This window comes from Ruegeria sp. BA12, assembly GCF_056539625.1.
Map to the genome: position 1 here is coordinate 1 of NZ_JBQFVF010000002.1, position 222,841 is coordinate 222,841.

The window sequence follows — 222,841 nt, forward strand, 5'->3', positions numbered from 1 at the left end:
GCCCGATTTGTCGGGCCCTTCCGACTGCTGGAGTGAGTGCTGGCAGTCGGAAGGCACTTTACAATGATTGAGCGTTGGGAGGACGCGATGCCCAAACTTAACGTACTCGCCCTCTTTCCAGAGTTTGCTCTAGCATTTGCTAGTGACGTCATTCGGCCTTCACACGTTATTGTCGGCCCCGATAGTCAACGAAATATCGTCCCGCCGACCAAGCCCCCCGCGGCAAGTTTTGGGAAAGGTATTCACAGGATGGAAGCATGTTCTGTCGGGTACTCAGACGCGAGAGCTTCAAACAAGCGCATCCAATTTCACTAATTTCAAGGGAACCAGAGGGAGAAGAAAATGTCTAACAAGATGGTGATGATTGCAGGCGCGACATGTTTCGCACTGCTTGCGGCCTGCGACGATACGAGTACATCAAGCGCGTCCGCCGAGCTCACGCCGGCTCAGCAGGCGTGTTTGCGAGATGTAGCCAATACGACAAACAATTCGCAAGTCGTGGTGCTCTCATCCGCGTTTAGCGAGGCGGGAACACAGGTCACTGTAGGCGTTGGCGAGGATCGTGCTCCTTGGAATTGCATTGCTTACAGTGATGGCGCGACAGCTGGTATCGAGTTCCTGGGCGACGAAGGCGCATTGTGATCTGTTTGGTGCGCAGCTGAATACGGCTGCGCAGTACTGGCTTGATCTGCTGAGGCTCGACTTGGTTTGTAGAACCACCATCATCGTATTCGCGGTCTTGTACCTGTTGGCGTTGGTTGCATTCTTGACGGGCACGTTCGGCTGGTTGGGACAGGAACCAGACCCTTTGTCCGGAGTGTTCCTGCTGCCGTTGGGACTACCTTGGATACTTGTAGCGGACTTAATTTCGGAGTCCGCCAAGCCGTGGTTCGCGGCGATTGCACCGGTGCTCAACATTTTGGCGCTGGTTTTCATTTGCAGGTGGGCTCGCAGTTTACACCAGAAATGAAGGAAGAGCTCTGTCTCACCAAAAGGGAGGAAAACATGGGAAAAGTGATCTTGGGAATTGTGATCGGGCTCGTCCTCGGCGTGGTTGGGGCGATGACCTTGGGTGGCGGGGCCGCGGTAGGTGTCGGCGTTGCGACAGGCTTGTCCGCCGGTGTCTGCTCCACATTGAAAGGAGCACAAGCCGAAAACCTGATCACCGCCGAGCAAGCGGACCAGATCCTGAATCGCGTGAATTCCGAGATGGCGTCAATGCAAGGAATTGAAACGACGGGCGAGATCGTCGGCAGCGCGCAGGCATGCGATGAATTTCTGTCAAAGTTACGAGAAGCGAAGTGAGGTTTCGCTTTGTAAGGAACAAACCTCTAAGGACAAGCCAACAGGGAACCATCTGATGAAACTCGTTTTACTCAAGCTCCTCACACCCATGTTCGCAATCGCGGGCACAGCTGCTTTTGCAATGTCAGAAGCTGACGACGCTTGTATCGACCATTTGCGGCAGGTTGGTGGACCAGACGGTCAATCAGGTACGATTGAAAGCTCTCAGTTCTCGGAAGCTGGTACGCTCGTTATGCTGCGTGATGCAGGTGGAACACTTTGGCGCTGCATCGCTTACAAGGATGGAAGCATCGGCGAGATGTCGGTTGTCGAAGCCATGGATGATGGCGGTGGAGCCATGGACGGTGCCGCCGGGTCTACCGGTAGCCAGCGTGTCAAATTCGATGCCGGGTCCACCGGTGTCGAACTCGTCGGCCAACTCGCGCCCGGCGCCTCTCAACAATATGTCCTTGGCGCGCAGAACGAACAGTTTCTGTATGTGCGCGTCGCGCCACGAAACGGGTCGTTGGACTACGTCATTCGCAACCCTGATGGCTCGGAGCTTCTGGAGTTGATGTCGGCGGACAAGGAATACCGGGGCCAGCTTTGGCAATCTGGTGACCATGTCGTTGAAGTTATTAACCGGGGAAATGCGCAAGTTGACTACAACGTCATATTTGGAATCGAGTAAGACCACGCGTGAGTTGCACTGGATTTTTGGATTGCTGGAGACCAGAAAGGGAGAGAAGAAATGAGAACCAATCTATCGCTGCTTGGAGGCGCAGTTTGTGCCCTTGCTTTGGCGGCATGTGACGATAACGGGGGATCAGTGGATACTGGGTCGCCAACCGTCGGCAGTTCAAGCGACCTTTCGTCTTTTGAAGGTGCGCGCGCCGGTCAGGCTGAAATGGGCATCCAAAGTCTCGGATTTGAACTCATCCGAAGCGAAGGTCTGACCTCGTACTGGTTCAACCGGAATACAGGCGCTTGCGCGCGCATTACTACATCTGAGGGTCGGTATTCAGATGTCACCATGCTTCCTTCCTCCGACTGCTGAATTTTGTCCGGATTAGTTTATAAAAGTGAAGGAGGCTGAGAAATGCACTTCGATCTTGCACACGCTGTGGTGACTGTTGCAGCTTTGATAGTCACAAACCTGGCATTGAAATCTGCCGGGGTGATCAACGAAGAAAACAAACACCAATGGAACTGGAAAGTTGTTCTGGCCTACTTCGTAGTCGTCTTTCTCATCAATCTGGTGTGGCCAATTTGAAACTTCAGGATGGGAAGCCAACCGCCCACCTTACATGGTTACCGTGAACGAGCCTCTCCGCGGGAATCCCGGCAAGAAAAGCGTAAGCATCGCTGGCTGAAAACAGAAAGGAATACGCATGCGGTTTTTGACGTCCCTCATATTCATTGGTGTTCTTGCAACCGCGGCGAATTCTGATGTGACCAGTCGAAACGGTGGCCCAAGCCACAGTCAAATGCTTTCAAAGGGTGGCGACGGAGGAGTTGATGGTGTCGCTTTTTTTCGCCCAGTCTTAAGCGGAGTATTGTATCGCTCTGGTTTTAAAGGCGGCGACAAGGACCGAACGGGCCTGAGTGAAGGACAACGCGAAACTTTGTGCGGTGAAGGGTTTTCAACCGGGTTTTATGCCGACTTTGGCAAAAACACTGAGTACGGTCGCACCAGTTGTGGAAACGGATCCTTTGACTATCAAAGTGCCAGATCCTCCCGACCCGGTGCTGTCATGGCTTCCATACACGAGGTGATTGAAAACCCTGGAAAAGGCCCTGTCTTGGTGCACTGCATGTGGGGCGTTCATTCCTCGGGGGCATTGTCGGCAATGGCGCTCGTTCAGTTCTGCGGTTGGACGGAAGAAAGGGCCAAGGAATATTGGAATGATGCCCGAAACGGGGCCCCATGTTCAGGCGGATGCGACAAGTGGATTGACGCAAAATTCTCCAACTTCCGTGTCGACCCAAAGTTGAAAATCTCCACCGAACAACAGGCAGTGATTTGCCCTAAATGATACCAGGAGGACTATCCAAATGAAGTTCAATCTTCTGGGGTCACTTGCTTTCATTGCACCTACTGTCTTGTGGGCGAACGACGATGTTCTCGGTGAAGCCACGACATTTGATAGTCCCAACGGCGTTACTGAACGCTGTATTCGGATCGAAAAAGTTCCAACGGGCGAGTATCGAAAAAGCGATCTTGAGGAAGAAACGGCCTATTGCGAGATCGATTTCTATGCCTCCGAAATTGCTATTTGCCCAAAAACCTGGAGCACCAGCCCAGGAATGGCCGTCTACGATATTTCGGAAGGACCTTACGTAGGGAACCGTTCTGAATTCGAGAGAAACGCTTGCAAGGAGGGGAAGGCAGCAAAAGATCTGGCCAAGGATAGGGTGGCTAAATTCAAGTCCACCATGAACCAAAAGGGCACAAGTGGAACGTTTTCCACCTCGTCGCTGCTTTACTATCATTTCTCCAGATATTTCGACGCGACTGTCAAAGTTCCAGTCGCCGTGTGGCGCAGCATGGACGCCCAAGCGCATTTTTCCGAAGTCGCAGAGCCTGGCCTTGCGATTTCTGGTGGCTCTCATGGCGGGCGCATGAACCATGAAGGCTGGCGGGTCTTCATGGCTGCGGATGTCGATCCGAACTCATACCAACCGACCGACGATTTGTTCACCTCGGATAGAACGCAAATATACGGTGTTCTGCTTGACAGTCCTGGGCATCGATATGGCTCAGAAATCAACGGCACCCGCAAATCTGGTTGGGGAAAAGGACAAAACCGTGATTTTCAGGAAACCCCCGCTTTCTTGGCTTTGCGTTCTTCAAAACCATTGTCAGAGGCAATCGCAGAGGGCGTCGGAGAAGGAAGAAAAGACCGGATGATCAACAAGGATCTCGGTCCCGATGTCAGCGACCAACAGATGGCATTTTGGATGCAAGAACTCACCGAGATTGTTCTCCTCGATTTCATCTTTAGCCAGCAGGACCGCGTAGGAAACATAGACTTCACACCCTATTGGTATTGGGTCGAAGACGGAAAGCCGAAGCATAAGAAAGCCAAGCACCATGAGCCAAACGATGGAGACGTTCCCGCCGACGCATTATTGATCCGTCGCAGCAATCTAAACGACAACGATGCTGGCGGGCGTGTCGAGTATGCCAACTTCGCGAAATCTACTCAAATGCTGGAGAAAATTCGTCACTTCTCTCCAAGCACGTATCGGCGCTTGGTTGCATTGAATAGTGACCTTCAGTCCCAAGGCCCGGTCTACGGCTGGTTGTCGCAAAGCTTTGGGTTGTCAGACAGTCAGATTGCCCAAGTTGTGAAAAACACCGCGCTGGCAACATACATCCTCCAGGACAATTGTTCTAATGGTGATTTGATGTTCGATTTGGATCCTGTCGCATTCTTTTTGAGAAACGACACCGAAGTGGAGGCCGTGAACTGTAGTGACCCGTAAGCTTTCTACGCTCTTTGCGGCATTCATTTGGACCGCTCTGGTCGCCTGCAAAGCGGCGGCATTGGATGTCATCGTCATATCGGATCTGAATGGCAGCTATGGTTCGGTAAGATACGATGCCCGCGTCGACAAAGCGATTGAGCGGATAGTCGAGATTGATCCAGATCTGGTTATTTCGACCGGAGATATGGTTGCGGGGCAGCGCATTCCCAACTTGTCCGACAAACAGGTCAGGGATATGTGGAAGGCGTTTCACAAGGCCGTATCAGATCCTTTAGCGGCTGCCGGCATTCCATTTGCGGTCACGCCAGGAAACCATGATGCCTCTGCGTACCGTGGGTTCGAGCGGGAAAGAAAAATATATGCAGAGGAATGGACTCCGAGAAAACCAGACGTCGACTTCCTGCTTTCAGATGACTACCCGTTCTTCTACGCATTTGAGATGCAGGGCATTACGTTTGCGTCTCTGGATGCAACGACCCTAGGACCCCTATCCGGTGACCAGCAGGATCGCCTACAGGAACTGGGTGCAGACGGAGACCCGATTGTCACTTTCAGTCACCTCCCACTTTGGCCATTCGCGATCCAGCGCGAACGCGAAATCATCGGCGACCCAACACTTGAAAAAATCTATTTGGAAAGCGGTGTCGTTCTGCATCTGTCAGGCCACCATCATGCCTTCTATCCAGGTTGGAAAGACGGTGTTGCTTACGTCTCCCAAGCTTGTTTGGGAGGTGGTCCCCGACGGCTTATCGGCTCAAAAGCCAGATCACCTCACAGCTTCACTCATGTTACGTTTCAGCCAAACGGAGAATTTGGGATAGCAGTATATCGAGGACCTGATTTCGAAAGGTCGGTAAACTTCAAGTCGCTTCCGAAAGAGATCAGATCCCCGAACGCGGTGTTGAAACGTTTGGACCTTGTCAAATGACTAGAGGTTGAGTTTCAGTTCAACTTTTTCAGGAACCAGATCGTTTATCATCTCTTCTATCCGGGCTTCTGAAAGTCCACCCGAGGTGATGAAAAGCAATGAAACGCGAGATTTTCCGGGGACGTGGTGTTTTCTGACCAGCTTCCATCCAGCGTCTGCGGCCATAGCTTCAATGGCGCCGCTGACGTTCAATGAGTGCTCTTCGTCTGAGGCCTTCAGGGAAACTTCGACACCCCTGTTGCGTCCGCCTAGCCAAATGAAACACCAACACACAATCGCCACCAGAGTGGCCATCAGCGGCAAGCCCAAACCGACCGCAAGACCAAGAACCGTTACGATAATCATTTCGACTGTATCGACCGGGTCATCCAGATTGGAGCGGAACCTGAGCAACGCGCCGATGCCAAAGATAACGAAACCAATCATTGACCCATGTTGAACAACGAGGAACCCTACGGCCATTCCGATCAGCGCGTACAGGAAAAACAATCGGGGCATAACCAGATCGCTGACACTTCGGCGCGCTTTACGTCGTACGGGATGATAGACAATCAAAGCGGTCAAAATGATCGTTACGATGACGTCCAGTGTGAAAAAGTAGAGTTCCTGCTTGCCGCGGAACTGAGTCCAGCTTCGTTCAATTACTATCTCTGACTCGGATGTTCCTGCAAGCAAGGAAGCAGGATCAATCTGAGAATAGCTAACACTAGGCAAAAGCACAGCCAAAAGGACCGATGCAATCGAAAATAGCTTACTCAACAGTCTTTTCCTCCCGCTGAATCGTCGAATAGTCGCTCTGTAGTGAGTAACTTGGCTTAATCGCTCAACACCTCACGACTAAGCCGCACTCCCATAGACCAATTCAACCTTATGAATTTAGTTCCGGTAAAGCCTTGCTGGATCAGACATCATACTTCCGCCAAATACTGTGTTAGGTTGGACAACATCGATTTTTGATCGAGTATGAACTAAGTCCAAATGAACGCAGGTTTTACTCGAATGAACCAGCCAAATGATCGGCACAAACGAAGAGTTGCAAAGGTAATTTGCGCGAGCCTTGCTGTGGTCGCCAACGTTTTTGCGTTAACGAGCCCAGTGAGAGCGCAGACTGATATGTTGGAACTTATTGAGTCTTACAAAGTGGCAGATAAATCAGCGGGCTTTTCTGAGCCATCCGGATTGTCGCTTTCCAGTGTTCATGGATTCTTGTGGGCAGTAAGCGATGAAGCATCGAAGCTGCACCTTCTAGGAGTAGATGGAGAGCTAAAGAGTTCGTTCAAACTTCCAGAATATCTGGGCACAGACTTGGAAGGTGTCGCTGGAAGAAAGGATGGGTCTGTATTGCTGTTACAAGAAACTGACCGATCCATCGTAACGGTCCAAACCACAGACCCAATCAAAGTCAATTCTACTCCAATTTCTTCACTCAGGGGCTACGGCAAAGTTGCTGAAATGCTTGCTGAGAACCCTTTGAACAAGGGACCGGAAGGGATCACTGTAGATCGAGACTCTGGGCGAGTGTTCGTAGTCATTGAGGGTCAACCAAGACTACTGCTCATCATTTCGCCAGAGATTGATGAGATTGTCGAAGCAGTTCCATTAACGGCTGAGGCTGGTTTTGTTTCATCTCGTGCCGGCGATGACGAACTAGACATCAGCGGGATCGCCTGGTCCGGCAAGACTAGGTCTTTATGGATACTCAGCGATGAAGGGCGCCGAATATTCGTTTTTGATCCTGAAGTTTTGACGGTCAGAACTATCGACTTAGTTTACTCCAAAAAGGATGAAGTAAAGGGAGTGAAGAACCCTGAGGGGATAGCTTTGGATGAAAGTGGTGGCGTTCTCTACATCTTGACCGATGATGAAAAAAAGTCACGCCTCTACGCATTTGATTTACCGCAAATCTGACAACCGTAAGAAACTCACACCGGCTTGTCGCATTCAATCGCAGAAAAACGAAATGGCCACCTCTTCCCGCATCTCGGGAGTTGCGAATCCCAGTATCGAATGTCTGGTTTGGTCTGAGAGCGGGCATATATCTTGGAGAAGGCAGTGTAAGATTTGATGCGCTCTGTAGACTTTCATTCAAGACACGACGATAGCCCGGTATTCCTCACACACTTTGCTCTGCGAGCAGATCCAGTAGTGCATTTTGCCGGCGGACCATTCGTTCCAGTTCCGCTGCCATTTCTTCTTCTTGCACCTTGGCTTCACGAAGTTCACCTTCGAGTTCGGCCACTCTTGCCGTTTCGCTCGTCGGGGTGCGCTCATAGAAGGCGATTAGTTCGAGAAAGAGAGCGGTTTTGGCTCCTTTCCCATGGCCTGCAAACTGGACGGCCAGTGCGCCAAAATGCTCGAAGATATCCTCCAAGACCATGAACTGGAGCGGTTTAGTTGCAGTATCGGGCTTTGATGACGTCATAGGTTTATCCTAACTATTCTGATGTGCTCTCATTCGGTTTTGCCGGGAGAGCACTTTGAATTGCTTCCTCGCCGGGCGGATCATGCCGACGGCAGTTCTATCGATTTCTCATGGAGGTATCCGTGCACCAGCCGCCCCAGAATGCGGATGGATTTATGCACCTTGTACGTGTCAGCCAGTGCTTCGACCTCGCCGATATCAAGCGAGAAGAACTCCCGCCTGAGACCGTGGTCCGCCGCATATCCACCGACGAGACTGTTAATGATCGCAGGCACCTGCTCTTGCGTGGGTTGCGGGATCTCATAAACCTTGCAACGGCTCCGCAGCGGCGCCGAGATCTTGTCCAGCACGTTTGCGGTGAAGATCCAGTTCACATGTGATGCATCGACTTCGGTGGTCAGGTATTTTTCCCGGTAACGCCTGGCTTCTTCGGGCTCCAACAGACCCAGAAGCTCGCCCTGGATATCCCCATTTCTGCCGGAATGGGTCTTGTCAATCTCGTCCAGGATAATGACTGGGTTTAAAACGCGTGCCGAAGCGACGGCCTGCGTTACAATGCCCGGATGAGCGCTGTGCCATCCCGCGGACAAACCGAACAGATGATTTTCCGAAATACCGCCCACATTGGCAGACTGGGCGTATAGCCCAAGTGTCTTGCAAAGCTCCCTCGAAAACTTGGTTTTGCCGATACCAGGAGAACCAACCAAAAGCGTCGGTCGGAACCGGATAACATCGGATCCCATGCCCCAATTCAGTTCGATGTCGTGAACAATACCGTCGACGGCACCCTTGCAGTGCGGGAAATTTGTTGTCAGCAAGCGAACATTCTCAAGGTGATCCGGAACTTTGAGGCGCGCGAACTGGCCACTCCATTCAACCAACTCCCGGATGTGTTTTGGCATTTCGTTTTTGAGATTGCGCGGCAGGTAGTCAAAGTCGCTTTGGCCGATGAGGTAACGCGCGTCGAGCTTATCGGAATCTTCTCCAGACTCACGATCCTCTGCCAACTTCGTCTGGTAGTTTTTGACAAGTAATTCAGCGACCTGGTGCCAGACATCCATGCTGGGCATCTGGTTGATTGCATATGCCGCGAAAGATGTCGGGATCGGATCGTCTGATTTCAGCTTGTCGATTTCGGTTTGGCGCCAATCTGGATCGTCCGTGTCGGCATAGCATACTGCTTCAGCACCTCGGCATTTGATCACCTTAAACGCGTCTAGGGCGGACTGGTGATCGATAATGCGCGCCTTGAGTTCGTCCCATTCACGCTTGTCTCCAACAACTTCGACAACGCGGCGCACAACGTCCTGGAACTCCCAGTCGAACCCCGAGAGCCGTCTGACTTCAGCGTCTTCCCATTTCCGTTTCTTGAGCACCATTTCTACAGTCCTTTGGAGACGCAACACGGACACCGATGACCGGTTGCCTTCCAGGCAATCTGCCCGACATAGCCACAGCTCTGACACCGGAGTGGATCGTCCGGCAGGTGTTGGGTGTTGAACTTGGGCTTCGACTTGCCGGTGTTGTCCGCCATGCGGTGCATGCACCAGCAGCACATGTTGACGATCCAGGCATCGATGATCTGCGTCCGACAGCTGTTTCCGCACCGCTCACAACTTCGATTGGCCTCAGTGATCGCAGCCACAATGTCCGAATCCTGGTAGCCGTCGGTGTTCGCGCGGCTGTAGTAGATACGCAGCTCGCCAAACTTTTGCTTGATCTGATGAACCTCGGGGGCAGGCTTTTTTCGCTCAATCGCGCGCTTCTTGACGCGCTCAAGCGCTTCTTCGACGATCCGGATCCAGCCCTGGCACTCCTTTCCGAGTTCACTGACGACGCCGTTATGGATGTCATCCCAATCAATCACGGACATAACTGCCTCCCGTTTCTCGACGGTGATGCAGGGGCAACTTGGTCCCGTATTCACAGATTGTGTCCGCAACCAAGTCTCGGAACATGGACCACCAGAGAGTTGGTCCCGTTGCGCGCAGGTGCTGTTTACATTCCTGATTGTTTTGTTGGTGGGTTGCGTTCCTAGGAAGCCAACCGAATTCATGCTGAGTCTTACTTTCCGGCACAAGAAATTCCTCCTTTGAAAATGGTAGGAGGCGTCGGAATCGAACCGACTCGTGCACTCTAATCTGGAGCTATCACAGGGGTATAAGCCCCGCCCGCATACCAATGCTGCCTCCCACGGGTTTCGCGTGGGCTATCGACCTCAGGCCGATATTCGGTGGCAGATGATGCGTGCGTTTGACATACGCTAAGGCTGGTCCAATTCCTGTGCCCACGTCAAGACGGAAACTGAAGCGCCAAAAGAAACTACCTATAATAAATTGAAAATAATAACTTATTTCCATCAACATATATACGAATATTCAGTTTGAGTACCAGCTCACATGACTTCGCTAAGTGAGGAATCGACCGATCCTGATGCTCACATAATTCTTGCTTGCAGCGTCAGGAAAAAACACCCTAAGAACGCTTGATGCGAGTAGCGTTGGTTGGTTCCGCAGATTTAGAAATAGAATCGACTGGAACGAAAGCGAGCGTGCTACTCAAGGCTTGGATGGCTTGAGGATCCTCCATCACAAAGAAGATGAAAAAGTCATTCGTCGTCGTATTCGGCGAATTCCTTTCGAATCCTTTTCTGATATTCGATGTCATCAACAAGAATTGCTCGGGTCTTGGTCTTATCTAAGAATACTTTTTCAATTTCTTCGTCTGTAGCCGCTTTCGGCTCTTCGGGCAGCCTTCGCCATGTCAGCCAACATACTGCTAACCCAAATACTCCGATGCCGACGACGAAGATTGAAATGATCTGATCAGGCTCCATTCGCTCGTTTTATCACAGCCATCCTGAGTAGAGAAAGAACTTGCGTACGAACAACCCAAACCGGACATGCAAAACTAGACCCTGCAAATGCGGCTTCAAGGGACGAAGCGGTCCTACGAGGTTGGCAAGATTCTGAGATCGTCCTCGGTCAATGTGGCACTGCCGACGCCAAGGCGAACTTGGCTTCAACTTGAGCTTCTATGAGGGCGTGACGTCGCCCCCAATACCGAGATATGCAGCTTCCATTAGTTCGTTTTCATGCTGCACGTCTTGATCCCTAGAGCGGAATAGATCGGGCAAACGCCAACTAGACCTGTGATGAGTGGGATGATGCCAATAAGCCCCCACTTCGTCTGAGGGCCGACAAAGATCAAAGACAGCAGCACAAGGCCGAGAATGATACGCAGTGAGCGATCAAGTGTTCCTTCATTTCTGGACATCATTAAATCCTCCTTGGTTGATTGATGCCCAATTTTAACCTTTTGCGTCGTCGACAGACGGTGACAGAGTCACCGCTAACCTGCGGCAACATGTTCCAGTTCCTTGCGATCAAGTATGGCGATGCCGTCCTCATGCTGCTTTACCCAGCCTTTCTTTGCGAACTCCGCCAATCTGCGAGAAACGTAAGCGCGACCTGAGGCTGTTTCGCTTGCGAGTTCGGAGTGGGTTGCTTTCACCCTGCTGTCTGAAGACGCAAGCCTTATCAACGCCTTGGCGAGCCGCGCATCGAAGTTCGTAAGCGCCACATCTTCAATCAACTGCTGGTACTCCGAAAACCGCGAGGAAACGGACAACATAATCATATCTCGGAACTCAGCGTCCTCGGCGAGCTTGTTTCGAAACTCGTGCGCTAGCACGAGTTGCCCGGTCAGGTCGGACTCTGCAACACCTTCGGCGCCGTAGGCCTCGCCCTTTATCAGGCATGACAAAGTCTGGAGGCATACGTCGCCCGGCGTGACACGATAAAGCACCACTTCGCGTCCGCTCGGGCCTGTAAGCGTTACACGAATTGATCCCTCTGACAGAATGATGAAGCCTGGACATGCTTGACCTGGTTGAAAGACTGTTGCGCCCCGTGACGCGGCAAAACTGCGGAGGATACTCATTCTCGCAAATCTCCCAAATTCCCGAAGATTAGAAACTTGTGAATCGATCAATTCAAGCCGGATCGCCTTAGATTCTTCTCGTGTGCAGTTTGGGCTCAGTTTTGCCGTTCTCCGCAGCAATCATAATTGATTGGAGCAGCCCAATGCGAACGTTTCCGACTGGGCTTTGCAAACTTGGAAAGCCAAAAAATTAAGAACCCGAAAGTCTCAGTTGCACAAAGTCACTTAGCTAGCGCTTCCGATATGCGTTCGACTAGTGCCTTCTGAACTACAGCAAACCTTGGAGTTTGCGAGATTTCTTCTAACGTTGCGACCCACAGCGGAACCTCGATCTTAGGATTCACGTCCTGTGACCGTTTAAGGCGGGTATCCACGTCGCCAAAAAATGACGGCAGAAAGGTTTTACCCGCTCCCGAGGCCGCCATCTGCTGTAGCACCAGAAAACTGTCTGCTCCATTGGTCATTTCGTCGGCGCTTACATTCTGCGCCAGCCATTTGGCAGGAAGTGAACGACTCAACGCCCCGTCTAGCCTCATCCACCTGCGATTGGGGCTACCATCGTCAAAGACACCGAAGGACAGCGTTCCTGCACGCTCCCCGATCAGCCCTTCCCCGAGCTTTATCGAAGGGCGCACAGCAATGTCTGCTGTCAGTCGGGAAAGATCATGGTGGCTGTTCTGGCTTAGCAGAGTCAGGTTCAAACCTGGGTAAAGGCGTGAGATTTCGTTGAGTATTCTAGGGAGAACAATCTGACAAAGACTATCGGTAGACGTAATTCGCACGTGACCCATAGGAGACCGGTTTGCCCCGACAACCGCTCGCTCCACCGACAGCACTGCGTCTTCGACGCTTTCCATTGCAGAAAAGATCGCACTAGCTTCGGGCAGAACGGAATATCCTGACGGGTTTTTTTGAAAAATCCGGCAGCCATTGCGCTCTTCGAAAGCGGCCACTCTGCGCAAGACTGTGGCGTGCGTGACGCCCATGGCCGTTGCGGCTGCATTAAGTGAGCCGTATTTGCTTACCGCCAGCGCGTATCGAATGTCGTCCCAGTTTTCGTTGTTCATAAATTAACAAGAGACGACCAATAACAAACAATTACAAGAAAATTCGTTCAAGATAGCATTCGGGCATTGAACAGGGAGACACATCATGATGAAGCAGTTCTCAATCTTCGCAGCGGGTCTTTTGTCATTGGCCGCAATTGGCACAGCCATCGCCCACGAAAGTGAAAACCCGGCTGTGAAAGCTCGAACCTCGATTATGCAGCTCTATGCCTTCAATCTTGGTACGCTTGGCGGCATGGCCAAAGGCGAGGTGGATTATGATGCCGAGGCCGCAACACGGGCTGCAAACAACCTTGTTGTGCTAACACAGATTGACCAATCAGCGATGTGGCCCCAAGGATCTGACAATGTATCCGATCCGTCCACCCGAGCGCTGCCGGCAATCTGGGAAAACTTCCCTGACGTTGGCGCGAAAGGGCAGGCCATGGCAGACGCCGCTGTTGCTATGCAGGCTGCGGCTGGCCAAGATGTTGATGCCCTGAAAGCGGCTATGGGCGATCTGGGTGGAAGCTGTTCGGCATGTCACAAAGCGTACAGAGCACCGAAAGACTAAATGGTAGAAAGCTGTGAAGCGGTTTTTCCTTTTCACTGCTTTCTTTGCAATTTTGGTTGGGTTGGCCGGTTTGGTGCTGACCCGACCACAAAGAATGGATCGATCTCAACTTGACGGTTTGAACCCAGATCTCGCCAGAGGTGAAATCGTTTTCCACGCCGCAGGATGCGCATCCTGTCATTCAGCGCCGCATGCGGTTGGTGAAGAAAAGCTCCTGCTCTCCGGTGGTCGCCGGTTTGAGACGGAATTCGGCACGTTCATTGCTCCCAACATTTCCAGTCACCCAGAAGTTGGTATTGGGTCCTGGTCTGCCCTTGATCTGGCCAATGCTCTGATCCATGGGACCGGACCAGAAGGGCAGCACTATTTTCCAGCGTTTCCCTATACATCTTACGCCAACATTACGGCCGAAGACGTTGTTTCGCTCCATGCATTCCTCAGCACCCTGCCAGCGTCCGAAGCCGAAAGCGTCTCGCATGAGGTAGGTTTTCCCTTCAACGTTCGGCGCGGATTGGGTGGATGGAAGCTCTTGTTCATGTCGTCAGGTTGGGTGGTCGAAGGTGATCTGACCGACCAACAACGACATGGCCGATACTTGGTGGAGGCTCTTGGCCACTGCGCCGAATGCCATACGCCACGCAACGGCTTAGGGGGTATGCAACGCGATCTCTGGTTGACGGGAGCGCCAAACCCCAGCGGAAAGGGACGTATCCCGGGCCTGACCTCAGACCAGCTTGATTGGTCTGAGGCTGACATCGCCGAGTACCTGAAATCCGGCTTCACACCGGATTATGACAGCGCAGGTGGTGAGATGGTGGACGTCATCGAGAACACATCACGCCTCACAGACGAGGACCGTTTGGCGATTGCCGCCTATCTCAAAGCTGTTCCTGTTTCGTCGACGGGGCTTCCATCCGAGTAACAGTCTTTTGGCGCCATGCTGCGGGGACCAGATGCTGTTGCCGGTCGCCAGTAGGAAGCTTTGAGGCCTATTCCCTTTTCACCAAACACCTGTTTTACGTTTTGAACATCGGAGCTCACCAATCACCCGAGTTTCTGTTCATGATTGACTGAGGGTCGTGGCCGAATGACACAAAAAATCGCTCTTTGGTCCATTCCGATATCCATTGCCGTACTGGCTCTGAAACTGTTGGCGTGGTGGCTGACAGGCTCGGTGGCGTTGTTGTCGGACGCAATGGAATCTACCGTGAACGTCGTTGCGGCGTTGCTGGCATACTTCGCAGTTCGGGTTGCCAATAAACCCCCTGATGAAAACCATCCGTTTGGTCACAAAAAGGCCGAGTATCTTTCCGCTGTCGTCGAGGGCGTGCTGATTGTGCTAGCGGCGTTCTTGATCATCAGAGAAGCCGTACTGGCGCTCCCGAACCCGCATCTTGAGGATGCACCGCTTCTTGGAATCGTCGTCAATGTTATTGCAACGGGTGTGAATGGCGCATGGGCTTACCTATTGCTCAAAATCGGCAGGCGGGAGGGTTCGCCTGCATTGGAGGCAAGCTCCCGGCACATTTTCACAGATGTCATGACCTCAGTTGGTGTCATCGCAGGGCTGATACTTGCACTTGTCACCGGCTGGCTGATCCTCGATCCGATTTTGGCAATTCTCGTTGCACTGAACATCTTGTGGGAGGGCTGGAAAGTTATTCGGTCGTCCGTCGATGGCCTGATGGATGTGACACTTTCGGACCATGACTTGCAGACTGTTTCCAACGCAATCGAAGCAAATCTCGGCGCAGCCTTAGAGTACCACGACCTTAAAGGGCGCAGATCTGCGAATGTCATCTTCGTGGAGTTTCATCTTGTTGTGGACGGCACTATGCCAGTCAGTGCCGCGCACGATATATGCAATGACATCGAGGACGAATTGGATCGTTTGTATCCGGGCTCCGTCTTTGTCATTCACCTCGAACCTGATGACGAGTTGAAGGGTGACGGGGTTTACTCCCACTAAACTGGTCACAGGGCTCAGCAAAAAGTCTATTGGTTTGACCGATCTGACTAAGACGTTCGGCTTGAAATTCGTCAGACCTAAGCCCGATGTGGGAAAGCCGAACCAGAAGTAACCTGTCTTCAATGTCACGAAGCGTGATGATCAGAATTGGAGGCGAAAATGAAAATTCAAAGAAAGCTGGGTCAACTTCTTAGTACTGTGGCGTTGGCTTCGTTGATCGCGGCGACACCTTATGTGCCAGTGTTCGATGCCGATGGTCGCCTACATTTTGAACCGTCCTATGCCTTTGCCAAGAGCGGCAAGGGGAAAGACGGGGATGGTCGCGACGATGATCGGGATGATGATCGTGACGACGACAGAGATGATGACCGGGACGACAACTCGGGGTCGGGTAATAGCGGCCGTGGTGGTGACCGGGACGATGATCGTGATGACGATAGAGACGATGATCGCGACGACGACCGAGATGATGATCGTGACGACAATTCGGGATCAGGCAAAGGTGGTCGCGACGACGATGATGACGATGACGATGACGATGACGATGACGATGATGACTCGAAACGCTCCAATAGAGGCAGCGGAAAGAAGGATCGGTCTCAAGCAGGGGGCAAGTCGTCGGGTTCGGCTGGGATAACAAAGGTCGAAACAAACGCCAGCGGCATTGAAGTACGTTACGCCGACGGAACCAAGGAGGAGATCGAAAACGGGCGGTATGAGAGAAAGAATGCGCAGAACCGAACTGTTGAGGAGCGCCCCGCGACCGGTGCTGACGTCTCAAGGCTTCGGTCATTGGCGAATGGTATCTCAATCGACAACGTACGCTCTTCTGGTCAAAGCGGCACTGCTGGAAGTCGACCCACGAAAATCGAACGCCAGGGCAACAATATAGAAGTGAACTATGCCAATGGTTGGAAAGAGGAGATCGAGTTTGGGCGCTACGAGTTGAAAGACCCGTACAACCGGACTGTTGTTGAAAGAAACGCAACCGCCTCTGATCGTCGGAGGTTACAGTCGGTTGCCAACTGAACTGCAACTTTAGTCAAAAATCCGTTGGCGGCGCCTCTTAGTGAGGGGCCGCCATCGTCGTCAAAGAGCCCGCAGTTAATCTCCCTTGTTCCAAACATCATGGGCAATGAGCGCGGCCTCTACCCGATTTCGCGCATGAAGCTTCGACAGGATTGCCGTCATGTAGTGCTTCACGGTCTTTTCCTGAAGGTCTAACTCGTCAGCGATTTCCCGATTACTCAGCCCTTTGGCCACACGCCTCAGAATTTCTTCTTCACGATGCGTAAGGTCATCGAGAATGCTGCTGCTAACAGACATGCCGGTGCCAGCGTTGATTTGAAGCAATACCCGCGAGGCCAAGCCTGGAGATACGAATCCTTCACCTGCGGCGATGCTGCGTAAGGAAGCGGTTAGTTCGCTCGCGGTTACTCCCTTCACAATGTACCCAATCGCGCCCGCCTCCAAGGCGTCCGCGACATCGCTGCTGTTTTCTGAAACCGTCAAGATTGCAATGACGGGCGGATTTGCCATTGCCGCAATTCTACGTGTCGCGCTAATCCCGCCACCGGGCATCGAGAGGTCAAGAATGGCTATGTCCGGCTGATGCGTGCCGACCAGCGACACTGCCTCTTCAGCGTTGGACCCAGCGGCCAAAACTTCGAAACCATCTGCTTCATTTAACGTGCGTTGTAAACCATCCCTAAATATCGGGTGATCATCAGCTATTACGACAGATGTAGTCATGATGTGCCTAACCTTCTGGGAAAGAGTGTCATAGAAATGGTCGTGCCCTCACCCGGTCTCGATGCGACTTCGAACCTGCCGCCAATACTCTCGACCCGATCCCGTAAGCCCATAAGCCCCTGGCCACCATCATCTCGCAACGTGGTTTCTTCTGACCTGTCAAACCCAGGTCCGTCATCTTTGACCTTCACAACTATGCAATCGTGCTGCGCCTCTGAGATAACAGTGCACTTGGAAGCCGGAGCATATCTCGCGGCATTGGAAAGCGTCTCCTGAAGGAACCGAAAAATGCACAGCTTGCCGGACAATGACAACTCCGGAGCCTGAATACCTTGGAACGAAACATCGGGTCGCAACGGGCTGTGCTCCGAGTGATCTTCTACGGCTCTCTTCACAACATCGACGAGCGACAGGCTGTCGATATCTGGCGCGGACAGCCCTCGCGATATTGCACGAATTTCAGCCAGAGACTTTTGCAAAGACTGCTGAATTTCCTCTGCCTCTTTAGGCCTTTCGGCCTCTTGGGAAAACGCCGCCTCCAGTCTTAGTGCCGCGAGCGACAGGTACTGCGCAGGACCGTCATGTAGCTCGGCACCGAGTTTCTTGAGGAACCGATCTGTTTGCGTGGCATATCTTTCTGACGCGTCGACTACAAGCGACCGCAGCCGGGCATTCTGCTCGGCCATCCTCTCACTTTCTGTCAGGCGCTGTTTAAGAAGAGTCCCCTGTCGTCGAATTGTTTTGTCACCAATTGCGACGATGGAATACAAAACAATAGTACTTGCCAGAAATGCGGAACCGACGACCAACCAACTTGTTCGCCTGGCCTTGGCTAAGTCTAACTCAAGCTGATCAGCTCTTTCGTAGAACTCCGCAACTGCGATGATTTCGCCGGACCAGAGTTCGCGGATGGGGCTGTAAACTTCAAGCAGTGGTATCCCCAATGACGCCTCGGCGGCGCTTTCGGCATGATCAAGCTCTTCGAAAGAGCCGGAGATGTCACCGCTCCACGCCCGCCTTAAGTCATCCGTTGGATTGAAACGGTTTCCAATGATGTCTGTATCCGAGGCGTGGGCAATCACACCACCTTGTTTCCAGAATTTGTAAGAGACAATGCGGTCACGCATTGGCTGGGTCATGAATATCTCGTCCAGCGCCAGGCTCGCCTGCTCAGAAAGGCGGTCGCCATGAGCCAATTCCTGGCTGAGCGGGGATACTACGCTTTCCATATATAGAGCCGCAGAGTTGGCGGAGTTTTGCACGACTGCGTTCTGGATTCGATTTGACACCCAGACCCCGACGATTGCAGTAGCAGTGCCCATCACAACGATGCTGGCCGCAAGAAACACTCGCGACAACGACCAATTGCCAATCGTCAGGTCAGTTACTTTCACTCTCATCGTGAAATCGACTATGAACTACAATCTGTTACCGCACCACAGACCTTGGTCTGACGCGATCTGGCCAAATCTCAGATACTTTGATTCCGCCCAGCGGCCAGAGTCAGATATCATCCATCGTTCTCAGTCTTTGCAGCATCGGGCATTGAACGTTTCCGCTATCACAATTGGCCGTAAGCTCACTCAAGGCGTGCTCCAGACGTCTGAGTTCATCAATCTTGCTTTGAACGCTGGCAATGTGTGCCTCGGCCAGTTCTTTCACTGACCGGCAGTCTTCGGCACTTCCTTCTGACAACTCCAAAAGCGCCTTTGCGTCTGAGAGAGGAAACCCCAGGTCGCGGCATTTCTTCAAAAATCGAAGTCTTCCCACATCGCTTGCTGAATAGAGGCGACGATTGTTCAGAGCTCGCGCGGGTCTTGGTACGATACCTTCGCGCTCGTAATAGCGGATGGTTTCTATTCCAACCCCGCTTTGCCGGGAAGCCTCACCTATCGCAATCATGTGAAGTACCTCCGCTTGATCCTGTAGTTACTACAGGAGTTATACGTTCTGAATGCCGGTGCCTCAACACATTCAAATCGAGCACCCAGGGAGCGAAAGATGAAAAAATATGTGACCCTCAGCTACCTGGGATCGGTTTCAGCTCTGGGGGTCGCGACATGCTGTGTTCTTCCAATGGCCATGATGTTGCTCGGCTTAGGTGGCAGTTGGTTGGCGATATTCGGAAAAATAGCGGCAGCAAGCTACTATGTTCTCGCCATCTCAACAGCGCTGGTCGCGGTTTCGTGGTTCGTAGCGCATCGAAACGGGACGTTGGCAAATCTGAAATGGTGGCTTGTTGGAAGCACCGCGACTACCGCGTTGGCGTGGGTCATCGTGTTCAATGAGGCTCAAATCAACGATTATCTAATCATGCAGATGTGAGACAATGACGAGACAAACTTTGGTGCTGGATAGCACTTTGACCTGCCCTCGGTGTGGGCACGTTGAAACCGAGAAAATGCCAACTGAGTCGTGTCAGTGGTTTTATGAATGCAAATCGTGCAAGGCAATCTTGAAACCGCTAGAAGGCGATTGCTGTGTTTTTTGTTCCTACGCAACTGACTCGTGTCCGCCAATTCAGTTAGGTGACTGCTGTTGTGGATAAGCGGGCCGCAACCGCAACATCCGAGAAAGGTGTTGATTGTCCGCATTGGCTCGTAGGCCAAAGTCTGCAAAGTCTGGTTTCTGCGCTTAGCCGCTGTTGGAACTGATCGCAGAGAAAGTCCAAAATTATACTACCTAGTAAAGGAAAAAATGCAGCAGTCTTTTGTACTACCGCATACAGAACACTGAAAAGTCCTCCAAGAACAGATAAGTCGAATTCTATGCTCAAAGAATCAGGGATCAGGTTCAGATCTCTACCCCACTTTTTCCCAGCTTTTTTTGGGTGTTCCAGCGCCCGCCCGCGTTCGTCCCCGTTCAACGTAGTATCGGCGGCTAACCCTACGAAGCCAATTAAGACCTTGGTAGGTCATTGTTTTTCTCGAAGAACAGCTATGAGAAGTGGTCGGGGCGGCAGGATTCGAACCTACGACCCCCTGTACCCAAAACAGGTGCGCTACCAGACTGCGCCACGCCCCGGACCGTGCGCCTTCCTAACGTCGCCATTCTGATTTGAAAAGCCCTAACAGGGCCAAATTGCAGGACCTTGCGAAAAAATTTCGTGCTGCATCTGTGTTCCTGGGGTGATCAGGTAACGCGCCGCCAATCCAGCGTTGATTTCCAGGACTGCATACACCGAATCTCCGCCTTCGATCAGTGATTCATCCCCGGGAATCGCGTTGTCATGCACATGAACAACAGCGCCTGTACGATCCAGAAAAATGATGTCCAAGGGAATCAGCGTGTTTCTCATCCAAAAGGCGACTGGCTGCGGCGGATCGAACACGAACAGCATTCCAGACCGTTGCGGCAGCGACTCGCGAAACATCAATCCACGCGCCCTATCCTGCGGACTGATTGCAAGCTCGACGTTGAAACTGACCTGAGTTTTGTCGTTCCGCAGCCCGACACGATCCACCTGGCACGCAGCCAGCACGTTACCGGCCCACAGCATTGTCACACTTGCAAGAACCGTTAACAGTCTGATCATCTGGTATTATTCGTCCAGTGCAGCTTCCCAGGCCAGGACCTGAGCCGCCATACGCCCGCGTTTGCCATTAATGACGCGCATCGCCAACGCTTCGCCTGGTTGCAAATCAGCCAGACCAGATCGGCGCAGCACCTCGATATGCAGGAAAACGTCTTCGTCCCGACCAAAAACATTGGCAAAGCCAAAACCCTTGCCCTTGTCGAACCATTTCACCCGCGCCGCTTCCAAAGGAGCCTCGGCGATCACAACCGGATCAAGTTCCGCGAAATCCGCCAACATCATTGAGTCGGTGCGCGCCGGTGGGTCTACGCTGACAACCTCAACCGCCTGAACGCCGCGGTCAGTGCGATGCGTCATGATCTCGATCCCGGCGCCATCGGCGACCGAGCTTTGACCAAAGTTACGTAACACGTTCACATGCAACAGAATATCCGGGCCACCTTCGTCGGACACAACGAACCCGTACCCCTTAGCGGGGTCAAACCATTTCACGTGTCCTCGAACGCGGTACATATTGTTCAGGTCTTCCGGCACAGCATTCCTATCGCGAAAATTAATAGTTCGTTAAGGGTCCGATGTGTATGGGATTGGCTCGCAAATTCAAGCTGAAAAAATCCTTTGATTTCTTTGTGTTGCATTTCACGATACGCGAATGTCATGGATTCAACCTTTGTACATCCCATGCCGAGTCTTCCTGATCCCGGCGCCACTGAAACCTGTCGTGCAACCGGAATGCACCATCGGCCCAAAACTCAATCTCGCTCGGCACTAACCTGTACCCGCCCCAGAACGGTGGTCGCGGTGGGTTCGGCCCTAATTTCGCGGTCACCTTTGCAACTTCTGCCATCAAAGCAGCCCGGCTGCTAAGAGGCTGAGACTGTTTCGAAGCCCAAGCCCCAAGACGGCTTTTTAGCGAGCGCGACGCATAATATTCATCGGCTTGCGCCCCGCTTTCGCGGGTTATTGTACCACGAACACGGATTTGCCGCCTCAATGATTTCCAATGCATTACAAAAGCTGCTTTGCCCGCCGAATTCAATTCGGCCGCCTTGGCACTTTCGTAGTTGGTGTAAAATACAAAGGCACCGGATTCGATTTCTTTCAACAGCACCATACGCACGTTCGGCATGCCGTCAGAATCGACGGTTGCCAACGCTATTGCATTGGGATCGTTCGGTTCGCTGTCTTTGGCCTCACCCAGCCACCGCCCCGCTATTTCAAACGGATCGGAGCCAGCGAAGATGCCGTCACGCTCGGTCATTTCCATCCCCCGGAAACTATTATTGGCCACCCTAGGGCGAGAACCCGCTGCGGGCAAGAGTACGCGGCCTTGATGCAGCGCATCCAATGGCATAAACCAACGCAACAAATCGCGAAGACAGGCGGAGAACCAAACATGTCAAATCAGTTGATGGCCGGCAAACGCGGCCTCATCATGGGACTGGCCAATGATAAATCGATCGCATGGGGCATTGCCCGCGCTTTATCCGATGCCGGGGCCGAATTGGCCTTTTCCTATCAGGGCGATGCCCTAAAAAAGCGGGTCGATCCGCTGGCGGCGCAGCTGGGCAGTGAAATTGTTCTTCCCTGTGATGTGGGTGACGAGGACTCGATTGATGCTCTGTTCTCGGAATTGGAACAGAAATGGGGCAAGCTGGACTTCGTGGTTCACGCGATTGGTTTTTCCGACAAGAATGAGCTGCGTGGTCGGTACGTCGATACCAGCCGGGCGAATTTCAAGCTGACCATGGATGTTTCGGTCTACTCTTTCACCGCCGTCATGCAGCGTGCGGAAAAGATGATGTCCGAAGGCGGCAGTGCAATCACTCTGACCTATTACGGTGCCGAGCAGGTTATGCCGCACTATAACGTCATGGGTGTCGCCAAGGCCGCGCTGGAAGCATCGGTCAAATATCTGGCCGAGGATCTGGGCAAAGACGGTATCCGGGTGAACTCGATCTCGGCCGGTCCGATCAAGACGCTGGCAGCCAGCGGTATTGGTGACTTCCGCTATATCATGAAGTGGAACGAGTATAATTCGCCCCTGCGCCGCAACGTGACCATCGACGATGTCGGTAAATCAGCGCTGTATCTGCTGTCCGATCTCAGCAGTGGTGTCACGGGCGAAAATCTGCACGTAGATTCGGGGTATCACATCGTCGGTATGAAAGCCGTCGACGCCCCGGACGTTGAAAAGGGTTAACGCAATGAGCGCCAAGGACCGTCTGCCTCACGAAAAAGGCTTTCACATCAGTTGGGACCAAATCCATCGCGATTCCCGTGCTCTGGCATGGCGGCTGGATGGTCAAGGACCGGACGACGGTGCTTGGCGCGCGGTTGTTGCGATCACACGCGGTGGTATGGCCCCAGCCATGATCGCCAGCCGTGAGCTGGACATTCGCACCGTCGACACGATTAGCGTGCGGTCCTATCACCATCAGGAACAAGGCGAAGCCGAGGTGCTGAAAGCCCCTGATGCCGATCTGATGGGTGATGGTGAAGGCGTTTTGATCATCGACGATCTCGTCGACAGCGGCAAAACACTGGAACTGGTGCGTGCGATGTACCCCAAGGCGCATTTTGCCACTGTCTATGCCAAACCCAAAGGCCGCCCGATGGTGGATACGTTCATCACCGAAGTCAGCCAGGATACGTGGATCTTCTTCCCGTGGGATATGGCCCTGCAATATGTCGAGCCCTACCGCGGCACAGACTGATCTTTTCCTGAACATCTAGGATCTCGCATGACCCGGACACGCACCGCCGCCACCTTCGCCCCACCGGTGATGGAGGCGCGGCGCTGGCTGGAAGGCGCGAATTTCCCTGACGACCAGCCTTTGATCAATGTCAGCCAGGCCGCGCCGGTCGATCCGCCCCCTTTGGCCTTGCGTCAGGCCATGGCCGAATTTGCGGTGACCGAGGATCGGGCCCATCTGTATGGGCCCGTGCTGGGCAATCCGGATCTGCGCACCGAACTGGCGGTGCAAATTGGTCAGCACTATGACGTCGAGGTCGCACCGGATCAGGTCGCAATCACCTCGGGCTGCAATCAGGCATTTGCCGCCACAATCTCGGCTATCACTGACGAAGGGGATGAGGTCATCCTGCCAACCCCATGGTATTTTAATCACAAAATGTGGTTGGACATGGCCGGGGTACATGCCGTTGACCTGAAGACCGGTGATGATCTGTTACCTAATCCTGATGCCGCCCGCGCTTTGATCACCGACAAAACCCGCGCCATCGCTCTGGTGACGCCGAACAACCCGGGTGGTGTGGAATACCCGGCCGATCTGGTGCGCGCGTTCTACGAACTGGCCCGTGAAAACGGTCTGCGCTTGCTGGTCGATGAGACCTATCGCGATTTCGACAGCCGCAGCGGCCCGCCGCATGACCTGTTCGCGCAGCCCGGCTGGGACGAGACGCTGGTTCACCTCTATTCCTTTTCCAAAGCCTATCGCCTGACCGGCCACCGGGTTGGTGCCATTGCAACCGGTGCTGACCTGCTATCCGAGGTAGAAAAATTCCTTGATACGGTGGCGATCTGCCCCGGTCAGATCGGCCAATTCGCGGCCCTTTGGGGCATGCGGAACCTGTCGCAATGGGTCGCCGGAGAGCGTGACGAAATCCTCGATCGCCGCGCGGCTATCCAAGAGCAGTTGCCAAACCTGACTAACAAGGGTTGGCGTCTGTTAGGCTTGGGCGCCTATTTCGCCTATTTCGAACATCCGTTCGATATCCCCTCGGACGAACTGGCCCGCCGTCTGGTGGCGGAGGCCGGCATCCTTCTGCTGCCCGGAACGATGTTTATGCCGCCAGATGATCCCGCCGGAAAACGCCAGATGCGCATTGCATTCGCTAATCTCGACCGCGCCGGTATTCAGCAATTGTTCGAACGGTTGCAAGCCCTGTCCTTCTGAGCTTGCCCCCCGGCGGTGCGCGTCGTATTCAGGGCCGCAACCGACAGGGCAGTTCCTTGCCACAAGATTAAGAGGGCACCATGGCCGCAGGCATGAAAAACCTATCGAAGACCTTTGTCTGGATTCTCATGGGCCTATTGATGCTGGGCCTTGCGGGCTTTGGCGCAACAAGCCTGACCGGCACCGTGCGCACCGTCGCGCAAGTTGGGAACGAAGAAGTTTCGATCAACCAATACGTTCGCGAATTGCAGCGCGAAATCCGCGCGGTCGAAAGCCAGACCGGCCAGCCCTTGCAAATGTCTCAGGCGCATGAGTTCGGTCTGGATCAGTTGGCCCTGTCGCGCCTGACCGCTTTGGCCGCGCTGGACAACGAAGTCGGTGAGCTGGGCATTTCGATCGGGGATGAGAACCTGCAAGAAGAAATCGTCGCCATCCCGGCCTTTCAGGGCGTCAACGGCACGTTTGACCGTGAGGCCTATCAGTTCCAGCTGGAACAGGCTGGCATGACGGATACCGAATTCGAATCGGATCTGCGCAAGGAGTCCTCGCGCACCATCGTGCAAAACGCGGTGATCAGCGGGGTTGAGATGCCTTCGCTTCTGACGCAAGTGCTGACGGACTATGTCGGCGCACGCCGCAGTTTTACCGTTGCGACGGTCGGGCCCGACGCCCTGACATCGCCTGTTCCTGCACCCACGGATGAGCAGATCCAGACTTACTATGATGAGAATCAGGATCAGTTCACCCTGCCCAGTACCAAGCAACTGACTTATGCGATTCTGTCGCCCGACATGCTGTTGGACAGTGTCGAGATTGATGAGGATGCGGTGCGTCGCCTCTATGATCAGCGTGCCTCGGAATTCTATCAGCCCGAGCGACGTCTGGTCGAACGTCTGACTTATCCGAACGAAGAAGACGCACAGCATGCGATTGCGCAGCTTGAGGTCGGTGGCACCACGTTCGAAAACCTCGTGCGAGATCGCCAGCTAGAGTTGAGCGATATCGACCTTGGCGACGTCACCCGCGAAGATCTGGGCGAAGCTGCTGATGCCGTCTTTGCCGCCGATCTGGACGCGGTTGTTGGCCCGCTGCCCTCGACCTTCGGCCCCGCGCTGTTCCGCATCAACGGATCGCTGGCCGAAAACAACACGCCGTTCGAAGATGCCGCCCCTGCCCTGCGCGAAGAACTGGCCGCCGACCGCGCGCGTCGTCAAATCGAAGCACAGGCCGAATACATTGACGATCTGCTCGCTGGTGGTGCAACGCTGGAAGAACTGACCGGCGAGACCGAAATGGAATTGGGCCAGATCGACTGGACCCGCGAAAGCGGTGAAGGCGTCGCCGCCTATGACGGTTTCCGCGCCGCTGCCGAAGCCGTAAACGAAGGCGATTTCCCCGAGGTTGCGTTCCTCGAAGACGGTTCGATCTTTGCTTTGCGTTTGAACGAGGTGCTGCCCCAACGCCCCGAGCCTCTGGAAAGCGCACGTGATCGTGTGGCCGCCGCATGGACGCAGGTGGAAACCGGCAAGGCGTTGGCTGAAAATGCAAATTCCGCTCTGGAGCAACTGAATGCTGACGGCGATTTCACCGCCACCGGTTTGCCGTTCCGGGTTGAAAATGCGCTGACCCGCACCGCTTTCCTTGAGGATGTGCCGGCAGATTTCATGGGTCAGGTGTTCGAGATGGAGCCTGGTGAGCTGCGAGTCATTCCTGGCGATGGCACGGCGTTCGTCGTGCGTCTTGAAGAATTGCTACCGCCCGCCGAAACTGATGAACTGCGCCAGGTACAAACCGCGCTGGAAGCACAGCTAAATCAGGCGCTGGCCCAGAACATCTTTGACGCTTATGTGCGCGACGCGCAGACCCGCGCCCGTCCCGTGATTGACCAACGCGCGCTGAACGCCGTGCAGTCGAGCTATTAAAAGAGACCGAACATGGCCCTGACCCCCGAGTTTGACAGCTTCGCCCGCGCCTATGAGGCTGGCGAAAATCAGGTCGTTTACACCCGTTTGGCAGCCGATCTGGATACGCCTGTGTCCCTGATGCTCAAGCTGACCGGTGCGCAGAAAGACGCCTTTATGCTGGAATCCGTGACCGGAGGCGAGGTGCGTGGCCGCTATTCAATCATCGGGATGAAACCGGACCTGATCTGGCGCTGCCGGGGTGAGACGTCCGAATTGAACCGTTCGGCCAGGTTCGATGCCGACGCGTTTTCGCCTCAGGATGGCAATCCGATGGACAATCTGCGTGCCTTGCTGGCCGAAAGCCGGATTGCGCTGCCTGACGATTTGCCTCAAGCCGCCGCGGGGCTGTTCGGTTATCTTGGGTATGACATGGTGCGTCTGGTCGAGTATCTGCCGGATGTGAACCCAGACCCACTGGGCCTACCCGATGCGATTATGCTGCGCCCATCGGTCATCGCCGTTCTGGACGGTGTAAAGGGAGAGGTCACGGTCGTCTCCCCTGCCTGGGTCGCCGAGGGGCAATCCGCCAAGGCTGCCTATGCGCAAGCCGCTGAGCGTGTGATGGACGCAGTGCGCGATTTAGAACGCGCCATGCCCGCCGAGACTCGCGATCTGGGCGACGCCTCTGAAGTCGCGCCTCCGGAGTCGAATTTCACCAAATCCGGCTATATGGAAGCGGTTGAAAAGGCCAAGGAATACATCCGCGCAGGTGACATCTTTCAGGTGGTACCAGCTCAGCGTTGGACACAGGATTTCCCGCTGCCGCCCTTCACGCTCTATCGGTCATTGCGGCGCACTAACCCCTCTCCGTTCATGTTCTATTTCAACTTTGGCGGCTTTCAGGTGGTCGGTGCCAGCCCAGAAATTCTGGTGCGTGTCTTTGGCGACGAAGTGACAATCCGCCCCATCGCAGGTACCCGACCCCGTGGCGCAACCCCCGAAGAGGATAAGGCCAACGAGGTCGATCTACTGGCCGATAAGAAAGAGCTGGCCGAACACTTGATGTTGCTGGACCTGGGCCGCAACGATACCGGCCGCGTGGCCAAGATCGGAACGGTGCGGCCAACCGAAGAGTTCATCATCGAACGCTACAGCCATGTGATGCACATCGTGTCGAACGTGGTCGGAGAGCTGGCCGAAGACAAAGACGCATTGGACGCCTTTTTTGCCGGGATGCCTGCGGGCACCGTCTCGGGCGCGCCAAAAGTGCGCGCGATGGAGATCATCGACGAGTTAGAGCCTGAAAAGCGCGGCATCTATGGCGGCGGTGTCGGTTATTTCAGTGCCGGCGGCGACATGGACATGTGCATTGCTCTGCGCACGGCCATCGTGAAGGATCACAAGCTTTATATTCAGGCGGGCGGCGGTGTTGTTTTTGATAGCGACCCCGAGGCAGAGTTTATGGAAACCGTCCATAAATCAAACGCCATTCGCCGCGCTGCTGCCGATGCGTCCCGGTTCACAGGATCGGGCAACACATAAAAAAACGGCAGGCTTTCAGGGCCAGCCGTTTTTGTTGTTTCGAGGTTACTGAACCTCTTTCATCATCACTGCGGAGATTGGGGCCATCGCCACACGGCTGCCCCGATCTTCAAGCCCCCACAGCAACAAAGCCGAGATCGTGTCAGGGCGCAGACGGCCCAGCATTACAACCGTCCCCTCCTGCCCGGCACGAAATGCCGCTTGGTCCAGAAAACGACGCATGATCTTGGGGTCCTGGCGCGCACCGTCGATATCGCGGAAAATCACACCCGATGGAATACCGTTGCGCGCAGCCAGTTTTTGGACAGTGTTCAGACCATTGTCCTGCGTGATCAGACCACGCCCTGTACCGGCAGCAATTGCGGCCACTTGGTCGGCCAGCTTGCGATTGCCCTGAATGCCCGAATCCACGCCTTCGAGAATACCCACCGTTTCCGGCAGCGTGTCGAGCCATACCGCCAGCGATACTTCGGCATCCTGCGCGCTGGCGGCTTCGTGTAAGTCAGCAAGAGCCAGAACTTCGAACCCGGCTTCGCGGTGACGCGCCATCTTTTCAACAGCGTCCGGATCAGACGGGCTGACGGCAAAACTCAGCGGATAAGGAAAATCATGCAGAGCTTCAGCCCCATAGGCACCTTCATCGTCGATCAGAATGATTGACATCAACGGCTTGGATTCGGGGTTTTCGAATTCCGCCGCATAAGCCTCGATCGGCTTGCCCGGGAGGGCAGCCGCCACGTTGGTCGTGCTGACCTCAATACCATCATCACGTTCCGTCAATGGAACCACGCGCGTTCCGACTGTCGAGACTGTGGTCGCTTCGCTTGCCCCGCCAATTTGCGGAACCGACGCGATCCGGGGCAGATTGCGCGGTGCTGTATCCTCATCACCTTCTACGGCGATTGGGCTGTCGACAAATGGGTTTTCCTCGGTTTCCGGATCGGCGGCTGCGGCGACCTCGGGTTCCGGTTGTGCTGCGCTGTCGGCAACAACAGGGTCCGATTTCTGAGCCCCCTCGGCAACCTCGGGTTCTGGTTTCGGCTCGGCCTCCACAACCTCGGGCTCTTGTTCGACGGCCGGTTCAGGCTGAGGTTCAGGCACCTCCAGCGACACCTCAGGCAAGGCTTCGGCATTTGGGGATACCTGCGACAACGGCGGGGCCTGTGGAGCGACCGGGGCCACAGTGGTTGCAATTACAGGAGCTGATTGAGCAACGCTGGGCGCATCGACTTGCGCCGGGTCCAGGTTGACTTTGGGCTGGGCATCGGGCTCAACCTCGACATCTGACAATTCAGCCAGCGTGTCCGTCTGTTCGCCGACAGATTCGGGTGTGGTTGGTGGCAAGTCCAGCACATCGGGGTCACCCCCGGTATCAGTGGCGTCCGCCACAGTATCCGGGACATCAGCCAGAGAGGGTTCAGGCGCAGAAACCGCCACGTTCGGTTTGCTGGTCAAAGGCATGTTCAAAGACAGCACCGCCCCCAGCACAAGAACAGCGACCGTTCCCACGATCATTCCGCCGACAAATCCGCCCATAACAATTGCCTCTCGTCTTGGCCCTGCATCGATCACATGTTCGCCGTCTGCTGCGGCATTTGCTTGCCGCAGCGCCAAGAACGGGATGTCCCCTTGACGCTGCCGCGCAAGCCTGAGCATGTATGTCCCGACATTATACCGTGGCTCGGGGCTGCATCGCCAGCCCGAAATGCCCAAGCCGAGACAAGTGCCCAAATGCTGCTGCTGATCGACAACTACGACTCGTTTACCTACAACCTGGTACATTATTTAGGCGAACTTGGCGCCGAGATGGTCATTCGGCGGAATGACGCCTTGGACGTTCAGGAAGCCATGGCCATGAACCCATCCGGCATCCTGCTCAGCCCCGGCCCCTGTGATCCGGATCAGGCCGGTATCTGCTTGGCCTTGACCGAAGCAGCGGCTGAAACGAAAACGCCGCTGATGGGAGTCTGTCTTGGCCATCAGACTATCGGACAGGCCTTTGGGGGCGACGTCATCCGCTGCCACGAAATCGTACATGGCAAAATGGGAACGATGCACCACACCGGAAAAGGTGTGTTTGCCGGGCTGCCCTCGCCATTTGAGGCGACCCGCTATCATTCTTTGGTGGTCGACCCCAACACCCTGCCCGACTGTCTTGAGGTCACGGCAGAGCTGGAAGACGGCACCATTATGGGTCTGCAGCACAAAGAATTGCCGATTCACGGCGTTCAGTTCCACCCGGAATCCATCGCCTCCGAGCATGGTCATGCCCTGCTCAAGAATTTCCTGTCTGAGATGAAAGTTCCCGCATGAGCGACGCTCTGAAACCGCTGATCGGAGCCGCCGCCGACCGGCCTCTGACCCGTGCCGAAGCCGAACAGGCCTTTGGTATTTTGTTTGACGGTGAAGCCACGCCCAGCCAGATCGGTGGCCTGCTGATGGCCATGCGCACCCGTGGCGAAACGGTCGAGGAATACGCCGCGGCCGCCGCCGTGATGCGCGCCAAGTGCAATGCCGTCACCGCGCCCGACGGTGCAATGGATATCGTCGGAACCGGAGGGGACGGCAAAGGCACGCTCAATATCTCAACCGCCACGGCATTTGTTGTCGCTGGTGCCGGTGTCACCGTGGCCAAGCATGGCAACCGCAACCTCAGCTCAAAGTCCGGGGCAGCGGATGCCTTGGGTCAGTTGGGGATCAACGTCATGGTTGGCCCGGAAACTGTTGAGAATGCTTTGAAAGAGGTCGGTATCGGCTTTATGATGGCCCCGATGCATCACCCAGCCATTGCGCATGTCATGCCCTCGCGGCAAGAGCTTGGGACCCGGACGATCTTCAACATTCTCGGCCCTTTGACGAACCCTGCGGGCGTCAAACGCCAATTGACCGGAGCCTTCAGCCGCGACCTGATACGCCCAATGGCCGAAACGCTTGGTCTGCTGGGGTCTGACCGTGCCTGGCTGGTACACGGATCAGATGGGACCGATGAGCTGACCATCACTGGCATCAGTTGGGTCGCCGCACTAGAGGATGGTCGCGTTAAGGAGGTGGAACTTCACCCCGAAGACGCGGGCCTACCGGTTCATCCGTTCGAGGATATCATCGGCGGAACACCCGAAGAAAATGCTGTCGCCTTCCGCGCGCTGCTGGACGGGCAGCCCTCGGCCTATCGCGATGCGGTTCTGTTGAACTCTGCCGCTGCGCTGGTGGTTGCAGACGCCGCAACAGATTTGCGGGATGGTGTTGAAAAAGCCGTCGAAAGCATCGACAGCGGAAAAGCCAAAGAAAAAATCGCGGTACTGGCCCGCATGACTCAGGAGGCCGCATGACCGAGACGGTACTGGACAAGATCAAAGCCTATAAGCTGGAAGAAATAGCTGCAGACAAGGCTGAGAAGTCCTTGGAAACACTGGAAAGTGAGGCACGTTTCGCATCCGAAGTGCGCGGCTTTGCCGAAAGCTTGCGGAAAGCGACCCGCAAGGGGTATGGCCTGATCGCCGAGGTCAAAAAGGCCAGCCCCTCCAAGGGGTTGATCCGAGCCGATTTCGACCCGCCTGCATTGGCCAAGGCGTATGAAGAAGGCGGTGCAGCCTGTCTGTCTGTACTGACCGACACGCCCAGCTTCCAAGGCGCCAAGGAATACTTATCCGAGGCACGCGCAGCAACGTCGCTGCCAGCCCTGCGTAAGGATTTCATGTACGACCCTTATCAGGTGGTCGAAGCGCGCGCTTTGGGTGCCGATTGCATTCTAATCATCATGGCCTCGGTCGAGGATGGTCAGGCGGCCGAGCTGGAACAAACGGCCTTTGACTGGGGGATGGACGTTCTTATCGAAGTTCACGACGAGGCTGAACTGGAACGTGCGACCCAACTGAAAAGCCCATTGATCGGGATAAACAACCGTAATCTTAAGACCTTCGAGACCACACTTGATACCACGCGCCGTCTGTCGAAACTGGTTCCTGGCGGTCGGACGATTGTCTGTGAAAGCGGTCTGAGTACACCCGAAGACCTGGCCGATATCGCCCGTTATGGCGCGCGGTGTTTCCTGATTGGGGAAAGCCTGATGCGTCAGGATGATGTCACCGCCGCCACCCGGCAATTGCTGGCAAACCCGCTGATCCCCGGAGTGATGTGATGCCTCTGACCCATTTCGATGCACAGGGACAGGCCCATATGGTCGACGTCTCGGACAAGGCTGTTACTGACCGCGTCGCGGTGGCGGCTGGCCACATCAAGATGGCAAAGGAAACCTTTGATTTAATTTCCGAAGGACGCGCTAAAAAGGGCGACGTATTGGGTATTGCGCGGCTGGCAGGCATCATGGGAGCTAAGAAAACACCCGACCTAATCCCGCTATGCCACCCCTTGCCAGTCACAAAGGTTGCGGTTGAGTTGACCCTGAACCCTGATTTGCCGGGCGTACAGATTGAAGCCACCGTCAAGACCGCAGGCCAGACCGGGGTTGAGATGGAGGCGTTGACTGCGGTCTCAACCGCGGCGCTGACTGTGTATGACATGACCAAGGCAGTCGATAAGGCGATGGAGATCGGCGGTATCCGGGTCCTGCTGAAAGATGGCGGTAAATCAGGCCGTTACGAGGCGAGATGATTACGGTCGAAGAAGCCCGGTCGCTACTGTTTGATCTTGTTTCCCGGCTAAACGCCGAAACAGTTCCGCTTGCCGAATCTGCTGGCCGCGTGCTGGCAGAAGACCTCAGCGCCACGCGCGATCAACCGCCATTTTCGGCCTCTTCCATGGATGGTTATGCGCTGAAGTCGACCGAAGTCGAACAACACGCCATGTTCAAAGTAGTTGGCGAATCCGCTGCCGGGCGTCGTTTTGAAGGCACCGTAAGCCCCGGTCAGGCCGTTCGTATCTTTACCGGCGCTCCGGTGCCGGAAGGTGCTGATTTCGTTGTTATTCAAGAAGATACGGAACGGCGCGGGGATTTGCTTACAATCACCGACGATCCCGGACTGAAAACAAATATCCGACCTGCAGGTGTCGACTTTACCGTCGGCACCAAGATCAGCGCTCCGCGCCTTTTGCGCCCTGAAGACGTCGCGCTGTTGGCAGCAATGAATATTGCAACAGTGCCGGTCAGACGCAAACCCGTGGTCGCATTGATTTCAACCGGAGATGAACTGGTTATGCCGGGTGAGAACCCAGGCCCGGATCAAATCATCGCTTCGAACACTTTTGGCCTGAAAGCCATGCTAGAGGATGCCGGCGCACATGTGCGAGTTCTACCGATCGCGCGCGACACTGTCGCGTCCTTAGAAACGGCGTTTGGGCTGGCAAGTGGCGCCGATCTAGTCGTGACAATCGGGGGTGCCTCGGTCGGAGAATACGATCTGGTCGGGGACGTTTCTCAGAAATTGGGGATGGAGCGGTCGTTCTACAAAATCCGCATGCGCCCCGGGAAACCCCTGATGGCGGGTCAGTTGGGTGACACAGCGATGGTTGGACTGCCGGGAAATCCCGTGAGTGCAATGGTTTGCGGTTATCTCTTCCTGATCCCCATGTTGCGTCGCATGTTGGGCATCGAACAAGCCCTGACCCCGTTTCGCCAGGCCAAGCTGGCCGAGCCCATCGGCAAAAACGGCCCACGCGAACATTATATGCGAGCTGTCCTCGGTGAGGATGGCATTCGCGCCTGTGCCGATCAGGACAGCTCGCTTCTCAGCGTTCTGGCGCAGGCCAACGCGCTTTTGGTACGTGAGCCGAATGATCCGGCGCGCCCCGCGGGGGATGAGGTTCTGTACCTGCCGATATAGGCAACGCTCAAATCCGTTGACACAAAACGTGAACATGCGTAGAACAAAAGAAAACGCATGACCGACGAGGTGTGAGCAATGCTGACCAAGAAACAGTTGGATTTGTTGGAATTCATCCACAAACGCGTTCAGGCGGACGGTGTTCCGCCCAGTTTCGACGAAATGAAGGCCGCGCTGGATTTACGGTCGAAGTCCGGGATTCATCGCCTGATCACTGCGCTAGAAGAACGTGGCTTTATTCGTCGCCTTGCCCACCGGGCGCGCGCGATTGAGATCGTGAAGCTGCCCGAGAGTCTCGGCGGCGAACCAACGGCCGCTTTCAAACCTCGCGTGATTGAAGGCGACAGGCCCGAAGGTCCCCGCGCGGCGAATTTCGAACCGGTCACTGTAGATGCCTTGGAATTGCCAGTCATGGGCCGTATCGCAGCTGGTGTCCCGATTGAAGCGATCAGCCACGTATCGCATCGTGTGGCGGTCCCGGGCAGCATGGTTTCGGGCAAAGGCGAACATTACGCGCTTGAGGTACGTGGCGACTCGATGATCGATGCCGGTATCAATGACGGCGATGTCGTGGTGATCCGTGAAACTCGGGTTGCCGATAATGGCGATATCGTCGTGGCTCTGGTCGAAGATCAGGAAGCGACCCTGAAGCGCTTTTTCCGCCGTGGCAATGCTATCGCGCTTGAGGCTGCGAACCCCGCCTATGAAACCCGCGTTCTGCCCGAGGACAAGGTCAAGGTGCAAGGACGGCTGGTCGGGTTGATCCGCAGCTACTGATCCCGTTTTAAATTGCGGTTCTCGGCGATGGCCGGGGACCACAGGCGATGGCCGATTGCCTCTCGGCTGGTTGTTATGCGTCCTTTTGAAAACGCCAGGCTTCCGGTTTCTTTCAGGCGGTTCGGATCGAAAAGACCGCAATCCCCGTTCAGGTTCAACTCAACTGCAGACACCACGATCTGGTTTGATTGGCATTCTTCAAACCCTTGGGCCGCACGTTTTCCGGTGATGTGAATCACTTCCTTGCCCTGCCAATCAAAGCGCTGAACAGCGTTTTCTGCATCAGGCCAGCGGCTGGCCGCCTTCTTCTGATCTACCCCGTCACCGTCGTTTTCCAACCATACCGTAGCGATGAAACCGCTGCCTTTTTCTTTGCTCAGCGCGCGGCCATGTTCAGTCATGACACCCACCAACTCGCCTGAATCCGCGATCAGAACCTCGGGTCTTTGCCCCTGCCCCCACGACAAAAATGCGGACGCAACCGGTATGATCCCAATCCATTTTGCGCGGCCCTGCCACAGCGCCAGCCACAACGCCCCCAGCGCAAACATGGGCAACACGTAATGCGGCGGACTAACGACATAGCCTTGCGCGCCATCTAAGTTTGACACCTTGTCTGAAACGATCAGAATCCACTCCAACCCCAGACCCATGACATTCAATGCGACCGCCTCTAGCCCGAAAGGGGTCAGCAATGCCGCGACAAAGGCGGCGGGCACCACAATCGTGCCCATTACCGGGACCGAGAGCATATTGGCCAGCAACCCATAGTGTGACATCGTGTTGAAATGCGCCGCCCCGATAGGAGCGGTCGCAAGCCCTGCAATAGCCGAGGACAACAGCAAGCCGGTCACCGGTTTCAGCCATTTTGGACCGGGCATTGGGCCATGGTCCCGCAACTGCCCAAACACCGCGACAAGCGCCGTAGTGGCTGCAAAGGACATCTGGAAGCCTGGGCTCAACAATGTTTCTGGCCGTAGAATCAACACGATTAGGGCAGCCACGGCCACGGCCCGCAAAGAAATCGCGCGGCGGTCGATCAGGATCGCCCCCAGCATTACGCTGGCCATGACGAAAGCGCGTTCCGTTGCAACATTGCCCCCGGACAACAGCAGGTAGATGACGGCCGCGATCAACGCACAAACTGCCGCCAACTTGCGGACGGGCAACCTTAAGGCCACTGAAGGAATGGCTGACAAGCCCAACCGAAACACCAGAAAAACGAACCCCGTCAGCAACACCATGTGAAGGCCCGAAATCGCCAGCAAATGCGCTAGGTTCGAGGCCCGCAGGGATTTTAACGTCTCTTGCCCCATGCCACTGCGATCTCCGGTTGTGACGGCGGCTGCGAACCCGCCGACCTCACCAGGCAGGATCGCACGTACCCTTTCCGAGATGGCCATACGCCAGGCAGTTACCCGGACCCCTTCGGTCGCGTCAGTTGCGGGGGCAATGGTCATCACCGGCACCCGGGTATAGCCAACCGCGCCCAGCCCTTGAAACCAGGCATGACGGCGGAAATCAAACCCACCGGGTTCAACCGGCCCTTGCGGCGGTGAGAGATGCCCGGTGGTCATGATCCTTTGCCCAGGCGCCAGGGAAACCGATCCTCCGTGCAGTGAAAGCCGGACGCGCTGCGGTCTGCGATCTGCGGGCACATCCCCTATGCGCACCCGATCCAGCGTGACCCGCAACGCGTCCGACGCAGAGCGATCCATGGCTACGACCCGCCCCTCGATCGGGCCGTAGTAACGCCAGGACAGGACCGGCTCTGCGACCGTATGGGCTCGGGCGCCGGCCAGTATAAAACCGGACGCGATCAGCGCGCCCCCCGTTGCCAACGCAGCCCAGCCAGTGCGCCGCGTGCGGCCAACCCAGACCAGCAACGTGATCCCAAGTAGAAGACAGGCATAGACCTGCCATTCCGGTTCAAACCGAAGGCTGAAATAGAGGCCGATGCCAACTGCCAGACAAATCGGAGACCACTGGAACAAATACCCTGTCTGGTTCAGCAAAGCGGCGTCGACCCGTGTCAGAACACGCATGGTTGCCCCCGTCCTTCGGGCTCGTTAGACAGACGCCAAACTATGCCCGACACGGTTACCAAAAGGTTAATCCACACAATGTCCGATCAGGTCGTCACCCGTTTCGCCCCCTCGCCCACCGGTTTTTTGCATATCGGCGGTGCCCGCACTGCGTTGTTCAACTGGCTCTATGCTCGTGGTCGTGGCGGTAAGTTCCTGCTGCGGATCGAAGACACGGATCGCGAACGCTCGACGCCTGAGGCGACAGCCGCAATTCTGCAAGGCATGGAATGGCTTGGCCTAGATCACGATGGTGATGTAATCAGCCAGTTTGAGGGTGCCACACGCCATGCCGAGGTCGCTCACCAGCTTCTGGCCGAAGGTAAAGCCTATAAGTGTTTTTCAACCCAGGATGAAATTGCAGCCTTTCGTGAGCAGGCTCGGGCCGACGGCAAGTCCACCCTGTTTCGCAGCCCTTGGCGTGACGCTGATCCGGCCACCCATCCAGATGCACCTTTTGTAATCCGTATCAAGGCCCCACAGGACGGCGCCACCGTGATCCGCGATCAGGTGCAGGGGGATGTGACCATTCGCAACGATCAGCTGGACGACATGGTCCTTTTGCGCTCGGACGGAACACCGGTTTATATGCTGGCTGTGGTGGTGGATGATCACGACATGGGCGTGACGCATGTGATACGGGGCGACGATCACCTCAACAACGCTGCTCGCCAGATGATGATCTACGAGGCGATGGGTTGGGACGTTCCGGTATGGGCACATATCCCGCTGATTCACGGACCAGACGGTAAGAAACTGTCGAAGCGTCACGGTGCCTTGGGCGCACAGGAATATCAGGCGATGGGCTATCCTGCCGCTGGCATGCGCAACTATCTCGCGCGTTTGGGCTGGAGCCACGGCGACGATGAGTTTTTTACCGACGAGCAGGCCAAAGAGTGGTTTGATTTGGACGGAATCGGCAAAAGTCCGGCCCGCTTTGATCTGAAAAAGCTTGAGAATCTCTGCGGTCAGCATATCGCGACGTCTGATGATGCTGCGCTGCGGCATGAAATCGAAGCTTATCTGGATGCGGCGGGCCTTCCTGCTCTCACTCAGACACAATCTAGTGTTCTTGAACGTGCAATGTATTGCCTGAAGGATCGCGCCCGAACCTTCCCGGAATTGCTTGAAAAAGCACACTTTGCGCTGATTTCCCGCCCGATTGAGCCGGATGAGAAAGCGGCAAAAGCACTGCAAACAGTATCCGACGGTATACTAAGTGAATTGACGCCGCATGTGCAAAATGCTAGCTGGTTGCGGAACGAACTGGAGGAAACCCTCAATGCCTTTGCAGAAGCGAAAGGCATCAAGTTCGGCAAGCTGGCTGGGCCCTTGCGGGCGGCTTTGGCGGGTCGGGCAGTGACTCCTTCGGTGTTTGACATGATGCTTGTGCTGGGGCGTGAAGAAACCTTGGCACGGCTTTCCGACGCAGCAAAATGACCCTGGCTTAATATTCAGGTAACGCTGCTTCGTTACGACCGGTCAACACTTTGGTGTGTGACCGCTGACCGCGCGCAGGCCGCTCACCCGGCGTGCTCATGAACGAAGAAGGGACAACGATGACCGACAGCAAAAAAACAGCCACTCTTACCGTACATGGTGAAAATTACGAGTTGCCGGTTCACTCGCCAACCGTTGGCCCGGATGTGATCGACATTCGCAAACTGTACAGTGATGCGGGTGTGTTCACCTATGATCCGGGCTTCACCTCGACAGCCAGCTGCGACAGCACCATCACCTATATTGACGGCGATAAGGGTGAACTGTTGCACCGCGGCTATCCGATCGACCAACTGGCCGAGAAATCGCACTTCCTCGAAGTGTGCTACCTGTTGCTGTACGGAGAGCTGCCAGTCGCAAAAGATCTGGAGAAGTTCGAGACCACGATCACTCGCCACACCATGATGCACGAACAGATGCAGTATTTCTATCGCGGGTTCCGTCGCGATGCGCATCCTATGGCAATCATGGTTGGCGTCGTCGGTGCAATGTCGGCTTTCTATCATGACTCGACAGATATTCATGACCCACGTCAGCGCGAGATTGCGTCGCACCGTCTGATCGCCAAGATGCCGACCATCGCAGCCTGGGCATACAAGTATCACACCGGTCAGCCCTTCGTGTATCCGCGCAACGACCTGGACTATGCGTCGAACTTCCTACGCATGTGCTTCAGCGTTCCGGCCGAAGAGTATGATGTTAACCCGATCCTCAGCCGCGCGATGGACCGCATCTTTACCCTGCACGCGGATCATGAACAGAACGCTTCGACCTCGACCGTGCGTCTGGCTTCAAGCTCGGGTGCGAACCCGTTTGCCTGTATCGCGGCCGGTATCGCCTGTCTGTGGGGTCCGGCCCATGGGGGCGCCAACCAAGCGTGTCTGGAGATGCTGGAAGAGATCGGTTCAGTGGATCGCATCCCTGAATACATTGCCCGCGCCAAGGACAAGGATGATCCGTTCCGCCTGATGGGCTTTGGCCACCGCGTCTACAAGAACTTTGACCCGCGCGCCAAGGTGATGAAGCAATCCGCTGACGAAGTGCTGGATCTGCTGGGCATCGAAGACAATCCAAAACTGCAGGTCGCCAAAGAGCTTGAGCGAGAAGCGCTGGAAGATCCGTATTTCGCCGAGAAAAAGCTGTTCCCGAATGTCGACTTCTATTCGGGCATCATCCTCGAGGCGATGGGTTTCCCAACCTCGATGTTCACGCCGATCTTCGCCCTGTCGCGCACCGTTGGCTGGGTCAGCCAATGGAAAGAGATGATCGCCGATCCACAGAACAAGATCGGTCGCCCGCGCCAGCTGTATCTGGGCGAAACCATGCGTGATTACGTGGATATCGAAAACCGCTGATTGCAGCGATGAAATGCTTAAGCCCCGGACCTGCGTCCGGGGCTTCTTTCATAGTAGGCTCAACTGATCACCGATCTGAGCCGGGCGGGCAAACAGGTCGCATCGCAGGGGCGGTGTCCGCGTTACAAGGCCTAGGCGCTTGACCGCCAAGGCAAACCGTTTGGCAATCAACCCAGCATATTCACCCTCACCCCGCATCCGGTGGCCCCAGCGCGGGTCATAGTCCCTGCCCCCGTGCATTTCGCGCAGCTTGGACATGATCTTTTCCGCCCGCGCGGGTTCGTGATCCTGCAACCACTCCTGCCACAATGTCGATACTTCACGCGGCAAGCGCAACATGATCCAACTGGCAGCGTCCGCGCCCGCCTCACGCCCCGCCTCAAGCAGGTGTTCCAACTCATGATCCGTTAGACCAGGCACCACGGGTGACGTCATGACCCGCACAGGCACCCCGGCTTTGGTTAGGCGACGTATGATGGTTAAACGCCGCTGAGGAGACGGCGCGCGTGGCTCCATACGCCGGGACAAATCAGCATCCATGGTGGTTAAAGATATCCCCACTCGCACCATCCCCTGCTCAGCCATGGGCGCTAGAATGTCCAAGTCCCGTTCGATCAAGGCCCCCTTTGTGACGATGGCGATGGGGTGATTGAATTCTTGCAGAACCGACAGGCAGCCTCTTGTAATCGCGCGGGTTTTCTCAATCGGTTGGTAAGGGTCCGTGTTGGTACCCAAGGCAATGGGTGCAACCTTGTACCCTTTGGCCGATAACTCCTTGCGCAGGATATCCGCTGCGTTTGGCCGCGCGATCAGGCGGGTTTCGAAATCCAGCCCCGGCGATAGCCCAAGATAGGCATGGGTCGGGCGGGCGAAACAATAGACACAACCATGCTCACACCCGCGATACGGGTTGATCGAGCGATCAAACGGCAAATCCGGCGACCGGTTATAGGTAATCAGGCTGCGCGCGACCTCGTCCCGAACATCGGTTCGCAAAGGCGGCAGGTCCTCGTCGATATCCCAGCCATCGTCACAAGGGATGGTGTCGAAATGTTCGAACCTTCCAGCGGCATTTGTGGCGGCTCCTCGGCCGCGAATATGCGGTGCAACCATGTTTGTTCTCGTTATGTTCCATTGATTGGGTATAACGGCAATCCCGAATACACGCAAGCACAGCATTCGAGGCCGCGCAGGTATCAACCGCGTGGTTATCCGCCAGTAAAATGAACCAGATGCAGGATCATCTTGCAGATAATTCTGTCGAGAGACGCGAAAATTTGACGTATAGGTCGGTCCCGAAACGACTGAGGTCGCAATCGTCACAGTCAAACTGCGACGTTTTGGCCAAAACGGAAAAAATGCCACCACGGGCCTATGGCTCGCACAGCTCAGGGAAACGCCCCATGTCTGAAGAAGAAGACATCGTCCTGTCCGAACTGAATGACGACGAACTTGTCGAGCAGATGTTCGACGATCTTTATGACGGCCTGAAAGAAGAGATCGAAGAAGGTGTGAACATCCTGCTTGAACGCGGATGGACGCCTTACGACATCCTGACCAAGGCTCTGGTCGGTGGCATGACCATCGTGGGCCACGACTTCCGCGACGGTATACTTTTCGTGCCCGAGGTTCTGTTGGCTGCAAACGCCATGAAGGGCGGTATGTTTATCCTCAAGCCGCTGCTGGCCGAAACCGGCGCACCGCGCGTGGGTAAGATGGTGATCGGTACAGTCAAAGGCGACATCCACGACATCGGCAAGAACCTTGTGTCGATGATGATGGAGGGCGCTGGCTTTGAAGTGGTCGATATCGGTATCAACAACCCGGTTGAAAACTATCTGGAAGCGCTTGAAACCGAAGAGCCAGATATTCTGGGCATGTCCGCCCTGCTGACCACGACCATGCCTTACATGAAGGTTGTGATCGACACGCTGGTCGAACAAGGTAAACGCGAAGACTATATCGTTCTGGTTGGCGGCGCGCCGCTGAACGAGGAATTCGGCAAAGCCATCGGTGCGGATGCTTATTGCCGTGACGCAGCCGTTGCGGTTGAAACCGCCAAGGATTTCGTCTCGCGCAAGCACAACCAACTGGCCGGTTAACCGGACGCGCAGGTTATTCTGGGGCCGTCCGGGTTTCGGGCGGCCTTTTTTGTTACACTGACAGTCGCGTAGAATCCGAGAAGCAACCAATGCAGCAAGATAATTTGCCAGACGATGCCAGCCTGACGACCAAGGGCTACGAATCCGGTGAGCACGGGCGCATCCTGCTGTTGGCCTGTGGCGCGCTGGCGCGTGAGATTCTGGACCTGAAGCAACGCAATGGCTGGGATCACATGGCGCTGACCTGCCTGCCCGCGATTTTTCACATCCAGCCTGACAAGATCATTCCGGCGGTACAAGAGGCCGTCGCCAAACACCGTGACGACTATGACCAGATCTTTGTGGTCTATGCCGATTGCGGAACGGGTGGCCTGCTGCAGCAAGCCTGCGAAGACCTGGGCGTCGAGATGGTCAAAGGCCCCCATTGTTATTCCTTCTTCGAAGGAAATCAGGCGTTTGAAGCACACGGTGATGAGGAAACCACCGCCTTTTACCTGACCGATTTTCTGGCCCGGCAGTTCGATGCCTTTGTGTGGAAACCGCTGGGGCTGGACCGACACCCCGAGTTGCTTAGCATGTATTTCGGCAACTACACCAAGCTGGTCTATCAGGCGCAAATTGACGATCCGGACCTGACAGCCCGTGCCCGTGAATGTGCCGAGCGGATGGGTTTGGAATTCGAACGTCGCCTGACCGGCTATGGCGATTTGGAAACCACCCTGACCGATTGGGCAAAACGCACACCGAAAGCCTGAATAGCGTCAGGCGTTTTCCTGGGCCACTTCGCGGATACGATCAATCATTGCCCGCAATCCATTCGACCGCTGTGCGGACAGGTGATCGTTCAGTCCCAAGCGCGCCAGCTCTCCGCCTGCGTCTACCTTGGGAACTTCGCTGACGGGCAACCCGTTATACAAGGAACGCAGCACCGCGATCAGGCCACGTACGATCAGCGCATCGCTGTCCCCATCGAACCGGAAAACCCGGTCTTCGATGATCGGGTGCAACCAGACCTGGCTTGCGCAGCCGTGGACCTTGGTGGCCGGCACTTTTAGTGCGTCCTCCAGCGGCTCCATCGCTTTGCCCTGGTCGATGACGTGGCGGTACCGGTCTTCCCAGTCCTCCAGAAACTCGAAATCCTCGACGATCTCTTCAAAGGCAGGCGTTGCCATGTCGCGGCGGTCCTTTCGTTGCAATCACAATTGTGAACTATGCCTCTGATCTATGCCTGTCCACCCCCCTACGCGGCTTTTCAATCAACAGAAATTGCGATAACCCATTGCTGGACTTACAGCTCTGGACGTTGGGACCATGCAAAAATCGTTTACTGTTCTCTTGGTGGCTACCCTGGCCCTGTCTGCCTGCAACAGCTGGCGCGAGTCACGGGTGAACCCGTCCAACTGGTTCGGTTCAAGCACGTCAGCCCCGCCGCCGGAAACAGCGACCTATGACGCGAACGCTCTTGTGCCCGAAACAAGGGAAGGCGGTGGGTTGCTCTCAAGGCCAACCCCCGAGGATACAAGCGTTCCGATCGCGAAGATTGATGAACTGAGGATTGAGCCGACCCCGAACGGTGCAATCGTCTACGCCTCGGGGACGGCAATCCGGCAAGGTGCTTATGACGCCCGATTGGTTCGCGTGGACAGTGAAGAAAACCAGAAGAACGGCGTTTTGGAGTTCACTTTCCGGGTAACCTATCCCGCGCGCGCAACGAATACGGGAACAGAACGGTCTCGAATGGTGTCCGACGCCATCAATATCAGCAAAAAAGACTTGGAAAATACCCGTCTGGTGCGGGTTGTAGGACAGCAGAACGCATTGGAATCGCGGCGCCGTTAATCGGCGCTAAAGCGATACAACTTTGACGTTCTGACCTTTGGCCGCCAGCGCGATTTTACCTTCACACAGTTTCAAGGCGTCTTCGCCGAACACCTCAAACCGCCAACCTGACATCGCAGGCAGTTCCCGCTCACCCGCTGCGATCTGATCCAATTCCGAGCTGGTGGCGATTAGTTTGGCTGCCACGCCCGAGCTTTCGGTTTTCGATTTCAACAACACCCGCAGCAAATCCGCCAGAGCCGGGTTCACCTTCAGTTTGTCCCGGCTGTTGTCGACTTGCGGCAGCTGATCCGCAGGGCAATTCACCCCTTTTTTGACGGCGCTTAGAATACCATCGGCAATCGCGCCCTTTCGGGCCTCGCGCAGCAATAAGCGCGAGCCGCCCAGATCCGAGGGCGATTTGGGCTTGGTTGATGCCAGCTCGATCAGCGCATCATCCTTGAAGACCCGGCTGCGCGGCACATTGTTTTCCTGCGCATAAGCCTCGCGAAACTGCGCCAGTTCGCGCACCACGGCCAGAAATTTGGCGGAATTCGTCCGGGTCTTTACACGTTTCCATGCATCTTTGGGGTGAATGTCATAGGTCGCAGGATGGGTCAGCGTGCGCAACTCCTCTGCCACCCAATGACTGCGCTGCGATTTTTGCAATTGCGTTGCGAGATATTCATAGATTTGGCGCAGATGGGTGACATCCGCCAGCGCATAGGTCTTTTGCGCCTCGGATAGCGGGCGGCGGGACCAATCGGTAAACCGCGAGGTCTTGTCGACCCCCTGCTTGCAGATCTTGCGCACCAGCGTTTCATAACCCACCTGCTCACCAAAGCCACAAACCATTGCTGCAACTTGCGTGTCGAACAGCGGTTTCGGAAAGACACCGGCTTCGACCCAGAAAATTTCAAGATCCTGACGCGCGGCATGGAAGACCTTGACCACATCGTCGTTGCCGAACAGCTCATAAAGCGGGTCCAGAGACAAACCATCAGCCAGCGGATCGACCAGAACCGCGCTGTCCTCGTTATCGGACGGAACGGCCAGCTGTATCAGGCAAAGCTTTGAATAATAGGTCCGTTCGCGCAGAAACTCGGTATCTACGGTGACATAGTCATATTCCGCCGCGGCCTTGCAGAAATCGGCCAGCTCTTGCGTCGTTGTCAGGGTTTTCATGCGCGGTGCTGTTCTTGCTCTTGTTTTCTTCGGCTGATCGTCTCTTCCGTACCTAGCCGTAGTGCAGACCATAGGCCGAATTTAACACGCGTGTAAATCACTCTGGGACGTTCAGGGCAGCAACACCGGAGTCCGGTCGCCACTGGCGTAACGGCGCAACACTGCAGGATAAAGTTTATGCTCCCAAACCAGCACACGAGCAGCCAAAGCGTCGGGCGTGTCGCCGGCTTCGATGTTTACCCGCGCCTGCCCCAGGATCGGACCGTCATCCAGCGCTGCCGTAACCTCGTGAACCGAACATCCATGTTCGGCGTCCCCGGCCTCGATCGCGCGGGCATGGGTATTGAGGCCTTTGTATTTCGGCAGCAGTGAGGGGTGGATATTCAACATCCGCCCCTGAAAGCGGGAAACGAAATCACCGGTCAGAACACGCATGAACCCCGCAAGACAGACAATATCCGGTTGCGCCTCTTCCAACGGCTTCAACAGCTCTGCTTCAAACGCAGCGCGGTCGCCCTTGAAGGGGCGGTGATCTACCGCAGCCGTCGGGATGCCACGGTCCGCGGCCTTTTTCAGCCCGCCCGCCGTAACGTCATTCGACAGAACCAGACATGGGCGTGCCGGGTGATCGCCGACCATGCTGTCGACCAGCGACACCATGTTGGACCCACCCCCCGAAATCAGGATGGCGACGCGCTTGTGACTCACAACAGTTTGCCCGAATAGGCCATGCCGGGCGTGTCGGTCACGGTGCCGATGCGAGCAACTGTTTCTCCGGCCTCGGCCAGCACAGCGGCCAGTTCATCGGCGCGGTCTTTGGCGCAGACGACAATCATGCCGATGCCGCAGTTGAAGGTCTTCAGCATCTCGGCCTCAACGATCCCGCCGGTTTCAGCCATCCAGCGGAATACGGGCGGCAGGACCCAGGCGTTCAAGTCGATCTCCGCACCCAACCCCTCGGGCAGCACGCGCGGCAGGTTTTCGGTCAGACCGCCGCCGGTGATATGGGCCAGCGCGTGTACGCCCCCTGCCCGGATCGCCTGCAGAGCGGGTTTCACGTACAACCGCGTCGGCGTCAGCAGCGCCTCACCCAGCGACCCGTCGCCAAAAGGCGATGCGGCATCCCAGCCCAGACCCGAGATTTCAACCAGCTTGCGCACCAGCGAATAGCCGTTGGAATGCACCCCGTTCGAGGCCAACCCCAGAAGCACGTCGCCCCGCTGCACACCCGCAGGCAAATGCGCGCCACGCTCCATCGCGCCGACCGAAAAGCCAGCCAGATCGAAATCGCCATCGGGATACATGCCCGGCATCTCGGCCGTTTCACCGCCGATCAGGGCGCAACCGGACTGCACACAGCCCTCGGCAATACCTTCGATGATCCGCGCGGCGGTGTCGGTGTCCAGCTTGCCCGTGGCGAAATAGTCCAGGAAGAACAGCGGCTCGGCCCCCTGACAGATCAGGTCGTTGACGCACATTGCCACCAGGTCGATACCAACACCGTCGACCACACCGGTATCAATGGCAATCCGCAGCTTGGTGCCCACACCGTCGGTCGCGCCCACAAGAATCGGGTCCTGATATCCGGCGTCTTTCAGATCGAACAAGGCACCGAACCCGCCCAGACCGCTCATCACGCCCGAGCGGTTAGTGCGCTTGGCCGCAGGCTTGATCCGGTCGACCAGAGCGTTCCCCGCATCAATATCAACGCCTGCATCGGCATAGGTGATTCCGTTCTTGCCCGTCGTCATGGCCAGCCCCTTATGAATGGTTCCCGCGCGGGTTAGTCGATTGTTGGGCATCTTGCAACGGTCAGGCTTGACGCGGCCGTTCACCGTGATACTCAAAGCGCTCAGGCGGGCCTGTAGCTCAATTGGTTAGAGCAGAGCGCTCATAACGCTTTGGTTGCGGGTTCAAGTCCTGCCGGGCCTACCAAATCACCGCAATACTGGTTTTCAGAAGGCAAGCAAGGGAACGCTGTTTCTGTGTTTGTTGCGCGATCCAAAGTCGGATCAGACCGAACCAGAACAACACGCATTACTGATAGACCAGAAATCACTTGCCCGGCCGGTCAATCGTATCAGGAAGCTAGATACCCCAAGAACCCAAAGATCCCGCGCTGACCTGAAGGATACTTAAATGCCTACACTGAGCGCAGTTGGGGAAAAATACGATGCGGATTACCTTAGGAACTGGATTAACAGTGCCCGCGTTGCCCAAATCTGGGATGGCGAGCAACGCGGGCCATAGTCTGGTCAGGGGTTGCCCAGACTAAAGGGACAAAAAGGATACGCGGCAACGCAGGCGCTGGATCACTCGCTGCTTTCGATGCTCAGTAGGATTTCTAATTTGGAGGCTCACCAAAATAACCACCAAGATAGGCTATTACCGAGGCAATTACGCCAATCACGATCACAATAGATATCAATGCGCCGCTACTTCTTGAGTAATAACCGAGCGTCAAAAGCCCAACGACAAAAATGCCAACTAAAAAATATAATACAGTGTTGTCCATTGCTAATCCCCGACCGCGAAAAACATTTCGTCACTATAAGATAAAAAATCGCCTCAAGTTTAGTGGATACAAAACGCCTTACTCGACTGCAGAGCCTTCACATGCATTCCCTAACCAAAAAAACCGCGTTGTTCGGAGATGTACCTTTACAAACAACGCGGCGACAGTTTGGGGTAGTGTAGGCTATTCGGAGCACGTCAGGGATTGGACCAAATGCCCCGGATTACGATGGCTCCCCATCATTGGGGGGAGGCAAGGTCACTCTTTGGGATCAGCCGCTTCGGCTTTTTGGAAAACGGCTAACGTTACAAACAATCCACCAATCAGCAGCATGTGGCCCACCGCAGTGATTCCGAAAACGAAATAGCTGCCAATCATAAGTGAAAAAATTGCACTCCACATCCACGCCAACATCTGCATCAGCATATGCGCTGTAGATAGAGAGTATTTCTTGAGTGGGTTCTTGGTCTCATCCATTACCGAATCCCACGTCGATTTTACGTCGAAACTATTGGTCATGACTTCCTCCCATTACAAAAGGAATACGGGTCGATCGGTGCTTTAGACCAAAAATTTGCATCATCTTATCATCTGCAATATCTCATTCGCGTGATCTGTGATCGCGCGACTGACGTCTCCAAGTGCCGGCACCGGCCACTAGAAAATCCTGCAAAGTGAAGAAGATATACTACGGCAATTACGCCAATAAAACCGACTCGAGGTGTCGAATCCGCGTGAAATTCATCGTTTAACTTGCACGGGCACGTAGCGCGTTGAATGGATGCAAAACACGTCGCCGCTCAGCGTTAGCCACTCAGTAAACCGGCGGCCTTAACCCTGCCTGAAACCAGCTGACCAGAGAGACGATGGAATACACCGGCAGCCCCGTCGCCGATTGAATATCGGCCGCGTAGGGGCACATGTTTGTGCATTCCAGCACCAACGCGCCGAGGTCGGGATGGGCCTCTTTCATCGCCAGGGCGGCCTCGACATTGTCGGCGCGGGCCTTGTCTACGTCCAGCGTCAGTTCATTATCCAAGATCGCGCGCGTGAATTCCTGCCCGCCCTCGGTCGAGCCGATGGGCGTGCCCTCTGGCACCTGTGCGCTGCGCAGATGGGCCTCGGTCAGGGTCGAGGCCGAGATAGTCAGCACCCCTGCCCGTTTGCCCGCAGGCAATACCTTGTTCACCATTTCGACCTGCATCAGCGAGGATGTGACAACGGGCACCGGGACCGCCTGAGACAGCTCTTTCTGAAACAGCGACAGGAACCCGCAATTGGTGGTGATCCCGTCGACGCCCTCGTCAACCAGCTCGCGCGCGGCATCGACAAAGGCGTCCAGCATCCCCTGCGCTCCACGACGCACCACCAGATCGGGTGAGGCGTTCCGGACAATGCGGAAATGCACCGGAAACGGCCAAGTCAGCGCGTTGCCCATGTCGCCGGGAATGCGGGGAAAGCGTGCGTCCAGCATCAGGATACCCACCGATGCGCCGTAAAGTGATTTGCCACCAGTTGCGATCATTCCTCAAACCTTTTCATTTCCGGACACGTTCTGCAGGGGTCTGTTCGCCATTCGAAACGCGACGACGTGGGCAGAGTTTGCACAGACCGGATAAAGGTCAATAGGCAAAAACTGAGCGCTTGGCATTCAAACGCTGTCGCCGCCATGCGCGTTGGTGGAAAAAGACGCCATCGCGGGCACAAGTTGGTCCAGAAACTCCCGCGCGATGGTCGACAAAGGACGCCCTTTGGCGGTGATAATCGCCAGTTCCAACGTCACCGCGGGCCGAAATGGGCGGGTCTGATATCCGCGCTCAGTATCAAAGGCGACGGTAAATGGGTCGATGACTGCAACACCCATGCCCTGTTTGACAAAGCTCAGCAGGTTTTCGGACAGATGTGTATGAATTTGCGTGCGCCAAGTCCGGTGCGCCGCCTGAAAAACATCCCGTGTCCCACGATAGGTCTGATGCTCGGGGCCCATCACGATAAAGGGCTCGTTCTCTAGCAACTCAGGGGTCAGCACGTCGTATTGGGCTAAATGGCTGCCTTCGGGAAATGTGGCCAATGTTTCAAAGCGGAACACCTGAGCATTGAGCGTATCGTGCAGAATTGGCACCTCGACAATGCCGACCTCGAACAGGCCCGAGATCACCCATTCCTGAATCTTGGACGAGTATTGCGATTGAAAACTGACCGACAGATTGGGGCGGCTGGCGGCGAAGCGCGCGATTTCCCGTGGCATGAATCCAAACGACAGCATGTGCGGTGCGGCCACTTGCAGCTGACCGGGATGTTTGTTCTGCAAATCCGTCACGGCCTGCGCCACGTGATCCAACCCGCGTACGACGGTGTCCACCTCGCGGTACAGCAAATCAGCTTCGGGGGTTGGTAACAGACGGCCCTTGTTGCGTTCAAACAGCGGCAGACGAGCTTCGCGTTCTAGCTGAGCCAGAAGATTACTGATCCCGGGTTGTGATATCCCCAGAACCGAAGCCGCCCCAGTCACCGTTCCCGTCTCCATAATCGCGTGAAACGCCTGCAATTGCCGAAACCTTAAAGACATTGACATTCCCACATCATTTTTTCTGATACCCTTGCCACAATATAGTATTTGAAATGATATAGCTATCGCGGCACGGTTCCCCCGAACGACCGGAGGACCAATGACCGACTTGAACCAAACCATCACAGGGTTTGACCTTTGGCACCTTGAGCTGCCTGTTACATCACGGCGTGATCATGGAATCGGCTCGGTCGAAGGCAGCTGCGAAATTGTGATCTTGCGCCTGACCTCAGAGGGCGGATCAGAAGGATTTGGCGAAGCGTCGCCATGGTCGGTTTTTACCGGAACACCCGAAGCAACTTACGCAGCGCTGGATCGTTATTTCCGGCCGTTGGTTGTTGGGTCACGTGTGGCAGATCGGGCTGGGATCATGGCCAAGGCCGCCTATGCCGTCGCACATTGCACCGAGGCCAAGGCCGCACTGGAAACCGCCTTGCTGGATCTGACAGGGCGTATCAGCGGCGTACCGGTCTGGGCACTGATGGGTGGCAAATGCCGGGACTCGATTCCGCTGAGTTGTTCGATCGCCAATCCTGATTTCGCGCAGGACATTGCGCTACTCGAGCAATTGCGCGAGGACGGGGTTCGCATCGTCAAGCTGAAGACCGGGTTCAAGGACCATGCGTTCGACATCATGCGGCTTGAACATCTGGCGCAACATTGCCCCGAGTTTTCTGTGCGCGTGGATTACAATCAAGGTCTGTCTATCGAGGATGCTCCTGCTCAGGTACGCGATGTTGCTCAATTCAAACCCGATTTCATCGAACAACCAGTGCGGGCGCATCACTATGGCATGATGGCCAAACTGCGAGGTCAGATCGACCTGCCCCTGCTGGCCGACGAAAGCGTGTTTGGCCCTGAGGATATGGAGCGTGCCGCGCGAGAAGGCATATGCGATGGCGTGTCGGTCAAGATCATGAAGTCCGGTGGGCTTAGCCGGGGTCAGACTGTGGCCCGCATCGCCGCGGCTCATGGGCTCAGCGCCTATGGTGGAGATATGTTCGAGGCTGGTCTGGCGCATCTGGCCGGAACCCACATGATCACTGCAACACCCGAAATAAAGCTGGGATGCGAGTTCTATCAGGCATCGTATTTCCTGAAAGAAGACATTCTGGAAGACCCCTTCGTGGTGCAGAACGGGCAAGTCATCGTGCCGGACATGCCCGGGATTGGTGGCCGACCGGATCTGGACAAGCTGAACCACTATGCCTTGGCCAAGGCGGTGGCGGCATGAGTGAGCGCAAGACCATTGCCATAATCGGTGCCGGTATTGTTGGCGTGTCCACAGCGGTCTGGCTGCAACGTGACGGGCATGACGTCATATTGATCGACAAGGCTGGACCTGGCGAGGGTACGTCGCACGGCAATGGCGGAGTTCTGGCTTCCTGCTCGATCATTCCAGTCACGGTTCCGGGGCTGCTGCAAAAGGCCCCAAGGATGTTGTTTGATCCGTCCCAGCCACTGTTCTTGAAATGGGGATACGTGCCCAAGCTGTTGCCATGGCTACTGCGCTATCTGAAACATGCCAACGCGAGCGACGTTGAACGCATTGCTGCTGCGCTGACGCCTATTGTCGGCGATAGCCTGAATGACCATAAGGCGCTGGCGCACGGCACCGGGGCCGAGAAGTGGATTGTCCCGTCCGACTATCTGTTCCTTTACGAAAACCGGAAACATTTTGAGAATGATGCACTTGGCTGGGACATCCGGCGCAAGCATGGTTTTGCGTGGGACGAATTAGAAGGCGAAGCCTTTCATGCCTATGACCCGATTTTCAGCAAAGACCTCGGGTTTGCCGCCCGGCTTGCCGATCATGGCCACATCACTGATCCGGGGCGCTATGTCAAAGATCTGGCCGCCCATGTCGAGGACAATGGAGGCAAAGTTATACGCGCCGCAGTCGAAGACGTGGTTCGGGACAACGGCAAAGTTACAGGTGTACACACAGGCGGTACAACCATCCCCTGCGACACAGCGATTATAACGGCGGGGGTCTGGTCCGGCCCCTTGGCTGACCAGCTGGGCATTTCTGTTCCTCTTGAAAGCGAACGCGGGTATCATCTTGAATTAGTGGAACCTTCCGCGATGCCGAAAAGCCCGGTTATGGTAGCGTCAGGCAAATTCGTCGCCACTCCGTTAGAGGGTCGCATCCGTCTGGCCGGGATTGTCGAGTTCGGCGGGTTGGACGCGCCGCCCTCGAAGGCGCCGTTCGAATTAATGCGCAAGAATGCCCGGGCGGCTTTTCCGGGTGTGACATGGAAGGATGAAGTGGAATGGATGGGGCACCGGCCCGCACCCGCAGATTCGATACCGGTTATCGGTGAAGTTCCGGGGATTGACGGCGCGTATATGGGTTTTGGCCACCATCACATCGGTCTGACGGGCGGGCCGAAAACAGGGCGTCTTTTGGCGCAAATGATCGCGGGCAGACTTCCGAACACGGATGTCAGCGTTTACGCCCCGTCGCGATACGCAAATTAGCAAAGCCGGTGAACAACACCGGCAGAATCAATACCAACTGGGAGACTAAAATGAAAAAACTGACGAGCCTTATGGCAGCAACCGCACTGACCGCTGCCGCAGCCCTGCCGGTCGCTGCCGAAAAATGGGACATGCCGATGGCCTATTCGGCGTCGAACTTCCATTCGGCCACAGGTGCTGAATTCGCCAAATGCGTGACCACCGGTACCGGCGGCGAGATCGAGATTGTCACCCACCCTTCGGGTTCCCTGTTCAAAGGGGCGGATATCAAACGCGCCATTCAGACCGGCCAAGCCCCTATTGGAGAGCGTCTGCTGTCCGGCCACCAGAACGAAAACGCATTGTTCGGCTTTGACTCGATCCCCTTCCTAGCAACTTCCTTTGACGACAGCGCCAAGCTTTGGGATGCTGCAAAACCCTCGATCGAGAACCTGTTGGCCGAACAGAACCTAACGCTGCTTTATGCAGTGCCGTGGCCGCCGCAGGGGCTGTACTTTAAGGACGAGGTGAACTCGGTCGCTGACATGAAAGGCATCAAGTTCCGCTCGTACAACAACGCCACGTCACGTCTGGCCGAGCTGACCGGAATGCTGCCGGTGACCATCGAAGCGGCCGAGATCAGCCAGGCCTTTGCCACTGGCGTTGCCGATTCCATGGTATCTTCTGGCTCAACCGGGTATGACCGCAAAGTTTGGGAAAGCCTGGATTATTTCTACGAAGTAGATGCCTGGCTGCCGCGCAACTACGTGATGGTGAACTCGGATATCTGGGCGGGCGTGTCTGACGCGAACAAGAACGTCATCAAAGCCTGCGCCGAACTGGCGGAATATGCGGGGAACTGGCGGGCCAAGGAATATACCGGGTTCACCCTGCAAGGCTTGCGTGACGGCGGCATGACCGTTGGTCCGGCGTCCGAGCAGATGACCAACGAGTTGAAAGAAATCGGCGTAACCATGACCAATGAATGGCTCGAGGCCGCCGGGGACGAAGGCAAAGCCATTGTCGACGCCTTCCAAGCACAACAATAACCAAATGGACGCGGGCGGCAGCGATCTGCCGCCCGTTCTCTATCCAACCAAAAGAAAAGCGGGGACAGTATGGCAGCGTTACGAGGGCTTCGGTCCGTACTGGATTTCATCTACCTGGCAGCAGGCGTACTAGCGGCGTTGAGCCTTATCGCCATACTGGTTCTAATTGTGGTGCAGATGCTGGCCCGTTGGACCGGCGAGGTATTCCCTGGCGCGCCCGACTATGCCGGGTATGCGATGGCCGCGGCCTCATTCCTGGCTTTTGCCAATGCGCTGAACCGGGGCAGCCATATCCGCGTGTCGATCCTGTTGAATGCGGTGCCCGATAAATTTCGCCGGGTGCTGGAGTTTTGGTGTTTTGGTATCGGCACGGCCGTCATGTGGTACTTCTGCTGGTACGCCTACCGCTTTGTTTATTGGAGCTGGAAGTTCAACGATATCAGCCAGGGACAGGACAAAACCGCGCTTTGGATACCGCAATCGGCCATGTTAATCGGCGCGGTCATTCTGGCCATCGCCCTGACTGATCATCTGATTCACGTGATCTTCCGCGGCGATCACCGCATCACCCGCGATCTTGCCGATCAAAGCCACGGAGAGTGAGAGCATGGAAAACGCATCAATCATCATCCTCTTCCTCTTTGTTCTATTCACTCTGTTGGGCACCGGCGTCTGGGTCGGGCTGGCACTGATGGGCGTCGCCTGGGTCGGGATGGAGCTGTTCACTACTCGCCCCGTCGGCGACGTCATGATCACCACCATCTGGTCAGCCTCGTCCTCATGGACGCTGACGGCGCTGCCGATGTTTATCTGGATGGGTGAAATCCTGTATCGAACGCGATTGTCCGAAGACATGTTCAAGGGGCTTTCACCGTGGATGGCCCCCCTGCCCGGCGGTCTGGTGCATACCAATATCGTAGGTTGTACGGTCTTTGCCGCCGTGTCGGGCTCGTCCGCGGCGACGCTGACCACGGTTGGCAAGATGTCGATCCCAGAACTGCGCAAGCGCAATTATCCCGAACGCATGATCATCGGCACTCTGACGGGTGCTGCGACACTGGGCCTGATGATCCCGCCTTCGCTGACGCTGATCGTTTATGGCGTCACCATCAATGAATCGATTACCAAGCTGTTCTTTGCTGGCATCCTGCCGGGTCTGGTGCTGGCTTGCATGTTCATGGGCTATGTCGCGATCTATTCCAAAATCGGCAAGGACTGGAACCCGAACCAGGAAAACAAACTGACCTTTGCCGAGAAGATCAAGAACTCGCGCTTTTTGCTGCCTGTGATCCTGTTGATCGTCGTGGTCATCGGTTCGATGTATCTGGGATATGCCACCGCGACCGAGGCCGCCGCCTTTGGTGTGATCGGAGGGCTGTTGCTCGCCGCTGGTCAGGGTTCGTTGAACTGGAAGACGTTCACTGAAAGCCTCATGGGGGCCACTCGCACCAGCGCGATGATCGCATTGATCCTTGCGGGCGCGGCTTTCCTGTCGCTGTCGATGGGCTTTACCGGCCTGCCACGCGGTCTGGCCGATCTGATTGCCGGATGGGAACTGACGCGGTTCGAACTGCTGATGGTGCTGCTTGTGTTCTACATCATCCTTGGGTGTTTTCTGGATGGCATTTCCTCGGTCGTGCTGACCATGGCTGTGGTCGAGCCTATGATCCGCGACGCCGGAATCGACCTGATCTGGTTCGGTATCTTTATCGTCGTCGTGGTCGAAATGGCGCAAATCACGCCGCCTATCGGGTTCAACCTGTTTGTGATGCAGGGCATGACCAATCATGAAATGAGCTATATCGCCCGTGCTGCGATTCCGATGTTCCTGATCATGGTTGTTATGGTTTTCGTCCTGATCTGGTTCCCGGATTTGGCCACTTGGCTACCGAATAACCTGCGGCAAGGCCCAACCGGGTAGCCTGCCTTTGAACCCGCTGCACATCGCTGCCCGCCACGGACCGTATGTTCTGTTGGCGGGCCTTTTGTCGGGGTTGCTGCTGCCGGGGTTGGCGCAACCGATGCGGTCGCTGTTGCCGCCGATGGTTGTGCTGTTGCTGTTCGTCACCGTGCTACGAATGGAGCCCGCGCGCATATTCGGATCACTGCGTGATCTGCCCCGCGTTGTCTTGGTAGTTCTTGGTCTACAGCTTGCGATGCCCCTGACAGTTCTGACGGTCGGTGCATTGGGCGGGTGGCTCGACACCCCCACCCTGTTTGCCTTGTTGGTCATGACCGCGGCTCCCTCCATCGCTGGCAGCCCAAATATGTGTCGGATGATGGGGCACCCATCTGAATACGCGCTCCGCCTTTTGGTGATCGGTACTGCAGTACTGCCAATGACCATAGCCCCGGTTTTCTGGTTCGCGCCGCAACTGGGCGGATTCGATACGGTGCTTTGGGCCGCGTTAAAACTGCTAATCACAATCCTGCTGGTGACGCTGACCGCAGTCGCTATTCGCAAAACGCTGTTGCGAGACCCATCGCCCACAACAGAAAGTGCGCTCGAAGGCCTTGCCAACATCACACTGGCTCTCTTCGTCATTGGTCTGATGCCCTCAGTCAGCGAGGTCATCCTGACCGATCCGAAACGAGCGTTCCTTTGGATTACCTTCGCCTGCGCGGCCAATTTTGGCGTTCAGGTCGTCTGTTTTCGACTGACCCGGCTTCGTATGCCCACAGCCGCGTCGACGGCAGTGTCGCTGATCGCAGGCAACCGCAATATCGCGCTGTTCTTCGTGGCTTTAGCGCCCGAGGTTACTGCGCCGATCATGGTGTTCATCGGGGCCTATCAAATTCCGATGTACCTGACTCCGCTGGTGATGCAGCGCATGTACAGGGTCGTTAGCGACCGATGATAATGTCAGCGCAGAGGCCGCCCAGCCGCTCACTTTTGCTCAGACGCACCACGCCCCCATGGGCCCGCGCGATATCTGAAACGATGGCAAGGCCCAACCCCACTCCGGTACCCTGATTCTGATTGCGCGCCGGATCAAGGCGCGCGAACGGTTTGACCGCTTCGGATCGCTGTTCAGGTGGAATTCCTGGCCCGTCATCCTCGACCCGGATACGCAGGGATTTGGGTGTGATGGACAGGCTGACATCCGCGCGATTGCCATACCGCACGGCGTTTCCAATCAGGTTTTCCACGGCTCGCCGTATGGCAGTGGGACGCAACATGACCGTCCCTTCCCCCTCGACCGAGATCAAATCGACCTCATGCCCTGCACGACGCGCGTCTTTGACGATTTGCTCCAACAGCACCTTCGGATCGACAGATTCCGGAGCGCCCTCGGCCGCACCGCGAGAAAACTCAAGGAACGCATCCAGCAGCAATTGCATCTCATCGACATCCTGCTGCAAAGGGGCCGCTTCATCCTCGGGCAACATCGAAAGGCCAAGTTTCAAACGCGTCAGCGGTGTGCGCAAATCGTGACTGACCCCCGACAGCATCATGGTGCGCTGCTCCATCTGGCGCTCAATACGGGCACGCATATCCAGAAAAGCACTGCCCGCCGCGCGTACTTCGATGGCCCCACCGGGAGAATACGGCACCACCCTGCCCCGACCAAAGGCCTGCGCAGCCTCGGCCAAACGAGTGATCGGACGCAATTGATTGCGCATATACAGGAAAGAAATCGTGGTCATGACAACCGCAAAGAACACCATTGTCACGATCAACTGGTGTGGCGCTACCGGAGACAGACGACGGCGATCAAAAGTCAGCTGTAGAATGCCCAGATCCGTCTGCAGATACAGCCGCGCCTCTTGTCCGCTGGGCAAGGCAACCGCAATCAAATCTGGAAGCAAGGCCCGCAGATCGGCCTCGACCTGGGGTGCAATGAAATCGTACCAACGGCGGTGACCAACCATTGGTTCGTCGTTAATGCCCAGAAACCGGGCCTTCATTTCAAGCGCTTGCAGGTCAAGCCGAACAGCCGCCATCGCCTGTTGTTGCGTTTCCGTCTCTTCCATGACTTCCGTGATCAACATCACTTCGCGCGAAGCAGCGCGTGTCATTTGCGCCGTGACGTCTTCCAGATGTTTTTGCAGGAACGCGACTCCCACCACCAGCAACACCACGACCACCGGCAGGACCAGGATCAGTGCAGCACGGGCATAGAGGCTGCGCGGCATATAGTGTTTGAGCCAAAGCGCGGACATGCGCTAAACCTAACGGGCTGTTACGACAAGAGAAAGAGGTCAGAATGCAGGCGCCTGACGATTTCAATCCGCCCGCCGGCCCGGCGGTCGAGCTGCAGCCGGGATTGCGGCGTATCCTAGCGCCAAATCCATCCCCAATGACATATCGCGGGACCAACACTTATCTGGTGGGCACCAGCGAGCTTGCCGTGATCGACCCTGGTCCGCTCAGCAATGAACATCTGGATGCGATTCTGGCGGGACTACTACCCGGACAGCGGATCAGCCATATCATCGTTACCCACAGCCATCTGGATCACTCTCCGCTGGCCCAACCCTTGGCGGATCGTACCGGAGCACCGATCATGGCCTTTGGAGGGCCCGAGGCCGGGCGTAGCGCAGTTATGACTCAACTGGCCGAGAGCGGTTTAGTCGGTGGCGGTGAAGGCATCGACACCAGCTTTCGCCCCGACATCGAACTTGCGGATGGGGCTTTAATCTCAGGCGACGGCTGGCAGCTTGAGGTGATTCACACCCCCGGCCATCTGGGAAATCACATCGCGCTTGGCTGGGGTGACGTCTGTTTCACGGGTGATCACGTCATGGGATGGGCCAGTTCACTGGTTTCGCCCCCAGACGGTGACCTGACGGATTTCATGGCGGCCTGCCATCGTCTGGACTCACGCGAGTGGGCCGTCTTTCACGCCGGGCATGGCGCGCCGATTGCCGATCCCGCAGCGCGTCTGGACTGGCTGATCAAACACCGCCTGACACGCGAAGCGCAGATTCTGTCTGCGCTGGAAGATCACCCCGGTACGGCCCGAGAACTGGCCGAGCGAATTTACCTCGACACTCCGACCGCCCTTTTGCCTGCTGCTGAACGGAATGTTTTGGCCCATTTGATTGATCTGATTGGGAAATCTCAGGTCACTTCCGAAGGAAAGCTGTCAGCTGACACCCGTTTCATCAGACAAACCTAAGCCGCCGGAACTTTTTTTCGAAAACGTCGAATTCCCCTCTGGACGGCAAAAATCGGGATTGTTATACGGCCCTCAGTTCCGGCGTAGCTCAGCGGTAGAGCAGTTGACTGTTAATCAATTGGTCGTAGGTTCGATCCCTACCGCCGGAGCCAAATTCTCCCCACCTTAAATCCCCATCACCAACGGTCGTTTGCGGCGCAAGATTTTTCGACGAAAAATCTTATACGCCCTCTGGACGCCGCAGAAACTGGTTGCTATACGGCGCGGACCGTTCCGGCGTAGCTCAGCGGTAGAGCAGTTGACTGTTAATCAATTGGTCGTAGGTTCGATCCCTACCGCCGGAGCCATTTCCCACGTTTTTTTAAGATCAGCCCACCAAGGCGTCCTTGAAATCCGCTCGCAAGTTGCGTTTCAAAACCTTACCCGTTGCGTTCAGCGGCAAGGCATTCACAAACACCACCTTGTCCGGCACCTGCCATTTAGCGATTTTGCCGTCATAAAATGTCAGCACCTCTTCTTCGCTTGGGTCCTCCCCCTCGGCGCGTACGGCCACCAGCAGTGGGCGCTCGTCCCACTTTGGATGCGGTACGCCAACCACGGCTGCGGTCGCCAATTTGGGATGCGCAACGGCGATGTTCTCTAACTCGACCGAACTGATCCACTCACCCCCGGATTTGATGATGTCCTTGGACCGGTCGCGGATGGTCATATAGCCGTCAGAGTCCAACGTTGCGACATCACCAGTGGCAAACCAGCCATCCCGCAGCAAATCTTCATCTTGCATCTGGAAATAACTGTCCAGAACCCACGGCCCGCGAACCAGCAGATCACCTTGAGTTTCGCCGTCATGCGGCAGATCATTGCCGTCATCGTCGACGATCTTCAGATCGACACCATAACAGGGCCTTCCCTGGCTTTCTCGAATGGCGTGCTGCTCGTCTTCCGGCAGGTCAAAGTGCTTGGCCAGAGGGTGATTTGCGGTCCCCAACGGACTCATCTCGCTCATCCCCCAGGCGTGGATGGTGTCGACGCCATAAGTTTCGCGGAAGGTTTCGATCATCGAAGGCGGGCACGCGGCCCCGCCGATCACCGTCCGCTGCAGGCTGGCCAGCTTGCTGCCAGACTGCTCGGCAAAAGCCAACAGCCCTTGCCAGATCGTCGGCACGCCCATGGCCAGAGTGACGCCGTAAGTGTCGATCAGATTCACCAGCGCCTCACCATGCAAACCCGGCCCCGGCAAGACCATCCGCGATCCCGACATGGCGCAAGCATATGGGGACCCCCAGGCGTTTACATGGAACATCGGAACCACCGGCATGACCACATCCATCGCCGAAAACCCGATAACGTCGCGTGTGTTCGATCCGAAACTGTGCAGCACGGTGGAGCGATGCGAATACAACACCCCCTTTGGATTGCCGGTTGTGCCAGATGTGTAACACAGGCCGGATGCAGTGTTTTCGTCAAAGCTGGGCCATTCAAAACTGGCCTCACCGGTCTCGATCAGATCGTCGTAAAATTGCACACCCGGTATCTGCGCAATTGCGTCATCGTTTCTTGGCCCCATCAGGACGAAATGTTGAACATCGGGCAAATGCTCGTGCAGGGCTGCGACCAAAGGAATAAAGGTTGCGTCGAAAAACAAAACCCGGTCCTGTGCATGGTTGATGATATAGGTCAGCTGTTCGGGAAACAGTCGCGGGTTGACGGTGTGGCACACGAACCCCGCCCCGGAAGTGGCATAGTAGATCTCAAGATGCCGCCGGTTATTCCAAGCCAGCGTCGCAATCCGCGTCTGTGGTTCCAATCCCAACTTGGACAGTGCCGAGGCCAGTTTCCGCGCGTTTTCAGCCACTTGCGACCAACTGCTATGGCTAACTGTACCATCGGTTTCAACCGAATAAATCTCAGTCTGACCGTGAAAGCGGTCGGCGTGATCAATCAGCGACGAGATCAGCAAGGGCTGCGTCATCATCTGTCCCAGCATGGGCGTCCTCCCTATGGCGGTGCCACTTTGTGCCCGCAATCACATCGGGCGATATGGCTTTTCCTTAGGCAGAGCCTGCCAAGCATTTAATTGTCTGACAATAAAAGAATGCGATTTGCCGTTGCGGCAGGTGGTAAAATCGAACCCTCAATCGCGGTGTTTTAGCGCATAAGCAACCAGCGAGGCGGTCGAGCCATCCTTGCCGTCAGCGCTAACTTCACCATCCACTATCGGACCCAGCGAGGTCGCCAATTCCTTGCCCAGTTCCACCCCCCATTGGTCGAATGAATTGATTCCCAGCAGAACCCCTTCGACGAAAACACGGTGTTCGTACATGGCGATGATTTGGCCCAGCACATACGGTGTGAGCTTCGGATAAATCAGGGTCGAGGACGGCCGGTTGCCCGGGAACACACGGTGACGGGCCTGACGTTCAAGCTCCTCACTGGCCAACCCTTGTTCGGCCATGCGCTGCCGCGCCTCATCCAACGACCGGCCGCGCATCAGCGCTTCGGATTGGGCCAGACAATTGGCCAGCAAAAGGCGGTGGTGGTGGGTAAGTTCGGGCTCGTGCCCTTCGGCAGCCACCATGAATTCGCAGGGGATCACATCGGTGCCCTGATGGATCAACTGGTAAAAGGCGTGCTGGCCATTGGTGCCCGGTTCACCCCAAACCACAGGCCCCGAAGGCATGGTCAAGGCGCTGCCGTTCATTGCAACGAATTTACCGTTCGACTCCATCTCAAGCTGTTGGAAATAGGCGGGAAGACGCAGCAGTCGTTGATCATAGGGCAGAACCGCGCGGCTGGTATATCCCAGAACCTGGCGGTGCCAGACCCCAACCAGAGCCAGCATTACCGGCATGTTCTCGATCCAGTCAGCAGCGCGGAAATGGACGTCCATCGCCTGTCCCCCGCGCAGAAAGGCATCAAACGCGTTCGAACCGACGGCGATCATCACCGGTAGCCCAACCGGCCCCCAGACGGAATAGCGCCCCCCTACCCAATCGGCAAAACCAAAAACGTGATCTTGGGCGATACCAAAGGCATCGGTCTTATCTACCGCACACGACACGGCTGCGAATTGTTTTCCACAATCGCCACCGCCATCCGTTAACCAGGCACGGGCGGTCCGGGCGTTGGTCATGGTTTCAATGGTGGTGAATGTCTTGGATGCGACAATCACCAGCGTCCGGGTCGGGTCAAGTGGGCGCAGCGTATCCGCGATATGCGCGCCATCGACATTGGACACATAGTGCAGGTTTGGCCCGTCGTGATACGGGGCCAACGCATGCGTGGCCATCACTGGCCCAAGATCCGAGCCGCCGATGCCGATATTCACGACGTCGGTAAAGCTGCCACCTGTCCCGGAAATCGCGCCGCCGCGCACCTCTTCGGCGAAAACCCGCATCCGGTGCAGCGTGTCCAGAACGTCAGGCATCACATCCAGACCGTCGACCTCAACTGGTCCGCCATCCAGATTACGCAACGCCGTGTGCAATACCGCGCGCCCTTCGGTTTCGTTGATCTTGGCACCCGAGAACATGGCGTCGCGCCGTTCCGCCAGACCCGCCGTATCGCACAGCCGGATCAAAGCGCCGCGGATGTCCGCGTCAATACTGGTTTTCGAGTAATCAAAGAGCAGGTCACCGGTTGAGGCCGAATACCCCTGCGCCCGGTTTGCATCCTTACTGAACAGACTCAGAATGGGCTGCCCCTTCCGCTCTGCTGCTAGTGCTTTGAGTGTCTCCAGTTTCATAGCGCCTACTCCGCCCAATGTACGGTCATGCCACTCAGCACTGCTGCGATGGGGGCCTCTTCCGGTGGCAGGGACATGGACCGTTCCAAAGCATCCCGTTTCGCGTTCCCGAAAATGATCAGGTGTTTTGACAAGGCACCGTCCAAAACAGGCGCAGTCAGCGTGATACGGGGTTCCGGCTGAACCTCGGTCCGTGCCACCGCCAGAGGACGCGCGTGACCGTCCAACGCGGCCTCAAGCCCATCCATACCCGGGAACAGGGATGCCGTGTGCATATCCTCGCCCATTCCCAACACCAGCACCGACAAGGGCCGGATCGGAATGATCAGGCTTTCGATTTCCGGCAATACATCCTCGGGCTCCTTTCCCGGCACGTACAGAGGGATATATTGCGCCACCGACGCCCGATTGGTCAGCAACCGCTCGCGGATCAGACGCTCGTTCGAGCGGTCGTGATCACCCGGCACACAGCGTTCATCGGTGGGCAGAACCCGCACCCGGTCCCATTCCAAATCCGCCGCGCACAGTACATCAAACATCGGGCCGGGCGTCGTGCCTCCGGGTACTGCCAACGAGGCAAAGTCGTGATGCAGCAAGGCGGATTCCAGTTCTCCTGCCAGCACGTTTGCAACGTCGATGGCCAGCATATCCCGGTCGGCGTATTCCTGTATGTTCATGGGTTTATCCCTTGCCAGCGGCGACCGTCTCGTTTCATCAGCAGCTCGGCGTCGCCCGGGCCAGTGCTGCCGCTTTCATAAGGTTTGGGAACATCCCCGCGCGCCTGCCAGCCCGCGATGATCGGATCGGTCCAGGCCCATGCGGCCTCGACCTCATCTCCGCGCATAAACAGGGTTTGGTTGCCGCGGATCACGTCCATCACCAAACGCTCATAAGCGTCCGGCGGGTTCTGGTTTTCCGGCCCCAATGCCTCGGCAAAACTCATGTCCAGAGGCACGTCGACCAGGCGCATCCCACCCTGCCCCGGTTCCTTGATCGTCACCTTCAGCGTGATGCCTTCGTTCGGCTGCAGGCGGATCGACAAAACGTTGGCGTGGCGCCCGGCATCTGCGCCAAAGATCGAATGCGGCGCGTCTTTGAACATCACATTGATCACCGAAGATCGCGCCACAAGCCTTTTGCCCGTACGCAAATAAAACGGCGTACCCGCCCACCGCCAGTTACTGACGTGAGCCCGCAGCGCCACATAGCTTTCCGTGGTCGAACGTGGATTACCAACAGTATCCCGATAGCTGCGTCCACTCAGCCCACCTTCAAACTGACCGCGCACAATGTGGTGCGGCTCGACCGGGTCCAATGCGCGGATCACCTTGAGCTTTTCGTCCCGTACCGCGTCGGGGTCGAACTTGGCCGGCGGTTCCATCGCGATCAGGCAGAGCAGTTGCATCAGGTGGTTCTGCACCATGTCACGCATGGCGCCTGCGCGCTCATAATACTCTTCGCGCCCGTCAATGCCGACGGATTCGGCCACGGTGATCTGGATGTGGTCGACATACTGACTGTTCCACAATGGCTCGAAAAGCATGTTGCCAAACCGAACGGCCATCAGGTTCTGAACGGTTTCTTTGCCCAGATAATGGTCGATCCGGTAAATCTGCCCTTCTGAGAAATGCGCCGCTAGCGTCGCATTCAACGCCTGCGCGCTGCCCAGATCGTGACCAAAGGGTTTTTCGACAACGATCCGTGTCTGGGTCGTGGCCAGATCATTTGCTTTGATCCGTTCGGCCAGCGGTCCGAACAGGCGCGGCCCAACTGAGAAATAGAACGCCCGTACCCGATCAATTGTGAGCTTCGCTGCAAGCTGACCCCACCCCTCATCCGTAAGCGCATCTAACGCGACATAATCAACCCGTTGCAAGAACGCATTCAATGCCTTGGCATCCGCACAATGCGCGGGCGCATGTTCGCGCAACGATTGCGCGACCACATCCCGAAACGCATCGCTGTCCAATTCCGATCTGGCGGCACCAATGATCTGAACATCCTCGGGCCATTGTCCGGCACAATAGCGACGGAACAGCGCCGGCAGGATTTTACGCTGCGCAAGATCGCCGGTACTGCCAAAAATGACCAGATCGAACGGGTCGACGGGGATGACGCGAGAAACCATGCGTTTGCCTTACCTTACCCCTGAGGGCATGTCCAATGTTAGCGCAAACAAAATTACACTTTTTCCCATCATCAAAACTCTGTCAGGTCGGCCGTGGCACCCTTAACTAATTCGGTCTGAAAGGCTAAGTCAGCAGCAGGACTGCAAAGAACCGGATACCGGAATGAAAGACAACGCCTCTCAGATTGCCAATATCGGCAAATTTCAGAACACATTGGTGACGGCTGACGGGCAAACGCGGGCCTCGGTTGCGCTTAGCAACCCTGAAACGCTTTGGTTCAATACCGGTACCTTGTGCAATATCGAATGTGTCAACTGCTATATCGCAAGCAGCCCGACCAACGATGCACTGGTCTATATCACCGCTGATGAGGTGCGGTACTATCTGGATCAAATCGAAGCTCGAAATTGGCCGGTTCGGGAAATCGGGTTCACTGGTGGCGAACCATTCATGAACCCAGAAATGATCGACATGACCCGCGCCGCGCTGGAGCGTGGGTATGAGGTTTTGATTCTCACCAATGCCATGCAACCAATGATGCGCCGAAAGATGCGTGAGGGTCTGCTGGAATTGCAGCGTGACTACGGCAACAAGCTAACCCTGCGAATCTCGGTCGATCACTACTGCTCCGATCTGCATGACGAAGAACGTGGCAAGGGCAGCTTCGCCAAGACCGTGACCGGGATGGAGTGGCTGCGTGACAACGGCTTAAACATGGCCGTGGCCGGGCGCACTGTCTGGGGTGACAGCGACGCGGAAAGCCGCGCTGGCTATGCTGCGTTTTTCAAGCAGCACGGCTTTGACATTGACGCCCAAAACCCGGGCCAGACGGTCCTGTTCCCCGAAATGGACGAAACCATCGAAGTGCCGGAAATCACCACAGCTTGCTGGGGTATTCTGGACAAATCACCCGACGCCGTGATGTGTGCCAGCGCCCGTATGGTGGTAAAGCGCAAGGGTGCGGAACGCCCCGCCGTTCTGGCCTGCACACTTTTACCTTATGCGCCCGAATTCGAAATGGGTCACACCCTGGCCGAGGCCGAGGCGGACGTACACCTCAACCATCCCCATTGCGCCAAATTCTGTGTTCTGGGCGGGGCCAGCTGTTCAGGCTGATCAGTTCAGTTCAGGCGATTCCCAGAATTTCGTGCCGGACGCCCCAGCCGAGACGCGCCAGCCTTTCTTGCCCAGTACGAAGAAGGACCGGCCATCAGTGAACCGCACGGTTTCCCCGCTGCGCTCGTCACCGTACATCGCCCCGGTTTCCGCTGTTGCGTCGTAACCATATTCGATAAATTTCGCCAGATCGGCGGGGGTTTCGAACAGGATCACGAACTTGGTTTCAAACCCACCAATACCCACTGCGGCACCCACTCCGCCAGTACCCATGTTCATATAAGTGTGCTGACCGGTATCCATTGAAACGGCCACCCCGCGCCCATACCCGGCCGAGACCGGAAACACCGTAACCTTGCGCGAGTCGAACACGGCGTAGCCCGCACTTACGTCATACAACGCTTTTGCGTCGGGGTTTTCCGCTAATAACTGGGTAAGAACCTCGCTGGCCATCGCGTCCAGCTTGGCGCGCGTCTCTTCCGGGGTGGCCTCGTTCGTCACCAAATCCGTGGTCGAGTTGATGGTCCCCTCAACCGCGCTTGCACCTTTCTGAATGGTGTTGCCCACGGTTTCAGTCCCACGCCCTACAGCGTCGGCTGTGTTCGCAGCACCTTTTTTGATTTTATCAAAGACGCCTTCGGCGACGGCTGGTCCGCCAGTTAACAGCGCAGCGGCGAAAAGCAAAGCTCGGGACATAAAGCGATTCCGTATGTGACCAATGGATTGGTCGACACCATAACCCAAGCACCAATAAATTTAACGCGTCTCAATCGTTACTGACAAAAAAACAGGCTGGATATTCAATTGACCCTGAATTCACCCACCATGTTGCGCCATTCACCGGGCGCGATCATCTTGCGATGCGTAAACCGGACCGAATGCAGCGGACCGTCAATCTCGCGCTGCCAGAAGTCGATGAAATCGAACAATTTCGGATGATCCGGCGCCAGATCGTAATCCTGCCAGATGAACGTGTTCAGAACGTGGATGTAATCGGGCATGCGGTAGAAGAATTCTGCCGTTGTCAGCCCGTACCCTTTGAGCATTAGTTCGGTTTCGCTTTGCTCCATGCAGACCTCCAATTTTATTGCAAGGTCTCTTTAGGGTAACACGAAAACACCCTAACCCTTAGTTAACAATATGTTACTCAGGTGTTACGGGGGTTTTTCGCATGCAAAATCGTTGCTTGCTTGCACCTTATGTGCCGGGTCTGATAAGGTGCATCCACAAGATATAGACCCAAAACAAAACACGGGCAGTTTACGTGAGCGATACGCCAGAAATTCCTGAAAACATGGACGAAACCCCGCCCGAGCGCCCCGTTTATGACGGCCCGACGGTGTCCATCGAATCCGAGATGCGCACGTCCTACCTGGACTATGCGATGTCGGTCATCGTCAGCCGCGCGATCCCCGATCTGCGCGACGGGCTGAAGCCGGTGCATCGCCGCATTTTGTATGCAATGCACGAAACCGGGAACACACACGACAAGGCCTATCGCAAATCGGCCCGCCCGGTTGGCGACGTTATGGGTAAGTACCACCCGCACGGTGACAGCGCGATCTATGATGCGCTGGTGCGGATGGCGCAGGATTTCTCGATGTCGCTGCCGCTGCTGGATGGTCAGGGCAACTTTGGCTCGATGGACGGCGATAACCCGGCGGCCATGCGCTATACCGAAGTGCGCATGGACAAGCCCGCCGCGTCCCTGCTGGCCGATATCGAAAAAGAGACGGTCGATTTCCAGGACAATTACGACGGCAAGGACCGGGAACCGACCGTCCTGCCCGCCCGTTTCCCGAACATGTTGGTCAATGGTGCTGGTGGTATCGCCGTGGGCATGGCGACCAACATCCCACCGCACAACCTGGGTGAAGTAGTTGACGCCACACTGGCACTGATCGACGACCCGGACCTGACGTCCGAGCAGTTGATTGAATACGTACCCGGCCCCGACTTCCCGACCGGCGGCGTCATGCTGGGCCGCTCGGGTGCGCGCAAAGCCTATCTTGAAGGTCGCGGCAGCGTCATTATCCGCGCCAAGACCCGCGTGGAAGAACTGCGTAAGGATCGTTACGCTATCGTCGTCGATGAAATTCCCTATCAGGTGAACAAGGCCGCGATGATCGAAAAGATCGCCGAGGCGGTGCGTGAGAAGCGCATCGAAGGCGTGGCCCATGTACAGGACGAGTCCGACCGTAACGGTGTCCGCGTGGTAGTCGAACTGAAACGCGATGCGACACCCGAGGTGGTGCTGAACCAGCTTTACCGCTTCTCGCCGATGCAAACGTCCTTTGGCTGTAACATGCTGGCCCTGAACGGTGGTCGGCCTGAACAACTGACCCTGCGCCGGTTCCTGACCTCGTTCATCGATTTCCGCGAGGATGTCGTTGCCCGCCGCACCGCCTATGACCTTCGCAAGGCGCGGGAACGCAGCCACATCCTGTGTGGTCTGGCCGTGGCCGTTTCCAACGTGGACGAAGTTGTTGCCACCATCCGGTCATCCGCGGACGCAGCCGAGGCGCGTGAAAAGCTGATGACGCGCCGTTGGCCTGCCGCTGAGATCGAGGGTTATCTGCGACTGATCGATGATCCTCTGTCCAAGATGAACGACGACGGCACCTATAACCTGACCGAGGTTCAGGCCCGCGCCATCCTCGACCTGCGCCTCCAGCGCCTGACCCAAATCGGCGTCAAAGAGGTCACGGACGAGTTGGAAGAACTAGCAGGTAAGATCAAGGAATACCTGGATATTCTGTCCTCGCGCGAACGCATCATGTCGATCATCGGCGATGAGTTGCGCAGCGTGCGCGAACAGTTCGCCGTTCCCCGTCGCACCGAGATCGTCGACTGGTCCGGCGACATGGAAGACGAGGATCTGATCGAACGCGAAGATATGGTCGTGACTGTCACCTCTGGAGGGTACATCAAACGTACCCCGCTGGCTGATTTCCGCGCGCAGAAACGCGGCGGTAAGGGCCTGTCGGGCATGCAGACCAAGGAAGAGGATGTTGTTACCAACCTCTTCGTAGCGAACACACACACACAGCTGCTGTTCTTCACCACCGACGGCATGGTCTATAAGCTCAAGACCTGGCGCCTGCCACAATCGGGCCGGACCGGTAAGGGCAAAGCCATAGTCAACATCCTGCCAATCCCGACAGGTGTTTCCATCGCGGCTATCATGCCCGTGGATGTGCCGGATGAAGAATGGGAAAACCTGCAAATCGTCTTTGCCACCAGCGCCGGGGACGTGCGCCGCAATGCGCTGAGCGATTTCACCAACGTAAAACGCAACGGCAAGATCGCAATGGATCTGCCCGAGGGTGTGGAACTGGTAAATGCGCGCATCTGCTCGGAAGACGACGATGTGATGCTAGTCACCAACTCGGGTCGCGCGATCCGCTTCCAGACCACTGATGTTCGTGTCTTTAAGGGCCGCAAGTCGACCGGTGTGCGTGGCATCAGGCTAAGCAATGGCGACCGCGTGGTGTCTATGTCGGTGATCCGCCATTTCGAGGCTACGTCGGACGAACGCGCCGCCTATCTGAAAATGCGCCGCGCCGTGGCCGGCCTGACCGAAGAGGCCGAAACCAATGACGAGGATGGTGATGCGCTGGCGACCATCAGCCAGGAACGCTATGCCCAGATGTCGGCTGCTGAAAATCTGATTCTGACCATCACGGCAGGCGGTTCGGGCAAGCTAAGCTCCAGCCACGATTACCCGGTCCGCGGACGCGGAGGCATGGGGGTTGCGGCCATGGACAAGGCAATGCGCGGCGGAGAGCTGGTGGCCTCGTTCCCGGTTGAGATCGACGATCAGATCATGCTGGCCACCTCCAAAGGCCAATCAATCCGGGTTCCCGTCGAAGGCATCTCGTTCCGGTCGCGCAGCGCGGGCGGTGTGAAGGTGTTCAACACCGGTAAAGGCGAAGTGGTCGTTAGCGTCGCCTGGATCGCAGATCAGGGTGATGAAGAGGCCGAGGAATAAGATTACAACAAAGGCCCCAGAGCGCAGCGTTTTGGGGCCTTGGATTTGTTTTCGCCAATAATCTCTCAGAATGTGGCAATCAACGGTTTGCCCAATAGAACGATCAATTCGGCGCTGGTTTCTGTAATTCCTAAAAAATTGCTATTCTATGACCAATGATATTTGGAACAGCAGTTTCAAGAGGTCGTTTTTTATGCGAATTTTGTTCAAACAAAGTTTAGTGATTTTCTGGTTCCTATGGTGGGCATTTGCGTTTCTAACCGATTTCATCGGCGGGCTAGAGCTGCTGGGGTTGACTTCAACCCCTTGGTTTGACGGTCACAACTTTCCGTTTCTGCAAAAAACGCTGGCGCAGTTTGGTGCCTCTATTGCCGTTGATGTAATTTTATTTGTCGGGATCATACTGTGGCTATTTCTTTCGACGCTGCTATTTGCGTTCGCTTCATTTACCCCGTATTCCCAGACGGATCGCTGGCAGAAGAGGGTCGACGCAGCGTTTATCGTATCGCTAGGATTGTGGCTTGCTTTTTTTTGGCGGATCAGACAGTTATGAATTTTGATTTGGAAGAAAACCATATGGTTCAGGGGGGCTTCCAATTATTATGCTACCTGACCATCTACCTACTGCCTGATTAGCAATGCTCGGTTCCTATGGTCTACTTTAGGCAAATCCTATGGGCTACTTTAGGCAAAGAGCTGGCAACGCGGCACACATGTGACAACGAGTTTGGCCGGAAATTGTGCGTTCAAAGATTGTAGAGCGTACCAAATTTCTGTTCCAAATACGCCAACAACGGTTCCGGTCCCGGTTCAATCCCGCTGGCGCGTTGGATAGTCTCGCGCGGGGTGAAGAGCCCGCCAAAACGCTGTAGGTTCTCGCACAGCCAATTGGTTGCGCCAGACGTGTCGCCCCTGATCAGTTGCGCATCCAAATCAGGAACCGCAGCGCGCAACGCTTGATACAGACATCCGGCATAGACATTGCCCAATGAATAGGTCGGGAAATAACCAAACAATCCAACCGACCAGTGGACGTCCTGTAAACACCCGTTCGAAGGTCGGTCGACCTCATATCCAAAGTCGGCCTTGAACCGGTCGTTCCACGCCGCCTCCAGATCGCTGACCTGAAGGTCTCCGGCCATTAGTGCGCGTTCAAGGTCAAAGCGCAGCATGATGTGCAGGTTGTATTGCACCTCGTCCGCCTCGGTCCGGATATAGCCTTTGTGTACGCCGTTGACCGTGGCATAGAACGCATCGGCATCCGCGACATCGAAATCACCGAACGCGTCAACCATTTGATTGTAAAGCCACTCCGTGAACGCCCGAGATCGGCCCAGCTGGTTTTCATAAATCCGGCTTTGACTTTCATGCACGCCCATCGACACGCCCTGCCCCAGTGGTGTCAGCGCATAGGCCGGGTTGATACCCTGTTCATAGGCGGCGTGGCCGACCTCATGAATGGTTGAGTAGAAACAGTTGAACGGGTCGGTCTCGCTGGTGCGAGTGGTAATGCGCACATCCAGGCCACTGCCCGAACTGAACGGATGTACTGCCTTGTCCACCCGCCCAGTATTCAGATCGTACCCGAACGTGGTCGCCAGTTTCTGCGACAATTGCATCTGTATCTGTTCGTCGAATTTTCCGGTCAGAGCGTGCGGCGCTGGTTTATCCAAAACGGCCGCGCGCAGGGCCACAAGACGAGGGCGCATCTGATCGAAAATCTCGGCGATTTGTGACCCGGTGGTATAGGGTTCGTAGTCTTCGACCATGGCGTCATAGACATCACCACCCTGCGCCAGTGCAGCGCCTTCTTCACGCTTGAGGGCAACGACCTCCTCGAGAACAGGCAGAAAGGTAGCCACATTCTCGTTTGAACGGGCTTGCGCCCAAGTTCCCTGGGCTGCTGACGTCACGCGCGCAATGGCCTTGGCCAGATCGGCTGGCACTTTTGCCGTCCGCTCGTAAGTTCGACGGATATCGCGCAATTGGGCGCGGGCTACGTCGTCTTGTGGGTCGGCTAGCTCCAACCACTCAGCCACGCGCGGGTCAGAGCGGCGGGCATGCAGAACCGCTTCGATGGCGGCCATTTCCTCAGCCCGTTGCGGGGCCGCGCCGCGCGGCATCACCGTTTCCTGGTCCCAGCCCAGCCGCCCGGCGATTTGCCCGAGGGCCGACGTTTCGCGTTGGAAGGCCATCAGGTCATCATAGGCAGTCATCAGGGTCATGCTCCGCGGATTGAGGTGGCGATTGGATATGCTGTCAGGAAACGTGCGCGCAGGATCAGGGTCCAAACAACAACGGCCATGAACTGGTGGAAGATGGCGATCTGCCAGGGGGCCGCGTAGATCACCGTCATAATCCCGACCACCACCTGCAGCGAAAGCGCCGCAAAAGCTGCATTGAACGCAAACCGCGTTTGCGGATGCGCGCTGGTGCTGCCGCGTCTCCAGACAATGATGCCGAAGATAAACAGAAGATAGCCAGCACAGCGGTGAATGAACTGCACCAGACCGGGGCTTTCAAAGAAATTGCGCCACATCGGTTCAAGCATCGTCGCGTCAGGCGGCAACAGTTGACCACCGATCAGGGGCCAATCGGTATATGATCTTCCAGCGTCTATGCCTGCCACAAGGGCGCCTATGAGTATTTGTAGAAAGGCGAAATGCATCAGCCCGGTCGATAGCGAGAACAGTTTGCCCTCTTTCGCGCGGCGGGCCTGCATCAGGTCACGCTCTTGGCGCCCCAGCTCAAAGATGTACCACGCTAGGAACCCGAGGATAACGAAGGCCAGACCCAGATGGACTGCCAAGCGATAGCTGGCAACGGCCGTCATCCCCTCGCCCTGCGTCACGCCCGAGGCAACCATCCACCAGCCAACCGCGCCCTGAACACCGCCCAAAGCGCCTGGAATCAGCAGTTTACCGGTCCACCCGGTCGGAATTTTCCTGGCCAGCAGGAAGCCAAAGAACCCAAGTGCCCAAACTAGACCGATCACCCGGCCCAGTTGACGGTGACCCCACTCCCACCAGTAAATGGATTTAAAGTCATCAAGCTCCATCCATTGGTTCTGAATGCGCCATTGATCGATCTGCTTGTACTTTTCGAACTCGGCCTGCCAATCGGCCTCGGTCATTGGTGGGATGGCCCCAGTGACCGGGCGCCATTCCGTTATCGACAATCCGCTATCGGTCAGGCGTGTCAGGCCGCCTACGGAGATCATGACAACGACCAGCGCGAACAGGATCATCAGCCAGACGCGAATTGCCCCGCGTGCGCCGCCACGACCACGGTCAATCATGCCCGGTTGAACGGCCTGTTGTTTTTCTGTGTCTGAGACGTCTTCGAAGATGCTGCGCTTACCGCTCATGCTGTCCTCTTGTGCCTTGGATTTCGTCGCAAGCTAGGGTGAAGGGGGGCTAAGGTCCAGCCTCAGCCTTTATCCTTCCAACGGACCATCTGACGCATGATCCCGTGCAGCATCTGCACATCCGCGCGCGTCATCCGCATCCGAGACCACAGATTGCGCAAATTGGTCTTCATGCCTTCGGCCTTTTCGGGGGGATAGAAAAAGCCCGCCTCGTCCAGCCGGACCTCGTAATGTTCGACCAGTTTTTCGACCTCGATCCCCGTGGCCCAGTCGCCTTTGCCCAGATCGGTGGCTTCGTGCACCACATCGCCTGTCTGGCGCATCCACTCATAGGCGGTCAACAACACGCATTGGCCAAGGTTCAGCGAGGCATATTCCGGGTTTACCGGAACCGAGATAATGGCATTTGCCTTGGCGATATCTTCGTTTTCCAATCCTGCCCGTTCCGGTCCGAACAAGACCGAGACCTTTTCACCAGCCGCCACTTTCTCGGCCGCGATCTGCATCGCGCGTTCGGGGCTGTAGACCGGTTTGGTCAGACCACGCTGGCGCGCGGTGGTTGCAAAGACAAAGGTGCTGTCGGCCAGCGCGCCCGCAAGGTCATCGAACAGCTGCGCTTCGTCCAGCAAGCGCCCCGCCCCGCTGGACATTGCCACCGCCTTGGGGTTTGGCCAGCCATCACGCGGTGCCACGATCCGCATCCGGTCCAGCCCGAAATTCCACATCGCCCGCGCGGCAGCGCCGATGTTTTCACCCATCTGAGGGCGGACGAGCACAAAGGACGGCTGGGATGTATCGCTGGGCATGGTTGTCTCCGGAAAACTTGGCTTGCTGTAATCGGCGCGATGGCGCAGGGCAAGGCATCCGATTGGTCAATTGCGCCTTAAACCGGCATAAAAGTTTGCTTCCCCGGCACAATCCGCTAAACCGCGCCAAAGACTGAAAGCTAAGGACGCGCCAATGGACACCCCCGAGCAGCCGCAGATTTACCTGATCACCCCTCCGACCATCTCATTGAGCACGTTCCCCGACCAGCTTAGCCGCGTTCTGGACGGTGCCGAGATTGCCTGCATCCGACTGGCTCTGGCAGGCAATGACGAAGACGCGATCTCGCGTGCTGCTGATGCTTGTCGCGAGGTGGCCCATACCCGTGACGTGGCGCTGGTCATCTCGAACCATGTTCTGCTGGCGCAACGGTTGGGGTTGGACGGGGTGCATCTGGACGACGCCGCACGTTCAGTGCGCGCCGCGCGCAAGGAGTTGGGCGCGGATGCCATTATTGGCAGTTTTTGTGGCGCGTCCAGCCACGATGGCATGACCGCTGGCGAAGCTGGCGTAGATTATGTTGCCTTTGGCCCGGTCGGCGCGTCAACGTTGGGGGACGGAACCACGGCTGAAAAAGACCTGTTTCAGTGGTGGTCTGAGATGATCGAGGTTCCGGTTGTGGCCGAAGGTGGCCTGACGCCTGAGCTGATCCGCGACCTGACCCCTTGCACTGATTTCTTCGGTATCGGCGATGAGATCTGGTCGCAAGAATACCCGCTTGCCGCGCTTAAAACTCTTACCGATGCGATGTGAGCGTTAACCCTTGCACCCACCTCGGGGCTGCGGCATGACACGGGCATGACTCAGAACAGCGAAATCCTGTGTATCGGCTCGGTCCTGTGGGACATAATCGGGCGGTCCGCCAGCGCCATGCGTCAGGGCTCGGACGTGCCGGGGCGGATCACCCGCCTGCCTGGCGGAGTGGCCATGAACATCGCCATGACGCTGGTACGCTTCGGTATGACGCCGACCCTTCTGACAGCCATTGGTCGCGACCCCGAAGGCGACGAACTGGTCAACGCCTGTTCGCGGCTGGGCATGGTCACTGACCACATCTATCGTTCGCAGGATTTGCCGACAGACAGGTACATGGCCGTCGAAGGGGCCAACGGCCTGATCGCGGCAATTGCTGACGCGCATTCGCTTGAGGCCGCCGGGGCGAAAATCCTGCGCCCCTTGATACATGGGCCGCTGGGTTATGAGAACACTCCGTTCCAGGGTCCCATCGCATTGGACGGCAATCTGACGCTGACCTTGTTGGAAGAAATCGCCCAAAGCCCCGCCTTTGCACGTGCGGACCTGCGCGTGGCCCCGGCCTCGCCCGGCAAGGCCGAACGTCTGCTGCCGTTCCTGAAACACGCCCGCGCCACGCTTTATGTGAACCTCGAAGAGGCCGGCATCTTGTGCCAGCGCGAATTCACCGATTCTGAAGGCGCTGCCAAGGGCTTGCTAGACCGTGGCGCGCTGCGGGTGCTGGTCACGGACGGCGGCAACTCGGCCACCATTGGCAGCGCTGACGAGATACTGACCCAAACACCGCCCTCCGTTCTGGTCACCCGTGTGACCGGTGCGGGCGATACTTTCATGGCGGCGCATATCGCGTCCGAGGCCAACGGTGCGTCCAATGACGAAGCCTTACGCCGCGCCCTGCATGCCGCCGCAACCTATGTTTCCGGAGAAACACCACTGTGATCGACATCCAATATTCCGCCGAGGTCCGCGCCGCCAAAGATGCAGGTCAGCCCATCGTTGCGCTGGAAAGCACCATCATTACCCATGGTATGCCCTACCCTCAGAATATCGAGGTGGCGGCGCAGGTTCAGCAGGACGTCCGTGACGCTGGCGCGGTTCCTGCAACCATGGCCGTGATCAAAGGCAAACTGCATGTGGGCCTGGAAGACGACCAGTTGAAAGCCTTGGGGCAGGCCCAGGGCGTCGCCAAGATCTCACGCGCGGACATGGCGGCCTGTATGTCGACCAGCGGCACCGGGGCCACGACAGTGGCCGCCACGATGATCGCCGCACGCTATGCCGGGATCGAGGTTTTTGCGACCGGTGGCATCGGTGGTGTGCATCAGGGGGCCGAGACCTCGTTTGACATCTCAGCCGATCTGCACGAATTGGCGCAGACACCCGTTACTGTTGTTGCAGCCGGTGCGAAAGCCATCCTGGATCTTGCTAAAACACTTGAAGTGCTCGAGACATTGGGCGTTCCGGTTATCGCGCATGGACAGGATGAGTTCCCGGCCTTTTGGTCCGCCAAGTCCCCCTATCCCGCGCCCTTGCGCATGGATAGTGCAGAAGACATCGCCAAGGCCCACGCCACCCGTCGCGCGCTTGGCCTGCCCGGGGGTCAGCTGGTTGCCAACCCGATCCCGGACGCCGATCAAATCCCGGCCGAGGAACTGGCCCCCATCATCGCTGCCGCCCAATCCGACGCGGATACGCACCGGATCACCGGCAAAGGCGTCACGCCATACCTACTACAACGGATCTATGAACAGACCGGAGGCCGCTCGCTGACCGCAAACATTGCGCTGGTGCGCAACAATGCCCGTCTAGCCGCCGGTATCGCGATTGCTTTGACCAAATCCGCCTAGAGCTACCCTATTGTACCAAGACGCCGGACTGCTTAACTAAATCGGCAAACCAATCAGGATCGCAATGAACACACCGTTTGACGAAGAACCCCACCGCGGACCGGGCCTGTTTTCCCGGCTGCGCGCGTCTTTTCTGACGGGCATCGTTGTCATCGCGCCTGTCTGGCTGACGATCTGGTTGATTTGGTCCGTCGTGGGCTGGATCGACAGTGCTGTCCTGCCGCTGATCCCACAACAGTTCCAGCCCCAACAATATGTAGGCATCAACCTGCGCGGCGTCGGCGTCATCATCTTTCTGGTGTTCACTGTTCTGGTGGGCTGGGTCGCCAAGGGGATTCTGGGACGGTCCTTTATTTCCTTCACCGAAAGCCTGGTAGAACGGATGCCGGTTGTCCGCTCGATCTATTCCGGGATCAAGCAAATATCCGAGACGGTCTTTGCCCAGACAGAAAGATCTTTTGAAAAAGCCTGCTTGGTGCAATATCCACGCCGCGGTATCTGGGCTATCGGCTTTGTATCGACCACCGCCAAAGGCGAGGTCACCCAGCGCGCCGAAACCGCGGGCGAATTGCTGAGCGTTTTCATCCCGACCACGCCAAACCCGACCTCGGGGTTTTTGCTGTTCTTTCCTGCCGAAGACGTCATTCTGCTGGACATGACTATCGAGGACGCGGCCAAGCTGGTGATTTCTGCCGGTCTGGTTTACCCCAACGGCAAAGACCCGACGCTACCGCCTGAGTGATCAGCCAAACATCTCGGGCAAGTTGACAGTACTTTTCCGCCCCAAATCGTCCTTGTTGTCCGAAAGGAACCGATGCGCAGCCGTGCGCCCGGCCTCTTTCAACTTGTGCAGAACAACCGGGTTCGGCACCGTCTTAGTTGCCACCGACAGATCGTTCATCAGCGCGTCATCGGCGATCATGTGAACCAGAACCCGGTTCATCTCACCCGCTTTCAATTTGCCTTCGGCCAACAAACGCTGCACGAAGCTAATCGCGCGCAATTCGCGGAACAGGGATGAGTTAAAGCTGATCTCGTTGATCCGGTTCTGGATTTGTTGCGGCGTTTTCGGCACTTCTTCCCGTTCCAGCGGGTTGATGTTCACGATCACCACATCATCCGGCAGATCGGTGTTGAACAAGGGGTACAGCGCCGGGTTCCCGGTATAGCCGCCATCCCAATACGCTTCGGTCCGGCCCGAATTGGGATCAAAAATCTCAACTGCCTGAAACAGGTTCGGCAGGCAGGCCGATGCTAAAATCGCATCGGTCGAGACCTCATCCCCGGTAAAAACACGGATCTTGCCACTGCGCACGCAGGTGGCGCAGACGAACAAACGCGGTCCTTCATCGGCGCAAATTTCCTTGAAATTGAACCGGTCCACCACCGGTTCCAGCGGGTTGCGATAAAACGGACCATAAGCATAGGGCGATACCAGCCGCGACCATGCATCACCCACGGAAAACGGCAGGGAATACTCCATGGCATGCGCAATCTGAGCGGGCTCAAGTGCCTGCATCCAATTGGCAAGGCGCATATCGCCGACGGCCCCCATGCGCGCCCACAGCCCATCAAGGCTGGCCCGCGCGCCGTCACGTCCATCGCGTACCATGCCGGATTTGAACGCAGCCCCGTTCAGCGCCCCGGCCGAGGTGCCGGTGATTGCCGCGACCTCGATATCATCCTCGTCCAGCAACCGGTCCAAGACACCCCAGGTAAAGGCGCCATGCGCGCCGCCGCCCTGCAGTGCCAGATTGATGCGTTTCATTACCTGCCCCCTGACTTACAGAGCCGTCCAGCCCCCATCCACCGAGATTGCCGTTCCGGTGATCTGCGCGGCGGCATCCGAACACAAAAAGACCGTTGTACCGCCCAGTTGCTCGACCGTTGCAAAAGCTTTCGAAGGCTGTCGTTCCAGCATGACGTTCTTGATCACGTCCTCGCGGTTCATGCCGTATTCTTTCATAGTGTCGGGAATCTGCGCCTCGACCAGCGGCGTCAGCACGTAGCCCGGGCAAATCGCGTTACAGGTTATCGGTTCCTGCGCGGTCTCCAGTGCTACGGTTTTGGTCATCCCAACCACACCATGTTTGGCCGCGACATAGGCCGCCTTGAACGGCGACGCAGTCAGCCCGTGCGCTGAGGCGATGTTCACAATGCGCCCCCACCCGGCCTGGCGCATCATCGGCAGAGCCGCTGCCATAGTGTGATAGGCCGAGTTCATGTTGATCGCGATGATTGCATCCCATTTGTCGACCGGGAACTGATCAATCGGTGAGACGTGTTGAATGCCTGCATTGTTCACGAGAATGTCGCAGGCACCCGCTTTTTCGATCAGGGCACGGCATTCGTCCCCCTTGGACATGTCCGCCTTGATGTAACGCGCGTTGGTTCCGGTTTCCTGCGAAATCTCGGCGGCCAGCGCGTGATCCTCATCCCGGTCGGTGAACGAGTTCAATATTACGTTGGCCCCAGCCTTGGCCAATTCGCGGGCAACACCCAAACCGATCCCTGAATTCGACCCTGTGATGATCGCCGTTTTTCCCGCCACGCTCATGAGCTTTCTCCGTCAACATCTGCTTTGACCGCACAGTGCCATGCTGCAACTGCAAAGGAAACGGGGAAACATATGGGTTCTGCATCCGGGGTGGAAACGCCTCAAAAAAAACGCCCGCACGAAGCGGGCGTTAAGTTATTGAGGCAGGTTTCATACAGGCAAGAAACCTATCGAGCAGTGCATCCTTTATAAGCAATTCCTTGCATCCGTCCAAGCTAAAAGTTTGAAAATAAGAAAAATCATCGATACGGTGAATCCCAACAAAATAAGGCCAGAGCAGGATTGTTTCCAAAATGCGCCCCAATTTTCTACGCCCCGTTCGCCCTGTGATCGCGGGAATCACCATTATTTTTGCTGTCACAATCGCTCATGCAGAATCGGCCCATGGCATAGCTATGTACGGCGACCCTGTCCTACCACCGGATTTTGTGTCCCTGCCCTATGCCAATCCCGACGCGCCCAAAGGCGGCAAGGTTGTATTCGGAAACACCGGCGGCTTTAACAGTTTGAACCCGTTTGTGCAAAAAGGCAGCTCGCCATGGCAATTGCGATTTTGGACCCATGAAAGCCTGATGGGCCGGTCCTGGGACGAACCTTTCACTCTTTACGGGTTGTTAGCCGAATCAGTTGAGACTGCACCGGACCGCTCTTGGGTAGAATTTACCCTGCGTGAGAACGCCCAGTTTTCTGACGGAAATCCGGTGACCGTAGATGATGTGATTTGGTCTTATGAAACTCTGGGCACCGAAGGTCATCTGCGTTACCGCGGTTTGTGGGGCAAGATCGACAGCATTGAACAGACCGGCCCCCGCACGGTGCGGATCACTTTCAACGAACCCGACCGGGAATTGGCACTGATCGCCGGGCTGCGTCCGATCCTGCAAAAAGCACAGTGGGAGGGGAAAGATTTCGCCAACGCCGCGCTGCAGGACGTTCCCATCGGGTCGGGGCCGTACGTGATCGATACCTATGAGGCGGGCCGCTATGTGAATTTGCGGCGCAATCCAGACTATTGGGGGGCTGACATTCCGTTCCGGCGCGGGACCATGAACCTAGATGACATAAGGATCGAGTTTTTTGGCGACGGCACCGTCCTGTTCGAGGCGTTCAAGGCCGGTGAACTGACCGCGGTGCGCGAATTCAACGCCGACAAATGGAACACTCAGTACGATTTTCCTGCCGTTCAGCGCGGTGATGTGGTCAAGACCGAAATCCCGCACGGCAAACCCTCGGGCATGACCGGGTTTGTCATGAACACCCGCAAGGCCCCTTTCGATGATTGGCGGGTCCGCGAGGCGATGCTGCTGGCGTTCAATTTCGAATTTATCAACGATACGATCACCGGCAGCGCCCAACCACGGATCACTTCGTATTTCTCGGGCTCTGACCTGGGCATGCAAACTGGCCCGGCCACTGGGCGTGTCGCCGAGCTTCTGCAACTTTATGCCGACGACCTTCCGCCCGGCGCGCTTGAAGGTTATGCCCTGCCCGTCGGCGACGGTTCGGCCCGGAATCGCGCCAATATTCGCAAGGCCAACAAGCTGCTGGCCGAGGCTGGCTGGACCATTCAGGAGGGCGTGCTGCGCAACCAGAATGGTCAGGACTTTGCCATCACCGTTCTGTTGCAACAGGGCGATAGCGAAGGACAAACGGCCATCGAAATCTACACCCGCGCGCTTGAGCGTCTGGGCATCAAGGTCAATGTCGAACAGGTAGACAGCGCGCAATTTGTCGGCCGCAATGCCGAGTTTGATTTTGACATCACGTTCCTTCGCCGTGCGCTGTCTCTGTCTCCGGGCAATGAACAGCGTCTGTATTGGGGCAGCGAAAACGCAGATGTACAGGGCACGCGCAACCTGATGGGTGTCGCCTCGCCCGCTGTGGATGGGCTGATTGACGCTATGCTGGCCTCGGAAAGCCACGAGGATTTCGTGGCCGCCACCCGCGCGCTTGATCGGGTTCTGACTGCTGGCCGCTATGTCATTCCGATCTGGAACTTCGACGTCGGGCGCATCGCCCATGCCAAAGAACTGAAGCAGCCTCAAACCCTGCCGATCTATGGCGACGGGCCCGAGTATATGCCGCAGGTTTGGTGGTACGAAGAGTGACCAAACAAGCCCCGCTGCCGCGTTAATCCGCTGTAGGTTATTTGGTGCTTTGGAGGATTGGATCTGAAGATTTGGCCCCAAAGGACGGCTCTGCCATATCGCCGCAGCCTTCGGCGGATTTCGGCACATGACGCAAACCACACTACATCTAGGGGTATTCGAACTAAGTTTCGCCACAATTTGCTGATCACCCAATTTCCAGCTTAACTAAAAAAAACACCCACAAGGGGCTTTACTGAACATATCTGTACGATATAGCCTAATGTCATTTAAACGTGCTGTTTGGCCGGATTAATTCTGATTATTTCGCTAGATAGCTTGTCATGCAGCGCGTCACCCTTGGATTTTGCGGACCGGCCTCCACTCACTCCAACCTCAGGTCCGTAGGCCCGTTGCGTATCGTGCGTAACGGGCCTTTTTGACGAAGCGTCAGTGCCGCTCAGGTGCGACATTTTGTCATGCGCATCGACTCCCGCCATCTCCGTACCCTGATGAAAGGGCCGAGCAGCCGTGAAACCCGAATTACGGAAAGCTGACTGATGTTGAACTGGACTGACCTGCTGCAAGACTGGGATGCTATGTATTCCCGCGCTAAACGGCGTTTTCCGAATCTGCGCGATCAGGACAAGGTGCGGCTGAGTAAAGATCGAAAAGGGTTCGAAGCCTACCTGGCCGAACGCCACCACCTGACCGTAAATGAAGCCCACGAAGAACTTGAGGATTTTCTATTCACCGAAGGACTGAACCGCGAGTTCAGCCGCTCCTTAAGCAAGTGACGTTACCCACAGGATCGTCGCATCTTCGTCACTGACGGAAATCACGTTGTGACCCATACTGGCGTCGTAATAAGCGCTGTCGCCACGGCGCATTTCGACGGGTTCATAGAATTCGGTGTACAGCTTCACAACCCCGGTCAGCACATACAGGAATTCTTCGCCGTCATGGCGCACCCAGCCGTCAAATTCGTCCATTGAGCGCGCGCGCACGCGAGCCCGATAGGGCAGCATCTGCTTTTTCGTCAGGTTTTCGGCCAGCAACTCGTGCTCGTATGTTCCCGTCGGATGTTCAGCGCCTTCGCCCATGCGGGTGATTGCCATCCGACCGATCACCTGATCACGCTGTGGCGGGGTGAACAGCTGTGGCACCGAAATTTCCAACCCGGTCGCCAACTTTTTCAGCGCGTCGTAAGTGGGCGACATCTGCCCATTCTCGATCTTGCTGAGGGTCGAGCGCGCAAGCCCCGCCTGAGACGCCGCTTGTTCCAGCGTCCAGTTCCGCGCCTTGCGCAGTTGACGCACGCGCGCGCCCAGATCAAGTGGTTCGGGATCGGTGTGCTCACCCGAGTCACGTGCAATGCGGATCAGAGATGGCTGTTCATTAGTGCTCATGCGCCAATCTATAGGACCAGCCTGCCCGGCTTGCAACGCGCCAAGCGCCGCGATAGCCAGTGGCCATGCTTTCTGTTTTCGATCAGGGGCCGCCTCCGGCCTGCCCCGCACCATTCAATCTGGCCGCGCACGTTCTGCGGCACGCGGATGACCACCCGGACAAAACCGCTTTGTCGGTTTTAGGCAATGACGGGGCGCGGGATTGGACCTATGGCGTATTGAAATCGGCCATTCTGGGCACCGCCACCGGGCTGTTGAAGACCGGATTGAATCCCGGAGACATTGCGTTGATGCGACTGGGGAATACGGTTGATTTCCCCATCGCCTATCTTGGGGCCATAGCTGCCGGGATCGTGCCGGTTCCCACCTCGTCACAGCTGACCGAGCCCGAAACCGTGCGCATGATTTCTGATCTGCAACCCACAGCCATTCTGCGCGACCCAGCCGTCGCCTGCGCCAATCATCCGTTGCAGATTACGCTGGACGATCTGTCGGGGATGCGCGCACTGCCCCCTGCCGAGTTCCAACTCGGTGACCCGCACCGGTTGGCCTATGTCGTCTATACCTCTGGCACTTCTGGTAAACCACGCGCTGTGGCCCATGCCCACCGCGCCATCTGGGCGCGCCAGATGATGGTGGATGGCTGGTACGGGTTGCGGGATACGGACCGTCTGTGTCATGCCGGGGCGTTCAACTGGACCTATACTCTGGGCACCGGGCTGATGGATCCCTGGTCGATCGGCGCGACCGCGTTGATCCCCGATCCAGGCACCGACCCTGATGCCCTTCCAGAGCTGTTAAGACAAAATCGGGCAACGATCTTTGCTGCCGCGCCCGGCGTGTTTCGCAAATTGCTTAAATCCGCCGTTGATCTGCATTTACCGGACCTGCGTCACGGCCTGTGCGCAGGCGAAAAGCTGTCGCGGCACCTGCACGCGCAATGGAGCGACCTGACCGGGACAGAATTGTACGAAGCCTTCGGTATGTCCGAATGTTCGACCTTCATCTCGTCCAGCCCTGCACATCCGGCGCAGGGCGAGGCGTTGGGGCAACCTCAACCGGGTCGCCGGGTGGCGATATTGGGGCCGGACGGGCCGGTTCCGCGTGGCCAAGAAGGTACCATTGCCATCCACCGATCCGACCCCGGTCTGATGCTGACCTATCTGAATGCACCTGACGAGGCCAAGGCCCGCATGCAGGGCGACTGGTTTCTGACCGGTGATCAAGGGGCCATGGCGATGGACGGACAGATCACCTATCTGGGCCGCGACGACGATATGATGAACGCGGGCGGCTATCGCGTGTCCCCGGTCGAGGTTGAGGCCGCCCTAACCAAATTCCCCGGCATCGCGCAAGTGGGTGCAGCGGCAGTTGAGGTTAAACAGGACACATTCGTGATAGCCGCTTTCTATACCGGTCCGGAAAAGCTGGACGAAGACGCTTTGCAAACCTATGTGGAGGCAAATCTGGCGCGCTACAAACAGCCACGCGCGTTCATTCACCTGCCCGAGCTGCCAATCGGTGGTAATGGCAAACTCCTGCGTCGGGCGCTCCCGGCCTATTTCAAGGCGAATACACCATGACTCAGACCGTCAAACTCGACATCATGTCCGATCCGATCTGCCCATGGTGCTATATCGGCAAAACCCATCTGGACAAAGCTCTGGCCGCTATCCCGGACCACCCGTTCGTTATCGAATGGCATCCGTTTCAGTTAAACCCCGACATGCCGAACGAAGGCATGGATCGCCGCGAATATCTGGAGCGCAAGTTCGGCGGCAAAGACGGTGCCGTGCGCGCCTATGCCCCGGTGGTTGAGCATGCGCAGAATGCCGGGCTGAGCATCGACTTCGAAGGGATGAAACGCACACCTAACACGTTGGACGCGCACCGCCTGATCCACTGGGCCGGGATCGAGGGCAAGCAAGACGCAGCCGTAAACGCTCTGTTCGATGCATATTTCGTGCAGGGACGTGATATTGGCGATCACGAAGTGTTGGCCGATATCGCCGACAGTATCGGCATGGACGCAGCTGTGGTATCGAAACTGCTGAAATCCGACGCTGATCGCGAGGATATCCGCACCCGCGACACCCATTCGCGACAGATGGGGGTAAATTCTGTTCCTACCTTCATTGTGGCCAACCAGCACGCGGTTCCGGGCGCACAACCCCCTGAAATGTGGGAAAAAGTAATCGGTGAGATTATGTCTCAGCTTGAGGCTTCCCCTGCAAAATAGCACAGGTCCCTGTGCAGCCTGCCCCCTAGCGCCACCTGAAAAGCCGTGATAGCGCAATCAGGTCAGGAGGGCGCCATGGCCAATCGCATGTCTTCGGGAGAGTTCATCGCACTTGTCGCAATGATGTTTGCGACGATTGCGTTTTCGATCGACTCGATGCTGCCTGCTTTGCCCGAGATCGGCGCGCAGCTGAGCCCCGATGATATCAACGACGCTCAGTTGATCCTGACCTCATTTGTTCTGGGTATGGGCATCGGGACATTCTTTGTGGGTCCATTGTCCGACGCGTTTGGGCGCAAGCCAGTGATCTATGTCGGCTCGGCGTTGTACATCTTGTCGGCAGCCGTGGCCTGGGCCAGTTCTTCGCTGGAACTTCTACTGTTCGCGCGGGTGGCACAGGGCATCGGCTGCGCCGCGCCGCGTGTGGTCGCCATGGCGATCATCCGAGACTTGTACTCGGGCCGGGAAATGGCGCGGATCGTCTCTATCGCCATGATGATCTTTACGCTGGTGCCTGCCGTCGCCCCGATGCTTGGGGCCGGAATGATCGCCATCGCGGGATGGCGTGGCATCTTTGTTTCGTTCATCCTGTTCTCGGTGATCACCGTGATCTGGCTGGGTCTGCGCCTACCAGAATCGCTGAGGCCGGAAAACCGTCGCCCACTGCGCCTGCCCTTGATGACCGCGGCCGCACGCGAGATGTTCGCCCATCCCACGGTGCGCGTATCAATCTTTGTGCAATCCCTTTGCCTTGGCATGTTGTTCACTATGCTGACCATGGTGCAGCCAGTTTATGACGTGATCCATGACAGCGCCGACAGCTTCCCGTTTTGGTTCGGCTTTGTGGCTTTGATGGCGGGGTCCGCCAGCCTGTTGAACGCCGCGCTTGTGATCCGCGTGGGGATGCGGCGGCTGGTGACATGGGCCCTTGGCGCGCAGATCGCCATCACGATTGGCGTCATCACGCTGAACATGATGCCGCTTTCGGCCAATCTGAACTTTGCGGTGTTCGTCTTCTGGCAGACCTCGATCTTTTTCATGGCTGGCATGACGATGGGCAACCTGAACGCCATCGCAATGGAGCCAATGGGCCATATTGCCGGTATGGCAGCGTCGGTCATCGGCGCGTTTTCGACCGTTCTGGCCGCCGCTATCGCCGCCCCGATCGGTCAAATGTTCGATGGCTCGCTATATCCGCTGACCACCGGCATTCTGGTGATGAGCGTGGCCGGTTTCGGACTGATGCTGCATATGGGCCGGATCGAAAACAGACTGCCTGCCTGACCTGTGCAGCCCGGGTGAATCACGCTAATCTTTCCCCGACCCGAGGGGAGATTTTCAATGAGCGACTATTACGATCTGGGCACATATTCCTGTCCGGTCAGCACGACCTCAGCCGAGGCCCAGCTTTGGTTCGATCGGGGGCTGGTTTGGACCTATGGCTATAACCATGACGAGGCCGTTGTCTGTTTCCAACGCGCTGCCGAGCATGACCCGAACTGCGCCATGGCCCATTGGGGCATCGCTTATGCCGCCGGTCCGAATTACAACCTGCCCTGGGATTTACGCGACGCGCGTGGTCAGCAGAAAGCGCTCGCGCAAGCCTATGACGCGACACAGCAAGCGGTGGCCCTGTTGGACACCTGCACCCCCGTTGAACAGGCGCTGATCCACGCCCTGCCCGCCCGTTACCCTCAACGCAATCCGATCCCGGATATGAACAGCTGGAACCACGATTTTGCAGATGCCATGCGCGCAGCCTTTACCGACCAACCCGATCACTTGGATCTGCGCACGATATATGTTGAGGCGCTGCTGAACCTCACCCCCTGGCAGATGTGGGATCTGAAGACCGGAAAACCTGCCGAAGGTGCCGCCACGCTTGAGGCGCAGAAGGTTCTTGAGGACGCGATGGCAAATGATCCCGCAGCCATGTCGCACCCGGGTTTGCTGCACCTCTATGTCCACCTGATGGAGATGTCTCCGACCCCCGAAAAGGCATTAAAAGCCGGGGATGTTCTGCGCACGCTGGTGCCGGATGCGGGCCATCTGGTGCATATGCCCACCCATATCGATGTGCTGTGCGGGCACTACCACAACGTCGTTTATTGGAACGAAAAGGCCACCATAGCCGATCTAAAATATTACGAGCGCGAAGGCGCGTTCAACATCTATACCGGTTATCGTCAGCACAATTACCATTTCGCCATCTACGGGGCGTTGTTCCTGGGCCAGATGGAACCGGCCCTGCGCGCCAATCAAGGCCTGTGGGACACCACCCCCGAAGATATGTTGCGCATCGAAAGCCCGCCCATGGCGGATTACTTCGAAAGCTACATGTCCATGGGGCCGCATATCCTGATCCGTTTTGGCCAGTGGGAGGAAGCCAAGGCACTGAAACTGCCCGCAGACCCCGACCTGTATCGCACGTTGACCGCCACCATCCACTATGCTCGCGCCATCGCCCATGCTGCAACCGGTGACGTCGCCGAAGCCGAAGCTGAGGAACAACTGTTCCTGTCGGCCAAGGCCTGCGTGCCCGAAACACGCCTGCTACACAACAACCGCGTCGTTGACCTGCTTGAAATCGCGCGGGAAATGCTGAGTGGAGAGATTGAGTATCGCAAGGGCAACTACGATATCGCTTACGCCCATCTGCGACGCTCGGTCGAGTTGGATGACACGCTGCCCTATGACGAACCGTGGGGCTGGATGCAGCCAACCCGCCATGCATTAGGGGCGTTGTTGTTTGAACAAGGTCACGTAACCGAGGCTGAAGCGGTCTATCGCGAAGACCTTGGCTTGGGCGGCACCCTCAGCCGTGCTTCGATCCATCCGGACAATGTTTGGAGCCTCAAAGGTCTGCATGACTGCCTGAAGGCGCGCGGCGAAAGTGTTGAAATCGCTCAAATCAAACAACGTCTTGATTTGGCTCTGGCACGTGCCGACCGCGCGGTCGGAGCATCCTGTTTCTGCGCCCAAGCCGCGATGAGGGCCGCCGAATGAGATACGCGCTACTGCTGGCTGCCGTGATCTGCGGCCCAGCACTTGCCGACCGTCAATCCTTTCCACCGGTCGATCAGGCAGACCGTGATCCATCGTTGATCGCCTTTCGCGAGGCATTATTGGACCAAGTGGCTGCACGGGATACCGACGCTGTGGTTGCGGCGTCCTGCCCCGATATCTACCTAAGCCATGGCGGTGAAGGCGGCCCCGAGGAATTACGTTCCAATCTGACCCTCGACCCGGAAGCCCTGTCGGAAGAACAGCGTGAAAACGCGGATGCGTTACGCGCGCAATACTGGTCTGACCTGGAAACCACTTTGTCTCAGCCCGGTTACTTCGACGAAGAAGGCGAGTTCTGGATGCCGCATCAATGGCAGATCACCCTGCCCGCCTCGCTGGACCCAGAGTTGGCGTTCTTTGTCAAAGGTTCCGATGTATCTCTACGTCAAAGACCGGATCGCAACTCGTCCATTATAAGCCTGATCAGCCACGAAATCGCGATTATACGTGACTATCAAGACGGTGCCGAATATCAGCGCGTCCTGCTGACGGACGGCACGCAAGGTTTTATGCACGCCGATTTTCTTTGGCCCATGACCGGCTACCGCGCCGCGTTCGTCAAGTCAGACGCGGGCGACTGGCAGTTGTGTACTTTTGTCAGCGGAGACTAGACCTTCGCCTTTTTCTTCTCGGCCACAACCTTTTCCGCCAGATCGCGGGCGATGGCAAAGGCCCCCTTAATCTTGTCGCTATCCTTTTTCCAGTCGCGGCGCACGACGATCTTGTTGTCCTTGACCTTGGCGAGCCCGCGCTGATTCTGGATGAACTCGACCAACCCCTGAGGCGAGGCAAACTTGTCATTGTGGAACTGGATCGTCGCACCCTTTGGTCCGCCGTCCAATTTGGCAATGCCCGCACGTTTGCACATCGCTTTGATACGCACGACCAGCATCAGGGTGTTCACCTCTTTTGGCAGCGAACCAAAGCGGTCAATCAACTCGGCCGCAAAACCTTCAAGTTCAACCTTGGTCGAAAGCGAGGACAAGCGGCGGTACAGCCCCAGGCGCACATCCAGATCGGGCACATAATCCTCGGGGATCAGAACCGGGACGCCCAGATTGATTTGCGGGGCCCACTGGTCGTCTGCGTCCGATAGACCCTCCATCTCACCGGCTTTGATTTTGGCAATCGCCTCTTCCAACATGGATTGGTACAGCTCGTAGCCCACGTCGCGCATCTGGCCCGACTGTTCCTCGCCCAGCAGGTTACCCGCGCCGCGAATGTCCAGATCCTGCGATGCCAACGTGAACCCCGCCCCCAGTGTATCAAGAGAGCCTAGAACCCGCAGGCGTTTCTCGGCGGTGGCCGTCAATCGCTGGCGCGGTTTGGTGGTCAGATAGGCATAGGCGCGGGCCTTTGATCGCCCTACCCGTCCGCGGATCTGGTAAAGCTGCGCCAGACCGAACATATCCGCGCGATGCACGACCATTGTGTTGGCCGTCGGAATATCCAGCCCACTTTCTACAATCGTCGTTGCCAACAGCACATCATACTTCCCGTCATAGAAGGCATTCATGCGGTCATCGAGTTCGCTCGCCGCCATTTGCCCATGCGCGACAACGTAAGTCAGTTCCGGTAGTTGCTCCTTCAGGAATTCCTCAATCTCGGGCAAGTCCGAGATACGCGGGACCACATAGAAACTTTGCCCGCCGCGATAATGTTCGCGCAGCAGCGCCTCGCGCACCGTGACCGCATCGAATTCGCTGACATAGGTGCGGATGGCCAGACGGTCGATGGGCGGCGTGCCGATGATTGACAGATCACGCACACCTGTCAGCGACAATTGCAGCGTCCGCGGTATCGGCGTCGCGGTCAGGGTCAGCACGTGAATGTCCGAGCGCAGTTGTTTGAGGCGCTCTTTGTGACCCACCCCGAAATGCTGTTCCTCATCGATGATCAGCAGCCCGAGGTTGTTGAACCGAATCCCCTTGGCCAGCAGCGCATGGGTGCCGATCACGATGTCTACCGTGCCTCGCGCCAACCCATCGCGGGTTTGTTGCGCCTCTTTCGCCGAGACAAAACGCGACAGCTGCCGAACCTCAAGCGGGAATCCCCGGAACCGTTCCTTAAACGATGCCGCGTGCTGTCGGGCCAGCAGCGTCGTAGGAGCCACAACGGCCACCTGCACGCCCGACATCGCGGCGACAAAGGCAGCACGCATGGCGACCTCGGTCTTGCCAAAGCCGACATCGCCGCAAATCAGACGATCCATTGGCGCGCCCGAGTGCATGTCTTCCATCACATCGGAAATCGCGCGCAGCTGATCATCAGTTTCCTGATACGGAAAACGCGCGCTGAACTCCTCCCACGCATGGGGCGGCGGGTCCATCACCGGAGCTTTACGCAGCGCCCGCTCAGCAGCGATGCGGATCAGCTTGTCCGCCATCTCGCGGATGCGCTCTTTCAGCTTGGCCTTTTTGGCCTGCCATGCACCGCCGCCCAGACGATCCAGAAGACCTTCGTCGTGCCCGTATTTCGACAGCAGCTCGATGTTTTCGACCGGCAGGTACAGCTTGGACTGTTCGGCATATTCCAACAAAAGGCACTCATGGGCTGCGCCCGCCGCCGTCACGACCTCCATCCCCATGTAGCGGCCAATCCCGTGGTCCACATGCACCACAAGATCGCCGGGTGATAGCGATTGGGTTTCGGTTAGGAAGTTCTCGGCCTTTCGACGTTTCTTGGGTTGGCGGATCAGGCGGTCGCCCAGAACATCTTGTTCAGCGATCACCGTCAGATCCGACGTTTCGAACCCATGCTCCAACGCCCAAACGGCCAGGTGCAGCCCGCGTTTACCGACGCGAGTGCCGTCGGAAACGGGGATTGCCTCAGCCAGACCTTCGTCTTCGATCAATCCGGTCAGGCGTTCACGCGCACCCTCGGAATAAGACGCGATCAGGACCGGCCCTTTGTCCATCTTGTCTGTGATATGACTGGCCAGCGCGCCAAAAAGGCTGATGCTTTCCTGCTGTCGCTCGGGTGCAAAATTCCGCCCGATCCGTCCACCAGCGTCGATCACGCCGGGGCCGCTGGCCTGCGGCAACGGGCTGAACTGCAAAACGCGCCGATCACCCACCGCCTGCTCCCATGCAGCATCGTCCAGATACAACAATCCTGGAGGCGTAGGTTTATAGACCGTGTCCATGCGCGAGCGGTTTTCCAGCGCCAACCGCCGAGTTTCGTACTGATCCTCAATCGATTCCCACCGGGCCAAGCGCGCGGGCGTGACCTGATCGTCCAACGAGATCGTGGCACCAGGCAGATAGTCGAACAGCGTTTCAAGCTTTTCGTGAAAAAACGGCAACCAGTGTTCCACGCCTTGATGCTTGCGGCCAGCGCTGACCGCCTCGTACAGCGGATCATCGGTGCCCGCCGCGCCGAATTCGATGCGATAGTTCTGGCGGAATCGTGTGATGGCGGCGTCATCCAGAATGACCTCGGACACCGGGGCCAGTTCAACCACGTCCAGCTTTTCAGTCGTGCGCTGCGACACTGGGTCAAACCGGCGCGCACCGTCCAGCACATCACCGAACAGGTCCAGCCGAACCGGGCCAGATTCGCCCGGAGGGAAGATGTCGATAATGCCGCCGCGGATCGCGTAGTCTCCGGGCTCCATAACCGTCGGGCTTTGCGTGAAACCCATGCGCACCAAAAAGTTCCGCAATGCTGTTTCGTCGACACGGTGGTTGACCCGGGCAGTAAACGCGGCCTCACGCAGCACATCGCGCGCTGGCACTCGTTGGGTCGCGGCGTTTAGCGTGGTCAGCAACACAAACCGTTCGGGCATCTGATGCACCAGCGCGGCCAGTGTTGCGACCCGCGCCGCAGCGATATCCGCGTTCGGCGACACCCGGTCATACGGAAGGCAATCCCAGCCGGGGAAGACGAACACCGGCATGTCCGGGGCGAAAAAGGCAAGTGCTGCCCGCATTGCCTCCATCCGCTTGTCATCGCGCGCGACGTGGCAAACCGGCCCGGCGGATCGCGTGATCTCGTTCAGGACAAGCTGTGCGTCAAACCCCTCAGGGGCGCCGCCGACTGTTACGTGGTTCGGAGCCGTCATTGCCTCGCCTTTCCGAATTTCCTACCCCAGAACACCAATCGAAAAGTTCTGATACATGCCCCAAAGCGACGTGATCAAGATCGAGATCATGCCGATAATCTGCGTATAAATCCGGCAGCGGGTCAAAATCTTGCCGGTAAACTCCAATGTCCCGTCGCCGGCCTGCAGCTTTCGCGCCGCCGAAATGTTGATCAGCATCACAATACAGACCGGGAATAACAACAAGAACACAGCCTGCGCGAATTCAACCCCGTAAACGAACCCAAGCATCGCCAGACCGGTGAAGATGAAACAGCTCAACCCGAGAATGGCCAGCCCCGATACCTCAACGATATACAGTATCCGGTTTTTGTTGATCCGCACGATGTCCAGAAAATCACGCTCGGCTTCGCCGCCGACACGGCGCGCGCGCACCAGCAGATCATAAGGCACACCCAGCGTCCAGTGGCTTGTGGACGACCACAGCACGGCCAGCCCGATCCAATACCACAGATTCGAAAAGCTGCGCATGTCGATAATTTCGAAAAGCGTAGAGAATAAGTCCAAGCGTCAGCCCTTTGTTCACTGTCCTTAGGGGCCTTCACTGCGCAGGCGCGACCATCGTTACCCTTGAGACCACGTGGAATTCATGCCACCCAATGCGGGAATATTCAAGGAGAGCGCGACATGAAGCCGACCATCGCCCCCTATCCCCTGACCCGTTTCCGCCGGGCGCGCCAATCGCAGGCCGTGCGCGGCCTTGTTCGGGAAAATACGCTGACCACAGATGATTTGATCTGGCCGGTTTTTGTGCGCGACGGCGAGGGTGTGGAGGAGCCCGTACCCTCGATGCCCGGTGTGATGCGCCGGTCGGTGGACCTGATAGCTAAGGCCGCGGTTGAGGCGCAGGCGTTGGGAATCCCAGCGATCTGCATATTTCCCTACACCGACGCCAACCTGAAAACCGAGGATTGCGCCGAGGCCTGGAACCCTGACAATGTGTCCAACCGGGCCATCCGCGCCATAAAGGCCGCAGCCCCGGATATCGCGGTAATGACCGACGTGGCACTGGACCCGTACAACATCAACGGTCACGACGGCTATGTCATCGATGGCGAAATTGTGAACGACAAGACTATCGAAGCGCTGGTCAGGATGACATTGGCACAGGCTGAGGCAGGTGCCGATATCATCGGTCCGTCCGACATGATGGATGGGCGGATCGGTGAAATGCGCCGGGCGTTGGAATCTGCTGGGCACCAGAACGTGATGATCCTCAGCTATGCCGCGAAATACGCCAGCGCCTTTTACGGACCCTTCCGTGATGCGGTCGGTGCTTCGGGCGCGCTTACGGGCGACAAGAAGACCTATCAGATGGATCCGGCCAATTCGAACGAAGCCCTGCGCCTGATCGAACGCGACCTGACCGAAGGTGCGGATATGGTGATGATCAAGCCCGGCATGCCCTATCTGGATATCTGCCGACGGGTAAAGGACACCTTTGGCGCTCCGACATATGCCTATCAGGTGTCGGGTGAATACGCGATGATACAGGCCGCGGCACGGAACGGTTGGATCGATGGTGATAGAGTGATGCTGGAAAGCCTGTTGGCCTTCAAGCGCGCTGGCTGCGACGGCATCCTCACCTATTTCGCCCCACAGGTCGCGCGCGCCTTGCAAGGCTAATGCCCCCAATTGTCGCAATTTTTCGCCGATTGTGATCCGCTGTCACTCAGCTTTCCCGTGACACGCGACGGCAATCGGCGTATTCTTGCACATAAGATCGGGAACACCCGACATATCAGGCAGTCATACAGAGAAAAATAGACATGAGCAGTTCCAATGCACCCCAACTAAGCCGTCGTGGCTTTGCCTTTGGCATGGCCGGTTTGACGGTAACCGCAGCTTGCGGCAACGGTGTCGGCAATTCCAACGCCGCCACCATCGATGCCCGCGTCGATGCCACACTGACCGAAATGTATGCGAAATATCCCAACACGGTTGAGATCGCAAACAAAGCCAACGGCATGTTGATCATGCCCCTGATCACCGACGCCGGATTAATCTTCTTTGGTGGCGCCTACGGCCAAGGCGCCTTGCGCATTCAGGGCGCAACGGTTGATTACTATTCTGCAATTTCCGGAACCGCCGGCCTGCAAATCGGCGCGCAACAATATGCACATGTCCTGTTCTTCATGACCCAGGACGCATTGAACGATTTCCGCCGTTCCAGCGGATGGACTGCCGGTGCCGATATTGGCTATGTGGTTGATGCAACTGGAAACTCCCTGTCCACTGACACAACGACTCTGCGTTCGCCTGTGCTGGCGGTGGTATTCGGCCAAGCCGGTTTGAAATTCGGCGCCACTGTCGAAGGCACCAAATACACGCGGATCATTCCATAAACATCGGACTACCACTCCCCCCTCATTAGTCCCCGCCACAGGTTCCCAGCTGCGGCGGGGTTTTTCATTTATAGCGCTGTAAACACGAATATTCCCGGGCTGTTCCTCTTTCGGTCGATCCAGCCATCATCTAGTCTGACCTCAATCGGAATAGGATCAGGATTGTAGGCCGCAGATGGGATTTGTTTTTCGCTGGCTCGTACGCATTACAACGGGTCTGGTCCTGCTGGCTTTGGCCGCTGTGGCATTGGTGTATTTCCTGGCGAGCCAGTCCCTGCCGGATTACGATCAAACGGTCGCGGTTCGGGGGCTGAACGCCCCGGTCGAGATCATCCGCGATACCGCCAATGTCCCTCATGTCCTGGCCGAAAATGATCCGGATGTGTTCTTCGGTCTGGGCTATGCCCATGCGCAGGACCGTCTGTGGCAGATGACGGTCATGCGCCGTACCGCCCAGGGGCGCCTGTCGGAAATTTTCGGCGCGCGTACCGTCCACATCGACAAGCTGCTGCGCCGACTGGACCTTTACGGTCTGGCCCACCGCTCGGTCGAGGCGCAGGACGATTACACCAAAACCGCCTTACGCGCCTATGCCGCCGGGGTAAACGCGCGACTGGATGAGATCAACGAAGCCGCCCTTGGCCGTGGTGCGCCCGAGATGTTTTTGTTCAACGCGCCCGTTTCGCCCTGGCAACCGGGCGATAGCATTGCGGTGATCAAGCTGATGGGTCTGCAACTGTCCGGCCATCTTGAGGACGAAGTGCTGCGTGCCCGTACTTCATTAATGCTGAACGATCCGGCGCGGTTGACCGATATCCTGCCGAATGTGCCGGGGGCCGGTATTGCTGCCCTGCCAGAATATGCCGCTTTGTTTCCAGGGCTGCCCCGTTACGCCCGCGGCACACCTATGCCCGACACGCCGCTGTCGCCTTTTCCGAAACGAGGATTGGCCGGAGCGTCCAATGCCTGGACCGCCGCGCCCTCACGCTCGGCCAGTGGGGGAACGTTGTTGGCCAATGACCCGCATCTAGGGTTCACTGCCCCCGGTGTCTGGTATCTGGCGCGGCTGGAGTTGGCCAAAGGTGGCGTGATTGGTGCAACTATTCCCGGCGTTCCTGCCATCATGACCGGGCGCAGTGATCGTTTGGGCTGGGGTCTGACGTCGTCCTACCTGGACGATCAGGACGTACATATCGAGCAGTTGAACCCCGACAACACCGAGGAATACCTGTCGCCGGATGGCTTCAAAAAGTTCCGCACCCGCCCCTCGATTATCGAGATCAAGGACGAGACCCCCATCACCCTGACCCTGCGTTGGACGGAAAATGGCCCAGTCCTGCCTGGAAGTCACTACAATCTGGAAACGATCACGCCTCCGGGTCATGTCGCCTCGTTGTCTTGGACGGCGCTTAGCCCGCGCGACACGTCGATGACGGCGTCTATGGCCCTGATGAATGCCGACACTGTTCGCGAGGCCATTGATGTGGGCGAGCTGTTCATTTCGCCCTCGCAAAACCTGTCGCTGGTCGACAAGGACACGATCGGTCTGAAATTGATTGGCGCAATGCCCAAACGCGACCTGCGCAACCAAAGCCGAGGCCGCATCCCAACACCCGGTTGGCTGGCCGAAAACCTCTGGCAAGGTCGCCTGCCCTATGCCGACAATCCCGAATTCGTAGCCCCCGCAGGTGGTATTCTGGGCAACACAAACAACAAGATCATCGACCGCCCCTTCCCCTTGCATGTCTCGTATGAATGGGGCGACACCCAGCGCGTTCATCGCTGGGAACGCCTGATGCAATCGCGCGAGGTTCACACGCGCGACAGCTTTATCGAGGCACAACTGGATACCGTCAGCTTTACCGCCCGCTCGTTGCTGCCGCTGATCGGCGCGGACCTTTGGTTTACCGGCGCATCCGCCCCCGAAGGCACCCCGGAACGTCAGCGCCAGATCGCCCTTTCCCTGCTGGCCGAATGGAATGGTGAGATGAACGAGCACCTGCCCGAACCGCTGATCTATGCAGCGTGGCTAAGGGCGCTGCAAATACGTCTGATCTCGGACGAGCTGGGCCCGCTGGCCGCCGAATACAAACATGTCGAGCCGCTGTTCATAGAGCGCGTCTACCGCGACATCGATGGCGCGTCGGTCTGGTGTGACGTACGCCAAAGCGCGCCCTCTGAGACCTGCACCGACATGGCGCGGCTGGCGCTGGACGATGCGCTGATCTGGATCGCTGAAAACTATGGAACCGCACTGCAATCCCTGCGCTGGGGCGATGCGCATCAGGCAACACACGATCACCCGGTACTGGGTTCGGTTCCGGTTTTACGGTTCTTCGTCAATATCCGGCAATCCACAAGCGGCGGCGACAATACCCTACTGCGCGGGCGTACCTCGGGCGAAGGTAAGGACCCGTTTCAGAACGTACATGGAGCAGGTTATCGCGGTGTTTATGACTTTGCGGACCCGGACAGTTCGGTCTTTATTACGGCAACCGGCCAGTCGGGCCATTTCCTGTCGCGCTATTATGATGATCAGGCTCAGCTATGGCGGCGAGGCGAGTATATCCCGATGTCACTGGACCTGGATTTGGCGCGCGCTGCGGCCGTCGGAGTGACCAACCTGATCCCGCGCTGAATTCCGCTGTTTCGGCAAGACCTTGCCCCCTGCTACCCGCCCCCGTGGACGCCGAGTGCCGTTTTCGCATACGATCTGTCAGCGGATTATGTGGGACCGGGGGCACAAATGGCGAGTATTCGGGATAGGCTGAACAACCTTGCACGCGACTATGCAATCGCCTGGAGTTCGGGTGATCATAATGCGGTCGCCAGCTTTTTTGCCGCCGACGGGCAGATATCCATGAACCGGGCTGAACCGCTGAAAGGCCGCGCCGCGATCGCCGAAATGGCCCGTGGATTTCAATCAGACTTTCCCGATCTTGAGCTACGCTGCGACATGATGAGATGGGCTGGGCCCCACGCGATCTTTGTTTGGACCTTCGAAGGCCACCATACCAAAACCGGCAATCTCGTCGTCACACGGGGCTGGGAAGAATGGGACCTGACCGAAGACCACAAAGTTCTATCCTCGCAGGGCTGGTTCGACGTCGAGGATATGCAGCGTCAGATTGATGGAGGTTGATTTCTAAATCCCGGCGAATTGCGCCGCCTGCCTGTCCGTCCACAATACAGTGATTTCGAACCCGTCTTCGGTCTGCTTTTCGGACCGCACGACATCCTGTCGAAACAGCCAGGCGCGCCTGTTGCCCTCGGCAAATCCCAAAGACAGTATCTCTTCGTGTCGCGCACCCTGCAGCTTGGTTGCAATCTCGGCCAGCAGAGGGTCTACCCCTTCGCCGGTTACCGCCGAAATGGCGAATATCGACGGATCACGTTTGGCTCGTTTAAACGCGGCCTCGCGTTCGTCGCCATTCAGTAAGTCGATCTTGTTCCACACCTCCAGCCGAGGGCGTTCTTCGTCGACGCCCAGCGAGGTCAAAATCGCCTCGACATCCTGCGCCTGTGCATCGGTTTCCTCATGGCTGATGTCGCGTACGTGGACAACGATATCGGCGCCCAGAACTTCTTCGAGTGTCGCCCGGAAAGCCGCGACCAGTTCCGTCGGCAGGTTCGAGATGAAACCCACCGTGTCCGACAGGATCACCTCAGGACCGTCGGGCAACTCAACGCGGCGCATGGTCGGGTCCAGCGTGGCAAACAGCATGTCCTTGGCCATCACCTCGGCCCCGGTCAGACGGTTGAACAGTGTGGATTTCCCGGCGTTTGTATAGCCCACCAGGGCCACAATCGGATACGGTACCTTGGCACGGGCAGCGCGGTGCAGCGTGCGGGTTTTGACAACTTTTTGCAGCTGCCGCCGCAGACGCACCAGTTGTTCATCAATCGCACGGCGGTCGGCCTCGATCTGGGTTTCACCGGGACCGCCCACAAACCCCAATCCGCCCCGCTGACGTTCCAAGTGTGTCCAGGCCCGCACCAGCCGCGTTCGTTGATAGCTGAGCGCCGCCATCTCGACCTGCAACACACCTTCACGGGTGCGGGCGCGGTCGCTGAAAATCTCAAGGATCAGGCCGGTTCGGTCGAGGATTTTGACCTTCCAAGCCTTCTCAAGGTTGCGCTGTTGCACGGGTGAAACCGGCCCGTCGATCAAAACCAATTCGATTTCATTGTCATGAAGCCGCTCGGCCAGTTCCTCGATCTTGCCACTGCCGAACAGCAACCCCGGCTGGGCTCGTTGCAAGCGCACAATTTCAGACCCGATCACATCCAAATCGGGCAAAGCGGCAGCCAGCGCCACCGCCTCGTCCAGCGCTGGTTCGGGAACGCGGCGCTGTTCATCAGATTTGATTTCCGGATGCAGCACCCAAGCCCGGGTGCGCGTCCTATCGTGTTCCATCAAGAGGCGTCTTCGCCCTCATACAGGCTGATCGGCTGCGACGGCATGATGGTCGAAATCGCATGCTTATAGACCAGCTGCGACTGTCCGTCGCGGCGTAGCAGCACACAGAAATTATCGAACCAGGTGATCACACCCTGCAATTTCACACCGTTGATCAGGAATATTGTGACCGGGACCTTTGCTTTCCGTACATTGTTCAGGAACGCGTCCTGCAGATTCTGTCTGTCCGAAGCCATATTTTATTATCTCGCCATTGTTCTTGCTACGCGCTGCGGACCAACGCGCTCCCTCCGCAGGAGTATGGAGTGCTGCGCACAGATATTCCAGATGAAAAATCAGTCAATTCTGGAATGCCGAAGCTTAATCGCGCCAAAGGGTTGGCGTAATCAGGGCAATGATCGCAAGTGTTTCCAGCCGCCCGATCACCATTGCCGCACACATTGTCAGTTTGGCTCCAAGTGACAGGTCCACAAGTCGGATGGGAATATCCGTGGCCAGTTCAATTACCGGACCCGTCGTGCTAAGCGCCGCAACGGTCAGGACCATGGCCTGTTCGAACCCTGCCCCCATCATCGCCAGCAGCAGATTGAACAAGGCGGCCGTCAGTGCGAACATCATCAAAAAGATCCAGGCGATAAAGGCTCCGTCGCTTTGAATGCGTCGATTGCCCCCCCCTACGCCGCTGACCGATGAGGGGTAGATCAGCCGGTCAATCTCACGCGCACCGTTCAGGTACAAAGCGAATACCCGCAGCAGTTTGACGCCGCCCGCCGTGGTTGCGACTCCCCCGCCGATCAGGGCCAGCCCCATAAGGATCAGGCCGGGCGTCCCCAGCCCCGACAATTGCTGTGCGTCATTCCAGTTGGCGCTTTCGAACCCGGCCGTTGTCAAGAAAGCCAGTGCCGTGAACACCATACCCCAGAACACATACACCGCATCAATCGGGCTCAGTGTCCCGCCGATTTCATTGACGCCCGCCCACACACGAAAAAACAAAAGCGTTGCAACGGCGATGACGATCAGCAGACCGATCCGAAACTCTGGATCCTTGTCCAGCCGCGAATACCCGGTGGTGGCGGTATCCGTGGAAAAGGTCAGTCGGGACAGGGCAAAGAACAGGAACAAGAATATGATCGCCTCGCCCGTGAAACCAGCCTGTGCGCCCTCAAGCCCACCGACCGGAGAGATTCCGGACGTGGCCATGGTGGACATCGCATGACAGATGGCGGTCAGTCCTTGCTCGCCTGCGATCAGCAGCAACAGCCAGATCACCGCCGTCAGACCTGTATAAACTGGCGTCAGCGTACGAGTCACTCGGATCAATCGTCCACGCGGGTCAACCTTTTCACTTTGTGCAACACCAGAGACTGGACGGCCGGGTTGCCCACGTGCGGTCACCTCGAACCCGCCCAACGACAGCGGTGCAAGAATCGCGGCGGCCGAAATCCACATCAGCAAGCCGCCCATCCAACCCACCAGCGCCCGCCAAAGGTGCAGCGGGGCCGTAAGGCGATCAGGGTCTGGGAAAATGTCAGCGCCCGTGGTTGTCAGCGCACTGACCATGTCGAAATAGGCGTTCAAGAAAGTGGTATTGCCCAACGCATCGTGCAGCGGAATGGCAAGAAACAAGGGCAGTACCGTAAAACACCCCAACAACACCGCCAATTGCCCCAACGTGCCCCTTCGCGGCACCCGGTTCGATGACGCCAACCCGACCGAGGCCACCACGAACAGCCCCAACAAACCGGAATAGAAGAACGACCGCGACGTGTCATGATCATCCAGCGCCAGCGCATAGATCGCCGGCACCCACATCGACAGCGAAAACACCGCCCAGATCAGCAGGAACAGCGGCAAGCGCCGCACCAAACCGATCTGCTGTGTTCGCGCGCGCATCATCAGAAGAAATCGATCGAAACCTGCAGCAACCGCTCGACCTCGGGCACATCCTTAGCCATGGCAAAGATCGCCACGACATCTTTTTCCTCGATCCGCAGGCTGCCAGTGGGGCGCAGCACCTCATCCCCCTTGCGCACGGCACCCACCAGAACGCCTTCGGGGAAATCAATGTCGCGCAGTTTTTGCCCGGCCAGCGGCGAGGTCGACAGCACCTCGGCCTCGATCACCTCGGCCTCGGCATCCCCAATGGAATAGACCTGCCGCACCCGCCCGTGGCGAATGTGGCGCAGGATTGAACTGACGGTCGTGGCACGCGGGTTGATATAAGCATCGATCCCCAGCGGGCCCATCAGCGCCACCATTGTTGGATCATTGATCAACGCAATCGCCAGCGCACAACCTTCGGATTTGGCGCGCACAGCGACCAGCATGTTGGCCCGGTCATCATCAGTAACCGCCAGCATCGCATCGGCCCGTTCGATGCCCGCCTCGCGCAATAGTGCGGCATCCAGCCCGTCGCCATTCAGAACAATCGTTCGTTCCAATGCTTCAGCGGCATGTTCGGCGCAGCTGCGATCCCGTTCGATGATTTTGGCGCGCACTCGGCTTTCACGCTCTTCCAGCGTGCGCGCGACCTCAAGCCCGACGTTACCGCCACCGACGATCACCACGCGGTCTTGTTTCTTTTGGGTCTTGCCAAAGACCTCCATCGTGCGGTCAACGTCCTGAACATTGCTGAAGACATAACATTCATCGCCAACGAACAACTGGTCCTCGGATTCCGGGGCAAACAGGCTGCCGTCGCGCCGAACCCCCACGACAATAGAGCTGAGTGTTGAAAACAGATCTGTCAGTTGCCGTAGCGGAGTATTGATGATGGGACAGTCTTCTTCGATGCGGATGCCAAGCAACTGGGCTTTGCCATCCATGAACAGTTCCGTGTCAAAGGCCGAAGGTGCGGACAGACGGCGCATGGCGGCGGCGGCCACCTCGCGCTCAGGGCTGATCACCACGTCGATGGGCAGGTGATCGCGACGAAACAAGTCCGAGTGGATCGCCTCGAGATAGGATTTCGAACGCAAGCGCGCGATCTTGCGCTGGATCGAGAAAATAGAGTGCGCCATCTGACAGGTGACCATATTCACCTCATCCGAATGGGTCGCGGCAATGATCATGTCGGCGTCACGGGCGCCTGCCCGCTCTAGCACGTCCGGATAACTGGCAAACCCTGCAATCCCCTGCACATCCAGCGTTTCGGTCGCGCGACGCACCAGGTCAGGGTTGTTGTCCACCACCGTCACATCGTTCAGCTCGCCCGAAAGGTGCCGTGCAATCTGCCAGCCGACCTGACCCGCACCGCAAATGATGACCTTCATGTTTTTGGCCCTTCTGCCTGAAATCTTTGAATGACAGATGCCCCCAAAGCGGTCAATTGAATTGTCATACCGGCAAAGCTAAGGCAAGATAAGCCTATGAAATCAGTACTTCGTTTGATTATTCCATTGATGGTCCTGTCCGCATGCGAAGGCCCCCTTTCACTGTATTATCGTGAAGGTGAGAGCGTTAAGCGCCTTCAAGCCGAGACCACTCAATGCCAGGTTAAGGCGCTGGAAGAGGTTCCGGTAGCCACTCAGATACGTCAAAGCCCGCCCACGTATTGGCCCGGGCGCACCTATTGTGATGGGCGGGGGCGCTGTTACCGCTCGCCCGGCTGGTGGCAGCCCGGTCAGGTTTACAGCGTCGATGCAAATCAAGGATTGCGCAATCAGGTCGAGGCCCAGTGCATGGCCAAAAAAGGGTTTCGCCCGATCAGCCTGCCGCCGTGCAAGCAGAACGTGAAATCACGGGTGCCCGCCGTGGCCACCACGACATTGCCACCGATAGGCACCCAATCGTGCTATGTGAAATTCGACAACGGGTCGTTCCAGATCATCGATCCCGGTCAGGCGGGGTAACGGCCCGGCGGATTATTCCGCCGGCTCCGGTTCGTCCAGTTGTGCCACTCGCGCGCCCGATTTGTTCGAGGTCACAACCCCCAGCGATTTTAGTTTGCGGTGCAGCGCGCTGCGCTCCATCCCGACAAAGCTGGCGGTACGGCTAATATTGCCGCCAAAGCGGTTGATCTGGGTCAGCAGGTATTCCCGCTCGAACGCCTCGCGGGCTTCGCGCAGGGGCAAAGTTGCCAGCGCACCCGATAGCACCACACGACCCGAGTCGTCGGTCTTTTCTTCTTCGGCGGGCAATTCCTTGGCCTCGATCGGGCCAGAATCGTCCCCCAGGATCAGCACGCGTTCAATCAGGTTCTTGAGCTGCCGCACATTACCTGGCCAGGTCATGGTCTGTAACAGCGCCACCGCCTCTTCCGAGATCTCACGCATCGCGAGCCCCTGCGTTTCATTACACATCTCAATGAAATGCTGCGCCAGAACTGGGATATCCTCGCGCCGTTCTTCCAGCGACGGCACCGCAATCGGCACCACGTTCAGGCGGTGATACAATTCTTCACGGAACCGATCGGCGGCGATTTCCGTTTCAAGATCGCGGTTGGTTGATGAGATTACCCGCAGATCAACCCGCACCTTGTCCGACCCACCAACACGTTGGAATTGCTGATCGACCAGCACACGCAATATCTTGGACTGCGTGCCCATCGGCATATCGGCCACCTCGTCGAAATAGACCACACCGCCATGGGCCTCTTCCAACAGGCCGGGCTCGATGCCGCGTTCCGAGGATTCGCGGCCAAACAGAACTTCTTCCACACGCTCGGGTTCAACCCCGGCGCAATTCACGGTCACAAAGGGCGCATTGGCGCGGTTGGAATGCGCGTGGATATACCGCGCAGCGATTTCCTTGCCCGATCCGGCAGGGCCGCTCAGCATCACACGACCGTTCGACTTGGTCACCTTGTCCAACTGGCTTTGCATCGCGCGGAAAGACGCGGACTTGCCGATCATATCCGAATTGGTGACCTCTTTGCGCTTCAACGAGGCATTCTCGCGACGCAGGCGCGAGGTTTCCATGGCGCGTCGGATCACCACCATCAACTGGTCGATATTAAAGGGCTTTTCGATAAAGTCATACGCCCCTTGCTTGATCGCCGCCACGGCAATTTCAATGTTTCCATGGCCGGAAATAATCACCACTGGCACGTCGGGGTTGTCGCGTTTCACCGCCTTCAGAATGTCGATCCCGTCCATGCGGCTGTCTTTCAGCCAGATATCCAGTATCAACAGCCCCGGCGGTTCAGAATTGATTTCGGCCATGCACTCGTCCGAGTTGCCAGCCAGCCGGGTTGAATAGCCTTCATCCTCCAGAATGTCGGACACCAGCTCGCGAATATCGCGTTCGTCATCTACGATCAGAATGTCACTCATCTTTGGCCTGCTTTCAGTTTGTTTGTATGAATTGCCTGCTTCTGTGGCGCTGCGGTCGGAGAGAGATTTCCCCCTGGTAAACGGATCACGGCCATCGCACCAAAATGGTCCTGTCCGTCAAAGACGGGTGCATCTTCCAGAGTGAGCGCCCCGCCATGTTCTTCGATAATCTTTTTGACGATGGGCAGGCCCAAACCTGTGCCTTCGTCCCTTGTGGTCACATACGGCTCGAACAGTCGCGCCCGGTCTTCGGGCAGTCCAATGCCGTTGTCAGCGATGGTAATCACCGTACCCGCGTCATCGCTGATCACGTCCACCTTTATCTGTGGCTTCAGGTTTTCTGGTGCGCCTTTTTGTTTTAGTGTTTCAATGGCCTCACCGGCATTCTTGATCAGATTAGTCAGAGCCTGATTCAGCATCGTGGCGTCCACATCCGTCAATATCGGTTGATCCGGCAGCGTTGCATCGATTTGCACGTCCGGCTGCCCGGCCTGCTGCAATAGTACTGCCTCGCGCACCAGTCCGACGACGTCTTCTTCGCGCCTGTCTGGTTCCGGCATCCGTGCGAATTTCGAAAACTCGTCCACGATCCGCCGTAGATCATTTGTCTGCCGCACGATAACGTCGGTCATGGATTCAAGGCTATCGCAATCCTCTTCATCCAACTTGCGTGCGAATTTGCGTTTAATCCGTTCCGCGCTCAGCTGGATTGGCGTCAGCGGGTTCTTGATCTCGTGCGCGATCCGCCGCGCGACGTCGCCCCAAGCGGCCATCCGCTGCGCACTGACCAGATCGGTCACATCGTCGAAAGCAACCACATAACCCTCAAGCCCGCCATCTTCACCACGGCGGGTGGCCATGCGGACTAGCAGGTTTTCAAGTTGACCTTTGCGAGTGACCTTGATCTCACCCTGCACGGCCTCTTGCCCACTTTCCTTTAGGCTTTCGAATAGCGGTAGGAACTCCGGCACCGCAATTCCGATGGCAAGCTGCTCATCCACGCGCGTCCAGTCCAGCAACCGCTCGGCTGAACGGTTCACGAATGTTACGCAGCCATCTGGATCAACGCCAACCACTCCCGAGGTCACCGAGCTAAGCACCGAATCGAACAAACGCCGACGGCGCTCAATCTGGCGGGTGTTCTCAAGTAACGTATCGCGTTGTCCTTTAAGTTGCCGCGTCATCTGATTGAAATAACGGCCTAACATTGCGATTTCGTCATCGTTGGCCTCTTCGATCACCTGCACACTCAGATCACCCGCACCAACGCGCTGAGCAGCCGTGGTCAATCGACCCACCGGGCGCGAGAGGCGTTCGGCGAACCACATGCCCAGCGACATAGCCGCCAGAATAAGGATCACTGCAAAGCCCAGATACAGCAGTCCGAATTCGAACAGCACCCTGCCCCGTTCGCTTTCCAACTGTTGGTAGAATTGCGCCGTTTCCTTGGTATCGTCCAGCAGCGTCAATAGCTGTCCATCCACCTCGCGGCTGACATAAAGATACCGGTCCAGATAAGCCTGCAATGGAACAAGCGCGCGGAATTCATTATTTTGCCAATCGGCGATGATCAGGACGCCGTCATCCGTGGCCTGAATCATTTGTTCAGGTGTAGGGGCCTCGAAATTGAATAGATAAGAACGATCCCCGCGCGACTTGATTTCGCCAATACCATCAATGACATACGCCTCGCGCAGACCACGTTGAATCTGCGCTTGTCCTTGCGCAAGAACTTCGCGCAGCTCCGCGTCCGAAATGTAAAAGTCACGGTTACGCGCATTATCCAGGTACCGCGCAAGAATGGTTGCGTCCTGTGTCAGACCCTGCCGGTGTTCCAACTCATATGCTTCGGCCGCGGTCAGGGACGAGCCCACCACCTGACGTACGCGATCCGAAAACCACCCTTCCAGACCGATATTCACCGTCAACCCCGCAAAGATCGCAACGGTAACAGTCGGCACCAGAGCCAACAGCGTGAATGCGCCAATCAATCGAAGGTGTAGACGGGAGCCCGCGGATTTCGCCCGGCGCGCCGCGATCAGGTTGAAGACCTGCCCCAAAACAAGGGCGGCCACGACCAGCACATAAACCAAATCTGCCAGAAGGATCAGGCGCAGCGTTGGGGCCGTTGCCCCCAGATCAAAAGGACCGATGACAAGATAGGTCGACAACGCCAGCGCAGGGCCCAGAAGAACCAGCCCCAAAGTGCCGAAATTGCGCAGTTTTCGGGATTTCCGCCACCGATTTATCGCTGGAATCGGCCCGCTCTGTGCCCGGGTTGCCACCGTCTGCCCTCATCCTGATGTGTCGCTTGCGCGACGTACCGCCATATGTCGTGGTCCTTGCCGGGTGAGAACCCAGATGCCACGATTTGTGTGGCGATATTACATCAGTTTGCGTCGACGTGTCACCTGAATATCGAGATCTGTAATCTTTTTCCGCAACGTATTCCGGTTAATCCCCAGCAGATCCGCACATTTCGCCTGATTTCCGCCGGTTGCGTCCAAAGCCTGTTCTATCAGTGGCGCCTCGACCTCGCGCAAAATCCGCTGATACAGGCCCGGAGGCGGTAAGAGATTTCCGTGAAGGTCGAAATATCGGCGCAAATGACGGGCAACTGAGGCCGATAATTTCTCACGTTCACCATCGCCCAGAATCGGTTCGGCCTCGGGCTGGCTGCCCAGAACCATTTCGACCTCAGATTTGGTAATCTCGTCGGTGCGGCTGGTCAGGCTCAGACGGCGCACGGCGTTTTCCAGTTGCCGCACATTACCAGGCCACGAATAACGCCGAACCAGCTCTACCGCGTCAGGGCTGAGCCAGCGTTTGGCACCATGCTCACGCTCTTCGCGCGCCAGAAAGTGATCGGCCAGCAAGATGATATCGTCCACCCGTTCGCGTAAGGCGGGCACATGCACCGTGGCGCCGCACAGGCGATAATACAGATCTTGGCGCACCCGCCCATTTTCCATCGCTTCGGTCAGGTCCGACTGGCTAGTGGCCATAAAACGCGGAACGTGATCGCCGGGCGTATCCATCATGCGCACGATGCGGGCCTGCAATTCGTCTTCGATATCGGCTATCTCATCGATCAACAGGGTGCCGCCACGTACACGCGCCATAATGCGCGCAGGGCCTTCCAGATCGCGCAGGTCCGCCGCTGTGGCGATCACAAACGGCAATGTGCGCCGATCCGAGAAGTCATGAATAGCGCGCGCAATCAATGATTTACCTGTGCCACTTTCACCAGAAATCATGACCGACAAATCGGTGTTCATTACCCGGGCGACCAACCGGTACAGCGCCTGCATCACCGGTGTACGTCCAACCAAAGGCAGTTCTTCCGGACGATCCTCGGCGACGTCGACCGCTTCGGTTTGCACATGTTGCTTCTGCTCAAGCGCCCTTGCGGTCCGCTTCATCAGATCGGGCAGATCGAATGGCTTGGGCAAGTAGTCATAGGCATCCGCTTCAGCCGCCTGAATCGCCGTCATGATCGTGTTCTGGGCCGAGATCACGATGACCGGCAAACCGGGTCGATCTTGCGAGATTTTCGGTAGCATCTCCAGCCCGTTACCGTCCGGCATTACCACGTCTGAGATCACGACGTCGCCTTTGCCTTCGCCAACCCAGCGCATCAACGTGGTCAGCGACGAGGTCGCATGAACTTTGCACCCTGCCCGCGTCAGGGCCTGCGTCAGAACAGTGCGGATCGTGCGGTCGTCATCTGCAACCAGTACTGTACCATCCATCAGGTGCTCTCCTTGTTTTACATTGCGTCTTTTGGTGCCCGCCTCAGCGAGATGCGGAACACCGTGCGGCCCGGTACCGAGTCGGCCGAAATCCAGCCGTCATGGTCCGAGATGATCTTGCTGACCAGCGCCAGCCCAAGGCCGGTGCCGTTTTCCTTGCCTGAAACGAAGGGATCAAAAATATCCCCACGGATCTTCTCGGGCAGACCCGGGCCATCGTCGATGATTTCGATCTGCAGCGGCAGAGAATGTCCCGACCCGTCATTGCGTCGCAGCCGGAAGGAGTGTTCGAAATAGGTGCGCAAGCGGATCGTTCCGCCCTTGGGGTCAGCGGCCTCCGAGGCGTTCTTGAGCAGGTTCAACACCACCTGCAGGAACTGATCCGGGTCTCCGTAGGCCAGCGGCAACGAAGGGTCGTAATCCTCGATAATTTTCATATGCGCGCCAAACCCCAGCAGCGCCGACCGGCGCGCGCGGTCGAGGACGTCATGAACATTGACCGGTTTGAAATCAGGTTGTTGCAGGTTTCCGAATTGCTCGACCTGTTCCAGCAACTTAACGATGCGGCGACTTTCAGCGACAATAAGATCCGTTAGTTCAAGGTCTTGCGGCGGGATATTCATGCTGAGCAATTGCGCCGCGCCGGTGATCCCAGCCAGTGGATTCTTGATCTCATGAGCCAGCATCTCGGCCATGCCGATGGCGGACTGCGCTGCCGATTTCACCGTATTGCCCAAGGTCATTCGCCCGGCCAGTTCACGCGGTGAGATGATCATGATCATCGATCCGGGATGCCCGACCAAAGGCGCAATCTGCAATGCGCATTGAAGCGGGGCCCGGTTGCCCGACCCTGCATCCACATCGTTCACGAACAGGGGCGTGCCATGTTCACGCGCGCGCTCAAACGCTTCTTCCAGCGGGGCATCCACGGCAATCTGATCCCAGACCGGATGCCCGACAACAGCTTTGCGCGATGCGTTCAGAAACCCTTCGCCAGCCGAATTCACATCGGCAATCAGGTCTTCGGCGTTGATGATGAAAGCGGGAACCGGCAGCGAGGTCCAAATATCCTGATCCGAGGTCATGCCGCCGCCTCTGCATCTGTGTTCAGCGCATCACCCAGCAGGCGTAACACCTCGTCGGTATCGCGCGCAGTCAGAACGGAACGGCGCAGGGTGGCGGGCGTGCCGGCCTCATCCATGTACCAGCCCAGATGCTTGCGCGCGACGCGCAGGCCCAGATCGGACCCGTAGAACCCAAGCATCGCCTGATAATGCGCACGTACCATTTCGATCAGGTCGTCACCCGCCGGAACTTCCGGCGCGGCTGCGCCATAGAGATCATGACAAATCTGCGCGAGCAACCACGGCTTGCCCTGCGCCCCACGTCCGACCATCACTCCATCCGCGCCGGATTGATCCAGCGCAACACGCGCGGCGTCCGTATCCACGATATCCCCGTTCGCGATAACCGGGATCGACACCGCCTGCTTCACCGCGCGGATCGCCCGCCAATCGGCACTGCCCTTGTAGAACTGACAACGCGTACGGCCATGGATCGTGACCATACAAATACCCGCATCCTGGGCTCGTCTCGCCACGTCGGGCGCATTCAGCAGGTTGTCGTCCCAGCCCAGTCGGGTTTTCAGAGTCACCGGAACATTAACGGCTTCGACAACCGCCTCGATCAATGTCAGTGCGTGATCCGGCGTCTTTAACAAGGCTGACCCAGAATAACCGTTCGTCACCTTCTTGGCCGGGCAGCCCATGTTGATGTCGATCACCCGCGCCCCGCGATCGGCCACCTGCCTGGCGGCTTCGGCCATCCAATGCGCTTCACGCCCCGCCAGTTGAACGGCGGTGTTCTCAACATCTGCCGAAAGTTCGGCCCGCTCCCGCACGCCAGGCTTGGCCTGAACCATCTCCTGGCTGGCGACCATTTCGCTCACGACCATGCCCGCGCCAAAACGCATCACTAGATCGCGAAACGGACGGTCGGTGATTCCGGCCATCGGTGCCAGCAAGACCGGCGGGTTCAGGGCTTTGTCAGCGAGGAGCAGAGTCAACGTGCTTAATCCTTGGGCAGTTGCGGCTTTGATATCGAATTGAGCGCATATGAACAACAAAACGGCAACCTTCAAGCCCGCTAAATCATCATATGCCTATTTTTTAGGCAACTTTACGTGGGTGATTGCCTCTGCATTCACCGCACCCTAAAGATTGCCTCAAACCACCGGAGAGAACGCCCCCATGACCACCGCCGCCATCATCGTCGCCGCAGGACGCGGCTTGCGCGCCGGAGGGGGAACACCAAAGCAGTGGCGCCCATTGGCAGGGCGCCGCGTTGCGGATTGGACGATTGATCAATTTCAAGGGCAAGTCGACCAGATCGTGCTTGTCTTGTCCGAAGATGACAGGGACGCATGGGCCGAATTCGAAAACTCTGATCTGATCCTTGCCAAGGGCGGCAGTGACCGGGCCGGATCGGTGCGCAACGGGCTTGATGTGCTGTTGCCCTATGGGGTGCATCGCGTTCTTATCCATGACGTAGCGCGGCCTTGTGTTGACCTTCAGACCATTCAACAGGTTCTGGAAGCACTGGAAACCCACCCTGCTGCCGCGCCGGGGTTGACGGTCACTGATGCGCTCTGGACCGGAGACGGTTCTATCGTGACGGGAACTCAGGACCGGACCGGGCTGTTCGCTGCGCAAACGCCGCAGGGTTTTCACTATGACGCCATCGTCTCGGCCCACGCGGCCCATACCGGAGGTGCTGCCGACGATGTCGAGGTCGCCCGCGCAGCCGGGCTGGACGTGGCCATCGTGCCGGGCAATGCGGATAACATCAAAATCACACGACCCGAGGATTTTGCCCGGGCGGAACGCATATTGGGAACGGATATGGATGTAAGGCTGGGCAACGGGTATGACGTGCATCGGTTTGGCGACGGGGATCACGTGATCCTGTGTGGTGTAAAGGTGCCGCATGATCGCGGCCTGCAAGGTCATTCAGACGCGGATGTGGGCATGCACGCCGTCACTGACGCCATCTATGGCGCGTTGGCGCAGGGCGACATTGGCCAGCACTTCCCCCCCTCAGACCCGCAATGGAAGGGTGCTGCCAGCGAGATTTTCCTACGCCATGCGGTCGAACTGGCCGGGCAGATGGGCTACAAAATCTCGAACGTCGACTGCACACTGGTCTGCGAATACCCCAAAATCGGCCCCCATGCGCCTGCCATGCGCAACGAGATGGCACGGATCATGGACCTAAGCGCGGATCAGGTCTCGGTCAAAGCAACGACGTCGGAACGGCTGGGGTTCACTGGCCGAAGCGAGGGGATTGCCTCACTCGCCACAGCTTGTCTGGTGAAATCATGACCGCCGCGCAACTGATCGGAACCGTCTGCGGCGTGGGCTATCTGCGACCTGCGCCCGGCACATGGGGGTCACTGGCCGCCCTGCCGCTGGCGTGGGTTCTGCATACACTGGGTGGCTTTCCGCTGTTGGTGATCGCCACACTGGCCGCGTTCTTTGGCGGTCTCTGGGCAACGCGCGTAATGACAGCAGGCCAGGACAATCACGATCCGTCCGAGATTGTCATCGACGAGGTCGCCGGGCAGTTCATCGCGCTTTGGGCAATTTCCTATCCCTCCTGGGCACACGGGATTGAAATCACGGCACTTTGGCCGGGCTGGATTGCCGGCTTCGTGCTGTTCCGCTTGTTCGACATCACCAAACCGGGCCCTGTTGGCTGGGCCGACCGGCGCGACGACGCAATGGGTGTCATGCTGGACGATGTCATTGCCGGTATCCTCGCCGGGGTCGGAGTTCTGATCCTCGCCGGTATCTCGCACGGAGTTCTGGGCCTGTGACCGTTGCCGAAATCCTCGACCGCGCCAAGTCAAAGGGCGTGATGATCGCCACCGCCGAAAGTTGTACCGGCGGTATGGTGGCGGCGGCGCTGACCGATATCCCCGGCAGTTCAGCCGTAGTCGAGCGTGGGTTTGTCACCTACACGAACACCGCGAAACAGCAAATGCTGGGAGTTCAGGGCGAAACACTGGTCGCACATGGGGCGGTTTCGGAACCGGTTGCGGGTGAAATGGCGGACGGTGCCCTGGCGCACTCCGACGCGCAATTGGCGGTTTCCGTAACCGGTATCGCGGGCCCTGGCGGTTCTGAATTCAAACCCGAAGGCCGGGTTTGTTTTGGGTTGGCCGCGAAAGGCCATCCTACGCTGACCGAGACCGTCGAATTTGGTGCATTGGGTCGGGACAACGTGCGCGTGGCCGCGCGAGATCATGCTTTGGCACTGCTAGCACAAGGGCTTGGCGCGTTTTCTTAATGTGGAGCCAAAACTGCTTATCTTTTTCGAATGAAGCCCAGCACGAAAATCACCAGCAAAAGAGCGACATTCGACGCCACAAGAAACAACAGCAGCTTTGGGCCATATTGGTGAATCCAGCCGGGCAACACAGGGCTGTCACCGCGCCGAAAAGACAGCAACGTCATGGCAAAAGAGGATATCGCCAATGTGTCCAGACCAGCGATGAAGTACAGCAGTTTTGACTGAATCTCGAGTTGCAGCTTGGATTTTTCGTCGCTGATAAAACCGACATAATTCCGAAAATCACAGGCCGCTTTGTAAAGGCTGTCAAAGTTATCTTCGATTTGCCAGCGTGTGTTGGTCGAATCGTAACACCGGGCAAGCCAGGGTTTCAGGTTCGCCCGGTAATCAGCCCGCCTTTGGCGGGCCACCTGTAGGAAAAAGATCAACTCATTCAGGGCGGTATTGAGTTCGCCAATTTTGCTTCCGTGATAGGATTCGGCGCGCTCATCCGCAGTATTGACGATCTTGTTGCGAATACGGCGCGCTTTGATCCAGTCCAGCTGCAACCTGAACATCAGCGCAACGAAATAGAATTCCTCGGCCAGGTCTTTGCGAACGATAGCGGAATAACTCCAGCCTCCGTAGATGGTCCAATCCCCATTTTCTGCCGCCGACATCTCGCATTCTTCCAATACCAGCCCTTCCTCTTCGAACAACTTCGAAAGGCGTTCATGGAATGGTGCCGTGTCCACCCCACCAAGGACGACTTGAATGGATGTGTCCAGATCAGCCTCAAGCCGCGATCCAACGCGAAGCTGCAAAACGGAAACCAGTGCGTCGACCAGTTCTGTAACTTCGGGAAGCGTGTGGTCGCGGTAGTAAGGCCGCGGGTTTTCGGGCAAGTGCGCAAGATCCGAGAAACTCGCGCCATAGACCAGACACATATCACCAGAAACCATCAGCAGAAGTTTGAAATACCACGCGTCGCAATGGGGTTCCGGGGATGTCACCAGATCCGACAGATCCCACTCAAGGCAGGCATTGCGACGCAGTTCAGTCAGACTTTTTGTGAAGGCGTTGCCAGAGAATGCGTGTAATTCATCAGTATGGTTTGCGTTAAGCCTGTTCTCCGAGATCTCCTCGGCCGCTTTACCGCAAAGCACTGGTCTTAAAGGGACAATTTCTCGAATGACAGAGGACAGCCGGATACGGGTCTCGGTTTCCAGATGCACTGGATGAATAAGATGATGAGTGAACATATTTTCAATTGTTACGCAGGTAATTTCCGTGTGGAGAATTTAGATAGGTTTCGGGAACGCCATGCTCGAGGTAATCAAGCGTCAATTCTTCTCCATCACGAATATCCTTACAGGCCACAATGGCCCAATCGGTTCTGAGTATTGAAAGATTGGGGGTAAACGAATGGTTAATCAAAGCGTATTGGGTGGCAAATGGGCGGCAGAGTACCTTGCTTCCGCCAATCCCGTTCCACTCCAGGTCGCGAACCGTGGGATGTCGATCATAGTCGACGATTTGGCCGTCTAAATAACCCAGAACAGCGCCAGTTTGGATATCGGACCGCGCAAACAAGCCTGTGCCGTGAATGTCACTGATGCCCTCCAGGACTTTGTCCAAATTCTGGATGCGTGGTCCTGCCAACTCCACCGTCATTCCGGTCCCTCCTGTCGTCGCAACCGACTTTAGAAGCCGCTTTCAACCAAGACAAGCAATCCCTTAGCGCAGGTCGCTTTCTAATGGGTCATACGTTGGCGGGCCTGACACCCGCTTACTCGTCGGTTTCCCTAATGACGCCAGTAGATCTGCGCCAACGCACCTTTCCCAAGTTGTTTAATTATTGGGCATCCGGCACCATCGGGTGCCTGTTTTATCACCGCTTGGCCAAAAGCCCGTTAATCAGGCGCTAAAACCGCGTCTGCCTCTTTTTTCCGCGACTGCTGTCGGCTTCAACCCCTTCCACGCACGTAAAAGACGCAAAAAAGGAGACCGGCTAATGAATGGAGCCGATACCGCCTGGATCATAGTGGCAACCGCCCTAGTCCTGTTCATGACATTGCCGGGCCTGGCCCTGTTCTACGGCGGCCTCGTGCGCGCCCGCAACGTGCTGAGCGTCTTCATGCACTGTTTCAGCATCGCCTGTTTGATGAGCATCCTGTGGCTGGTCGCAGGCTATTCCATCGCATTTGGCGACGGTGGGTCGGGCCTTTGGGGCGGGCTGGGCAAAGCGTTTTTGAACGGTGTCGACGCCGACAGCCTGTCGGGCACCCTGCCAGAAGTCCTGTTTTTTGCCTTCCAGATGACCTTTGCCATCATCACCCCAGCCCTGATCGTTGGGGCCTATGTCGAACGTGTGGGGTTTGGGTTTGTCCTGACATTCTCAGCCCTGTGGATGTTGCTGTGCTACGCGCCCGTGGTGCATTGGATTTGGGGCGGCGGCATGCTGACCGATGGTGGCATTCTTGGTGAGGTGGGTGTCCGCGACTTTGCGGGTGGCATCGTTGTCCATGAAACCGCCGGTCTGGCTGCACTGATCATCGCCATTGCACTTGGACCACGCCGCAATCGCACGACGCCACCGCACAACCCCGGCTTTGTCATGATTGGTGCCGCGATGCTGTGGGTCGGCTGGTTCGGTTTCAATGGCGGCTCGCAATTGGCCGCTGATGGTGGTGCGGCGATGGCGATGACTGTCACGCATATCTCGGCGGCGACCGCGTCACTGACATGGGCGCTGTACGAACGCATCAAATACGGCAAAGCCTCGATGGTGGGGCTGGTCACCGGCACAATCGCCGGTCTGGCCTCGATCACCCCGGCCTCGGGCTATGTCGATCCGGTGCAGGCGCTAATCATCGGTGCAGTCGCAGGTGTCCTATGTCAGGAGGCGGTCAACGTCATCCGAAACATCGCCAAAATCGACGACACGCTGGACGTCTTTGCCGTTCACGGCGTGGGCGGCATCTTTGGCACGCTGATGATCGCCGTATTCGGTTTGGGCGCTTGGACTGCCCAGATTGGCGGGCTGGTGATTGTGGGTGCCTTTACGGCAGTTGTCACTTTTGTGTTGATCAAACTGGTTGCACTTATCACCCCGCTTCGCGTAGACGCGGAAACCGAGACAAACGGGCTAGATCTGTCGGTACACGGTGAACGGGCCTATGATATGAGCAGCTAAGCCCACCTTAGCCTGCGCGGCCCGCAAGGGCGCAAAGCGGACCTCTTGCGGGTCCGCTTTTCTTTTGCGGCTCAGCCCTCTCGACTCTGGCCCAAAGGACAGGCTATCAGCCTGCAATGTCATTTTGTCCCGAGGTTGCACCATGATCCCCAGCTCTTTCCCCGATAGCACCGAAATCGCCCGCCTGACCGCGCGGATGCTGCTGGAGATCAAGGCCGTCCACTTTAACTCGCGCGAACCGTTCACATTGGCCTCGGGCCTGCCCAGCCCGACCTATATCGATTGTCGCAAGCTGATCTCGTACCCGCGCATCCGCTCGACCCTGATGGATTTCCTGACGGTCACCGTAATGCGTGATGCAGGTTTTGAGGCGTTTGATAACATCGCAGGTGGTGAGACAGCCGGCATCCCGTTTGCCGCCATGGTCGCCGAGCGTATGGCTCTGCCGATGACCTATGTGCGCAAAAAGCCCAAAGGCTATGGCCGCAACGCCCGTATCGAAGGCGCCATGAGCGAAGGTGAGCGTGTATTGCTGGTCGAGGACCTGACGACCGATGGCGGCTCAAAGCTGTCCTTTGTGGATGCGATCCGTGAAACCGGCGCGACCTGCGGGCATACGGCGGTGATCTTCTACTATGGCATTTTCCCCGAAACCGAAAAAACGCTGGGCGATCACGGCGTGAAGCTGCATCACCTTTGCACATGGTGGGATGTTTTGGCCGAGGCCAAAGCGCAGAAAGCCTTTGACCAAGAAACACTTGATGGTGTCGAGGCCTTCCTTAACGACCCGCGCAAGTGGCAGGATGCGAATAAATCCACGTAAACTTGCTGTGGATTACTTGGGGATAAACGTCTGAGAATCGGCTTTGGGGAAACAATATATAGTGACATCTGCGTGATATCCTACATAATAGACCAAATCCATTCTGGAACTATGGCGTCTTCAAAACTTATCCCAAGGCGTTACCCATAGTTACCCACAAGTATTTCCAGATAGCCGACACGCCAGTGTCGCGTGTAAGAACACCGTGGGCAGCGGGGACAAAATGAACGAGATAAGCAGCATCGAGCAGGCAGCGGCGAAGATTCAAAACGCCGAAACAATGCCGCATTCCATTGAAGCCGAACAACAGCTTCTGGGTGCGATCCTAACCAACAACGATCTTTATGACCGGGTGGCCTCGATCATCGGGTCCGAACATTTCTATGATCCGGTCCACGCCCGCATCTACGAGGTTGCGGCCAATCGCATCGCCAAGAATGCGCTAGCCTCGCCCGTCACGCTGAAATCCTTTATGGCCGAAGATGAAGGTCTGAAGGAACTGGGCGGCCCCGCCTATCTGGTGAAACTGGCCGGGGCTTCGATCAGCGCGTTTGCTGTGCATGACTACGCCCAGATGATCTATGACCTGGCTATTCGCCGCGAGTTGATCCGGCTGGGTCGGGATATCTCTGACAAGGCGGCGCGGGTGGATGTATCCAGCGAGCCCAAAGAACAGATCGTCGAGGCTGAACAGCAACTTTATCAGTTATCCGAGCAGGGCCAGACCGAACAGGGTTTCCAATCTTTCCTCAAGGCGGTCACAGAAGCCGTCAACGTCACCAACGAAGCGTATCAACGTGGTGGTGGCATGGCGGGAATTTCTACCGGTCTGGCCGACCTGGACAAACAGTTGGGCGGGCTGCATCCGTCCGACTTGATTATTCTTGCGGGTCGTCCGTCGATGGGGAAAACCTCGTTGGCGACCAATGTGGCGTTCAACGTGGCCAAGGCGTACAAGCGCGGCACCAAGCCGGATGGCACCGAAGGCGCGATTGACGGTGGCGTTGTGGGTTTCTTCTCGCTTGAGATGAGTGCCGAGCAATTGGCGGGCCGGGTTCTGGCCGAAGCCTCCGAGATTTCCAGCCACAAAATTCGTCAGGGTGACATGACGGAATCCGAATTCCGCCGCTTTGTCGACGCGGCCAAGGATCTGGAAGCCTGCCCTTTGTTCATCGACGACACCCCGGCCCTGCCGATCTCTCAGTTGGCCGCCCGCGCGCGGCGGTTGAAGCGGACGCATGGGCTGGACCTGCTGGTCATCGACTATCTGCAGCTGTGCCGTGGCATGGCCGAAAATCGGGTCAACGAGATTGCCGAAATTTCGATGGGCATGAAGGCCATCGCCAAAGAACTGAACATCCCGGTCATCGCCCTGTCACAGCTGAGCCGTCAGGTCGAAAACCGCGACGACAAGCGCCCGCAATTGTCTGACCTGCGGGAATCGGGCTCGATCGAACAGGATGCCGACGTGGTGATGTTCGTGTTCCGCGAGGAATATTATAAGGAACGCGAAAAACCCGGCGATCACGAGCTGGAAAAGATGGAAGAGTGGAAACAGGCCATGGAGCGCCTGCACGCCAAAGCCGAAGTTATCGTCGGCAAACAGCGTCACGGCCCCATCGGCACGGTCGAGCTGTCGTTCGAGGCTCAGTTCACCCGGTTCGGTAACTTGGTCAAACCCTGGCAACAGGACGGCCAGATCGAAGGCTACTGACCTACCACATCTCAGGCTTATTGAATGCGCTGACACAGCGGGACGGGCCCATAAGCGGCGCATCGTCGCCATTCAAGGATTGTCCAAGCCAACCATGTGGCATGCTCAGCGGCATGGGCGGTTGTGCGAATGTTTGTGCGATCGGTTGAAACCCGGTTTTGCAATAATATGCCGGATCACCGTAAGTCACTGCAAAATCAACCCCGTTATGGCGCAGTTGTTCCAATCCAAAGCCGATCAGTTTCTGACCAATGCCCGACTTTTGCCTGTCGGCGCGCACGGCCACCGGTGACATCAGAAAGACCTGGCGCGGGTCCTGATCATAGCTGAGCCGCGAGAATAGGATGCAACCTGCCAGATTGCGGTCGTCCAAAGCCAAAACGCCCAAAAGATCTCCATCGGGTGTTGAAAGCAGCAGGTCATCCACCAAAGCAGCAACCGCACGCCCCTCTCCTTCGCCCTCTGAGGCGGTGAAGACGTCCAGAAACAAGCCGGGCAGTTCGGCAGCCCGGGCCCGGTAGTCGGCGGTCAGGTTCAGCATTACGGCCCCTTTCAGGTGGATCAACGGTCCCGTTTCATGCGCCGAGTTGATCACAGGTCGGACACAATGACGAGAGTTCGGCTGCCCTTGTCCGAGCCTTTTTTAGCCATGATCTTGCGATACCGGCCAGAAGCTGCGTAGGAACACCGCGATATGCACAAGAATTGCCGCCTACCCCCTTGACCTGCCGCAATCCAATGTCATGAACAGCACCATGAGTACCGCACGTTTGACGATCAATCTTCAGGCGCTCGCCAGCAACTGGCGGGCGCTCAATGCAAAAACGGATGTCGAGACCGGCGCCGTGGTCAAAGCTGACGCCTACGGCCTTGGTGCCGGACCGGTATCTGCGACCCTGGCCGAAGAAGGCGTTCGCAAGTTCTTTGTCGCCGCCGCAGAAGAAGGCGCCGCCGTGCGCAAAGCCGTTGGCCCCGAACCCCAGATTTTTGTCTTCTCAGGGTTCATGGAAGGTGACAACGGGCTGCACTTTGCTGACAACCTGATTCCTTTGATCAACTCTCCGGAACAGTTCCAACGCCTGCAACAGGCCATGCCGAGTCACCCATTCGGAGTTCAACTGGACAGTGGAATGAACCGTCTGGGCCTTGAGCCCGCCGATTGGGCCGCGTTGAGGTCTGAGATGGAAAGCCAGAACCCACAGGCGGTCATATCGCATTTGGCCTGCTCGGATGAGCCCGACCACCCGATGAACCGTCAACAGCTAAAGACCTTCCGCGATATGACCGATGGTGTCACCGCACCACGGTCGCTGGCGGCAACGGCGGGCACGCTGATGGGCTCGGAATTCCACTTTGATTTCTGCCGTCCGGGCGTTGGTCTTTATGGCGGCATGCCATTTGCCGACGCCAAGCCCGTCGTAACCGTCGATCTGCCCGTCATTCAGGTGCGCGCGGTCGAAGTTGGTGAAACCGTCGGTTATGGCGGTAGCTGGGTTGCCCGACGCCCATCACGAATCGCAACCGTGGCCGCAGGGTATGCGGACGGGCTGCACCGGGCCATTGGCGGCGGTATCGACGCATTTGCCGGGGACCAACCCTGCCCTGTGGTCGGTCGCATATCGATGGACCTTGTCACCATTGACGTCACTGACCTGCCCGAAGACCCAGAACGCCTGCGCATCCTGAACGGTCACCAGACAGTCGATGACCTGGCCGAGGCCGCAGGCACCATCGGGTATGAAATCCTCACTTCGCTTGGCGCGCGTTATTCACGGGGTTACGTGGAATGAATCCTCTTTCTCTGCTGGGTGGGTTGGGCCGCGCGGTCCTGGCGCTGTTTGCCACCTTTGGCAAAGTCGCGCTGTTTACGATTGATGCGATCTCGCACATTTTTCGTCCGCCCTACTACCCGCGCGAATTTATCGTCGCGCTGATGAACATCGGCTGGCTGTCCCTGCCTGTCGTCGGCCTGACCGCCATTTTCACTGGTGGCGCGCTGGCGCTGCAGATCTACGCTGGCGGCGCTCGCTTCAACGCCGAGGCCGTGGTGCCGCAGATCGTTGCCATCGGTATGGTGCGCGAACTGGGCCCCGTGCTGGTGGGCCTGATGATCGCCGCCCGCGTGACCTCGTCCATCGCAGCCGAGATCGCCACCATGAAAGTGACCGAGCAGATCGACGCGCTGGTCACCCTGTCCACTCATCCGATGAAATACCTGACGGCCCCGCGCGTTCTGGCCGCGCTGATTACCGTGCCGCTACTGGTCGGGATCGGAGATATCATTGGCATCGCAGGCGGTTATGTCGTTGCGACCCAAAATTTGGGTTTCAATCCGGCGACCTACCTGCTGAACACAGTCAATTTCCTTGAGGCCCATGACATCATGTCGTCGCTGGCCAAGGGCGCAGCCTTCGGCCTGATCGCGGCGGTCATGGGCTGCTTTTACGGCATGAACTCGGGCCGCGGTGCGCAGGGTGTGGGCCGCGCCACCAAATCCTCGGTCGAATCTGCTGCTATCATGATTCTGGCCACCAACTTCATTCTGACGGGGGTGTTCTTCTCGCTATGATCCGGATGGAGAACGTACAAAAGGCATTTGGGGACAATCGGGTTCTGCAGGGCATGGACCTTGAGATTCCCAAGGGTACCTCGATGGTCATCATCGGCGGTTCGGGCACCGGGAAGTCGGTGGCGCTGAAATGCATCCTTGGCCTGATCAAGCCTGACAGCGGCATGATCTATGTAGATGGCAAAGACGCCACCAAGGGCGATAGGGATAAGTTTCTGGCCCGGTTCGGGATGCTGTTTCAGGGCGCGGCTTTGTTTGACTCGCTGCCCGTCTGGCAAAACGTGTCCTTCCGCCTGCTGCGCGGGCCGTTGAAACGCCCGCCAGAATACGCCCGCGAAATCGCTATCGAGAAACTACGCCGCGTGGGTTTGAAATCCGACGTGGCCGACCGTTTCCCGTCCGAACTGTCAGGCGGCATGCAAAAACGCGTGGGCCTCGCCCGCGCCATCGCCGCCGAGCCCGAGATCATTTTCTTTGACGAGCCCACCACCGGCCTCGATCCGATCATGTCCGGCGTCATCAATGATCTGATCCGCGAGATCGTGACCGAGATGGGCGCCACCGCGATGACCATCACCCACGACATGAGCTCCGTCCGCGCGATTGCCGACAACGTGGCCATGCTGCATGGAGGCGTCATCCAATGGACCGGTCCGGTCGGACAGCTGGATGCCTCGGGCGATCCCTATGTGGAGCAGTTCATTAGTGGGAGTGCTGAAGGGCCAATTGAGGCCGTGCGGTGATGAATTCAACCCAATTTTTTTTCTTTTCGTTGCCAGGAATTTACTTCAACTCAGTTTTGATCGTCTGGTTCATCACAATCTTTTCAATACATGGTTTGATTTTCTCTCCAATTCGCGCATTCAAAACCATGAAACCGGTAATGAAGGCGCTTTTGTACGGCTTCATTCCCGGTGCATTGATTTCGAACGTAATCGCGTTTAGTTCGTCTTCTGTAAGTATACTCGCGACACTTCCAGCCGTTATCGGTGTCGCTGTTTCTGCCTCTATTCTTCACAAAGAGCTATTCACATTATCATTGAACGCCCGCAGAACTGCCATTTTTGTTGCCGTGTTTTTTGTTCTCATGGCTGTTTTGTTTGGGTGGAGTGCCTTCAGGCTGCAGCAAGGCAATCTGATATGACCCTCCGCCTCGCCACCCTCTCGCTCCTGATCCTCTACCCCATCGCATGGTTTGCCCCGCTGATGCGTGCCGGACTCTTACCGATCTTTGGCCTGTCCGAAATCAGCGTCATCACCGGGCTCCAGTCTCTTTGGAAATCCGACGTCTTTCTGGCGCTGATCGTCACCATCTTCGCCCTCGTCGCACCTTACATCAAAACCATCGGCACCGCCCTGATCCAGTGGGACCTGCTGGATGTCCGCGTCCAACCCGCGCTGAACATCCTCGGCAAGCTGGCCATGGCCGACATCTTTCTGATCGCGCTCTATATCACTCTGGCCAAAGGCATCTCGTACGCGACCATCGAAACTGCATGGGGTCTGTACCTGTTCACGGCTTGCATTCTGGCCTCGCTCGCGTTGGGCCACATTACCGAAATGACACGCAAATCACGAAATACTCAGATGTAATTGATTGAAAACACTCATCTGAGTATCATCTTTATATTTCGAGCAGTGACAATTTGTAGTTTTCGGGTCCGTAGCGGATCAATCTGTGTGTTTTGGATGCTCTCCGCTTGGGCCTGGTGTGTACCGGTTCTAGAAGGAGTTCGTCGAACATGACTGCCCTCCATAACATTACATTGCAATTTCAGAATGCCTTTTTAAGACTGACTTTTTTCCTCATTTGCGCGGCAGCCCTGTTTGCCGTTTCAGCCACATTATTATCTGCCTTGGGTGTATTGCCCTGGTTATCCATGCAAGCCGGTTTCGGCGGTGGGCCAGTGCAAGACGCCGGGATGTTTATCCAGATCGGCCTGACCGTTCTGATTCTCATGCTGGCATTCTATCTGCCAGCGAATGCCCGAATGATGGCATTGGAAAACAATCACCGCAAATTTGCCCTGAACATGCACGACATATCAGACGCCTATCAAATGGCCCACGCAGCGGACCGTGGCGGCCTGTTCATGATGTCGTCCGAGTTTGACGCGGTCAAAGAACGTATGGCCTTTCTGCGCCAGCACCCTGACCTACAGACACTCGAGCCCGAAATCCTGGAACTGGCCGCACAGATGAGCCAGATCAGCCACGAACTGGCTGAAACCTATGGCGACGTGCGGATCAATCGCGCCCGAACCTTCCTACAACAACGTCAGGAAGAGATTGAGCTGTTCCAGAAGCGTCTTGAAGAAGCCCAGGTGATCCAGAACGAATTGCGCCAATGGACGCGCGATGTCGAAATGGAAGAAACCATCGCCAAGTCACAACTGGCCCGCCTGCGGGATGAGCTGTTTGAGCTGTTACCCGAACTGTCGGCTCAGCTGCAAACACCTCCCAAGGACAGCTCGACCAAAGCCTCAAGCGTGGTCGCCATGTCCCCGCCCCGCGCGGCGGAATAGGCGCTTGGCGCCTTTGCTGCGGACGATGGCCCATCGGGCCTGAGGACGCGGCACCCCACCGGTGGAGATGAATGCCTTGCAAGGGCTTGAAGAACCGCCGATCCTCGGGCACCAAGGCCGCATGGCAAAAACGACTTTCTCCTGTTCGGCCTGCGGCGCGTCGCATTCGCGCTGGTCCGGGCGTTGTGACGCATGCGGCGAGTGGAACACCATTTCGCAGGACGTACCCCTTTCGGCGGGTCCCGCCAAGAAATCCTTGGGCGGCAAACGCGGCCAGTCCATCGCACTCACCGATCTGTCGACCGAAGAAACACCCCCGCCCCGTACGCTTTGCGGGGTTGAGGAACTGGACCGCGTGCTTGGCGGTGGCCTTGTTCCCGCCTCGGCCCTGCTGGTGGGCGGCGACCCCGGCATCGGCAAATCCACCCTTCTGCTGCAGGCCGCGGCGCGCTTTTCCCGTGCGGGCGTCAAAACCATCTATGTTTCCGGCGAAGAAGCCAGCGCGCAGGTTCGAATGCGGGCCCGCCGTCTGGGGCTCGAGGACGCGCCGGTTCAATTGGCGGCTGAGACCAACCTACGCAACATCCTGACGACGCTTGAGGCTGAAAAGCCCGGTCTGGCCATCATCGACTCGATTCAGACCATGTGGGCCGACAATGTGGACAGCGCCCCCGGCTCAGTGTCACAAGTCCGGGCCGCAGCGCATGAATTGACAACGTTTGCGAAACGACACGGCGTATCAATCATCATGGTCGGCCATGTCACCAAGGAAGGCCAGATCGCAGGCCCCCGCGTGGTCGAGCACATGGTCGACACCGTGCTCTATTTCGAAGGTGAACGTGGCCATCAGTTCCGCATCTTACGCGCCGTGAAAAACCGTTTTGGCCCCGCTGATGAAATCGGCGTGTTCGAAATGACCGGCAAAGGGTTGGCGCAGGTCACAAACCCCTCGGCCTTGTTCCTGTCGGAACGCGGCACCCCCAGCCCCGGTTCGGCCGTTTTCGCCGGAATTGAGGGCACCCGCCCTGTTTTGGTGGAATTGCAAGCACTTGTGGCACCGTCCCCGCATTCCCAACCCCGCCGGACCGTGGTCGGATGGGATAGTGGGCGGCTGGCCATGATCCTTGCCGTTCTTGAAGCACGCTGTGGCATCCCCTTTGCCGGGTTGGACGTTTACCTGAACGTCGCCGGAGGGATGAAAATCAGCGAACCGGCCGCCGACCTTGCCGTGGCGGCCGCATTGCTGAGTGCCCGAGAAGACACAGCTCTGCCCGCTGATACGGTGATTTTTGGAGAAATCTCGTTATCCGGGGCACTTAGACCGGCCCCACAGACAGAAAACAGGTTGAAAGAAGCCCAAAAACTTGGTTTCACATCGGCAATCGCTCCGGCGGGCGGCAAAACCGGTACTGTGGCAGGTCTGACACTCACCCGACCCTCTGATTTGGTGGGGTTTGTTGGCGAAACCTTCGGAGCAGGTTAAGGTAACGCCTTGAGGGGCTGAAAAAAAGTACAGGCGAGGGCCATGGAAGGTTTTACAATTATCGACGGGGTGGTTGCCCTGATCATCGTCGTGTCAGGCCTGCTGGCCTATTCACGCGGATTTTTACGTGAGGTTTTGGCCATCGCTGGCTGGGTCGCAGCCGCCGTACTGGCCTTTATTTTTGCACCCCAGGCCGTTCCGCTGGTGAAAGAGATCCCGGTCGTTGGAGATTTCCTGCGCGACAGCTGCGAATTGTCGGTGATCACCGGCTTTGCCGCCGTGTTTGCGATCGCTCTAATCGTGGTCAGCATCTTTACTCCGCTGTTTTCATCGATCGTGCAACGCTCGGCCATTGGTGGGTTGGATCAGGCGCTTGGCTTATTCTTTGGCATCGCGCGCGGCATCCTGTTGGTGGCTATCGCCTTCTTTGTCTATGACACGGTCATGACCGGTCAATCTTATACGATGGTCGACGAAAGCCGTTCCGCCAAAGTGTTCGAACAATTCAGCGACCGCATCGAAGAACAAAACCCCGAGCAATGGCTGGGTTGGGTCACCCAACAATATGAAGAGCTCGTGGCAAGCTGTGGCGCCGGCACCGAGGCGCCAGAGGCATCGGAAACCACGGCACCGACCGCAACTGAATAAGAAAAAGCCCGGCATTGACCGGGCTTTTTTCTTGGCTGCCTTTCAGACGTATTCAGTTAAAAAACCTTCTCCACCGCAAACCGTGCATCGGGTGTTCTTCAGGCCAAAGCACCCCTCGCAGCGGCCCATTATGGGTTTGCCGTGGATATCGCGGCTTTTGATCACCTCGCCAGAGCCATTGCAAATCGGACAAGGCGACCGGCCCATACCACGGCAGCGATGGCACCGGCGTTTTACTGGGTCTTCTTTTTTTCTTCCTTGCTTGTGTTCCCACATGGCTAATGTCCTATCGAAACTCATACACTAGGTAAAAAAACCGCTACTTGCACCATGACAGCACAAGCATGCCTATATGTCACCTATTCCAGTCACCTTTCATAAAACGCACCTGCGACGATTGGTGAATGTGATCCTTTGATGACACAGGGCCCATTAGGCATTATGTGGAGGCCGAACTGACATGGAATCGGAGCCACCGATCTTGCTGTACCTGTTTTCTCTCGCGCTTGCCCTCGTGACATTGGCGCGTTTGCATCATCAGCCGGGATGGAAACAAGGCGCACTGGCATACCCATGCAGACGTTCAGATCATCACCGCTAGTCAAAACGTCATGGAAATTGGAGCCCGTACATGTGTGGGATTTTAGGGATCGCAAGCAGGACACATGATGTCTTTGCGGAAATCTATGACGGGCTGCTGATGCTTCAGCACCGGGGTCAGGATGCCTCGGGGATCGTCACCTATAACGACGGCTTCTTCCGCGAAAAGAAGGCAAATGGTCTGGTCAAGGACGTGTTCAACGCACAAGACGCCGAGACCCTTCTGGGTAAGATCGGCATGGGTCATGTGCGGTACCCGACCGCAGGATCGCTCAGCGCGTCCGAGGCGCAGCCGTTCTTTGTGAACGCGCCCTATGGCATCTATCTGGTTCATAATGGCAACATAACCAACACCGCCGAACAGCGTGAGAAGGTGACCGCCAAATACAGCCGTCACCTGCGCACCACGTCGGATTCCGAAATCCTGCTGAACGTGCTGGCCGACAAGGTTGCCGATGCGATCAAGGTCAACGGCAACGGCGAACCGATCCGCAACATCTTTGCCGGTGTGAAGATGACGATGGAGCGAATCCAAGGCGCCTATTCGGTAATCTGTCTGGTTGCCGGTGTCGGCATGCTGGCGTTCCGCGATCCTTATGGCATCCGTCCTCTTTCCGTCGCCAAGCGCGATGTGGACGGCGACGGCGACGATTACGCCTTTGCCTCAGAGGATGTGGCCTTTGGCATCAACGGCTTTGAAAAGCTGCGCGACCTTAACCCCGGTGAGGCCATACTGATTGATCTGGATGGAAACATGCACACCTTCCAGGCGGTCGAAGGTCAACTGACCCCGTGTATCTTTGAATATGTCTACCTGGCCCGCCCGGACTCGCTGCTGGATGGCGTTTCGGTTTACAAAACCCAGATGCGCATGGGTCAGACGCTGGCCCGCCAGATCCAAGCCGCAGGGCTTGAGATCGACCGCATCATCCCCGTGCCCGACAGCGCCCGCCCCGTGGCGCTTGAGGTCGCTAAGGCCACCGGCATTCCATACCGCGAAGGTCTGGTCAAAAACCGCTATGTCGGGCGAACCTTCATCATGCCCGGCCAGGAAGAGCGCCAGAAATCGGTGCGCCGCAAGCTGAACGCCGTTCCGTTGGAGTTCCGCGATCACAACGTTCTGCTGATCGATGATTCCATTGTGCGCGGCAATACAATCAAGAAGATCGTGCAGATGTGCCGCGAAGCCGGGGCTAAAAAAGTGTACATCGCCAGCGCCTCACCGCCGGTAAAATTCCCCAACGTCTATGGCATCGACATGCCCACCAAGCATGAACTGATCGCCAATGGCAAAGATATCGAAGAAATCCGTCAGGAAGTCGGCGCAGATGCCCTGTTCTATCAGGATCTCGACGACCTGATCTGGGCGGCCAAAGAAGGCAACCCCGAAATCGAAGCCTTTGACTGTTCCTGTTTCGATGGCAATTACATCACCGGCAGCGTCAGCGATGACTATCTGGACAGTCTCGAAAACAGCAATCGGGTCAGCAAGAAACGCGCAGATATGCAGGTTCCGGGCGGCTCGTGGAACAGCGCGAAGCTGGCCTCGGGATAGGATTTGATCCGAATCGACCTTGCTTTTGGCCCGTTTCACCGATGTGATGCGGGCCTTTTTCTGCCTGCCTGGCAGGCCGCATCGGTAGATTTCCGCCACAACCCATCGGTGAAGAAATTGCAATCGCAAGGGCTTCGCCGCAATGCAAAATCCCCTTGGGAAGCGCTCGGCCAACCGGGCTTTTCCTTTCTGATCCGGTTTGGTAGCCCGCAGGTTGCCAACCACTCAATCAAGGGGTCGGGCCGCTGTGGTCAGGCCGGAATACATGTCAAACGCCACTGTCAAAAGCGCGGCCACGCAAAAAGGTGCGCTGAAAAAAAGCTCTTTGTCTGTTCTGGGGGTCTTTGGTCCGAAATCGGACATGCGGGCCCTTATGCGTATGTCTTCGGGACGTGTGAAAGAGGTCAAGCTGGGCAGCCGCGTGTCGTCGGGCACCATCGTTGCCATTGATGCCGACGGCGTAATGCTGCGACAAAGCGGCCAGACCAAGCGGATCGTCATACCCGGCAGTTAATCTGTCTTGACGCCCTGCGTGCGGGGGTTCAAACCCCTGTCATGACCGATCAGACCAAAATTGCCCTCGTCACCGGGGCCTCTCGTGGGTTGGGCGCTGCCCTGGCCGAGGCACTGGCACCCGAATATCACATTGTCGCCGTTGCCCGCACCACCGGCGGGCTGGAAGAACTGGATGACCGCATTCGGGCCAAAGGCGGTGCCGCAACCCTGGCACCGATGGATATCGCCGACCCCAACGCCATGGCGACGTTGTGCCGGGGCATCCATGATCGCTGGGGCAAGGTGGATTTGTGGCTGCACACAGCCGTTCACACCTCGGCCCTGACACCCACGCATTTCATCGACCCGAAAGAGTGGACTAAGGCCGTAAATACCAACGCCACGGCGACGTCAGTTCTGATCCCCTATATTGCCCCCCTGTTGGGTGAAACCGGCCATGCCGTGTTCTTTGACGATCCGAAAGCCGGTCAGAAGTTTTACGGCATCTACGGTGCAACCAAGGCGGCGCAGATGGCGCTGGCACGTGGCTGGGCACAAGAGACCAAACGCACCGGCCCGAGGGTTTCAATTGTCGAACCTGCCCCGATGCCAACCGCCGTACGTGCGCGTTTCCATCCCGGTGAGGATCGCGATGCGTTGACCAGCACGGCAGACGAAGCCGCTCGGATTTTATCTTTGCTGTAAGGAATGGCCCTTTGGGCCATGCCTCCGGCGTGAGTATTTGGAAAAAAGATGAAGCGGGCGGGTTAGGCGATGCGCACGCCGTTGCGCCCGGCCAGATCGACGAAGAATTGCCAAGCCACGCGGCCCGACCGCGCGCCCCGCGTTGCCTGCCATTCGATGGCTTCGGCACGCAGGGTTTCAGCGTCAACCGACACGCCATATGCCCCGCAATAGCGGTCGATCATCGCTAGGTATTCGTCCTGATCACAAGGGTGGAAGCCCAACCACAGGCCGAACCGATCAGACAGTGAAACCTTTTCCTCGACCGCCTCAGACGGATTGATCGCGCTGGAGCGTTCATTCTCGATCATATCGCGCGGCATCAGGTGGCGGCGGTTCGAGGTGGCGTAGAATACGACGTTTTCCGGGCGCCCTTCGATACCCCCGTCCAGCACTGCCTTGAGCGATTTATAGTGCTGGTCGTCATGACTAAACGATAAGTCATCGCAGAACAGAATGAACCGGTGCGGTGCGGCACGCAGGTGATTCAGAAGGCGGGCGACTGAGCCCATATCCTCGCGCTGGAGTTCCACCAGCTTCAGATCTGGGAAATCCATCTGCAGCGTGCCGTGAACAGCTTTGACGAGGCTGGATTTCCCCATCCCCCGCGCGCCCCAAAGCAACGCGTTATTTGCTTTGAAGCCGGCAGCAAATCGGCGCGTATTGTCCAGCAGAGTATCGCGGGACCGGTTGATGCCCACCAGCAAATCCAGATCGACGCGGTTGACCTGCGTGACGGGCTCCAGCCGATCCGGTTCAACATGCCAGACAAATGCCGGGGCAGCCGCGAAATCGGGCGCGTCCAAAGGGGCTGGTGCCATCCGTTCCAGCGCGTCGGCGATACGGTTCAGGGCTTGGTCGTCCATTGGGGCCTCCGGCGTCATGTCTTGCGCGGTTCAAACCATGTTCGAAGCGGCGCAACAAGGGCCAGGCACGAAAAAGGCGCGCCGATTGAGCGCGCCTGTTTCATGGTTTTCAGCGGGGTTACTTGCTGTCTTCTTCCCGCACGATCTCTTCGTCGGCTTCTTCTTCGTCGTCATAGTAGCCGTCGGCACGCAGTTGCTCTTCGCGCTTTTTTTCGACCCGGGCGACTAGGAAGATCGAAATCTCATACAGGCCGTAGACCACCACAAACAGAATAACCTGCGTAATCACATCAGGCGGTGTCACCAGCGCGGCAAGCACCAGAATGGCAACCACTGCGTATTTCCGAACCGAGCCCAGTCCTTCAGCCGTAACCAGCCCCGCCTTCCCCATAAGGGTCAACAAAACGGGCAGTTGAAAACACAGGCCAAAGGCCACGATAAACTTGATCGTCAGGTTCAGGTATTCCTGCGCCGAGCCCTGGAACACCACGCTCAGCGGAGCCGCGGTTGCGCCTTCGACCACTGCCTCTCCTTCGGCACCAAATTGCTGGAACCCGAGGAAGAAGTCGTAAGCCAGTGGTGTTACGACATAGAACGCAAAGCTTGCCCCCAGAAGGAACATGAAGGGCGAGGCCAGCATGAATGGCAGGAACGCGTTCTTTTCCGATCGGTAGAGGCCCGGCGCCACGAAGCGCCACATCTGCATCCCGATATATGGGAAGGCCAAGATAAAGCCACCCAGCAGCGAGACCTTGATAGCAACGAAGAACCCTTCTTGCGGCGAGATGAAAATCAACCCGCAATCCTGCCCGCGTTCGGCCAAAACTTCGCACAAAGGGTTAGTCAGGAAGTTGAAAAGCGGCGTGGCCACAGTGAAACAGATGATCATCCCGACCAAAAACGCCACGACGCAGTGGATCAGCCGCGTGCGCAGTTCCGCCAGATGCTCGATCAGCGGGGCCGAGCTGTCTTCGATCTCGTCGGTCTTTGTCATGTCTTGCTTTCAGTCTTCAGCGCGGCCTCGGCCTCTTCGGCTTTGGCTAGCGCATCTGCCGCTTCTTTGGCCTTACGCTCAGCCGCAGCACGGGCAGTTGAGGCCTGAATCTTCTTGGCCTGCTCAGCCCGCTCAGCCGCCAACTTGCCTGTTTCGCTGTCGGGGTCGAACTTGGTGGGATCGATGCTTTTGGCAACGTCCCGCGCCGCCTCGTTAACGCTGTCCATGGCGGTGCTGACGGGATTGGCGGCTGCGTTCAGACCCTTTTTGATCTCGTTCACACCTGCCTGATCCGCGGCCTCGTTCATGGCGCTGCTGAATTCGCGCGCCATACCACGGGCCTTGCCAACCCAGCGGCCAACATTGCGAAACAGAACCGGCAGGTCCTTTGGCCCCACAACGATCAGGGCAACAATGCCAATGACCAGAAGCTCGGTCCAACCCAGATCAAACATCTGCGCTTAGGCCTTGTCTTTGTCGGTCTCGGGCGTGACGTCCTTGGCCACTTCGGCAGCGTCCTGCTCCAGCTCGTCCGCGCCTTCTTTGACGCCCTTCTTGAACGAGGTGATGCCCTTGCCCACTTCACCCATCAACGAGCTGATTTTACCGCGGCCAAACAGCACCAGCACCACAACGGCGATCAGTAGCAGACCGGGAAGGCCGATATTGTTGAGCATGTCTCTTCTCCTTGTACGTCGACGCGTTGCGCCGGGAATGTGATCTGGGTCTGTGTCTACGCCTGCATGGCCTTGCGCAAAAGTGCGCCAGATCAATTCCGCGCTCAAAATTGATCCGATCACGCAATTTTTGCAGGCTGGCATTTCACAACTGACAGGTTTATGTCAGTTGAAGGACATTAGGAACAGGGCATCGAAACCTGGTCAACGGAGAATCAAATGACCCATGTTGCTGAAATCGTCACCTTCACCCTCGCCAACGGGACAACACCGGAAGAGTTCGTCAAACTCAGCCAGGCGTCCGAGGCGTTCGTTCGCAACGCCCCAGGTTTTGCCCACCGTCAGCTAAGCCAGGGTGAAGATGGCCGTTGGACCGACTACGTAATCTGGACGGATATGAAGGCCGCCAAGGACGCAGCGGCGCAATTCCCGCAGCAAACCTTTGCCCCGGCCTTGATGGCCGCGATCCAACCCGACAGCGTCCAGATGCGCCACGAGAATGTGCTATGGAACATGACCGCATAAACGCGGTCCGGGCGGCGTGTCATGCGCCGCTCTGATCGTCTGTTCGACATCATTCAGATCCTGCGCGACGGCAAACTGCACCGCGCGCAGGATATTGCGGACCGGCTCGAAGTGTCGGTTCGTACAATCTATCGCGATATGGACACGCTGGTGGCCTCGGGTGTTCCGGTAGAGGGTGAGCGTGGCGTAGGCTATATGGTCCGCGAGCAAATCACCCTGCCCCCGCTGAACCTGACCCCGGCCGAGCTTGAAGCGCTGAACCTCGGCATGGCCATCGTAGCCGAGGCCGCAGACCCCGATCTGAAGGCCGCCGCAGAAACCCTGGCCGACAAGATTGACGCTGTACTGCCCACCCAGGTCGTGGCCGAGGCGGACACGTGGAAATTCGCCGTCTACCCCTTTGCCGACGCTGCGCGGGGGCTGGCGCATATGGCTCCGATTCGGTCCGCGATCAAAACCCGGCAGAAACTGCACCTGTCCTATCGCCGTATCGACGGCGTTCTGACAGACCGCACCATTCGCCCTCTTCATATGGAGTACTGGGGCCGCGTCTGGACCCTTACCGCATGGTGTGAGTTGCGCGAAGGGTTTCGCGTGTTCCGCATCGACCTGATCGAAGCTGTCTCACCCCTACCGGAAATCTTCGCTGACGAGCCCGGCAAATCACTGAGCGATTTCGACCCGCACGCCTAAACCCGGCTGTCAGGTACATGGCCCGAAATGGGCCATTCCCATCACTTCAGATAAGGTTCCGGATCGACGGATTCGAACCCTTTGCGCACCTCGAAATGGACATAGGAATTATCCCCACCCCGCAAGGATGCAATCTGCTCGCCTCGGCGCACACGGTCGCCCTTTTTAACCGTGATCTTGTCGACGTTTGCATAGACGGTCAGCAGGTCGCTGTTGTGTTTAACCACGATGATCGGCACTTGATCCGCATCTGCGGTGATCGCCGCAACGGTCCCCGCTTCGGCTGCCTTTACCGCAGCTCCCGACTGTCCGGCGATGTCGATCCCTTCATTCTTGCCCTTGTCATAGGTACGAATGATCGTCCCGGTAACTGGCAATCCCAGGGCAGAATTACTTTGGTTTGTCGGAGCCTCGGCCGTCACGTCGGGCGCAGGTGTGGCCGGAGCGATCACCTCGTCCGGCAACGGTTGCGTGGCACTTGGCGGTGTCGGCGTGGGCGAGCCCTGGCCGGGTTGTGTCACATTGCTGGCGGGCACAGCCGCTTGTCTTGGAGCAGGCTGGTTCTTGATCGGGATTAACAGGAACTGATCCTCCCGCACGGTAAAGTCCGACCCCAACCCGTTCCATTCGGCCAGCGCATCAACTGGCACGTCGTAAAGCCGTGCAATAGTATAAGCTGTCTCGCCGCGTTTGACCTGGTGACGGATCGGCTCGGGCCCCGCTGCCACAGGGGCCGGTGCAGGCGCGGTCGCAGGTTGGGCGGGCGCCAACGTCGATGTCCTAACCGAGCCATCTGCCGGCGCCTCATCAATCGCGGTTCCGGCTATCGAGGCGATATCCACCGAACTGGTCGAACTGACCGTGCGCGGCAGGGCGATTACCTCACCGTCGCGCAATTTGTCCGTCGGTTTGAGACCGTTGAACACGGCCAACTCTCCCTCGGGCAAACCGACGCGGGCAGCAACCGAGGCGACTGTATCGCCGCGTTGCGCAACGGCCACCTGATAGTTCGGATAGGTGATGACCCCGCGCGCATCCGGTGCTGGCCGGTTCGCGGTCACCCCTCGCGCGGCATCTGCGGTCGAAAACCCGCCGACCTGCCCGCGCAGATCGTAGTCCAGCGGGCCTTCGCACCCTGCCAGAATCGCCAAAGCCGCCACACCTGTCACGCAGCGGAGCATCGCTGATTTGGAAACTGCTCTCATCTTACTGTCCTCAACGCCTGCCCGTGTTTCCGGGGTTCCGGCGCATGTTGCAGAATATTCTTTTACGCCCCGTCCCTGCCAAGCCCTTCTAACAAGGGCACGAAACGAACAGGTAACAATTCGTCATAGTCCAGACCGGTCTCGGTCCGCCTGACCCGGATCAGGGTCTGAACCGCATCCGACTGTCCCACCGGCAAAACCATGATACCGCCGATTTTAAGCTGCGCCAAGAGCGGCCCTGGAGGGTCTTCTGCCGCAGCCGTCACAATGATCCTGTCAAACGGGGCCTGTTCGGACAAACCAAAGGAGCCATCCGACAGCATCGCGGTGACATTGGTCAGCCCCAGCTCGCGAAACAGCGCACCAGTTTCGCGCACCAATCGCTTGTGGCGTTCGACCGTATAGACCCGGCGCGCCAGTTTGGACAGGATCGCCGCCTGATAGCCCGAGCCTGTACCGACCTCTAACACTGTGTCGCGCGGGCGTACGTCCAGCGCCTGTGTCATTAGCCCCACAACTGACGGCTGGCTGATCGTCTGCCCGCAGGCAATCGGCAAAGGTGTGTCCTCATATGCGCGCTCGGCAAACAGACCTTTGACAAAGCGGCCACGGTCGACCTGCTCCATCGCGGCCAGCACACGCGCATCCGTCACCCCGCGCGATCGCAGGGCAAACAGGAACTGCATGATTGTTTCTGGATCTGGTCCGGTCATTCGATCGTCTTCAATGCCTCAAGCGCGTCATGCGCCGTCAGATCCGCGCGCATCGGCGTGACCGAGATGTAGCCCGCCAGATTAACCGCCGCATCCGTGCCCGGCGCGGTTGGGTTGTGCTGATACCCACCCTTGATCCACAGGAACCGCCGCCCAGAGGGCGAACTGTGCGGCTCGACCGAGAAATGCGTATCGCGGCGATATCCTTGCGGTGCGATCCGGGTGCCCAGAACCTCGCCCGCGGGCACGGGCGGAAAATTTACGTTGTAGAATAGACGGTAATCGCCCTGCTCGGCCGGGGTCGCGTCCAATATTTTCCGCACTAGACCCGCCCCGAACCGGGTCGCGGCCTCGAACGGATCGTCCAGCCCCAGATTACGCGGACCAAAATATTGAGACAGGGCAATCGCCGGGATGCCCTGTAACGCGGCCTCCATCGCGCCACCGACAGTGCCGGAATACAGCGTGTTTTCCGCCGAATTGTTGCCCCGGTTCACGCCAGACAACACCAAATCGGGCGGCGCGTCCTTCATCACGTCGTGCAGACCGGCCAGCACACAATCGGCGGGCGAGCCCTCGGCGGCGAAACGCTGATCACCCAGTTTGGCGACCATCATCGGATGGGTATAGCTGATGCAATGGCCGACACCCGATTGCTCGAACGCAGGTGCAACCACCCAGACTTCTCCGTCGGGCCCAGCTAGATCGGCGGCAATCGCCTCAAGCGTGATCAGGCCCGGCGCGTTGATGCCGTCATCATTGGTCAGAAGAATACGCATTTGCCCCATCCACCGCAGCGTTTTGACCTTGATAGACCCGCCCCCGCGCGGCGGCAAGCAAAGCACGCCTGCAATCTGAGGCTTTCGCGCACCACTTGAGCCTAAACTACGTTTTCAGGCCCTAAATGGGGAAAACAAAGCACCGATCCCGGCGAATGGTCAGCCACATGACCCGTCCCGGATTTGGCACGAAAACATTCGGCACCGTGGCCTTCAGAACGGAACCATCATGGTCCATGCGGAACTCGACCAGGCTTTCGTTGCCTAAGAACCGCGCTCTCTCGACCGTGCCGCGAGCCGCAACGCCATCGGTTGCCGTGGGCAGCGGGCCTTTGCCATTGCGGTCAAAGTCCAACCGCACGTGCTGTGGCCGGAATACAATCTCAACATCTGTGCCGTCGGGAATGCCCGGCGCTAGAAACTGACCAAAGGGTGTATCGGCCAACGCTCCATTCACTTGCGCTTGTAACACGTTGACATCACTGAAAAATGCCACAGCCGCTTTGTCAGCCGGACGGGTATAGACGTTGTAAGGCGCACCTTGCTGCACGATCTTGCCGCGGCGCATCAGTGCGATCTCATCAGCCATGCGCATCGCCTCTTCGGGCTCGTGCGTCACCAACACAACGGCGGCATCTTCTTCCTTGAGGATCGCCAGCGTCTCATCCCGAATACCGTCGCGCAGCCGGTTGTCGAGGCCAGAGAACGGCTCGTCCATCAGCATGATCCGTGGACGCGGGGCCAGTGCGCGGGCCAGAGCGACACGTTGTTGCTCGCCCCCGGACAGGTGATGCGGGAATTGGTCGATGAAGTGGATAAGATCAACTTTGCGCAGTAACTCATCAACGCGCGCGCGCTTTTCTTCTTTATGCCCCGTCAGGCCAAAGGCCACGTTGTCGGCAACACTTAAATGCGGAAACAGCGCAAAATCCTGAAACATCAGGCCGATCTCGCGGCGTTCGGGCGGAACCCGGAACACGGTGTCGCAGATCAGCTTGCCGTCGACATAGATCTCACCGGACTCCTGCATCTCAACCCCGGCGATCATGCGCAACGTGGTCGACTTGCCGCACCCCGAAGGCCCAAGCAGGCAAGTCACTTTCCCTGCTTCAACCGTCAAAGAGACGTCGTCAACTACAACCCGCCCCTCGTACCGTGCGTTAAGATTGCGAATTTCCAGACGAGGAGGAGTTACGTCTATTGTCACCGATGGGCCTCGTTGCCTTTTCCCGATCAAATTCATCGGTCTTAGGCGGGGATAGCAACCCCGCCCGTCCGGTGCAAGTGATCAGCAGCAGCCGCCCGAGGTAGCCTCGCCGGTCGACGCGCTCGTGATCGCGCCGGTGGCTTCAAACGGGCTTTCGCCGCCGCAACCATCGAAGATGCCATAATGCGTAGAGAAATCACCGATAAAGTCGAAATGCCGCGCGAAACGGGTATCGTTCAACATCATCCATGTATTGCCGCAGACCGGAAACACCTTGCCTGTCTCGATCGCGTGGTGGTCATCTAGTTCGAACAGATGTGGCGCGTGCGGGATGGTGCCTTTGTAGATGACGGCCTGCCCGTAATCCTCGCAAGCGGGTTCCAGTACGGACAGTTTGAACAGTCGATAAGTCGCCGACAGGAACTTCAGCGGTGCGACGCGTTCTTCCAGCACAGGGTTCTCGATGGTCAGCGGGCGGTGCGTGACGCGGCGTGGATCACCGAACCCCGCCTTGCGCGACATCGACAGAAAATCGTTCCAGTACAGTGCGCCGGACAGGCATTCGCCGTACAAAACTTCATCTTTGGCCATGGCCTGCGGAACACGACGGTCGGCGTAGACGTCCGAAAAATACATCTCACCACCCTCTTTCAGCAGACGATGGGCACCGCGTAGGACGGCCTCTTTGTCGGTGGCCAGATTGATCACGCAATTCGAGACGATGATGTCGAAGGAACTAGGTTCCAGGTCCAGCTCATCCAACTTTTCGATGTAGCCGTGATGGAATTCTACGTTGCTGGCGGCATGACCAAAGGCCTGCGCGTGGAAATCCTGATGCGCGCGGGCGACGTCTAGCTGTTCCGGCGTCATGTCGACCCCGACCACGCGACCCTTTTCACCCACCATCGCAGACAGGGCATAAACGTCGCGACCAGCCCCGCAACCCAGATCAAGGATGCTCATCCCCTCCAGATCCAGCGGCGCGATCAGGCCGCAACCATAGTAGCGCGTCAGCACATCATCATGAATTTTCGAGAGGATCTTTTTGACATGGTCCGGCATGTCATCGGGAGTACAGCAAGCGTTGGTTTGCAAATCCGCGCTGCCCTGAAGGACCTCGCCATAGTAATTCTGCACTGATTCATGCTTCATCGCAGCACCCCTTTCCTCACTGGCTGCTTCGCAGCTAATGCAGCACTGCCGCCTGTGCAACCACTGCTACCAATTTTGACAAAAGCGTGAGGGTCCTGCCCTAGCCCAGCAGGTCGAAATCGACCGAGGCGCGAACCCGCCCATTCACCTGAATCTCTAGCCGATGTGCGCCGGGGACCAGCTTGAACGTGGTCGCATTGCCTTTCAGCTTGTGTTTCTTGGTCAGACTCAGCGCACCATCGCGCAAGGTCGCCTGCTTCAGCTTATGCACCTTGGCCGAAGTTTTGCCGCCAGGGCGTTGAAAGTGAATGATATAGTCGACCAGAACAGGTTGATCCCCCGCACCGTTAAGCGAGACATCGAACTCAAGCGCCCCACCAATCCGCGCCTCTTGGTTTACCTGCACTCTTGCGGTTATCTCGGCCTCGGGATCGAAGCCCAACATCTTCATGGCACCGGGATGGCCTGCCTTCACCAGCCCCCGCAGCGTATGTGAGGTCATCCAGCGCAGTTCGTCCCGATCCTGTGTCCCGGTTTCGGACCAGTCCTGTAACCGGTCCAGCACCAGCGCAGGGTCTTTCTTGGTGATGTCGTTCAGATGGTTCGCCACAGACCGCGTAACATAGCGTGTTGGGTCACTATGCAGCCGGTCCAACAATGGCAGCGGGTCGGTCAGTTCCAGCCCTACCGCCTGCCCCCAAGGCAACCGTGGTCGTGTGCCTTCACTGACCAGACGGCGCACGTGATAGCTGTCATGCCCGCACCATAGTTTCATCCGCGCCATGACCTGATCCGGATAGCGGTTGAGGAATGGGCGAATGGCCCACTCCATCGAAAACCGTTGGGTCAGTTCTTCAAGCACGTCCAAAGCCAGATCAGGATACTCCAACCCCACTGAAACGATCCAATCCCCCAAAGGCGCAAAGATGAAATCACCGAAATCATCATCTGTTTTGGTTGGGTCCAAAGGCGGTGGCAGTGCGCGCAGAAGGGTTGGCGCGACAGTCGGCAGCTCTCCGGGTACGGCCTGTTGCAGGCAGTCGGCGATCCAGGCCATGCGCTCTTTCAGTTCAAGCTCCAGCAGCCGCGACATGACCTGCGCCTCGAATGCCTTGGCATCAAAGGATGGATCAGCATCGGCGAAAAGGTCCGCTAAAAAACAGGTCTTTTCCGCATTAAACAACTGATCTTTGAGCGAGAAGTTCTGTGCCATGACTCACATCGTCAGATTGGTTCCGCCACCGTCCAGCAGTATATTCTGCCCGACGATAAAGCCGGCGTGTTGCGAACACAAAAACGCGCAGGCCGCGCCGAATTCCTGCCGCGTCCCATACCGACGTGCAGGGATCGTCTCGGCGCGTTCGGCGCGCGCCTGATCCATGGAAATTCCTTTTTGTGCAGCCACGCCACCATCCAGCGACTCCGCGCGATCCGTCGCGTGAATGCCCGGCAGTAGGTTGTTGATCGTCACTCCACGCGGTGCGACTTGTCGCGCTGTACCAGCGACATAGCCGGTCAAACCAGTCCGCGCCGCGTTCGACAGACCCAAAGCAGGGATCGGCGCACGCACGGATTGCGACGTGATGTTGACCACCCTGCCCCAGCCCTTGTCCATCATCCCCGGCAATAAGGCTTTCATGAAGGCAATCGGTGTCAGCATATTTGCATCCAGCGCCTTGATGAAATCGTCACGATCCCAATCCGACCACAGCCCGGGTGGCGGGCCACCGGCGTTTGTCACAAGTATATCAACGCCCTGCGCGGCTTCGATAACTTGCGCCTGTCCGTCTACCGAGGTCACATCGCAAGCCACGGTTTTCACATCGACGCCATATTCGGACCGCAAACGAGCAGCTTCGGCATCCAACGCCTCGGCCCCGCGCGCGTTCATCACCAGATCAACCCCAGCTTCGGCCAACGCCTCGGCACAGCCTAAGCCCAGCCCTTTTGAGCTTGCACAAACCAGCGCGCGCTTTCCGCGAATTCCCAGATCCATCTGATCCTCCCCATCTGTTGTTGCCCGCATGTCTAGCACCGGCCAGACAGGGAAGACCAGAAGTCACAAAGCTTCAGTAAAAGAACTCTTCGCGCACGATTTTTCCGTTGGCGACGTGATAGATACCGACCTCTTTCATATCGAAGGTCTCACCACTTTCCTTAACCTTGCCCTGCACTTCGAAAATTACGGCAAAGCGATCGTCGCCGTGCAAATAAGGCTCACTGACCGACGCGCCCGAGACCTCATGCGCGCCTTCCCACCATTCGTGTTTGCCGCGGATGCCCTCGACGCCGTGTGTTTCACGCCCCATGCCTTCCATCTCTTGCGCTTCGACCGAAACGGCATCAGTCGCGTATAATTTGTTTAGGTTTTCCTTGGCCCGGTCCTCACGACACCCAGCGACCAGTTCGTCTGCGATTTCTTTCAAATTCATTGATCCTCTCCATCTTTTGTTCACTATTTGTTCTTATTGGCATAACCATACGATTCTGAACACCCCCTTTGTCTTGCTTCGGCAGGATTCCCCGCCTATACGCGCGTTCATGCTTGATACCGCCACCAACCAACCCGTATTGCCGCCCGAGATTGCCCGACGCCGGACATTCGCCATCATCTCGCACCCGGATGCGGGCAAGACGACGCTGACTGAAAAGTTCCTGTTGTACGGGGGCGCGATTCAGATGGCCGGTCAGGTGCGCGCTAAGGGCGAGGCGCGGCGGACCCGGTCGGACTTCATGCAGATGGAGAAAGATCGGGGCATTTCGGTCTCGGCCTCGGCCATGTCTTTCGATTACGGGGACTTTCGTTTTAATCTGGTGGATACACCCGGCCACTCAGATTTTTCCGAGGACACCTATCGCACGCTGACCGCCGTGGACGCCGCCGTTATGGTGATCGACGGCGCGAAAGGTGTGGAAAGCCAGACGCAGAAACTGTTCGAGGTTTGCCGCCTGCGCGATTTGCCGATCCTGACCTTCTGTAACAAGATGGACCGCGAAAGCCGCGATACGTTCGAGATCATCGACGAAATTCAGGAGATGCTGGCCATCGACGTCACGCCCGCTGCGTGGCCGATCGGCGTGGGTCGCGATTTCATCGGCTGCTATGACATGCTGCGCGACCGACTGGAATTGATGGACCGCGCCGACCGCAACAAGGTAGCTGAAAGCATTCAGATCAACGGTCTGGACGACCCCAAACTGGCCGAACACGTACCCGAGCATCTGCTGGACAAGCTGCTGGAAGAGGTCGAGATGGCGCGCGAGCTGCTGCCTGCTCTGGACCCGCAGGCGGTTCTTGAGGGGCACATGACTCCGATCTGGTTCGGCTCGGCCATCAACTCTTTCGGTGTCAAGGAACTGATGGAAGGAATCGGCGCCTATGGCCCTCAGCCGCAGGTCCAGTCCGCTGAACCCCGACAAATTGCGCCTGATGAAAAGAAGGTCGCCGGTTTTGTCTTTAAGGTGCAGGCCAACATGGACCCCAAGCACCGCGACCGGGTGGCGTTTGTCCGTATGGCAAGCGGCCATTTCAAACGTGGCATGAAGCTGACCCATGTTCGGTCGAAGAAGCCTATGGCGATTTCGAACCCCGTGCTATTTCTGGCCTCTGACCGCGAACTGGCCGAAGAGGCCTGGGCCGGAGACATCATCGGCATCCCAAACCACGGTCAGCTGCGCATCGGTGACACTCTGACCGAGGGCGAAGCGCTGCGCGTGTCCGGGATCCCGTCATTTGCACCGGAATTGCTGCAAACTGTCAGAGCGGCGGACCCACTGAAAGCCAAGCATCTGGAAAAAGCCCTGATGCAGTTTGCCGAAGAAGGCGCGGCCAAGGTTTTCAAGCCATCGATTGGTTCGGGCTATATCGTCGGCGTCGTTGGCGCGCTGCAGTTCGAAGTCCTCGCCAGCCGGATTGAGATGGAATACGGTCTGCCCGTCCGGTTCGAGGCGTCGCAGTTCACCTCTGCCCGCTGGGTGAGTGGTGAAAAGGCCGAGGTTGAAAAGTTCGTCAACGCTAATAAACAGCACATCGCCCATGATCATGACGGCGACATCGTCTATCTGACGCGCTTGCAATGGGATATCGACCGGGTCGTGCGCGACTACCCCGAGCTGAACCTGACAGCGACTAAGGAAATGATGGTTTGATCCGGGTCTTGTAGTTTGGGCACCGTTCTCTAGGGTTCCGAAGCATGGCGGATTTGGATCAGGAAAACTATCCCGGCGGCTTCTATTCGGTGATGCGCCATCTGGAACGCAAAGAAGTTCCTTATCGCGATCCACAACGTGTACTGCCGCCGCCGGACGTTGATCTGAGTGAACTTGCCCAAACACCCGTAGAAAAACCTGACCCGGACGCCAGCTTTGACCACAAGCAGGACGCGCGCAGGAAGTACCACGCGCTGCAGCAGGAATTTACTGGCCAATCGCTGCTGCATCTTGTTCACGCAATGTGCATCGCATTGCTGCGCCGGCATCCGTCACCGGCTGAGGCACGGGCGCTGTTTCTGCGGATGTGGCGGGAAAAGGGTTCAGAGTTGGCCCGGGACCTGCCTGTGCGTTGGCTTATTTCCTCGGCAACCACATTCGCCGACCATGGCGAAACACTGGATCAGCGCCTGGGCGGACAGGGTCTGTACCTGTTGTACGATCTGATCAAGCTGCATGATAGCGAGCGTCGGGTATCCCTTCGTCCAAACGATCAAGCCTTTAATATCCAGGGTGAAAAACACCACGACGTTCCATTGGCATTCGGCATGGCGGGCTATTCGCTAAGGAATGGCGATCTGGATCGCAACCTTTTGGCACGCCTTTGGCGTCATGCAGAAAACGACGCGGTGTTGCGCCCGCTGGGGTACCGGATGTTGAAACTGGTGATGTACGACCCGCGCAGCATTTTTGGGCGTATCCAGCACTACAAGACCCGGCAGTCCCTGTTGGATCACATTGATGACTGACGGCTCTGGCTGGGGCATTGTTTCAACGGTTCGGGGCCCTGCCCCGGATATCCTGCGATTTGTTGCCTATCACCTCGATCTTGAGGTCGACCGGCTGCACATCTATCTGGATGAACCCAATTCCAAAGCTTTCGATGCCCTGGTTCGGCATCCGAAGGTCGACGTGCAAACATGCGATGAGGCCTTCTGGGCCAGCCGCAAGCGTGAACGGCCCGAACGGCATCAAAACCGTCAGACCGCAAATGCGTCATTCACCTATCGCAAGACCAATCTGAATTGGTTGGCCCATATCGACATGGACGAGTTTCTGTGGACGGACCGTCCCATTCCCCAGCAACTGACCGATGTTCCCAACCACATCCCCGCTGTACGTGTCCGCCCGATCGAAGCCGTGGGCGGTGGCACGGATCTTTTTAAGGCGCATCTTCCAAAGACCCCCCACCGTGACGCCCTCGTACAATCGCTGTACCCGCGTTATGGCGCGTTTGTTTTGGGTGGGTTCTTCAGCCATTTGCAAGGTAAGCTGATCGTCCGGACGGGCTTGAAGAAACTGAGTTTTCGTATCCACAACCTGTTCCAGGAAAAAACACTCTTGCCCTGCAAGTTCGAATTGCCGGGGTTGGAGCTGTGCCATCGACACGCCCCCGACTGGGAACATTTTAAGGCTCACCTTCGATTTCGCCTGGCGCGTGGCTCGTATCAGCCAGGAATGTCCCTGAATGTTCCACGTGAACGGGGCGGCATGAACATGAACGAATTACTCAGCTGGATCGAGGCCGAAGGCGGCATGGATGGGCTGCGTGCATTTTTTGACGAAATCAGCGGTGCAGACCCCGACGTGAGAACCCGTCTGGAACAACATGACCTGATCCGATATCGGCCCCTGGATTTGGACGAAAAAGTCAGGAAACACTTTCCCGGAAGTGACTGAATTGTTGCGAGAAATCCGCAGAGCGAGCACAGTAAAAACCTTAAAGAGGTCTTCATTTGACCATACCCGGCGTTTTTGTTATGTCCCCCTCCAAGCCGAAATTGCGCAATGCAGCGTATGGCCATCCGGGCCCGGCACACCTTTGACGCGCGGGCCAGGTCTAATGTCCGCATGAACCGGACTTACATGACAAAATTTAACGAACTGAACCTGAACCCGAAGGTCCTCAAAGCCATTGAGGAAGCCGGATACGAATCCCCCACCCCGATCCAAGAAGGCGCAATTCCACCTGCGCTGGAAGGTCGTGATGTATTGGGGATCGCCCAGACCGGCACAGGAAAAACTGCAAGCTTTACGCTGCCGATGATCACAATGCTGGCACGGGGCCGCGCGCGCGCGCGGATGCCACGGTCGCTGGTGCTGTGCCCGACACGGGAACTGGCTGCACAGGTCGCCGAGAATTTCGACACCTATAGCAAACACCTGAAACTGACCAAGGCGTTGTTGATCGGAGGCGTCAGCTTCAAGGAACAGGACGCACTGATCGACCGTGGCGTCGATGTTCTGATCGCAACTCCCGGCCGACTGCTGGACCATTTCGAACGCGGCAAACTGCTGTTGACCGGCGTGCAGATCATGGTCGTGGACGAAGCTGACCGGATGCTGGACATGGGTTTTATCCCCGATATCGAGCGCATCTTCTCGCTTACGCCGTTCACCCGCCAGACGCTGTTCTTTTCGGCCACCATGGCGTCCGAGATTGAACGCATCACCGACACTTTCCTGTCTGCCCCCGCGCGGGTCGAGGTTGCCCGACAGGCGACCGCCTCGGAAACCATTGAACAGGGCGTGGTCATGTTCAAAGGCGGCCGTCGCGATCGAGAGGCCAGCGCCAAGCGCAAGGTCTTGCGCGCACTGATCGATGCCGAGGGTGAAAAATGCACCAACGCGATCATCTTCTGTAACCGCAAGACAGACGTTGATATCTGCGCAAAGTCGCTAAAGAAATACGGCTATGACGCCGCCGCGATCCACGGCGATCTGGACCAATCACAGCGGATGAAAACGCTGGACGGTTTCCGCGACGGCTCGTTGCGGTTGCTGGTTGCCTCGGACGTGGCTGCGCGTGGCCTTGATGTCCCGTCGGTCAGCCATGTTTTCAATTTCGACGTCCCCGGCCACCCCGAGGATTACGTTCACCGCATCGGCCGCACCGGTCGTGCCGGGCGCGATGGCAAGGCGATTACTATCTGTTCGGGTCGTGACGAAAAAGCGCTGGCTGCGATTGAAAAGCTGATCCAGAAGGACATTCCAAAGCTCGACAATCCGGTCAAGGACGAACCCAAAGCCGACACGCAGAAGCCTGAGAAAAAGACCAAGTCTGCCGACACGCAAAAGAACGAAGGCAAAAAGAGCGACCGCAAAAAGGACAAAGAACCTAAAGGTCGTGGCCGTCGTTCGGATAACGGCAACGCAGTTGTGGGCATGGGCGATCACCTGCCCAGCTTCATTGCCCTAAGCTTTGCCGAGCGCCGTGCTGGTTAAATCGCCAGCACCAGCGCCAGGATCGACAACCCCAACAAAGCCATCCCGGCGATCTCACGCCGGGTAATGGTCTCACGGAAAAACAGAATCGATGCGAACAGGCTGAGCAACAGTTCGACCTGCCCCAGCGCTTTGACATAGGCCGCGTTCTGCAAGGTGAACGCAAAGAACCAGCAAAACGATCCGCCCAGACTGGTCAAACCAACAAACACCCCTGTTCGACGTGTCTGCCACACCGCAAGCAGTTCGGCCCGGTCGCGCCACAGCAGCCATAGCGCCATGCTGAGGAACTGGAACGTCACAACCGCGGCCAGAGTGATCAGAGCGCGAAACCACGCGTCGATATCACCCAATTCAAGCGACGCACCCCGGTAACTGACGGCGGAAAAGGCGAACAATACGCCTGACCCCAACCCTAGGCGCGACGCCCGGTTGGTCAGATGTTTCCACCACGCCCCGTCGCCTCCGGGTGATTTGGACAGCAAAAGCACCGCCATCAATCCCAGCAAGATCGCAACCAGACCCCCGTACGAGATCTGATCGCCCAGCACTAGAAAACCGACAATGGCGGTCTGAATTACTTCGGTTTTCTTAAAGGTAATCCCAACCGCAAAATTTCGTTGCTTGAACAAAGCGACCACGCAGATCGTTGCCAGAATTTGCGCGGTGCCACCGATGACAGCGTATACCCAGAACCACCCCGTCAGCGGCGGCAGGCTGAAGCCAGTCACTTGCAGCGCCACAATCAGCCCCAAAAGCGCCAGTGGCATCGAATACGCGAACCGGGCAAACGTCGCCCCGGCCGCACTTAGCTTTACGGTGCTGAGGGATTTTTGCAGCATGAACCGCACTGTCTGGAACGAGGCGGCAGCAATTGTGATGGGAATCCATAAACTCATGGCCCCCTTGTGTCGCTAAATCAAGGCTTTGGCCAGAGAGGATGTTCCACCGGATCCTTGGCCCGCAGGAAATACGCCTTAAAGATCTGCGCGTAAGACCGGTAGACATAAGCCTCATTCCGGGTCTGATACCGGTCTTTGCTGGCGCGATATAGCGCAGGCAGGCGGTACCACGGCGCACCAGGATTCATGTGATGAACCACATGCAGGTTGTTGTTTAAAAACAGAAAAGCCAGCAACCCACGATCTTCGATAATCACAGTACGGGCCTGCGGATTTTCATGCGCGCGGTGTTCAAGGAAGGTGCGGATCTTCACCAGCCCCAGCCCGATATAGGCGGACAGAACATACGCCCAAATCGGCATTGCCGAGTGCCCGACCACCCACAAAACCAAGGCCACCCCAACCAGATGCAGCGCCCAGGCCCGCAGGATGCCAAGGTCGCCCAGCAACGCACCGCGCAATTCATTCCGCGTGAATATGAATTGGCCAATCGCCGGACCCAGCACCATGCGCCCCAACAATGTGTTGTTCACAGACAGCAGCCATCGCTGCCACTCGGCCAATGCGCCCCAGACCTGTGGATCCAGATAGTTGGTTTCAGGATCGTCATAGGGGTCGGTCAACGTCTCATCCCGGTGATGGGCCAGATGCAGGTCGCGGAACCTCTGATACGGGATGAACAGGGTCAGAGGCAGCGCCATCAGGCCCTCATTCAGCCATTTTGTACGAAACGGGTGGCCGTGCAGCGCCTCATGCGTCAACGAGGAATGGAGCGCCGCAACCAGACCCATCACCGGAATTGCCAGCCAAACCGGCATCAGGAAAATCACCGCCAACCACGCCCCATAGCAAGCCAGGATCAGGGCGAACGTGCCCCATTCGGGTGCTGCGGGCCTAGACATTGCGCCCCCATGAGATTTTGGCCCAGACGCGCTCGTAAATAACGTACATCGTCAATCCGATGGCCGTATTTACAATCGCCAGTGTCCCGCCCACAGCCGCCGAGCCAGTCGCGACCAGCCCGACCAGTGTCATCACCAGCAAGCCCATCGCATTCCACAGCACCGCTTTCACGACTGATCTGCGCCGTGTTTCCATTCCGTCACCCATTTTATTGTTGTGTCTTCAAAATTACGGGTCACGGCATCCGTTGAAAATTCTGAATATGATTAACAAAACTCATCAACTGTGATATTTTTAAACAAATGCAGGAAAAAATCGACAAAAGAGACCGCGCGGCACAGTTCCGTACTCGCCTAGCCCGGGCGATGGAGGAGCGACACGTCAGTCAAAGCGCGCTGGCGCGTCAGATTGCGGTGGACCGTTCGACCGTATCGCAGCTTTTGACGGGTGAAGGCGCGCGCTTGCCAAATGCACATGTGGTAGGCAGTTGCGCCTCGGCGCTGGGGGTTTCGGCGGATTGGCTTCTGAGCCTGTCCGACCGACCCGAAAGCGCAGCGGAATTGTTGGCCAGCTCGCTGACAATGACCGAAGCACCACGTGCGCTGGTGGATGAGCGCATCTTTGAGTGGCATCAAGAAGCCGCAGGGTACAAAATCCGTTATGTTCCAGCGACTTTGCCCGACATGTTAAAGACCCGCGCGGTGCTGGAGTGGGAATATGCCCCGCATCTGGGGCGGACGGCGGATCAGGCCATCGGTGCCTCGGCTGACCGGCTGATGTGGATGCGCAGCGCGCAATCCGACTATGAAATCGCCATGCCGCTGTATGAAATCGATAGTTTCGTCCATGCGCGGGGCTATTACGACGGTCTTTGTCCCAAAATCCGGCTGGAACAGATCGACCATCTGCTGGAGATTTGCCAACAGCTTTACCCGCGTCTTAGAATCTATCTGTTTGACGCAAAACGGCTTTATTCCGCTCCGGTCACGATCTTCGGTCCTTTGCTTTGTGTTTTCTACGCCGGCAGCCACTATATGGCCTTTCGGGATCGTGATCGGATCGAAACCTTCACCCGCCATTTCGACCGACTGGTACGCGAGGCTGACCTGACTGCGCGCGACTTCTCAGAACACCTTAAACGGCTGCGCTCGCAAATTTCCGACCACTAAGGATGCACCTAAGCCTGTCTTGTGCTATCGTCGTTCGGCGCGAACCTTCGGGTATTCCGATCACAGACGGAGGACGACAGGAATGGACGCACTACAGACCGCTCAATACGCACGGGCCTTATATACTGTTCACGGCGACCGGGCCGAGGCGGAAGCCGCACAAAAGATGCGCGAATGTGAAGCCGCCGGAAATAGACAGGAAGCGCTAGACTGGCAAGCTGTCCGCCAGACCATCCGCCAAATTCGCGGGCCAAATCAGGGCTAGCTTCAGCGTTTCGAAAAAGCCCTGCCCCAAGCCGATTACCAATGCCCTTATTGCGCCAGGGCATTGGGGTTCTGTGTGTTTTCTAAACCGAGTTAGATTTTCGGATCTGGATTCACCGTGTGCCCATCCACGGCAATAACCTGCCCCGAAACAAGCCGCGCCGCATCCGAGGCGAGGAACACGGCCATGTTTGCGATATCGTGACCTTCAACAAAGCGCCCCATCGAGGTACCCGAGGCATACCCCGCATAGACCTGATCGCGGGTCATACCTTTTGCGGCCGCTTCGCGCGCCAGCACACCCTCCATCCGTGGGCCTTCAACCGCTCCAGGACAAATCGCATTTGCGCGAATACCGTGGGGGCCAAGTTCCATCGCAAGGGTTTTCATCAGGCCAATCACCGCCCATTTCGCCGCTGCATATGGCGCGCGGTACGGGTACCCGTATTGACCAGCAGTTGACGACGTCAGGGTGATGCTGCCCGCCTGCGCGGTCTTCATCAAAGGGACTGCATGTTTCACGGCCAGAAAAGCGCCCTCGAGGTTGACCGAAACGCAGGACCGCCAATCTGCCAACCCGATATCCTCGATCGCGTTTGTCGGTCCTGCCGTGCCTGCATTGGCGCACAGCGCATCCAATCCACCTTCGGCTGCGATATCCTGAAAAACGGCGCTCATATCGGACTCACTTGCGGCATCTGCGCGACGAGCCTCCCAGTGATCCGGCACCGTATTCAAAGCAGCCTCGTCAATATCCGTGATCCAAACACCATAGCCTGCATCATCAAATGCTTCGGCCATGGCACGGCCAACGCCCGAGGCGCCAGCCGTAATCAGAACCCGCCGGGTCATGCGGGTTTCCGGATCGCGGCCCCCGCGCCTTCGGGGTAGGGTAACCCTGCCTGCGCCTCGGCGATCCGCGTCATGGCGGCCTCGATTTCCGGCGACGGTGCGCTGGGGCGACGAGATTCAAGGCTGACATGCAGCAGGAAGCTTTCGCCCGTGGCCAGCAGCTTGTCTCCCTCATACATGCTGTGGAACACGTGCAATTTCTTGCCCTGCCCCAACAGCATCTGCGTGCGCACTTCGATCTTGGCGCCTGCGTGTGCTTCGTCGACATAGCGGATGTGGTTTTCAGCGGTGAAATAGCTGCCGCCCGAGGTTATGTAATCCGCGTCGCAGCCGATGATCTCCATGAACCGGTCGGTCGCGGCAGCGAAGGCTTCCAGATACCGCGCCTCGTTCATGTGGCCGTTGTAGTCGGTCCAATCCAGCGGTACGGCGCGCGACAATGTCAGAATAGGCTGACTTATGTCCGCCTGTTCCAGCGTCGGCAACGCGCCGGGTTTCAACAGCGCGTCATGCTGGTTCAGCACCGCGCCTGCTCCATAATTCTGTGCTTTGAGCGCGCGCATCATACCCACAAGGTTGTTGTCGCGAATGCGCTCCAACTCGCGGATCGAGTGCATGCCCGACTGCGAGTCCGACTGATCCGCGATCAGGTCGACCAGTTCATCGGTAAAGTCCGGCACGTCCATCAGCTTGGTCCACGGCCATTTCAACGCTGGCCCGAACTGAGCCATGAAGTGCCGCATCCCGGCCTCACCTCCGGCCACGCGATAGGTTTCAAACAGGCCCATCTGCGCCCAGCGAATACCAAAGCCCATGCGGATGGCCTCGTCGATCTCTTCGGTCGTGGCGATGCCGTCCTTGACTAACCACAATGCCTCGCGCCAAACGGCTTCAAGAAATCGGTCAGCGATATGCGCGTCGATTTCTTTTTTGATGTGCAGCGGGAAAAACCCGACGGACTTCAGCAGTTCTTGTGCCTTGGCAACCATCTCGGCCGAGTTTTTGCCGGTTGGGACCAGCTCAATCAACGGCAGCAGATAGACCGGGTTGAACGGGTGCGTCACCACGATCTGCTCGGGCCTCAACGCGCCCTCCTGCAATTCGGACGGTTTGAAGCCGCTGGTCGAGGACCCAATGATCGCATCTGGATCACAAGCCTCCTGCAACCCCTTGTAGACCTTCAGTTTCAGGTTCAGCCGTTCAGGCACGCTTTCCTGTATCCAGGCGGCACCCTGCACGGCCTCCGCCATATCTTCGTAGAACGTCAGAGATCCCTCGGACGGCAATGGCACATCGCTCAGCCCCGGCAAGGAGCGGCGCGCATTATCCAGAACCTCACCAATCTTACGCTCGGCCTCGGGGTCCGGGTCGAACACCCGGACGTTCCAGCCGTTCAGTAGAAATCTTGCGGCCCATCCGCCGCCGATGACGCCGCCGCCAATGATCGCTGCTGTTTTTGTCATTGTTCCTCACTACATTCCAAAGTGCCGAAGATCCCTCCGACAGCGTCACGTATTGTGAATTTCGATTTGCCCAACTGTTCCATTTCCCAAGTCTCGTTTAGCAAGACTTCACCTTCATCTTCGCAAACCACGTCAAGAACATAGGTCGCCGAAAGTGGTTGTACGCTGTTCACGCGACATCCACCCAGGCTGTGCCGATGTATCCAAAATGGCACCGAAAAGACGTTTTCCTTCAATTGTGCACACAGCCCCGTCTGGATCGCCAAATATTCATCGACAGCATCAGGAGTTTCCGCACTCAGTGGCCCGGCACAAATCAAGCACACCAACCAGAACGGCTTCACTTCGCCACTGGCGCCCGTTTCACCAGACCCAATTTCTCGCGCACTTCCTGCGCACCGATCACCCGCGCGCCCATGTTCTCGATAATGGTTCCGGCGCGTTCGACTAGTTGCCAATTCTCGGCCAGCACGCCTTTGTCCAGCCACAGGTTATCCTCAAGCCCGACGCGCACGTTGCCGCCCGCCAATACAGCCGCCGCGGCATAAGCCATCTGATTGCGGCCCAGAGCAAACGCGCTGAACGTCCAGTCATCCGGCACGTTGTTGACCATCGCCATGAAGGTGTTCAAGTCATCCGGCGCGCCCCACGGCACGCCCATGCAAAGTTGCACCAAAGCCGGGCTGTCCAGAACACCGTCCTTCACCAGCTGCTTAGCGTACCACAGATGGCCGGTGTCAAAGGCTTCGATCTCGGGCTTCACGCCCAAATGTGTCATCATCCGACCCATCGCCTGCAGCATGCCCGGCGTGTTGGTCATGACGTAATCGGCTTCGGCAAAGTTCATGGTGCCGCAGTCCAGCGTGCAGATCTCCGGCAGGCATTCCGCAACATGTTCGACCCGCGCGGCTGCACCGATCATATCAGTCCCGTCCTCGCGCAGCGGCAGCGGAGATTCGCTTGGGCCAAACACCATGTCCCCACCCATCCCGGCGGTCAGGTTCAGAACGACGTCAACCTCAGCCTCGCGAATGCGGTCCGTGACTTCGCGATACAGGTCCAGACGGCGGCTGGGTACACCGGTTTCAGGGTCGCGTACATGGCAATGCACCACCGCCGCCCCGGCCTTGGCTGCGGCAATCGCACTGTCGGCGATTTGCTTGGGTGAGCGCGGCACATGTGGGCTGCGATCCTGTGTCCCTCCCGAGCCGGTAACGGCGCAAGTGATGAAGACTTCGCGGTTCATTTCCAGAGGCATTGTGTTTTCCCCAAGTTATACCCGGTTTTGCCGTGAGTTTTCCCCAGGCTTCTCCACGGATTCCGATTTGCGTTCACCCCCGACTCTGACGCAGCCTTGTGGAAACACTTGCCAGAATGCGAATCGAACTTGATGAAATCCGCAAAAAACATACTCCAACCCGAACATCGTGCCCTGAAAACGGCTGTGCTGGTTCTGGACGAATGCAACACGCTCAGCTTCGCCTCGGCCGTTGATCCAATGCGGGCTGCCAACCGTCTGGCGGATCGTCCCGCTTTCGACTGGGATTATGTGACGGCAACGGCGGAACCTGCAATGTTGACCAGCGCACTGAACGTACCGGGTGTTCCGCTGGCACGGTTGCAAAGCTGCGATCTGATGATCGTTGTCGCGGGGTTCCAACTGGCCCGACACGCCACACCCAGTTTGCTGGCCGGACTGCGCCGTATTGCGGGCACTGGTGCCACCATGGCGGGCATCGACGGAGGCCCCTGGTTGTTGGCCGAGGCTGGCCTGCTGGATGGACACGCCGCCACAACCCACTGGGAAGACTTGGACAATTTCGCCGCCCGCTTCCCCGATGTTGATGTGCGCCCCGACCGGTTCACCGTATCCGGAAATCGCCTGACTTCAGGTGGCGCTATCCCAGCGGTCGAAATGATGCTGCACATTATCGCTGCCCGCCACGGTGCCGGTTTTGCTGCCCGCGTCTCGGGTCTTTTCCTGTACGACGGTGCGCCCGAGCCCACAAAACCGCAAAGCCGGACCGGTGCCCCACACCGCCATACGGCGCTGACGGCCAAGGCGAACACCTTGATGGAATCTTCGCTCGACGAGCCGCTGCCACTGGCGGACATCGCCGAAACCCTCGGCACCAGCCCCCGCACTCTGCAGCAGCAATTTCGCCTGCGCCTGAACACAACGCCGCAAGACCACTATCTGCAGTTACGCTTGGCCGAGGCCCGCCGCCTGGTTACCGACACCGACATGCCGCTGATGGATGTGGCCCTGGCTACGGGGTTCGCCTCACAATCCAGCTTTGCACGTGCTTTCCGCACCGCTCATGGCCTCTCGGCCCGTGACCTGCGGCAGGAACGTATCCAGCCTACTCATCACTGACGGGATCTTCTTCATCTGGCTAAAAATATCTCGGGGGAGTCGCGCATGGCGCGGCGGGGGCAGAGCCCCCTAAAAGGGCATCGGATGCGTTCGGTGCGCCTGACCGATTTCTGCCACGACCTCATCGGACAGCCGCAAGTCCTTACCGACCAGGATATGCTCCAGCTGTGCCACCGAGGTCGCGCCGAAAATAGCCGACATCATGAACGGCCGCGTCCGACACCAGGCCAGTGCCATATGCACCGGGTCCAACCCATGCCGCTCAGCAATCTCCAGATAAGCCGCCACGGCACCAAACACGCGTGGACCGGTGCGCCCGCCCATCTCGGGCACCAGCGACATACGTGATCCGACGGGCACCGCATCACCCTGATACTTGCCGGTCAGAAATCCCGCCCCCAAGGGAGAAAAGGCCATCAAGCCCACATCTTCATGCACACTGAGTTCCGCCATATCCGTATCGAAGTGCCGGCATAGAATCGAATACTCATTCTGAACCGAGGCCACACGCGGCGCGCCCATCTGCTCGGCAATCCGCAGCCATTGCGCCGTACCCCAAGCGCTTTCGTTGGACAGTCCAAAGGCGCGGATATTACCCTTGTCGACCTGCACTTGCAGGGCCTCAAGGCAATCCTGCATGTTGTCCAATACTTCGTTGGTGTTGTGCCCCGAAGGTGCGTAATTCCAGTTTTGCCGGAACATGTAACTGCCGCGGTTCGGCCAGTGAAACTGATAGAGATCAATGCAATCCGTGTGCAGCCGCCGCAGTGAGCCTTCGATCGCTTCGGGGATCGTCTTTCCCGAAATCTGCGCGCCATCGCGGGCGTGGGCGAACCCTGCCCCCGAGTGTTTGGTTGCCAGTACGTAATCTGCACGACGGGACGGGTTGGCAGCGTTCCAGCTGCCCAGAATCTCTTCGGTCCGACCGACGGTTTCCCTTGCGATCGGGTTCACCGGATACATCTCGGCCGTATCAACGAAATTAATCCCAGCTGCCAGCGCCATATCCAACTGCTTGTGACCATCCGCCTCGGACGTCTGTGTGCCAAAGGTCATCGTACCCAGACATAAGTCTGTCACCGAAATTCCCGTGCGGCCTAATGGTCTTGTTTCCATCTGTCAGTCTCCGGAAAGCTATTAAACTCAGCCTCTTACGCCTCGGCCTTCTTCTCCCACCGGCCCGATTCCTCGGACCAGTATTGCGCCGAACAACCCGCGCTAGTTAGTGCTTTCCACTGGCCGCGCGCCTGCTGGACAGCCATATCATCATTGCCATCGAACAGGATGCAGACACGCTCCAGCGAAGCCACCTCGTCGGCGTTTACCGGCGCGCCGTCCACGGCCATGACACAGGTCGGTTCATTGGCTGCCTCTGGCCCGGTCGTCAGCAAAACAGGCTGCACCGCGTCATGCGGGCCACCTTCGCGCCCATGTGGCAGGAACCCGTCCTCGGGCCCCAGCCACAGCTTTTCATCCAGCCAGTCCATCCGTGCCGGATCTGTGCCCCGCACGGCAATCTTCCACCCAGCCTGCCGCGCCTTGTCCAGCAGCGCCGGCAAGGTGTGTTCCAAGGGCTGACGGGTCAGGTGGTAGAAATAGACGGCCCCCATACGATTACTCGAAGTTATCCTGCACCAAACGGCTGAGCGCGCGAACGCCCCAGCCGGTTGCCCCTTTGGGCGCATAGGATGTTTCCGACGACACCGAGGCCACACCCGCAATATCAAGGTGAATCCAAGGCGTTTCTTCTTTCACAAAACGCTGCAGGAATTGCGCCGCTGTGATCGAGCCTGCCGGGCGACCGCCGACATTTTTCATATCAGCAATGCGCGACTTCAACTGTTTGTCGTACCCTTCGCCCAGCGGCAAGCGCCACGCGCCTTCATCCTCGGCCTTGGCCGATTTCAGGAAGGCATCGCAGAACGTGTCATTGTTGGAAAATACACCGGCATTCTCGTGGCCCAGACCAATGATCACCGCGCCGGTCAGCGTGGCCAGATCGATCATGCCCACCGGTTGGAACCGCTCTTGCGTGTACCACATCACATCGCACAGAACCAAACGCCCTTCGGCGTCGGTGTTGATGATCTCAACCGTGTCGCCCTTCATCGACTTGACCACATCGCCCGGACGGCTGGCATTGCCGGACGGCATGTTTTCGACCAGTCCGACCAGACCGACCACGTTGGCCTTGGCCTTGCGCTTAGCCAACGCACGCATGGTGCCAGCAACAACGCCGGCACCGCCCATATCCATGGTCATGTCTTCCATGCCGCCTGCGGGCTTCAGCGAGATACCACCGGTGTCGAACACGACACCCTTACCCACCAGAGCCAGTGGCGCGTCGTCCTTGTCACCGCCGTTCCACTGCATCACCACAACCTTCGAGGGGCTGACCGAACCCTGCCCGACGCTCAGCAGCGTACGCATGCCCAACTCGGCCAGTGTGTCCTCTTCCAGAACCTCAACCTCAAGGCCCAGCTCCGCCATCTCGGCCAAACGGTCGGCGAATTCAGTGGTGGTCAGGACGTTTGCAGGCTCGTTGGTCAGATCACGGGTCATCCGCACCCCATCGGCCACGGCGTATTGTGGGGCAAAGGCGGCTTCGACCTCGTCGGGTTTCTGGTGACTGATGGTGACGGTGCCAACCTCTTCCGCCTCTTTGGTCTTGTGCGCGTCGAAATCATAGGTGCGCAGCACGATGCCCATAGTCAGATCTTCGGTCCGGACCTGATTGCCTGCCATCACCAGCACGTCCTTGCCCCCTGCCAGCTTGGCCAGCGCCGCGCCCGCCTTGCGGGCCTCGGCCGGATCAGGACGGCGGGGCAAGATCACGATATCCAGCGCCTCGGCCGCCATTCCACCAGGCCAAGCCATCGAGATCACATCGCCTGTCTTTACCTTTTCAAACCGGGGACTTTCCACCAGACGCGCCACCGCGCCACGGGTCAGACGGTTGGCCCGGCGCACCGCGGGGCTCATCTTGCCGTCCGATGGGATGATTACCGCCACCCGGCCTTCGGCTTGCGCCATTGCATCCGTATCAAAGGGCTGAAACCGGATCGGGACAAGACTGCTCATTGCGAACTCCTCAAAAACTGTTCCCCAAGACCTAGCCCGCACCACGCGGCTTGACCAGATAGCAGTTTTCCCCGCGTGCCAATTGCATTACAGTCGCGGAAAAATTCCGGCAGGATCGGGGGAGAACGAATTGGCGAGACAGGGCAGGCATATGCCGTTGCGCATCCGCGCAGGCGAAGGTGATTCTGGCCTTTTCGGTGCCGATTTCACCTGCTGCCGGATCAAGGCGGAGGCACAATCGTGATCCTCGACCGCTATTTCGCCCGCCGGTTCATGCAGAGCTTTCTGGTCATTGGCGGCATTTTTCTAACGTTGCTGATTCTAATCGATCTGGTCGAACAAGCCCGTCGGTTCAACTCAGAGGGGCTGTCCTTTGGCACGCTGCTGCACCTGACCTTGCTGAACTCACCCGCAGCGATCAGCGAGATGTTGCCCTTGCTGGTTATCCTTGCCACCATTGCATTGTTCATCGGCTTGGCGCGCAATTCCGAACTGGTGGTGACACGCGCCATCGGGCGGTCCGGTATCCGGGCGCTGCTGGCTCCGGTCACGTTGGCATTGATCATTGGGACCCTCGCGGTGGCCTTGCTGAACCCGATCACCGCCGCCACGTCCGAGGAGTACCGACGCCTGTCTGATGCCTACAAAGACAAAGGCAACTCGGCGCTGTCGATCACCAGCGAGGGGCTTTGGTTGCGGCAGGGTTCGGAAAATGGGCAATCGGTCATCCACGCGCGAGGCACCACAAATGCGGATGCGTTGGAACTAACCGGCGTAACGATCGTTACATTTTCGCCGGATGGTAAACCAACACAGCAAATCAATGCCAATCGGGCACAGCTGTCGAACGGGTCTTGGATATTGCACAATGCCAAGATCTGGTCTCTGGCGGATGATATGAACCCCGAGGCGACGGCTCAAACACATCAGCGCATCGAAATTCCCACCACGCTGACGCGCCAGCGCATTCTGGACACGCTGGGCCAGCAGGATTCCGTATCCGTCTACGACTTGCCACAGCTTATCCGTGATCTCCGCGAAGCCGGATTTTCCACCAAGCAATATGAGGTCTGGTTGCAGGTTCAACTTGCGCGGCCGCTCTTTCTGGTGGCCATGGTGATGATCGGCGCGGCCTTTACCATGCGCCATGTCCGTTTTGGTGGCACCGGTATCGCGGTTCTGTCCGCAGTGCTTTTGGGATTCTCAATCTACTTCGTTCGCAACTTTGCCCAAATACTCGGAGAAAACGGTCAATTGCCAATCTTCGTCGCAGCCTGGGCTCCGCCCTTTGCAGCCATTCTTCTTTCCCTTGGCCTTCTTCTCCATGCGGAGGACGGCTGATGCGGCTCATATCAAGTCTTTTGCTGTCCGGCGCTGTGGCTCTGGCAATGCCAACAGGTGCCGCCGCCCAGACCCAATCAGCCCCTGGCCCGGCGCAGGACACCCAGCAAGAGGACCAGCCCGCCCTGCTGGTGGCTGACGAAATCTTCATCACACCCGAACGCGTGCTGGTGGCTGAAGGCAATGTCGAAGCTTTTCAGGGTGACATCAAAATCACCGCTGACCGCATCACCTATGACCGCGATACCGGCGCGCTTACGCTGGAGGGGCCAATCCGTATCGATCAGGCCGGTGATACGACAATCCTGGCGGACTCGGCCGAACTGGATGACGGTATTCAGAATGGCCTGCTGATCGGCGCGCGGATGGTGTTCGACCAGCAGGTGCAGATTGCTTCGGTTCAGGCCACGCGCGCGGCGGGCAGGTATACGCAGTTCAGCAAGGTTTCGGCCACCTCGTGCCATGTCTGCGCGAATGGCAAACCGCCGATCTGGCAGATCCGCGCCCGCAAGGTCACGCATGATCAACTGGAACGGCAACTCTATTTTGAAGGGGCGCAGCTTCGGGTGCTGGATGTGCCAGTGTTCTATTTCCCCTATCTGCGACTGCCGGACCCGACGCTAGAGCGGGCCACCGGGTTCTTGGTACCGTCGATCCGAACCACCTCGCAGTTGGGCACTGGCGTCCAGGTGCCGTATTTCATCAAGCTGGGTGACCACAAGGATCTGACACTGACGCCCTATGTCTCGTCCAAGACCAATACACTTGGGTTTCGCTATCGACAGGCCTTTAAAAGGGGGCGCATCCAGCTTGAGGGTGCCTATACCCGCGATGATCTGCAGCCGGGTGAGGATCGCGGATACTTGTTTGCCAATGGCTGGTTCAACCTGAACGACGGTTATCGGTTCCTTTTCAACATCAGAACAACGTCAGACGATGCTTATCTGGCCGATTATGGCCTGCCAGATCTGGATCGGCTGCGTAGCGAAGTTGCGCTGGAACGGATCAAACGCGACACGGCGTTCCGTACCAGTTTCACCCACTATAAAACCCTGCGCGATAGCGAGGAACAGGACGAAATCCCGTCACGGATCTTTGATCTGTATTATGAAAAGCGTCTGTTCCCGACCTCTGTGGGCGGCGAGGTTCGGTTGGGCTTTGTTACTCACGCGCATGAACGTACCAGTGACGAGGATATCGTCGGACGGGACGTTGCTCGTGCCACTTTTGATGCAGAATGGCTGCGCGACTGGACTTTTGCGTCGGGCCTTAGGGCTGAGGTGCGGGCCGGTGCGTCGGTTGATGCGTTCAACATTCGTCACGACAGCGATTTTCCCGATAACGTCACGCGCACCACGCCGCGCGCGGCATTGACGCTGCGCTATCCAATGCGCAAGCGCGAGTCATCGGGGGCGACCCAGATATTGGAACCGATTGCCCAGATTGGATGGACCCATGTCTCGGACGATGACGTGCCAAATGACGAAAGCACGTTTCAGGAATTCGATCAGGGTAACTTGTTGTCCCTGTCCCGCTTTCCGGCCCCTGATCGGCGCGAAGACGGCGTGACGGGCGTTGTGGGCCTGAACTGGTCCCGCTATGCAGCCGGCGGCTGGCGGGCTCTTGCCACGATTGGTCAAGTGTACCGCGCGGATGCTGACCCCAGTTTCAACCTGACCTCGGGCTTGCAGGGGACAACCTCAGACTTGCTGCTGGCAGGTCAGATTCAAACCAATAACGGCTGGCGTCTGGCCGGCCGTGGCTTGTTGAACGGAGATTTCAGCTTTTCCAAAGCCGAACTGCGGGTCGGCTGGCAACAGCCGCGGGTCGGCTTCACCGGAAGCTATGGCTGGCAAGAGCCGGACCCGGCTGAAGGTATCGACGACGAGATTTCCGAAGTTCGGTTGACCGGACGTTACCGGGTGGATCAGAACTGGAACACACGGGCCCTGGCGCGCTATGACCTAAGCGAATCCGAACCGATCCGCTATGGGTTGGGGGTGACGTATCAGAATGAATGCGTACAGGTTAACATGAATGTCAGTAGGCGCTTTACTTCATCATCAAGTATTGAGCCTTCGACAGAATTCGGCTTTACCGTAGCCTTGACGGGGTACTCCGTTAACAGTGGCGGCCAACAGTACAAGAGAAGATGCAGTTGATTTCAGGTTTCACTAGTTTCCTCCGCTCCGGTTGGCTTAAACCGGTCGCCCCAATGCTAATCGGGGCTGCGCTGGCTTTGACGTCGCCACAAGCTGGTGCCCAAAGCCTGTTTTCCCCGGCGATCAAAGTCAATCAAGACATCATCACCTGGTACGAGCTGTCACAACGGCAACAATTCCTGACCGCACTGGGCGCCCCTGGTGCATCCGACGCCGAAGTGCGTGATGCATTGATCGACGAAAGGTTGCGCCGCCAGATTATGCGCGAGGCCGGGATCCAGGCCGCCCCCGAAGACATTCAGGTCGGCATAGACGAATTTGCCGCGCGCGGGCAGTTGTCTACAGACCGGTTCTTGCAATTGCTTGCTGATCAGGGTGTTGATCGCGAAACTGTTCGGGATTTCGTGGCTGATCAGGTTGCTTGGCGCGACTATGTCAGTGCACGTTTCCTGTCACAGGCTCGCCCGTCCGAGGAGGAGATCAACCGTGCCCTGGGTCAAACTGACAGCGGTGGCCTGCAGGTGCTGCTGTCCGAAATCATTATCCCAGTGAACCAGCAAACCATTGCCCAGGCTGATCTGCTTGCCCAAGAGATTGCCCAACTGCAGGGGTTTGACTCGTTTTCCGCCGCAGCCACACAATACTCAGCGGCAGCCACCCGCGATAATGGTGGACGACTTGACTGGCTGAGCCTCACCAGCCTGCCGCCAGCACTGCAACCGGTGATCCTGGGTTTGAAGGACGGAGAGATCACACAGCCGCTTTCGTTGCCCAACGCCATTGCGCTGTTCCAGATGCGCGGACTGCGTGAGGTCGCGACCAGCGCGACCAACTATTCCGAGATAGACTACGCGATCTATAATATGGCCGGTGGCCGTAGTGCTGAAACCCTGGCACGGGCGGCCAAACTCAGAGAAGAAATTGACACCTGCGATGACCTCTACGGCATCGCCAAGGACCAACCACCAGAAGTATTGCAACGGATTCAGGCCAGCCCCGGTGAGATTCCGCGTGACGTGGCGCTGGAGCTTGCCAAGCTTGACCTGAATGAGGTGTCCACCACGCTGACCCGCAACAATGGCCAGACCCTGATGTTCCTGATGCTCTGCACCCGCACCCGTGATCTGGGCGAAGAGACTTCGCGAGTGGACGTTGCCAACGCGCTGACGCAACAACGTCTCGAGGCTTTTGCTAACAGCCTTGTGGCACAGCTGCGCGCCGAAGCAAACATTGTCGAGCAATGACATCCCCAATCGCGCTCAGCTGTGGTGACCCGGCCGGAATAGGCCCGGAAATCGCAGCTAAAGCGTGGTCGGACCTTCGCGACACATGTCCCTTCTTCTATATCGGTGATGCAACCCACTTGCCGCCGGGAACGCCGGTTGTTCGCATAACTGACCCGTCCGAATCTGTTAAAATCAGCGCCTCGGCGCTGCCGGTTCTGCAATTGGATTTTCCGGCGCCCAATGTCCCCGGCCAACCCGATCCGGCCAACGCGCCCTCAGTCATCGCCGCTATTGAGCGCGGTGTTTCGCTGGTGCAATCCGGTGCGGCCTCGGCGCTTTGTACCGCGCCGATCCACAAGAAAGCCCTGATCGACGGCGCCAGCTTCGCTTATCCCGGCCATACTGAATTTCTCGCCGCCCTGGCCGGTCGGGACCGGGTGGTCATGATGCTGGCCAGCGCGCAATTGCGCGTGGTGCCAGCAACCATCCATATCGCGCTGTCCCGGGTGCCTTCGGCTCTGACCCCGGACCTGCTGCACGACACCATCGCAATCACCGTCCAAGGACTGCGCAATCAATTCGGTATCGCGCATCCTCGTATTGCCATCGCGGGTCTGAACCCCCATGCCGGTGAAGGCGGGAAGATGGGCCATGAAGAGTTGGACTGGATCGCGCCCCTGATCGCCGACCTCCCTGACGACAGCTATACCGTTACCGGGCCACACCCTGCCGATACGATGTTCCACGCCGCTGCGCGCGCCCGTTATGACGCAGCGATTGCGATGTATCATGATCAAGCACTTATCCCGATCAAAACGCTGGATTTCGATCGCGGGGTCAACGTGACGCTTGGCCTTCCCTTTATCCGCACCTCACCCGATCACGGCACCGCACTGGATATCGCAGGCCAAGGCATCGCCACACCCACCAGCCTGATCGAAGCACTTAAGCTGGCCCAACGCATGGCACAAAGCGCTTGACCCTTCTGTTGGCTGAAAATACCCCAACCAAAGGCAAAATCATCGGCGCACCCCGCGTCACGGCAACCGGATCATGAGTGCAATCGACAATCTCCCTCCACTACGCGAAGTCATCGCGACCCACCAGCTTTCGGCCCGCAAGTCGCTGGGGCAGAATTTTTTGCTGGACCTGAACCTGACGGCCAAGATCGCCCGTCAGGCCGGAGATCTTACGGAATGCGACGTATTGGAAATTGGCCCCGGCCCCGGAGGCCTGACCCGTGGGTTGTTGTCAGAGGGCGCACGCAAGGTCGTGGCGGTGGAAAAAGACACACGCTGCATCGCGGCTCTGAACGATATCGCAGCCGCCTACCCCGGTCGGCTTGAGGTGATCAACGGCGATGCGCTTGAAATCGACCCGCTGGCGCACCTGACTCCACCGATTCGCATCGCAGCCAATCTGCCCTACAATGTCGGCACCGAGTTGCTGGTTCGCTGGTTAACTCCACCGAAATGGCCGCCCTTCTGGCAGAGCTTGACCCTGATGTTCCAGCGTGAGGTGGCCGAGCGTATCGTCGCCCAACCTGGCAGCAAGGCCTATGGCCGCCTCGCCATCCTCGCCCAATGGCGGGCCGAGGCGCGGATCGCCATGTCATTGCCGCCTGGTGCCTTCACCCCTCCACCCAAGGTTTCCAGCGCCGTTGTTCACCTGACCGCCCTGCCCGAGCCGCGTTATCCGGCCGATGCTGCCACACTGTCACGCGTCGTCGCGGCTGCCTTTAACCAGCGCCGGAAAATGCTGCGCGCATCGTTAAAAGGTGTTGCATCGGATATCGAAGACAGGTTGCTCGCAGCTGGTATCCAGCCCACCGAACGGGCCGAACAGGTCCCGCTTGAGGCGTTTTGTGCTTTAGCGCGCGAAGTCAAAAAAAGCTAAGAGTAAAAGAAAAAGCCCCGGATTAATCCAAGGCTTTCGCAATTTCGCAGTCTTTATTTATTCCGCCGCTTCTGGCGCATCCCCATCCGTTTTAGGGGCATCCTCAACCGGTGCAGCCTTGGGCTTGCGCGCACGCGGGCGGCGTGCAGGTTTTTCTTTCTTCTCCGATTTCTCGGGCGCATCGACCACCGGGGCGGCATCTTTGCTTTCCGGGGTCTCGACCAGACCGGATTCGGGGGCGGAAGCTTCGGCTCCGAAATCCATCACGTCGGGTTGCGGTGCCTCGGCGGGATCGGCCTGACGGGCCGCTTCGCGCTCCTGTCGTTCGGCACGTTCCCGGTCGCGCTCGGCCTGACGTTCGCGATTCTGGCGCTCTTGCTCTTCGCGGCGCGCTTCGATTTCGCGCTGCGCTTCGCTGAGCAGACGCAGATAATGCTCGGCGTGCTGCTGAAAGTTCTCAGCTGCCACACGGTCGTTACCTAGCTGGGCGTCGCGCGCCAGCTGGTTGTATTTGTCAATGATCTGCTGGGGCGTGCCGCGCACCTTGCCTTCGGGGCCTGAACTATCGAAAACCCGGTTAACAACGTTGCCGCCAGAGGGGCGATTGCGGTTATTCTTGGCCCGCGAGCGGGATTTAGAAGATCTCATCGTACTTTACGTCAGCCTTGTCATTCGGTGCCGATCAAGTCGCGTCCTGCACTGCTCAATGGCATTAGCCGTCACGCGATGTCGACTTTTTTGGGCTTGGCGTCAGGGGCCCGCTGAAACAGCGTCAACCTCTCCGACTAACTCTGAGTAAGCATGTCCAGCGCCTACAGACAAGAGGTTTGTCCAAAAATTCGCAGCTTTTTTACATTGATCGGCGCATTTCAGCCTCATCTTGCGCCAATTTTACGGCATTCTGGCGACAACAACACGATCTCGACCGTCCAGATCGGGGATAACGCCTGCATCAACTAGCCCAGCCGCTTGGAAAAGGGCTGCAACGGCCTTACCCTGTGTCGGTCCGATTTCAACCAGAATCCGCCCGCCGGGCATCAGAAAATCCGGGGCCGAGGCGGCAATATGGCGGTATGCGCCCAGCCCGTCCCCTTCGTCCGTCAGTGCCATGCGCGGTTCATGTTCACGCACCTCGGGGGACAGGTCCTGCATCTCCTCCAGCGAAATATAGGGCGGGTTTGTAACAATCAGGTCAAAAAACCCTTCGATATTTTCAAACCAATCCGAGCGTAAAATCTCGACCCTGTCCTGCACCTGATGCTGCACCGCATTGGCGCTGGCTTGCAGACAGGCGGATTCGCTTAGATCCGCACCGATACCCGAAGCACTGGTGCGCTCGGCCAGCAGAGTAATCAAGATACAGCCAGAGCCTGTGCCCAAGTCCAGAACATGATCGAACGGTTCGCTTAACGCCGCCTCGACCAGAGTCTCGGTTTCAGGGCGCGGGTCCAGCACATCTCGGCTGACACGGAACCTGCGACCATAAAACTCGCGCTCTCCTAGCAAGTGCGACACCGGCACGCGGATAGCCCGCAGCGAGATCAGGTGATCGTACCGTTCGGCAATCTCGGGTGACAGTTCCTCGGGCGCAATCAACGTGACTCGGCTGGCCTCTATCCGTGCGGCATGGGCCAGCAAAACCCGCGCATCACGTGCCGGATCATCGACTCCAGCAGCGCGCAAGCGGGCGGTGGCGGCAACCATGGCCTGGGCGGCTGTCAACGCAGCGATCATTGTGCCATCTCGGCCAGCAGACGGGCCTGATCGTCAGCGGTCAGCGCGTCGATCACCTCATCCAGATCGCCCTGCATCACCTGATCCAGCTTATAGAGTGTCAGGTTAATGCGGTGATCCGTCATCCGCCCCTGCGGAAAATTATACGTCCTGATCCGCTCGGACCGGTCGCCCGAGCCAACCTGACTGGCGCGATCAGCGGATCGTTCGCTGTCGATCCGTTGGCGTTCAAGATCATACAGGCGCGTTTTCAGGACCTGCATCGCTATTTCACGGTTGCGGTGCTGAGACTTCTCGGAACTCGTCACCACCAGACCGCTGGGCAGGTGTGTGACCCGCACAGCCGAATCCGTCGTGTTAACGTGCTGCCCGCCCGCGCCCGAACTGCGCATCGTGTCGATGCGAATGTCATTGGCGTCGATCTGAATGTCCACATCCTCGGCCTCGGGCAGAACCGCCACTGTGGCTGCCGAGGTATGAATCCGCCCACCGCTTTCGGTTTCGGGTACTCGCTGAACGCGGTGTACACCGGATTCGTATTTCATGCGGGCAAAGACATTGTCGCCCTTGATGTGGGCCACTACCTCTTTAATACCGCCAAGGTCCGAGGCTTGCTCTTCAATGATCTCAAACTGCCAGCCGCGCGCTTCGGCATAGCGTTGATACATGCGCAGCAGATCGCCCGCGAACAACGCAGCCTCATCCCCGCCCGTTCCAGGGCGGATTTCCAACATCGCTGGACGCGCATCGGCCTTGTCCCGCGGCAACAACGCCAGTTGCAGGGCTTGTTCGGCCTGCGGGATACGGGCCTGAAGCTCGGGGATTTCTTCCTCGGCCAGCTCTTTCATATCGGGATCGGCCAGCATCGTTTCAGCCTCGGCCAGATCGGCGACCAGCTGACGCCACGCCATGATTTGATCCACGACCGGCTTCAGATCAGAATACTCCTTGGCCAAGGCCGCAATATCCCCGCCCGAGGCGCCATCTGCCATGGCTGCTTCGAGATACTGGAATCGCTGAGTTATCTGTTCAAGGCGTTCTTCGGGGATCATCCGCGCGGTGTCTCTTAATCCGGCGCTTTGGTCAAGAGCCGTCCCTGTGCTAAGCTGACGCTATGACACGTTTGGCACTTGTTATTTTGTTGTGCGCAGCCCCGGCCATGGCCGATGTCGTCGGTCCCGGAGGCAAGGTACAGGACTGCTATTGCACCGACAAATCCGGAACGCGCATCGAGTTGGGTGAGATGATCTGCCTACAAGTCGACGGCCGCATGTTCACCGCCCAGTGCCAAATGTCCCTGAACGTCCCCATGTGGCGCGAAGTGCAAGAGGGGTGTTTGTCCTCAGGGCTGCAAAGCAGCCAGCCAGCCATCGACTCTGTTTCGGTTTACCCCGAAATCTCGCCGACCGAATCTTAACCGACCGTAGACGCGTAGAGTGTCTCCATCCTGCTGAATCGTGGTGTAATCTGGGAAGCCAAATACTTTACTGCGCGTTATGTAAGTGACCATCCCCTCTCGCACGGATCCCGCCAGCACATAGGTTCGGGGAGTATCTGTCACGATTTCATGCAGACGCGCAAAACGGTCGGGGTCACTTTCGATCACCCTAAACACGCCGCCCGGCATATCGCGATCCGTGTCTCCGACAGGAGCGACGTGCCAACGATTGGGGTCTGATGGGGCTGAGCGAATGGCAGCCATGGCGATCAAGCAGGCAACCAATCCCCAAAAAAACATTCTTTTCATCCCGATCCCATCGCTTTGCAAAACAATATTCGGATCGCTGGTCGTGGCAAGGCGCCACTGCCGCTATCGTGACGTCACGCCAGGTAGAATGCACAACATCTCGAACAGCAGGTTCGCCGCTGTCAGTGCGGTGTTGCCGGTAGCGTCATACGGAGGGGAAACCTCGACCAGATCACAGCCCACCACATTCATACCCGCCAGCGCGTGGATCAGCTGTAAAGCCTGTGGCGTGGTCAGCCCTGCAATCTCGGGTGTGCCGGTGCCTGGGGCGATAGAAGGGTCCAGGCTGTCGATATCGTACGAGATGTAAACCGGATGCTCGCCGATCTCTTTGCGAATCTGGGCACCTGTCACGGTCAGATTTTGCTGCCACAGCTCCCAAGCAGGGAATTGGCGAAAGCCCCAGCCCTTAGCCTCGGTAAAATCCGATGCTGCGTAGCCCGAGCCGCGAATGCCGATCTGAAAGGTTTTATCAGGGACGATCAGCCCCTCTTCGTAGGCGCGGCGGAAAACCGTGCCATGCGTTTCTCTTTCACCAAACATCTCATCATTCACGTCTGCATGGGCATCGACATGGACCAGTGCCACCGGCCCGTGTTTGGCAGCGATTGACCGCAGGATCGGCAGGGTGATCGAGTGATCGCCCCCCATTGCCACTGGCGTCACACCCTGTGCCAGGATGGCATCATAGCTTTCCTTGATGATTTTCAGACTGTCGGCCAACGAGAATGTATTGATCGCAAGATCGCCGATATCCGCGATTTGAAGGCTGTCGAACGGGGCCGCAAACGTGGCCATATTATAGGGCCGGATCATCGCACTTTCGCTGCGGATCTGCTTGGGTCCGAACCGCGTCCCCGACCGCCAAGAGGTGCCAATATCCATCGGGATGCCCAGCACCGCCACGTCCAACCCGGCAAGCGAATCCACCTGCGGCAAGCGCATAAACGTGTTCGGTCCCGAAAACCGCGCCAGATCATTGCCGCTGATGGGTTGGTTATATTCTGTCATTCCCGTCATTCTCCCGTCCGGCCTTTTGGTTAACCAGATATCGGAAAGATGTCTAACCAATGGTTAAGCCTGTTGAATTAATCCGAGACCAGCTTATTCCACCCCAGCAGACAAATGATCTGCGTCGCCACATGCGCGCCCGCAATCGCCGTGGCACCGGACGTATCAAAAGGCGGAGAGACCTCGACCACGTCCCCCCCTTTGATGTTGATGCCGGCAATGTCGCGCAGGATGATCTGCGTTTGTATCGAAGTCAGCCCACCCCAGACGGGCGTGCCGGTGCCGGGGGCGAAGGCCGGGTCCAGACCGTCGATGTCAAAGCTCAGGTAAACGGGGCTGTCGCCCAGAATACCCTTGATCTTTTGCGCCACGGCGGCAGGACCAGATTCATACACCTCGCGCGCGTCTATGATGTTGACGCCCAGCGTGTCCTCATTCGTAGTGCGAATACCCACCTGGACCGAGCGTTTAGGGTCCACGATCCCCGATTTCACCGCCTTGTAAAACATCGTCCCGTGATCGACGCGGGACATGTCGTCATCGGCCCATGTGTCCGTGTGCGCATCGAATTGCAGCAGCGACATTGGCCCGTACTTCTCTGCATAGGCTTTTAGAATCGGAAAGCTGATATAGTGATCTCCGCCCAACGAAACCGAGGCCACGTCGGCCGCCAGAATAGTACGGATATGATCCGTCAACGTATCGGGAAAGGCAGGGATATTGGCGTAGTCATAGGCCATATCTCCGTAATCCACGATTGCCAATTCGCTGAGCGCGTCGAAGGGCCAGCCGTAAGGCGCATCCGGAGATTGCAGCGCGCTGGCCTCGCGAATTGCGCGGGGGCCAAGACGGGTACCAGGGCGGTTGGTCACGGCCTGATCGAACGGCACGCCGGTCACGGCAATATCTACGCCCTTCAGCTCTTTGGTATAGAGCCGCCGCAGGAATGACGTCGCGCCGCCGAACGTGTTTTCGAACGATAACCCTTTGAGGTCCGGATTGGTGAATGCCTCATCCACCTGATTTTTTGCGTCTTCCAGTGCCATGTCTTCCCCCCATCAGCCCAAAGGCTGCGCCTTTTCGACAATCCGTGCAAAGAACGAGGCGCCAACCGGCGCGATCTCGTCATTGAAGTTGTATTTGGGGTGGTGCAGCCCTGCGCCCTCACCCTGCCCCAGGAACAGATAGGCACCGGGACGTGCCTGTAACATATAGGAAAAATCCTCGGCCCCCATCTCACGCCCTGCGTTGGCGGTTACCTGGTCAGCGCCCGAGATGTCGCGCGCGACATCGGCTGCGAAACCAGCCTTTTCGGCGTCGTTTATCGTGGCGGGATAGTTCTTTTCATAGTCCAGCCGCGCCGTGACCCCATACGAGGTCGCCTGTCCCTGCACGATCTGTTCCATCCGCTCTATCACCATCTTCTGAACAGCAGGGTCAAACGTCCGGACTGTACCGTTGATGAAGGCCGTATCAGGGATCACATTGTTCACCGTTCCCGTGTGGATTTGCGTGACCGAGACCACCAGATCATCCAGCGCATAGTGGTTGCGGCTGACAATGGTCTGGATCGCTTGCGCGATGCCACAGGCGGCCATCACCGGATCGCGAGTCTCATGCGGCATGGCGCCGTGGCCTCCGACACCCTGAATATGCACCTCGAACGTGTCCACTGCCGCCATGATTGGCCCCGGCGTGGTGTAAAAGGACCCTTCGGCAAAACCGGGCGCGTTGTGCAGCGCATAGACCTGAGAGATATTGAACCGATCCATGATCCCCTCTTCGACCATGACACCGGCCCCGCCGCCCTCTTCTTCGGCGGGCTGAAAGATCAGCGCCACGCGACCGCGGAAATTCCGCGTCTCTGTCAGATAGCGTGCCGCACCCAAGAGCATCGTGGTGTGCCCGTCATGCCCGCAGGCGTGCATCTTGCCGGGGTTTTTGGACGCGTAAGATACGCCCGTCTCCTCAGGGATCGGCAAGGCGTCCATATCGGCGCGCAAGCCGATGGTCGGCCCCTCACCCTGCCCATTGATGATTGCCACTATGCCCGTCTTGGCAATGCCCTCATGCAGCTCATCCACACCGAACTCGCGCAGTCGGTCGGCGACGAAAGCAGATGTTTCGTGACATTCGAACTCTAATTCAGGGATCGAATGCAGGTGCCGGCGCCATGCGGCCATATCGGCAGAGAAATCGGCAATTCGGTTGACGACGGGCATCTGGGGTGGACTCCTGATCCTGACTGCGGAATGGATGCATCTGACACTGGAACGAAAGGGTTCGCAATGGCCGAAAATCCTCTGATCCACGACAGCGATGCGGGTATTGAGCGTTTGCTGGAAATCATGCGCCGCCTGCGCGACCCGGAATCAGGCTGCCCATGGGATATCGAACAGGATTTCGCCACCATAGCCCCTTACACGATCGAAGAGGCCTATGAGGTCGCCGATGCCATCGAACGCAACGCCTATGACGAACTGAAGGGTGAGCTGGGCGACCTGCTGTTCCAGTCCGTCTTCCACGCGCAAATGGCTGAAGAGGCTGGGCATTTCACTTTTCAGGACGTGGTGCGCACCATGTCGGACAAGATGGTCGACCGTCACCCGCATGTGTTCGGCGACGAATCCCGCGACAAATCTGCGGAACAGCAAACGGTGGATTGGGAAACCATCAAAGCAGCCGAGCGTGAGGGCAAGGAACAAAAAGGCGCTTTGGACGGTGTGGCCGCGAACCTGCCTGCCCTGTTGCGCGCCCATAAGCTGCAAAAGCGCGCCGCCCGCGTGGGATTCGACTGGCCCGATGCCAGCCATGTACTCGCCAAGATCACCGAAGAGGCAGCTGAGCTGGAAGAGGCCCGCAACAGCATGGATACCGATGCGTTAGAGGACGAGTTTGGAGATTTGCTGTTCGTGATGGTCAATCTGGGCCGTCACCTGGGCATCGAACCCGAAGCTGCCCTGCGCCGTACCAACGCCAAGTTCACGCGGCGGTTCGAACAGGTCGAGGCACGTCTTGCCGCGCGCGGGAAAACGCCGTCGCAAAGTGATTTGGCCGAAATGGATGCGCTGTGGGATGAAGTGAAGATCGAAGAGCACCGCGCCAATGGCAAACTCCCGCCTGTGGACGCCGCGACCGAGGCCTGAAACCGCTGGACAAGTGGGGTGACACTTGCGAGTGTCCGCGCTTCAAGACCCCGGAGGCAAATCATGGCACCGCGCAAGATCATTATCGACACTGACCCCGGTCAGGACGACGCTGTCGCAATCTTGCTGGCGTTGGCCAGCCCTGATGAGATCGACGTGCTGGGCATCACAGCTGTTGCCGGGAATGTGCCGCTGGAACTGACCGCCAAAAACGCGCGGATTGTTTGTGAACTGGCCGGGCATACGCATATCCCCGTTTACGCTGGATGCGACCGTCCGTTGAACCGCGCTTTGGTCACCGCGGAGCATGTGCATGGTAAGACCGGGCTGGACGGCCCTGTCCTGCCCGATCCGGAGATGCCGCTGGCTGATGGGCACGCGGTCGACTTCATCATCGACACCCTGCGCGCGCAGGAACCGGGGACGGTGACGCTCTGCCCGCTGGGGCCCTTGACCAATATCGCCACGGCCTTTCAGAAAGCGCCCGATATCGTCGAGCGCGTGCAGGAAATCGTGCTGATGGGCGGGGCGTATTTTGAGGTGGGCAACATCACACCCACCGCTGAATTCAACATTTACGTTGACCCGGAAGCCGCTGAAATTGTGTTTAAATCTGGCGTTCACATCGTCGTGATGCCGCTGGATGTCACCCATGACGCCTTAGTCACGAAACATCGCAACGATGCGTTCCGTGCACTCGATTCAAAAGTCGGCCATGCGGTTGCCGAAATGACAGATTTCTTCGAACGCTTCGACAAAGAAAAATACGGCTCAGAGGGCGCGCCGCTGCACGACCCCTGCGTGACCGCATATCTGATCCGGCCCGAACTGTTCTCGGGCCGTCACGTCAATGTGCAGATCGAAACGCAATCCGACCTGACCCTTGGCATGACCGTCGCTGATTGGTGGCGCGTGACTGAACATCCCCCCAATGCCATGTTCATGGGGGATATCGACGCCGATGGATTCTTTGATCTGCTAACAGAAAGGCTGGCCCGCCTATGAGCGCCGCGCTGAAACTTGCCCGTCCCGAAGATCTGGATCGCCTGATGTCGCTGGTCGCGGCCTTTCACGCCGAGGCCGGAATTGAACAGGACGCCGATCAACGTCGCGAGGCTCTGGCCCCGCTTCTTGAGGGCATCCCCCACGGGTGCGTCTATCTGATCGGACCCGGACGCGCGCCGCTGGGCTATATCGTGCTGACCTTTGGTTGGTCGGTCGAATTTGGCGGTATGGACGGCTTTGTCGACGAGATCTACATCCGCCCCGCAGTTCGTGGTCGCGGGATCGCCACCGAAGTCCTGCTGGACTTGCCCAAAGCCCTTGCCGGGGCAGGATTGACCGCATTGCATCTTGAGGTCGACCGGACCAATGAAGCCACACAAAGACTGTATCTGCGCACCGGTTTCAAAGCACGAGACCGCTATGTGCTGATGAGCAAGCCGCTTTAGCGCGCCTCAACGCCCATATCGAATCCAGGAATGTCCATATCCATCACCGGGTCAGTGGACGACGCCTGCATCCCCGATACCGGATAAGTCCCCGGCCCCGAGCAGGCCGCCAAAAATACAGTGCTGATCACTGAAACTACGAGAAGGAATTTCGAACCAGTCATGGTGTACCCCCTTTTCTGTAATCCAGTCACAATAGGTCAGCTCAAATTGAGACAAATAGGAAAAAGTTCACACATAACGCGAATTATGCTGAGAAATATTTAGGGTTATGTTTTTTCCACGCGTTAACAACGAGAAAGCGGCGCAAAATAATTCGGCTAAAAGGTCTTTCTTGTCCGTTCCGCTACAATTTCATCTCGAAAAACAGCAGATGACCCTCGGCGATTTCCGGAATCTCAGCGTATGCGTCCCGCAGAACGAACCCCATTGAGAGGTAAAGTCGGGTCGCTGTCTGCAATGGTTTGCCAGTGTCCATGCGGATCAGGTCAAACCCCTGCTGGCGACATTGCTGGATCAAAGACAGCATGATGGCACGACCTGCCCCCGTACCGCGGGCGCTGTCCTGAACGAATACGCGCTTGATCTCGGCCACGCCCGGCTCGATCGTGTGGAACATGCCACATCCAACGGGCTGATCACCGATCAGCGCAAGACGCGCGCCACCGTTCGGCGGGCTGTGTTCGGCCTCAATGACCTCCATCACACGGGCATATTTATCCTGCGAATAGATGGTCTGAACAATACGTTGCGACTTTTCATCCAGCGTCAGGAGGAAGTCGCGGTATTCCCAACACAAACGCCGGACCGCATCAAAGTGGTCCGGCGTTCTGGGTTCTATGATGCTAAGCAACTGCCGATCCTCGATAAGGTACGAGGATCAGAATAACACTCAGCGCTTAAGGATCGAAGCCCCGGCGTATTCGGCAACTTCGCCCAACGATTCCTCGATACGGATCAATTGGTTGTACTTGGCCAACCGGTCCGATCGCGCCAGCGAGCCGGTTTTGATCTGACCGCAATTCGTCGCCACGGCTAGATCGGCGATGGTGGCATCCTCGGTCTCGCCCGAACGGTGCGACATCACGTTGGTATAACCCGCGCGGTGCGCCATATCGACGGCGCGCAGGGTTTCGGTCAACGAGCCGATCTGGTTCACCTTGACCAGCATCGAATTGGCGCAGCCGCGGTCGATCCCTTCAGCCAGACGTTCGGGGTTGGTCACGAACAGGTCGTCGCCCACCAGTTGAACACGGTCACCGATGGCATCGGTCAGCGCCTTCCAGCCGTCCCAGTCATCTTCGGACATGCCGTCTTCGATTGAGATGATCGGATAGTCTTTGACCAGCGCCGCCAGATACTCGGCGTTTTCTTCGGAGGTTAGCGAGATATTCTCACCCGACAGAACGTATTTGCCGTCGCGATAGTATTCAGTGGCAGCGCAGTCCAGCGCCAGGTGGATTTCTTCACCGGGTTTGTAGCCAGCCTTTTCAATGGACTGCAGGATGAAATCCAACGCCTCGCGGGTGGATGCGATGTTGGGGGCAAAGCCGCCCTCGTCGCCTACGCCGGTGGCTAGACCAGCAGCCGATAGTTCGCGTTTGAGGGTGTGGAAAACTTCGGACCCCATGCGCACGGCTTCGCGGATATTTGCGGCCGAAGTTGGCATGATCATGAATTCTTGAATATCGATCGGGTTGTCCGCGTGCTCACCCCCGTTGATGATGTTCATCATCGGCACTGGCAGAACACGAGCCGAGGTGCCACCCACATAGCGATACAGAGGCTGCGTGGTGAAATCCGCCGCTGCCTTAGCCGTGGCCAGCGAAACACCCAGAATGGCATTGGCGCCAAGCCGACCCTTGTTCTCGGTTCCGTCCAGTTCGATCATGGCGCCATCGATGGCAACCTGCTCGGTGGCGTCAAAGCCGACCAGCTCCTCGGCAATCTCACCGTTCACGGCGGCGACGGCTTCAAGCACGCCCTTGCCCAAATAGCGCGATTTGTCACCGTCACGCTTTTCCACTGCTTCATAAGCGCCGGTCGACGCGCCCGAGGGCACAGCGGCGCGGCCCATGGTGCCGTCTTCCAGAATCACGTCGACCTCAACGGTCGGGTTGCCCCGGCTGTCCAGAATTTCGCGTGCGTGGATGTCGATAATGGTACTCATGAGGCCCGTTCCTGTGGCTGCAATCAGTTGCACGCCTCATACCATCACCGGGCAAAAAGTAAACCAGTCATGTTATCGCTAACACGTATATTTCCGGCCCTTTAGGGCTAACAATTCCCTGTTTGCGCCAACGTGCGACGATCCGTCAGGCTGCAACCGCCAGTTCACGGGCCAAACGGCGTTCGCGAATAAAGGTGTACATGCCCGACCCCATGATCAACGTGGCCCCGGCCAGCGTCATAAGGTCCGGGCGTTCACCGAACATCAGCATCCCCGCGGCGATCGAAAAAATCAGCCGGGTATAGCGGAAGGGCGTCAGGGCCGAAGCCTCACCAATCCGCATGGCGATGACGATGCCGTAATAACCCAGAAAACCAAAGCCAACGGCACCCAGATAGGGACCGATCTGCCAAGTATGTAAAGGCACAACGGGTTGTGCGGAAAACACCATCAACGCCACGCCAGCAAATGCCACGGCGACATAGGCCTGCAGGGCGACCACGGACGAGGCCACGCGAACATCCAGCTTACGGGTGATCAGGTCGCGCGCAGCGATGGCAAGCACACTGGCCACGACAAACAACGACTCGGGTTGAAACCCGGCCAGCCCGGGGCGGATGATCATCAGCACGCCGATGAAGCCGATGCCAATCGCGCTCCACCGTCGCCAGCCGACATGCTCGCCCAGAAACAGCGCGGCCCCCATGGTGACGGCCAGCGGCATCGCCTGAAACACAGCAGCCACGGTGGACAGATCGACCAGAGACAGCGCGGTCACAAAACTCAGCGCCCCAACCGCTTCGGTCCCGGCGCGCATCAGAGGCAGAGGCTGCCACGCCACCGGATCAAGGATACGTTTGCGCGTAGCCAATGACATCACGACAAAGGCCAGGCTGCAGATCACACCCAACACAACCATGATCTGACCGGTCGGCACTGTCACCGACAGATGCTTGATGAACATATCCTCAAGCGCAAAAGCCGCCATCGCACCGACGACCAGCAAAATGCCGTGTACGTTGTTCATGACCGTGTCCGTTGAATCCTGCGGCCCCAATGCCGCTTTTCTCAGCAAAATCGCAAGAAAGCCGTTCAAGCAAGCATTATCCGCCCGGAAAGCATGAATTCCCGTGCGCCTGTCGTTCGCGTTTTGTGATGAGTCAGTCCTGTTCCAGCGGCACGCCGTACAGTTCCAGCCGGTGGCCTTTCAGCTTATACCCCAGCTTGGCCGCGATCTTTTCCTGCAACACTTCGATCTCGGGGTCGACGAATTCGATCACCTTGCCGGATTGCATGTCGATTAAATGGTCATGATGATCACGCTCAGCATCCTCATACCGTGCGCGCCCATCACCGAATTCCAGCCGGTCAAGAATTCCCGCTTCTTCGAACAGTTTGACAGTGCGATAGACCGTGGCAATCGAGATGCCCGAATCCACTTTCGAGGCACGAGCATACAGTTCCTCAACATCCGGGTGATCCTCACTTTGTTGCAGCACCTGCGCGATTGTGCGGCGCTGGCCGGTCATGCGCAGACCTTTTGATTCACAGCGGGCGATGATCGTATCGGACATAAGTGACCCTCAGAGTAGTTCGGGTTTCTGTCTTAGTACGTCTGCGCGGATCGCGCCACAGGGGAATTGCAGCCTAGGCCACCCGTCTCAGGTCCGCCCAGATCGGCAGATGATCGGACGCAATATGCGCAGGCCGTGCGTCGTGCACGCCGTGGACGACCGCCTCAAGCCCTGCGCCCAGCGCGATGCGGTCAAGGGCCCCCAGGGGCTGTGCGGCCGGAAAGCTTGGAACCGGTGCCAAAAAGCGCATATCCGGGGCCAAATGGTCCAACACAGGCTGGCGCGACCATTCGTTGAAGTCCCCGGCCCAGACGGTGGGCATGTTGTCCAGATCATCGTCAAAGCGGCGGATGTGCGTGATCTGCTGCCGCCGGGATGCGGGCAACAGGCCCAGATGCATCCCCATCACGCGCAGCGGCCCGATTTGGGTGTCGAATTCCACACGCACGGCTCCCCGCGGCTCCAGCCCAGGCAGGTCGTGGTGCCCGGTCTGCCGAACCTGAATCGAATTTCCGCGCCAGATCACAGCGTTTCCATGCCAGCCCAGACTGCCGGCCCCACCCAGATCGACGATCTGCCAGCCGGCCTCATCCAACATGAAATGTGGTAAGGCGGCAGGCCGGGGCGGCAAGCGTTTGTCGGCCTCTTGCAACACCACGATATCGGCCTGCATGCTGTCGATGACCTGCATGATACGCTGGGGCTGCCGCCGAAAATCCAGCCCCACACATTTCTGAATGTTATAGCTGGCGATACGCAGGGTTGATGGTTTGGTCATTGGCATCCTGTGTCTGACATCAAAGGTTCCTCGGCCACCCGGCCCCTATTTAAATTGTGTAATCATAAGGTTGGCGGGCTCACCCCCTTCTGCGGATGAGCTATGGCCTGTTCCCTTGACATCTTCGGCCCAAAACAAGTCACCCGTTTTGAAATCACGTATTTCGCCCGACCCCGCCTGAACACGGAACGTACCGGACAGAACCGTCGCAAGTTGGGGTTTCGGGGAACGGTGTTGAACCCCTTTCCACCCAGCAGGCAATGACAAGAAGGCAATACGCGCGGCATCGACCTCTTTTGAGACCAGAAACGGTGCGGCCGGGGGGGCAAAGGTCTTGAGCTCGAAATCAATCTCACGATTTTCAAAATAAGACACTCCGTCCGCGTCTTCCAACAAAATGGCGTAGCGCATTTTATGCTCCCTAAAACAAAACTGATTTTATCTGCAGTTCCCCCGGTTGCGCCCATTATGCAGCATTATGTGCCGATGGTAAGTCGCTTGGCATTATGTTCAGAAGAACGCCCACTAGACAGCTTAAAAACTAGACGTTCAAGTTTTGATATTCGCTATGTCCCACAGAACGTCGCGTGGACCACTTCGCTTTCGGCCGGCGGATGTGCCAGGTCGGTTGCGTCGGGTTGATCCTCATAGGCGCGGGCAAGCACCGCATTTAACCGATGGAACGGGGCAAAATCGCCTTGGACAGCAGCCTGTATCATCTGCTCGACCCGGTGGTTGCGCGGGATAAAGGCCGGGTTGGCGGCGTTCATCACCGTCTGCGGGTCATTTTCACGGGCCAGCCGAGCCTGCCAGCCGTCGGCCCATTCATCATAAGCTTCGGGGTTCACGAACTGATCGCGGGCCTTGTCACTGCCCAGCGCACGGAACGTATTGGTGAAATCGGCACTGTTATGCGCCATCCGGGTCAGCAGATCGGTGATCAACGCCTCGTCGCCCTTATCCTCGGTCGTCAAACCGATCTTGGCGCGGAAGCGGGCCAGCCATTCCTGTTGGATCAGTACCGGCATTGCATGCACGATCTCAGTGGCCTCTTGAACGGCGGCTTCGGGGTCCTCGACCTGCTGAATCAAAGAGGTCGCCAATTGCGCCAGGTTCCATACGGCGATGTCCGGCTGATTGGAATAGGCGTATCGTCCCATTCGGTCGATTGAACTGAAGACCGTATTCGGGTGATAGATGTCCATGAAGGCACAAGGCCCATAGTCGATGGTCTCGCCAGCGATCGAGAAGTTATCGGTGTTCATCACCCCGTGGATAAACCCGACGCTCATCCATTGCGCAATCAGCCGCGCCTGCGCGTCCCGGACCGCGCGCAGCAGGCCCATTGGACCTTCGGCCTGCGGATAGTGTCGGGCGATGGCGTATTCGGTCAGCCGCTTCAAGCTGTCGACCTGCCGTCTTGCGGCAAACACCTGAAACGTCCCCACACGCAGATGGCTTTGCGCCACGCGGGTCAGCACCGCGCCCGGCATCGGGCCTTCGCGCAAGACGATCTCTCCTGTCTCAACCGCAGCCAGCGCACGGGTGGTCGGGATGCCCAGTGCGTGCATCGCCTCGGATACCACGTATTCGCGCAGAACTGGCCCAAGCCACGCACGGCCATCGCCCTGGCGGCTGAACGGGGTTTGTCCCGAGCCCTTCAACTGAATATCCCGCCGCACGCCGTCTGTTCCGATCGTCTCACCCAGCAATACCGCACGCCCATCGCCGAGCTGCGGGTTGTAGGTGCCGAACTGATGGCCGGAATAAAGCTGAGCAATCGGCTCGGCCCCTTCAGGCAGGGCATTCCCGGCGAAAACCTCGGCCATTTCCTGCACATCGCCCGGAGTTACCCCTAGAACGCGGGCCAGATCTTCATTAAACGCAATCAAACGCGGAGCGCGCACCGGCACCGGCACTTGCCGGGCGAAAAAAGTTTTGGGAAGACGGGCATAGCTGTTGTCAAACGGGATATTCAAGGTCATGCGGCAAACATATGGTGGATACACGTAAATACCATAGCGGATCGCACGCCTGCGTGCATAATCACCACAACCAAGCAAGAGGCCCTAATGACCGCGCAAGAGATCATCGACCACCTTCAGTTGCAGCGCCACCCCGAGGGCGGTTGGTTCCGCGAAACTTGGCGGGCCGATAACGAAGGCCGCGCCACCGGCACATGCATCTATTTCCTGTTGCAGGCTGGCGAACACAGCCACTGGCACCGCGTCGATGCGACCGAAATCTGGCTGTATCACGCCGGTGCGCCACTGACCCTGTCCCTCAGCGCTACCGATGACGGCCCTGCCAACGATCACCTGCTGACCCCCGACCTGACCAAAGGCGCGCCACAATTGATCGTACCCACGAACCACTGGCAATCAGCGCAGTCGACTGGAGAGTACACTCTGGTCAGTTGCACCGTCTCACCCGGGTTCGAATTCGACGGCTTTGTGTTGGCCGCGCCGGAATTCGATATCGCGCGCGGGTAAACCGTGGACCACCGCGCGCTCATAGCGTCGATCCCGCCCGAGGCGAAAGAAAGGCTTCAGCTCCGATCTGACGCCGCTGGGCTGAAGCATTTGGCGGCGTATGGCATAGTACTGGCGGGCACCTCGGCCTGTATCGCATTGCGGGTGCCGCTTTGGCCTCTGTTTATCCTTCCCCAAGGCATCCTTCTGGTTTTCCTGTTTACGCTCAGTCACGAGTGTACGCACAAGACACCGTTTCGCAGTGGCTGGTTGAACGATGTCATCGGGCATCTGGTTTCGATCCCTACCGCCCTGCCCTTTACGTGGTTTCGGTATTTCCATCTGGCCCATCACAAATGGACCAACCACCCGGAAAAAGACCCGGAGCTGGGTGGCAAACCACGACCCGGGAATTGGCGGGACCTGCTGATTTACCTAAGCGGATGGCCGTATTGGAGCGGGATGGCAAAGGTTCTGATGCAAAACGCTTTTGGCCGGATCGACGCGCCCTACCTGCCTGCCCGCCAACACCGCGCCATGCGTATTGAGGCGCGGCTATTGCTGGTTCTCTACGTCCCTGTCGGTCTCAGCCTGCTCTATTCTTCAGTATTGTTCTGGCTATGGATTCTACCGGTGCTGATCGCGCAACCCTTCTTGCGCCTCTATCTATTAGCCGAACATGGCCTCTGCCCCTCAGTCGCCAATATGCTCGAGAACTCTCGCACCACTTTCACCAACCGCATCGTCCGGTTTCTGGCCTGGAATATGCCCTACCACGCCGAGCACCATGCGTTTCCCAACGTGCCGTTCCATCAATTGCCCGCGCTGCACGATTGGACCCGGGCACATTTGAAATCGACTTCTGAGGGGTATTCCGATTTTTCACTGGATTACATGAAATCCCTGAAGTGAAAATCCGTCTTCCAGTGACCCTGTGACCTCCGACAAAAAAGCTGATCAAAGTCACCCCCTATCCAACCGTTTAATTGGATGGGGTCAGGACAGGAGGCGTATCGAAACGGTTGCGCCAGGCCACAAGGCACAATATCGGATCGTCCTGCGTTTCCATTGCATGCGGCTGATTGCTTTCGTGATACATAGTGCCGCCTTCGCCGAGGTTTTCACTCGGACAGCCCTCGCGATTGAACACGCCAGTTCCTGAAATCACCATGTACATTTCTTCTGCTGGATGATGATGCCACGGATAGTAAAGCTGAGGCGGCATGTGAACAATCCAAAGCCAGAGTTTGTTCGATAAGAACGGCCCTCCTGCTCCGACGATGGAATAACATCCAAAATTATGCAGGAAACAATCGCCGATATCTGTGTATTTGTAGGTCTCTCGCCAAACCGCGTAAGGTGCTGCGTTTACGATCGCATCCTGCAGGCGAGCATAGGTTTGTGATACCAGCCCCGCCTCCTGCTGCAACACGTCGCCACACGGGAGATGATATGGCTCAATCTCCTGCCTTTGAATGTCATCTGGAAACGGTGCGAACGACGTCATCTGGGGATGGCTGACATATGCATCCCGAGCTTGTTGCAGTAGATTCTGGTAGACGCCTTCTTTGCTCATAAAGAGCGAGGATAACCAGTTTTCAGACTTGGGTTTGTCTGCATGCGACATCGAATGCAAATTTTGCTGCCGAGCGACACGAAAGCCTATCATCTGAGGTTCCAGCCAAATTCCCTTCAGCCAGCAGCACCCATCGAAACCGTACTGACAACTCCTCCCCCGACAAGAGCTTTAACCCCAGTTGTTCCAGGGCATGATGTCGGCAACCCACGTGCCACGCGTACTGCGAGATAGGCGAAGGCCTGTGCCTCGAGCATGTCGCCGTCCAACCCTACCGCTTCGACCGGCTCGACCGGGCAGTCCAGTGCGACGCGCAGCATCTCCATCAGCACCGGGTTATGCCGCCCGCCGCCAGTGACCAGAAGACGCGCAGGCGGTTTGGGGCAATGTTCCATCCCCTGCAGCACGCCCGCCGCACACATGCCGGTCAGTGTGGCCACCGCGTCGGCGTCGTTTAGCTCCTGAACCAACCGGATCATCTCGGCAAAGTCGTTCCGGTCAAGAGACTTAGGGGGCATTCGGGTAAAGTAAGGCTCAGCCAGAAACAGTTCGAGCGCGCCCATCTCGACCGTGCCGCCACGCGCAACCGCACCATCGCGGTCCATCGGCAGGCCCAGACGCGCCTGCATCAGGTCATCAACGGGTGCATTGGCGGGACCGGTGTCAAAGGCCAGCAGAGCTCCGGGCGCTTCCGGGCCGTCAAAGCCGGGGTCCACATAAGTCAGGTTTCCCACCCCGCCGAGGTTCAAAAAACACAGCGGTTGGGTCGCCCCGATCCATTTAGCGCAGGCAAAGTGAAAGAATGGTGCTAGGGGCGCACCTTCCCCCCCCATCGCCACGTCGTCACTGCGGAAATCCCAGACGACCGGCACGCCTAAAGCCTGCGCCAACCCCTTGCCGTCGCCCACTTGTAACGTACCCCGCCCATGTGGTTCGTGCGCCAGAGTCTGCCCGTGAAAGCCGATCAGATCGATCTCTTCAAATTCCGAGAGCGCCTCGGCGTGCGCAATGGTAACCAGCTCAGCCGCCTTGTCCACGTCCGGGCCGTGCCATTGACCCAGCGCCGCGCGCAGATCGCTGCGCTCGGCCTCGGTATAGGCGCGATAGCCGCTTGGGCCAAAACCGATGATGTGATGCCCATCGGTTTCCACCACCGCAGCATCCACACCGTCCAGCGACGTGCCAGACATTGCACCCAGGGCTTTGATCGGCCCGCCTTTCCTGATGGCCCGGTTCACGCTCACCTCATTTATCTTGTTTTATGGCGCTCAACCTGCCTGTTCATCGCCCCACTAGGCAAGTCACATCACGCGGTCCACGTGCTTTTTTGCTACAACCTGCGCGCCTGCAACCACAACACGAGCGACGGGACGGTTGCACCGGCGCACGGCCTGAGTAAGCATTGCGACCAACTGCACCCTAAACGGACGACCATGACGGACACACAGACACCCAACCAGCCCGCGCAGGGGCGCAATTACCAGCTTATCTTTTGGTCAGGGTCACTGGCCACAATTGGCGGGCAGCTGGTGAACCCCAATCTGGTGCTGCCCTTCCTGTATCTGGCCTTGGGGGCGCCTACGTTTTTCGCGGGCCTGTTGCTGCCCTTCGTGACCGGATCGCGCCTGATTGCCGAGATTTTCATGTCTCCGTTCATCAACCGGGTGACCCGCGCGAAACTGGCGGTTTACGTGCCGAACATCCTGACGGCCGCCATTCTGTCGGTCGTGGCATTGTTCGCAACAAACCTCCCCAATCTTCTGATTGTGTTACTATTTCTGACAACCGCGGTTGTAATGGGACTGTGTCAGGGGATCACCAGTCTGGGCACCAGCCAAATCTATGGCATCTCGGTGCCCGAGGCGAAACGAAATCGGATGGTGTTTGCACAGGCCACAATCTCAGGCATTCTGGCCATTCTTGTGGTCTGGGTGACGCGCGATCTGCTGGCCTCGGATGAACCAATGCAGCGCCACATCGTCGTCCTGTGGTGCGGCGTTGTCGCCATGTTCGCCGCCGGCGTCAGCTTTGCCGGTGTCCGGCTGCTGGAACAAGAGCAAGCCCGTGCCCCCGCACCCAAAAGCAAACCCAAACCGCTGGCTGAGTTGGTGACCGGTTTCAAAACCGGAATGGCTTATTCGTGGTATCGCAAGTTTCTAACGGCGCGTCTGATCTTTGTCTCGGTTGAGCTGGCCATGCCGTTTTACACAATCCACGCTGCGACCTTTCACGTGGGCACCAAACACTCACTCAGCTATTTCGTGATGGCCGCCAGTCTTGGTATGGTGCTGGGCTCGATCCTGTGGGGTTGGCTCAGCGGTCGGATCTCGGTCAAGCCGGTGATGTGGCTGGGGTGCTTGATCTCGGCAGTTTCAGCCATACTGGCGCTGGCCTTCACATTCCTTGGCTATGCGCAGAACGTCTGGGTTTATGCGCTGGTCATCCTGCTGCTGTCACTGGGCGGGAATGGCGTCATTTATGGCCGCTATCTCTATATCATTGAAAAGACATCGGAACAGGAGCGTCCCTACCTGGTCGCCCTTGGCGATGTTAGTGCCGGACTGATCGGCATGGTCTTTGCTGCGATCCTGGGCGCGGTGGCACATCTGCACGATCCAATCACCCCGATCTTTGCACTGGCCGCGCTGAACCTGATCGCAATGCTCTATGCGTTGCGCCTGCCTCCGGTCAAAAGCTGACACTGCCCACGTTTTTCTTGGAAATGGTGGCTTTTCCTTGCCCAAAGCGACGCCTATACAGTGCCCCGCAACATCAACCCAAAGGGCACGATATGACCTACCACCCCAAATCGGATTTCATCGCCACGATGATCGAGCGCGGCTTTCTCGCCGACTGCACCGATTATCAGGGCCTTGACGAAGCGCTGATCAGTGGGTGCAAGCCGGCCTATATCGGCTTTGATGCGACGGCAAAATCGTTGCATGTGGGCAGCCTGATCCAAATCATGATGCTGCGCTGGTTCCAGAAAACCGGCCATCAGCCGATCACCCTGATGGGCGGCGGCACCACCAAGGTGGGCGATCCGTCGTTCCGCGCGGATGAACGTCCCCTGTTGGGGCCCGAACAGATCGACGAAAACATCGCGGGCATCAAAAAGGTGTTCTCGGCCTATATCGACTATGACAGTGACGCCGAAAACAAAGCTCTGATGCTGAACAATGCCGAGTGGCTGGACGACCTGAACTACCTCGATTTCCTGCGGGACATCGGGCGGCACTTCTCGGTCAACCGCATGCTTTCGTTTGAGTCCGTGAAATCGCGGCTGGATCGAGAACAATCGCTCAGCTTCCTCGAATTCAACTACATGATCCTGCAGGCTTATGATTTCCTTGAGCTGAACCGCCGCTATGGCTGCGTTCTGCAGATGGGCGGCTCGGATCAGTGGGGCAATATCGTCAATGGGATCGACCTAACCCGCCGCGTGCTGGATCACGAGATTTACGGTCTGACCTCGCCCCTGTTGACCACCAGCGACGGCAAGAAGATGGGCAAATCTCAGGACGGTGCCGTGTGGCTGAACGCCGAGATGCGCTCGCCCTACGAATTCTGGCAGTTCTGGCGCAACACCACCGATGCGGATGTCGGGCGGTTCCTGAAGCTCTACACCGAAATGCCGGTGGATGAGTGCGAGCGCCTGGGCGCGCTGCAAGGGTCCGAAATCAATGAGGCCAAGATCCGTCTTGCCAACGAGGTGACCACCCTTGCCCACGGTGCTTTAGCCGCTGCGACTGCCGAGGCCACCGCACGCGAAGTGTTTGAGAGAGGGGGCGTTGGGGATGACCTGCCGACCGTGATCGTCGGCGAGGGCACCCTCCCAATCTCGATCGTGCAATTGTTCGTCATTTCCGGTCTCGCGAAGTCGGGCAAAGAGGCCAAACGCCTGATTGCTGAAAACGGCGCCAAAGTGGACGATGCCCCTTTGACGGATGCGGGCCTGATGATCGACGCAGGCGCTCTGTCCTCACCCGTCAAATTGAGCGCAGGCAAGAAGCGGCACGCCTTGGTCCGGCTGGCCTAAACTGTTCCAACACGGCTAACGGCCACCCAATTGGGTGGCCGTTTTCGTTTCAGGCGCTGACGCGCAGGTGGCAAACGGGCTTAGCGTTTTCCATCCTTGCCGCCGCCTTTTCCGTCGCCGTGGCCGCCCTTACCACCGCCATGGCCTCCTTTGCCGCCGCCTTTACCGTCGCCGTGGCCGCCTTTGCCACCGCCATGGCCGCCTTTACCGTCGCCGTGGCCGCCTTTGCCTCCGCCGTGACCGCCGCCATTGCTGCCCCCATTGCCGTGACCACCGCCGCCATTGCCATTGCCGTTATTGCCGCCACCGTCTCCGGTGCCGGGGCCAGAGCCGCCGTTATTGCCACCGCCGTTGCCGGAATTCCCGTTGTTTCCGTTACCATTACCGGGGCCGCCGTTGTTGCCACCGTTGCCGCTGCCGTTGTTGCCGCCGTTGCCACCACCGTTGTTGCCGCCATTGCCGCCGCCGTTGTTGCCGCCGTTGTCGCCGCCACCGCCGTTGCCACCGCCGTTGCCTGGGTCACCGCCGCCGTCACCGGGATCACCGCCACCATCACCGGGGTCGCCGCCACCGTCACCGGGGCCACCGCCGCCGTTGCCGGGGTTACCACCTCCGCCTCCGCCGCCAGACCCGGAACCGCCTCCGCTATCTGAATCAAGACCGGCAAACTGATCATTTCCCCGCGCCTCGCCTGGATTTCCCGATGCACCAATCGAACCCGTTGGTTGGTCGGTCAACAACGAAGCCAATCCTGGGCATTGCGCCGTTGTGTTGCGCAATGTGGTCGCGAAATCCGACCGTTGTTGCAGGCGTTCCAGAAAGCTGGGTGTCACCTGCTGACAATCACACAGCGCCTGATAATCCCCCCGATTTGCAGCATCCCGGGCGGTCTTCCAGTTGCACACCTCTGGCGCAGCTGCGGCGCTGCTTACCGCCATCACAGTCAGAAAAGGTGCAGTTACCAGCACAGGAATTCCGACTTTCAAACTCTTACGCATAACACTTGTCTCCTTGTTCGGCGCCCCCTCGACGCGTCAAATTGATAGGTACCGATGTGAGACTTGCGCATTAAGCGCAGTTAAAGTTCCTCTGAGAATCGCTTGAGAAACGGCATAAAACTTTGAAAAATCTCGTCCGAATTGTGGACATCACCTAAATCCTCAGATTAACTGAACATACGTTCATATCCTGAGAGGAGACCGCCGCCATGCAATTGTCCACCACATCCGCGATCATCACTGGCGGTGCTTCGGGGCTGGGCGAAGCAACCGCACGTCACTTTGCCGAGCGCGGCGCGCAGGTCACTATTCTGGACCGCGACGCCGTCCGTGGCACTCAGGTCGCGGAGGAAATCGGAGGGCATTTTGCTGAAACGGACGTGACGAACGAGGAATCCGTCGCCGCAGCGATCGATCGGGCGATGAACAATATGGGCCAGATCACGGCCGCCGTGAACTGCGCCGGAATCGCTTATGGCATCAAGACGGTGGGCAAAGACGGCCCCCACCCTCTGGACGCCTTTCAACGCACCATCGACATCAATCTGGTGGGCACATTCAACGTCTCGCGCCTGGCTGCGGCTGAAATGGCAAAGAATGACCCTGAGCCCGACGGCGCACGCGGTGTGATCATCAATACCGCATCGATCGCGGCCTTTGACGGGCAAAAGGGACAAGCGGCCTATGCGGCCTCAAAAGGTGGAGTGGTCGGGATGACCCTGCCGATGTCCCGCGATCTGGCCGCGACCGGGATACGGGTGATGGCCATCGCCCCCGGTATCTTCATGACCCCGATGCTGGCCGGTCTACCAGAAGAGGTACAGCAGCAACTGGCCGCTGACGTCCCCAACCCGGCCCGTCTGGGTGATCCGCGTGAATACGGGCGACTGGCCGGGTTTATCGTCGAGATGGGATACCTGAACGGAGAGGTCATCCGCATCGACGGTGCCCTGCGAATGCGCTAGGTCAGTTTCATGACCGAACGCGAAAAGATGCAGGCCGGAGAGTGGTATTGCTGTCTGGATCCGGAATTGGATGCCCTGCGCGTACAGGCCCGGCGCGCGGTTCACGCGCATAACACCTGTCCGCCGGATACCCGCGGTGCAATAGCACCGGAATTGCTGGCGTTGTTCGGCAACGTCGGGTCGGATTGCTTTCTCGAGGCTCCTTTTCACTGCGCCTATGGGGTGAACATCCACCTTGGCCAGCGCGTTTATTTCAACGCGGGCTGCGTGGTTCTGGATACCGCACCGGTGAGGGTCGGAGACGGCACGATGTTCGGACCGCACGTTCAGATTTATTGCGCTCAACACGCCAAAGACCCGGTTGAGCGTGCGCAGGGTCTTGAAATTGGTCTTCCGGTGACGATTGGGCGGAATGTCTGGGTGGGCGGTGGAGCCATCCTGATGCCCGGCATCACCATCGGCGACAATGCCACCATCGGTGCGGGCAGCGTCGTGACCAAAGACGTCGCGGCCGAAGAAACGGTCGTTGGAAACCCTGCCCGAGCGCTGAAACAGTCCTAAGCGCCTTCGGCCTTTTCTTCGAGCATCAGCCACTCATCCTCGGCTGCGGCCAGTTTTTCCTGCCGCTCGACCAACGCCTCGGTCGCCTTCTGGAATTTAACCGGTTCGCGAGTGAACAATTCGGGATCGGACATGAGGTCTTCCAGTTTGCCGATCTCGGCCTCAAGCCGGGCGATTTCGGCGGGTAGTTTCTCAAGCCGGTGTTTTTCCGAGAAAGACAGACCCGATTTCGCCTGACTTTCCGGCTTGACCTTTGCCTTTGAGGGTTTTGATTTTTCTACCTTCTTTTCCGCAACGTCCCCTCGCTGTGCAATATAGTCCGACCACCCACCCGCATAGACGATTGCGCGGCCATTGCCCTCCATCGCGATGGTCGTAGTGGCGACGCGATCCAGGAAATCCCGGTCGTGACTGACCAGCAGAACGGTGCCGTCATAATCGTCCAGCAGTTCCTGTAACAGATCCAGTGTTTCGACATCCAGATCGTTGGTCGGTTCGTCCAGCACCAGCAGGTTCGAGGATTTGGCCATCAGCTTGGCCAGCAGCAATCGCGCTTTTTCGCCCCCTGACAGGGATTTAACCGCCGCTCTGGCCTGCCGTTCGTCAAACAGGAATTCCTTGAGGTAGCCGACCACATGCTTAGGTTGGCCACCGACCATCACCTGATCGGCCTTGCCGGAAACCCGCATCTCGGGGTCGCCGGTCAGACTATCCCAAAGGCTCATTTCCGGGTCCAGTTGCGCGCGGGTCTGATCGAACACCGCAACCTCAAGATTGGTACCCAGGGTCACCGACCCCTCATCCGGTTGTTCTTGTCCAAGCAGCATTTTCAGCAGGGTCGTCTTGCCTACACCATTCGGTCCGACAAAAGCCACCCGATCACCGCGTTGCACCAATAAGTCGAAATTCCGCACGATCCGTTGCGCATCAAAGGACTTGGCCAAGCCTTTGGCCTCGATCACTTTTCGTCCGGATTTCGGCCCTGCCTCAAGCGCCATAGCGGCCGAGCCCTGGCGTTTGATTTGCGCCGCCTTTTCGGCCCGCAACGCCTGCAGGGCGCGCACGCGGCCTTGATTGCGCTTGCGTCGTGCGCTGATGCCCTCGACAGCCCATTTCGCCTCGGATTTAATCAGGCGGTTCAGCTTGTGACGTTGCTGATCTTCCTCATCCCAAACTTTGTCACGCCAGGTTTCGAAAGCGTCGAACCCCTGTTCCTGTCGCCGCACCATTCCGCGGTCAATCCAGAGCGTGGCTCGGGTTAAAGCCCGCAAAAACGCGCGGTCGTGCGAGATCAGAACAAACGCAGCCCGCGTCGCGCCCAGCTCACGCTCGAGCCAGGCGATGGCTTCGATATCCAGGTGGTTGGTCGGCTCGTCCAGCAGCATCAGGTCTGGCGCCTCGGCCATCAGCTTGGCCAAAGCCGCGCGCCGCCGCTCGCCGCCCGAGGCCGTTTCGACCGGGCGCGACGGGTCGAATTTCAGCCCCTCTCCGGCACGTTCAACCTTGTACAGCTCACCTGGCTCTAACCCGCTTGAGGCATAGTCGCCCAGCGTCGCGAACCCTTCCATGGTTGGGTCCTGCTCCATGTAACCTATAGATTTTCCAGGCGGAATCACAATGTCGCCTTGGTCTGGCTCGACCAGACCGGCCATCACTTTCATCAAGGTTGATTTGCCGGACCCATTGCGCCCCACCAACGCGATACGATCGCCCGGCTGCACCACCAGGTCCAGCCCCGAAAACACCGGATCACCCCCAAAGGTCAGGGAAATGCCGGACATCTGCAACAAAGGAATTCTCGCCATGCCCGCCAGCTAAACCGGCAAGGCCAAGGGGTCAACGGGGATTACCGAACCACCGCTCGCAACAAACGTTTCCTTGCCGGGGGAATCGCACCAATCTCAAGCCCGGTGAACACATGCAGCGTGTTCATATGCCGATCGACGACCGCATGGTCACTGACCCAGCCGCCCATCATCAGATAAGTACGCAGCAAGGGCGGCATCCGCAACATCGCCTTTTTCACATCCGGCCTGCGACGCAGACGCGTGGCAAAGCGGAATACATCCGGTGCCTTGACCCGTGGCAGCCAACGTTTTGGGGCGAGATGCCTGTGCTTTAGAATCGCGAACGCATCCAGATACTCCTCGGTTTCGGTCCCAGCGAAGGACGAACAGCCAAACAGCATCTCGACATCATTCTGATCTACATAGGCCGTCATTGCCCCCCAGGCGACACGCAGAATGTCTGGGTCGGTCCAGTCCGGATGAACGCAAAACCGCCCCATCTCAACCATCCGACCGCTAAACCCCGCAAGCGCCGAAAGATCATAGAACTGCGCCGAATAGCTGCGGCCGATTTCAGTGCCATCTGCCATGGTCAGCATGCGGAAACAACAGACCACCTGCCCGCCTGCGCGCACATCTTCGACCAGAATATGGGCACAGACCGAATCGAAATCGTCCTGATCGATTTTTTCTGTCCCAAAGGCCAACATCCGCAGCTGCTGTGCCGCCGCCAGGTCCTGCCGCGACTGCGCCAGCCGGGCGCGATACCGCCCCTTACCAAGCAATAGTGCCATGGTCGCATCCTCCGCGGTTGCTGACCTGTTTCCTCTTGCCATGCCCCTATCACACAATGTGTGATTGCCGCATGACCATCGCAAGATGTGGCTGTAACTTATTGTGACGTGCCGGGAATATTGGCCGGGTTAAAGTTACCGATGTTACCCAACAGCTGACGGATAAAGCCCTGACCCTGAATCGTGGACTCGGTAATCCGGCGATCCAGCGTAACGACAATACCATCCTCAAGCCCGAACCGTTCGATGTTCCGAACCACGCCCCGGTCATCAAAGCTGATCGCCACCAACTCACGCGAGACCACTTCGGGCTTTTTCGGGCCGTAATGACGAATGCGTGACCGGACGTAATAGAACCCGGAATCGCGGATCACGCCGGACGAACTGGGGGCGCCGACCGCCTCGATCACACTGTCGCGGGTGTCCACACCCACTTTGACCTCGGCCAGGTCCTCGGGCGTTGGGACATATCCGTGATTCTTGAAGACCGGCGAACATGCACCAGCCGCTGCCAGACAGGCCGCAAAGACAAGCGTTTTCGACGCCGGTTTCAACCTGTTCACAACCTTCAACATTCACACCCTCTTGCCTTGGCCCGTTACGGACCCTATCCGCTTACATCAAACCGCAGCCCCGGTTCAACACAGGAAAGGGTCACGAATGAGCAACCAGACATCTCTGCGGGTGGCCGATCTGCCCCAAAATGCACCAACCCCCTTTGAGTTGCGCCCAGACGCCAAGGCTTTGGAGGCTACCAGAGACGAGTTGGGCTTGCTTGGCCTACGCAAGCTCAGCTTTGTGGGTGACGTAAGGGCACAGGGCAAGCGCGACTGGGTATTGAACGGAAAACTGGGGGCTACAGTGATTCAGCCCTGCGTGGTGACATTGGAACCGGTGACCACCCGCATCGACATCCCGGTCGCGCGAATCTATGTGGCCGATTGGGTTGATCCAGAAGAGCCCGAGTTTGAAATTCCCGAAGGTGATGAAACCGAACAGCTTGGTGCTGAGATCGACCCAGCGCTTGTCATGGTCGAGGCCCTGTCGCTGGCCCTGCCCCAATACCCACGTAAAGACGGTGCCGAACTGGGACAGGCCGACTATACTGAGCCGGGCAAACAGGCCATGACAGACGAAGACGTCAAGCCCTTTGCCGGTCTGGCCGGTCTGCGCGACGCGCTGAAAAAAGACGAGTGACATAGGTCTGTTTTCCTGTCATATCAGGCCCTCAGAAAAATCGCTTGAACATGTCGAGAATCGCAGTATTTTCGCGCGCTCATCGGAATTTGGGTTGGACATTGCGGGGATCGTCCCCTAAACGCGCGTCAAACCACGAGATAAACAAAGAATGAAACCCGGCCCACAGCGAATCTGTTGGCCCTCAGTAGACAAAGGTTGAGACCATGGCCGTCCAACAGAACAAAGTTTCCAAGTCGCGTCGCAACAACCGCCGCGCACACGACGCTCTGGTTGCTGCAAACCCGAACGAATGCCCCAACTGCGGCGAGCTGAAGCGCCCGCACCACGTCTGCGCGTCCTGTGGCCACTACGATGACCGCGAAGTCGTCGCACAGGCCGACGAAATCGACCTGGACGAAGACGCGGCCTAAGCCTTTAAAAGCGCAGGCAAGGAATGACTGAACAGCCCTCGCACGCCGGACGGATTACCATCTCGGTTGACGCTATGGGCGGAGACTCGGGGGCCGCGACTGTGGTTGCAGGCATTGCCAAATCGGCAATCAAAAACCCCGATATCGCGTTTATTCTGCACGGGCCTGAGCCTACGCTTCGCAAACTTGTTGCCAAACGGCGTGTCCTGCAAGGGCGCGTCGTTTTTCGTGATTGCCCCGATGTAGTCACGATGGAGGACAAGCCCAGTCAGGTTGTCCGCAGTGGCAAGCAGACCTCGATGTGGTCAACGCTGGAATCAGTGCGGCAAGGTGAGGCGCATGGCGCCGTTTCCTGCGGCAACACCGGCGCGCTGATGGCGCTGTCGATGATGCGGTTGCGCAAATTGCCCGGTGTAAACCGTCCGGCGATTGCGATTCTGTGGCCATCGCGCAACCCGCAGGGGTTCAACGTGATGCTGGATGTGGGCGCGGATGTGCGCGCCGACGCCAAGGATCTGCTGCAATATGCGCTGATGGGTGCATCCTATGCGCGCAACGGCATGGCGCTGGAACGTCCTCGGATCGGTCTCTTGAACGTGGGCACCGAAGAACACAAGGGCCGCGCCGAGCTTAAAGAAGCACATGCTATGATCACGGAATTCGCAGAGCAGGCGAATTTCGATTTTGTCGGTTTCGTTGAAGGCAGCGACATTCCCGGCGACAAGGCGGATGTCATTGTCACTGATGGGTTTACCGGCAACGTCGCCATTAAGACCGGCGAAGGCACAGCCAGCCTGATTGGCGACCTGTTGCGCAAAGCGTTCAAGTATTCACCGCTGTCACGCCTCGCTTCGGTACTGGCGATCACGTCGTTAAATCGTTTGAAAAAGCGTATCGACCCGCGCCAAGTGAATGGCGGCGTTTTTCTTGGCCTCAACGGAACCGTGGTCAAATCACATGGTGGCGCGGATGCCATCGGAGTCTCGGCAGCAGTCAAACTGGCCTTTACCCTTGCCCAGTCTGGTTTCGCCGAAAAATTGGCGGCACGGGTTGCATCGACAGCCGAGCTTGCACAAGATGCCGCCCACACGCCGCCAAAGGCTGGCGAATAACAAAAAAGGCAGTACCCAAGCATGGCAGGCCGTTCAGTTGTCGTTGGTGTCGGACACTATTTGCCAGAGCGCATCGTTCCGAATTCCGAGTTTGAAAAGACGCTCGATACAACGGATGAGTGGATTAAGACCCGCTCGGGTATCGAGCGCCGCCATTTCGCCGCCGAAAACGAAACAACGTCCGATCTGGCCACCAAGGCAGCCGAGGCCGCGCTGGCCGATGCGGGGCTAGTGGCTGACGATATCGATGCGATAATTGTGGCAACTTCGACCGCCGATCTGACTTTCCCATCTGCCGCAACCATGGTGCAGGCACAGTTGGGCATGACCAAAGGCTTTGCCTTTGACGTTCAAGCCGTCTGCGCTGGATTCGTCTTTGCGCTGACCAATGCCAACGCCCTGATCGTATCCGGTCAGGCCAAGCGCGTTCTGGTCATCGGGGCCGAAACCTTCTCGCGAATCATGGACTGGACGGACCGGTCCACCTGCGTGCTGTTCGGTGATGGCGCTGGTGCGCTAGTGTTGGAGCTGCAAGAGGGCGAAGGCAGTGCGCAGGATCGCGGCATTCTGGCGACCGACCTCAATTCAGACGGCCGGTACAAGGACCTGCTTTACGTCGATGGCGGTGTGTCGACCCAATCGACCGGACATCTGCGGATGCAAGGTAATCAGGTGTTCCGCCATGCGGTCGAAAAACTGGCCAAAACGGCGGAAACCGCTTTGCAAAGCGTTGGCCTCAGCAACACTGACGTCGACTGGATTGTGCCCCATCAGGCAAATATCCGTATTATTCAGGGCACCGCCAAGAAAATGGGCCTGCCGATGGAAAACGTCGTCGTCACCGTTCAGGACCATGGCAACACATCGGCCGCGTCGATTCCTCTTGCCTTGTCCGTCGGCAAACAGCGCGGGCAAATCAAGCAGGGCGATCTGCTTGTGACCGAGGCCATCGGCGGCGGTCTGGCCTGGGGTGCGGTTGTGCTGCGCTGGTAACCGGCGCAATTCGGCTTACACGCAGACTTGCAATTCATTGATATTGACAGCGAATTTCCCCTCACCGTATTCTGCGGTATCAACAGGGGAAATGGTATGGGCGATAAAACACTGACCCGAATGGATCTGAGCGAGGCCGTCTTTCGTGAGGTTGGCCTGTCACGCAACGAAAGTGCGCAGCTGGTCGAAAGCGTTCTGAACCACATGTCCGACGCTTTGGTGCGCGGCGAGCAGGTGAAAATTTCGTCATTCGGCACGTTCAGCGTTCGGGACAAAACTGCCCGCATCGGCCGCAACCCCAAAACCGGCGAAGAGGTTCCGATTCAACCCCGCCGGGTTCTGACGTTCCGCCCGTCGCACCTGATGAAGGATCGCGTCGCCGCAGGGAACCGTAAGTAAGATCAGGACGACACGGTCATGAGCAAGTCCCCCGACGCCTTTCGCACGATCAGTGAAGTTGCGGACTGGCTGGGCGTTCAGGCTCATGTCCTGCGATTCTGGGAAAGCCGTTTCAATCAGGTCAAACCGGTAAAGCGTGCCGGAGGGCGGCGTTACTACCGACCCAACGACATGCGCCTGCTGGGCGGTATCAAGAAACTGCTGCACGAGGACGGGATAACCATCAAAGGCGTTCAACGTATCCTGCGTGAACAGGGCGTGGCGCATGTTTCCTCGCTTTCGCAAGGGTTGGACGAGGTGGCCAAACCGGACGCCACTGCTAACGACAGTGTAGTTGTGCCCTTCTCTTCTAAGCCAGTCGAGACAAGCGAACAGATCAACCTAAATCTGGACGACGCTGCACCCGTTGCCGAGGCCCCTAATGTGGAGCCTGCCGAACCCAAACCGCAGCCGGTCGCGGCGCAACCCTCACCGGAATTTCTGGATGAGGCCCCCCTGCTGGGTGGAATCGCAACGCAGGCATGGAACCGCACCGATTTCGATGACGATCTGCTGAAACAGATTGCTCCGGTGGCAAAGGACCTGCGCGCCGTTCTTAACCGCATTGAAAATCGAACGGCGGGATAAGAAAAAAAGGCGATGATTTCCTCTTGCCCCTGCCGGGAAAGTCTTTATGAACACCTCAACGTCGGGCTATGGCGCAGCCTGGTAGCGCGTCCGTCTGGGGGACGGAAGGTCGCAGGTTCGAGTCCTGCTAGCCCGACCAAATCACACCGACGTTTATGGCAGACAGGCCAGATCCCGCTCTGGCATCAGGGGGGATCGGAATGACAGGCGTATGCCCAAATCAGCAAATCGAAGCGATGATCGCACGCGGAGAAATCACCGCCAACCCCGAGGTTATCCCTGCGCAGGTTCAGCCTGCCAGCCTTGATTTGCGCTTAGGAACAGTGGCTTACCGTGTTCGTGCCTCGTTTCTGGCCGGCGAAACCCGATCCGTCGCGGATCGGTTGTCTGAGTTCGAGATGCACCGCATCGACATCACGGACGGTGCGGTTCTGGAAAAAGGCTGCGTCTATCTGGTGCCGCTGATGGAATCGCTGGCCCTGCCCGAAACCGTGACGGCTGTGGCTAACGCCAAAAGCTCGACCGGGCGGCTGGACTTGCTGACCCGCACCATCACCGATGGCGGCACCGAGTTCGACCGCGTGCCTGCGGGCTATACCGGCCCGCTTTACGCGGAGATTTGCCCGCGTTCCTTCTCGGTGCTGGTACGTCCGGGGATGAGGCTCAATCAGATTCGCTTCCGCCAAGGTCAGGCCGTGCTTAGCGATGCAGAACTGACCGCGTTGCACAGTGACTCGCCCTTGGTTGACGGTCCTGCAGTGATTCAGGACGGGTTGGGTTTTTCGGTCGACTTGCAATTGCCCGACACCGATCTGGTGGGCTATCGCGCCAAGCCGCATACCGGAGTGATCGATCTGGACCGGATCGGAGAATACGACCCGCAGGAATACTGGGAAGAGGTCCGCACCACCGATGGCCGCATCATCCTGGACCCGGGCGCCTTCTACATCCTGGTCAGCCGCGAAGCTGTCCACATCCCGCCCCTCTATGCCGCCGAGATGGCGCCGTATCTGGCCATGGTGGGTGAATTCCGGGTGCATTACGCAGGTTTCTTCGACCCCGGTTTCGGCCACGCCGCCGCCGGAGGCGCTGGATCACGTGGAGTGCTTGAAGTGCGCTGCCATGAGGCACCTTTTGTGTTGGAACACGGTCAAGTCGTCGGCCGGCTGGTCTATGAGAAAATGGCCGAAATGCCCACCCAGCTGTACGGGGCTGGCATCGCCTCAAATTACCAAGGACAAGGCTTGAAATTGTCCAAGCATTTTAAGGCAGTTAGCTGATTAGAACTTCATGAACCGGCGCGCTTGACGGGTTATTCGTTGCGCTTGTTTCAGGTTCTGGGATGGGCGTGGGCCTTTGTTGTTGGCACGGTTGGCCTCGCCGGGCTGTTCGTTTTTACCACCCATACGGCCTGCCATATCAAAGCCCTTGTCAACGCCTTTACTGACAAGGCGGCGCATGACCTGACGTACGATCATGTCGATCATCCGATTGGCATTCATTGCTCAACTCCGTTTTCTGATCCTCAACATAGGCGAATTGTGTGACACCAAAAGGGTCGTTTGATCACTCTTCCTCGAACAGTTCTGTCTGATCTTCATCCTGCTCTTCTTCGCGCCCCTCGCCCAGTGGGATGGTGCCCGGCGGTGGCCGGTTTTCCAGCAAGCCAGCGGCGCGCAGTTCCTTGAGCCCCGGCAGGTCGCGAGCGTTCTCAAGCCCGAAATGGTCCAAGAAATGCGGCGTCACCACGAATGTCACCGGACGGCCCGGTGTCATTCGGCGACGGCCTAACCTGATCCACTCCATTTCCAGCAGTTGGTCGATCGTCCCGCGTGAGACCGAAACACCGCGAATTTCTTCAATCTCAGCCCGCGTACAGGGTTGATGGTAGGCCACGATAGCCAGCGTTTCGATGGCCGCACGGCTCAGTTTGCGGGTTTCAACTGTTTCTTTTTGCATCAAAAAGCCCAGATCGGGGGCGGTTCGAATGGCCCAGGCCTCGCCAACCTTGACCACCCGCACGCCGCGCCCTTCATATCGTTTCTGAAGCATTTCAACGGCTTGCGCCGCGTCGCTGCCATGAGGCATCCGGGCCTCAAGATCAGAGGTAGTCACCGGTTCGGCGCTGGCGAACAGCACGGCCTCGACCATGCGCTCTTGCTCTGCCAGCGGCGGCGCTTCGAACAGGGTGCCGGTGCCTTCGTCTTCGGGGGCGTCAGTCACGTGTGTCAGTCCTCTTGCGCAGATGGATCGGGGCAAAGGTCTCGCTCTGCTTGATCTCCATATGTCCTTCTTTCACCAATTCCAGCGAGGCCGCAAAGGTCGCCGCCGTGGCCGAGCGTTTGCGGACAGGGTCCGCGTCCCAACCATCGGGCAGATAGGTCTCCATATCCGTCCACGTGCCCGCAAAGCCGATCAGGGGGCGCATCCGCTCCAGCGCCTGTTCCATCGTGAACACGGCGTCACGGTCCATCACGAAGGGGCGGAATTCGTCGCGTGTGCGGATGCGAGCGTACCCCTGCATCAAATCCAGCAGGGTTGCCGAATAAGTCACAGTGCGGATGCGGGTGACATCCTCGCCCTGCCCGCGTTTGAAGAAATCGCGGCCCAGCTGGTCCCGCGCCATCAAGCGGGCCGCAGCATCACGCATGGCCTGCAAGCGCTCTAGCTGAAACGCCAGATGCGCGGCCAGTTCTTCACCTGACGGACCCTCGTCATCCGGATCAGGGGGCAGCAGCAGGCGGGATTTCAAAAAGGCCAGCCACGCCGCCATAACCAGATAGTCAGCTGCCAATTCAATCCGCAGAGCCCGGGCTTTTTCAACAAAAGTCAGATATTGCTGCGCCAGCGCTAGAACCGAGATTTTCCGCAGGTCGACCTTTTGTGTCCGCGACAGGGTCAACAACACGTCCAACGGGCCTTCGAACCCGTCGACGTCAACGATCAGGGCTTCGGCCGCAAGGCGATCCGCGACCGAGACCGGGTCTTCGCTGAAAAGGTTATCGTTCATATACCTGCCCGCCCATTAGGGCAGATAGTTCCGCCTCAGTCGCGGGGATGTCAAGTTCCGCAGGCTTTTGCCGCATTGCCAGCGCCTTTTCTGCGCGTATCTCGGCCTGCTCGGTCATTTCTCCGGCGGCTTCCAGCACTTTGGCGCGGGCTTCAAACGAGCCGTTGCAATGCAAAACCACGTCGCACCCGGCGTTGAGCGCCTGACGGGCAATCTCCTCGGGTGCGCCGCTGAGGGCCTTCATCGAGATATCATCGGTCATGATCAGGCCATCAAACCCAATCCTGTCGCGGATCAGACCGATCATTGTGGGTGAAATCGTAGCCGGTTGTGGGTCGATCCGGTCATAAACCAAATGCGCCGTCATCCCCATCGGCAGGTCGTTCAAGGCACGGAACGGCGCGAAATCAGTCTCTTCCAATGCGTCTTGCGTCAGATCGACATGTGGCAGGTCGTGGTGGCTGTCCAGCGTGGACAGGCCGTGGCCTGGCATGTGCTTGATCACTGGCAGAACACCACCATCCAGATGCCCCTTGGCAACCGCCTTTCCGATCCCGGAAACTGTTGTTGAATCAGATCCATAGCAGCGGTTCTTCAGAAAGGCATGCGTATCATCACGCGCCAGATCCACCATCGGGGCACAATTGCTGTCGATCCCCAGCTCAAACAGCTCATTCGCGATTAGGCGATAGCGTAGATACATGGCGCGTTCAGCCTGATCCCCCGCGCCCGCGACATGATCCAGCGGTGGCATCCATTCCCGCGCCAGTGGTGCGCGCAGCCGTTGCACGCGGCCGCCTTCCTGATCAATGGTGATCGGGCAATTGCGTCCCACAGCCTCGCGGAAGTCGTCGCACAGAGCACGGACCTGATCGGCGGTATCGATGTTGCGGGCAAATAAAATGAACCCAAACGGGTTCATTTCTTGAAACAGACTTTTTTCTTCGGGCGTCAGGCGCAAGCCTTCGGCATCAGTGATTGCCGCGCCGAAACTCACCGAGCGGCCACCGGGATACAATCGGCGCCTTGTGCTTCGAGGGCAGCGCAGAACTGACGCGAGTCGCTTAGGTCGTCAAATCCCAGAACCCGCAAACGATAGAAGGTCCGTCCACCACGTGAGGTTTTTTGGATAACACGTTGTTTTCCATCCATATACTCACCGAAACGGCCATTCAGGCGATCCCATTCAGCCCGCGCTACATCCGTGCTTTCATAGGCCCCAAGCTGGGCCATGCGCGTGCCCTTGGACAATGTGTCCGGGTCAATATCCAGCCCCACAGCAGCTTTGACCGCAGCGTTGATCGCGTCTTCAGTACTGCTGCTGGTGGTGATCCCGCTGGGTGTAGAACGGGCCGGGCGCGTGTTGGGGCGCAAAGACCGGCGAACCCCCGGCAGTGCGGCCAGTTCCGGATCGGGCAACTGTGCGGCCAGATCAGCGGGATCAATCGCGGGCTCTTCTTCGGGCACGACCAAAGAGGCCAGTTGCACGCCCTGCTCGGTCGGTTGGTCGATTTGTGCCGCATCACCAGCCAGTTCGGCGACCAGAGCGTCTACCGAACCCTGGCGCAATTGCGCAGCCTCCTGACCAGAAATCTCTTCCTGCACCACATGCACGGCCGGGGTGGGCTTCAGAGGCTCAACCGGCGTGTCCTCATCCGACAGGGACACCGGGCGCGGCGCAAGGATCAGACGATCCGCCGGTGGTGCAGCAGTTCCGACCGCGGCTACTGTGTTGACGGCCAGTCCTTGATGATCGGCAGGTGTTCCACCGGGGCTTTCTGGCTGAATGCGCATGGGCCCTTCGATGGCACGTACGACCGGTACGCCGCTAACATCGCGCATCACCAGCTTGTAACCCCAAACACCAATGCCAGCGACCAATGCCAGGGACGCAACCGCGCCCAGCGCGTTTACGATACGACCCAGACCCGCCGCGCGCGGCGCTTCTTCATACCCGTGCATGTCGTCGGAATAGTCATACCCATCCTGAGGATGTGGTTGATTCGTGTAATGCATCTGCTCGGGGCGCATCTGCCCCGAGTAATCGTAACGTGCCATGTCCGCCTCACCACCCGATTCACGCCAGAAAATAAGGCGCGCGGGTCATTTCTTGCCTACCTCGTACCGGTGCTTCGGGCGGTGTTTGTTACCGCATCTCCTGCGCCGGGGTAACGCCAAGAATACCCAAGCCCGCTGAAATCACAACAGAAACGGCGCGGGCCAATGCGATTTTTGACTGGCTTGTGGCAACATCGCCATCCTGGATGAAACGCAGTTGAGTCTCGTCGTTGCCCTTATTCCACAGCGCGTGGAAGTCTCCTGCAAGCTCATACAGGTAGAAGGCAACCCGGTGCGGTTCATTCGTGCGCGCGGCAATCTCAACCAAACGGGGCCATTCGGCCAGCTTCTTGGCAACGGTCAGTTCCGAAACGTGATCGTTCTTGCTGAGGTCCGCACCCGCAAGGGTCACGTCATCAGCGACAATCCCGGCCTCGGCGGCGCGGCGCAGCACGCTCATCACGCGGGCATGGGCGTATTGCACGTAGAACACGGGGTTCTCGCGGCTCTGCTCAAGCACCTTGTCGAAATCGAAATCCAGGGGCGCGTCGTTCTTACGAGTCAGCATCACGAAGCGGGTCACATCCGGCCCAACCTGATCGACCACATCCCGCAGGGTGACAAAGTTCCCGGCCCGCTTGGACATCTTGAATGGCTCGCCGTTCTTCCACAGCTTCACAAGCTGGGTCAGCTTGATATCCAGAGGCACTTTGCCATCAGACAGCGCCGATACTGCTGCCTTCATCCGTTTGACATAGCCGCCGTGGTCCGCGCCAAACACGTCGATCAGAGCATCAAACCCACGGGTCACCTTGTCATAGTGATAGGCAATATCCGGGGCGAAATAGGTCCAGCTGCCGTCCGACTTCTTCACCGGGCGATCGACGTCATCGCCATGTTCGGTGGACTTGAACAGGGTCTGCTCGCGCGGCTCCCAATCCTCGGGCTTTTTGCCCTTTGGCGGCTCCAGAACGCCTTCATAGATCAGGCCCTTTTCGGTCAGCGACTCCAGCGCGGCCTCGATCCGGCCTGTGCCATAGAGCGATTTTTCCGAGAAGAACACGTCCATCTCTACGCCCAGCGCCTTCAGGTCAGCGCGGATCAGGTCCATCATCGCGTCGGTCGAGAACTCGCGCAGATCGTCCAGCCATTCGCTTTCCGGCTTGTCGATCAGGCTGTCGCCGTATTTCTCTTTCAGCGCTTCGCCGATTGGGATCAGGTAGTCGCCCGGATACAAGCCTTCGGCAATCTCGGGGCTCAACCCGTTGGCTTCGCGATAGCGCTCGTAGGCCGAGCGTGCCAACACGTCGACCTGCGCACCGCCGTCGTTAATATAATATTCGCGGGTCACATCATGGCCGGAATAGGCCAACAAGCTTGCCAGCGCATCGCCAAACACCGCGCCCCGCGTATGGCCAACATGCAGCGGCCCAGTCGGGTTGGCCGACACATATTCCACGTTGACCTTTTGCCCCTGCCCCATAGTCGAGCGGCCATAATCCGTGCCTTTCTCCAACACTGCCGCCAGAACACCCTGCCAAACCGAAGGCGCCAACCGCAGGTTCAAAAAGCCCGGCCCCGCAACCTCGGCACTGGTGATCCGGTCATCCGCCGCCAGCTTTCCGGCCAACACATCGGCAATGTCACGCGGCTTCATCTTGGCCGGCTTCGCCAGCACCATCGCGGCGTTTGTCGCCATGTCGCCATGCGCGGCATCACGCGGTGGTTCGACCGCCACATTGTCAAAGCTCAGCCCCTCGGGCAGCGCGCCTTCGGACTGCATCTGTGCCAGCGCGTCCAGTACAAGGCCGCGGATCTCGGAAAACAGGTTCATTTCGGATGTCCTTTTGCTTGCCCGGCGGTTTACCACGCAAAGCGGCAAGGTCAATGGAAGCGATAAGTTTCCGCTTGGATTAGCGGTAAACCGGGCTAAGGTCACAGGAAATTCCTAACCTCGGAGATCGTTCCATGCGTCTTTCCCTGTCCCTTGCATTCGTCCTGACCACTTCGATCCCGGTCTGGGCCGATATGCCCGCGCCGCAGGGCCATGTTCTTCTGACGCTGGGCGGGGCGGTGACGGAAACCAACTTACCGGCTCGGGGTGAAAATGACGGTGGTCTGCTGGGTTATCTCGAAGTGCAGCACAGCGGCGGCGCCGGATTTGACGCCGCGATGCTTGACGGTCTAGCGCAAGTGGAGATCACAATTGCCTACGGCCCCGAAGACAATCAGCGCGACGTCGCCTTCTCTGGTCCGCTTTTGTCGGATGTGATGGTCATGGCAGGGGCCGTAGGGAAGACTGCCAAACCAATGGCGATGGATGGATACCAGTCCGAAATCCCATGGGACAGTATTCAGGCGCACCAACCCATCGTGGCAACCCATGCGGATGGCAGTCCGATGGGGATCGGCGGCTATGGCCCTACGATGATCGTTTTTCCGCCCACAGATGATGCTGATCTGGCAGACGAGCAATCCGGCCAACAGGTTTGGGCGCTAGCCTATATCGGCATCGAGTGACGACCGCCCCGTCAGCCTTTTGTGATCCTGCAAGGCAAAGCGGTCGGTCATACCTGCAATGTAGTCCGACACAATCCGTGCCAGCACCGTCTCATCCCGGGCCGCTTCTATATCGCCGTGCCAATGGGCTGGCATTTGTTTGGGATCGTTCAAGTAGATCGGGAATAATTCTTCAACGACCGCAGACACTTCGGCCCTGACCTTCATGACGCTGGACGCACGATACATCCGCGAGAACAGGAAGGCGCGGATCTCTTTAAGTTGCGCCCAAAGCCCTGCCGAGAACTGGATCACCGGATAACCCAGATGCCGGATATCTTCGACCGTTTGCGCCCCAGAATCAGCGATCAGGTCGCGCGAGGTGTCGATCACATCCGAAACCATCACTCCAAACACGCGACGCAATGCTTCGTGCCTGCGCCGATACGGGTCCAGACCAGGGTACTTGCGGTCCACTTCCGCATAGCAATCACCGACGATGGGCAATTGCTGAATTTCAGCGTCCGTGAACAGATCGGCCCTGAGCCCATCCAACAGATCATGATTGTTATAGGCTATATCGTCAGACAGCGCGGCCACCTGTGCCTCGGCACTGGCATGGGTGTGCAGTTCAAGGTCAAAACCGCCATTGCACTCGGCCAGCGCCCACGGCAATTCGCCTGTCACAGGCCCATTATGCTTGGCTATGCCTTCCAGACATTCCCATGTCAGGTTGCAGCCGTCGAATTCGGCATAGTGGCGTTCCAATTTGGTGACGATCCGAATGGCCTGCGCGTTGTGATCGAAGCCGCCGTATGGCTCCATCAAAGCGTGCAAGGCGTCCTCTCCGGTATGACCAAAGGGCGTGTGCCCCAGATCATGCGCCAATGCCACGGCTTCGGTCAGTTCGGGGTTCAATCCCAATGCCCCGGCAATCGTGCGCGCCACCTGTGCCACTTCGATAGAATGCGTCAGGCGCGTGCGGTAACTGTCGCCTTCATGTTCAACAAACACCTGTGTCTTGTGTTTCAGCCGCCGAAACGCGCTGGCATGAATGATCCGATCCCGGTCGCGCTGAAAGCATGATCGGAAACTGCTTTCCTCCTCAGGTACTAGCCGCCCCCTTGCGCGGCCTGGGTCCGAGGCAAAACCTGCTCTGTCCAAAGGCCTTATCCTTGTCGCCTGTCCTTGCAATTTCTATATTGTAAGGCGTAAAGGAAATAAACCTTTGGAGACTGGCATGAATCTGCCCCCCACAGTCACAGAACGCGCCTTTGACCGTCTGGCCGAGATTGGCGCAGCGGATCAGGGTCAGGCCTTGCGCGTCGCAGTGGAAGGCGGCGGATGTTCCGGCTTTCAATACGAAATCGCGCTGGACGAACCCAAAGACGACGATCTTGTGCTGGAAGGCAAAGGCCAAAAGGTCATTGTCGATTCGATTTCTCTGCCGTTTCTGGAAAATGCAGTGATCGATTTCACGCAGGAACTGATTGGTGCGCGGTTTGTGATCGAAAACCCCAACGCGACCTCATCCTGCGGCTGCGGTACGTCTTTTTCAATGTGACCTTGCCCTGCCCGCGTGGTTGAGGGATAGATCAACCGGCAGTCAGCCGGAGGATCGCGCATGAAAATCGCCACGTTTAACATCAACGGCATCAAAGCGCGGGCCGAAGCTCTGCCCCGGTGGCTTGACGAAGCACAACCTGACGTCGTCCTATTGCAGGAAATCAAGTCGGTCGATGAAAACTTCCCGCGCGAGATATTTGAGGAACGTGGTTATAACGTCGAAACCCACGGCCAGAAAAGTTTTAACGGCGTCGCCATCTTATCAAAACTTCCACTTGAGGATGTGTCCCGTGGCCTGCCCGGAGATGACGAGGACGAACAGGCGCGCTGGATCGAAGCGACCGTGATCGGCAAGCAAGCGCTGCGGATTTGCGGGTTGTACCTGCCCAACGGCAACCCGGTACCCGGACCGAAATACGACTATAAGCTGGCCTGGATGGAACGGCTGTATCATCGGGCGCGCGAACTGATGGCCAGCGAAGAACCGGCACTTATGGCGGGAGATTACAACATCATCCCACAGGCCGAAGATGCCGCCCGCCCGGATGCCTGGCGCGAGGATGCCTTGTTCCGACCGGAAAGCCGTGCGGCGTTTCGCAAAATCCTCAATCTGGGCTTTACCGAAGCGTTTCGGGCCCGCACACAAGGACCTGGTCACTACTCATTCTGGGACTATCAGGCGGGTGCGTGGAACAAGAACGATGGCATTCGTATCGATCACTTTCTGCTGACACCTCAGGCTGCCGATCTGATGCAAGACTGCCAGATTGATGCAGCCGTGCGAGGGCATGAGAAACCGTCGGACCACGTGCCAGTCTGGGTTCAGCTCGACCTGTAATCAATCATGCGGTCGGGTCGTAGGCATAGATCCACTCATATTTTTTCGAAAGCCTTGGTCCAACGGCCATCAGCACCATCTGTGCCGCCAGTCGCATGGGACCGCGCAGGTGAAAATTTCGCGCGTTGGCTCCGGCGGTAGCCACAACTCGTTTGGCCCTTGGGCGACGGCGGGTTTCATAGGCAGCAAGAGCTTGTGTCACATCGGGTTTTTCTTCGAAGGTGCGGGCTAGAATCCACGCATCCTCTAACGCCAAACAGGCCCCTTGCGCCATAAAGGGCAAGGTCGGATGCGCGGCGTCGCCCAGCAGCGCCAACCGCCCGTTCTGCCAGCTTTGCGCCACAGGCCGCAGGAACAGGGCCCAAAGATGGGTTTCGGTCACGTCAGACAGAATATCGCCCACTGGCCCCCCGAAATCGGCAAAACGCGCGCGCAGATCATTCGGATCGCCTTGCAGCCGCCAGCCTTCCTCTTGCCAGTCCGAGCGTTCCTCAATTGCCACCACATTCATCAGTTGCTGATCGCGCAACGGATAGGTGACGACGTGGCGTCCAGGCCCCATTGTCAGTGAGGCGCAAGGCATCTCCTCTCGTTCTGACAAGGGGATAGTCGCACGCCAGGCAATCTGGTGCGTAAACTGAGGGGCCTCTGGCCCGTTCAGGGTCGGACGTATGGTGCTGCGGCCCCCGTCCGCCGCGATAGCACAGTCGCACCGCAAGCGTTCGCCGTCATTGAGAACGATTTCCGCCTCTGCCGGATGTTGGAGAACCTGCGCCACCTGCGCGCCCAGCTGGATAGTAACGCCCGCCTCTAAAGCCGCCCGGCGCAACAGGTCCAGCAAATCTGCGCGATGGTAATAGTAGGTCGGTCCGGCCGCCGGTGCGGGAATACGGCTTATTACTCGACCGTTGCGATAATCTCGCAGAATTGTGCCGTGAGACAACTGCCCGCCCTCGGGCTTATCCCCTAACACATTCAGCGCCCGCAAAACCGCCATGCCGTTGGCGCTGATCTGCAATCCTGCGCCAACCTCAGTCAGGGCCGGAGCCTGCTCAAGAACCGTGACCTGCGCCCCGCGTTGCCGCAGTGCCAAAGAGGCTGCCAGCCCCCCTATTCCGCCGCCGATGACATTGAATTTCAGACCGTTGATATCCATGGCACCGGCTTAACGCAAAAACGCCGGAGCAACAGGCCCCGGCGTTTGAATTAGTACCAAAGTTCCAGCGATCAATCGTCGCGGTGGACCTTTTCGCGACGCTCGTGACGTTCCTGCGCCTCAAGCGTCATGGTCGCGATTGGACGCGCATCCAGACGTTTCAGCGAAATCGGATCGCCCGTCTTTTCGCAATAGCCGTACTCGCCCTCTTCGATGCGACGCAGGGCCGAGTCGATCTTGGCAACTAGCTTGCGCTGACGGTCGCGGGTCCGCAGCTCCAGCGCGCGATCTGTTTCCTCGCTTGCGCGGTCTGCAACGTCCGGAATGTTACGGGTGTTGTCCTGCAGCCCTTCGATCGTGTCGCGGCTGCCCGCCAATAGTTCATTCTTCCAATCCAGCAGCTTGCGGCGAAAATACTCAAGCTGACGGTCATTCATGAAAGGTTCATCTTCGGCCGGGCGATAATCCTCCGGCAGAAAAACTTCCTGCTTCATTTTTGCTCCCTCGGTATGGCCAGTAACGTCGGTTGCTGTTGTTTGACCTGACATTTGGCACTCCCTTCTGCGGTGCATGTATCCGACGCACGCACGAATGTCACTACACAAACGTCGTCTTAATACGTCACGTCCCCGGCATGTCTAAATATGAGACAAATAACAACAAAACCTTGTTATACTGTGGAAATTGTCAGGCGAAAATTAGGCGATCCCCAACAGACACGGCACCCGCCGGACGTCGAATCACGCAAAAGGGATTGGAGTCGTTACGAAAATCTGATCCCGCGACGCCGTGGCCCGCTTGTCAAAATCATCGCCTCTCTGTAACCCGAACAACACAGATTGCGCAAAACCAAACGAGGGGCCCATGACCGCACGTTTCCAAGGCACCGCCGAATATGTTGCCACCGATGACCTGACCATTGCGGTGAATGCTGCCGTGACGCTGGAACGCCCCTTGCTGGTCAAGGGGGAACCTGGCACGGGCAAAACAGAACTGGCCAAACAGGTGGCAGGCGCACTGGGGCTGCGCATGATCGAGTGGAACGTGAAATCCACCACCCGCGCGCAACAAGGTCTGTACGAATACGATGCGGTCAGCCGGCTTCGTGACAGTCAGCTGGGTGAAGAACGCGTGCATGACGTGTCCAACTACATCCGTAAGGGCAAGCTGTGGCAGGCGTTTGAGGCCGACGAGAAGATTGTTCTGCTGATTGACGAGATCGACAAGGCGGATATCGAGTTTCCCAACGATCTGCTGCAGGAACTCGATAAGATGGAGTTCCATGTTTACGAGACTGGTGAGACCATCCGGGCCAAACACCGCCCCATCGTCATCATCACCTCGAACAATGAAAAGGAACTGCCCGACGCGTTTCTGCGCCGCTGTTTCTTCCACTATATCCGCTTCCCTGACGAGGCGACCATGCGCCGGATCGTCGAGGTCCACCACCCCGGTATCAAAGATGCGTTGCTGACCACTGCCCTGACGCAATTCTATGAAATCCGCGAAACGCAGGGGCTGAAGAAAAAGCCCTCAACCTCCGAAGTGCTGGATTGGCTGAAACTGCTGTTGGCCGAAGACCTGACGTCCGAAGACCTGAAACGCGATGGTGCGAACGCTTTGCCCAAGCTGCACGGTGCGTTGCTGAAGAACGAACAGGACGTGCATCTGTTCGAGCGACTGGCCTTTATGGCGCGCAGCAAACGCTAAACCTGTTGAGCATCTGGTGATCGCTGCTTGCCTTGGACAGGTCTGGCTGTCAGCATTGCAGGTGGCGGTCCGTTTTATCCGGGCTACCTATGACCGGATCAGACGGGACCCTGTGATTGACTGACACTTTGACCATCCGCGCCTTGCGGCCCGAAGACCGCGCTGAATGGTCCGACATGTGGCGCGACTATCTGGCGTTTTATGAAACAACGGTCGCAGATGAGATCTATGACAGCACCTTCGCACGATTGCTGGGCGACGATCCGCACGATTTCTCATGTTTTGTTGCGGAACAAAACGGGCGGCTTGTTGGTCTCACGCATTACCTTTTCCACCGCCACGCGTGGAAGGTTGAATCCGTGTGCTACTTGCAAGACCTGTTCGCCCGCCCCCAGGCGCGTGGTTCCGGAGTCGGCCGCGCTCTGATTCAGGCGGTGTATGATGAAGCCGACCGACAGGGCGCGCCTTCAGTCTATTGGCTGACGCAGGATTTCAACCACACCGCCCGCAAACTTTATGACCGCATCGGCAAACAGACGCCCTTTATCCGGTATCAGCGCCCATGATGCGATGGCTGGCCCTTGTTGCAGGTGTGGCGCTGGCAGGCTGCGCAGCGGTTGAGACGACCGAAGTACCAACTCGCGTGCAGGCGATTGAAGAGACGTTGCCCCCGGCCAAGACATTCACCCGCGCGTTCCCGATGCCACCGGGCCGGTCGAACGCCAATATCGCGGCGGATTTCGTATCGTTACATTTCGCGTTGGAAGGGGGCGCGAAACTGCCGGTATTCACGCGGTTTGAAACGCCGATCACCGTGCGTCTGACCGGCTCACCTACGCCCTCGATGCAGCGCGACCTGACTCAATTGCTGACCCGCCTGCGCCGCGAGGCCGGGATCGACATTCAACAGATTTCGGACGGCACGGCCAACATCACAATCGAAGCCGTCAGTCAGGCAGAGATCCATGAAATTCTGCCACAGGCGGCCTGTTTCGTGGTGCCGAACTCTTCGAGCTTTGAAGAGTACCGCCGCAACCGGCGCAAACAGATAAGCAGCTGGAGCCGGCTGCGCAGCCGCGAACGTCTGGGCATCTTTATTCCATACGACGTCAGCCCGCAGGAAAAACGCGATTGCCTGCATGAAGAGATTGCGCAGTCACTGGGACCGCTGAACGATCTGTATCATCTGCCGGATTCAGTGTTCAACGATGACAATATCCATACTGTCCTTACCGGGTTTGACATGCTGATCCTGCGCACGGCCTACGCGCCCGAACTGCGCAGCGGAATGACAAGCGAACAGGTTGAGGCCGCTCTGCCCGGTATTCTGAGGCGCCTGAACCCGCGTGGCGAGAACATACCAATGCAGCCGCTATCTGAAACGCCGCGTGAATGGATCAATGCGGTTCAAAAATCCCTGCGCCCGCAACTGAATACGCAACGGCGCCTGCGGGCCGCGCAAAAGGCCGCGCGGATCGGTCAGGAACAGGGCTGGACCGATCATCGCCGCGCCTATCCCTATTACCTGATGGGGCGGATGGGTCAGTTCGACAAACCGCAGGACGCGCTGCGCAATTATCAGACCGCTTTGCAATACTTGCGCGCAACCCCCGGCACCGAAATCCATCAGGCCTATATCACTACACAGACTGCCGCTTTTGCTCTAGCACTAGGCAAAGGCCCCGAAGCCCTGCCCGAATTGGATAAGGCCATCGACGTGATGATGCGGGCCGAAAATGCCTCGCAACTGGCGACATTGTTGCTTCTGAAATCCGAAGCCCTCAATCAGGCGGGCCGGACGGCTGAGGCACGCTCTGTCAGGCTGGACAGTCTGGGATGGGCACGTTACGGGTTCGGCTCGGAAACGGTGGTCCGGTCGCTTAATCAGGAAGTTGCGGAAGGATCCCCCAACAACAGAGGCGGATAACGCATGGTCGTAATTCTGGGAATGGCGATTTTGGGGGCAATCCTTGGGGCGATAACAGCGCGCAAGCGCAACGGCACCGGCGCCGACATGGCGCAATATGCAGCCGGGTATGGCATTGCCTTTGCATTGGTCGGCCTTGTGCTGTCCCTTATACTCATACGTTTTGTGGTCTGACCCATGTTCCTGCCCTTTTTCGAAAATCTCAGAAAAGCGGGCGTTCCCGTATCCTTGCGCGAATACCTGACCTTTCTTGAGGGCATGAAAAAGGGTCTGGCCACATATGATGTCGAGGCGTTTTATTACCTCGCCCGCGTGTCGATGGTGAAAGATGAACGCAACATCGACAAATTCGACCGCGCCTTTGCCGCCAGTTTTGAAGGGCTGGACGAGATCAGCTTTGAACAGGTTCTTGAGGCAGTCGACATTCCCGCCGATTGGCTGGCAAAGATGGCCGAAAAACACCTCTCAAAAGAAGAAAAAGCCGAAATCGAAGCCATGGGTGGGTTCGACAAACTGATGGAGACGCTGCGCGAGCGCCTAAAGGATCAGAAAGGCCGCCATCAGGGTGGCAACAAATGGATCGGCACCGCTGGCACCTCTCCGTTCGGGGCCTATGGATATAATCCCGAAGGTGTGCGCATCGGTCAGGACGAAAGCCGCCATCAGCGTGCGGTCAAGGTCTGGGACAAGCGTGAATTCAAAAACCTGGACGACACAGTTGAACTGGGCACGCGCAATATCAAGGTCGCCTTGAAACGCCTGCGTCGCTGGGCGCGTGAAGGTGCGGCGGAAGAGCTGGATCTGGACGGCACCATCCGAGCCACAGCCGAACATGGTTATCTGGATGTGAAAACCCGCCCCGAACGCCACAACGCTGTCAAAGTGCTGCTGTTTTTGGACGTCGGCGGCTCAATGAATCCGCATATCAAAGTGGTCGAAGAACTGTTCTCGGCCGCCCGGACCGAGTTCAAGCATCTGGAGTACTACTACTTTCACAATTGCCTGTACGAAGGCGTCTGGCGCGACAACCGCCGCCGTTGGGATCAGAAGACCCCCACGCATGAGGTGCTGCGCACCTATGGCTCGGACTACAAATGCATCTTTGTCGGCGATGCCTCGATGAGCCCCTACGAGATCGCCTATCCAGGCGGCGCCAACGAGCATTGGAACCAAGAGGCCGGACAGGTCTGGCTGCAACGCGCCCGCGAACAATGGCCGTCAAACCTGTGGATCAACCCGTTGCCCGAGAAATACTGGGAATACACCCACTCGATCGGGATGATCCAGGAAATTTTTGAGGATCGCATGGTGCCGATGACCCTGGCCGGACTGGAGCAGGGAATGAAGGAATTGACGCGTTAAGTCAGGATCAACTGCTCGTGCGCGATTGACGCAGGTCGCGCAGGATTGCGTTTTCGGTGGTTTACTCCGGCAGAGGAAAACTGGGCCGCGCTGGCGGGACGGATTGGTCTTTATTAGGCAAAATCCCGTAGAACAGGGCCGCCCAACCCATCACAGTTCCCAACACCAAAGCGGGAAACGCGACCAGAATGGACAGCGATTTACCCAACTGTGTTTCAAAACCCAATGGTCCAATGACAGCGATGGCCGCCACGCCAAAAACAAGCATAAGTGGGCCTGAACCCACAAAGACGATTAGTGCTTTTACAATGCCATCCGGATCAGCCAACCAATTCGGCGTTAGTTTTGAATTGGTCATTGCTACACTGAAACCGAGTGTAATCAGCGTGGCCAAAGCCATCGGTCCAATACTCATTCCCTGAGACCAACCGAAAGTCAGTGTCCAAGCAGCCATGAAACACAATAGAAGCCCGTATAATCCCATTGATCTTAGGCAAGCTCTGTACGCGCGAAAACAAAACTTCTTCATAATCAATTGAATCCTAGTGAATTTCTTACACCGTTTTCTCGCTATCCGGGAATTTCGACAAAAATTGGACGTCCGCTCTGTTTACTGCACAAATGTTTAAGGCTGGTTGCCTATTCCCCCACTCAGAGCCATATCTAGTGCATGCTTCGATTGACCCCGATCCTATTGGCGATTGCTTATGCCTTTGTGATGTACCGGATTTCCGTCTGGCGAACGCACCGAGAGCTGGATGCGAAATCGACCGAACTGGCTGATCCGGTGCTGAAACGCATGACTGACAGGCTGGCCGCCGCGCTCGAGATCGACCGGGTCCCGGTTTACATCTACGAGATCGACCCGGTGAACGGTCTGGCGGCTGCTGACGGGCGGATATTCATTACGCGCGGCTTTTATCGCAAGTTCCGTAACGGAGAGGTTTCGGCCGAGGAAATGGCCAGCGTTATTGCACATGAGCTGGGACATGTTGCGCTGGGGCATGCGCGGCGGCGGATGATCGATTTTTCCGGCCAGAACGCATTGCGGGCGGCTTTGATGATGCTGTTGAACCGGTTCATTCCCTTCATCGGCGCGTGGATTGCCAATATGCTGACCCACCTGCTGGCCTCGCGCCTTTCGCGCAGCGATGAATATGAGGCGGATGAATATGCCGCCGCTCTGCTGACCAAGGCCGGGATCGGGATTGGGCCGCAAAAGTCGCTGTTTCACAAGTTGGAAGACCTGACACAACAGCGCGCGGGTGTTACTCCGGCCTGGCTGATGAGTCATCCCAAAACGGATGAGCGGATTGCAGCGCTGGAAGCCCTTGAGCAGCGTTGGGGCGCGGGCGGTTAGGTTCGAAAGAGTGGGGCCAGCCCCACCGGGATATTATTAACCAGATGAAGTTGGATACGGCCTAATGGCTGAGCGCCTTGCCCAACCTTGGCAGACGGGCCTTTTTCATCAGCGCGCGCAAGGTCCATTGATCACCGGACAGCCGGTTGGCTTCGGCTAAAACACGGTCGGCGAGTTCCGCCATGCCGTCGGGGTCGTCCATCCAGAATCCATATAGCAGGCCGTCAGGATCGCGGCGTTCAAGCCCTTCTTCCGACAGAATATTTCTTGGGAAATCCTTGGCGTTCACGGTGACGATAACATCGGCCGAGGCCTCAACGGCGGTGGCGAGAACGTGAATATCGGCGCTATCGGGCAGCCAGAGGCGTTGTTCAAGCCCCGGATTGGCCGCGCGTTCGGCCTTGAGCCACTGCGCCTGCGTCAGGGCGATTTCGGCACGGGCCTGCGCCTCGCCCTCCGGACCCAGTTTGCGGGCGGCACGGGCCCATTCCTCGAGGATACGAGGAGACCAGATCGGCGTGAAGTGACCCAATCTAGCAGCGCCCAACAGCATCTCTCGCATCACCGTGGGGTAGATGACGCAGGTATCCAGAACCGCCTTCACAGCCGGTAAAACACGGCTTTGAGATACCCGCTTTCAGCCAGTTGCGGCAGTTGCGGGTGGTCGGGGCCGGCAAACCCCGTGTGGATCAGTTGTGCCTGCCGCCCTGCCCGGCCAATCCCCCGCGAGGACGCGTCGCGGAACCGACCCAGATCGGCTGCGTGTGAACAAGAACAAAGCCCCAGATAGCCGCCCGGTTTCACCAACGGTGCGGCCAGCCGTGCGATACGCTCATAAGCGCGCAGGCCCGCGTCCAGGGCTTGTTTCGACGGCGCAAAAGCGGGTGGATCACAGATGACAACGTCAAATTGCGCGCCTTCTTCGCCCAATTTGGTCAGCACCTCGAACGCATCGCCCTGACGGGTTTCAAATCGATCCGCACATCCCGAAGCCTCGGCACCCTTTGTCGCCAAGTCCAGCGCCGCAGCCGAACCATCGACAGACAGGGCCTGCGCCGCACCGCCAGCCAGCATCGCCAGACCAAAACCGCCCACATGGCTGAACACGTCCAGCACTTGCGCACCCGGCTGCACCAGCCGTGCAGCGAATGCATGGTTGGGGCGTTGGTCGTAAAACAGGCCGGTTTTCTGGCCTCCGGTAAGATCAGCCATATAGGTCGCGCCATTCATTGGCACCGGCAGCGGAGCGTCAGGCGCAGTTCCACGCAAGGTCTGGTTTTCATCATCCAGCCCTTCCAGTCCCCGAGTGCGGCCCGAGGCATTTTTCAGCACAGTTGTCACACCCGTCACAGCAACCAACGCATCGGTCAGCGTTTCCAGATGCGCCTCGGCCCAGGCGGCATTGGGTTGGATCACGCAGGCATCACCAAAGCGGTCAATGATCACGCCAGGAAAGCCATCCGCTTCGGCGTGGATCAGGCGGTAATAGGGGGCGTCAAACAGGCGTTCGCGCATGTCCAAAGCGCGGCGCAGGCGGGATTCGAACCATTCAGCATTCAGATCGGCGTCAAGGTCGCGATCCAGTACGCGGCACATGATTTTCGACTCGGGGTTCACGGCGACCAACGCAATGGGCGCGCGTTTGTCATCCTCCAGCACGGCCAAAGCGCCAACCGGTATCTTGCGTGTACGCCGGTCGGTGACAATGTCGTTGGCATAGACCCACGGGAAGCCATGGCGCAGGCCGCGCGCGTTGGCTTTGGGTTTCAGGCGGATACGGGGGCGGTCGGTGGCTTGGGTCATGACGCCCTCATAGTGGTGAACGCGCCGGGGGAAAAGCCCTAGCGAGACCGGGACCGCCAGCCGCCGCGCCTCTTGGGTGTCTGAGCCGATTGTAGCCCTTCGGCCAGCACTTGTGTCATCGGATGATCGGCCTCTTGCGCGGCATAGATGGCGTGTAATGCAGTAAGGGCCTGTGTCTGATCGCGATCCGCAGGCAGGCTCAGCGCCCAGTCCAGAAAAATGCTGCGGCATTCGGGCAGCGTGATGCCGTCGATGCGGTACGCCTCGCGGATCAGGCCCTTGTGATCGTTTGGATCGTCATTGCGCGGCATCTTGCCCCTCCTCAAGCACGCGACCGATAATACCGGCGGCGGCGGTGTAACTGTCCTGCAGCGCGCCCTGCAGGTGTTCGACCTGTTCGAACCCGGTGGCCCGACACAGGAAAGCCGCGCCGCCCTCGCCGATCTTGTCCGCTTCGATCACTTTACCCGACAGCAGCCGGGCAGCGCATTGCACAGACCAGCATAAATCGTAGCAATCCTTGAGCGTTTGCACTTGCGCGACGTCCAGCAAACCGGCAGCGACAGTGCCGTCCAACCCAGACTGCACGTCGCGCTGTGTCACACCAGACAGTAGTGCCCCGGTTTCGGCCATCAGTTCGATATCCATCATCCGCCCGGCGCCGTTCTTGGCATCCCATATCCCCGCTGGGGATTTGGCGGCGGCCAAACGGGCGCGCATTTCGGACACTTCGCGCAGGACCTTCTGGCGGTCTTCCGGTTGCGCCAGAAAATCAGCGCGGAAGCTCTCGATATCCTGCGTCAAACCCGCGTCGCCTGCGACCACGTGGGCACGGGTCAAGGCCAAATGCTCCCAAACCCAGGCTTCGTTGCGCTGGTAATTGGTGAAGCTGGCCCAGCTGGTCGCCACCGGCCCCTGATTGCCAGACGGGCGCAGGCGCATGTCGACCTCATAAAGCCGCCCCTGCGACATCGGAGCAGAGAGCGCCGTGATCAGCGCCTGTGTGAACCGGGCGTAATAGGTACGCGTGGCCAGAGGGCGCGGACCGTCCGACATGTCCTGATCCAGTGGGTCATAGATCACGATCATGTCCAGATCGGATTGCGAGTTGATCCGCCCTGCCCCCAGCGATCCCATACCCAGTACAGTCGCCCCGCGCCCCGGCGCAGGTCCGTGCTTCTTGGCGAATTGTTCAGTCACGCAAGGTAGGATCGCGGCTATAACAGCGCTGGCCAGTTCGGCATATTGCTTTCCGGCCTGCACACCGTCAATCAGACCGCGCAGGTGATGTACACCGATACGGAAATGCCATTCCTTGCACCAGCGACGTGCGAAATCCAGCTGCGTTTCATAGTCCGTTTCCTGCTGCAGCGCCTGCTCAAGATCAGACTGAAGTGCCGTTTGCCCTGGCCAGTCGCTGAAGAAACTGCCCCCAATCACCGCGTCAAACACGGCGGCGTTATGGGACAGATGCGCCGCCAATGCGTGCGAGGTGCCCACGATATCGACCAGCAGGTCGATCAGGTGGGGATTAGCCTCGAACAGGGAAAACAGCTGCACACCTGCTGGCAACCCTGCAAGAAAACCGTCCAGCGCCCGCAGTGCCTCGTCCGGTTTTGCAGTTTTCGACAGACGTGAGAGCAGCTCGGGCTTGAGACGTTCAAAGATCCGCGCGCCGCGTTGCGAGCGTAGCGCTGGATAGGTGGTCCAGCGGGCCAGGACATTTTGGTCAAAACCGGTCTCACCGGCAGGTGCGGGCGTCGAAGATCCTGGGGCAAAGAACCCCTCGGTCAGCTCATGCACTTCGGTCAGACGACGGGTCAGATCTGCGGTCAACTCGGCGCTGTTCATCCCCATCAGGCAGGCAACGCGTTCGATCCCATCCGGTGATTGGGGCACCTTATGGGTCTGAGCATCGTGAACCATCTGAATGCGATGTTCGACCTCGCGGTGGGAGCGGTAGTGGTCGGTCAGCTTTTCGGCCACGTCCTGCGGTATCCAGTCTTTTCCGGCCAATGCAGCCAGACCGGGCACCGTGCCGCGCACGCGCAGGTCAGGGTCGCGACCTCCCGCGATCAACTGGCGGGTCTGGGTGAAGAATTCGATCTCACGAATGCCACCCTGCCCCAGCTTCATATCGTGGCCGGGAATGGTCAGCGTGCCGCCGGTGCCTTTATTCTCGCGAATGCGCAGACGCATGTCATGCGCGTCCTGAATGGCGGCGAAATCCAGATGCCTGCGCCAGACAAAGGGGCGCAATGCATCAAGAAAGCGTTGCCCGGCGGCAATGTCACCGGCACATGGGCGCGCCTTGATATAAGCTGCCCTTTCCCAGGTGCGGCCAAGGCTTTCATAATACCGCTCGGCCGCCTCGGTCGCCAAACAGACCGGGGTCACCGCCGGATCGGGACGCAATCGCAGGTCAGTGCGGAACACATACCCATCAGCGGTCTTGTCGCTGAGCGTGGCGCAAAAATTGCGCGTGGCCCGCACCATACCCTGACGCGCATCGAAGAAATCATCGGGGTCAAAGCGGGTCTCATCAAACAGAACGATCAGGTCGATATCCGAGCTATAGTTCAGCTCGTGCGCGCCCATCTTGCCCATGGCCAGAATGATCATCCCGGCGGCGGTTTCCACATCATCTTCGGTCATCCCCGGCAGCTTGCCGCGCCGGATCAGTGCCGCGATCTCGGCCTTGGCGGCAACATCCGCAGCCAGCGCACCGAAATCCGTCAGCGCAGCGGTCACTTTCTCTAACGGCCACGCGCCCGCCAGATCAGCCAGCGCGGTCAGCAAAGCCATGCGCCGCTTGGCTTGCCGCAAACCGGATTTCAACTGATCCGGTGGAAAGGCACGCGCTGCATCCATCACATCCGCAAAAGCCTGATCGGGCTCTTGCAAGGCCGGCGGCAACCAATCGCGTTCGTGTTCGATCAATCCCTTTAGGTATGGACTCGAACCCGCCGTCCCTGCAATCAGCTCCCCTTGTTCAGGCGCGATACCAGATACCGCATTCAGCGCTTCATCACCCAGCGATGCATCAAACGCCCGCGGAACACGGTGGATGGTCAGCGGACCGGTCATTGCGCCTCCAATGGAGTGTCCTGACTGAAACTGTTGACCCAGACGTCATGGCGGCGCTCCCACAGGGAAGAGATCAGCATCGCCTCCCAAGCATCACTGTCCGGGCGTTGGTAATCGGCACGATAGGACAACAGGACAATATCAGCGTTCAGAACCCGCAGTTTTGTCTCGCTCAACTCGTACCGCGACATCGTTGGCGCATCAGCGAATTGCCCGACATGATCATCGCGGTTGGCGAACCCGGTGGGATAGACCCCCAGAAAATCCGCGCTCAGCAACGCCCGGTCGGCCGAGGAATTGCCTTCAACTAGTGCAGTCCAGACTTGCTTTTCCAGTTCCAGAATTTCGGCAAGTGACGGGGCGGTTTTTCGTTCTTCGACAGACATTTTTGCAAACTGCTTTGTTCTCTGGGTGACGTCAACCAAACTCGGCCTCGACGCATAATGTAAATCTTTTTCACATCGACCCCTTGCAACCAACCATCTGCTTCCCATCTTATCAATGTGAAAACGATTTACATCAACCCCGGAGACCCCAAATGACCGCACTGTCCGACCCCGCCGTCCCAGAAAATCCGGGATGGCTGCACCGCATCGAAACTTGGCTTGATGACAAAGGCAAAGGCGCCTGGATCGCCGTCATGGTCCTTGGTTTCATCTTCTTCTGGCCCGTTGGCCTGGCCCTGTTGGCCTACATGATCTGGAGCAAACGCATGTTCAGTAAATCCTGCAGCCGCCGCAAGTCCTGGCACAGTCACATGAGCGCTATGAAACCCTCGGGCAACAGCGCGTTTGATGCCTATAAGGCAGACACTCTGGCGCGGCTTGAACGCGAACAGCAGGACTTCGAAGCCTTCCTGCGCCGCCTGCGTGACGCCAAGGACAAGGCTGAATTCGACCAGTTCATGGACGAACGCGCCCGCGAAAACCACGACGAGCCCGAAAACGGCGAGCGCGCCTGATCAAAGCTTGCCCTGTCCCGCCATCCGGGACAGGGTAATTTCCGAACAATATCCGGATATTACAACATGACCCACCTGCCCGACCCTGATACCCAGCCTGAGTTCTACCAGTCGGTAGCAACCAAACGCTTTGTCGCGTGGCTGTTTGATATCGCCTTCATTTCGCTGCTGTGCATCGTGCCGGTTTTCCTGACATTCGGCGCGGGGCTGCTGTTTCTGCCCTTGATCTATGGCGTCATCAGCTTTGTTTACCGCGTTGTTACCATCGCCAACGGATCGGCGACACTGGGCATGCGTTTCATGGGCATTGAATTGCGGGACGCATTCGGGTCCCGTCTGGATATGGGCAAAGCCGTGGCTCATACCGCCGGGTATTTCATCAGCATGGCGTTTTTCGTGGTTCAGATCATCTCGGTCATCATGATGCTGACCAGCGCACGTTGTCAGGGCCTAACGGATTCGTTCCTTGGCACGGTCATGATCAACCAGCGGGCTTAAATATCTGCCAATTGAATCACTTGGCGGCTCAGGGAACCGTTGTTATCATCCTGTGTCAGGAAACACGGAACCTTCATGCGACACACGCTGCCCATCGCGCCGCAATTTTATGTGACGGCCCCGCAACCCTGCCCTTACCTTGAGGGCAGGATGGAGCGTAAGCTGTTCACCGCCCTACAGGGCGAAGGTGCCGATCAGCTGAACAATTCCTTGTCGCAACAGGGGTTTCGCCGTTCTCAAAACGTGCTTTATCGCCCATCCTGCACTGATTGCGCAGCCTGTCTGTCGGCCCGCATCGACGTGTCGGCTTTTCGCCCCAGCAAAAGCCAAAAGCGCACGGCCAAACGCAATGCCTACCTACAGCGCCGTGCAAACTCGCCTTGGGCAACTGATGAGCAATACGAACTGTTCCGCCGCTATCTGGACACACGCCACGCCGATGGCGGTATGGCCGATATGGATGTGTTCGAATTCGCCGCAATGATCGAAGAAACTCCGATCCGCAGCCGCGTGGTGGAATATGCCGACCCCGAAAACGGAGAGCTGATCGCCGTCAGCCTGACTGACGTTTTGGATGACGGGCTTAGCATGGTTTATTCCTTCTATGACCCTGAACAGCCGCAAAGCTCTCTGGGAACGTACATGATCCTCGATCACATCAACATCGCTCGCGAGGCTGGCCTGCCCTACGTCTATCTGGGCTACTGGGTACCAGGCAGCCCCAAGATGGGGTACAAGGCGCGGTTTTCAGGGCTCGAAGCCTATATCCAAGGCAATTGGAAGCGTATCAACAATCCGTCTGAACTGGCGGACGGCAAGCACCACCCGCTATCCACCGCGCCGATTGCCGAGCAGGTCGCCAGTATTCAACTGCCCGACCGCCACCCGACCTAGGGCTAAACTTCCATGCGCCAAACACTATACGCCGTCACCCTTGTGGTGCCGGATTACGATGCAGCTATTGCGTTCTACACCCAAAAACTCAGCTTCACCCTGACGCAAGACGTTGACCTGGGCGGTGGCAAACGCTGGGTGCTCGTGTCTCCTCCGGGATCAGATACTGGGTCATTGTTGCTGGCGCAGGCAGACGGTCCAAACCAGATCGCCGCCGTGGGCAATCAGACCGGAGGCCGCGTTGGCTTCTTTCTGCAAACGGATGATTTCGAACGCGATCACGCCGAAATGTTATCCAAAGGCGTCCATTTCGAAGAAAACCCCAGACAAGAACCCTACGGTTGGGTCGCCGTTTGGCGCGATCCGTTCGGAAATCGTTGGGACCTGATTCAGTTCACCTGACCTGCCTTCATCTGGCCAAAAAATTTCTCGGGGTTGAATTGGCCGCAGGCCAAGAAGGGGCTGGCCCATTCAACAATCCAAAAAGCAAAGGGGGCCAATCGGCCCCCTTTTCCGTTGGATCACAGTAACCAATCAATTCGGGATCAGATCCGGCACGATGGTCACAATCGACGGGAAGGACCACAGGATACCAATCCCCACCACCTGAATGATCACAAATGGTATGATCCCACGATAGATATGGCCCGTCGTCACCTCTTTCGGTGCAACCCCCCTCAGGTAGAACAACGCAAACCCGAACGGTGGCGTGAGGAACGAGGTCTGCAGGTTCACCGCCACCATGATTGTCACCCATTTCGGATCAAACGACCCGCCATAGATCACCGGACCCACGATGGGGATCACGATGTAGATGATCTCGAGGAAATCCAACACAAAGCCCAGGATGAACAGCACCAACATCACGATCAGGAAGACCGTGAACTCGTTGTCAAAGCTGCGCAGGAACTGCTGAATGTAATGCTCGCCGCCAAACGAGATCACCACCAGGTTTAACAACTGCGATCCGATCAGGATGGTAAAGACCATCGACGTTACCTTGGCCGTCTCGCGCACAACCGGGGTTAGAACTCCGCTTGAGAACAGAACCCAGCAGGCAAAGATCAATCCGAACAGCGCATAGAGGTAAGCCGCGTAGGCAAAGATGAAGGCGATCCAGCTTTCGACCGAGACATCGCCTTGATTGATGCGCAGATCGAAATTTATGCCCATCAGCATGCAGATGATGACGGCGAAAGTTGACCAGATGATCACCTTCCCCGAGCGCCCCTGATCCTGCAGCTTGCGATATGCCGCCAGCATGATCGCCCCGCCCGCACCCAGCGCAGCCGCCGGTGTCGGGTTGGTAATGCCGCCAAGAATCGAACCCAGCACCGCGATGATCAGAACAAGCGGTGGAAAGACCACACGGATCAGATCATTTGTGGCACAGCGTTCAGCCGCGAACTTGCAGCCATAGATCGCAAGCGCAAACGGTATCGCCATGATCACGAAGGCCACCCCTGACGAGGTCGTCGGCGCAATCAGCAACAGATCCACCAGCACCATCAACAACAGGCCGATGGATCCAATGATCAGTGGTTGTGTGGATTGCGACGGTGCTATGCCGCGACCAAACAGCAAGGTCAGACCCAGCAGCACAACGATAACCGCGACACCAGTACCAATGGGTGCAGTAGCGGCAATCTTGGCCTCCTGCGCAGCGGCCAGCTCTTCTTCGGTCAGGCGCTGAGCCTGAGAAACACCGCCCGCCTCATCCAACGCTTGCTGCTCGGCCACGGCCTGATCCCAGGCGGATTGACCGTGCAGTTCGATCATCGAGACCTTGCATTCCTCAGATACGTTGGTGCGCAGCGAAGCACCCTCGCCGATATCCGAGAAAGCCGAAACAGTGATGTTCTGGCTGCCGATCACACCTGTGCTGCCCAGCAGAACGGCCCCTACGATCAGTGCGACCGGCGCCCCCAGCAGCCAAGTCAGACCTTCACCGCGGGTGATCGGTTCACCACCACCGCCGCCCAGTTCCACGGCCGGGGCTTTTTCGGGGTTCATCAACGCATAGCCGAAGGCATAAAGCGCATACAGCAAGGCCAGCATGATCCCCGGCAGCAAGGCCGCCTGGAACAATGTGCCGACCGAGACCACCGCAGGCTCTCCCAGATAGGTCAGCGCGTCGGTACACCCGGCCTCAACCGCGCGGGTTTCCTGTGCGGTCGAATACAGATCACCAGCCAGCGTGCCTAGCAGAACAATCACGATAGAGGGTGGAATGATCTGCCCTAACGTCCCCGAGGCCGCGATCACACCGGTTGCCAGTTCAGGCGAGTAGTTGTTTCGCAACATGGTCGGCAGCGCCAGCAAACCCATGGTCACAACGGTCGCGCCCACAATCCCGGTCGAAGCCGCCAGAAACGCCCCCACAACCACGATCGACACGGCCAGACCACCCGGCAACGGGCCAAAAACACGCGCCATTGTGGTCAGCAGATCGTTGGCGATCTTTGAACGCTCCAACGTGATGCCCATCAGGACGAACATCAGCACGGCCAACAGGGTTTCGATGGATTGCCCGGCCAGAACACGTTCGTTGATACGGTTCACAATGAACGAGACGTTGCGGTCCAGCGCAGTTTCCCAGCCAGAGGGGAAGACCGGCTCGCCAATGGTTGGCAATTCCGGGTATCGGAAAACAGATATGGTGTCAGGTTTGACGCCCGAATTCACCAGATCCCGATAGGCCTGCGTGCCCGAGTCGATGGCCTGATGCACCAGCAACCCGGCACTGTCCAATGCCGCGATGATCCCGAATGAGATGATACCAGCCCCACCGATGGCAAAAGCCACCGGGAACCCGGAAAGGATGCCTCCGAAAAGGCAGAAAAATACGATAATGAGGCCTATCTCGACGCCATCAAGTCCGAATAGCATTGTCTGGTTCTCCGTCCCTAATGCGCGCCTTCGTAGGCTTCTTCACCCTCACCAAGGCTATCCTTGTCGAGGTATTTTCCAGCACTGTCCGGTCCTTCCACGTATTCAAGATACGACCGGTACAGGAATGCTATTGCTTGCAGGAAGACCAGCCCGGCAAAGGCCACCAGCATGATCTTGAACAGGAAATACGCAGTGAAACCGTTGGGGCTGAAGCCTATGGTTTCGACATTCCAGCGCATCGCCTTCGATTTCAGCAGCAGCCGCTCCAGCGTGTCACTGGCCGAGGGTTTCGGCACGATCAGGTGCCGCCACATGAAGTACCAGCCATACATCCAGACCAGCACCGCCAGCGGCATCATGAAGAACACCGAGCCCAGCATGTCGATCACCTTTTTGGTGCCGAACCGTGCCGGGGCATAGAACAGATCAACCCGCACATGCCCGCCCTGCACAAAGGTGTACCCTACACAAAGAGACACCACCAAAGCGTTGTAAAACTTCAACATTTCAGCGTACCAACTGATGTCGTATTGCAGCGGAATGCCAAAGGCGATCACGATGTCGGGGCGGGTGAAAATCCGCTGCATGATCACGATGATGATTTGCTGTAGCACCATCAGCAGACCAGCCCAGGCAAAGAAACGGCCCAGCGTGTTGGTGAACCCCTCAAGTCCGCGCACACACCCCCACATGAAGTTGTTGCGGACCATGCCGATGATCGTGATAACCAGAAAAACTGCAAAAACGGCAAAGAAGAACTCAACCGATCCGCCATAGTAGACGAAGCGCATGACAGCTTCTTTATCGGACCAATCCAGCCAGAGGCTTGGATGGGTCAGTGCGTAGCCAATGTTATAGAAGGCTTGGGCCAGATTTTGCAGAACCCAGACAATCCCGCCGCCAACTGCGGCAAGAGCGTCGGTCAAACCAACCGAGCTGCTGTCGTCCATGATGTCCCTCACTCAGCTGAATATCTGTGACTTTCACCTTAGCAGGGGTCGCAGGATTCAGAGAATATGTATTGAAAAGAGGCCCCACTTTCGTGAGGCCTCTGAGATTTCCGGCGCCTACTTAGCCACCCAGAACGCGAACGCGCTGCTGGACGTAGTATCCATCCGACTTGTTGATCCACGAGGCCGACGTCGCCAGCGACTCTTCGAACGAACCGCGGATATTGGCAAACAACTCGTCATTCATGTTCTCGTCCATGACCTCGGCGGATGCCTGGCCGAACGCGTCCCAAACGTCGTCCGAGAATTGCAGCGTTTTGACGCCCTGCGATTGCAGACGCGCCAGTGCGGCACCGTTGTTGGCCAGCGTTTCGGCCAACTGATAGTGGGTTGTGGCCATCGACGCATAGCGCAGGATTGCCTGCTGTGCCGGTGTCAGGTCATTCCAGACATCCAGGTTGACCGATGCGGCCAGACCCGAGCCCGGCTCATGGAAACCTGCGGTGTAGTAG

Annotated in this window: 230 protein-coding genes and 6 tRNA genes (1 of these 236 cut by a window edge); 121 read left to right on the forward strand and 115 right to left on the reverse strand. The window is 57.6% G+C overall.

Annotated elements, in window-relative coordinates; genetic code table 11:
* Positions 1–342 precede the first annotated feature (342 nt).
* From ACR0B0_RS05455 to ACR0B0_RS05485, 7 genes are all read left to right on the forward strand, one after another.
* The gene (locus tag ACR0B0_RS05455; RefSeq protein WP_170337109.1) at positions 343–642 is read left to right on the forward strand and encodes a hypothetical protein; all 300 of its coding nucleotides are present in this window, start codon (positions 343–345) and stop codon (positions 640–642) included.
* 243 nt (positions 643–885) lie between these two features.
* Positions 886–1,305, forward strand: a complete 420-nt coding sequence (locus ACR0B0_RS05460; protein ID WP_480646775.1) for a hypothetical protein — start codon at positions 886–888, stop codon at positions 1,303–1,305.
* 55 nt (positions 1,306–1,360) lie between these two features.
* A complete protein-coding gene (locus ACR0B0_RS05465; RefSeq protein ID WP_480646777.1) occupies positions 1,361–1,975 on the forward strand; it encodes a hypothetical protein in 615 nt (204 codons plus the stop codon).
* Between the two features lie 408 nt (positions 1,976–2,383).
* A complete protein-coding gene (locus tag ACR0B0_RS05470) occupies positions 2,384–2,557 on the forward strand; it encodes a hypothetical protein (RefSeq protein ID WP_480458139.1) in 174 nt (57 codons plus the stop codon).
* A 118-nt stretch (positions 2,558–2,675) separates the two neighbouring features.
* Positions 2,676–3,320: a hypothetical protein gene (locus ACR0B0_RS05475; RefSeq protein WP_480646779.1), complete on the forward strand. Its 645-nt coding sequence runs from the start codon at positions 2,676–2,678 to the stop codon at positions 3,318–3,320.
* 19 nt (positions 3,321–3,339) lie between these two features.
* Entirely contained in the window at positions 3,340–4,773 is a 1,434-nt protein-coding gene (locus tag ACR0B0_RS05480; RefSeq protein WP_480646781.1) for a hypothetical protein, read from the forward strand.
* Complete coding sequence (locus tag ACR0B0_RS05485; RefSeq protein WP_480646783.1) at positions 4,763–5,704, forward strand: metallophosphoesterase family protein; 942 nt, start codon at positions 4,763–4,765, stop codon at positions 5,702–5,704. Before ACR0B0_RS05480 ends, ACR0B0_RS05485 begins: the two co-directional genes overlap by 11 nt.
* Here the strand turns inward: ACR0B0_RS05485 and ACR0B0_RS05490 are convergent, their stop codons facing one another.
* A complete protein-coding gene (locus ACR0B0_RS05490) occupies positions 5,705–6,463 on the reverse strand; it encodes a DUF4956 domain-containing protein (protein ID WP_480646785.1) in 759 nt (252 codons plus the stop codon).
* Positions 6,464–6,817: 354 nt separating this feature from the next.
* Between ACR0B0_RS05490 and ACR0B0_RS05495 the strand changes: the two genes are divergently transcribed.
* Positions 6,818–7,612 (forward strand): SdiA-regulated domain-containing protein, encoded by a 795-nt coding sequence (locus tag ACR0B0_RS05495; protein WP_480646787.1) that lies wholly within the window; start codon positions 6,818–6,820, stop codon positions 7,610–7,612.
* A gap of 205 nt (positions 7,613–7,817) precedes the next feature.
* Here the strand turns inward: ACR0B0_RS05495 and ACR0B0_RS05500 are convergent, their stop codons facing one another.
* The 8 genes from ACR0B0_RS05500 to ACR0B0_RS05535 all read right to left on the reverse strand — a co-directional run bounded on the left by ACR0B0_RS05500 (position 7,818) and on the right by ACR0B0_RS05535 (position 13,135).
* A complete protein-coding gene (locus ACR0B0_RS05500; protein ID WP_480646790.1) occupies positions 7,818–8,126 on the reverse strand; it encodes a hypothetical protein in 309 nt (102 codons plus the stop codon).
* An 80-nt stretch (positions 8,127–8,206) separates the two neighbouring features.
* Complete coding sequence (locus ACR0B0_RS05505) at positions 8,207–9,505, reverse strand: AAA family ATPase (protein ID WP_480646792.1); 1,299 nt, start codon at positions 9,503–9,505, stop codon at positions 8,207–8,209.
* 2 nt (positions 9,506–9,507) lie between these two features.
* Entirely contained in the window at positions 9,508–9,999 is a 492-nt protein-coding gene (locus ACR0B0_RS05510) for a hypothetical protein (RefSeq protein ID WP_480646794.1), read from the reverse strand.
* Positions 10,000–10,225: 226 nt separating this feature from the next.
* A tRNA-Ile gene (locus ACR0B0_RS05515) sits at positions 10,226–10,319 on the reverse strand.
* 415 nt (positions 10,320–10,734) lie between these two features.
* Positions 10,735–10,962: a hypothetical protein gene (locus ACR0B0_RS05520; protein ID WP_480646796.1), complete on the reverse strand. Its 228-nt coding sequence runs from the start codon at positions 10,960–10,962 to the stop codon at positions 10,735–10,737.
* Positions 10,963–11,207: 245 nt separating this feature from the next.
* On the reverse strand, positions 11,208–11,405 hold the full coding sequence (locus ACR0B0_RS05525) for a YgaP family membrane protein (protein ID WP_480646798.1): 198 nt from the start codon (positions 11,403–11,405) through the stop codon (positions 11,208–11,210).
* A gap of 72 nt (positions 11,406–11,477) precedes the next feature.
* Positions 11,478–12,068 (reverse strand): Crp/Fnr family transcriptional regulator, encoded by a 591-nt coding sequence (locus ACR0B0_RS05530; protein WP_480646800.1) that lies wholly within the window; start codon positions 12,066–12,068, stop codon positions 11,478–11,480.
* Between the two features lie 221 nt (positions 12,069–12,289).
* Positions 12,290–13,135, reverse strand: coding sequence for a LysR family transcriptional regulator (locus tag ACR0B0_RS05535; protein ID WP_171621224.1), 846 nt, complete (start codon positions 13,133–13,135; stop codon positions 12,290–12,292).
* An 85-nt stretch (positions 13,136–13,220) separates the two neighbouring features.
* Here ACR0B0_RS05535 and ACR0B0_RS05540 point away from each other — a divergent pair, with 85 nt between their 5' ends.
* From ACR0B0_RS05540 to ACR0B0_RS05555, 4 genes are all read left to right on the forward strand, one after another.
* Positions 13,221–13,688: a cytochrome c gene (locus ACR0B0_RS05540; RefSeq protein ID WP_170592526.1), complete on the forward strand. Its 468-nt coding sequence runs from the start codon at positions 13,221–13,223 to the stop codon at positions 13,686–13,688.
* A 94-nt stretch (positions 13,689–13,782) separates the two neighbouring features.
* Positions 13,783–14,610: a cytochrome c gene (locus ACR0B0_RS05545; RefSeq protein WP_480646803.1), complete on the forward strand. Its 828-nt coding sequence runs from the start codon at positions 13,783–13,785 to the stop codon at positions 14,608–14,610.
* A gap of 165 nt (positions 14,611–14,775) precedes the next feature.
* Positions 14,776–15,657, forward strand: a complete 882-nt coding sequence (locus tag ACR0B0_RS05550; protein ID WP_480646805.1) for a cation diffusion facilitator family transporter — start codon at positions 14,776–14,778, stop codon at positions 15,655–15,657.
* A 159-nt stretch (positions 15,658–15,816) separates the two neighbouring features.
* Positions 15,817–16,686: a hypothetical protein gene (locus ACR0B0_RS05555; RefSeq protein WP_480646807.1), complete on the forward strand. Its 870-nt coding sequence runs from the start codon at positions 15,817–15,819 to the stop codon at positions 16,684–16,686.
* 75 nt (positions 16,687–16,761) lie between these two features.
* Here ACR0B0_RS05555 and ACR0B0_RS05560 read toward each other — a convergent pair whose 3' ends face one another.
* The 3 genes from ACR0B0_RS05560 to ACR0B0_RS05570 form a co-directional block, all read right to left on the reverse strand.
* A complete protein-coding gene (locus ACR0B0_RS05560) occupies positions 16,762–17,409 on the reverse strand; it encodes a response regulator (RefSeq protein WP_170396307.1) in 648 nt (215 codons plus the stop codon).
* Entirely contained in the window at positions 17,406–18,809 is a 1,404-nt protein-coding gene (locus tag ACR0B0_RS05565; protein WP_480646809.1) for a sensor histidine kinase, read from the reverse strand. The genes ACR0B0_RS05560 and ACR0B0_RS05565 overlap by 4 nt, the downstream gene beginning before the upstream one ends.
* Before the next feature lie 103 nt (positions 18,810–18,912).
* Positions 18,913–19,311 carry a MerR family transcriptional regulator gene (locus ACR0B0_RS05570; RefSeq protein ID WP_170396303.1) on the reverse strand — a complete coding sequence of 133 codons (399 nt, stop codon included), beginning with the start codon at positions 19,309–19,311 and terminating at the stop codon, positions 18,913–18,915.
* A gap of 99 nt (positions 19,312–19,410) precedes the next feature.
* On the opposite strand from ACR0B0_RS05570, the gene ACR0B0_RS05575 reads away from it, so the two are divergent.
* Entirely contained in the window at positions 19,411–19,734 is a 324-nt protein-coding gene (locus ACR0B0_RS05575) for a hypothetical protein (RefSeq protein WP_170396301.1), read from the forward strand.
* Between the two features lie 4 nt (positions 19,735–19,738).
* Entirely contained in the window at positions 19,739–19,957 is a 219-nt protein-coding gene (locus ACR0B0_RS05580) for a GDCCVxC domain-containing (seleno)protein (protein ID WP_480646811.1), read from the forward strand.
* A 399-nt stretch (positions 19,958–20,356) separates the two neighbouring features.
* On the opposite strand, the gene ACR0B0_RS05585 is transcribed toward ACR0B0_RS05580, so the two are convergent.
* The 4 genes from ACR0B0_RS05585 to pdxH form a co-directional block, all read right to left on the reverse strand.
* A tRNA-Pro gene (locus ACR0B0_RS05585) sits at positions 20,357–20,433 on the reverse strand.
* A 43-nt stretch (positions 20,434–20,476) separates the two neighbouring features.
* Positions 20,477–20,944 carry a DUF192 domain-containing protein gene (locus ACR0B0_RS05590; protein ID WP_170505766.1) on the reverse strand — a complete coding sequence of 156 codons (468 nt, stop codon included), beginning with the start codon at positions 20,942–20,944 and terminating at the stop codon, positions 20,477–20,479.
* A 6-nt stretch (positions 20,945–20,950) separates the two neighbouring features.
* Positions 20,951–21,457 (reverse strand): cold-shock protein, encoded by a 507-nt coding sequence (locus tag ACR0B0_RS05595; RefSeq protein WP_174818762.1) that lies wholly within the window; start codon positions 21,455–21,457, stop codon positions 20,951–20,953.
* 142 nt (positions 21,458–21,599) lie between these two features.
* Entirely contained in the window at positions 21,600–22,205 is a 606-nt protein-coding gene (pdxH, locus tag ACR0B0_RS05600; protein WP_170348818.1) for a pyridoxamine 5'-phosphate oxidase, read from the reverse strand.
* Positions 22,206–22,340: 135 nt separating this feature from the next.
* Between pdxH and fabI the strand changes: the two genes are divergently transcribed.
* From fabI to trpE, 5 genes are all read left to right on the forward strand, one after another.
* Complete coding sequence (fabI, locus tag ACR0B0_RS05605; RefSeq protein ID WP_170348819.1) at positions 22,341–23,147, forward strand: enoyl-ACP reductase FabI; 807 nt, start codon at positions 22,341–22,343, stop codon at positions 23,145–23,147.
* Positions 23,148–23,151: 4 nt separating this feature from the next.
* Positions 23,152–23,661 (forward strand): xanthine phosphoribosyltransferase, encoded by a 510-nt coding sequence (gene gpt, locus ACR0B0_RS05610; RefSeq protein ID WP_170348820.1) that lies wholly within the window; start codon positions 23,152–23,154, stop codon positions 23,659–23,661.
* Positions 23,662–23,688: 27 nt separating this feature from the next.
* Positions 23,689–24,864 carry an aminotransferase gene (locus ACR0B0_RS05615; RefSeq protein ID WP_170348821.1) on the forward strand — a complete coding sequence of 392 codons (1,176 nt, stop codon included), beginning with the start codon at positions 23,689–23,691 and terminating at the stop codon, positions 24,862–24,864.
* 80 nt (positions 24,865–24,944) lie between these two features.
* Entirely contained in the window at positions 24,945–26,786 is a 1,842-nt protein-coding gene (locus ACR0B0_RS05620) for a peptidyl-prolyl cis-trans isomerase (RefSeq protein ID WP_480646814.1), read from the forward strand.
* Between the two features lie 12 nt (positions 26,787–26,798).
* The gene (trpE, locus tag ACR0B0_RS05625) at positions 26,799–28,310 is read left to right on the forward strand and encodes an anthranilate synthase component I (protein ID WP_480646816.1); all 1,512 of its coding nucleotides are present in this window, start codon (positions 26,799–26,801) and stop codon (positions 28,308–28,310) included.
* Between the two features lie 45 nt (positions 28,311–28,355).
* Here trpE and ACR0B0_RS05630 read toward each other — a convergent pair whose 3' ends face one another.
* Entirely contained in the window at positions 28,356–29,966 is a 1,611-nt protein-coding gene (locus ACR0B0_RS05630; RefSeq protein ID WP_480646818.1) for a divergent polysaccharide deacetylase family protein, read from the reverse strand.
* A gap of 75 nt (positions 29,967–30,041) precedes the next feature.
* Here ACR0B0_RS05630 and ACR0B0_RS05635 point away from each other — a divergent pair, with 75 nt between their 5' ends.
* From ACR0B0_RS05635 to lexA, 6 genes are all read left to right on the forward strand, one after another.
* Positions 30,042–30,623, forward strand: a complete 582-nt coding sequence (locus ACR0B0_RS05635) for an anthranilate synthase component II (RefSeq protein ID WP_170358634.1) — start codon at positions 30,042–30,044, stop codon at positions 30,621–30,623.
* Positions 30,620–31,639, forward strand: a complete 1,020-nt coding sequence (gene trpD, locus ACR0B0_RS05640; RefSeq protein WP_480646820.1) for an anthranilate phosphoribosyltransferase — start codon at positions 30,620–30,622, stop codon at positions 31,637–31,639. Before ACR0B0_RS05635 ends, trpD begins: the two co-directional genes overlap by 4 nt.
* Positions 31,636–32,448 carry an indole-3-glycerol phosphate synthase TrpC gene (gene trpC, locus ACR0B0_RS05645; RefSeq protein WP_480646822.1) on the forward strand — a complete coding sequence of 271 codons (813 nt, stop codon included), beginning with the start codon at positions 31,636–31,638 and terminating at the stop codon, positions 32,446–32,448. The genes trpD and trpC overlap by 4 nt, the downstream gene beginning before the upstream one ends.
* Positions 32,448–32,921, forward strand: a complete 474-nt coding sequence (gene moaC, locus ACR0B0_RS05650) for a cyclic pyranopterin monophosphate synthase MoaC (protein WP_170348827.1) — start codon at positions 32,448–32,450, stop codon at positions 32,919–32,921. The genes trpC and moaC overlap by 1 nt, the downstream gene beginning before the upstream one ends.
* Positions 32,918–34,090 (forward strand): molybdopterin molybdotransferase MoeA, encoded by a 1,173-nt coding sequence (locus ACR0B0_RS05655; protein WP_480646824.1) that lies wholly within the window; start codon positions 32,918–32,920, stop codon positions 34,088–34,090. The genes moaC and ACR0B0_RS05655 overlap by 4 nt, the downstream gene beginning before the upstream one ends.
* A 78-nt stretch (positions 34,091–34,168) precedes the next feature.
* Entirely contained in the window at positions 34,169–34,867 is a 699-nt protein-coding gene (lexA, locus tag ACR0B0_RS05660) for a transcriptional repressor LexA (RefSeq protein WP_480646826.1), read from the forward strand.
* Here lexA and ACR0B0_RS05665 read toward each other — a convergent pair.
* Positions 34,861–36,912 carry a ComEC/Rec2 family competence protein gene (locus ACR0B0_RS05665; protein ID WP_480646828.1) on the reverse strand — a complete coding sequence of 684 codons (2,052 nt, stop codon included), beginning with the start codon at positions 36,910–36,912 and terminating at the stop codon, positions 34,861–34,863. The genes lexA and ACR0B0_RS05665 overlap by 7 nt on opposite strands.
* A gap of 78 nt (positions 36,913–36,990) precedes the next feature.
* On the opposite strand from ACR0B0_RS05665, the gene gltX reads away from it, so the two are divergent.
* Positions 36,991–38,391, forward strand: a complete 1,401-nt coding sequence (gene gltX / locus ACR0B0_RS05670) for a glutamate--tRNA ligase (RefSeq protein WP_170376110.1) — start codon at positions 36,991–36,993, stop codon at positions 38,389–38,391.
* Between the two features lie 119 nt (positions 38,392–38,510).
* Complete coding sequence (gltA, locus tag ACR0B0_RS05675) at positions 38,511–39,806, forward strand: citrate synthase (protein ID WP_170348831.1); 1,296 nt, start codon at positions 38,511–38,513, stop codon at positions 39,804–39,806.
* 48 nt (positions 39,807–39,854) lie between these two features.
* Here the strand turns inward: gltA and ACR0B0_RS05680 are convergent, their stop codons facing one another.
* Positions 39,855–40,919, reverse strand: coding sequence for a PA0069 family radical SAM protein (locus ACR0B0_RS05680; RefSeq protein WP_480646830.1), 1,065 nt, complete (start codon positions 40,917–40,919; stop codon positions 39,855–39,857).
* A gap of 290 nt (positions 40,920–41,209) precedes the next feature.
* Between ACR0B0_RS05680 and ACR0B0_RS05685 the strand changes: the two genes are divergently transcribed.
* Positions 41,210–41,908 (forward strand): corrinoid protein, encoded by a 699-nt coding sequence (locus ACR0B0_RS05685; RefSeq protein ID WP_170348833.1) that lies wholly within the window; start codon positions 41,210–41,212, stop codon positions 41,906–41,908.
* A gap of 89 nt (positions 41,909–41,997) precedes the next feature.
* A complete protein-coding gene (locus ACR0B0_RS05690) occupies positions 41,998–42,663 on the forward strand; it encodes a DUF1638 domain-containing protein (RefSeq protein WP_425080570.1) in 666 nt (221 codons plus the stop codon).
* A 6-nt stretch (positions 42,664–42,669) separates the two neighbouring features.
* Here the strand turns inward: ACR0B0_RS05690 and ACR0B0_RS05695 are convergent, their stop codons facing one another.
* The gene (locus tag ACR0B0_RS05695; RefSeq protein ID WP_170375491.1) at positions 42,670–43,080 is read right to left on the reverse strand and encodes a SufE family protein; all 411 of its coding nucleotides are present in this window, start codon (positions 43,078–43,080) and stop codon (positions 42,670–42,672) included.
* Positions 43,081–43,219: 139 nt separating this feature from the next.
* Here ACR0B0_RS05695 and ACR0B0_RS05700 point away from each other — a divergent pair, with 139 nt between their 5' ends.
* Entirely contained in the window at positions 43,220–43,747 is a 528-nt protein-coding gene (locus ACR0B0_RS05700) for a hypothetical protein (protein ID WP_170375493.1), read from the forward strand.
* A 6-nt stretch (positions 43,748–43,753) separates the two neighbouring features.
* On the opposite strand, the gene rnd is transcribed toward ACR0B0_RS05700, so the two are convergent.
* The 3 genes from rnd to purM form a co-directional block, all read right to left on the reverse strand.
* Positions 43,754–44,911, reverse strand: coding sequence for a ribonuclease D (rnd, locus tag ACR0B0_RS05705; RefSeq protein ID WP_480646832.1), 1,158 nt, complete (start codon positions 44,909–44,911; stop codon positions 43,754–43,756).
* 111 nt (positions 44,912–45,022) lie between these two features.
* The gene (gene purN, locus ACR0B0_RS05710; protein WP_480646835.1) at positions 45,023–45,619 is read right to left on the reverse strand and encodes a phosphoribosylglycinamide formyltransferase; all 597 of its coding nucleotides are present in this window, start codon (positions 45,617–45,619) and stop codon (positions 45,023–45,025) included.
* Entirely contained in the window at positions 45,616–46,662 is a 1,047-nt protein-coding gene (purM, locus tag ACR0B0_RS05715; protein ID WP_480646837.1) for a phosphoribosylformylglycinamidine cyclo-ligase, read from the reverse strand. The genes purN and purM overlap by 4 nt, the downstream gene beginning before the upstream one ends.
* A gap of 107 nt (positions 46,663–46,769) precedes the next feature.
* On the opposite strand from purM, the gene ACR0B0_RS05720 reads away from it, so the two are divergent.
* Positions 46,770–46,846: transfer RNA gene (locus ACR0B0_RS05720), tRNA-Ile, on the forward strand.
* Between the two features lie 409 nt (positions 46,847–47,255).
* Here ACR0B0_RS05720 and ACR0B0_RS05725 read toward each other — a convergent pair.
* The 4 genes from ACR0B0_RS05725 to ACR0B0_RS05740 all read right to left on the reverse strand — a co-directional run bounded on the left by ACR0B0_RS05725 (position 47,256) and on the right by ACR0B0_RS05740 (position 49,995).
* On the reverse strand, positions 47,256–47,426 hold the full coding sequence (locus tag ACR0B0_RS05725) for a hypothetical protein (protein WP_170348840.1): 171 nt from the start codon (positions 47,424–47,426) through the stop codon (positions 47,256–47,258).
* A 258-nt stretch (positions 47,427–47,684) separates the two neighbouring features.
* Complete coding sequence (locus ACR0B0_RS05730; RefSeq protein ID WP_170348841.1) at positions 47,685–47,945, reverse strand: hypothetical protein; 261 nt, start codon at positions 47,943–47,945, stop codon at positions 47,685–47,687.
* Between the two features lie 295 nt (positions 47,946–48,240).
* Positions 48,241–48,951 (reverse strand): aspartate/glutamate racemase family protein, encoded by a 711-nt coding sequence (locus ACR0B0_RS05735; RefSeq protein WP_170348842.1) that lies wholly within the window; start codon positions 48,949–48,951, stop codon positions 48,241–48,243.
* Between the two features lie 126 nt (positions 48,952–49,077).
* Positions 49,078–49,995, reverse strand: coding sequence for a LysR family transcriptional regulator (locus tag ACR0B0_RS05740; protein ID WP_480646839.1), 918 nt, complete (start codon positions 49,993–49,995; stop codon positions 49,078–49,080).
* 100 nt (positions 49,996–50,095) lie between these two features.
* Between ACR0B0_RS05740 and ACR0B0_RS05745 the strand changes: the two genes are divergently transcribed.
* The 6 genes from ACR0B0_RS05745 to ACR0B0_RS05770 all read left to right on the forward strand — a co-directional run bounded on the left by ACR0B0_RS05745 (position 50,096) and on the right by ACR0B0_RS05770 (position 56,362).
* Positions 50,096–51,229 carry an enolase C-terminal domain-like protein gene (locus tag ACR0B0_RS05745; RefSeq protein WP_480646841.1) on the forward strand — a complete coding sequence of 378 codons (1,134 nt, stop codon included), beginning with the start codon at positions 50,096–50,098 and terminating at the stop codon, positions 51,227–51,229.
* Entirely contained in the window at positions 51,226–52,476 is a 1,251-nt protein-coding gene (locus ACR0B0_RS05750) for an NAD(P)/FAD-dependent oxidoreductase (RefSeq protein WP_480636791.1), read from the forward strand. The genes ACR0B0_RS05745 and ACR0B0_RS05750 overlap by 4 nt, the downstream gene beginning before the upstream one ends.
* 50 nt (positions 52,477–52,526) lie before the next feature.
* Positions 52,527–53,504 (forward strand): TRAP transporter substrate-binding protein, encoded by a 978-nt coding sequence (locus tag ACR0B0_RS05755; protein WP_170348846.1) that lies wholly within the window; start codon positions 52,527–52,529, stop codon positions 53,502–53,504.
* A 69-nt stretch (positions 53,505–53,573) separates the two neighbouring features.
* Positions 53,574–54,107, forward strand: a complete 534-nt coding sequence (locus ACR0B0_RS05760; RefSeq protein ID WP_480646843.1) for a TRAP transporter small permease — start codon at positions 53,574–53,576, stop codon at positions 54,105–54,107.
* A gap of 4 nt (positions 54,108–54,111) precedes the next feature.
* On the forward strand, positions 54,112–55,425 hold the full coding sequence (locus tag ACR0B0_RS05765) for a TRAP transporter large permease (protein ID WP_170348848.1): 1,314 nt from the start codon (positions 54,112–54,114) through the stop codon (positions 55,423–55,425).
* A 7-nt stretch (positions 55,426–55,432) separates the two neighbouring features.
* Positions 55,433–56,362, forward strand: a complete 930-nt coding sequence (locus ACR0B0_RS05770; protein ID WP_480646845.1) for a hypothetical protein — start codon at positions 55,433–55,435, stop codon at positions 56,360–56,362.
* On the opposite strand, the gene ACR0B0_RS05775 is transcribed toward ACR0B0_RS05770, so the two are convergent.
* Positions 56,349–57,668 carry an ATP-binding protein gene (locus tag ACR0B0_RS05775; RefSeq protein ID WP_480646847.1) on the reverse strand — a complete coding sequence of 440 codons (1,320 nt, stop codon included), beginning with the start codon at positions 57,666–57,668 and terminating at the stop codon, positions 56,349–56,351. The genes ACR0B0_RS05770 and ACR0B0_RS05775 overlap by 14 nt on opposite strands.
* A gap of 44 nt (positions 57,669–57,712) precedes the next feature.
* On the opposite strand from ACR0B0_RS05775, the gene ACR0B0_RS05780 reads away from it, so the two are divergent.
* From ACR0B0_RS05780 to ACR0B0_RS05790, 3 genes are all read left to right on the forward strand, one after another.
* Positions 57,713–58,627 (forward strand): MBL fold metallo-hydrolase, encoded by a 915-nt coding sequence (locus ACR0B0_RS05780; protein WP_480646849.1) that lies wholly within the window; start codon positions 57,713–57,715, stop codon positions 58,625–58,627.
* Between the two features lie 77 nt (positions 58,628–58,704).
* Positions 58,705–58,779: transfer RNA gene (locus tag ACR0B0_RS05785), tRNA-Asn, on the forward strand.
* A gap of 120 nt (positions 58,780–58,899) precedes the next feature.
* Positions 58,900–58,974: transfer RNA gene (locus tag ACR0B0_RS05790), tRNA-Asn, on the forward strand.
* A gap of 20 nt (positions 58,975–58,994) precedes the next feature.
* Here ACR0B0_RS05790 and ACR0B0_RS05795 read toward each other — a convergent pair.
* The 4 genes from ACR0B0_RS05795 to zwf all read right to left on the reverse strand — a co-directional run bounded on the left by ACR0B0_RS05795 (position 58,995) and on the right by zwf (position 64,500).
* Positions 58,995–60,614 (reverse strand): long-chain-fatty-acid--CoA ligase, encoded by a 1,620-nt coding sequence (locus ACR0B0_RS05795; RefSeq protein WP_480646851.1) that lies wholly within the window; start codon positions 60,612–60,614, stop codon positions 58,995–58,997.
* A 147-nt stretch (positions 60,615–60,761) separates the two neighbouring features.
* Positions 60,762–62,372 (reverse strand): glucose-6-phosphate isomerase, encoded by a 1,611-nt coding sequence (gene pgi, locus ACR0B0_RS05800; RefSeq protein ID WP_480646853.1) that lies wholly within the window; start codon positions 62,370–62,372, stop codon positions 60,762–60,764.
* A gap of 5 nt (positions 62,373–62,377) precedes the next feature.
* Positions 62,378–63,049 carry a 6-phosphogluconolactonase gene (gene pgl / locus ACR0B0_RS05805; protein WP_480646855.1) on the reverse strand — a complete coding sequence of 224 codons (672 nt, stop codon included), beginning with the start codon at positions 63,047–63,049 and terminating at the stop codon, positions 62,378–62,380.
* Positions 63,046–64,500 (reverse strand): glucose-6-phosphate dehydrogenase, encoded by a 1,455-nt coding sequence (gene zwf, locus ACR0B0_RS05810; RefSeq protein ID WP_170358685.1) that lies wholly within the window; start codon positions 64,498–64,500, stop codon positions 63,046–63,048. Before zwf ends, pgl begins: the two co-directional genes overlap by 4 nt.
* A 163-nt stretch (positions 64,501–64,663) precedes the next feature.
* Here zwf and ACR0B0_RS05815 point away from each other — a divergent pair, with 163 nt between their 5' ends.
* Complete coding sequence (locus ACR0B0_RS05815; protein WP_170395934.1) at positions 64,664–65,617, forward strand: radical SAM protein; 954 nt, start codon at positions 64,664–64,666, stop codon at positions 65,615–65,617.
* On the opposite strand, the gene ACR0B0_RS05820 is transcribed toward ACR0B0_RS05815, so the two are convergent.
* The gene (locus ACR0B0_RS05820) at positions 65,618–66,313 is read right to left on the reverse strand and encodes a lipid-binding SYLF domain-containing protein (RefSeq protein ID WP_217353031.1); all 696 of its coding nucleotides are present in this window, start codon (positions 66,311–66,313) and stop codon (positions 65,618–65,620) included.
* Between the two features lie 104 nt (positions 66,314–66,417).
* Positions 66,418–66,687: an usg protein gene (locus tag ACR0B0_RS05825; RefSeq protein WP_058280415.1), complete on the reverse strand. Its 270-nt coding sequence runs from the start codon at positions 66,685–66,687 to the stop codon at positions 66,418–66,420.
* A gap of 194 nt (positions 66,688–66,881) precedes the next feature.
* On the opposite strand from ACR0B0_RS05825, the gene gyrA reads away from it, so the two are divergent.
* Together gyrA and ACR0B0_RS05835 are read left to right on the forward strand one after the other, a co-directional pair.
* Positions 66,882–69,608, forward strand: a complete 2,727-nt coding sequence (gyrA, locus tag ACR0B0_RS05830) for a DNA gyrase subunit A (protein WP_480646857.1) — start codon at positions 66,882–66,884, stop codon at positions 69,606–69,608.
* A gap of 193 nt (positions 69,609–69,801) precedes the next feature.
* The gene (locus tag ACR0B0_RS05835; RefSeq protein ID WP_170549140.1) at positions 69,802–70,161 is read left to right on the forward strand and encodes a hypothetical protein; all 360 of its coding nucleotides are present in this window, start codon (positions 69,802–69,804) and stop codon (positions 70,159–70,161) included.
* Positions 70,162–70,354: 193 nt separating this feature from the next.
* Here ACR0B0_RS05835 and ACR0B0_RS05840 read toward each other — a convergent pair whose 3' ends face one another.
* From ACR0B0_RS05840 to ACR0B0_RS05850, 3 genes are all read right to left on the reverse strand, one after another.
* Positions 70,355–71,824 carry a carboxypeptidase M32 gene (locus tag ACR0B0_RS05840; RefSeq protein ID WP_170549142.1) on the reverse strand — a complete coding sequence of 490 codons (1,470 nt, stop codon included), beginning with the start codon at positions 71,822–71,824 and terminating at the stop codon, positions 70,355–70,357.
* 5 nt (positions 71,825–71,829) lie between these two features.
* Positions 71,830–72,975: a heme A synthase gene (gene ctaA / locus ACR0B0_RS05845; protein ID WP_480646860.1), complete on the reverse strand. Its 1,146-nt coding sequence runs from the start codon at positions 72,973–72,975 to the stop codon at positions 71,830–71,832.
* 62 nt (positions 72,976–73,037) lie between these two features.
* A complete protein-coding gene (locus ACR0B0_RS05850; RefSeq protein WP_480646862.1) occupies positions 73,038–73,781 on the reverse strand; it encodes an RNA methyltransferase in 744 nt (247 codons plus the stop codon).
* A gap of 154 nt (positions 73,782–73,935) precedes the next feature.
* Between ACR0B0_RS05850 and ACR0B0_RS05855 the strand changes: the two genes are divergently transcribed.
* From ACR0B0_RS05855 to ACR0B0_RS05870, 4 genes are all read left to right on the forward strand, one after another.
* Positions 73,936–74,553 (forward strand): thiamine phosphate synthase, encoded by a 618-nt coding sequence (locus ACR0B0_RS05855; RefSeq protein WP_480646864.1) that lies wholly within the window; start codon positions 73,936–73,938, stop codon positions 74,551–74,553.
* Between the two features lie 45 nt (positions 74,554–74,598).
* Entirely contained in the window at positions 74,599–75,492 is an 894-nt protein-coding gene (locus ACR0B0_RS05860) for a PfkB family carbohydrate kinase (protein ID WP_480646866.1), read from the forward strand.
* The gene (locus tag ACR0B0_RS05865; RefSeq protein ID WP_170348864.1) at positions 75,489–76,400 is read left to right on the forward strand and encodes a pseudouridine-5'-phosphate glycosidase; all 912 of its coding nucleotides are present in this window, start codon (positions 75,489–75,491) and stop codon (positions 76,398–76,400) included. The genes ACR0B0_RS05860 and ACR0B0_RS05865 overlap by 4 nt, the downstream gene beginning before the upstream one ends.
* Before the next feature lie 64 nt (positions 76,401–76,464).
* A complete protein-coding gene (locus ACR0B0_RS05870; protein ID WP_170348865.1) occupies positions 76,465–77,142 on the forward strand; it encodes a DUF502 domain-containing protein in 678 nt (225 codons plus the stop codon).
* Here ACR0B0_RS05870 and ACR0B0_RS05875 read toward each other — a convergent pair whose 3' ends face one another.
* Both ACR0B0_RS05875 and ACR0B0_RS05880 read right to left on the reverse strand, forming a co-directional pair.
* On the reverse strand, positions 77,143–78,168 hold the full coding sequence (locus ACR0B0_RS05875; RefSeq protein WP_480646868.1) for a patatin-like phospholipase family protein: 1,026 nt from the start codon (positions 78,166–78,168) through the stop codon (positions 77,143–77,145). It abuts the gene before it with no gap.
* Positions 78,169–78,183: 15 nt separating this feature from the next.
* A complete protein-coding gene (locus ACR0B0_RS05880; protein ID WP_170348867.1) occupies positions 78,184–78,957 on the reverse strand; it encodes a 3-hydroxybutyrate dehydrogenase in 774 nt (257 codons plus the stop codon).
* 293 nt (positions 78,958–79,250) lie between these two features.
* On the opposite strand from ACR0B0_RS05880, the gene ACR0B0_RS05885 reads away from it, so the two are divergent.
* Positions 79,251–81,065 (forward strand): extracellular solute-binding protein, encoded by a 1,815-nt coding sequence (locus ACR0B0_RS05885; protein WP_480646870.1) that lies wholly within the window; start codon positions 79,251–79,253, stop codon positions 81,063–81,065.
* A 539-nt stretch (positions 81,066–81,604) separates the two neighbouring features.
* Positions 81,605–81,841 carry a hypothetical protein gene (locus ACR0B0_RS05890; protein WP_170348869.1) on the forward strand — a complete coding sequence of 79 codons (237 nt, stop codon included), beginning with the start codon at positions 81,605–81,607 and terminating at the stop codon, positions 81,839–81,841.
* Here the strand turns inward: ACR0B0_RS05890 and ACR0B0_RS05895 are convergent.
* Positions 81,830–82,453, reverse strand: a complete 624-nt coding sequence (locus tag ACR0B0_RS05895) for a helix-turn-helix domain-containing protein (RefSeq protein ID WP_170348870.1) — start codon at positions 82,451–82,453, stop codon at positions 81,830–81,832. The two genes, ACR0B0_RS05890 and ACR0B0_RS05895, sit on opposite strands and share 12 nt — an antisense overlap.
* A gap of 65 nt (positions 82,454–82,518) precedes the next feature.
* On the opposite strand from ACR0B0_RS05895, the gene ACR0B0_RS05900 reads away from it, so the two are divergent.
* The 5 genes from ACR0B0_RS05900 (at position 82,519) to ACR0B0_RS05920 (ending at position 88,369) form a co-directional block, all read left to right on the forward strand.
* The gene (locus ACR0B0_RS05900; protein ID WP_480646872.1) at positions 82,519–84,036 is read left to right on the forward strand and encodes a class I adenylate-forming enzyme family protein; all 1,518 of its coding nucleotides are present in this window, start codon (positions 82,519–82,521) and stop codon (positions 84,034–84,036) included.
* Positions 84,033–84,692 (forward strand): DsbA family oxidoreductase, encoded by a 660-nt coding sequence (locus tag ACR0B0_RS05905; protein WP_170348872.1) that lies wholly within the window; start codon positions 84,033–84,035, stop codon positions 84,690–84,692. The genes ACR0B0_RS05900 and ACR0B0_RS05905 overlap by 4 nt, the downstream gene beginning before the upstream one ends.
* 75 nt (positions 84,693–84,767) lie before the next feature.
* On the forward strand, positions 84,768–85,976 hold the full coding sequence (locus ACR0B0_RS05910) for a multidrug effflux MFS transporter (RefSeq protein ID WP_170348873.1): 1,209 nt from the start codon (positions 84,768–84,770) through the stop codon (positions 85,974–85,976).
* Positions 85,977–86,033: 57 nt separating this feature from the next.
* The gene (locus ACR0B0_RS05915; RefSeq protein WP_480646874.1) at positions 86,034–87,698 is read left to right on the forward strand and encodes a tetratricopeptide repeat protein; all 1,665 of its coding nucleotides are present in this window, start codon (positions 86,034–86,036) and stop codon (positions 87,696–87,698) included.
* A complete protein-coding gene (locus ACR0B0_RS05920; protein ID WP_480646876.1) occupies positions 87,695–88,369 on the forward strand; it encodes an SH3 domain-containing protein in 675 nt (224 codons plus the stop codon). Before ACR0B0_RS05915 ends, ACR0B0_RS05920 begins: the two co-directional genes overlap by 4 nt.
* Here the strand turns inward: ACR0B0_RS05920 and mfd are convergent.
* On the reverse strand, positions 88,366–91,821 hold the full coding sequence (gene mfd, locus ACR0B0_RS05925; protein WP_480646878.1) for a transcription-repair coupling factor: 3,456 nt from the start codon (positions 91,819–91,821) through the stop codon (positions 88,366–88,368). The two genes, ACR0B0_RS05920 and mfd, sit on opposite strands and share 4 nt — an antisense overlap.
* Before the next feature lie 21 nt (positions 91,822–91,842).
* Complete coding sequence (locus ACR0B0_RS05930; protein ID WP_170348877.1) at positions 91,843–92,367, reverse strand: component of SufBCD complex; 525 nt, start codon at positions 92,365–92,367, stop codon at positions 91,843–91,845.
* Between the two features lie 120 nt (positions 92,368–92,487).
* Here ACR0B0_RS05930 and hemB point away from each other — a divergent pair, with 120 nt between their 5' ends.
* The 4 genes from hemB to ACR0B0_RS05950 all read left to right on the forward strand — a co-directional run bounded on the left by hemB (position 92,488) and on the right by ACR0B0_RS05950 (position 97,347).
* A complete protein-coding gene (hemB, locus tag ACR0B0_RS05935) occupies positions 92,488–93,486 on the forward strand; it encodes a porphobilinogen synthase (protein ID WP_170348878.1) in 999 nt (332 codons plus the stop codon).
* A gap of 143 nt (positions 93,487–93,629) precedes the next feature.
* Positions 93,630–94,205 carry a lipid-binding SYLF domain-containing protein gene (locus ACR0B0_RS05940; RefSeq protein WP_170348879.1) on the forward strand — a complete coding sequence of 192 codons (576 nt, stop codon included), beginning with the start codon at positions 93,630–93,632 and terminating at the stop codon, positions 94,203–94,205.
* A 175-nt stretch (positions 94,206–94,380) separates the two neighbouring features.
* A complete protein-coding gene (locus tag ACR0B0_RS05945; RefSeq protein ID WP_480646880.1) occupies positions 94,381–96,843 on the forward strand; it encodes a penicillin acylase family protein in 2,463 nt (820 codons plus the stop codon).
* A gap of 108 nt (positions 96,844–96,951) precedes the next feature.
* Positions 96,952–97,347 (forward strand): SgcJ/EcaC family oxidoreductase, encoded by a 396-nt coding sequence (locus ACR0B0_RS05950; RefSeq protein WP_170348881.1) that lies wholly within the window; start codon positions 96,952–96,954, stop codon positions 97,345–97,347.
* 3 nt (positions 97,348–97,350) lie between these two features.
* Here the strand turns inward: ACR0B0_RS05950 and hflX are convergent, their stop codons facing one another.
* The 4 genes from hflX to trkA all read right to left on the reverse strand — a co-directional run bounded on the left by hflX (position 97,351) and on the right by trkA (position 101,900).
* The gene (gene hflX, locus ACR0B0_RS05955; RefSeq protein ID WP_226688380.1) at positions 97,351–98,622 is read right to left on the reverse strand and encodes a GTPase HflX; all 1,272 of its coding nucleotides are present in this window, start codon (positions 98,620–98,622) and stop codon (positions 97,351–97,353) included.
* Positions 98,622–98,861, reverse strand: a complete 240-nt coding sequence (hfq, locus tag ACR0B0_RS05960; RefSeq protein WP_010440340.1) for an RNA chaperone Hfq — start codon at positions 98,859–98,861, stop codon at positions 98,622–98,624. The genes hflX and hfq overlap by 1 nt, the downstream gene beginning before the upstream one ends.
* A gap of 124 nt (positions 98,862–98,985) precedes the next feature.
* Complete coding sequence (locus tag ACR0B0_RS05965) at positions 98,986–100,524, reverse strand: TrkH family potassium uptake protein (protein ID WP_170348883.1); 1,539 nt, start codon at positions 100,522–100,524, stop codon at positions 98,986–98,988.
* Complete coding sequence (gene trkA / locus ACR0B0_RS05970; RefSeq protein WP_170514531.1) at positions 100,524–101,900, reverse strand: Trk system potassium transporter TrkA; 1,377 nt, start codon at positions 101,898–101,900, stop codon at positions 100,524–100,526. The genes ACR0B0_RS05965 and trkA overlap by 1 nt, the downstream gene beginning before the upstream one ends.
* 96 nt (positions 101,901–101,996) lie before the next feature.
* On the opposite strand from trkA, the gene ACR0B0_RS05975 reads away from it, so the two are divergent.
* Positions 101,997–102,479, forward strand: a complete 483-nt coding sequence (locus tag ACR0B0_RS05975; RefSeq protein WP_170348885.1) for a hypothetical protein — start codon at positions 101,997–101,999, stop codon at positions 102,477–102,479.
* 12 nt (positions 102,480–102,491) lie between these two features.
* Here the strand turns inward: ACR0B0_RS05975 and ntrX are convergent, their stop codons facing one another.
* The 5 genes from ntrX to dusB form a co-directional block, all read right to left on the reverse strand.
* On the reverse strand, positions 102,492–103,901 hold the full coding sequence (gene ntrX, locus ACR0B0_RS05980) for a nitrogen assimilation response regulator NtrX (protein ID WP_170348886.1): 1,410 nt from the start codon (positions 103,899–103,901) through the stop codon (positions 102,492–102,494).
* Entirely contained in the window at positions 103,898–106,186 is a 2,289-nt protein-coding gene (locus tag ACR0B0_RS05985) for a sensor histidine kinase NtrY-like (protein WP_480646882.1), read from the reverse strand. The genes ntrX and ACR0B0_RS05985 overlap by 4 nt, the downstream gene beginning before the upstream one ends.
* Positions 106,187–106,285: 99 nt before the next feature.
* The gene (locus tag ACR0B0_RS05990) at positions 106,286–107,653 is read right to left on the reverse strand and encodes a response regulator (protein ID WP_480646884.1); all 1,368 of its coding nucleotides are present in this window, start codon (positions 107,651–107,653) and stop codon (positions 106,286–106,288) included.
* A 17-nt stretch (positions 107,654–107,670) separates the two neighbouring features.
* Positions 107,671–108,738 carry a two-component system sensor histidine kinase NtrB gene (locus ACR0B0_RS05995; RefSeq protein WP_480646886.1) on the reverse strand — a complete coding sequence of 356 codons (1,068 nt, stop codon included), beginning with the start codon at positions 108,736–108,738 and terminating at the stop codon, positions 107,671–107,673.
* A complete protein-coding gene (gene dusB, locus ACR0B0_RS06000) occupies positions 108,735–109,718 on the reverse strand; it encodes a tRNA dihydrouridine synthase DusB (protein WP_226688378.1) in 984 nt (327 codons plus the stop codon). Before dusB ends, ACR0B0_RS05995 begins: the two co-directional genes overlap by 4 nt.
* A 184-nt stretch (positions 109,719–109,902) precedes the next feature.
* Here dusB and ACR0B0_RS06005 point away from each other — a divergent pair, with 184 nt between their 5' ends.
* The 3 genes from ACR0B0_RS06005 to ACR0B0_RS06015 are packed head-to-tail and all read left to right on the forward strand — an operon-like array spanning position 109,903 to position 112,000.
* Positions 109,903–111,033 carry a bifunctional 2-C-methyl-D-erythritol 4-phosphate cytidylyltransferase/2-C-methyl-D-erythritol 2,4-cyclodiphosphate synthase gene (locus tag ACR0B0_RS06005; protein ID WP_480646888.1) on the forward strand — a complete coding sequence of 377 codons (1,131 nt, stop codon included), beginning with the start codon at positions 109,903–109,905 and terminating at the stop codon, positions 111,031–111,033.
* Positions 111,030–111,527 carry a phosphatidylglycerophosphatase A family protein gene (locus tag ACR0B0_RS06010; protein WP_170348892.1) on the forward strand — a complete coding sequence of 166 codons (498 nt, stop codon included), beginning with the start codon at positions 111,030–111,032 and terminating at the stop codon, positions 111,525–111,527. The genes ACR0B0_RS06005 and ACR0B0_RS06010 overlap by 4 nt, the downstream gene beginning before the upstream one ends.
* Positions 111,524–112,000 (forward strand): CinA family protein, encoded by a 477-nt coding sequence (locus ACR0B0_RS06015; protein ID WP_170348893.1) that lies wholly within the window; start codon positions 111,524–111,526, stop codon positions 111,998–112,000. The genes ACR0B0_RS06010 and ACR0B0_RS06015 overlap by 4 nt, the downstream gene beginning before the upstream one ends.
* Positions 112,001–112,017: 17 nt before the next feature.
* Here the strand turns inward: ACR0B0_RS06015 and ACR0B0_RS06020 are convergent, their stop codons facing one another.
* Positions 112,018–113,244 (reverse strand): hypothetical protein, encoded by a 1,227-nt coding sequence (locus tag ACR0B0_RS06020; protein WP_480646890.1) that lies wholly within the window; start codon positions 113,242–113,244, stop codon positions 112,018–112,020.
* A 4-nt stretch (positions 113,245–113,248) separates the two neighbouring features.
* Positions 113,249–113,656 (reverse strand): SET domain-containing protein-lysine N-methyltransferase, encoded by a 408-nt coding sequence (locus ACR0B0_RS06025; protein WP_170410091.1) that lies wholly within the window; start codon positions 113,654–113,656, stop codon positions 113,249–113,251.
* Positions 113,657–113,996: 340 nt separating this feature from the next.
* Between ACR0B0_RS06025 and ACR0B0_RS06030 the strand changes: the two genes are divergently transcribed.
* The 3 genes from ACR0B0_RS06030 to ACR0B0_RS06040 all read left to right on the forward strand — a co-directional run bounded on the left by ACR0B0_RS06030 (position 113,997) and on the right by ACR0B0_RS06040 (position 117,715).
* On the forward strand, positions 113,997–115,178 hold the full coding sequence (locus ACR0B0_RS06030) for an ammonium transporter (protein WP_170348896.1): 1,182 nt from the start codon (positions 113,997–113,999) through the stop codon (positions 115,176–115,178).
* Positions 115,179–115,320: 142 nt separating this feature from the next.
* The gene (locus ACR0B0_RS06035; RefSeq protein WP_170348897.1) at positions 115,321–116,001 is read left to right on the forward strand and encodes an orotate phosphoribosyltransferase; all 681 of its coding nucleotides are present in this window, start codon (positions 115,321–115,323) and stop codon (positions 115,999–116,001) included.
* A 223-nt stretch (positions 116,002–116,224) separates the two neighbouring features.
* Complete coding sequence (locus ACR0B0_RS06040; protein ID WP_170348898.1) at positions 116,225–117,715, forward strand: replicative DNA helicase; 1,491 nt, start codon at positions 116,225–116,227, stop codon at positions 117,713–117,715.
* 1 nt (position 117,716) lies between these two features.
* Here ACR0B0_RS06040 and ACR0B0_RS06045 read toward each other — a convergent pair whose 3' ends face one another.
* Positions 117,717–118,256 (reverse strand): GNAT family N-acetyltransferase, encoded by a 540-nt coding sequence (locus ACR0B0_RS06045; RefSeq protein ID WP_254438704.1) that lies wholly within the window; start codon positions 118,254–118,256, stop codon positions 117,717–117,719.
* Between the two features lie 214 nt (positions 118,257–118,470).
* On the opposite strand from ACR0B0_RS06045, the gene alr reads away from it, so the two are divergent.
* The 11 genes from alr to ACR0B0_RS06100 all read left to right on the forward strand — a co-directional run bounded on the left by alr (position 118,471) and on the right by ACR0B0_RS06100 (position 128,295).
* Positions 118,471–119,505 carry an alanine racemase gene (gene alr / locus ACR0B0_RS06050; RefSeq protein WP_480646893.1) on the forward strand — a complete coding sequence of 345 codons (1,035 nt, stop codon included), beginning with the start codon at positions 118,471–118,473 and terminating at the stop codon, positions 119,503–119,505.
* The gene (locus ACR0B0_RS06055) at positions 119,502–120,284 is read left to right on the forward strand and encodes an MlaE family ABC transporter permease (RefSeq protein WP_170348900.1); all 783 of its coding nucleotides are present in this window, start codon (positions 119,502–119,504) and stop codon (positions 120,282–120,284) included. The genes alr and ACR0B0_RS06055 overlap by 4 nt, the downstream gene beginning before the upstream one ends.
* On the forward strand, positions 120,281–121,027 hold the full coding sequence (locus tag ACR0B0_RS06060; RefSeq protein ID WP_170348901.1) for an ABC transporter ATP-binding protein: 747 nt from the start codon (positions 120,281–120,283) through the stop codon (positions 121,025–121,027). The genes ACR0B0_RS06055 and ACR0B0_RS06060 overlap by 4 nt, the downstream gene beginning before the upstream one ends.
* Entirely contained in the window at positions 121,027–121,428 is a 402-nt protein-coding gene (locus ACR0B0_RS06065) for a hypothetical protein (RefSeq protein WP_170348902.1), read from the forward strand. The genes ACR0B0_RS06060 and ACR0B0_RS06065 overlap by 1 nt, the downstream gene beginning before the upstream one ends.
* On the forward strand, positions 121,425–121,877 hold the full coding sequence (locus tag ACR0B0_RS06070) for a paraquat-inducible protein A (protein WP_170348903.1): 453 nt from the start codon (positions 121,425–121,427) through the stop codon (positions 121,875–121,877). The genes ACR0B0_RS06065 and ACR0B0_RS06070 overlap by 4 nt, the downstream gene beginning before the upstream one ends.
* 329 nt (positions 121,878–122,206) lie before the next feature.
* Complete coding sequence (locus tag ACR0B0_RS06075; protein WP_226688372.1) at positions 122,207–122,809, forward strand: DNA repair protein; 603 nt, start codon at positions 122,207–122,209, stop codon at positions 122,807–122,809.
* A gap of 121 nt (positions 122,810–122,930) precedes the next feature.
* Positions 122,931–124,292, forward strand: coding sequence for a DNA repair protein RadA (gene radA, locus ACR0B0_RS06080; RefSeq protein ID WP_170348905.1), 1,362 nt, complete (start codon positions 122,931–122,933; stop codon positions 124,290–124,292).
* A gap of 42 nt (positions 124,293–124,334) precedes the next feature.
* On the forward strand, positions 124,335–124,940 hold the full coding sequence (locus ACR0B0_RS06085; protein WP_170348906.1) for a CvpA family protein: 606 nt from the start codon (positions 124,335–124,337) through the stop codon (positions 124,938–124,940).
* 631 nt (positions 124,941–125,571) lie between these two features.
* Positions 125,572–127,095 carry an amidophosphoribosyltransferase gene (purF, locus tag ACR0B0_RS06090; RefSeq protein ID WP_170348907.1) on the forward strand — a complete coding sequence of 508 codons (1,524 nt, stop codon included), beginning with the start codon at positions 125,572–125,574 and terminating at the stop codon, positions 127,093–127,095.
* 265 nt (positions 127,096–127,360) lie between these two features.
* Positions 127,361–127,609 (forward strand): hypothetical protein, encoded by a 249-nt coding sequence (locus tag ACR0B0_RS06095; protein WP_170348908.1) that lies wholly within the window; start codon positions 127,361–127,363, stop codon positions 127,607–127,609.
* 41 nt (positions 127,610–127,650) lie between these two features.
* Entirely contained in the window at positions 127,651–128,295 is a 645-nt protein-coding gene (locus ACR0B0_RS06100) for an SDR family NAD(P)-dependent oxidoreductase (RefSeq protein ID WP_170348909.1), read from the forward strand.
* A 62-nt stretch (positions 128,296–128,357) separates the two neighbouring features.
* On the opposite strand, the gene ACR0B0_RS06105 is transcribed toward ACR0B0_RS06100, so the two are convergent.
* The 4 genes from ACR0B0_RS06105 to ACR0B0_RS06120 all read right to left on the reverse strand — a co-directional run bounded on the left by ACR0B0_RS06105 (position 128,358) and on the right by ACR0B0_RS06120 (position 130,871).
* The gene (locus ACR0B0_RS06105; protein ID WP_480646895.1) at positions 128,358–129,200 is read right to left on the reverse strand and encodes an ATP-binding protein; all 843 of its coding nucleotides are present in this window, start codon (positions 129,198–129,200) and stop codon (positions 128,358–128,360) included.
* Positions 129,201–129,318: 118 nt separating this feature from the next.
* Entirely contained in the window at positions 129,319–130,194 is an 876-nt protein-coding gene (gene tatC / locus ACR0B0_RS06110) for a twin-arginine translocase subunit TatC (protein WP_170348911.1), read from the reverse strand.
* Positions 130,191–130,649 (reverse strand): Sec-independent protein translocase protein TatB, encoded by a 459-nt coding sequence (gene tatB / locus ACR0B0_RS06115; protein ID WP_170348912.1) that lies wholly within the window; start codon positions 130,647–130,649, stop codon positions 130,191–130,193. Before tatB ends, tatC begins: the two co-directional genes overlap by 4 nt.
* Before the next feature lie 6 nt (positions 130,650–130,655).
* The gene (locus ACR0B0_RS06120) at positions 130,656–130,871 is read right to left on the reverse strand and encodes a twin-arginine translocase TatA/TatE family subunit (RefSeq protein ID WP_170348913.1); all 216 of its coding nucleotides are present in this window, start codon (positions 130,869–130,871) and stop codon (positions 130,656–130,658) included.
* Between the two features lie 219 nt (positions 130,872–131,090).
* Between ACR0B0_RS06120 and ACR0B0_RS06125 the strand changes: the two genes are divergently transcribed.
* Both ACR0B0_RS06125 and ACR0B0_RS06130 read left to right on the forward strand, forming a co-directional pair.
* A complete protein-coding gene (locus ACR0B0_RS06125; RefSeq protein WP_170358766.1) occupies positions 131,091–131,396 on the forward strand; it encodes a hypothetical protein in 306 nt (101 codons plus the stop codon).
* A 21-nt stretch (positions 131,397–131,417) separates the two neighbouring features.
* Entirely contained in the window at positions 131,418–132,089 is a 672-nt protein-coding gene (locus ACR0B0_RS06130) for a helix-turn-helix transcriptional regulator (RefSeq protein WP_480646898.1), read from the forward strand.
* A gap of 41 nt (positions 132,090–132,130) precedes the next feature.
* Here the strand turns inward: ACR0B0_RS06130 and ACR0B0_RS06135 are convergent, their stop codons facing one another.
* The 8 genes from ACR0B0_RS06135 to ACR0B0_RS06170 form a co-directional block, all read right to left on the reverse strand.
* Positions 132,131–133,294: a peptidoglycan DD-metalloendopeptidase family protein gene (locus ACR0B0_RS06135; protein ID WP_480646900.1), complete on the reverse strand. Its 1,164-nt coding sequence runs from the start codon at positions 133,292–133,294 to the stop codon at positions 132,131–132,133.
* Between the two features lie 62 nt (positions 133,295–133,356).
* The gene (locus ACR0B0_RS06140) at positions 133,357–134,007 is read right to left on the reverse strand and encodes a protein-L-isoaspartate(D-aspartate) O-methyltransferase (RefSeq protein WP_170348917.1); all 651 of its coding nucleotides are present in this window, start codon (positions 134,005–134,007) and stop codon (positions 133,357–133,359) included.
* Positions 134,004–134,786 carry a 5'/3'-nucleotidase SurE gene (gene surE / locus ACR0B0_RS06145; RefSeq protein WP_170375599.1) on the reverse strand — a complete coding sequence of 261 codons (783 nt, stop codon included), beginning with the start codon at positions 134,784–134,786 and terminating at the stop codon, positions 134,004–134,006. Before surE ends, ACR0B0_RS06140 begins: the two co-directional genes overlap by 4 nt.
* Positions 134,787–134,907: 121 nt before the next feature.
* Positions 134,908–136,029, reverse strand: a complete 1,122-nt coding sequence (locus ACR0B0_RS06150) for an ABC transporter ATP-binding protein (RefSeq protein WP_170358774.1) — start codon at positions 136,027–136,029, stop codon at positions 134,908–134,910.
* 45 nt (positions 136,030–136,074) lie between these two features.
* Positions 136,075–137,145, reverse strand: a complete 1,071-nt coding sequence (locus ACR0B0_RS06155; protein ID WP_480646903.1) for a methyltransferase domain-containing protein — start codon at positions 137,143–137,145, stop codon at positions 136,075–136,077.
* 100 nt (positions 137,146–137,245) lie between these two features.
* Positions 137,246–138,358, reverse strand: a complete 1,113-nt coding sequence (locus tag ACR0B0_RS06160; RefSeq protein WP_480646905.1) for a DNA alkylation repair protein — start codon at positions 138,356–138,358, stop codon at positions 137,246–137,248.
* A gap of 3 nt (positions 138,359–138,361) precedes the next feature.
* Positions 138,362–139,141, reverse strand: coding sequence for an SDR family oxidoreductase (locus ACR0B0_RS06165; protein ID WP_170349419.1), 780 nt, complete (start codon positions 139,139–139,141; stop codon positions 138,362–138,364).
* 73 nt (positions 139,142–139,214) lie between these two features.
* Positions 139,215–139,577 (reverse strand): nuclear transport factor 2 family protein, encoded by a 363-nt coding sequence (locus ACR0B0_RS06170; RefSeq protein ID WP_170348922.1) that lies wholly within the window; start codon positions 139,575–139,577, stop codon positions 139,215–139,217.
* Positions 139,578–139,686: 109 nt separating this feature from the next.
* Here ACR0B0_RS06170 and ACR0B0_RS06175 point away from each other — a divergent pair, with 109 nt between their 5' ends.
* The 4 genes from ACR0B0_RS06175 to ACR0B0_RS06190 all read left to right on the forward strand — a co-directional run bounded on the left by ACR0B0_RS06175 (position 139,687) and on the right by ACR0B0_RS06190 (position 144,579).
* Positions 139,687–141,294 (forward strand): peptide chain release factor 3, encoded by a 1,608-nt coding sequence (locus ACR0B0_RS06175; protein WP_480646907.1) that lies wholly within the window; start codon positions 139,687–139,689, stop codon positions 141,292–141,294.
* A gap of 44 nt (positions 141,295–141,338) precedes the next feature.
* Complete coding sequence (locus ACR0B0_RS06180; RefSeq protein WP_480646909.1) at positions 141,339–142,103, forward strand: hypothetical protein; 765 nt, start codon at positions 141,339–141,341, stop codon at positions 142,101–142,103.
* Positions 142,096–143,034, forward strand: a complete 939-nt coding sequence (locus ACR0B0_RS06185) for a glycosyltransferase family 2 protein (protein WP_480646912.1) — start codon at positions 142,096–142,098, stop codon at positions 143,032–143,034. Before ACR0B0_RS06180 ends, ACR0B0_RS06185 begins: the two co-directional genes overlap by 8 nt.
* A gap of 186 nt (positions 143,035–143,220) precedes the next feature.
* Complete coding sequence (locus ACR0B0_RS06190) at positions 143,221–144,579, forward strand: DEAD/DEAH box helicase (RefSeq protein WP_480646914.1); 1,359 nt, start codon at positions 143,221–143,223, stop codon at positions 144,577–144,579.
* On the opposite strand, the gene ACR0B0_RS06195 is transcribed toward ACR0B0_RS06190, so the two are convergent.
* The 3 genes from ACR0B0_RS06195 to ACR0B0_RS06205 are packed head-to-tail and all read right to left on the reverse strand — an operon-like array spanning position 144,576 to position 146,579.
* Positions 144,576–145,478, reverse strand: coding sequence for a DMT family transporter (locus tag ACR0B0_RS06195; RefSeq protein ID WP_170348927.1), 903 nt, complete (start codon positions 145,476–145,478; stop codon positions 144,576–144,578). The two genes, ACR0B0_RS06190 and ACR0B0_RS06195, sit on opposite strands and share 4 nt — an antisense overlap.
* A 20-nt stretch (positions 145,479–145,498) precedes the next feature.
* The gene (locus ACR0B0_RS06200) at positions 145,499–146,383 is read right to left on the reverse strand and encodes a fatty acid desaturase (RefSeq protein ID WP_480646916.1); all 885 of its coding nucleotides are present in this window, start codon (positions 146,381–146,383) and stop codon (positions 145,499–145,501) included.
* Positions 146,376–146,579 (reverse strand): DUF2061 domain-containing protein, encoded by a 204-nt coding sequence (locus ACR0B0_RS06205; protein WP_170348929.1) that lies wholly within the window; start codon positions 146,577–146,579, stop codon positions 146,376–146,378. Before ACR0B0_RS06205 ends, ACR0B0_RS06200 begins: the two co-directional genes overlap by 8 nt.
* Positions 146,580–146,686: 107 nt before the next feature.
* Here ACR0B0_RS06205 and ACR0B0_RS06210 point away from each other — a divergent pair, with 107 nt between their 5' ends.
* Both ACR0B0_RS06210 and ACR0B0_RS06215 read left to right on the forward strand, forming a co-directional pair.
* Complete coding sequence (locus ACR0B0_RS06210) at positions 146,687–147,553, forward strand: helix-turn-helix domain-containing protein (protein ID WP_170375620.1); 867 nt, start codon at positions 146,687–146,689, stop codon at positions 147,551–147,553.
* A gap of 82 nt (positions 147,554–147,635) precedes the next feature.
* On the forward strand, positions 147,636–147,818 hold the full coding sequence (locus ACR0B0_RS06215; RefSeq protein ID WP_170348931.1) for a hypothetical protein: 183 nt from the start codon (positions 147,636–147,638) through the stop codon (positions 147,816–147,818).
* A gap of 92 nt (positions 147,819–147,910) precedes the next feature.
* On the opposite strand, the gene ACR0B0_RS06220 is transcribed toward ACR0B0_RS06215, so the two are convergent.
* From ACR0B0_RS06220 to bcoG, 4 genes are read right to left on the reverse strand one after another with little or no spacing between them, the layout of a single operon-like run.
* Entirely contained in the window at positions 147,911–148,669 is a 759-nt protein-coding gene (locus ACR0B0_RS06220; RefSeq protein ID WP_170396033.1) for an SDR family oxidoreductase, read from the reverse strand.
* Positions 148,666–150,132 (reverse strand): carnitine 3-dehydrogenase, encoded by a 1,467-nt coding sequence (locus tag ACR0B0_RS06225; protein ID WP_480646918.1) that lies wholly within the window; start codon positions 150,130–150,132, stop codon positions 148,666–148,668. The genes ACR0B0_RS06220 and ACR0B0_RS06225 overlap by 4 nt, the downstream gene beginning before the upstream one ends.
* A complete protein-coding gene (locus tag ACR0B0_RS06230; protein ID WP_480646920.1) occupies positions 150,129–150,476 on the reverse strand; it encodes a hypothetical protein in 348 nt (115 codons plus the stop codon). Before ACR0B0_RS06230 ends, ACR0B0_RS06225 begins: the two co-directional genes overlap by 4 nt.
* Complete coding sequence (bcoG, locus tag ACR0B0_RS06235; protein WP_170348935.1) at positions 150,473–151,390, reverse strand: 3-dehydrocarnitine:acetyl-CoA trimethylamine transferase BcoG; 918 nt, start codon at positions 151,388–151,390, stop codon at positions 150,473–150,475. The genes ACR0B0_RS06230 and bcoG overlap by 4 nt, the downstream gene beginning before the upstream one ends.
* A 132-nt stretch (positions 151,391–151,522) precedes the next feature.
* Between bcoG and ACR0B0_RS06240 the strand changes: the two genes are divergently transcribed.
* Positions 151,523–152,509 (forward strand): GlxA family transcriptional regulator, encoded by a 987-nt coding sequence (locus ACR0B0_RS06240; protein WP_480646922.1) that lies wholly within the window; start codon positions 151,523–151,525, stop codon positions 152,507–152,509.
* Between the two features lie 69 nt (positions 152,510–152,578).
* On the opposite strand, the gene ACR0B0_RS06245 is transcribed toward ACR0B0_RS06240, so the two are convergent.
* From ACR0B0_RS06245 to ACR0B0_RS06255, 3 genes are read right to left on the reverse strand one after another with little or no spacing between them, the layout of a single operon-like run.
* Positions 152,579–153,625 (reverse strand): aldo/keto reductase, encoded by a 1,047-nt coding sequence (locus ACR0B0_RS06245; RefSeq protein ID WP_480646924.1) that lies wholly within the window; start codon positions 153,623–153,625, stop codon positions 152,579–152,581.
* Positions 153,626–153,660: 35 nt separating this feature from the next.
* Positions 153,661–154,119 carry a DNA polymerase III subunit chi gene (locus ACR0B0_RS06250; RefSeq protein ID WP_480646926.1) on the reverse strand — a complete coding sequence of 153 codons (459 nt, stop codon included), beginning with the start codon at positions 154,117–154,119 and terminating at the stop codon, positions 153,661–153,663.
* A 4-nt stretch (positions 154,120–154,123) separates the two neighbouring features.
* Positions 154,124–155,590 carry a leucyl aminopeptidase gene (locus ACR0B0_RS06255; RefSeq protein ID WP_480646928.1) on the reverse strand — a complete coding sequence of 489 codons (1,467 nt, stop codon included), beginning with the start codon at positions 155,588–155,590 and terminating at the stop codon, positions 154,124–154,126.
* A gap of 240 nt (positions 155,591–155,830) precedes the next feature.
* Between ACR0B0_RS06255 and lptG the strand changes: the two genes are divergently transcribed.
* The 5 genes from lptG to rsmA all read left to right on the forward strand — a co-directional run bounded on the left by lptG (position 155,831) and on the right by rsmA (position 162,215).
* The gene (lptG, locus tag ACR0B0_RS06260; protein ID WP_170348940.1) at positions 155,831–156,931 is read left to right on the forward strand and encodes an LPS export ABC transporter permease LptG; all 1,101 of its coding nucleotides are present in this window, start codon (positions 155,831–155,833) and stop codon (positions 156,929–156,931) included.
* Positions 156,931–159,093 (forward strand): LPS-assembly protein LptD, encoded by a 2,163-nt coding sequence (locus ACR0B0_RS06265; protein WP_170348941.1) that lies wholly within the window; start codon positions 156,931–156,933, stop codon positions 159,091–159,093. The genes lptG and ACR0B0_RS06265 overlap by 1 nt, the downstream gene beginning before the upstream one ends.
* Entirely contained in the window at positions 159,084–160,337 is a 1,254-nt protein-coding gene (locus ACR0B0_RS06270) for a peptidylprolyl isomerase (RefSeq protein ID WP_480646930.1), read from the forward strand. The genes ACR0B0_RS06265 and ACR0B0_RS06270 overlap by 10 nt, the downstream gene beginning before the upstream one ends.
* The gene (gene pdxA / locus ACR0B0_RS06275) at positions 160,334–161,299 is read left to right on the forward strand and encodes a 4-hydroxythreonine-4-phosphate dehydrogenase PdxA (RefSeq protein ID WP_170533039.1); all 966 of its coding nucleotides are present in this window, start codon (positions 160,334–160,336) and stop codon (positions 161,297–161,299) included. The genes ACR0B0_RS06270 and pdxA overlap by 4 nt, the downstream gene beginning before the upstream one ends.
* Before the next feature lie 73 nt (positions 161,300–161,372).
* Positions 161,373–162,215, forward strand: coding sequence for a 16S rRNA (adenine(1518)-N(6)/adenine(1519)-N(6))-dimethyltransferase RsmA (gene rsmA / locus ACR0B0_RS06280; protein WP_170348944.1), 843 nt, complete (start codon positions 161,373–161,375; stop codon positions 162,213–162,215).
* 57 nt (positions 162,216–162,272) lie between these two features.
* On the opposite strand, the gene ACR0B0_RS06285 is transcribed toward rsmA, so the two are convergent.
* The 3 genes from ACR0B0_RS06285 to prfA form a co-directional block, all read right to left on the reverse strand.
* Positions 162,273–162,863: a DUF4167 domain-containing protein gene (locus tag ACR0B0_RS06285; protein ID WP_170348945.1), complete on the reverse strand. Its 591-nt coding sequence runs from the start codon at positions 162,861–162,863 to the stop codon at positions 162,273–162,275.
* A 243-nt stretch (positions 162,864–163,106) separates the two neighbouring features.
* On the reverse strand, positions 163,107–163,949 hold the full coding sequence (gene prmC, locus ACR0B0_RS06290; RefSeq protein WP_480646933.1) for a peptide chain release factor N(5)-glutamine methyltransferase: 843 nt from the start codon (positions 163,947–163,949) through the stop codon (positions 163,107–163,109).
* Positions 163,946–165,001, reverse strand: coding sequence for a peptide chain release factor 1 (prfA, locus tag ACR0B0_RS06295; RefSeq protein ID WP_170348947.1), 1,056 nt, complete (start codon positions 164,999–165,001; stop codon positions 163,946–163,948). The genes prmC and prfA overlap by 4 nt, the downstream gene beginning before the upstream one ends.
* Before the next feature lie 62 nt (positions 165,002–165,063).
* Here prfA and ACR0B0_RS06300 point away from each other — a divergent pair, with 62 nt between their 5' ends.
* On the forward strand, positions 165,064–165,366 hold the full coding sequence (locus ACR0B0_RS06300) for a hypothetical protein (protein ID WP_170348948.1): 303 nt from the start codon (positions 165,064–165,066) through the stop codon (positions 165,364–165,366).
* On the opposite strand, the gene ACR0B0_RS06305 is transcribed toward ACR0B0_RS06300, so the two are convergent.
* From ACR0B0_RS06305 to ACR0B0_RS06320, 4 genes are all read right to left on the reverse strand, one after another.
* The gene (locus ACR0B0_RS06305; protein ID WP_170348949.1) at positions 165,292–165,696 is read right to left on the reverse strand and encodes a DUF1499 domain-containing protein; all 405 of its coding nucleotides are present in this window, start codon (positions 165,694–165,696) and stop codon (positions 165,292–165,294) included. The two genes, ACR0B0_RS06300 and ACR0B0_RS06305, sit on opposite strands and share 75 nt — an antisense overlap.
* Positions 165,697–165,759: 63 nt before the next feature.
* The gene (gene speB, locus ACR0B0_RS06310; RefSeq protein ID WP_170348950.1) at positions 165,760–166,707 is read right to left on the reverse strand and encodes an agmatinase; all 948 of its coding nucleotides are present in this window, start codon (positions 166,705–166,707) and stop codon (positions 165,760–165,762) included.
* Between the two features lie 77 nt (positions 166,708–166,784).
* Positions 166,785–167,753: an agmatinase gene (speB, locus tag ACR0B0_RS06315; protein WP_170348951.1), complete on the reverse strand. Its 969-nt coding sequence runs from the start codon at positions 167,751–167,753 to the stop codon at positions 166,785–166,787.
* A 12-nt stretch (positions 167,754–167,765) separates the two neighbouring features.
* A complete protein-coding gene (locus ACR0B0_RS06320; protein ID WP_480646935.1) occupies positions 167,766–168,929 on the reverse strand; it encodes a M20 aminoacylase family protein in 1,164 nt (387 codons plus the stop codon).
* 66 nt (positions 168,930–168,995) lie between these two features.
* Here ACR0B0_RS06320 and mazG point away from each other — a divergent pair, with 66 nt between their 5' ends.
* From mazG to ACR0B0_RS06335, 3 genes are all read left to right on the forward strand, one after another.
* The gene (gene mazG / locus ACR0B0_RS06325) at positions 168,996–169,853 is read left to right on the forward strand and encodes a nucleoside triphosphate pyrophosphohydrolase (RefSeq protein ID WP_170376116.1); all 858 of its coding nucleotides are present in this window, start codon (positions 168,996–168,998) and stop codon (positions 169,851–169,853) included.
* A gap of 63 nt (positions 169,854–169,916) precedes the next feature.
* On the forward strand, positions 169,917–170,858 hold the full coding sequence (locus ACR0B0_RS06330; RefSeq protein ID WP_480646937.1) for a nucleoside hydrolase: 942 nt from the start codon (positions 169,917–169,919) through the stop codon (positions 170,856–170,858).
* Positions 170,855–171,304 carry a GNAT family N-acetyltransferase gene (locus ACR0B0_RS06335; protein ID WP_170375669.1) on the forward strand — a complete coding sequence of 150 codons (450 nt, stop codon included), beginning with the start codon at positions 170,855–170,857 and terminating at the stop codon, positions 171,302–171,304. Before ACR0B0_RS06330 ends, ACR0B0_RS06335 begins: the two co-directional genes overlap by 4 nt.
* On the opposite strand, the gene ACR0B0_RS06340 is transcribed toward ACR0B0_RS06335, so the two are convergent.
* From ACR0B0_RS06340 to ACR0B0_RS06375, 8 genes are all read right to left on the reverse strand, one after another.
* Entirely contained in the window at positions 171,301–171,468 is a 168-nt protein-coding gene (locus ACR0B0_RS06340; RefSeq protein ID WP_165590747.1) for a hypothetical protein, read from the reverse strand. The genes ACR0B0_RS06335 and ACR0B0_RS06340 overlap by 4 nt on opposite strands.
* A 182-nt stretch (positions 171,469–171,650) precedes the next feature.
* Positions 171,651–172,157, reverse strand: a complete 507-nt coding sequence (locus tag ACR0B0_RS06345) for a GNAT family N-acetyltransferase (protein WP_170348956.1) — start codon at positions 172,155–172,157, stop codon at positions 171,651–171,653.
* Positions 172,158–172,196: 39 nt separating this feature from the next.
* Entirely contained in the window at positions 172,197–173,474 is a 1,278-nt protein-coding gene (gene eno / locus ACR0B0_RS06350) for a phosphopyruvate hydratase (RefSeq protein WP_170396072.1), read from the reverse strand.
* 145 nt (positions 173,475–173,619) lie between these two features.
* Positions 173,620–174,501: a DMT family transporter gene (locus tag ACR0B0_RS06355; RefSeq protein WP_170348958.1), complete on the reverse strand. Its 882-nt coding sequence runs from the start codon at positions 174,499–174,501 to the stop codon at positions 173,620–173,622.
* Positions 174,502–174,634: 133 nt separating this feature from the next.
* The gene (locus ACR0B0_RS06360; protein WP_170396076.1) at positions 174,635–175,048 is read right to left on the reverse strand and encodes a Fur family transcriptional regulator; all 414 of its coding nucleotides are present in this window, start codon (positions 175,046–175,048) and stop codon (positions 174,635–174,637) included.
* A 73-nt stretch (positions 175,049–175,121) separates the two neighbouring features.
* Entirely contained in the window at positions 175,122–175,832 is a 711-nt protein-coding gene (locus ACR0B0_RS06365) for an endonuclease/exonuclease/phosphatase family protein (protein ID WP_170375677.1), read from the reverse strand.
* A 39-nt stretch (positions 175,833–175,871) separates the two neighbouring features.
* Positions 175,872–176,237, reverse strand: a complete 366-nt coding sequence (locus tag ACR0B0_RS06370) for a cupin domain-containing protein (RefSeq protein ID WP_170396078.1) — start codon at positions 176,235–176,237, stop codon at positions 175,872–175,874.
* 155 nt (positions 176,238–176,392) lie between these two features.
* Complete coding sequence (locus ACR0B0_RS06375) at positions 176,393–177,811, reverse strand: protein adenylyltransferase SelO (RefSeq protein WP_480646940.1); 1,419 nt, start codon at positions 177,809–177,811, stop codon at positions 176,393–176,395.
* Positions 177,812–177,898: 87 nt separating this feature from the next.
* Here ACR0B0_RS06375 and ACR0B0_RS06380 point away from each other — a divergent pair, with 87 nt between their 5' ends.
* Positions 177,899–178,318: a cupin domain-containing protein gene (locus ACR0B0_RS06380; protein WP_170348963.1), complete on the forward strand. Its 420-nt coding sequence runs from the start codon at positions 177,899–177,901 to the stop codon at positions 178,316–178,318.
* A gap of 3 nt (positions 178,319–178,321) precedes the next feature.
* On the forward strand, positions 178,322–179,209 hold the full coding sequence (locus ACR0B0_RS06385) for a fatty acid desaturase (RefSeq protein WP_480646942.1): 888 nt from the start codon (positions 178,322–178,324) through the stop codon (positions 179,207–179,209).
* Positions 179,210–179,279: 70 nt separating this feature from the next.
* Here ACR0B0_RS06385 and ACR0B0_RS06390 read toward each other — a convergent pair whose 3' ends face one another.
* The gene (locus ACR0B0_RS06390; RefSeq protein ID WP_480646944.1) at positions 179,280–179,966 is read right to left on the reverse strand and encodes a dimethylsulfonioproprionate lyase family protein; all 687 of its coding nucleotides are present in this window, start codon (positions 179,964–179,966) and stop codon (positions 179,280–179,282) included.
* A 23-nt stretch (positions 179,967–179,989) separates the two neighbouring features.
* The gene (locus ACR0B0_RS06395; protein ID WP_254428473.1) at positions 179,990–181,063 is read right to left on the reverse strand and encodes an anhydro-N-acetylmuramic acid kinase; all 1,074 of its coding nucleotides are present in this window, start codon (positions 181,061–181,063) and stop codon (positions 179,990–179,992) included.
* 243 nt (positions 181,064–181,306) lie between these two features.
* Between ACR0B0_RS06395 and ACR0B0_RS06400 the strand changes: the two genes are divergently transcribed.
* Both ACR0B0_RS06400 and tyrS read left to right on the forward strand, forming a co-directional pair.
* Positions 181,307–182,572, forward strand: a complete 1,266-nt coding sequence (locus ACR0B0_RS06400; protein WP_170348967.1) for an MFS transporter — start codon at positions 181,307–181,309, stop codon at positions 182,570–182,572.
* Positions 182,573–182,664: 92 nt separating this feature from the next.
* The gene (tyrS, locus tag ACR0B0_RS06405; protein ID WP_480646946.1) at positions 182,665–183,912 is read left to right on the forward strand and encodes a tyrosine--tRNA ligase; all 1,248 of its coding nucleotides are present in this window, start codon (positions 182,665–182,667) and stop codon (positions 183,910–183,912) included.
* A gap of 80 nt (positions 183,913–183,992) precedes the next feature.
* On the opposite strand, the gene ACR0B0_RS06410 is transcribed toward tyrS, so the two are convergent.
* Positions 183,993–184,910 (reverse strand): hypothetical protein, encoded by a 918-nt coding sequence (locus ACR0B0_RS06410; RefSeq protein WP_480646947.1) that lies wholly within the window; start codon positions 184,908–184,910, stop codon positions 183,993–183,995.
* 209 nt (positions 184,911–185,119) lie between these two features.
* Between ACR0B0_RS06410 and ACR0B0_RS06415 the strand changes: the two genes are divergently transcribed.
* Entirely contained in the window at positions 185,120–185,875 is a 756-nt protein-coding gene (locus tag ACR0B0_RS06415) for an SDR family NAD(P)-dependent oxidoreductase (RefSeq protein ID WP_170348969.1), read from the forward strand.
* 9 nt (positions 185,876–185,884) lie between these two features.
* A complete protein-coding gene (locus ACR0B0_RS06420) occupies positions 185,885–186,436 on the forward strand; it encodes a sugar O-acetyltransferase (RefSeq protein ID WP_480646949.1) in 552 nt (183 codons plus the stop codon).
* Here the strand turns inward: ACR0B0_RS06420 and ACR0B0_RS06425 are convergent.
* From ACR0B0_RS06425 to ACR0B0_RS06435, 3 genes are all read right to left on the reverse strand, one after another.
* A complete protein-coding gene (locus ACR0B0_RS06425) occupies positions 186,433–188,241 on the reverse strand; it encodes an ABC-F family ATP-binding cassette domain-containing protein (protein ID WP_425080499.1) in 1,809 nt (602 codons plus the stop codon). The genes ACR0B0_RS06420 and ACR0B0_RS06425 overlap by 4 nt on opposite strands.
* Positions 188,242–188,282: 41 nt before the next feature.
* Positions 188,283–189,017 carry a GNAT family N-acetyltransferase gene (locus ACR0B0_RS06430; RefSeq protein WP_254440175.1) on the reverse strand — a complete coding sequence of 245 codons (735 nt, stop codon included), beginning with the start codon at positions 189,015–189,017 and terminating at the stop codon, positions 188,283–188,285.
* Between the two features lie 98 nt (positions 189,018–189,115).
* Entirely contained in the window at positions 189,116–189,592 is a 477-nt protein-coding gene (locus ACR0B0_RS06435) for an outer membrane protein assembly factor BamE (RefSeq protein WP_170348973.1), read from the reverse strand.
* An 85-nt stretch (positions 189,593–189,677) separates the two neighbouring features.
* On the opposite strand from ACR0B0_RS06435, the gene ACR0B0_RS06440 reads away from it, so the two are divergent.
* From ACR0B0_RS06440 to ACR0B0_RS06475, 8 genes are all read left to right on the forward strand, one after another.
* Entirely contained in the window at positions 189,678–190,214 is a 537-nt protein-coding gene (locus ACR0B0_RS06440) for a YceD family protein (protein WP_480646951.1), read from the forward strand.
* 206 nt (positions 190,215–190,420) lie between these two features.
* On the forward strand, positions 190,421–190,627 hold the full coding sequence (gene rpmF / locus ACR0B0_RS06445; protein ID WP_008756996.1) for a 50S ribosomal protein L32: 207 nt from the start codon (positions 190,421–190,423) through the stop codon (positions 190,625–190,627).
* A gap of 23 nt (positions 190,628–190,650) precedes the next feature.
* Positions 190,651–191,739 (forward strand): phosphate acyltransferase PlsX, encoded by a 1,089-nt coding sequence (gene plsX, locus ACR0B0_RS06450; protein WP_170358864.1) that lies wholly within the window; start codon positions 190,651–190,653, stop codon positions 191,737–191,739.
* A gap of 21 nt (positions 191,740–191,760) precedes the next feature.
* Positions 191,761–192,732, forward strand: coding sequence for a beta-ketoacyl-ACP synthase III (locus ACR0B0_RS06455; RefSeq protein WP_170358866.1), 972 nt, complete (start codon positions 191,761–191,763; stop codon positions 192,730–192,732).
* A gap of 96 nt (positions 192,733–192,828) precedes the next feature.
* Positions 192,829–193,131, forward strand: coding sequence for an integration host factor subunit alpha (ihfA, locus tag ACR0B0_RS06460; protein ID WP_008755922.1), 303 nt, complete (start codon positions 192,829–192,831; stop codon positions 193,129–193,131).
* Positions 193,132–193,149: 18 nt separating this feature from the next.
* Positions 193,150–193,758 carry a MerR family transcriptional regulator gene (locus ACR0B0_RS06465; protein ID WP_480646954.1) on the forward strand — a complete coding sequence of 203 codons (609 nt, stop codon included), beginning with the start codon at positions 193,150–193,152 and terminating at the stop codon, positions 193,756–193,758.
* Between the two features lie 62 nt (positions 193,759–193,820).
* Positions 193,821–193,897, forward strand: a tRNA-Pro gene (locus tag ACR0B0_RS06470).
* Positions 193,898–193,958: 61 nt separating this feature from the next.
* On the forward strand, positions 193,959–195,038 hold the full coding sequence (locus ACR0B0_RS06475; RefSeq protein ID WP_170358869.1) for a 2'-deoxycytidine 5'-triphosphate deaminase: 1,080 nt from the start codon (positions 193,959–193,961) through the stop codon (positions 195,036–195,038).
* Here ACR0B0_RS06475 and ACR0B0_RS06480 read toward each other — a convergent pair whose 3' ends face one another.
* The 6 genes from ACR0B0_RS06480 to argS form a co-directional block, all read right to left on the reverse strand.
* Entirely contained in the window at positions 195,039–195,260 is a 222-nt protein-coding gene (locus ACR0B0_RS06480; RefSeq protein ID WP_170375706.1) for a hypothetical protein, read from the reverse strand. It lies immediately after the preceding gene.
* A 64-nt stretch (positions 195,261–195,324) separates the two neighbouring features.
* Positions 195,325–195,981, reverse strand: coding sequence for an SMC-Scp complex subunit ScpB (scpB, locus tag ACR0B0_RS06485; protein WP_170348980.1), 657 nt, complete (start codon positions 195,979–195,981; stop codon positions 195,325–195,327).
* Entirely contained in the window at positions 195,974–196,768 is a 795-nt protein-coding gene (locus tag ACR0B0_RS06490; protein ID WP_170348981.1) for a segregation and condensation protein A, read from the reverse strand. Before ACR0B0_RS06490 ends, scpB begins: the two co-directional genes overlap by 8 nt.
* Positions 196,758–197,765 carry a beta-N-acetylhexosaminidase gene (nagZ, locus tag ACR0B0_RS06495; protein ID WP_170348982.1) on the reverse strand — a complete coding sequence of 336 codons (1,008 nt, stop codon included), beginning with the start codon at positions 197,763–197,765 and terminating at the stop codon, positions 196,758–196,760. The genes ACR0B0_RS06490 and nagZ overlap by 11 nt, the downstream gene beginning before the upstream one ends.
* Positions 197,762–198,826, reverse strand: a complete 1,065-nt coding sequence (locus ACR0B0_RS06500; RefSeq protein WP_480646956.1) for an SPOR domain-containing protein — start codon at positions 198,824–198,826, stop codon at positions 197,762–197,764. Before ACR0B0_RS06500 ends, nagZ begins: the two co-directional genes overlap by 4 nt.
* 88 nt (positions 198,827–198,914) lie before the next feature.
* Complete coding sequence (gene argS / locus ACR0B0_RS06505; RefSeq protein WP_226688341.1) at positions 198,915–200,660, reverse strand: arginine--tRNA ligase; 1,746 nt, start codon at positions 200,658–200,660, stop codon at positions 198,915–198,917.
* A 134-nt stretch (positions 200,661–200,794) separates the two neighbouring features.
* On the opposite strand from argS, the gene ACR0B0_RS06510 reads away from it, so the two are divergent.
* Entirely contained in the window at positions 200,795–201,346 is a 552-nt protein-coding gene (locus ACR0B0_RS06510; RefSeq protein ID WP_480646959.1) for a putative pterin-binding protein, read from the forward strand.
* On the opposite strand, the gene ACR0B0_RS06515 is transcribed toward ACR0B0_RS06510, so the two are convergent.
* Positions 201,323–202,489, reverse strand: coding sequence for a deoxyguanosinetriphosphate triphosphohydrolase (locus ACR0B0_RS06515; RefSeq protein WP_480646961.1), 1,167 nt, complete (start codon positions 202,487–202,489; stop codon positions 201,323–201,325). The two genes, ACR0B0_RS06510 and ACR0B0_RS06515, sit on opposite strands and share 24 nt — an antisense overlap.
* 76 nt (positions 202,490–202,565) lie before the next feature.
* Between ACR0B0_RS06515 and ACR0B0_RS06520 the strand changes: the two genes are divergently transcribed.
* Both ACR0B0_RS06520 and xth read left to right on the forward strand, forming a co-directional pair.
* The gene (locus ACR0B0_RS06520; RefSeq protein ID WP_170348987.1) at positions 202,566–202,889 is read left to right on the forward strand and encodes a HesB/IscA family protein; all 324 of its coding nucleotides are present in this window, start codon (positions 202,566–202,568) and stop codon (positions 202,887–202,889) included.
* A 60-nt stretch (positions 202,890–202,949) separates the two neighbouring features.
* Positions 202,950–203,729, forward strand: a complete 780-nt coding sequence (gene xth / locus ACR0B0_RS06525; RefSeq protein WP_170348988.1) for an exodeoxyribonuclease III — start codon at positions 202,950–202,952, stop codon at positions 203,727–203,729.
* Positions 203,730–203,733: 4 nt separating this feature from the next.
* On the opposite strand, the gene ACR0B0_RS06530 is transcribed toward xth, so the two are convergent.
* Complete coding sequence (locus ACR0B0_RS06530; protein WP_480646963.1) at positions 203,734–204,885, reverse strand: FAD-dependent monooxygenase; 1,152 nt, start codon at positions 204,883–204,885, stop codon at positions 203,734–203,736.
* 71 nt (positions 204,886–204,956) lie between these two features.
* Positions 204,957–205,379, reverse strand: a complete 423-nt coding sequence (dksA, locus tag ACR0B0_RS06535; protein ID WP_170348990.1) for an RNA polymerase-binding protein DksA — start codon at positions 205,377–205,379, stop codon at positions 204,957–204,959.
* A 370-nt stretch (positions 205,380–205,749) separates the two neighbouring features.
* On the opposite strand from dksA, the gene ACR0B0_RS06540 reads away from it, so the two are divergent.
* The 5 genes from ACR0B0_RS06540 to ACR0B0_RS06560 all read left to right on the forward strand — a co-directional run bounded on the left by ACR0B0_RS06540 (position 205,750) and on the right by ACR0B0_RS06560 (position 209,884).
* Positions 205,750–206,595: an AAA family ATPase gene (locus ACR0B0_RS06540; RefSeq protein WP_170348991.1), complete on the forward strand. Its 846-nt coding sequence runs from the start codon at positions 205,750–205,752 to the stop codon at positions 206,593–206,595.
* 116 nt (positions 206,596–206,711) lie between these two features.
* Entirely contained in the window at positions 206,712–207,161 is a 450-nt protein-coding gene (locus tag ACR0B0_RS06545; RefSeq protein ID WP_367647911.1) for a GNAT family N-acetyltransferase, read from the forward strand.
* Positions 207,158–208,522 carry a DUF2927 domain-containing protein gene (locus ACR0B0_RS06550; RefSeq protein WP_480646966.1) on the forward strand — a complete coding sequence of 455 codons (1,365 nt, stop codon included), beginning with the start codon at positions 207,158–207,160 and terminating at the stop codon, positions 208,520–208,522. Before ACR0B0_RS06545 ends, ACR0B0_RS06550 begins: the two co-directional genes overlap by 4 nt.
* Positions 208,523–208,525: 3 nt before the next feature.
* Positions 208,526–208,696 (forward strand): hypothetical protein, encoded by a 171-nt coding sequence (locus ACR0B0_RS06555; protein ID WP_480646968.1) that lies wholly within the window; start codon positions 208,526–208,528, stop codon positions 208,694–208,696.
* A 3-nt stretch (positions 208,697–208,699) separates the two neighbouring features.
* A complete protein-coding gene (locus tag ACR0B0_RS06560; protein ID WP_480646970.1) occupies positions 208,700–209,884 on the forward strand; it encodes a vWA domain-containing protein in 1,185 nt (394 codons plus the stop codon).
* 61 nt (positions 209,885–209,945) lie between these two features.
* On the opposite strand, the gene ACR0B0_RS06565 is transcribed toward ACR0B0_RS06560, so the two are convergent.
* The gene (locus tag ACR0B0_RS06565) at positions 209,946–210,299 is read right to left on the reverse strand and encodes a hypothetical protein (protein WP_480646972.1); all 354 of its coding nucleotides are present in this window, start codon (positions 210,297–210,299) and stop codon (positions 209,946–209,948) included.
* 255 nt (positions 210,300–210,554) lie between these two features.
* Here ACR0B0_RS06565 and ACR0B0_RS06570 point away from each other — a divergent pair, with 255 nt between their 5' ends.
* Positions 210,555–211,244 carry a M48 family metallopeptidase gene (locus ACR0B0_RS06570; protein WP_170358891.1) on the forward strand — a complete coding sequence of 230 codons (690 nt, stop codon included), beginning with the start codon at positions 210,555–210,557 and terminating at the stop codon, positions 211,242–211,244.
* Between the two features lie 61 nt (positions 211,245–211,305).
* On the opposite strand, the gene ACR0B0_RS06575 is transcribed toward ACR0B0_RS06570, so the two are convergent.
* The 5 genes from ACR0B0_RS06575 to ACR0B0_RS06595 are packed head-to-tail and all read right to left on the reverse strand — an operon-like array spanning position 211,306 to position 216,520.
* A complete protein-coding gene (locus ACR0B0_RS06575) occupies positions 211,306–211,848 on the reverse strand; it encodes an RSP_2648 family PIN domain-containing protein (RefSeq protein WP_480646974.1) in 543 nt (180 codons plus the stop codon).
* The gene (locus tag ACR0B0_RS06580) at positions 211,845–213,047 is read right to left on the reverse strand and encodes an RSP_2647 family RNA methyltransferase (protein ID WP_480646976.1); all 1,203 of its coding nucleotides are present in this window, start codon (positions 213,045–213,047) and stop codon (positions 211,845–211,847) included. The genes ACR0B0_RS06575 and ACR0B0_RS06580 overlap by 4 nt, the downstream gene beginning before the upstream one ends.
* A gap of 38 nt (positions 213,048–213,085) precedes the next feature.
* Positions 213,086–213,358, reverse strand: coding sequence for a hypothetical protein (locus tag ACR0B0_RS06585; RefSeq protein WP_170348999.1), 273 nt, complete (start codon positions 213,356–213,358; stop codon positions 213,086–213,088).
* Complete coding sequence (locus tag ACR0B0_RS06590; RefSeq protein WP_170349000.1) at positions 213,345–216,134, reverse strand: [protein-PII] uridylyltransferase family protein; 2,790 nt, start codon at positions 216,132–216,134, stop codon at positions 213,345–213,347. Before ACR0B0_RS06590 ends, ACR0B0_RS06585 begins: the two co-directional genes overlap by 14 nt.
* The gene (locus ACR0B0_RS06595) at positions 216,131–216,520 is read right to left on the reverse strand and encodes a nuclear transport factor 2 family protein (protein WP_170349001.1); all 390 of its coding nucleotides are present in this window, start codon (positions 216,518–216,520) and stop codon (positions 216,131–216,133) included. Before ACR0B0_RS06595 ends, ACR0B0_RS06590 begins: the two co-directional genes overlap by 4 nt.
* Positions 216,521–216,672: 152 nt before the next feature.
* Between ACR0B0_RS06595 and ACR0B0_RS06600 the strand changes: the two genes are divergently transcribed.
* From ACR0B0_RS06600 to ACR0B0_RS06615, 4 genes are all read left to right on the forward strand, one after another.
* Positions 216,673–217,095 carry a DUF2852 domain-containing protein gene (locus tag ACR0B0_RS06600; protein WP_170349002.1) on the forward strand — a complete coding sequence of 141 codons (423 nt, stop codon included), beginning with the start codon at positions 216,673–216,675 and terminating at the stop codon, positions 217,093–217,095.
* Between the two features lie 66 nt (positions 217,096–217,161).
* Entirely contained in the window at positions 217,162–217,593 is a 432-nt protein-coding gene (locus ACR0B0_RS06605) for an RDD family protein (protein ID WP_170349003.1), read from the forward strand.
* 75 nt (positions 217,594–217,668) lie between these two features.
* Positions 217,669–218,487 carry an arginyltransferase gene (locus ACR0B0_RS06610; protein ID WP_480646978.1) on the forward strand — a complete coding sequence of 273 codons (819 nt, stop codon included), beginning with the start codon at positions 217,669–217,671 and terminating at the stop codon, positions 218,485–218,487.
* 12 nt (positions 218,488–218,499) lie between these two features.
* Entirely contained in the window at positions 218,500–218,889 is a 390-nt protein-coding gene (locus tag ACR0B0_RS06615) for a VOC family protein (protein WP_480646980.1), read from the forward strand.
* 132 nt (positions 218,890–219,021) lie between these two features.
* Here the strand turns inward: ACR0B0_RS06615 and ACR0B0_RS06620 are convergent, their stop codons facing one another.
* The 3 genes from ACR0B0_RS06620 to ACR0B0_RS06630 form a co-directional block, all read right to left on the reverse strand.
* Entirely contained in the window at positions 219,022–221,376 is a 2,355-nt protein-coding gene (locus ACR0B0_RS06620) for a TRAP transporter large permease subunit (protein ID WP_480646982.1), read from the reverse strand.
* Positions 221,377–221,393: 17 nt separating this feature from the next.
* Positions 221,394–222,329, reverse strand: coding sequence for a TRAP transporter small permease subunit (locus ACR0B0_RS06625; RefSeq protein ID WP_170349007.1), 936 nt, complete (start codon positions 222,327–222,329; stop codon positions 221,394–221,396).
* Between the two features lie 121 nt (positions 222,330–222,450).
* On the reverse strand, positions 222,451–222,841 hold the 3' portion of the coding sequence (locus tag ACR0B0_RS06630; protein ID WP_170349008.1) for a TRAP transporter substrate-binding protein. Its footprint extends 695 nt past the window's final position; only the last 391 of its 1,086 coding nucleotides appear in the window; its start codon lies off the right edge, out of view — the gene reads right to left on this strand; the stop codon is at positions 222,451–222,453.

Excerpts from the sequence above, each read along its gene's own strand:
- ACR0B0_RS05455 (WP_170337109.1), top strand. The coding sequence starts at position 343 with ATGTCTAACAAGATGGTGATGATTGCAGGCGCGACATGTTTCGCACTG.
- ACR0B0_RS05465 (WP_480646777.1), top strand. The coding sequence starts at position 1,361 with ATGAAACTCGTTTTACTCAAGCTCCTCACACCCATGTTCGCAATCGCG.
- ACR0B0_RS05470 (WP_480458139.1), top strand. The coding sequence starts at position 2,384 with ATGCACTTCGATCTTGCACACGCTGTGGTGACTGTTGCAGCTTTGATA.
- ACR0B0_RS05475 (WP_480646779.1), top strand. The coding sequence starts at position 2,676 with ATGCGGTTTTTGACGTCCCTCATATTCATTGGTGTTCTTGCAACCGCG.
- ACR0B0_RS05480 (WP_480646781.1), top strand. The coding sequence starts at position 3,340 with ATGAAGTTCAATCTTCTGGGGTCACTTGCTTTCATTGCACCTACTGTC.
- ACR0B0_RS05495 (WP_480646787.1), top strand. The coding sequence starts at position 6,818 with ATGTTGGAACTTATTGAGTCTTACAAAGTGGCAGATAAATCAGCGGGC.
- ACR0B0_RS05500 (WP_480646790.1), bottom strand. The coding sequence starts at position 8,126 with ATGACGTCATCAAAGCCCGATACTGCAACTAAACCGCTCCAGTTCATG.
- ACR0B0_RS05505 (WP_480646792.1), bottom strand. The coding sequence starts at position 9,505 with ATGGTGCTCAAGAAACGGAAATGGGAAGACGCTGAAGTCAGACGGCTC.
- ACR0B0_RS05510 (WP_480646794.1), bottom strand. The coding sequence starts at position 9,999 with ATGTCCGTGATTGATTGGGATGACATCCATAACGGCGTCGTCAGTGAA.
- ACR0B0_RS05520 (WP_480646796.1), bottom strand. The coding sequence starts at position 10,962 with ATGGAGCCTGATCAGATCATTTCAATCTTCGTCGTCGGCATCGGAGTA.
- ACR0B0_RS05525 (WP_480646798.1), bottom strand. The coding sequence starts at position 11,405 with ATGATGTCCAGAAATGAAGGAACACTTGATCGCTCACTGCGTATCATT.
- ACR0B0_RS05530 (WP_480646800.1), bottom strand. The coding sequence starts at position 12,068 with ATGAGTATCCTCCGCAGTTTTGCCGCGTCACGGGGCGCAACAGTCTTT.
- ACR0B0_RS05535 (WP_171621224.1), bottom strand. The coding sequence starts at position 13,135 with ATGAACAACGAAAACTGGGACGACATTCGATACGCGCTGGCGGTAAGC.
- ACR0B0_RS05540 (WP_170592526.1), top strand. The coding sequence starts at position 13,221 with ATGATGAAGCAGTTCTCAATCTTCGCAGCGGGTCTTTTGTCATTGGCC.
- ACR0B0_RS05545 (WP_480646803.1), top strand. The coding sequence starts at position 13,783 with ATGGATCGATCTCAACTTGACGGTTTGAACCCAGATCTCGCCAGAGGT.
- ACR0B0_RS05550 (WP_480646805.1), top strand. The coding sequence starts at position 14,776 with ATGACACAAAAAATCGCTCTTTGGTCCATTCCGATATCCATTGCCGTA.
- ACR0B0_RS05555 (WP_480646807.1), top strand. The coding sequence starts at position 15,817 with ATGAAAATTCAAAGAAAGCTGGGTCAACTTCTTAGTACTGTGGCGTTG.
- ACR0B0_RS05560 (WP_170396307.1), bottom strand. The coding sequence starts at position 17,409 with ATGACTACATCTGTCGTAATAGCTGATGATCACCCGATATTTAGGGAT.
- ACR0B0_RS05565 (WP_480646809.1), bottom strand. The coding sequence starts at position 18,809 with ATGAGAGTGAAAGTAACTGACCTGACGATTGGCAATTGGTCGTTGTCG.
- ACR0B0_RS05570 (WP_170396303.1), bottom strand. The coding sequence starts at position 19,311 with ATGATTGCGATAGGTGAGGCTTCCCGGCAAAGCGGGGTTGGAATAGAA.
- ACR0B0_RS05575 (WP_170396301.1), top strand. The coding sequence starts at position 19,411 with ATGAAAAAATATGTGACCCTCAGCTACCTGGGATCGGTTTCAGCTCTG.
- ACR0B0_RS05580 (WP_480646811.1), top strand. The coding sequence starts at position 19,739 with ATGACGAGACAAACTTTGGTGCTGGATAGCACTTTGACCTGCCCTCGG.
- ACR0B0_RS05590 (WP_170505766.1), bottom strand. The coding sequence starts at position 20,944 with ATGATCAGACTGTTAACGGTTCTTGCAAGTGTGACAATGCTGTGGGCC.
- ACR0B0_RS05595 (WP_174818762.1), bottom strand. The coding sequence starts at position 21,457 with ATGTACCGCGTTCGAGGACACGTGAAATGGTTTGACCCCGCTAAGGGG.
- pdxH (WP_170348818.1), bottom strand. The coding sequence starts at position 22,205 with ATGACCGAGCGTGACGGCATCTTCGCTGGCTCCGATCCGTTTGAAATA.
- fabI (WP_170348819.1), top strand. The coding sequence starts at position 22,341 with ATGTCAAATCAGTTGATGGCCGGCAAACGCGGCCTCATCATGGGACTG.
- gpt (WP_170348820.1), top strand. The coding sequence starts at position 23,152 with ATGAGCGCCAAGGACCGTCTGCCTCACGAAAAAGGCTTTCACATCAGT.
- ACR0B0_RS05615 (WP_170348821.1), top strand. The coding sequence starts at position 23,689 with ATGACCCGGACACGCACCGCCGCCACCTTCGCCCCACCGGTGATGGAG.
- ACR0B0_RS05620 (WP_480646814.1), top strand. The coding sequence starts at position 24,945 with ATGGCCGCAGGCATGAAAAACCTATCGAAGACCTTTGTCTGGATTCTC.
- trpE (WP_480646816.1), top strand. The coding sequence starts at position 26,799 with ATGGCCCTGACCCCCGAGTTTGACAGCTTCGCCCGCGCCTATGAGGCT.
- ACR0B0_RS05630 (WP_480646818.1), bottom strand. The coding sequence starts at position 29,966 with ATGCTCAGGCTTGCGCGGCAGCGTCAAGGGGACATCCCGTTCTTGGCG.
- ACR0B0_RS05635 (WP_170358634.1), top strand. The coding sequence starts at position 30,042 with ATGCTGCTGCTGATCGACAACTACGACTCGTTTACCTACAACCTGGTA.
- trpD (WP_480646820.1), top strand. The coding sequence starts at position 30,620 with ATGAGCGACGCTCTGAAACCGCTGATCGGAGCCGCCGCCGACCGGCCT.
- trpC (WP_480646822.1), top strand. The coding sequence starts at position 31,636 with ATGACCGAGACGGTACTGGACAAGATCAAAGCCTATAAGCTGGAAGAA.
- moaC (WP_170348827.1), top strand. The coding sequence starts at position 32,448 with ATGCCTCTGACCCATTTCGATGCACAGGGACAGGCCCATATGGTCGAC.
- ACR0B0_RS05655 (WP_480646824.1), top strand. The coding sequence starts at position 32,918 with ATGATTACGGTCGAAGAAGCCCGGTCGCTACTGTTTGATCTTGTTTCC.
- lexA (WP_480646826.1), top strand. The coding sequence starts at position 34,169 with ATGCTGACCAAGAAACAGTTGGATTTGTTGGAATTCATCCACAAACGC.
- ACR0B0_RS05665 (WP_480646828.1), bottom strand. The coding sequence starts at position 36,912 with ATGCGTGTTCTGACACGGGTCGACGCCGCTTTGCTGAACCAGACAGGG.
- gltX (WP_170376110.1), top strand. The coding sequence starts at position 36,991 with ATGTCCGATCAGGTCGTCACCCGTTTCGCCCCCTCGCCCACCGGTTTT.
- gltA (WP_170348831.1), top strand. The coding sequence starts at position 38,511 with ATGACCGACAGCAAAAAAACAGCCACTCTTACCGTACATGGTGAAAAT.
- ACR0B0_RS05680 (WP_480646830.1), bottom strand. The coding sequence starts at position 40,919 with ATGGTTGCACCGCATATTCGCGGCCGAGGAGCCGCCACAAATGCCGCT.
- ACR0B0_RS05685 (WP_170348833.1), top strand. The coding sequence starts at position 41,210 with ATGTCTGAAGAAGAAGACATCGTCCTGTCCGAACTGAATGACGACGAA.
- ACR0B0_RS05690 (WP_425080570.1), top strand. The coding sequence starts at position 41,998 with ATGCAGCAAGATAATTTGCCAGACGATGCCAGCCTGACGACCAAGGGC.
- ACR0B0_RS05695 (WP_170375491.1), bottom strand. The coding sequence starts at position 43,080 with ATGGCAACGCCTGCCTTTGAAGAGATCGTCGAGGATTTCGAGTTTCTG.
- ACR0B0_RS05700 (WP_170375493.1), top strand. The coding sequence starts at position 43,220 with ATGCAAAAATCGTTTACTGTTCTCTTGGTGGCTACCCTGGCCCTGTCT.
- rnd (WP_480646832.1), bottom strand. The coding sequence starts at position 44,911 with ATGAAAACCCTGACAACGACGCAAGAGCTGGCCGATTTCTGCAAGGCC.
- purM (WP_480646837.1), bottom strand. The coding sequence starts at position 46,662 with ATGACGACGGGCAAGAACGGAATCACCTATGCCGATGCAGGCGTTGAT.
- ACR0B0_RS05725 (WP_170348840.1), bottom strand. The coding sequence starts at position 47,426 with ATGGACAACACTGTATTATATTTTTTAGTTGGCATTTTTGTCGTTGGG.
- ACR0B0_RS05730 (WP_170348841.1), bottom strand. The coding sequence starts at position 47,945 with ATGACCAATAGTTTCGACGTAAAATCGACGTGGGATTCGGTAATGGAT.
- ACR0B0_RS05735 (WP_170348842.1), bottom strand. The coding sequence starts at position 48,951 with ATGATCGCAACTGGTGGCAAATCACTTTACGGCGCATCGGTGGGTATC.
- ACR0B0_RS05740 (WP_480646839.1), bottom strand. The coding sequence starts at position 49,995 with ATGTCTTTAAGGTTTCGGCAATTGCAGGCGTTTCACGCGATTATGGAG.
- ACR0B0_RS05745 (WP_480646841.1), top strand. The coding sequence starts at position 50,096 with ATGACCGACTTGAACCAAACCATCACAGGGTTTGACCTTTGGCACCTT.
- ACR0B0_RS05750 (WP_480636791.1), top strand. The coding sequence starts at position 51,226 with ATGAGTGAGCGCAAGACCATTGCCATAATCGGTGCCGGTATTGTTGGC.
- ACR0B0_RS05755 (WP_170348846.1), top strand. The coding sequence starts at position 52,527 with ATGAAAAAACTGACGAGCCTTATGGCAGCAACCGCACTGACCGCTGCC.
- ACR0B0_RS05760 (WP_480646843.1), top strand. The coding sequence starts at position 53,574 with ATGGCAGCGTTACGAGGGCTTCGGTCCGTACTGGATTTCATCTACCTG.
- ACR0B0_RS05765 (WP_170348848.1), top strand. The coding sequence starts at position 54,112 with ATGGAAAACGCATCAATCATCATCCTCTTCCTCTTTGTTCTATTCACT.
- ACR0B0_RS05775 (WP_480646847.1), bottom strand. The coding sequence starts at position 57,668 with ATGTCCGCGCTTTGGCTCAAACACTATATGCCGCGCAGCCTCTATGCC.
- ACR0B0_RS05780 (WP_480646849.1), top strand. The coding sequence starts at position 57,713 with ATGCAGGCGCCTGACGATTTCAATCCGCCCGCCGGCCCGGCGGTCGAG.
- ACR0B0_RS05795 (WP_480646851.1), bottom strand. The coding sequence starts at position 60,614 with ATGCTGGGACAGATGATGACGCAGCCCTTGCTGATCTCGTCGCTGATT.
- pgi (WP_480646853.1), bottom strand. The coding sequence starts at position 62,372 with ATGAAACTGGAGACACTCAAAGCACTAGCAGCAGAGCGGAAGGGGCAG.
- pgl (WP_480646855.1), bottom strand. The coding sequence starts at position 63,049 with ATGAACATACAGGAATACGCCGACCGGGATATGCTGGCCATCGACGTT.
- zwf (WP_170358685.1), bottom strand. The coding sequence starts at position 64,500 with ATGGTTTCTCGCGTCATCCCCGTCGACCCGTTCGATCTGGTCATTTTT.
- ACR0B0_RS05815 (WP_170395934.1), top strand. The coding sequence starts at position 64,664 with ATGAAAGACAACGCCTCTCAGATTGCCAATATCGGCAAATTTCAGAAC.
- ACR0B0_RS05820 (WP_217353031.1), bottom strand. The coding sequence starts at position 66,313 with ATGTCCCGAGCTTTGCTTTTCGCCGCTGCGCTGTTAACTGGCGGACCA.
- ACR0B0_RS05825 (WP_058280415.1), bottom strand. The coding sequence starts at position 66,687 with ATGGAGCAAAGCGAAACCGAACTAATGCTCAAAGGGTACGGGCTGACA.
- ACR0B0_RS05835 (WP_170549140.1), top strand. The coding sequence starts at position 69,802 with ATGCGAATTTTGTTCAAACAAAGTTTAGTGATTTTCTGGTTCCTATGG.
- ACR0B0_RS05840 (WP_170549142.1), bottom strand. The coding sequence starts at position 71,824 with ATGACTGCCTATGATGACCTGATGGCCTTCCAACGCGAAACGTCGGCC.
- ctaA (WP_480646860.1), bottom strand. The coding sequence starts at position 72,975 with ATGAGCGGTAAGCGCAGCATCTTCGAAGACGTCTCAGACACAGAAAAA.
- ACR0B0_RS05850 (WP_480646862.1), bottom strand. The coding sequence starts at position 73,781 with ATGCCCAGCGATACATCCCAGCCGTCCTTTGTGCTCGTCCGCCCTCAG.
- ACR0B0_RS05855 (WP_480646864.1), top strand. The coding sequence starts at position 73,936 with ATGGACACCCCCGAGCAGCCGCAGATTTACCTGATCACCCCTCCGACC.
- ACR0B0_RS05860 (WP_480646866.1), top strand. The coding sequence starts at position 74,599 with ATGACTCAGAACAGCGAAATCCTGTGTATCGGCTCGGTCCTGTGGGAC.
- ACR0B0_RS05870 (WP_170348865.1), top strand. The coding sequence starts at position 76,465 with ATGAACACACCGTTTGACGAAGAACCCCACCGCGGACCGGGCCTGTTT.
- ACR0B0_RS05875 (WP_480646868.1), bottom strand. The coding sequence starts at position 78,168 with ATGAAACGCATCAATCTGGCACTGCAGGGCGGCGGCGCGCATGGCGCC.
- ACR0B0_RS05880 (WP_170348867.1), bottom strand. The coding sequence starts at position 78,957 with ATGAGCGTGGCGGGAAAAACGGCGATCATCACAGGGTCGAATTCAGGG.
- ACR0B0_RS05885 (WP_480646870.1), top strand. The coding sequence starts at position 79,251 with ATGCGCCCCAATTTTCTACGCCCCGTTCGCCCTGTGATCGCGGGAATC.
- ACR0B0_RS05890 (WP_170348869.1), top strand. The coding sequence starts at position 81,605 with ATGTTGAACTGGACTGACCTGCTGCAAGACTGGGATGCTATGTATTCC.
- ACR0B0_RS05895 (WP_170348870.1), bottom strand. The coding sequence starts at position 82,453 with ATGAGCACTAATGAACAGCCATCTCTGATCCGCATTGCACGTGACTCG.
- ACR0B0_RS05900 (WP_480646872.1), top strand. The coding sequence starts at position 82,519 with ATGCTTTCTGTTTTCGATCAGGGGCCGCCTCCGGCCTGCCCCGCACCA.
- ACR0B0_RS05905 (WP_170348872.1), top strand. The coding sequence starts at position 84,033 with ATGACTCAGACCGTCAAACTCGACATCATGTCCGATCCGATCTGCCCA.
- ACR0B0_RS05910 (WP_170348873.1), top strand. The coding sequence starts at position 84,768 with ATGGCCAATCGCATGTCTTCGGGAGAGTTCATCGCACTTGTCGCAATG.
- ACR0B0_RS05915 (WP_480646874.1), top strand. The coding sequence starts at position 86,034 with ATGAGCGACTATTACGATCTGGGCACATATTCCTGTCCGGTCAGCACG.
- ACR0B0_RS05920 (WP_480646876.1), top strand. The coding sequence starts at position 87,695 with ATGAGATACGCGCTACTGCTGGCTGCCGTGATCTGCGGCCCAGCACTT.
- mfd (WP_480646878.1), bottom strand. The coding sequence starts at position 91,821 with ATGACGGCTCCGAACCACGTAACAGTCGGCGGCGCCCCTGAGGGGTTT.
- hemB (WP_170348878.1), top strand. The coding sequence starts at position 92,488 with ATGAAGCCGACCATCGCCCCCTATCCCCTGACCCGTTTCCGCCGGGCG.
- ACR0B0_RS05940 (WP_170348879.1), top strand. The coding sequence starts at position 93,630 with ATGAGCAGTTCCAATGCACCCCAACTAAGCCGTCGTGGCTTTGCCTTT.
- ACR0B0_RS05945 (WP_480646880.1), top strand. The coding sequence starts at position 94,381 with ATGGGATTTGTTTTTCGCTGGCTCGTACGCATTACAACGGGTCTGGTC.
- ACR0B0_RS05950 (WP_170348881.1), top strand. The coding sequence starts at position 96,952 with ATGGCGAGTATTCGGGATAGGCTGAACAACCTTGCACGCGACTATGCA.
- hflX (WP_226688380.1), bottom strand. The coding sequence starts at position 98,622 with ATGGAACACGATAGGACGCGCACCCGGGCTTGGGTGCTGCATCCGGAA.
- hfq (WP_010440340.1), bottom strand. The coding sequence starts at position 98,861 with ATGGCTTCGGACAGACAGAATCTGCAGGACGCGTTCCTGAACAATGTA.
- ACR0B0_RS05965 (WP_170348883.1), bottom strand. The coding sequence starts at position 100,524 with ATGATGCGCGCGCGAACACAGCAGATCGGTTTGGTGCGGCGCTTGCCG.
- trkA (WP_170514531.1), bottom strand. The coding sequence starts at position 101,900 with ATGAAGGTCATCATTTGCGGTGCGGGTCAGGTCGGCTGGCAGATTGCA.
- ACR0B0_RS05975 (WP_170348885.1), top strand. The coding sequence starts at position 101,997 with ATGAAATCAGTACTTCGTTTGATTATTCCATTGATGGTCCTGTCCGCA.
- ntrX (WP_170348886.1), bottom strand. The coding sequence starts at position 103,901 with ATGAGTGACATTCTGATCGTAGATGACGAACGCGATATTCGCGAGCTG.
- ACR0B0_RS05990 (WP_480646884.1), bottom strand. The coding sequence starts at position 107,653 with ATGGATGGTACAGTACTGGTTGCAGATGACGACCGCACGATCCGCACT.
- ACR0B0_RS05995 (WP_480646886.1), bottom strand. The coding sequence starts at position 108,738 with ATGACCTCGGATCAGGATATTTGGACCTCGCTGCCGGTTCCCGCTTTC.
- ACR0B0_RS06005 (WP_480646888.1), top strand. The coding sequence starts at position 109,903 with ATGACCACCGCCGCCATCATCGTCGCCGCAGGACGCGGCTTGCGCGCC.
- ACR0B0_RS06010 (WP_170348892.1), top strand. The coding sequence starts at position 111,030 with ATGACCGCCGCGCAACTGATCGGAACCGTCTGCGGCGTGGGCTATCTG.
- ACR0B0_RS06020 (WP_480646890.1), bottom strand. The coding sequence starts at position 113,244 with ATGTTCACTCATCATCTTATTCATCCAGTGCATCTGGAAACCGAGACC.
- ACR0B0_RS06025 (WP_170410091.1), bottom strand. The coding sequence starts at position 113,656 with ATGACGGTGGAGTTGGCAGGACCACGCATCCAGAATTTGGACAAAGTC.
- ACR0B0_RS06030 (WP_170348896.1), top strand. The coding sequence starts at position 113,997 with ATGAATGGAGCCGATACCGCCTGGATCATAGTGGCAACCGCCCTAGTC.
- ACR0B0_RS06035 (WP_170348897.1), top strand. The coding sequence starts at position 115,321 with ATGATCCCCAGCTCTTTCCCCGATAGCACCGAAATCGCCCGCCTGACC.
- ACR0B0_RS06040 (WP_170348898.1), top strand. The coding sequence starts at position 116,225 with ATGAACGAGATAAGCAGCATCGAGCAGGCAGCGGCGAAGATTCAAAAC.
- ACR0B0_RS06045 (WP_254438704.1), bottom strand. The coding sequence starts at position 118,256 with ATGCTGAACCTGACCGCCGACTACCGGGCCCGGGCTGCCGAACTGCCC.
- alr (WP_480646893.1), top strand. The coding sequence starts at position 118,471 with ATGAGTACCGCACGTTTGACGATCAATCTTCAGGCGCTCGCCAGCAAC.
- ACR0B0_RS06055 (WP_170348900.1), top strand. The coding sequence starts at position 119,502 with ATGAATCCTCTTTCTCTGCTGGGTGGGTTGGGCCGCGCGGTCCTGGCG.
- ACR0B0_RS06060 (WP_170348901.1), top strand. The coding sequence starts at position 120,281 with ATGATCCGGATGGAGAACGTACAAAAGGCATTTGGGGACAATCGGGTT.
- ACR0B0_RS06065 (WP_170348902.1), top strand. The coding sequence starts at position 121,027 with ATGAATTCAACCCAATTTTTTTTCTTTTCGTTGCCAGGAATTTACTTC.
- ACR0B0_RS06070 (WP_170348903.1), top strand. The coding sequence starts at position 121,425 with ATGACCCTCCGCCTCGCCACCCTCTCGCTCCTGATCCTCTACCCCATC.
- ACR0B0_RS06075 (WP_226688372.1), top strand. The coding sequence starts at position 122,207 with ATGTTTATCCAGATCGGCCTGACCGTTCTGATTCTCATGCTGGCATTC.
- radA (WP_170348905.1), top strand. The coding sequence starts at position 122,931 with ATGGCAAAAACGACTTTCTCCTGTTCGGCCTGCGGCGCGTCGCATTCG.
- ACR0B0_RS06085 (WP_170348906.1), top strand. The coding sequence starts at position 124,335 with ATGGAAGGTTTTACAATTATCGACGGGGTGGTTGCCCTGATCATCGTC.
- purF (WP_170348907.1), top strand. The coding sequence starts at position 125,572 with ATGTGTGGGATTTTAGGGATCGCAAGCAGGACACATGATGTCTTTGCG.
- ACR0B0_RS06095 (WP_170348908.1), top strand. The coding sequence starts at position 127,361 with ATGTCAAACGCCACTGTCAAAAGCGCGGCCACGCAAAAAGGTGCGCTG.
- ACR0B0_RS06100 (WP_170348909.1), top strand. The coding sequence starts at position 127,651 with ATGACCGATCAGACCAAAATTGCCCTCGTCACCGGGGCCTCTCGTGGG.
- ACR0B0_RS06105 (WP_480646895.1), bottom strand. The coding sequence starts at position 129,200 with ATGGACGACCAAGCCCTGAACCGTATCGCCGACGCGCTGGAACGGATG.
- tatC (WP_170348911.1), bottom strand. The coding sequence starts at position 130,194 with ATGACAAAGACCGACGAGATCGAAGACAGCTCGGCCCCGCTGATCGAG.
- tatB (WP_170348912.1), bottom strand. The coding sequence starts at position 130,649 with ATGTTTGATCTGGGTTGGACCGAGCTTCTGGTCATTGGCATTGTTGCC.
- ACR0B0_RS06120 (WP_170348913.1), bottom strand. The coding sequence starts at position 130,871 with ATGCTCAACAATATCGGCCTTCCCGGTCTGCTACTGATCGCCGTTGTG.
- ACR0B0_RS06125 (WP_170358766.1), top strand. The coding sequence starts at position 131,091 with ATGACCCATGTTGCTGAAATCGTCACCTTCACCCTCGCCAACGGGACA.
- ACR0B0_RS06130 (WP_480646898.1), top strand. The coding sequence starts at position 131,418 with ATGCGCCGCTCTGATCGTCTGTTCGACATCATTCAGATCCTGCGCGAC.
- ACR0B0_RS06135 (WP_480646900.1), bottom strand. The coding sequence starts at position 133,294 with ATGAGAGCAGTTTCCAAATCAGCGATGCTCCGCTGCGTGACAGGTGTG.
- ACR0B0_RS06140 (WP_170348917.1), bottom strand. The coding sequence starts at position 134,007 with ATGACCGGACCAGATCCAGAAACAATCATGCAGTTCCTGTTTGCCCTG.
- surE (WP_170375599.1), bottom strand. The coding sequence starts at position 134,786 with ATGCGTATTCTTCTGACCAATGATGACGGCATCAACGCGCCGGGCCTG.
- ACR0B0_RS06150 (WP_170358774.1), bottom strand. The coding sequence starts at position 136,029 with ATGAATTTGATCGGGAAAAGGCAACGAGGCCCATCGGTGACAATAGAC.
- ACR0B0_RS06155 (WP_480646903.1), bottom strand. The coding sequence starts at position 137,145 with ATGAAGCATGAATCAGTGCAGAATTACTATGGCGAGGTCCTTCAGGGC.
- ACR0B0_RS06160 (WP_480646905.1), bottom strand. The coding sequence starts at position 138,358 with ATGGCACAGAACTTCTCGCTCAAAGATCAGTTGTTTAATGCGGAAAAG.
- ACR0B0_RS06165 (WP_170349419.1), bottom strand. The coding sequence starts at position 139,141 with ATGGATCTGGGAATTCGCGGAAAGCGCGCGCTGGTTTGTGCAAGCTCA.
- ACR0B0_RS06170 (WP_170348922.1), bottom strand. The coding sequence starts at position 139,577 with ATGAATTTGAAAGAAATCGCAGACGAACTGGTCGCTGGGTGTCGTGAG.
- ACR0B0_RS06175 (WP_480646907.1), top strand. The coding sequence starts at position 139,687 with ATGCTTGATACCGCCACCAACCAACCCGTATTGCCGCCCGAGATTGCC.
- ACR0B0_RS06180 (WP_480646909.1), top strand. The coding sequence starts at position 141,339 with ATGGCGGATTTGGATCAGGAAAACTATCCCGGCGGCTTCTATTCGGTG.
- ACR0B0_RS06185 (WP_480646912.1), top strand. The coding sequence starts at position 142,096 with ATGACTGACGGCTCTGGCTGGGGCATTGTTTCAACGGTTCGGGGCCCT.
- ACR0B0_RS06190 (WP_480646914.1), top strand. The coding sequence starts at position 143,221 with ATGACAAAATTTAACGAACTGAACCTGAACCCGAAGGTCCTCAAAGCC.
- ACR0B0_RS06195 (WP_170348927.1), bottom strand. The coding sequence starts at position 145,478 with ATGAGTTTATGGATTCCCATCACAATTGCTGCCGCCTCGTTCCAGACA.
- ACR0B0_RS06200 (WP_480646916.1), bottom strand. The coding sequence starts at position 146,383 with ATGTCTAGGCCCGCAGCACCCGAATGGGGCACGTTCGCCCTGATCCTG.
- ACR0B0_RS06205 (WP_170348929.1), bottom strand. The coding sequence starts at position 146,579 with ATGGAAACACGGCGCAGATCAGTCGTGAAAGCGGTGCTGTGGAATGCG.
- ACR0B0_RS06210 (WP_170375620.1), top strand. The coding sequence starts at position 146,687 with ATGCAGGAAAAAATCGACAAAAGAGACCGCGCGGCACAGTTCCGTACT.
- ACR0B0_RS06215 (WP_170348931.1), top strand. The coding sequence starts at position 147,636 with ATGGACGCACTACAGACCGCTCAATACGCACGGGCCTTATATACTGTT.
- ACR0B0_RS06220 (WP_170396033.1), bottom strand. The coding sequence starts at position 148,669 with ATGACCCGGCGGGTTCTGATTACGGCTGGCGCCTCGGGCGTTGGCCGT.
- ACR0B0_RS06225 (WP_480646918.1), bottom strand. The coding sequence starts at position 150,132 with ATGACAAAAACAGCAGCGATCATTGGCGGCGGCGTCATCGGCGGCGGA.
- bcoG (WP_170348935.1), bottom strand. The coding sequence starts at position 151,390 with ATGCCTCTGGAAATGAACCGCGAAGTCTTCATCACTTGCGCCGTTACC.
- ACR0B0_RS06240 (WP_480646922.1), top strand. The coding sequence starts at position 151,523 with ATGAAATCCGCAAAAAACATACTCCAACCCGAACATCGTGCCCTGAAA.
- ACR0B0_RS06245 (WP_480646924.1), bottom strand. The coding sequence starts at position 153,625 with ATGGAAACAAGACCATTAGGCCGCACGGGAATTTCGGTGACAGACTTA.
- ACR0B0_RS06250 (WP_480646926.1), bottom strand. The coding sequence starts at position 154,119 with ATGGGGGCCGTCTATTTCTACCACCTGACCCGTCAGCCCTTGGAACAC.
- ACR0B0_RS06255 (WP_480646928.1), bottom strand. The coding sequence starts at position 155,590 with ATGAGCAGTCTTGTCCCGATCCGGTTTCAGCCCTTTGATACGGATGCA.
- ACR0B0_RS06265 (WP_170348941.1), top strand. The coding sequence starts at position 156,931 with ATGCGGCTCATATCAAGTCTTTTGCTGTCCGGCGCTGTGGCTCTGGCA.
- ACR0B0_RS06270 (WP_480646930.1), top strand. The coding sequence starts at position 159,084 with ATGCAGTTGATTTCAGGTTTCACTAGTTTCCTCCGCTCCGGTTGGCTT.
- pdxA (WP_170533039.1), top strand. The coding sequence starts at position 160,334 with ATGACATCCCCAATCGCGCTCAGCTGTGGTGACCCGGCCGGAATAGGC.
- rsmA (WP_170348944.1), top strand. The coding sequence starts at position 161,373 with ATGAGTGCAATCGACAATCTCCCTCCACTACGCGAAGTCATCGCGACC.
- ACR0B0_RS06285 (WP_170348945.1), bottom strand. The coding sequence starts at position 162,863 with ATGAGATCTTCTAAATCCCGCTCGCGGGCCAAGAATAACCGCAATCGC.
- prmC (WP_480646933.1), bottom strand. The coding sequence starts at position 163,949 with ATGATCGCTGCGTTGACAGCCGCCCAGGCCATGGTTGCCGCCACCGCC.
- prfA (WP_170348947.1), bottom strand. The coding sequence starts at position 165,001 with ATGATCCCCGAAGAACGCCTTGAACAGATAACTCAGCGATTCCAGTAT.
- ACR0B0_RS06300 (WP_170348948.1), top strand. The coding sequence starts at position 165,064 with ATGACACGTTTGGCACTTGTTATTTTGTTGTGCGCAGCCCCGGCCATG.
- ACR0B0_RS06305 (WP_170348949.1), bottom strand. The coding sequence starts at position 165,696 with ATGAAAAGAATGTTTTTTTGGGGATTGGTTGCCTGCTTGATCGCCATG.
- speB (WP_170348950.1), bottom strand. The coding sequence starts at position 166,707 with ATGACAGAATATAACCAACCCATCAGCGGCAATGATCTGGCGCGGTTT.
- speB (WP_170348951.1), bottom strand. The coding sequence starts at position 167,753 with ATGGCACTGGAAGACGCAAAAAATCAGGTGGATGAGGCATTCACCAAT.
- ACR0B0_RS06320 (WP_480646935.1), bottom strand. The coding sequence starts at position 168,929 with ATGCCCGTCGTCAACCGAATTGCCGATTTCTCTGCCGATATGGCCGCA.
- mazG (WP_170376116.1), top strand. The coding sequence starts at position 168,996 with ATGGCCGAAAATCCTCTGATCCACGACAGCGATGCGGGTATTGAGCGT.
- ACR0B0_RS06330 (WP_480646937.1), top strand. The coding sequence starts at position 169,917 with ATGGCACCGCGCAAGATCATTATCGACACTGACCCCGGTCAGGACGAC.
- ACR0B0_RS06335 (WP_170375669.1), top strand. The coding sequence starts at position 170,855 with ATGAGCGCCGCGCTGAAACTTGCCCGTCCCGAAGATCTGGATCGCCTG.
- ACR0B0_RS06340 (WP_165590747.1), bottom strand. The coding sequence starts at position 171,468 with ATGACTGGTTCGAAATTCCTTCTCGTAGTTTCAGTGATCAGCACTGTA.
- eno (WP_170396072.1), bottom strand. The coding sequence starts at position 173,474 with ATGAGTACCATTATCGACATCCACGCACGCGAAATTCTGGACAGCCGG.
- ACR0B0_RS06355 (WP_170348958.1), bottom strand. The coding sequence starts at position 174,501 with ATGAACAACGTACACGGCATTTTGCTGGTCGTCGGTGCGATGGCGGCT.
- ACR0B0_RS06360 (WP_170396076.1), bottom strand. The coding sequence starts at position 175,048 with ATGTCCGATACGATCATCGCCCGCTGTGAATCAAAAGGTCTGCGCATG.
- ACR0B0_RS06365 (WP_170375677.1), bottom strand. The coding sequence starts at position 175,832 with ATGCCAATGACCAAACCATCAACCCTGCGTATCGCCAGCTATAACATT.
- ACR0B0_RS06370 (WP_170396078.1), bottom strand. The coding sequence starts at position 176,237 with ATGCGCTACGCCATTTTGTTGGAAGACGCGGACGGAGTGTCTTATTTT.
- ACR0B0_RS06375 (WP_480646940.1), bottom strand. The coding sequence starts at position 177,811 with ATGACCTTGAATATCCCGTTTGACAACAGCTATGCCCGTCTTCCCAAA.
- ACR0B0_RS06380 (WP_170348963.1), top strand. The coding sequence starts at position 177,899 with ATGACCGCGCAAGAGATCATCGACCACCTTCAGTTGCAGCGCCACCCC.
- ACR0B0_RS06390 (WP_480646944.1), bottom strand. The coding sequence starts at position 179,966 with ATGATAGGCTTTCGTGTCGCTCGGCAGCAAAATTTGCATTCGATGTCG.
- ACR0B0_RS06395 (WP_254428473.1), bottom strand. The coding sequence starts at position 181,063 with ATGTCTGGCACGTCGCTGGACGGTGTGGATGCTGCGGTGGTGGAAACC.
- ACR0B0_RS06400 (WP_170348967.1), top strand. The coding sequence starts at position 181,307 with ATGACGGACACACAGACACCCAACCAGCCCGCGCAGGGGCGCAATTAC.
- tyrS (WP_480646946.1), top strand. The coding sequence starts at position 182,665 with ATGACCTACCACCCCAAATCGGATTTCATCGCCACGATGATCGAGCGC.
- ACR0B0_RS06410 (WP_480646947.1), bottom strand. The coding sequence starts at position 184,910 with ATGCGTAAGAGTTTGAAAGTCGGAATTCCTGTGCTGGTAACTGCACCT.
- ACR0B0_RS06415 (WP_170348969.1), top strand. The coding sequence starts at position 185,120 with ATGCAATTGTCCACCACATCCGCGATCATCACTGGCGGTGCTTCGGGG.
- ACR0B0_RS06420 (WP_480646949.1), top strand. The coding sequence starts at position 185,885 with ATGACCGAACGCGAAAAGATGCAGGCCGGAGAGTGGTATTGCTGTCTG.
- ACR0B0_RS06425 (WP_425080499.1), bottom strand. The coding sequence starts at position 188,241 with ATGGCGAGAATTCCTTTGTTGCAGATGTCCGGCATTTCCCTGACCTTT.
- ACR0B0_RS06430 (WP_254440175.1), bottom strand. The coding sequence starts at position 189,017 with ATGGCACTATTGCTTGGTAAGGGGCGGTATCGCGCCCGGCTGGCGCAG.
- ACR0B0_RS06435 (WP_170348973.1), bottom strand. The coding sequence starts at position 189,592 with ATGTTGAAGGTTGTGAACAGGTTGAAACCGGCGTCGAAAACGCTTGTC.
- ACR0B0_RS06440 (WP_480646951.1), top strand. The coding sequence starts at position 189,678 with ATGAGCAACCAGACATCTCTGCGGGTGGCCGATCTGCCCCAAAATGCA.
- rpmF (WP_008756996.1), top strand. The coding sequence starts at position 190,421 with ATGGCCGTCCAACAGAACAAAGTTTCCAAGTCGCGTCGCAACAACCGC.
- plsX (WP_170358864.1), top strand. The coding sequence starts at position 190,651 with ATGACTGAACAGCCCTCGCACGCCGGACGGATTACCATCTCGGTTGAC.
- ACR0B0_RS06455 (WP_170358866.1), top strand. The coding sequence starts at position 191,761 with ATGGCAGGCCGTTCAGTTGTCGTTGGTGTCGGACACTATTTGCCAGAG.
- ihfA (WP_008755922.1), top strand. The coding sequence starts at position 192,829 with ATGGGCGATAAAACACTGACCCGAATGGATCTGAGCGAGGCCGTCTTT.
- ACR0B0_RS06465 (WP_480646954.1), top strand. The coding sequence starts at position 193,150 with ATGAGCAAGTCCCCCGACGCCTTTCGCACGATCAGTGAAGTTGCGGAC.
- ACR0B0_RS06475 (WP_170358869.1), top strand. The coding sequence starts at position 193,959 with ATGACAGGCGTATGCCCAAATCAGCAAATCGAAGCGATGATCGCACGC.
- ACR0B0_RS06480 (WP_170375706.1), bottom strand. The coding sequence starts at position 195,260 with ATGAATGCCAATCGGATGATCGACATGATCGTACGTCAGGTCATGCGC.
- ACR0B0_RS06490 (WP_170348981.1), bottom strand. The coding sequence starts at position 196,768 with ATGAACGATAACCTTTTCAGCGAAGACCCGGTCTCGGTCGCGGATCGC.
- ACR0B0_RS06500 (WP_480646956.1), bottom strand. The coding sequence starts at position 198,826 with ATGGCACGTTACGATTACTCGGGGCAGATGCGCCCCGAGCAGATGCAT.
- argS (WP_226688341.1), bottom strand. The coding sequence starts at position 200,660 with ATGAACCTGTTTTCCGAGATCCGCGGCCTTGTACTGGACGCGCTGGCA.
- ACR0B0_RS06510 (WP_480646959.1), top strand. The coding sequence starts at position 200,795 with ATGCGTCTTTCCCTGTCCCTTGCATTCGTCCTGACCACTTCGATCCCG.
- ACR0B0_RS06520 (WP_170348987.1), top strand. The coding sequence starts at position 202,566 with ATGAATCTGCCCCCCACAGTCACAGAACGCGCCTTTGACCGTCTGGCC.
- xth (WP_170348988.1), top strand. The coding sequence starts at position 202,950 with ATGAAAATCGCCACGTTTAACATCAACGGCATCAAAGCGCGGGCCGAA.
- ACR0B0_RS06530 (WP_480646963.1), bottom strand. The coding sequence starts at position 204,885 with ATGGATATCAACGGTCTGAAATTCAATGTCATCGGCGGCGGAATAGGG.
- dksA (WP_170348990.1), bottom strand. The coding sequence starts at position 205,379 with ATGAAGCAGGAAGTTTTTCTGCCGGAGGATTATCGCCCGGCCGAAGAT.
- ACR0B0_RS06540 (WP_170348991.1), top strand. The coding sequence starts at position 205,750 with ATGACCGCACGTTTCCAAGGCACCGCCGAATATGTTGCCACCGATGAC.
- ACR0B0_RS06550 (WP_480646966.1), top strand. The coding sequence starts at position 207,158 with ATGATGCGATGGCTGGCCCTTGTTGCAGGTGTGGCGCTGGCAGGCTGC.
- ACR0B0_RS06555 (WP_480646968.1), top strand. The coding sequence starts at position 208,526 with ATGGTCGTAATTCTGGGAATGGCGATTTTGGGGGCAATCCTTGGGGCG.
- ACR0B0_RS06560 (WP_480646970.1), top strand. The coding sequence starts at position 208,700 with ATGTTCCTGCCCTTTTTCGAAAATCTCAGAAAAGCGGGCGTTCCCGTA.
- ACR0B0_RS06565 (WP_480646972.1), bottom strand. The coding sequence starts at position 210,299 with ATGAGTATTGGACCGATGGCTTTGGCCACGCTGATTACACTCGGTTTC.
- ACR0B0_RS06570 (WP_170358891.1), top strand. The coding sequence starts at position 210,555 with ATGCTTCGATTGACCCCGATCCTATTGGCGATTGCTTATGCCTTTGTG.
- ACR0B0_RS06580 (WP_480646976.1), bottom strand. The coding sequence starts at position 213,047 with ATGACCCAAGCCACCGACCGCCCCCGTATCCGCCTGAAACCCAAAGCC.
- ACR0B0_RS06585 (WP_170348999.1), bottom strand. The coding sequence starts at position 213,358 with ATGCCGCGCAATGACGATCCAAACGATCACAAGGGCCTGATCCGCGAG.
- ACR0B0_RS06590 (WP_170349000.1), bottom strand. The coding sequence starts at position 216,134 with ATGACCGGTCCGCTGACCATCCACCGTGTTCCGCGGGCGTTTGATGCA.
- ACR0B0_RS06595 (WP_170349001.1), bottom strand. The coding sequence starts at position 216,520 with ATGTCTGTCGAAGAACGAAAAACCGCCCCGTCACTTGCCGAAATTCTG.
- ACR0B0_RS06600 (WP_170349002.1), top strand. The coding sequence starts at position 216,673 with ATGACCGCACTGTCCGACCCCGCCGTCCCAGAAAATCCGGGATGGCTG.
- ACR0B0_RS06605 (WP_170349003.1), top strand. The coding sequence starts at position 217,162 with ATGACCCACCTGCCCGACCCTGATACCCAGCCTGAGTTCTACCAGTCG.
- ACR0B0_RS06610 (WP_480646978.1), top strand. The coding sequence starts at position 217,669 with ATGCGACACACGCTGCCCATCGCGCCGCAATTTTATGTGACGGCCCCG.
- ACR0B0_RS06615 (WP_480646980.1), top strand. The coding sequence starts at position 218,500 with ATGCGCCAAACACTATACGCCGTCACCCTTGTGGTGCCGGATTACGAT.
- ACR0B0_RS06620 (WP_480646982.1), bottom strand. The coding sequence starts at position 221,376 with ATGCTATTCGGACTTGATGGCGTCGAGATAGGCCTCATTATCGTATTT.
- ACR0B0_RS06625 (WP_170349007.1), bottom strand. The coding sequence starts at position 222,329 with ATGGACGACAGCAGCTCGGTTGGTTTGACCGACGCTCTTGCCGCAGTT.